This window comes from Streptomyces sp. NPDC001927 (assembly GCF_053594455.1).
Window position 1 is genome coordinate 511445 of the sequence record NZ_JBSFEN010000002.1, and the last position, 210451, is coordinate 721895.

Consider the following 210451-nt stretch of genomic DNA (forward strand, 5'->3'; position numbering starts at 1 on the left):
CGGTGGGCTCGTCGGCGAGGAGCACCTTGGGGCGCTTCACCAGGGCGCGGGCGATCGCGACGCGCTGCTGCTGGCCGCCGGAGAGCTCGGACGGCAGGTGCCCGCGGCGCTCGCCGAGGCCGACGGAGTCCAGGGCCTCCGCCGCCATGGTGCGCCGCTCGCCCGCCTTGATGCCCATGGGGACGAGCGCGGTCTCCACGTTCTCCTGGGCGGTGAGCGTGGGGATGAGGTTGAAGGACTGGAAGACGAAGCCGATGTTCTGGCTGCGGACGGCCGTCAGCCGGCTCTCCGGCAGTTTGGCCAGATCGACACCGTCGAGGACCACGCTGCCCGAGGTGGGCCGGTCGAGACCGCCCAGCATCTGCAGCAGCGTGGACTTCCCGCCGCCGGTGGGTCCCTGGATGACCAGGCGGTCGCCCTCCCTGATGGTCAGGTCGATGCCGGCGAGCGCGTCGACTCTCTCCTGGCCCCTGCGGTACTGCTTGGTGACGCCGGTGAGTTCGTACATGGGTGCAACTCCTGCGATACGTGAAGGGGGTTCGGGCTACTCGACGCGGCGCAGCGCGTCCGCCGGCCGCAGGCGCGAGGCGCGCCAGGCGCCGAAGCCGCCCGCGACGAGCCCGCCGCCGAGGGCGAGGAGGACGGCGAGGCCGACGGTCGTGACGCTCACGGGCGCGGTGAGGGCGATGTCGAGGGTGTTGCCCGCAGCGCCCTGGCTCGCGGCGCCCATGCCGGGTCCGCCGAGCATCCGGCCGCCGCCGCCCGGGCCGCCGCTGGTCAGCGCGCCGCTGCCGAGCTCGGCGGTGAGGGTGGGGCTGACGGCGGTGACCAGGTACGCGCCGGCGAGGCCGACGGCGATGCCGAGGGCGCCTCCGATGAGGCCGTTGACGAGCGCTTCGCCCATGACCTGCCGGGTGACCCGGCCGCTCTTCCAGCCGAGCGCCTTGAGCGTGCCGAACTCGCGCACCCGGCGGCTGACGGCCGAGGAGGTGAGCAGCCCGGCGACGAGGACGGCCGCGACCAGGACGGCGTACGAGAGCCACTTGCCCACGTTGGTGGCGAGGTTGGCGGCGGTGTCGAGGGAGCCGGAGACGGTCTCGGCGAGGTCGGCGGAGGTGGTGACCGTGGTGCCGGCGACGTTCTTCTGGATGGCGGACTTGACGGCGTCGATCCGCGTCGAGTCGGTCGCCTTCACATAGACGGTGGTGATCTTGTCCTTGGAGTCCGACAGGGTCTGTGCCTGCTTGAGCGGCAGGTAGACCTGGGCGGCGGACTGGCCGCTGTCGGCGGTGGCGATGCCGATGACCTCGAACTTCACCGCCTTGACCGTGAGGGTCTCGCCGACGGCGAGGCCTTCCTGCTTGGCGTAGGCGCTGTCGACGACGACGGTCTTGGCGTCGGTCTCGGTGGTCTTGAAGGTACGGCCCGCGGTGATCGTGGAGGTGGTGAGGGGGCCGAGGTCGGGGGTGGTGACGTCGGTGCCGTAGAGGGTGAAGGAGTTGACGTCGAAGGCGGCGCCGCCACCCTCGACCCGGCCCCCGCCGCCGCTTCCGTTGCCGGAGCCACCGGGGCCACCGGGCTGGGCGGGCTGCGCCTGCTTGAACTCGCCGCGCTTGAACTCGCCGTCGATCTTGAGGTTGGTGAGGCTGAGGCCGCCGACGGCCTGGGCGACACCGTCCTGCTTCGCGACGGTGGTGACCGTCGACGCGGCCAGGGTCTGGAAGCCCTGGACCATCAGCCGGTCGCTGCTCTGTTCCTCACCGTCCTCGTTGGCGTCGAACTCGAACCGCGGCCGCTGCGTCTGCTGACCGGCCTGGGGCTCCTCGCGGGCCTTGGTGACGGTCAGATCGGTGCCGAGACCGTAGAGGGACTCCAGGACCTGCGTCTGGGCCTGCTTCATGCCGGCGGCCACGGAGTTGACGACGATGACCAACGCGATCCCGAGCGCGAGCCCGGAGGCGACGACGAGCGCCGCCTTTCTGCGACGGCGCAGCTCGCGCCGGAGGTAGGTGAAGAACATGAGCGCGAAGCTAGGGGCGCGCGGTGATGGCTGGATAAGGCCTGCGTGAGAGTGGGATGAGAGTCGCGACGGGGGGCCGGGGGACGCGCGGAACGGCGCGCTCCGGCGGCAGGGAGGAGTGCGGCACGGGCCGCCCGGCGAACGGCGGGGCGCCGCAACCGCGAGCCTCAGGTCATGTACGTCAAGGGATCGTCGAGGACCTGCCGGATGACGAACGCGGCCGCGCCTCGGGACGCCGGGGTGGCCGGGGACGCGGGGCGAAGGCGGCCCGCGGCCGGGGGCCAGAGGCCGGAGACCACGCGGCGGGCGAGTTCGGCGTTCACGGCCGGGCCGAGACGGGTCATCAGCAGGGGGTAGATCCCGCCGAGGACGACCGCCTCGGGGTCGAGCAGGTTCACCGCGCCGGAGAGCGCGAGGCCGAGCATCCGGCCCGCCTCCTCGACGGCGGCCACCGCGCGGGGCTCCCCCGCGTCGGCGGCGCGCGCCAGCTCCTCCACCCCGGCGACCCCCGCCGCCCGCAGCAGCGCCGACTGGCCCGCGTACTGCTCCAGGCACCCGCGCGAGCCGCAGCGGCACAGCGGCCCGTCGGCGTCCACGGGCAGGTGGCCGATCTCGCCGGCGAAGCCGTGGGCGCCGCGCAGCAGTTCGCCGTCCACGACGATCGCGCCGCCCACCCCGATCTCGCCGGTCAGGTACAGGAAGGTCCGTACGTCACCGAGCGCGCCGAACCACAGCTCCGCGAGCGCGGCCGCGTTCGCCTCGTTGTCGGAGGTGACCGGCAGCTCGCCCTGCCCGGGCCACCGCTCCGCGAGGGCCTCGCCGAAGAGCCGGTCGGCGGGCACGCGGTTCCAGCCGAGGTTCGGGGCCTGCTGGACGGTTCCGGACGAGACGAGGCCCGGCAGGGCGAGCCGTACCCCGGCCGGGCGCAGCTCCCGCTCCGCCGCGCTCCGCAGTGCCTGCGCCGCGAGCCCGGCGGCGCGCGCGAGGACCTCGGCCGGCTCGGCCGCCCGGTTGTCGACGGACTCCGCGACCCGGACCCGGTCGGTCCCCGCGAGGTCGACGACGCACACGGACACGTAGTCGACGTTGATCTCGACCCCGAGCCCGGCCGGACCGGTGTCGGCGGGCTTCAGGACCGTCCCCGGGCGGCCCGCCTGTCCGCTGAAGGTCTTGCCCGACTCGACCAGGAAGCCCTGCTCCATGAGCTGTTCCACCAGGGAGGAGACGGCGGCGCGGGTGAGGCCGACGCGCGCCGCGACGGCCGCGCGGGTCGTCTCGCCCGCGTCGTGGACGGTGCGCAGGACGAGGCTCAGGTTGTGGCGTCGCACGCTCGCCTTGTCGGCCTTGGGCTCCCGGGTCGGTGGCGTCTTCATCGCCCCCGAGCCTAATCCCCCTCCGCCCCCTTCTCCTTCACCCCGTTCCTCCCTGTTCCGCGAAAAGAGTTCAACCACCGAACTCTCCGCGCTACTGTCTGCCGCATGCCACTCCCCCGCGACTACAGCGGCCAGAGCTGCGCCCTCTCGCGCTCCATGGAGGTCGTCGGTGAGCGCTGGACGCTGCTGATCGTGCGGGACGCCTTCTTCGGGGTCCGCCGGTTCGGCGAGTTCGCCGCCCATCTCCGGCTCCCCCGCGCCGTCCTGGCCGACCGGCTCGCCTCGCTCACGGACGCGGGTGTCCTCGCCCGCCTTCCGGACACCGGCCGCCGCGAGGTCTACGCCCTCACCTCCAAGGGCGTCGCGCTCTGGCCCGCCGTCCGCGCCCTCACGTCCTGGGGCGACGACTTCTACGGCTCCGCCGGCGGCCCGCGCCGCGTCTTCCGCCACGCCGACGACGACGCGCCGATCGCCGAGGACGGCCTTTGTACGGGGTGCGGGGCCCCGGTCCCGGTCGGCGACGTCCTCGTGGCGCCGGGCCCGGGCCTCGCGCCCCCGGCCGAGGACGACGACCCGGTGACGGCGGCCCTCGCCCGCCCGCACCGGCTGCTCCGCCCCCTGCTCGTACCGTCCACCGCGCAACGTTCCCCGAGAGGTCCGCACTCATGAAGATCCTGGTCGTCGGCGCCGGAGCCACCGGAGGCTACTTCGGGGCGCTGCTCGCCCGTTCCGGACAGGACGTCACCTTCCTGGTCCGCCCGCGCCGCGCGGCCGAGCTGCGCGAGCGCGCCCTGCGCGTCGTCGGGCGGGGCGGCCCGGGCGAGGAGTGGTCCGTCGCGCCCCGGCTCGTCACGGCCGACGCGCTGGACACGACGTACGACCTCGTCCTGTTCTCGGTGAAGTCCACCGCCCTGGAGCAGGCGATGGAGGACGTCGCGCCGGCCGTCGGACCGGACACCGTGATCGTGCCGCTGCTGAACGGTCTCGCCCACATCGACGCCCTGAACGCCCGCTTCGGCGCCACGCGGGTCCTCGGCGGGGTCGCCAAGGTGGTCACCACGCTCGACGAGCACGGGGACATCGTCCGCCTCGCGCCGCTCGCCCATCTGACGATCGGCGAGCAGGACGGGACGCCCACCGCGCGCGTGGAGAAGGTCCGGTCCGTCCTCGCCGAGGCCGGCATCGACGCCCTGGTGCCGGAGGACGTCATGACGTCCATGTGGCACAAGTGGGTCTTCATCACCACGTTCGGCGCGGTGACGAGCCTGATGCGGGGCACGGTCGGGGAGGTCACCGCCGTCCCGGGCGGCGCGGAGCTCGGCCCGGCCGTCCTCGCCGAGGCGGCGGCGGTCGCGGAGGCGGCAGGCCATCCCGTACCGCGGACGGAACGGGACATGACGCTCGGCATCGTCACCGCCACCGGGTCGCCCATGGTGCCCTCGCTCTACCGCGACCTGGCCGCCGGGCGCCCGACGGAGGTCGAGCACCTCTTCGGGGACCTGGTGGCACGCGCGCGTGCCCTGTCCGTGCCCACGCCGCTGCTCGACCTGGCCACCCTGCACCTGCGGGTCCACCAGGCGCGGGTCACGGCGACCGCCGCGCTCTGAGGACGGCCCCTCAAGCGCCCTGAAGACACCTCTCAAGCGTCCTGAAGGCGACTCCTCAGCGGCTCAGCCAACCCCTGAGGAGCCTGCTCACGGCCGGCATCGACACGTACGTCATCAGGACGTTGAAGACACACGCGACGACCGCGCTGCTCAGCACGTACGGCAGCGCGGTCAGCCGGGGCACCAGGAGCCAGCCGCCGAGGAGCGAGATCGGGTAGATCGCGAGCGTCGCGCTGATCGCCATCTTCCACCGGGGAGGCGCGGGCCGGGTCGAGCCCGGCTTGGCGAACCACGTCTCCATGCCGGTCAGCTTCCGCCGCGCGATCTCGGTGTGGTGGTGCCCCTCGCAGTCCGCGAACCAGGCCGCCCTCTCCGGCGACTCCTGCCAGATCCGGCAGGCCTCCGCGTCCCGGAACCGGTGGACGAGGAACCAGGGGGCGTCGCCTCCGGACGAGCGGAAGAGCCCGTACCCGAGGTGCCCCGGGAAGGCGGCCGCGCTCTCGAGGATGCCCCTGGCCCACCGCTCGAAGGCCGCTTCGTAGCCGGGCTCCACCCGGCGGGCTATCAGCAGGGTCACCTCGCCGCTGTCGGCGGGGACGGTGGTGTGTTCAAGACTCACCGCGGTCACTCGTACTCCTCGTGATCACACCGCGCCCGCCGACACTGTACGCGGCGCCCGGCCGAGGACGGGGATGAGGACGGCGACAAGGACGATGTCGGGACGGTCATGTGGCCCATCCCGGGGGGAACCACCCACAATTCACCGACGCTTCGTACACGCTCCGGTCCGAGCCGGTCACGGTCAGCGGTGCGATCATCTAGTGTTCCCACGACCACACCGGTGGCCCGCGAGACCCGCACACCGCCACCGTGGATCAGGGACTGGGGGCGATGCGCACGTGGCCGAGAACGAGATGGCCGTGTTCGGAGTCTCGGCTCTGGAGGAGGAGCTCTACCGGCACTTCCTCCGCAACCCGGACACCCCCGCCGACGACGTCCATCTGCTGCTGCACACCGACCCGGACGAGACCCGCGCCTGCCTCGCGCGCTTACGGGACCTCGAACTGCTCCACCCCGAACGGCCCGACGGGCGGGTCTCCCCCGCCGAACCCGAGGCGGCACTGACCCGGCTGACCGACCGCCGGCTCACCGAGCTGCACCGGGAGCTGCAACGGGTCACCCGATCCCGGCACGTCATCGACGGGTTACGCGCGGAGACCTCGGCCCGCACCGAGACCTCCGTCGGCATCGAGCAGCTGGACGGGCTCTCCAACATCCGCAACCGGATCGACGACCTCGCCTTCTTCGCCCGCGACGAGATCCTGGCCGTCGAGACCTCCCACCGGCTCTCCCCCGAGAACATCGCCCGCTCCCGGCCGCTCGACCTGCGATGTTTGCGGCGCGGCGTAAGGATCCGCAACGTGGTCGTACGCGCCGCGCTCGACGACCGGCCGACGGCCGACTACCTCCGCGAACTGGCCTCCCACGGGGCCGAGATAAGGGTCACCGGCGACACCGCGGAGCGGATGATCGTGTACGACCGCTCCACCGCCCTTGTACCTCTCGACCCGCGCAACACCGCGCGCGGCGCGCTGCTCGCGCACCAGAGCGGCCTGGTCACGAACATCATCGCGCTGTTCGAGAAGATCTGGGAGGGCGCGGAGGATCTCGCCTCCTCGGCTCGCTCCGAGGGCTCCGGACCCGGCGGCGGCGAGCTGACCGAACGCGAGCGACAGGTCCTTGCGTTCATGTGCACGGGCGCCAAGGACGAGGCGGGGGCACGCGAGTTGGAGGTCTCGGTCCGTACCTATCGGCGCTACGTGGCCGAACTGCTCCAGACCCTCGGTGCCAACAGCAGGGCCCAGGCCGCCCTCCTCGCGCGCGAGCGCGGCTGGATCTGAACCCGGGGGCCTACCGACTGCCGCCCGGCACCGACCAGCCGTGCAGGGCGGCGTCCGCGAGGACGGCGGCCACCGTCCGTCGCACGGCCGGGTGGTCGACGTCCCCGTCGAGGGCGATCCGCAGCCGGATGCGGTCGGCGGCCACCTGGGGCGTACAGGCCCAGTGACCCGGCAGCAGACAGAGGAGGCGGATCACGGTCGTCGGCCCGGCCGGGGCCGTGGCGTCGTGGCGTACGGCCACCACGTCGACGAATCGGAGCGCGTGGTCGGTCACGATCATGTCCCCTCTCCAGCCGTGAGGACGTGCAGGGCGGCGGCCGTGAGGGCGGTGATGCCGGTCGGCAGGGCGGTGCGTACGTCCGGGGCGAACTCCGGTGCGTGGTTGGGCGGGAGCGGCTCGCCCGACTCCACGGCCCGACGCCACCGCGTCGCCCCGACCGTGCCGAGCAGCCAGTACGCCAGGGGGACGCCGTCCGTGCCGAAGGCGGCGTAGTCCTCGGTGGCGGTGAGCGGGGGCGTGAGCGTGACCCGGCGCGCGCCGAGCGCGGTCGCGTGGACCCGGCGCAGGGCGACCGTCGCCGCCGGGTCGGGGACGAGGACGGGCGAGCGGGCCGTGACCGTGAACTCCGGCTCTCTCGGGCAGCCGGAGGCCGCGCACTCGGCGCGGACGATCCGCTCCACGGCCGCGTCGACCCGGGCGAGCGCCGCGTCCCCGAACGCCCGTGTGGACACGCTCAGTTCGGCCCGGTCGGGGATGACGTTGGCGCGGTCACCGGCGCGCAGGGAGCCGACGGTGAGGACGACGGGCTCGGCCGGCGCGGTCTCCCGCGCGACCACCGACTGGAGCCGTACGACGGTGGCGGCCGCGGTCAGGACCGGGTCGACGGAGAGGTGCGGGGTGCCGCCGTGGCCGCCGCGCCCGTGGATGACGACCTCAAGCGCCGTACTGGCGGGCATCAGCGGACCGGGACCCGCGTGCGCGACCGTCCCGGCGGGTAACGGCGCCGCGTGCTGGGCGAGGACGAGGTCCGGGGTGCCGAACCGCTCGTAAAGACCGTCGTCGACCATCGCCCGCGCGCCCTGGAGGGTCTCCTCGGCGGGCTGGCCGACGACGAGGACCGTGCCCCGCCAGGCGGAGCGGGAGCGAGCGAGCCGGGCGAGCGCGCCGGCGGCGGCCGCCAGGTGCAGGTCGTGGCCGCACGCGTGCATCACGCCGGGGACCGTACTGGCGTACCGCAGGCCGGTGCGTTCGGTGACCGGCAGGGCGTCCAGTTCGGCGCGGAGCAGCACGGTGGGTCCGGGGCCGTTGCGCAGGACTCCGACGACGCCGTGGCCCTTGCCCACGCCACGGGCGACGGTACAGCCGTGCAGCTCCAACCAGGCGGCGAAGCGGTCGGCGGTGCGTGCCTCGTCGCCGGAGAGCTCGGGGTGGGTGTGCAGGTCGAGGTAGAGCTCGAGGGCGGGCCGCAGCTCCTCCTCGGGCACCTCGACGACCTCGGGCACCTCGGTGGCTGGCGTCGTGTCCATGTCTGTCTCCTGCCGGGGCTGCGGACGGCCGGGCGTCCTGGTGCGGCTGGGTGTCCCGCTCTTCGCGAGGGTGGGGTACGGGCCGGTCAGTGCGGCCTGCGGGGCGCTGTCACGGGGTGACAGCGAACTGACAGCGGCACGACGGCCGATCTGACAGCGGGCCCGGCTGGAATGAGGCCTCGCAAGGGAGTGCCGCCGGAGCAGCCGGCGGACCCCTGTGACGCGAAGGAGAACCCCATGGCGCCCAAGACGGAGCTCGCGACCCTCGCCGACGAGATCCTGGAGCTGGAGTCGGAGACCTTCGAGATCTCGGACTACTCGGACGCGGTCGAGGTCGTTCTGGCCGGGTGCACCTCGTCCTCCTCGACCTCCACCTGCTCCAGCACCACCAGCACCACCTCCTGCAGCGCCTGATCGCGCGTTCCCCGCGATCGGCAGCCCCCGCCCGGCGGTGAACACCGCCCGGGCGGGGGCTTCCCCGCGTTCGGCGCCCGTACGGAGGCAGCTCACGGGAACGGGTGCGGCACGGCCTTGATCTCGTCCTCGCGCAGATCGGCGGCCCGTCTGCCGGACGCCCGCAGGGCGGTGCGCAGCCGGGGCATCAGCAGGGCCCGCTGGCGGGTCCAGCCGAAGTCGAGGGGCAGCAGTCCCGGCACGATCGCGGCGACCGTGTGCAGGCCCATCCGCCGCTGCTCGGGGGTCGTCTGGTCGACGGCGATCACGTCGTGCCCGGCGTGGACCAGCTCGTCGCGGAGCAGCCGCAGGTCGTCCATCAGGTCCCCGGTGCGGGGGCGCTTCGGTTCCCAATCGGCGAAGGCCTCATCGAGCGACAGGACGCCGTCCGGCTCCAGGTACTCGGCCGCGTGCACGGTCATCGAGGGCAGCCCGTAGAGCTGGGCGTGGTCCTTGAGGTGGAGGACCTTGGTGAAGTCCTGGGCCATCTCCTCCAGTTCGCCGATCCGTTCGGCCACCTGGTAGGGCAGATGGGGGATGTACGTGAGGACTTCGGAGAGCGCGGAGTCCACGGTGCTCTCGGGGTCGAAGCCGGCCGCGGCGGCGAAGGAGAGCGCGCCGGGGCCGCCGTCACGGCGGACGGCGAGCGCGGTGACGACGGGGACGGCGAGGTCCATGCGGTTGTCGTACGCGTACACGTCGTAGCCGTGCAGCGCGGCCCGGTCGATCATCGAACGGATCGCGGGGGCGCGACAGGTGGCGAGGTCGATCCGGGTGAGCCGGGCGCGGCCGTACCAGGCGAGCAGGAAGGCGTCCCGCTCGATCAGCTCCAACAGGCCGAAGAGGATGGCCTCTTCGAGGCTCCCGCCGGTGGCGCAGCCGTTGGAGCACTCGAAGACGAAGTTGTCGGCGTCGACGCCCGCGCTGTAGTGCGCGAGGCGCGCCGGTACGAGGACGGGCGCGTCGGAGCGCAGCGAGTGGCCCCACACCCAGGGGATGGCGCGGTCCGGGTCGAACGGGCTGACGAGGTGGTCGCGTTCGTACGTCTCCGGGGCGTACAGACCGCACTCGGCGGGGTCGAGGACGGGCGTCCCGGCGGCGAGGAGTGCGTGGTACGAGGCGGAGACGGGCGCCGTGCCGCGTCGGCGGTGGGTGCCCGCGTAGCGCTCCAGGCCCTCCAGGTGGGCCAGCGTACGGCTGGTGCCGTAGCTGTTGGCCTGGCCGCTCCAGGTGACGTCGTTGAGGCCCGCGTAGCCCCGGACGAAATGGGTGCCGGCCACCGGGGCGGTGGTGGTGGAGACCGGGTTGATCCAGACGTCGGAGCCGAGGGCGCCGCAGACCGGGTTGGCCAGGGCGGTGGTGGGCAGCGGGTACGAGCCGAGGGACCGCAGCCGGTATCCGGACGGGTCCGGCTTGGGCGCCGGGCCGAGGGTCATCCGGGCCGACTCGGCGGTGTCGGGGCGCTCGCGCACGCACGAGGGGCAGAGCGGCTCGGGCAGCAGCGGGAAGGTCGCCGTGGCGAGGGTCGCGAGGTCGACCCGGGTGACCTGCGGCAGCTCCCGGTCGGGCGCGGAGGCTGTGGAGGGGCCGGTGCGGTCGCCGGGAAGCGTCGCCCGGTACGCGGCCCAGACGGCGTCCAGGGCGTAGTCGGTGAACACGGGCCAGGCAGCGGCGCCTTGAGACGCGTACCCCAGCTCCAGGGCTTCCCGCTCAGAGCGGCTGCGCAGCCGCTGCCAGCGCATGGCGAGGCACTGCCCGCAGGCGACCCGCGCGCCGTCCCGGTCGCCGCCCCACGGGCCGAGGAGCACGGCCCGTGAGGTGAGGTGGACAGTGGCCTCGGGCCGTATTCGGGCATACGGGTCGGGGCGGCCGAAGCCCAGGGTGTCGGCGGCGCCGAGCGGAACCACCAGGGGCGCGGGCAGCCGCTCCTGTCCGGCGTGGCGGGCGGTCAGCGAGCGCTGGAGCAGCGCCCTGGCCGCCTCCAGCGGTGCGCCCGCGGGGGCGGCGGACTGTGTGCTCGGCGCCTGGGTCGTCATGACTTGTCGCTCCAGCGGAAGGTCTTCAAGGCGATGGCTCCGAGGACGACGGCGACTCCGGCCAGGACGGCGCAGGCCACGGCGATGTCGCCGCCCGAGCCGTTGCCGGTGAGCGCGGCGGAGACGCCGTCGTTGAGGTAGAAGAGCGGCAGGGCGTGGGCGAGGCTCTGCATCCACTCCGGCATTGCGTCCAGCGGGAAGAAGGAGCCGGACAGGAACGCCATCGGGATCATCAGGCAGTTGGCGACGGCCGCGACCGCCTCGGGCGTCTTCGCGAACGAGCCGACGATGACGCCGAGGGCGAGGAAGGCGGTGATGCCGAGCACGAGGACCGGCAGCACGAGCGGCCAGGAGCCGGCCGGCTTGAGCCCGAACCAGGGCAGCAGCGCCACCCCCACGAACAGCGCGGTCTGCACGATGCCGATGGCGATGGCGAGCCCGTAGCGGGAGGCGAGCACGGAGGGCAGCCGGACCGGCGTCATCCGGATGAGCCGCAGGATGTCGTCGCGGCGCCACTGCATGAGCACGAAGCCCACCCCGAAGACGGCCGCGTTGGCGACACCCCAGGACAGCACGCCGGGAGCGATGTAGTTGATGTACGGCTGCCCGCTCTGCTCGACCTCCTTGCCGTGGAAGATCAGCCCGAAGACGACCAGGAAGAGCAGCGGGAAGGCGAAGGTGAAGAAGAGGGTGGTCTTGTCGCGGGTGTAGGCCCGGTAGCCCGCGCGGGTCAGTGCGGCGTATGCGCTCATGGGGTGGGTCTCCGTGTCCGTTCTCTGAACTCTGTCCACGTCCGGTGGACCGGGCGGGGCGTGGTTACGGCTGCGGGGTGACGTCGCCGGTCAGTTGGAGGTACACGTCCTCCAGGCTGGCCGTACGGGTGCGGATGCCCTGGAGGCCGGCGATCTCGCCGACCGCCGCCAGGACGGGCCCCGCGTCGAGGGTCTCCAGGACGACGGCGTCGGGCTCCTCGGTGACGCCGATGACACCGGGGATGGCCCGCGCGGCCTCCGGGGTGAGCCGCCCGGCGGGGACCACCAGGCAGGTGGTGGGGCTGCCCGCGGAGACGAGCCGTGCCGGGGTGTCGAGCGCGCGCACCCGCCCGTCCACGATGATGGCGACCCGGTCGCAGAGCGCCTCGGCCTCGTCGAGGTGGTGGGTGGTGTAGACGATGGTGCGGCCGGCGCCCTTCAGCTCGCGCAGGACCTGCCAGAGCGCGCGGCGGGCCTGCGGATCGAGGGCGGCCGTCGGCTCGTCCAGGAAGATCAGCTCCGGCTCGTGCACGAGAGCCGAGGCGATCGCGAGCCGCTGGCGCTGGCCGCCGGACAGGTCCTCGACGCGGACCGCGCCGTGCTCGGTGAGACCCACGGAGTCCAGGGCCCGTGCGGCGGCGTCCGTTCCGGCGCCGTAGAGCGCGGCGACGGTCTCCAGGTGCTCGCGGGCCGTCAGCCGGACGAAGAACGCGGAGGTCTGGGTCTGCACGCCGATCCGGGGCAGCAGGCCGACGTTACGGGGCCAGGGGCTCTCCCCGAACACGGCGACCGTGCCGGAGTCGGCCTGCCGCTGCCCCTCCACGATCTCGATCAGGGTCGTCTTCCCGGCGCCGTTGGGGCCGAGCAGTCCGAAGAACTCGCCGCGCGCCACCGTGAGCGAGATGCCGTCCACGGCCTGCTTGGAGCCGTACCGCTTGTGCACGGAGTCGAGCACGATGGCCGCGTCCCGGCGCTCGGCGCCCCCTCCCGGCTCGGTGGTCTCGTGCGGGGCCGCGCTCTCCCGCGCGGGAGACGGGGTGGTGGGGGGCATGGTGCGCTCCTTGGTCACGCGGCTCGGGCCGCGGTCAGCAGGTGGTGGACGATGGCCGCCGCCGAGGCGGCGAGGACGCCGAGGACGAGCAGGGTGCCCAGTCCGTAGGCGGTGTAGACGGTACGGGCCCGGCCCGGGTAGCCGGCCGCCGCCGGGTCGCGGCGGACGGCGAGGCGCAGGAAGTCGCGGCTGGATGCGGCGAGTTCGGTGGCTCCGGCCCACTGGCTGACGATCTTGTAGCCGTCGAGCGGCGGCAGCGGGACCAGCATCGCGAACGCCTGCACGCTGCCGAGCAGCAGCAGTCCGGTCAGGGCGTCGTGGGTCGCCGCGTCCACCGGTGCCCAGAGCCAGAGGGCGCAGAAGGGCAGCAGGAAGAGGAGGTTCATCACGGCGCCCGCGACGGCGGTCGCGATCCGGTGCCAACGGGTCCGGAGGTAGAGGTAGTTGTCCACGGTGCAATACATGATCACCACTGGGAGCCGCCACCGCAGCCCGATCTCGCCGACTCGTCCACCGAAATGACGTGCGACCACTCCGTGCGCCAGTTCGTGGAGCGCGGTGCTCAGCCAGAGCAGGACGCCGGTGGCGGCCAGCAGGACGGGGTTGAGGAAGAGGTCCCGGGCGGCGAGCACGGCGTCGCCCAGGCGCAGGGCGAGGACGGTCTCCATGGCGAGGACGGCGACGAGCAGCGGCACCATGCAGACGGGGTGCAGAAGGAAGCCGACGGCGCGGTGCAGGCGCGCGGTGGTGGCGTCGGCGTCCGCGACGAGCCGGATGCTGCCGGCGAGGAGGCGGCGTGAGGGCGGCGCCTCGGGGACGGCCGGCGAGGCCGCGGCGGCGGTCGGGGCTTCGTGCGGGGCCGAGTCCGCCAGCAGGCCACGCGTGCCCAGCATGCCGAGCAGCTGCCCCCAGTTGGAGTCGCCGAGCCGGCGCCCGTACTCCCGCGCGTACGCCTCGCCGAGCTGGTCGAGCGTACGGCTGCCGTCCATCCGGGAGATGAGGAAGGACTCCTTGACGCCGACCTTGAAGGACTGGCCGCCGACGGTGTCCTTGATCAGGTGCACAGTCGCCGGGCCGCGCAGGTAGGGGTCGCTCACGAGGACGCCCGAGCGGAGGGCCGGCCGGTACTCGACCTCCGCCGTCATGGGGACTCCCGCAGGCAGCGGCCCAGGACGTGGGAGAGGTACGCCTCGTCGCGGATGGTCACGTGCAGCCGGTTGTTGGTCATGTGCATGTACGGGGAGAGCAGGAGCGGCAGCGCGACCGCCGGGTCGGTGACGCGCTCGTCCCGCTCGCCGTCCCAGGAACGGAAGACCAGGTCGCCGTCGCGCGCCAGCCGTTCCGCGCGCTCGCGCAGTTCGAGGCAGTGGTCGGCCCACCCGCCGAGGAACGAAGGCAGCCGTACGGGCCGCTGCCCGCCCGCCGCCACGGCGGCCCGGACGGCGGCGAAGCGGGAGGTCAGGTCCGGGGCCATGGCGACGTAGTTGCGGTCGTACTCCTCGCTCCCGATGAAGCCGGTGCCGGGGAACGCCTTGTGCCAGAACTCGTAGTAGCTGTCGAGGTAGTCGGCCAACTCCCGCTCCTCCGGCAGGAAGGCAGCCGACATGACCATCATCAGCTGGGCGGAGGTGCCGAGCAGCACCGTCCGCAGGTGCAGGTTCTTGGTGCGGAAGGCGTCCACGACCAGCTCGCTGGAGTGCCGGAAGTGCCACTCGGCCAGCTCGATCCCGGCCGGGCCGCCGTACTTGCCGAACTCCGGCTCGTACGGCTCGGCGCTGCGCGAGTTGTTGGGCCGCAGCATCATCCGGCCGTCGTCGTCGACGAAGGGCGCGCGCTCCGCGCCGGGGAACTCGATCTCGAAGAGCGTGTTGTAGAAGTCGTGCAGGAAACCCGAGTCCACCTCGTACAGCGCCGGGCGCTCGGCCAGGAAGGTGTCGATCGCCTGCTCGGTCCTGCGGCGCACCTCGTCCTCGGCGGCGGGCGAGGAGGGGCGGACACGGAGCCGGACGTGCGGGCCCTGGAGCCAGTAGTTGATGAAGAACCAGTTGCCGAGGAGCCCGTCCGCCGCGAGCTCGGCCACCAGCGGGCGCACGCACTGGAGCAGGAAGGGGCGGGGGTTGGCGGCGTAGAAGACGTGCGTGGCCTGCCAGGCGCCCTGCGCGGCCGCCGAGGTCGCGGTGACGGACGGCGGGGCCGCGGGTGGGGTGGTGGCGGTCATCGGGAGTTCCCCTTCCGGGTCTGCGGGGACGGCGGGGTGGCGAGGGTCGCAGAGGTCACGGGGATCGCGAGGGTCGCGGGGATCGCCGGGGCCGCACGGTTTGCCTCCGCCGCCGGCGGCAGGGTCTCCACGGACAGTTCGGCCACGTGGCGGCCTCGCCCGGTCGTGACGTGCAGCTCGTCCTCGTCGGGCAGGGCCTCGCGGAAGACCACGCGGGCCTGCTCGCTCTTCAGGAGCGCCTCGAACGCGGCCAGCGAAAGGGCGCTGTCGAAGTCGACGTACTGCGGCTTGGCCCCGGTCGCCCCACGGGCCCCGCTGTCCGAGACGGTGGCGAACACCCGGTCCGGAAGGCCGTGGGCGCGCCGGAAGCGGTGCCAGCCGAGGAACCGCTCCGCGTCGGCGGCAGGCCCCTCGCCCTCGCCCGCCGTGCTTCGCGGCGGAAGCGCGGTGGCCGGCGCACTCCAGCTGCGGCGGGCCAGGACCAGGCCGCCGTGCCGGACGCGGGGGCGGGAGGTGACGCCGGCGGTCGGCTCGCCCTCGGGCACGCCGCCCCAGACGTTCAGCGGTGCCATGGAGGTCGGCGAGAGCAGCAGGAGCGTGCGGGCGAGTTCGGGCAGGGCGAGCGGGACGAGGTAGCCGAGGTAGACGGGGACCACTTCGCGCCCGAGGCGGGTGGACCGGAGGACGAGCCGGTCGGTGGCCTCGTCGTGCTCGACGTACAGGTCGCCGAGGTCGATCCGGTGCTCCGGTTCCAGGGTGCCGGTCTCGCCGGGGCAGACGATCTCGTACGGGACGAGCCGGCCGTGCAGGTTGAGGTTGCTGGTCACCGGGCCGCCGGTGACCTCGGCGAGGACCGTGCCCGGCGGCACGACGGCGGCCGAGGCTTCGAGCAGGCGCTCGGCGAGCCCGTCGAAGAGCTCCGTGAAGCGGCTGAAGGGGAAGGAAAGGCCGCCGTACGAGCCGTTGAGGACGAGGAGCGGTCCGCCGTCGGGCCGGTCGGCGAGCTGGATGTGGTGGCTCATGGGCGCGAAGTGCGGTGCGAGGCCGTCCAGTTCGGCCGCGATCTCCGCCATGAAGGCGTCGTCCAGGAGGATCTCGTCGGCGCCGCTGTCGCCGGCCGCCGCCCACAGGGACCGCATGCGGTCCACGAACGCCAGCCGGGCGGTGTCGAGCGCCTTCAGCTCGGGCTGCCCGAGCCAGTTCTCCTCGGGGACGTACCGGCCGTCCGCGTCGAAGGGGGTGCGCTTGGCGGTGAACGACATGTACTGCTCGAAGAAGTCCTCGTGGAAGTCGTGGACCAGCTTGAGCAGATCGCCGCAGCGGCCGCCCTTTCCGTAGCGGGCGAGGAAGAAGCCCTTGAGGATGAGCCGTTGAGGGAGCGTCAGATCGAAGGCGGGCAGGACCCGTTCCACCGCCGCCAGCGGGGCCTCGGCGAGCCGCGCCCAGGTCCCGGCGTCGGGACCGGTGGCCGTGCCCGCCGCCGCGTCCTCGTACAGCACGGTCTGCGGTACGCGCCCCTCCTCGGCGCCCAGCAGGCGCTGGATCTCCCGCAGCCGCTCGCGCAGCGCGCCGAGCACGGCCGGGCGCTCGTCGGGGGCGGCCTCCGCGAACCGGTCGACGAGCGAGACCGGGGTGTCGAGTTCGGCGGCCAGTTCGTCCGCCCAGGGGCGCCCGACGGCGCGCAGGGCTGCCTGGAAGGCACGGAGCGGATCGGTGTCGTGGACCTCGGTGCGCAGAACGGGCACCTGGAGCATGCCGACGTCGAGGAGGGCGCCGAGATACCGCTCGACGTCCTCGGCACCGTCCGGGCCCCCACCGTGCTCGGCGGCCAGCCAGGCGGCGAGTTCGCCGTGGCGCAGGGTGCCGCGCTCCTCAAAGAGGCCGAGCAGCCGCTCCAGGGTGCCGCTGCGCCGCAGGAAGAACAGCCGGTCCTGTACGGCGTCGAAGGTGACGGCCGTGTCGTCGTCGCCCGCGGTGACCCAGCGCCGGACGTACCGGACCCGGTCGTCGTCCCGCCCCCAGCCGCTGGCGAGCGACACGGGCAGGTCCGCCCGGCGGACCGGGTCGGCGGCGATGGTCTCGGCGAGCCGCCCGAGGGCGACCACGTTCAGCCGGGCGTGCCCGGTCCACTCGTCGTCGACCCGGACGGCGAGGCCGTCCTCGTGCGCGGCGAACTCCCCGAGGGCGACCCCGGTGAACGTGGAGAACGGGCTGGTCTTGCACACGGTCCGGTAGAGATACGACAGCAGTGACCGCTCGATCTTGCGCAGCTTCTTGCCGGGGGTTCCCGCATCCGGACCCACCGCCCGTACGTACGCGTCGAGTTGGCCGTGCAGGACGGGCGAGGCCAGCAGCAGGGCCTTGCGCAGCCGTTCCTCGTCGGCGAGACGGGCCAGGGCGGCGCGGGCGCGCCCTGTCTCCTCGGCGAGCAACGCCGCGCCCTCGGCGCGCCGTTCCGCGAGCCAGCGGTGCTCGGCCAGCCAGGCGTCGAGCGCACGACCGGTCTCCGCGTCGAGCGAGGCGACCAAATCCCGTACACCCTGCGGGTCCTGAGGCGGACGCCCGTTGAAGACGGCGCGCCGCAGCGCGAGGAGCCGCCGACGGACGTCCTCCTGCCCGTCCTCGGTACGTCCGACCAGGCCGTGCAGGCGGTCGCCGACGGCCTCGCCCGCCGCCCGGAGCGCTTCGGTCGCGTCGGCGACCTCGTCGGCCCAGCGTCGGCTGCCGGGACAGCGCAGCTCTCGTACGGTCTCCACGGGCAGCCCCGCCACCCGGATCACGAACGGCGCCATGACCTCTCCCCCTCAGGCGATCTCGTAGCGGAAGTCGGCCGGGACGGGCCGCTCGTTGCCGATGAGCATGATCAGCAGGGGGGACTCGCCCGTCCCGTCGAGGCCGAGTTCCTCGATGTACGAGATGTTGTCGAAGCCCAGGGCCACCCCACAGCCCAGTTCCATCGCGGCCGAGGCGGTGTACACGGCCTGGGACACGGCCCCGATGGTCGCGCCGACCAGGCGGTACCCCCGGTCGCCCACCGCGTCGAGGACCGCCGTGGTCCGCATGGCCGGCACGAGCACGGCCCCCGCCTGCTCCAGGTTGTAGTTGGCGAGGAAGTAGTTCTTCTGGAGGAAGGCGCCGGGGCGCCCCTCCTTCACCGGCCGCAGGGCACCCGCGTCGGGGTCGTAGGCGTAGCTGCCAGGGGCGAGCCCCTCGACGTGGTTGACGAACACGTACAGCCGCGCAAGCGGTGCGTCTTCGGCGCCGCGGGTGTCGCCGCCGAGCCGGGACGCGGAGGTGGCGGCGGCCAGGCACGCCGTCAACTGGTCGAGAAAGACAGGTCGTTGAGCGTCGAAGCGGCCGAAGCTGCTGCGCCGGCGGCGCAGCGCGGTGCGGACATCCGCCGTCAGGGGGCGGGGCGCGGGCAGCCGGACCTCGGCCGACTCCGCGCGCGGCGGCGCCACGGCGGCCTGGGCCAGCGCGGCGGCGGTGGGACGGTCGGCGGCGCGCCGGGAGGTCGCGGCCTGCATGCCGGTCACCGCCTCGAAGGTGAGGACGGTACGGGACCGCTCGACGTCGGAGCGGCGCACCGAGGCCGCGACGGGCGCGGTCGCCTGCGGCGTGCCCTTCCAGCGCAGCGGCACGACGGCGAAGACGCCCTCCTCCTCGGACCGTACGCCCAGGAGCCGGGCGAGCCGCTCCTCGTCGAACCACAGGGACGGCTCGATCTCGAGTCCCCGGGCGCGGGCCCACATCCGCCAGGTCTGGAGCACGGTCCCGATGTCCATGCTCACGGCGTGGAAGGAGAAGCTGTTGTACTTGAAGGCGTTCTGCCAGTACTTGACGCCGAGGACCAGGTACTGGTCCGTGAGGTCCGGCCCCGGCGCCCCCTGGCCGAGCGCCGCGCGCACCTCGCCGGTGACGTCGCCGGTCAGCAGGCGCTGCATCGCGTGGTGGCGGGTCGCGTAGTAGTGCACACCGGGCGGCACGGGACCGCTCGCGCCGGACACCCAATAGACGCTGACCGGGTAGAGCCCGCCGCCGGAGGCGGTGCCCCGGGACCAGTTGGCGAGCGGGTACGAGGGCAGGGCGCTCAGGTCCGTGTTGGCCTGGACGCCGAGGCGGCGCCCGGTGAGCCCGTAGGAGTCACGGAGCATGCCGGAGAGCGCGGGGAGGTCGAACAGGCCTTCCCCGACGGGGGGTTCGGCGAGGCCGAGGCCGGCGTCGAGGGCTGCCTCGGCCGGGTAGTCGCCGTCGGGCAGGGGAAGGTGGTCGGCGCCCGGGTAGAACTTCGTCTTGCGCGGAGCGTCGGCCCAGTTCGGGACGTGGTCGGCCGGGGGCATCGGGACCCGGCCGCGCCGCATGATGGCGGCGGCGTAGTCGTGGGCGTACCCCATGGGGGACTCCTTCGGGTGCGGCGGCAGCGGTCGGCTCATGGGAAGGGGTGGGGAGCGGGGTTGAAGTCCCCAGGAACCAGGTCGTGTTCGCGCAGGCCCGCCTCCCGGAGCGCGGTGCGCAGCCTCGGCATCCCGAGCGCGCGCTGACGCGTGTGGCCGAAGTCGATCGGCAGCAGGCCCGGCACGAGGACGCTCACGGTGGTCAGACCGAGGCGCCGCTGCTCGGGCATGGTCTGGTCGACGACGATCGTGTCGAATCCGGCGGCGGCGACCGCGTCCACGCACACCTGGAGGTCCTCCCGCAGGTCGGCGGAGACGGGCAGCACCCGGCCGTCCCCGTACACGTCGGCGAACGAGCGTTTGGGCGGACGGGGCGCGCCCGGCTCCCCGAGCAGGAAGTGGGCGTGGTCGCCCATCTCCGGGATGCCGTACGCCAGCGGGTGGTCGTGCAGGGCCGCCACCTTGTCGAAGTCGTACGCCATGGCCCGCAGCCGCTCCTCGTCGCGTTCGGTGCGGCCCTGGAGGTTGACGGCGTCGGTGGCGATCTCGCAGAGCGCGCCCGCGAGCGCGGCCTCCGGGTCGAGTCCTGCGCCCGCACCGAAGCACATCCGGCCGAGCCCGCCGTCGGGGCGTACGGCGACGCCGGTGACGACCGGGACGGGGAAGGTGATCCGGGTGTCGAAGAACCGGGCCTCGTAGCCGTACATCGCCAGCCGGTCGACCATGTGCCGGGTCGCGCGCCGGGTGCTGGTGCGCGGGTCGATCTCGGGCAGTGCGACCCGCCCGTACCAGGCGAGCAGGAACGCGTCCCGTTCGACGACCTCCATCAGGCCGAAGTAGACGGCCTCCTCCAGACTCCCGCCGGAGGCACAGCCGTTGGAGGACTCCTGTACGAAGCGGTTCTCCAGGCCGGGCGCGTGATAGTACGTCAGAACCTCCGGCACGAGGACGGGTTCGCGGTCGCGCAGCGAATAGCCCCACACCCAGGGGATGGTGCGTTCGGGGGCGAAGGGCCGCACCCGGGGGTTGGCCCGGTGGAAGGCCTCCGAGTAGAGCCCGCACCGGCGCGGGTCGAGGGCGGGGACACCGCGCGCGGTGAGCCCGTCGAGCGAGTCGCGGACCCCGGCCCGCTTGCCCCGGGCGCGCATACCGGCGTACCGCTCGAGTCCCTCCAGGACTCCGATGCGGACGCTCTCGGCGAAGGTGTCGGCGTGGCCGCCCCAGAAGGTCTCGCGCAGGTACTCCCCCGAGCGCATCGAGAAGCAGCCGATGGTGGCGGAGGTGGAGAGCGAGGCGACGTCCTGGACCACAGAGGGTCCGAGCGAGCCGCAGACGGGGTTGGCGTACGGCTCGACGGGCAGCTCGTAGGCGCCGATGTCCCGGACCCGGAAGCCCCCGGGGCGGTGCTTGGGCGCGGGCCGCAGGTCCAGGACCGCGCGGGCCGCGGTGTCCTCCTCGACCTGGCCGCACGCGGGGCACTCGGGGTCGGGTACGAGCGGGTAGTGGCGGACCTTCAGGGTCATCAGGTCGACCAGGTGGACGGCGGGGAAGACCGGTTCACCGGGGCCGCCGCCGGCGAGCCGGGCGGCGATCAGACCGGCGATCGCGTCGGCGGCGAAGGGGGTGACGTACGGGGACTCACCGGCCGCGCGGGTGCCGGAGCCGAGCTCGAGCGCCTCGCGCAGCGCGACGGAGCGGACGGCCTGCCAGCGGCGCTCCAGGCAGGCGGCGCAGGCCGGCCGGCCGTCGGGGCCGTCGGGGAAGGGGCCGACGACGGCCTGCCGTCCGTAGAAGCGGACCGGAACCCCGGTGGCCACCGTCCCGCCGCCGTTTCCGTTGCCGTCCCGGAAGGCGTCACGGACGCCGATCGGTGCCACCTCCACGGCCTGCTCCGGGCGGCCGTGGCCCTGGAGCGTGCGCCGGACGAGCCGCGCCAACTCCCGGGCGGACGGCGCCCACACCTCTTCGGGCGCGGTGGTGTCAGCGGTGGGCATCGGCGGCGCCGCCCTCGGTGGTCGTCGGCACGGTGACCAGGACGCGCGCCGTGCTCACGCCGCAGGCCGCGAGGTCGGCCGGGGTGGTCCCCACGTACAGCACGTCCCGTCCGGCCGTCCGCAGCCGGTCCAGTACGGCGTCGAAGGTGGTGGCCGTGCCCTCCGCCGGGCGGGCGGCCGTGTCGGTGACGGCGATCGTCGCCGGGGCGAGGTCGGTGACGAGCGGGAGACCGAGGTCGATGTCCTCGGCGGGGTCCGCCGAGGGGTCCGCCGCGAGCTGGGCGCGGCCCAGGAGGTCGCGCAGGGCGTCGCAGGCCGCGTCCCGGCGGGAGAGGCCCGCGCCGACGGCCCAGCGGTCGCCGTCCGTCGCGCCTGTCTCACGGGCAAGGACCGCGTACGCCGAGGAGCGCTCGTCCTCGCCGAGATCGAGGAGCTCCACGGTGACGCCGAGGTTGGCGGCGGACCGGACGAGGAACACCAGCTCCGGGTCGTCCGCGCCGACCGGGTCGGTGTCCACGGCCGGGAGCGCCACGGGCGTCACCCGGGTGTCCCCGCGTACCGCCCGTACCAGCGCGTCGTGCGCCAGGGCCGACAACAGCCCCCGGCCCGCCGCCTCCTGGGCCGTCGCTCCCGCGCCGGCGCCCGCGCCGGTCGCCAGGTGCGCGCGGTCCCGGTTGGCGGCCCCGAAGGGGCGCACGGCCGCCTCGGGGACGTGCACGCTCTCCTTGGTGAGCAGCGAGGTGGCGCTCGCCCACGCCGTGACGCCTTCGGCGCCCGTACCCGTACCGCCGCCGGTGGTCAGCGCGTCGGGCAGCAGGCGGACGGCGGGGGCACCGGCCTCCTGCCCGGCGGCCTCGGGCAGGGCGACATGCTCGGCGTACGCCTCCGCCGCCGCGTACAGCGCCCGGGTCCGGGCGCCCGCCAGGTGGTGCACGTCGAAGGCCGCGATGCGGCGGCGCACGCCGTGGCCGAGGGCGAGTTCCAGGCGGCTGATCTTCAGCGGGGTCTGGGTGAGGTCCTCGTCCTCGTAATGGCGGAAGATCCCGGTGTGCGGGGGGACGAGCGCGGAGTTGAGGGTGTTCAGACGGTCGACCTCGGCCTCGGCCTCGCGCGCGGTCGTCACGCTCGCGGTCTCGGGCAGCGCCAGCATGGCGGGCACCGCCTCGCGTTCCCGGCCGCCGGCGGCCGAACCGGCTTGCGCGAGCGTGGCGCAGCGGCGGCAGCGCGGGTGCGGGTGGAGCGGCTCGGCGACGACGTCCAGGGACGCGAGGTCCTGGAGGAGCACCTGCCCCGCGGTCTCGGCGGGCAGGGCGCCGGTGGTGAGGCGGAACACCTCGTACCCGAGCAGGTTGCCGGTCATCGCCGCCACCGGTCCGGTCAGCAGCCCTCCGTCCGCGGTGGACGCGGTGGACGCGCCGGCCACCTCCGCCCACAGCTCGGCGGCGGCCGCTGCGTCCGTGTTCGCGCCGAGCCGGAGCACGGCGCAGGACCAGCAGCCGGTGGAGGAGGCGGTCGCGAGCGGCCCGACGACGGAGCGTTCGCCGAAGGTCCAGGCGGGGATGAGCGTACGGCCCTGGGGCACGCCGGAGTCGAGCAGCCGGTGGACCCGGCCCGCGGCGCCCTCGCCGGTGACGATCACGACGTCGTAGTCGGCCAGGTCCGCCCAGTCGGCGTCGGGGGCGAGGCGCTCGATCCGCACCGGGCAGCCGCGCGTTCCCGCCTCGGCCGCCTCCTCCGTGACCTCCGGGAAGTCCTGGCCGACACCGATGTGGGCGCAGCCGTTGCGGACCAGGCTGAGCGCGCACCAGCGGGCGGTCTCGTCGCCGCCGAGCACGGCCACGCGCGTGTGGCGGAAGCGCGCGAAGCGGGCCGGGGCGCCTTCGACGTAGTGGTCGACGTACGCGATCTGGGCCGCGAACTCCCGCAGGACGGCCTCGGCGTGCGGGTCCGCACCGAGGTCGGTCCCGGGGCCCCCGGTCTCCGTCTCGGGTACGTCGCGGGCGAACGAGCGCTCGTAGAGGGTGCCCACCAGGACGGCGGCCATGGCCCGTTGGGCGGGACCGAAGCCCGTGCACAGCTCGCCGAGCGTGTGACCGCCCGTCAGGTGCGGGGCCACGAGGGAGGCGAAGCGGTACGCCGTCTTGCCGGTGAGGTGGAAGCCGCCGTCGGCGTTGTGGAAGAGGACGCCGCCGGGCGTCTCAGTGAAGAGGACGTCGCGGCGGATGCGGGGACGGGTCCCGGCGAGCGCGTCGAACGCCGCGTCGGGGGCGGGCGCGGGCCGGGGGGCGCCGCCGGGAGCGGACGCCGTGCCAGCCATCTCAGCCTCAGCCTCAGCCATGTGCGTCACACCTTCTCTGTCGGTCGCGTACGTGCGGCGGCGGTACGTTCAGCAGGACGATCGGGGGCGCGTTCGACACTGCGCCGCGCGTAGCGGCGCAGCAGGTCGTGCATCCGGTACGGGCCGGGCGGCCCCGCCTCCAGGAGGCCGGAGTCCGCGAGCCGCTCCAGCGTCGCCTCGGCCTCCTCGATGCCCCGGCAGTCCTCGGCGCGGAACTCCGGGGGAAGGGCGCCGAGCCGGCCGAAGACGTCGGCCAGGCGCGGGTCGAGCCGGCCGATCGCGCCGGTGAGGACCCGGTCCACGGACATGTCCGGGGAGTCCGGCAGCGCGAGCCGGGCGACGGGGTCGCCCGCGAGCCAGTCGGCGCCGTCGGCGAGCCGCAGCTCGGGCCGGGTGAGCAGGCGGGCGGCCGCGATGCGCAGGGCGAGGGGGAAGTGCCCGCACAGCGCGGCCAGTCGGTGGACGGCTTCCGGTTCGGCGTCGGCGCGCTCGGGGCCGAGGACGGTGTGCAGGAGCCGGTGGGACTCCTCGGGGGCGAAGACCGAGAGCCGGTGGACCCAGCCGCCGTGGGTGGCGATGAGTCCGGCGAGCCCCATGCGGCTGGTGACGACGGCGGCTCCGCCGGGGCCGACGGGCAGGAGGGGGCGTACCTGTTCGGCGTCGGTCACGTCGTCCAGGACGAGCAGCGCGCGGTCCTCGGGGCGCCGGTCGCGCAGGGCCGCCGCGACCTCGGCCGCGACCTCGCCCGTGGGGCGGGGCGCGCCGTGCGGGTCGGTCATGCGGACCAGGAGGCGGCCGCCGGGGAAGGCGTCCCGCACCAGGTGGGCGACGTGGGCGGCGAGCGCGGACTTGCCGATGCCGGGCGCGCCGGAGACAAGGACGGTCACCGCCTCGTCGCGCGGCTCGGTGAGCCGGGCCGTCATGGCGGCGACCTCGGCGGCGCGGCCGGTGAAGGAGGGGACCACGGGGACGGGCGCGACGAGCGGCGGCCCGGGTTCGGCGGCGTGCGCCGGGGCCGTGAGGGCGAGGCGTGCGGGCGCGGCCGGGGCGGACCGGGCGGGGCCGAGGTCGTCGCCGCGCAGGATGGCCAGTTCCAGCCTGCGGAGCGCCGGGGAGGGGTCCACGCCCAGCTCGTCGAGGAGGTACTCCTTGATCCGCCGGTACTCGGCCAGCGCCTCGGCCTGCCGCCCGGTCCGGTACAGGGCCTCGATCAGCTGCTCGTGGAAGCGCTCGTAACCGGGGTGGGCGCGGGTGACGTCCCACAGGTCGACGAGCGCGTCGCCGCAGCGGTCGAGGACCAGGTACAGGTCGCAGACGCGTTCCACGGCGCGCAGGCGTTCCTCGACCAGCCGTGGCACGACGTCGCGGTGGAGCACGTCGGAGCGCACGTTGGCGAGCGGGGCGCCCTGCCAGAGCGACAGGGCGTCCTTGAGCAGGTGCAGTTCGGCCTCGGGGTCGTGCTCGGCGGAGGCCCGACCGACCTGGTCGCGGAAGGCGATCAGGTCGAGGGTGCGCGGGCCCGCGCCGATGCGGTAGCCACCGGGCACAGCTTCGATCGGGGTCTGGGTCACGCCGTGCTTGACGAAGAGCCGGCGCAGGCGCATGACACAGGTCTGGAGGGCGGCCTTGGCGGTGGCGGGCTGTTCCTCGCCCCAGATGGCCTGCTGGAGGTAGTCGGCCGAGACGACCCCGTTGGCGTGGAGCAGCAGCGCCGCGAGGAGGTTGGTGGGGCGGGACGGCGCGAGGACGACGGTCTCGGCACCGTCCGCGAGGCTGAGCGGCCCGAGCAGCTGGAACCGCATGGCGGCGCCGCCTAGTCCCAGCCGTTGACCAGCTTGCACACCGGCGGCGGAGCGACGGCGAACGGCAACGTGGCGGCGAAGGCCTCCCACTCGGCGCAGAGCGCGGCGACGGCCTCGTCCGGGGTGTGCGGGAACCCGGTGGCGGGGACGTGCGGGACGGCGGGCGGAGGCGGCCCGACGGGATCGGCGGCGGCCGTTCCGGCCGACAGGGTGAGCGCGCCGAGCGTCAGGGCGAGCGCCGCGGCGGTTCTCGCCCACGCGCCGGGCTTCTTCTTACACGGATGTGCGTCCATGGATCCCCCTGGCCTGGTGGTGGATTCCCCGCCTCGCCGGAGCGGATCCGGCGGTCCCGACGATGCCAGCGGACCCGGCCGGATGGAGCGCCCCGGCGTGACAGCAAGCTGACGCGCCCTGTCAGCTTGGTGCCACATCCGTAGGGAGGGCGCCCCACCAGCGAAGAAGGTCCGTACCAAGCCAGGACCGGGCCCGGACCAACTCCCGGCCGAAGTCCCGCCCCGGCCCCGTTCTAAACCCCCGCCCTCACCCCACCTCCGCCCCCGCGGGGCTGTCGTCGAGGAAGCCGCCCGACTGGTGCTGCCAGAGCTTCGCGTAGGCGCCGCCCGTGGCGAGCAGCTCCTGGTGGGTGCCCTGTTCGATGATCTGCCCCCGGTCGAGGACGATGAGGCGGTCCATGGTGGCGACCGTGCTGAGCCGGTGCGCCACGACGAGCGCCGTCCGTCCCTCCATGAGCCGCCACAGGGCGTCCTGGACGAGGATCTCGCTCTCGGAGTCGAGGGCGCTGGTCGCCTCGTCGAGCAGCAGGATCGGTGCGTCCCGGAGGATCGCCCGGGCGAGGGCGACCCGCTGGCGCTGGCCGCCGGAGAGCTTCACCCCGCGCTCGCCGACCATCGTGTCGAAGCCGTCGGGCAGCGCGTCGGCGAACTCGGTGACGTGCGCCGCCTCGGCGGCCCGGCGGATCTCCGCCTCGGTGGCGTCGGGCCGGGCGAAGGCGATGTTGTCCCGGAGCGAGCGGTGGAACATGGCCGGGTCCTGCGGTACGTAGGAGATCTGGCCGCGCAGTTCGGTCTGGCGCAGCCGGCTGATGTCCTGTCCGCCGATCAGGATCCGTCCGTCGTCGATGTCCGTCATCCGGAGCAACAGCCGGGTGAGCGAGGTCTTGCCGCCGCCGGAGCGGCCGACCAGACCGAACTTCGCCCCGCTGGGCACGGTCAGGTCGAGCCCCTTGAAGAGCGGCTCGGCGCCCGCGTGGGAGAAGGTGACCCGCTCGAACCGCACGTCGGCGGTCCGGCCGACCACTGCTTCCGGGGCGGGCGGGTCGAGCACGGTGGGCGGGTCCAGGAGCAGTTCGGTGAACTGCGCCGCTTCCGTCATCGAGCTTTCGAGTCGCCGGTAGATCTGGTTGAACTCGAACATGATCCGGGTGGCGTTGGCGTAGTACGTGAAGGCCACGATGACCGCCTCCACGCCGAGCTGTCCCCCGCCGAGCGTGAGTGCGAGCAGCAGCCCGAGGACGTTGGTGAGGACGGACATCGGCGCGACGAGGGTGTCGATGCGCAGGTTGCCGTAGTCCCAGGAACGCAGCGTGAGGCGGCGCGACTCCGCGACCCGCGAACGGTGTTCGGCGGCCTCGCGTTCCTCGGCGGCGAAGGACCGGACGGTGTCCATGTTCATCAGGCTGTCGGCGACGTGCCCGGAGACCCGGGCGATGGCCTGCTCCCGCTGGGCGACGAGCGCCTGCCGGCGCCGGATCAGGGGTGCCACGCCCACCGCCGTGACCAGGATCATCGTCAGCAGCCCGACGACGAGCAGCGGGTCGTACTGCCAGAGCACCACGGACGCGAACGCCAGCGGGACGAGGCTGCCCATGACCGAGAAGGTCAGCGTGTCGACGAACTCCTCGAAGCGGGAGGCGAAGCTGAGGACCCGCTTGGTGAGCGAGCCGGCGAAGTTGTCGTGGAAGAACGAGGCGTCCTTGGCGAAGAGTTCACCCATTCCGACGACGTACAGGTGCTCGATGCCCCGGGCATCGAGGCGGTTCAGGCAGTGCAGCCCGACGCGCCACAGCGCCTCGGAGAGCAGCAGGACGCCGGCGAAGGTGAGGACGTACGGCAGCATCGGGCCGACCGCGAGGGCGGCGCCGCCGTCGCCGGCGATCCGGCCGACGAGCTTGGCGACGACCAGCGGCGCGATGTACTGGATGCCGACGTTGCCGAGCGCGGGCAGCAGCATCGCGGGCAGGGTCATCCATCGGAGACGGGCCAGTTCCCGTCCGTAGTGGCGGAGGGCGAGGAGGACGGAACCCCTGCTCGGGGCTCCTTCGGACGATTGATGTGATCCCATCACAAGCCTGTACTTTCGGGCCGTCGGGTGAGCCAGAAAGTCTTCCGTGCCGACCCCCGCGCGGTCCAAGCGTTTTTTGAACCTTCGGCTACGCAGAGCGACTTGATGACGCATAGCTGATATCCGCTCACGGAACTTGCGGCATGATGGTTCCTCAGGTCTTCTGCGTGGGAACCACCTCGACCTAAGCACCAGGGGGGCACAGTGTCGCGTGTAGTCATCTGCCACGGCATCGGATACCAGTACAAGCACGCCGAGACGATGCTGACCGAGTGGTACGAAGCCCTGCGGGTCGGCATGACGGACGCCGCGCACCCTGTGCCGGACCCGGCGGACGTGGCCGCCGTGTACTACGGCAGCTGCTTCCGCAGCCGGGGCACCAAGGGCGGCGGTGTGGACGACGAGCTCCGGGACATCCCGTCGTTCGAGATCGGCGATGTGCGCGACCCGTTCGAGCTGGAGCTGCTGCAAGCGTTCGCCGAAGGTACCGACGCCCCCCTGCCCGGAGGGAAGGGAATCGACCAGATCGCGCTGCGCCGGCTGGAGCGGCACGAGGGGCTCGGGAAGCCGATGGGCCGCACGGTCATCTGGATGATCCGTCAGGTACGCCGGTACCTGGACGCGTCCGACACCGTGCGGGAGTGCGCGCAGAAGCGCTTCGCGCGCGTGGTGACCCCGGAGACGAGGGTGGTCATCGGCCACTCGCTCGGCTCCGTCGTCGCGTACGAGGCGCTCCGCGCCCACCCCGAGTGGAACGTGCACACGTTCATCAGCGTCGGTTCCCCGCTGGGCCTGCGCGCGGTCCAGGACCTCCTGCTGCCGACGCCGCCCTCCGCGGGCAACGCGCTGCCGCCCGTGGCCCGCTGGGTCAACGTGGCCGCCAAGGACGACCCCATCGCACTGGTCAAGCACCTCGAACCCGCCTTCGGCGACGTCGACGACCGGCCGGTCGTCAACCTGCCCTGGCACAAGCCCGGCAAGTACTTCTTCGGCAGCCACTCCGTGCTCCGCTACCTCACGACCGAAGAGGTGGCCGAGGCCGTCGCGACCGGGCTGGCGGCCGGCGAGCGGTGACGACAGCTTCATTCCCCGTCGGCAGGTCGACCGACCTGACCCGGGTGGCACTCGTCTCCGGCACCAGTACGTTCCGTGACGGCTTCGAGCCGTTACCGCGCGTGCCGGACGAGCTGCGGATGATGCGGGCCGTCCTGGCGGAGGCCGGATTCACGATCCACCACGACTCACAGACCGATCCCAAGGTCCCGGAGCTCAAGGAGAGCTTCGAGAAGGCGCTGGACGGCGTCGACGGCACACCCCCCGACATCCTGCTCTTCTACTATTCGGGCCACGGCATCGACATCGGGAACAGGGACGTCCTTCTCGCCGCTCACGACAGCGTCAAGGCCGAGCCGCACACCATGCTCGACGTCGCCGCGCTCATGTCCTCCATCATTCCGGGCATCGACCAGAAGCCCCGGCCGCGCGAGGTGGTCGTCCTCTTCGACGCATGCCGGTCCGGGCTGGCGATCCACCGGTTGGGCGAGGAGGCGCGCAAGCAGCACGGCAAGAGTGCCGCGATGCCGGTGCTCACCCTGATCAGCTCCACGGACCAGACCACCGACGCGCAGCAGATGCACTTCGCCGACTCCTTCACGGCCGCCCTGCGCAATACCCGCGCCGGCCACGACGAGGAACACCTGGACACCTACAAGCTCTTCGCGGAGCTGGAAGTCCGCATGAGGAAGGGGTCCGTGAACCCCAAGGAGCCCCAGTTACCGGACTGGGTGCCGCCTCGCGAGGGGATCCGGGCCTTTCCCAATCCGCGGTACAACCCCCGTCGCCGGGTACGGCGGCCGCCCGAGGCGAACGACACCAGTGGGTGGGCCTTCTGCGGACGCGCCGAGGCCGTACGGGACCTCCTCCGCCACCTCGAAGAGGAGACACCGTCGGATCCAGGAGCACCGCTCGTGCTCACCGGGCGGCCGGGCTCGGGGAAGTCCGTACTGCTCGACTGGATCCACGCCTCGTCGTCCGACGAGCCACCGCTTCCCGCCGGGGCACGGGCGCCCGCTCCCGCGCCCCGCGGGTCCGTCGACCATCTGCTGGACGTCCGCGGCAAGAGTGTGGACGCCGTGGTGGGCGAACTCGCCCGCCGCTGCCGCACCGACGAGGAAGACAGCGCCGGCCTGGTGGAGGCCCTCGGCGACCGCGGACTGCGTCTCGTCTTCGACTCCGTGGACGCGAGCGAGGAGCCGGAGCTCCTCTACCGCACCCTGCTCGCGCCCCTGGCCGCGCAGCCCCGGACCCGCGTCGTCCTGGCCACCAGTGAGGTACCGGACGGCTTCGACGGCCCGCTCATCGACCTCGACGCGGACGCGTACTTCCACGAGGCCGACGTCGTCGCGCTCGTGGAGCACGTCCTGCGGAACCGTAAGGACACGCGGTGGTCGACGACGGACACCGGGTCGATACGTGACATCGCGCTCGCCACCTCGGCGGCGGCCGGGCGGTCGTGGCTCCGTGCGTACCTGTTCGCCGTCGACACGAGCGCCCAGGACCCCGCGACCGCCAAGGTCGAGGCCGAGCGGTCCAACGCCGATCTCTTTCTGGAGGCGCTCGCCCGGATCAGCCGCGAGCTGGACGACGACGATCCCCAATGGGCCCGGGACATGCTCCTCCCGGTCGCCCTGGCCGGGGGCGACGGCCTTCCGGCCGACGGACGGCTTTGGGCCGCCGTGGTCCGCGCGGCGGGCAAGCCCGGAGCGGGCCCGGCGGACATCATCGACGTGTGCAGAGAGGCGAGGGACTACCTCGATGTCCCGGAGGACGGAATGAACGGTCACGGATGGAGGCTCACACGCCCTCCGACCGCCGACTACCTGGCCGATTCGGACGACAACACCCACCGGTACCACGGGCTGTTCGTCGCGGCCATGATCGAAGAGCTTCCCTTGCTGCCGTCCGGGCAGCGCGACTGGTCCAGCGCCGACCAGTACACCCGCGAACATCTGCCGTACCACGCGCGGCTGGCCGGCATCCTGGAGCAGTACCTGGACGACCCGGAGTTCCTGCTCGCGATGCACGGCGAGACGCTGTACCGCACCCTGGGCCTCATCCAGAAGACGACCGACGACCGGGTGGCCAACGTCCGGGCGCTCTGCTGGGAGTTGATGGGGGCACGCTGGCGGCCCGACGGGCACACCCTGGCGCGCCTCGCCCTGCACGCCCAGGTGCGAGCGCTGGACGAACTCGCCCGAAGGTCCCGGGAGTACGCCTCGGGGTGGCAGGCCGTGGCCGTCGACTGCCGCCCGCCGGAGCTGCGTCCGCAACCGAAGTCGAAGTCGAAGATGAAGACGAACGATCGTGACGTCCCGGCGGACCGGGGGGTCAAGTCGGTCCACTGTCTTCCCGACGGCGGCGAACTGGCGCTGACCGGGCACCGGGTCTTCCACCGGCCGGCTGGCGCCGACGACACCGCCTGGGCCGTACTGAACCCCGATCCCGCGAAGGTACACAGTCGCCGCGACAAGGTCCCGCCACGGATCACCGCGTCGTCGGTCTCCCACCACGACGGGCAGCCCATGCTCATCGCCGGGGACATCAAGGGCGCCGCCTGGCTCACGCTCCTGAACGGCACCGCGCAGGAGATCGAAGGGCTGGACCTGCACTGCCAGCTGAACACCTGTCTCAAGGTCGGGCAGGACCTGCTGATCGTCGGCAGCGAGGGGTGGCACTGGCGGAGCCAGGGCGTCACCCGGGATCGTGTCGACAAGCCGGGACTACGACTGGGAGGAGCGACGGCCGCGCTGACCTCGGACGGTGTCCGGGTGGCGGCGCGCACGGCGACGCAGGTGGTCGTGTGGCGCGGTGACGGCGAACGCCTGCACACCTTCGAACCGCCGCAGAAACGCGGCCTGAAGAAGATCACCTCCAACGCCCACGGCATCTACACGGGAGCGGGCGACGGTTCCGTCTGGTGGTCGGACTGGCAGGGCCGCAGCACTCGGTGGATCGCGGACCACGCGAGCGGCATCAGTGATCTGCGTCTGTGCACCGTGGGTGCCACGCAGGTCCTGGTCAGCGCCGGCGTCCGCGGCGACATCCGGCTGTCGCCCGCCACCGGTTCCGGCACGGTCCACCACTTCGACATCGGGCTCGAAGTCCACTCGGTGGACGTGCACGACAACGGCCAGATCCTCGTCGGAACGGTCGAGGGCCTGGTCCGCATCACTCCATGAACAGCACGCACAGGGGGACGAGCGTGAGCGATGAAAACCTGAACTCGTCGGCCGTCGACAGGGATTCGTCCCTGACGCACGAACTGCACATGGCGCTCCACGCGCTGGCCACGGACCTCACCGGTCCCACGGTCGACCGCGTCCGCGTCGAATCCCGGCTCCGGATGGTCATCGGCCTCGGGCAGAGGTCCCTGGACCGAAGGATCCCGCTCCCCCGACGCCCGTTCGACTACTCGGACGAGCGCAAGCCGATCGGCCCCGGCGCGCTGCTGCTCGAGTACGCGGAGGAGGGCGCGACGCACCTGGGGGAACTGCTCCGCGAGCTCGACACCGGGCTGCTGGCCGAGCTCGACCAGCTGGTGACCCGGGCCGACGGCGTGGCGGCCGGCGACGGAGACGGCTCCAGGCCCACGCCGGTGGGCGGGGCGCCCCTGCTGCTCTCGCCGGTGGACGACTGGTACGTCATCGCCGGCGCGGACATCGTGCTCGATCCCGGTGACGGCGCCCTGCCCTCTTCACCGCTCCCCGACTCCGCCGCGATCGAGCGGGGGCTGCGCGCGGCACGGCCCCTCGTGGCGACCGTGGGCAGCAAGCTCTCCGCCGACGTCCGTCCCCGGGTCGACGCCCCCTACGTCCTCAGTCCGTCGACGGTCGCCCCGGACTCCGCCCCGGCCGCCGTCGCCCTGTCCTGGATCGCCGCCGAAGGCGGTCTCCCCGACCTCGGCACTTTGGGGGTGCTCGCCCTGGCGGGCATCTCACAGGACGGTGACTGGCTGCCGCCGGCCGTGACCGAGCGGGCGATGGGGGCGGCCGCCGAGACCGGGCTCGACGTCCTGCGGCGCGACACCGACGGCTGGCGGCTGCACCGGGCGGGCACCGTCGAGACCGACGCCGATCCGACCCTGCTCGGAGCCGCTCGCCTGCTCTGGGGGGAGGAGTGGCACGCCGCGGTGGGCCGGAGAGCGGCACAGCTCCTCGACGAGGAGGAGTGGCGCATCCTCCACTCGACCTCCAGCGGCGACTCGGAGCCGGGGTGGAGCGGACCGGCCGACGGGCGCCTCGTCGACTTCGAGCGGTCCTCGTTCCTCTTCCGGTGCTACCACCAGCGGCCCCTGTCCCGGGTGATCCAGTCCGGGTCGCGCAACAGCGGGAAGACGGTCTGCGCCCAGCAGGTGGTACGGAAGCTGGAGGCCGCCGGCTGGAAGACCCTCGTCCTCTCCCCCGACCGTCGCCAGCTTCCCTCGGACGGCGACCTGTTGTCCGTGGTCCGCGCCGCGCTCACCGCCAGTGGACTCGGCTCCGTGCGCCGGAAGGTGCTCGTGGTCCTGGAGAACCTGCACGCCCTGGAGGACGGCAACGTCGGCGAGGCCCTGGAGAGCCTGGGCGAGCTCAAGGTGGCCGTGCTCGCACTGACGCGCTTCGTGGACGGGGCCACCAACCGTTGGGAGAACCACGGGGTGACCTCGTACGTCACCCTCGTACCGCCCGAGGAGCTTCCCCACCTGGCCCAGAGCATGATCCGTCAGGCGCCCGGGGAGTACCGGGTCCGCCCCGACGACACCGCGGCCGTCGCCCTGGCCGTCGAAGCGTGCCACGGAGACCTCCGTCTGCTGGCCGATCTGCTGCGCGAGGAACCCGCGAGCAAGCCGGCCGCCGAAGGGACCCTGCCGGGGAAGAGCCTGGGGGCCGACCTCGTGCGGGCACGGGCGAAGGCCGTCTGTGACGTCCTCGACTCCGAGGCCCGCGCCGCGGTGTACCTGCTGGCCGCGGTGTCGTGGCTGGACGACGGCGTCCCGACCGACCACGTGGCCGCCATCCCCGAGGAGACGCTCCAGGCCCTCGGCGTCGTCGTCCACCATGGTCTCGCGCGCATCCCCAGCACCGTCCGTGCCGAGGCGTTGATCACCTCCGCGAGCCCCGACGGGCTTGATGCCTTCCCGGCACAGCTCGAACCGTACGTGCTGAGCCTGCTGAGGGACGACAACCAGGCCCGGCTCGACGCGCTGCTGCGCAAGTGCGCGGCGTACGCGCCCGACCCGCTCTCGCAGCTGCTGAAACTGGCCTCGGTCCGTGAGGCGATCACGGGCTGGGCGGGCCGGGCCCACCCGCGCAAGGCACTGTCGGTGCTGCGGCTGTGCCGGCGCAACAGCGACGCCCAATGGACCGCCGACGCGCTGCCCGCGGTACTCCAACGCCTCATGGAGACGGACGATCTGACGGTCCGCGATCTCACGTTCGGGCTCACCGCGCTGTGGGACGACGAGTTCCGGCTGTCCCGGACGAACATGCTGGCGGAGTTCGTCGCATGGGTCGGAGAACCGCGGGGTGGACTGGACCGGGCTTTCGGACGGCCCTCCAGCCTCACGGACCGGCACCACCTCGTCAGCGCGCTGATCAAGCTGGCCGGCGAGGGGACCACGCCGACGGCGACGGTCTGCGACTGGCTGGAGAAGCGCACCGACGACCTCGTCCGTGACGCGGATCCCGCCAACCACCGGGACCTCATCGCCGTACGGCGCATGGACGACCTGATCTTCGCCAGGTCACGGCAGGCCCGGCAGGACAATCCCGCGTCGGCGCTTCGCCCCTTCCACCGGCCCGCGCAGGACCTCATCAAGGCCAGTCCCACCAAGGACAGGTCCCTCGCCGCCATCCTCTCCTGGATCTCGCTGAAGCTGCACTTCGACGGCACGGGTGACTGGGACCAGATCATCGAGCAGTACAAGTCACAGCTCCAGGCCGCTCTGGCGCACTCGGACGCCATCCAGATAAGCCAGGCCCTGTTCGATCTGGCGCAGAGCAACCGCGGGCTCTGCAACCGCCTGCTCAACCATCTGAAGTTCGGGCGCACTCTGGTTCCCGTGGTGAAGGCCGCACCTCCCGCGGAGGCGGCCATCCTCATCTCGACGGTGCGGAACATCCACGGCGGCACGCTGCGGACGCTCCTGTACCAGGAGAACCGGGACGGCGACCTGATCGCCGACCCCGGGCTCGCCCGCGAACTGGCCAAGACCGTCCGCGACTTCAAGGACGCACGGGGCGCCGGCATGATCCTCAGCGCGGTCAGCCGGGTGGACGACCTCTACTGCGCGACCAAGGAGCGGTTCAGCTACCGCCTGGCCATGGAGATCGGCCAGGAGTTCGTCGAGAACGTCATGCGGCGGGAGCGCCGGCCCGCCATCGTCTACCACCTGCTGCGCGGACTGTGGGAGGCGGGCGCGGACTTCCGGCGGGACATCGAGGAGGGAGCGCTCGGACTCGTCGTCTCCAGCATCCACACCCAGCGCGGCACGGCACGGCCCTGGGGTCCGCGCCTCGCCATGCTGCTGATCCAGGACGAGTACTTCGGTCAGAGCTTCCTCCACACGCTGGCCGCGCGGCTGGACCGGAAGGTGCTGTGCGACCGGATGTCCCAGCCGGGGCTCGACCCGGAGAGCATGGTGCACACCCACCGCCTCGGTCTCGCACTCGTGCCCGACATCGGAGTCGACTACGCGCACCGGATCAGGATGGAGAACGCCGTGCAGGCTCCACTCCTGGGCAGTGCGAGCAGCGTCGCGCAGAAGCTCCACGTGATGGCCGACACTCTGCGGGCCGGTGGCAACGTCGACGCGACCACGCGCGTCCTCAACCACTTCAAGGAGGAACACCCCCAGTGGGACTGGGCCGAGCGGCTTCAGGTCGGCCGCAGCATCGGCGCCTTCGCCACCACCCTCGGCCAGCTCCGCACGCTGGATCCGGGCAAGGCGGCCACGGCGGTGAAGAACCTGAGCCAGCCGCACGCCGGACAGGAGCTCTCCCACCTGCGGGAACTCGTGAACCGCAGTGTCGTGCATCCACCCCTCACCGCGGAGCTGCTGAGCGAGGTGGAGCGCTGCCTGCCGGGCCAGGGCAAGGAGGAACTCAAAGTGCTGCGGGGCGGGCGGCGTTGGGCGACGCTCGTCGAAGCCTTCAAGTTCGATCAGGACCCGCTGACCCAGGGCCACGTGGGGCGCGCCCTGGCCAGGCTCGGGGTGACCAACAGCACCGAGGAGACCGAGTGGATGCACACCCTGGTCACCGGCCGGCTGGAGTCCACGATGCACCTCTTCGCCAGTCCCCGGGCGGTACGGGAGATGCTGACGCTCGCCCACATGTGGGAGGCGCAGTGGGGTGAGCAGTTGGCCGCGAGCGTCAACGTCAAGCGGCTGGTCAACAGGCTCCGGCTGACCCTCCGGTCGGACATGCAGGAGATCCCCGGACTGCTTCAAGCCCTGTGGCTGACCGGTGCGGACAAGGCGTTCCACGACATCCTCGACCACGTTCTCGGGCTCAACGCCGATGTCCTGGCGAACGCGCTGGGGGTCCACCAGTCGAGCAGGCTCCTCAAGGTGATCCACCGGGCGAACAGATCCGCCGACTCCCTGGCCGAGGCGGTGGGCCACCTCATCGAACAGGTGGCCGGGCGCCATCTGGTCGTGGACGCGGAGGCGCACTGGCTCGGCATCGGATGGGCGGCCCAGGCACTCCACGAGTGCTCCGCCCAGCGCCACCTCCCGGACGTGGTCCCGGTGCTGCCGCCCAACATCGTGGCCCATACGTCCGCCGTGGCCTGGGCGGCCACGTGGCTGCCCCGCACGGACTGGTCCGTGTCGACGGTCGCGGAGGCCGTGGGGCACTACGAGCGGTTCGCCTCCCACCAGTGGCACCCCCAGGAGACCGCCCGGGTCCTGCTCGCGGCCGCGCGAGCCGGCCTGCTCCCGGCCACCGGCATGCTCGACACCGGCTGGTACGAGGCCACCACGGCGAGTCCGGAACTCGTCACCCTGTTGACCCGCGAGGCAGCGAACTCCACGGTCCTGCGGGACCACTTCGCGGACCCGATGATCGCCAAGCGGCTACGGGACCGGCTCGTCGGCACGGGCCTCTCCCACGACCCGTGCGAACCCGAACTCCGCGCAGCCGTGATGCGGCTCTGCCCCAAGCCGCCGACGCCGGGCCCGACCCCGGGCGGCGGGCTCGGCTACTAGGCGGGGCACGGGCGCGTTCAGGTCTCCTCGCGGACGGAGGCCTGAACGCGGACGGTGGTCACCGTCCGGGCGCGGATGTCCCCCGCCGAGCGGCCCACGAGGATCTCGTAGGGGCCGGGTTCCGTGTGCCAGGCGGCGTCGTCCGGTGACCAGTGGCGGAAGGCTCGCGCCGGGATCCGGGCGGTGGAGGTGGCCTGGGCGCCTGGGGGTGCGTGGACGGTGGTGTGGGTCGCGAGCCAGCGGTGGGGGCGGTCGAGGGCCGAGTCCGGGCGGGCCAGGTAGAGCTGGACGACTTCGCGGCCGGGCCGGCCGCCGGTGTTGCGGAGGTGGACGCGGACCGTGACGTCGGTGCCCGCGCGGACCTCGGTGGGGGCGTCGACGGTGTCGTACTCCCAGCTGGTGTAGCCGAGTCCGTGCCCGAACCAGTAGGCGGGCGCCCGGCCCGCGCGCAGCCAGGCGCGGTGGCCGATATGGAGGCCCTCCGTGTAGGCGAGTCGACCGTCGGCCGGGCGGGTGGTGGTGACGGGGGCGTCCGACAGGGTCGCGGCCCAGGTGGTGGGGAGGCGTCCGCCCGGTTCGGCGGCGCCGAAGAGGACGTCGGCGAGTCCCGTGCCGGCCTCCTGGCCGGGGAACCAGGACAGGAGGACCGCCCCCGCCTCCTCCCGCCAGGGGAGTTCGACGGGGCCGCCGCTGTTCAGGACCACGGCCGTCCGGGGGTTGGCCGCCACCACGGCCCGTACGAGGGCGTTCTGCGGGTCGGCGAGCCGGAGGTCGGTGCGGTCGTGCCCTTCCGTCTCGTCGTGCTCCGTCGTGCCGACCACCACGATCGCGGCGTCGCAGGTGCGGGCGGCCTCCACCGCGGCGGCGAGGGCGGCCGAGGCGTCGGGTTCCGGTGGGGCGGCCGCGACGGTCGTGGCGCGGCCGGAGCCGGGCACCAGCTCCCGCCGGGCCACCAGGTGGACGGGCCGGCCGGTCCCGAGCACCGTCCTGGCCGTCCGCTGCGGTGGGTTGACATGGACCACGGCCGGGTCGTCGACGTCCCGCAGAAAGAGGCCGTCCAGGACTGTGCGGCCGTCGACCGTGACGGACATCCGGCCGAAGCCGCCGACGGCGAAGGTCCACTCCCCCGGGGTCTCGGGCGTCAGCAGCGCGCTGATCTCCACGGTGTGGGCGCCGGGGGCGAGTTCGGGTTCGAGGACGCGTCCCGTGAAACGGTGCTCCGCCGCGAGCTCCCGGCCGTCGGCGTCCAGGAGCCGCAGCAGCACGCCGGGCTGCCCGGAGACCGGATTGCGGCACCGGTCGACGGCGAGCGGGGGCGGTGGAGCGGGCGCGGCAGGCCCTGGGACGTACGTGACCTTCGCTCGCCCCCGCAGCCGTGCGCGGATGCCGTCCAGCGGGGTGACGACGGCGTCCGGGAAGACCCCGGCGCTGCCGCCGCCCTGCAGGCGGGGGTGTGCGGCGTGCGTGCCGATCACGGCGAGGGAGGACATGCGGTCGACGTCCAGGGGGAGCAGGTCTCGGTTGTTGTGCAGGAGGACGGAGCCGGCCGCGACCGCCCTGCGCAGAAGCGCGCCGGTGGGCCCGCCGGCGGGTGCGGGCGGACGGCGGGAGCCGCCGAGGGCGCCGACCCGCTCGGCGAGGCGGAGCAGGCGCCGTACCTTGTCGTCCATGGCCGCCTCCGGGACGCGGCCGTCCTCCACGGCCTGGAGGAGGCCCTCCGCCCAGGGGCTGTGCGGTCCGGGCATCGCGAGGTCGAGGGCCGCGCGGGCGGGTGCCTCGACGGAGCGGACCGCGCCCCAGTCGGAGAGGACCACTCCGTCGAAGGCCCAGTCGGTCTTCAGCGGGTCCACGAGGAGCGGACTCGCCGACATGGTGGAGCCGTTGACCCCGTTGTAGCCCGCCATGACCGCCCACACGCCGGCCGCGACCACGGCCTCGAACGGGGCGAGGTACACCTCGCGCAGCGCACGCTCCCCGACGCGTACGTCCACGGTCAGCCGGTCGGTCTCGGAGTCGTTGGCTACGTAGTGCTTGGCCGTGGCGGCCACGCCGTGGGCCTGGATGCCCCGGACGAGGGCCGCTCCGGTACGTCCGGCCAGTTCGGGGTCCTCGGAGAAGCACTCGAAGTGCCGGCCCCCGAGCGGGGTGCGGTGCAGATTGAGGGTGGGGGCGAGGACGACGTCGACGCCCTTGCGGAGCGCCTCGCGGGCGAGGAGGCCGCCGAGTTCCTCGGTCAGCTCCTCGTCCCACAGGGCGCCGATCGCCGACGCCGAGGGCAGCAGCGCGGAGGGACTCCGCTCGTTCCACGCCTCGCCGCGGACCCCGGCCGGACCGTCGGAGGTCACGACCGGACGCAGCCCGACGGCCGGTTCGGCCGCCGTGCGCCAGGTCGTGGCACCGGTCAGGAGGCGGACCTTCTGCGCGGTGCTCAACTTCCCGACCAGCCGGTCGAGTTCTTCGTCGTCCATCCCCCACCCTCGGATCCTCTAGATCTGCGCACGCCCGCCCCGGTCAGGGCAGGCGGTACTCCGCGTTCAGCGCCGCGCCCCGCTCGGGGTGCGTCTCGTCGTAGCCCCGCGCGTCGCACTGGAGCCCGCCCACGACGCAGTGGTCCACGAGCGCCTTGAGGGTGCGTTCCTCCCACGCGTTGAAGAAGTCGTAGTGGAAGGAGTAGCCGCGCCCGCTCGCCAGCCTGACCTGCGACATGTCGCCGGACATCGGGAAGGCCATCTTGAACTCGACCATCGGCAGCGCGACCGGGTGGGATTCGGGGCACACGTTGTCGTTCGTGCCCGGCTTGACGACCGGGTAGGCCATGTGGGCCCGGTGGTCGGGGGTGTCCAGGTACCGGCCGTCCCAGCAACTGGGCGATTGCATACGGAGGTTGAGCTGCGTACCGGCCGGGCAGTTCGCCGGGATGTCGGTGTTCATGTAGCTGTCCCCGCACTCCCAGCCCTCGACCCAGCCGCGGTGGTTCCGGAACTCCTGGGCGGACTGCGTCGGGTCACCGACGACGAACCTGAGGCCGGTGGGGAAGGGGCGGACGCTGGTGTAGTCGGTGACGCCCGCCTTGTAGTAGATGACCTGCGGGCCGGTGGGCAGGACCTTGCGGTCGCCGTCGTACAGGGACGGCATCCAGTACGCCGACGCGTCACCCGGTGCCTTGCACGTCGTCGTACCCCCGTAGAGGGAGCCGGTGGTGCTGTGGGCGTTGGTGGACGTGTTCCCCATGAACGTGTGGTCGTGGGAGGCGCCGGGCCGGGTGGGGTAGACGATCGGGTCGTCCGGGGCGGTGTGGGTGACGGAGCAGTTCGCCTGGAACTCGTGGAAGTAGCGGGGCGGCGGGGTCGCGTGGGACGGCGTCACCCCGGTGACGGGCGGCACGGCGGGGATGTAGCCGTCGCCGTCCGGGTCGTCGGCGGTGGGCACCGCGGCAACGGCCTTGGCGTGCCCGGCGTGCGCCGCCGTGCCGTGGACGGATCCGGCGCCGGCGCCGCCGTCGGAGGCCGCGGCGAAGGTCCCGGCGCCCAGCGCGGAGGCGGCGAGCGCCACCGCGACCAGGACGGCCGATAAGGATCGGGATCGCGTTCTCATGGAGTCTCCTCGGGAGAGGTGCGGTGGGGGGGAATCAGCTGTAGATGCCGAACTCGTGGAGCGAGTAGCCCCAGCCGGTGCCCCGGGCGGTCAGCTGGAGCCGGACGTGCCGCGCGGTCGTCGCCGCGTCGACGGTGTCCACGTCGCCGTCGCCCGTGGTCGTGGTGTGGACGGTGCGCCAGGTGGTGCCGTCGTCGGAGACCTGGACCTCGTAGGCCCGGGCGTAGGCGGGGTCCCAGACGAGCTGGAGCTGGCGGACGGACCGTACGGACCCCAGATCCACCTGGATCCACTGCGGGTCGCTCCAGTCGCCGGCCCAGCGGGTGGTGCCGTTGCCGTCGGTGGCGTTCTGCGGCGGGCAGGGGCAGTCGCCGTACGACGGCTGGAAGGACGAGGCCGTCGTCGGCCGGTTCAGGGCCAGGTTGGTCCCCGATACGGGCGGGGCCACGACCTTGACGGACTTGGTCTCGATGCCGGCGTTGCCGCGGCCGTCCTCGGCCTGGACGTACACCTTCCAGACCCCGAGCTTCTGCGGGGCGGTGACGGCGAAGGTGCCGTTGCCGGTGGCGCGCCACTGCGCCTCGACGAGCCGCTTGTCGCCGTTGGCGTAGTTGCCGCTGAGGAAGATCTTGTACGTCAGCGGATCGCCTTCGGGGTCACGGACGTCGGCGCGGACGGTGAACTCGCCGCCGGCGGGGGCGCTCCCGGCCGGGGTGACGGTCATGCCGCTCACCACCGGCGGGGTGTTGTCCCCGGCGGTGCTGCCGCTGTACGCCTTCTTGACCGCGTAGTACGAGAGACGCTTGAGGCCGTCGGGCAGCAGGTTGAACCAGACGCCGCCGAAGTCGTGCTCGATGCCGTAGTGGAAGAGGGTCGCGCCCAGGGCGACGCCCTGGTGACCGGTGACGCAGTTCCAGGCCTGGGTGTAGCCCGCGGCCTTCTGGACGTCGGTCGGCTCGTCGGGCACCCCGTTGGCGTCGTCGGGCACCTCCCACTCCCCCGCCGGTCCGGTCTCGGTGATGATGTACGGCTTGGTGTAGCCGCCCTCCTCCCAGTCCTGGCGGACGCCGCAGATGTCGCCGTAGGCGTTCATCGAGTACAGGTCGAGATCGGGCGCGTTGCGCTTGTAGTACGGCCAGGCGCCGGTCCAGGCGTCGGTGGAGGTGACCGGGTGGTCCGGGTCGATCTCGTGGATCTTCCGCGCCACGTCGTTGACGAACGTCGTGTACGCGTTGCGCTGGGCCTCCAACTCCGTTCCGGAGTAGCAGTTCTGCAGGCCGAGGACGGACTCGTTGCCGACGTTCCACATGAGGGTGGCGGGGTGCGTCTTGTACGTGTCGACCCACCGGGCGAACTCGGTGAGCATGGTGCTCTTGTACGCCGTGTCGGTGACGTAGTTGACGCAGCCCCCGGAGCCGGGGCCGCCGCCGGGCTGGAGCCAGAAGCCGTTGACGACCTTGACGCCGTGCGCGGCCGCGGAGTCGAGGAGGGGCTTGGTGGAGCCGTCGGTGCCCCAGGTACGGATGGTGTTGACGCCCATGGACCGCACGTCCGGCATGTACCGGGCGGCGTCGGCGATCGCGGGGCCCCAGGTCAGGCCCTTGACGGTGTAGGGCTCTCCGCCGACGGTGAGCCGCCAGTTCCCCTGGGTGCCGGTGACGCGGACGGCTCCGGCCGCGGGCGGCTGGGTGCCGCCCTCGTCTCCGTACACCTGGAACTCCCAGAGCGAGTAGCCGTATCCGGTCGCGCGCTGGGTGCCGAGCATCCGTACGTACCGGCCGGTGCCGGAGAGGGCGATCTCGTCGGTGCCGCCGTCCGAGCCGGTGACGGCCTTGAGCGTGCGCCAGTCGGTGCCGTTGTCGGAGGCCTGGATCTCGTAGTCCTTGCCGTGGGCCGCCTCCCAGGTGAGGACGGCCCGGCTGAGGGTGGCGCTGCGGCCCAGGTCGACCTGGAGCCACTGCGGGTCGCTCCGTTCGCTGGCCCAGCGGGTGCCGGTGAGGTCGCCGTCGACGGCGGTCGATGCGGGGAAGGCGGCGCCCTCCGTGGTGGAGGCGGTGGCGATCCGCCCCTGCGAGAGCAGGGTCTCGGCCGCGCCGGCGGTGGGGGCCGCGGCGAGGGTGAGGGACGAGGCGAGCAAGGCAGCGAGGGTGAGCGGGGTGACGAGCGAGGTCGCGCCGGTGCGTGGCATGGCGGCTCCTGCGGGTGGGGTGGGGGTGGGGTGTGCCGGAGGGGCCGGTGTCCGCCGTGGCGGGGCGTTGTGGGCGGACACCGGCCCCGGTCGGTCAGGGGAAGGAGACGACGGTCGAGGGGATGGTCTCCGTGCCCGACGTGGGCGCCCCGATGTCGTTGATGACGTGGTCGAAGTGGCCGTTGCCGCCGAGCGAGACGGTGAGCAGGCTGTGGAACTTCACCCCGGGCTTGACCGGGGCCTTGAAGCCGTGTGCCTGGCGGATCGTCGGGTCGACGTTGTAGTAGCAGTAGCTGCCGAGGCCCCAGCCCTCGTGGGTGTTCACCGAGTCGTCGACGCGGTAGGCGGCGTAGCCCTTGGTGGCGCCGTTCTGGATGGCGGCCTGATTGGGGGCGTCGTAGGCCTTCTCGTTCTGGAAGAAGATCGTGCGGCCCCGCTCGCCGTACCACTCCACGTCGTACTTGTTGAAGTGCTCGACGAACAGGCCGGTGGCGAGCACGTCGTCGCCGTTGACGCGGACGCCGTAGTCGGCCCGGTTGGTCTCCCAGCCGACGCCCTCGCCGTGGTCGGCGCGCCAGACCCAGGTGTGGTCGATGATCGTGTCGTCGCTGTTGACGACCATGCTGGTGGTCGCCTTGCCCGCGCCGGCGCCGCCGATACGGATGTACACGTCCTGCACGGTGGTGGGGTTGGCCGCGTGGTCGGCGGAGGCGTTCTGCGGGCCGACCTCGAGGAGGGTCGGGGAGTTGACGGGTCCCGCGTCGATGAGGAAGCCGGCGAGCCGGACGCCGTCGACGTCGGCGACCCGCATCGCGGTCACGCCGTTGTCCGGGATGATCGTGGCGAGGCCGAGGCCCAGGACGATGGTGTCGGCGCGGTTGATCTCGATCGTGCGGTCGACGTGGTAGACGCCCGGGGTGAAGAGCAGGTGCAGGCCCTGGGCGACGGCCGCGTTGATCGTGGCGGCACTGGCGCCCGGCTTGACGACGTAGAACTGGCTCAGCGGGATCGCCGTGCCCTGCGGGGTGCCGTTCGCCCAGGTGGTGCCGCGCGCGTTGGTCCGCTTGGCGGGCGCGAAGACCTTGAACTCCCCGCCCTCCCAGAAGAGGAAGGGCTTCTCGCGGGAGATCGGGGTCGTGTCGAGGGTGGTGTAGCGGGGCTCTGGGAAGCTGGTGGCAGGGGCGCCCTCGACGCCGGAGAAGACCTGGTTCCAGACGGAGTTGGACCAGCCGCCGATCGCGCTGTCGCGCGTGTACCACTGCTGCTGCGAGTAGTTGCCGATCTGGCCGTCGACCTTGCTGTCGGCGATGTAGCCGCCACTGGCCCAACCGTAGCCGTCGGGGGCCAGGTTGAGGCCGCCCCTGACGTGCATGCGGCGGAAGGAGGCCGCCTGGGAGACCGCCCACCGGTTGGTGCCGTTGACCGGGTTGAGGGCCAGGTTCTCGGCCGAACGCCAGAAGTTCTGGGTGGCGTTGCCGTTGAACCAGCCGGCGTCGACGGTCACGTCGCCGTTGATCGAGGTGTCGTCGGGGCGCAGGCCGAGCCCCGCGATCTGGGTGTAGAAGCCGATCTGGGCGTTGAGCCCGCTGTAGGTGCCGGGCTTGAAGAGGAAGGCGTGCCGTCCTGGGCCGAACTGGGCCGACTCCTGCTGCCGGAAGACCTCGTCCAGCTTGGCCTGGATGCCGGGCGTGGCCGGGTCGAAGACGTGCACGTTCGGCCCGAGGTCGCCGCCGCCCGGGATGACCGGGCCTCCGTCGGTGCCATACACCTGGAACTCCCAGAGCGAGTAGCCGTATCCGGTCGCGCGGGTGACGCCCTGCAGGCGGACGTAGCGCGCGGTGCCGGAGACGGGGACGTTCTCCGTGCCGCCCGCGCCCGTGGTCGTGGAGTGGGCGGTAGTCCAGTCGGTGCCGTTCGTGGACAGCTCGATCCGGTACGCCGAGGCGTGGGCCGCCTCCCAGCGCAGCTCGACCCGGGAGAGGGCGGTGGGGGCGCCGAGGTCGACCTGGAGCCACTGGTTGTCGGAGAAGGCGCTGGACCAGCGGGTGCCGAGGTCGCCGTCGACGGCCGCCGCGGCGGCGGTGCCGGCCTGCTCCACGCTGGAGGCGGTGACGGGCTTGCCCTGCGAGACCGGCAGGGGCGCCGCCTGCGCGCCGGTGGTCGGGGTCAGCGCGAGCAGGGCGCCGGCGAGGGCGGTGGCCACGGCGGCGGCGATACCGCGGCGGGCCGGCGCGGATCCGCGGCCGGGACGGCTTCCTCGGCTGCGTGACGTGAGGGGTGGGTGTTGCCCAAGGGGAGACATGCGGGGCTCCTAGAGGGAACGGACAGCGGGAGAGCGCTCTCCGACACCCTGCACGGCCCGGAATCTGACGGTCAATAAGTCTGACCGCACTTTTCTTTCGACTTGCCTTAAGCCTGAGTCCGACCTGAGTCTCGCGGTACACCGGGCACCGGAATGCGGAGAGAAAGGGCGCGTTAGGGTGCGGTGGTGGGCAGAAGGGGACCGACGCTGGAAGACGTCGCGCGCGAGGCGGGGGTGTCGCGCGCGACCGTGTCACGGGTGGTGAACAGCGTCCGCAACGTGGACCCGGGCATCCAGGAGGCCGTCCGGCGCGCGATCGACCGGACCGGTTACGCCCCCAACCTGGCGGCCAGGTCGCTGGTGACCCGACGCACCGAGACGGTCGCGCTGATCCTGTCCGGGGCGGGCGAGACCTTCACGGCCCGTGTCTTCTCCGACCCGTTCTTCGGGCGGGTGGTCGAGGGGGCGCTCGGGTTCCTGCGCGCCCGCGGCGTCCATCCGGTGCTGCTGCTCGCGGAGTCCGGGGCGGCCAGGAAGCAGGTCGTCGCGTATCTGCGTCAGGGCAGCGCCGACGGCGCCCTGGTGGCGTCGGTCCAGGCCGACGACCCGCTGGCCGCGATGCTGGCCGAGGCGGCGGTCCCGGCCGTGCACTTCGCACGCCCCGCCGGGGAGGCGCGGGTGAGCCACGTGGACCTCGACAACGCCGAGGGCGGCCGCCTGGGCGGCGGGCACCTGCTCGCACGAGGACGCCGCCGGATCGCGACGATCTGCGGCCCGCAGGACCTGCCGGCGGCGCGCGAGCGGCTGCGCGGTTTCCGCGAGGCCCTGGGGCGGGCGGGGATCTCCGAAGTCCCGGTGGTCGAGGGGTGCTTCACGGTGGAGAGCGGGGCCGCCGGGGCGGCCCGTCTGCTGAGCGAACACCCGGACCTGGACGGGGTGTTCGCCGCTAACGACCTCATGGCCCGGGGCGCCTGCCAGTACCTGAGCGAGCGGGGCCGGTCGGTGCCGGGTGACGTCTCCGTCGTCGGCTTCGACGATTCGAGCGCGGCGGTGGCCTGCAGGCCGGCCCTGACGACCGTACGGCAGCCGGTGGAGCGGATGGCCGCGGCGATGGCGGAGCTGCTGACCGAGCACCTCCAGGGCACGCGTACGGAACCCGCCACGCTGGTGTTCGCCCCCGAGTTGCTCGTACGCGACTCGTCCTGAGGACCGGCTTCCGTGGGTGGGCCTCCGCCCCCCGGCGGGGGTCCACCCACGGATCGGTCAGGCGGTCAGCCCCCGGTGGTCGCGGATGATGTCCGCGTACCGCAGGCCGCTCCCCTTCACGGTCCGCCGCTGGGTGGCGTAGTCGACATGGACGAGGCCGAAGCGCTTGTCGTAGCCGTAGGCCCACTCGAAGTTGTCGAGCAGGGACCACGCGTAGTACCCGGCGAGCGGTGCGCCCTTGCGCAGGGCGCGGGCGCAGGCGGCGACGTGTTCCTCCAGGTACGCGGTCCGCTCGGGGTCGTCGACCGTGCCGTCGGGGCCGACGCGGTCGGGGAAGGCGGAGCCGTTCTCGGTGACGTACAGCCGGCGGGCGCCGTAGTCGTCGGTGAGCCGCATGAGGAGCGCTTCGAGCCCGCCGCCGTCGATCTGCCAGTCCATGCCGGTGCGGGGCACGTCCGGCAGGCGGACCTCGCGGGCGTACGGGACAGGTCCCTCGGGGTCGTCGGCGACGGTGACCGGGAAGTAGTAGTTGACGCCGTGCCAGTCGAGCGGCGTCGCGATCGTGTCGAGGTCGCCCGGCCGTTCGGGCAGTTCGACGCCGTAGAGCTCGCGCAGGTCGGCGGGGAAGCCGCGGCCGTACACGGGGTCGAGCCACCAGCGGTTGGTGTGGCCGTCCATGCGGCCGGCGGCGGCGATGTCCTCGGGCCGGGTGGACGCGGGCGCCACGGTCGAGTGGTTGGTGACGATGCCGACCTGGGCGGCGGGGGCGGCGGCGCGGAGGGCCTGGGCGGCCAGGCCGTGGCCGAGAAGCAGGTGGTACGAGGCCCGGACGGCGGCGGTGAGATCGGTCAGGCCGGGGGCCATGCGGCCCTCCAGGTGGCCGATCCAGGCCGAGCAGAGCGGCTCGTTCAGGGTGGCCCACTGGGTGACCCGGTCGCCGAGGCGGGCGCCGACGATCTCGGCGTACCGGGCGAAGTATTCGGCGGTCTCGCGCTCGGCCCAGCCGCCCCGGTCTTGGAGGGCCTGGGGCAGGTCCCAGTGGTAGAGGGTGACGGAGGGCGTGATCCCGGCGTCGAGCAGGCCGTCGACGAGCCGGTCGTAGAAGTCGAGGCCCGGCGCGTTGAGAGCGCCGTCGCCGGCCGGCAGGACGCGGGGCCAGGCGATGGACAGCCGGTACGCGTCGACGCCGAGGCCGCGCATCAGGGCGATGTCCTCGGGCCAGCGGTGGTAGTGGTCGCAGGCGACGTCGCCGTGGTCGCCGTTGTCGATGGTGCCCGGGGTGTGGGAGAAGGTGTCCCAGATGGACGGGCCTCGGCCGTCCTCCGCCACGGCGCCCTCGATCTGGTAGGCGGAGGTCGCGGTGCCCCAGGAGAAGCCGGCGGGGAAGGCGCCCAGGTCGAGCGCCGAGGGCGTGCGGGCGTCGGTGGAGTCGGACACGGAGGACCTCTCTGACGTCGGTCGGGACAGCGGTGGAGACATGGGTGGAGAGATGGGGCTGCTGAAGAGCGTCACTTCACCGCACCTGCCGTGAGGCCGGCGACGAGGTAGCGCTGGAGGAGCAGGAAGCCGGCGACGACGGGGACGCTCACGACGAGCGAGGCCGCCATGACCTGGTTCCAGTACACGTCGTTCTGGGTGGCGTACCCCTGGAGGCCGACGGCGAGGGTGCGGGTGGTGTCGTTCGTCATCACCGAGGCGAACAGGACCTCGCCCCACGCGGTCATGAACGCGTAGACGGCGACGGCCACGATGCCCGGGATCGCCGCGGGGACGATCACCCGGAACAGGGCGCCGAGCGGCCCGCAGCCGTCGACCTTGGCCGCTTCGTCCAGGTCACGGGGGATCGAGTCGAAGTAGCCGATCAGCATCCAGATGGAGAACGGCAGCGAGAAGGTGAGGTACGTCAGGATCAGCCCGCCGCGCGAGCCGAAGAGCGCGATCCCGGTGGCGTTGCCGATGTTGACGTAGATGAGGAACAGCGGCAGCAGGAAGAGGACGCCGGGGAACATCTGCGTGGAGAGCACGGTCACGGTGAAGACCCGCTTGCCCCGGAAGCCGTACCGGCTGACCGCGTACGCCGCGAAGACGGCGACCACCACGGAGCAGACGGTCGCCGCGCCGGCCACGACGAGGGAGTTCACGAAGTAGTCGGCCAGCGGGACGGTCTGCCAGATGTCGACGTACGGCCGGAGGGTGAGCCCGCTCGGGATCCACTGGAACTTCTCCGAGACGTCCTCCAGCGGCTTGAGGGAGCTGGAGACCATCACGTACACCGGCAGCAGGACGAAGCCCGTGAGGAGGGTCAGGAAGATCCGCCGGGTCCAGAGGAAGGAGCGGGGTGCGGCCATCGGGGAGCGGGGCTTGGCCATCGGGGAGCGTGGCGGCCTCCGCGTGAGGGGTTCAGACATCGCCGGTCTTCCTTCCTCGGCTGGTGAGCAGCAGGTAGAGGCCCGTGACGAGGAGCAGGAAGAGCAGCAGCAGGACGGACATCGCCGAGCCGGTGCCGAAGTTCCAGGTCTGGAACGAGGACTGGTAGATGTGCAGGGAGATGAGGTCGGCCGCTTCGGGCGCCGCCTTGCCGAAGAGCACGAACGGTGTGTTGAAGTCGTTGAAGGTCCATAGGAAAAGGACGAGGACGAGGACCTGGTTGACCGGTCGCAGCGAGGCCAGGGTGATGTGCCGGATCTGCTTCCACACCCCGGCGCCGTCCAGGGCGGCCGCTTCGTACAGCTCGCGCGGGATGTTCTGCAGACCGGCCATCACGATGAGGAAGGCGAACGGCCAGCCCTTCCAGACGGAGACGACGAGCAGCGCCCAGAAGCTGTTGTCGCCGATGAGCCAGAAGGCCGGGCTGTCGCCGATGCCGAGCTGGTCGTGCAGGACGTGGTTGATGAGGCCGTTGTCGCGCTGGAACATGAAGGCCCAGGTGATGACGGCGGCGTAGACGGGCAGTGCGTACGGCACGAGGAACAGCGCGCGCAGCAGGCCGCGGCCGCGGAAGGACTCCTGCAGGAAGACGGCTGCGGCGGTGCCGAGCAGCCAGCACAGGCCCACGGACGCGACGGTGAACAAGCAGGTCGTCACGAAGGACTTCAGCAGGGCCTGCCCCACGGGGGCGTCGAAGTCGATCGAGAGCGCGTAGTTGTCGAGGCCGGCCCAGGGCGCGTCGCCCCAGTTCCGGATGGTGAACTGGGTGAGCTCCTTGAAGCTCATGGCGATGCCGATGACCATCGGCACGAGGTGGACGAGGAGTTCGAGGAGGAGGGCGGGCAGCAGCAGCAGGTACGGCAGCGAGATGCGGCGCAGCCGTCCGGAGCGGCGGCGCGGGGTGCGCGCCTCTCCGGACGGGGCCTTCCGCGCCGTCCGCGGCCCTGCCTGGTGCGTGACGGTCGATGTCATGAGAGGTCCGGCCTGGTTTCTTCCGTGCCTACTTCTTGGGCATCTGCTGCTGGGCCTTGTCGAGCGCCGCCTTCACCGACTGGGTGGTGACGGGGCGGCCGGCCGCCGCGTCGGCGAACAGCTCCTTGACCGCGGTGCCCACGACGGTCTCGAACTGGGACTCCTCGGGGACCTGGGGCAGGGCGGACGCGCTGGTGGCGAGCGTGTCGCGGATGACCTTGAGCGAGGGGGTGCCGAAGGCGGGGTCCGCCTGCGCGCTCTTGACCGGCGGGACGGAACCGTAGGCCTGGTTGAGGATCTTCTGCTCCTCGTCGCCGGTCATGAACTTCACGAACTTCGTGGCGCCGTCGAGGTTCTTGGTGTTCTTGAAGACGGCCAGGTTGATGCCGGCGACCATGGAGTTGACGGAGGTGCCCTGGCCGGGCGCGCCGGAGAGTACGGGCGCTGGGGCGACGCCCCACTCGTCCTCGCTCATACCCTGGGACGCGAAGGTCTGCGACGGGGTCTGCCACAGGACCATGGCGGTCTTGTCCTTGGCGAAGTCGCTGAGCGACTGGTTCTGGGCATACTCCGCGTTGCCGGGCGCGACGATCTTCTGGGCGGCCATGAGGTCGACGTACTGCTTGACGGCGGCGACGGCCCCGTCGGAGGTGAAGTCGGCCTTGCCGTCGGCGGTGAAGAAGTCGGCGCCGTGCTGCTTGCCGAGGACGAAGACCTGGTGGATGTTGTTGGAGAGGTTGGAGCCCTCGACGCCGATGGCCCACTTGCCGTCCTTGCTCAGGCGCTTGCCCGTGGCCTCCAGTTCGTCCCAGGTGGCCGGCGGCTTCTCGATGCCGGCGTCCTTGAACATCTTCTTGTTGTAGTAGAGCGCGTAGGCCATGGAGTACAGCGGGACGGCGGCCGGGTCCTTGCCGGGAACGCCGGTGGAGCCGAGCGCGGAGTCGACGAAGCGGTCCTTGCCGCCGATCTTCGCGAAGGCCGCGTCGTCCCAGGGCAGCAGGGCGCCGGTGGACTGGAGCGAGGCGCTCCAGGTGTTGCCTATGTTGAGGACGTCGGGGCCCTGGCCGGAGGTGGTGGCGGTGAGGATCCGGTTGAGCAGGTCCGACCAGGGCACCACCTCCAGCTTCACCTTGATGCCCGTCTCCCGCTCGAACTGGTCGAGTTCGGGCTGCAGGACCTTCTTGTCGACCTCGATGCTGGAGCCCTGGTTGGAGGCCCAGTACGTGAGCGTCTTCGGCTGGGAGTTGGAGCCGGAACCGTCGGAGGTGGTGCCGCCTCCGCAGGCGGCGGCGGTGAGGACGAGGGAGAGAGTGACGGCACCGGTGACCGCGGCTCTGATTCTGCGCATGGCTCCTCAAGGCCCTTTCGGGGAGTGACGGAGTCCGGGGAGGAGGTGGGGCGGGCGAGACGTCCCGTGCTCGCCCCGTGCACCCTCCCGGCTTATTTTAGGACGTGAGTTAAATACCGAGAGAAGGTCGCGTCAAGGGCCCCGACAGGGGTATCTTGCGATCAGGACTTCAGGAACTGGGGGCAGAGTGCGAGCGAAGAGCAGCCGTACGGTGCGTGACCTGCGGCGGGAGAACCGCACCGCCGTCTTGCGGCGACTGTATTTCGACGGGCCGCAGAGCCGTCTGGCGCTCGGTCCCGCGACGGGCCTGAGCTCGGGCTCGGTCAGCAACGTGGTCGGCGAGCTCCTGGCCGAGGGCCTCGTGGAGGAGGCCGGCAGCGTCGACTCGGCGGGCGGCCGCCCCCGCACGCTGCTGCGGGTCAGCCCCGGCAGCGGCTGCATGATCGGCGTCGACGTCGGCGAGACCCGGATCAGGGTGGAGCTCTTCGACCTCGCCCTCACCGAACTCGCGCGCGCGGAGCTGCCGTTGGCGACGGACGGCCAGGGCGGCGGGACGGGCGAAGACACGCGTGGCGGCCCTGACGGCGACACGGGCGGCGCCCCTGGCCCGCACGGTCGGTACGAGGTCGGCATCGTGGTCGGTCACGTACGCGACGGCATCGCCCAGGTGCTGCGCACGGCGGACGTGCCCGCGGAGCGGCTGCTCGGCGTCGGCATCGGCGTCCCCGGCATCGTCGCCCACACGCCCGAGGACGGCGCGGTGGTGCACGGCCAGACCACGGGCTGGGACGCCGTCCCGCTGGAGCGGCTGCTCCGGGAGACGGGCGCGGTGCCCGAGAGCGTGCCGTACCTCATCGACAACGGCTCCAAGACGCTCGGCCAGGCCGAGATGTGGTTCGGCGCGGGGCGCGGGGTCTCCGAGGCCGTGGTCGTGCTCTTCGGTTCGGGTGTCGGCGCGTGCGTGATCGGCGAGGGCACGGAGTCGGGCCGGGCGATCGAGTGGGGCCATCTGACGGTACGGGTCCGGGGGCGCCGCTGCCGCTGCGGTTCCCAGGGCTGCCTGGAGGCGTACGCGGGAGCCGAGGCGCTCCTGGAGCGCTGGCGGGAGGCGGGCGGCAGGCCGCCGACCGGGGCGGACGAGGAGACGGCGCTGACCTCGATGCTCACGGCCGCCTACCCGCCGGAGGGCTCGGACGCGGAGCCCGACGCGACGGCGCTCGCCGTCCTGGAGGAGACCGCCGAGTACCTGGGCGCCGGCTTCGCCGACCTGATCAACCTCTTCCAGCCGGAGCGCATCCTCGTCGGCGGCTGGGCGGGCCTCCAGCTCGGCTCGCGCTTCCTGGAGACGGTCAAGCCCCACGCGGCCGCCTTCGCCCTGCGCTACCCGGCCGAGCGGACCCGTATCGAACTGGGCACCCTGGGCCCGGACGCCGTCACCGTGGGCGCGGCGATCCTCCCCCTGGAAGCCTTCTTCGCCCGCGGCGGCCGCCGCACCGACTCCCCACCGGAAGCCCCCGTCCCGACCTGGCAACCGGCGCTCCAACACCGCGTCACGTCCTGACCGACGGGCGGGCCGATCGACCGTCAGCCGGCCTTCCGCAGCGCCCGGGAGAGGCGCTCGCCGAGGGTGCGGTCCAGGCCCGACGGGGAGTCGATGCCGAGGGCGGCCGCCAGGTCGCGGACGTGCAGGTCGGCGAGGGCCTCGGTGAGTTCGGCGAACGCGTCGGCCGCGGCCCGGCCGCGGCGGAGGCCCGCGGCGACGGCGCAGATCCCGACCAGGGCGGCCGGCCACCACCACGCGCCGAGGACCAGGTAGCCGGCGCCCCAGGCGCACAGGCGCGCCGCCGCCCCGAACCGTACGCGGGCGGCCTGCAATTCGGCGCGGTTGCCGTCGGCGGCCAGGAGCCACAGGTGGGGCCAGGCCGCCGCCAGGTCCAGGCGGTACATGCGCCAGAGCCGCTGCCCGGGCGCGGCAAGTCGGTCGCCCATGGAGAACGGGTGGCGTGGCGCGACGGCCGCGATGCGGTCGCGGTCGGCGAGGTGGCGCTCCGCGAGGTCGGCGAGCCGGTCGGCGTCGTCCGCCCCGGCGACACGAGCGCGACCGGCCGTGACCAGCGCGGCGCGGAACACGGCGTCGGCGGCGCGCCAGCGGCGCGACCGGCGGTCGGCGAGGCGCCGCAGCAGGGGCCCGCGGGGCTCGGCGCACCAGAGGAGTTCCACTCCGGCGCCGAGGCTCTGGGCGGCCGCGCCGACCGCGGCCGCGCCGAGGAGCAGCGCAAGCGCCACGAGCGCGAGGGTGCCGGCGCTCCGGGACGCGGGGGAAGCGGCCACCGTGTCGAGCCAGGTCCGCAACTTCCCCACGTCGGCCCAGTGTTCGTGGCCGAGCACCGTCGCCGTGGTGACGGCGGCGATGAAGAGCAGTCCGGGGAGCGCGAGGAGCGTCAGCCACCGGTCGGCGATCCGACCCCCCAGCGCGCTGAGGAAGGCGCTGGTCACCGGAGGGGTACTTCGCTCAGCGGCCGGCCCAGGATGCCGCAGGCGGGCAGGTCCGGAGCGTCGGCGTCCGGCACCTCCACGCGCCCGCACCGGCCCGTGGGACAGGCAAGGACGTACAGCCCGGGATGGCCAGGACCGGCCACCGGCAGACTCTGGAAGCCGGGGGTGGGAGGGAGGGGCGTCGTACGGTACGAGCCGAGTCCGGCACTGTGTCCCGCCGCGAGGAGAAGCTCCTCCAACTCGTCGAGACGATCGTCGAGTTGTTCGGGAGAGCGGCCGTCGCGCAGGGTGGAGACGATGGTCTCGACGAGCCGGGCGCCCGGTTCGCCCAGAGCGCCGAACTCCGGTGCGGAGGAGGGGTCCGAGAGCCGGCGGCAGAGCTCCCCGAGCCGCCCGTCGCCAGTCCCCGCCCCGTCGCGGGTGCCCGCCCCGTCGGCCGTGTCCGCCACGCTTCCGCTCCCCCAGAACGCCGGTTGTCACGTGGGGCCGATTGTACGGCCGGACCTCAACGATCCGAGGGCTCCTTGGCTATCGTGAACACGGGCCGTAACGTGGAGGACACGCAGGGGGCGTGCGGTCCGGGGCGTCAACCGGGGGTGGTCGTGGTCAGCGCGGCGGATGCGACGGCAGCCGAAGGACCCGGTGCGCGGCCGCGCGCCGATCAACTACTGGGGCACCATCTGAGGACGGGCGACCGTCGGGCGCTCGACGAGGCCGTCCGGGCGTACCGTCAGGAACTCGCGGTCGCGAAGGGTGCCGCCTCCGCGCAACACCTCGCCGGGAATCTCCTGATCGCCCTCTTCCGCCGGTGGCAACTGAGGGGCGAGGAGAGCGACTTGGACGCGCTGATCAGCCTCGGTCGTGAACGGGTGTCCGTCGCTCACGTGAATCGGCAGGACATCGTGCTGCTCGCCCTGGGGTACCGCCACCGCTTCGGCCTCCACGGGCAGGCGAGCGATCTCGACCAGGCGGTCGAGCTGTTCGCACAGGCTGCCGATCTCCCGCAGGACGCCGAGACCGGCGCGCAGACACTGGCCTCACTGGGCGAGGCGCTCCAGGAGCGGCACAAGTACCGCGCGCAGGGCGGCGACCCGGCAGACCCCGGGACGGATCTGGCACAGGCTACGAACGCCTTACGGGACGCGATGGAGATCCTTCCCCCCGGTTCGCCCGACCGGCCCGGCTACCGCAACAACCTCGCCACGGCACTGCACAGCGCCTATCTCCAGAGCGGCGACACCGCCGCTCTGCGCGACGCCCTGGACCTGTGGCGGACCGTGGTACGGGAGAGCCCACCGGGCACCGAGGCACGTCGGCTCACGCTCGGGAACCTCTCCCAGGGGCTTCGCCAGTGGAACGAACACCACCCCGACGAGGCCGACTCGGCGGAGATGCTGGACGTCCACCGCGCCGCCCTGGCCGAGACCCCCACCGGCCACCCCGACCGTCCCGAGCGGCTCGCCGGTCTGGGCATCGCGCTGCGTCTGACCGCGGAGAACAACGGCGACACCGAACTCCTGCGTCAGTCGGCGCAGTTGCTGCGCGAGGCCCTGCCCCTGTACCCGGCCGACTCCCCCGAGCGGGCCATGCGGATGAACAGCCTCGGCAACACCCTGCACCGACTCGCGCGGGCGACCGGGGACGAAGGCGTCCTCGACGAGGCGATCGCCGCGCTGCGGTCCGCCCTCGCCCAGCAGCGGCCGGGCAGCGGCCCGCACGCCGACACCTTGGCGAACCTCGCCGTCACCCTCTGGGAGCGCGCCGAGCAGACGGACGACCTGGGCTCTCTGCGGGAAGCCACCCGGCTCGCCCGGGACGCCGTCGAGGCGGCCGCGACGAACCCCTCCGCACAGGTCGTACGCCTCGCCAACCTCGGTGTGGTCCTGCAGAGTTGGCACGGTTCCACCGGCGACACGGCCGCCGCCGACGAGGCGATCCGCGCGGCCCGCCGGGCCATGGCACTGGCCCCGCGGTCGGGACCGGTCCGCGCCGACCGGCTGAACCACCTGGCCAACGCGCTGCGCGCGCGGTTCGGGGAGAGCTCCGACGTGGCGGACCTCGACGAGGCGATCGCCCTGCTCGAAGAGGCCGTGGAGCACGCCCCGTACGGCGATCCGGCGCTTGCTCTCGTGCTCTCCAACCTCGGATCCGCGCGTCTGACGCGGCATCATCACAGCTCCGGTGACGGGCTCCTGGAGCAGGCGGTCAGCGATCTGGGCCGGGCCGTCTGGTCGGTGCCGGAGGGCGGCTCGGCGCACGGCACCTATCTGAGGACCTACGGCGACGCGTTACGTGCCCTGCACGACCAGGACGGCGACCCGGGGGTGCTGCTGGCCGCCGAGGACGCCTACCGGCAGGCCGCCGGCACCAAGGCCATCCCCGCCTACCAGCGGGTTCTCGCGGCCTGGGACTGGGGAGCCGCCGCGGCGGCCGGCCTCCGCTGGGAGGAGGCCCTGCGTGGCCATGAAGTGGCCCTGGAACTCCTGCCGTTCGCCGCATCGGGTCGGCTGGCCCGGAGCGACCAGGAGCGCGGTCTGTCCCGGGTGCGGGGTCTGGCCGCAGAGGCCGCCGCGTGCGCGGTCAACGCGGGACGTCCGGAACGCGCGGTGGCACTCCTGGAGCAGGGCCGGGGTGTCCTGCTGAGCCGGGCCATGGCCACCCGGGACGGCCTCGGCCGGCTGCGCGCCGCCCACCCGGGTCTCGCCGAGGCGTTCGTCTCGATCCGTGACCGGCTCGAAGCGCTGGAGGCGGCGGACGTGGCGGAAGCCGCCCTCGGCCGGCTGCCCGTCACCCCCGCGGAGCAGCGGCACACGCTGGCAAGCCGGCTGGAGGAGCTGGTGGCGCAGATCCGCCGAGTACCCGGCTTCTCCGACTTCCTCGCCGCCCCTGACGAGAGCGCCCTGCTCGCATGCGCGGCGAACGGCCCGGTGGTGCTCGCCTATTGCAGCGGCTACCGCAGCGACGCCTTGGTCCTGCGCCCGGAAGGCGTTCTCCTCGTACCGCTGCCGCGTGCCACCCCGGACGCGGTCGCCGAACAGGCGGACCGGCTCCGGCTCGCGCTCGCCGACGCGATGGACCCCTCCCGCGACAAGGACGCCCAGCGGGCCGTCGCGAAGGTCCTGGCATGGACCTGGGACCACGTCACAGGCCCGGTGCTCGACCGCCTCGGCCTGACCGGCGCTCCCGAGGGCGAGCTGCCCCGGCTGTGGTGGTCGCCGGGCGGGACACTGGCCGCCCTGCCCCTGCACGCGGCGGGGCACCACGGCGAGCGCCTCGATCACGCGCCGCGGGCGGACGGTGCGGCCGGGCCGCCCCGGACGGTCATGGACCGTGTGGTCTCCTCGTACACGCCGACCGTCCGAGCGCTCCAGTACGCCCGGGACCGGGCCGCCGCCCCGAGGCCGCCCGGCCGGCTGCTCGCCGTGGCCCTCCCCGACACCCCGGGAGCCCGGCCGCTCGGCGGGGCACGACGCGAGGTGAAGGCACTGAGGGCGCTGCTGCCGACCGATGTGCTGGACGGGGAGGAGGCCACCTTCGACCGGGTCATGGCCGCCCTGCCGGATCACCCGTGCGTCCACTTCGCCTGCCACGGCGTCAGCGAACCCGCCGACCCCTCGGCGGGCCGGCTGCTCGTGCACGACCATCGGACGCGGCCGTTGACGGTCCGCCAGATCGCCCGGCTCGACCTGCCGGCCGCGCGGCTCGCGGTGCTCTCGGCCTGCGAGACGGCACGCGCCGACGGGGACCTGGCCGACGAGTCCATCCACATCACGTCCGCGTTCCAGCTCGCGGGATACCCCCACGCCGTCGGCACGCTCTGGGCGGTGCACGACACCGTGGCCGTCCGTGTCACCCGCCTTCTCTACCAGGTGCTGCGTTCCGACGACGGCGACGGCGGGCCGGTACTGGACGACAGCCGCACGGCGACCGCGCTGCACCAGGCGGTACGGGAGTGCCGCACCGCGTTCGCCGCAAGCCCGAGCTTGTGGGCCGCCCACGTACACGCGGGTGCCTAGGCACTCGTACGGACAGGAAGGAGAGTCGCGATGAGCCGATGGTGGCGGCGGAAGGCCGCGGAGGGGGACTCAGGGGACGGCGCGGGCGGACACCGTGACCAGGCCCAAGCGCGAGACCAGGAACGGGAACAGGAACAGGGCGTGGGTCAGGTCCCGCGGGCGGGCGCCTGGCACATCACCCTCACGGAGGTGACGGAAGGCAGCCCGGAGCAGGAGATCGCGCGGATCGAGATCTCCCCCGAGGAATTGCACACCATGCGCGCCCGGTCGGCCGTCGAGCGTCTGGGCCCGGAGCACCCGGAGACGCTCGAAGCGGTACGGGAGCTGGCCCGGGTCCTCGCGGCGACCCCCGGACGCGGCGAGGAGGCGGTGTCGTACTACCAGCAGGTGGCCCGGGGCCAGTGGACCGTCCTCGGCGACCGCCACGAGGAGTACCTCCGCACCTCCGCCGAACTCGCGGACCTGCTCCACCGGACCGGACAGCTGCGACTGGCCGAGTCGGCCTGGCGCGACACCTTCCGCGGCCGGTCGGAGACCCTGGGACGCGATCACCCCGACACGCTGCGCAGCGCGGCCGGTCTCGCCTCCGCCCTGGAGGACCTCAGGCGCGCTCCCGAGGCCGAACCGCTGCAGCGGGACGTGCTGGAGCGACGCACCAGGCTGCTCGGCCCCGACCACCCGGACGTGCTGTCCGCCGCCAACTCCCACGCCGCGTCGCTGCTCAAGTGCCGCCGCCACAAGGAGTCCGAGCGGGCGTTGCGCAGCCTCGTGCCCCGCCTTGAGCAGCGCTACGGCCCCGACCACGAGCGCACCGCGGCGGCGCGCGCCAATCTCGGTGCCGTACTCGTCCGGCTGAACCGCCATGCCGAGGCGGAGGCGCAACTCCGCGCCGTCATCCGGTCCTTCGAGGCGACCGTGGGACCGCACGACGAAGGCACCTTCACCGCGCGCAACAACCTGGCGGCCGTGCTCCACGCCATGGAGCGCTACGAGGACGCCGTCCCCGTCCTGCGCGACGTCCTGGCCGGCCGGATCGCCCTGAACGGCGAGGACCACCCGGTCACCGTGTCGACCCGGGACAACCTCGCCAACGTCCTGATCGACGTGGGCCGCCACGCCGAGGCGGCCGCCCTGCTCGAACGCTGCGTCCGCGACTACGTTCGCATCTACGGCCCGGGCCACCCCCGCCAACGGGCCGCCGAGGAGAAGCTGGCGTGGCTGCGGGAGGGCGGGGTCTGACCACCGCGCGGTGAGTTGCCTGGTGGTTTCCAGAGTCTCCCGAATGCGCTGGCCCGATCCGCCGAGGTCGCCCTGCGCGACGGCGCTACGTGGACAAGGGCGCGCCCGGCACGTCGGCCGGGTACGAAGAAGCTCACCCCGAAGTCCCCGTCGCTCAAGGTCCCTTCGCCCCGCGCGTGACAGGAAGCGCCGCTCCGCGCGGCTATCCCCGCCACCGCACCCCGTGCAGCCGCCGAAGCCGGTGGATCTCCCACCAGGCCAGTGCCGTCACCGACGCCGGGCCGGCGAGGAACGCGCAGACCGCGAGCGGCACCGGGCCCGGCGGCAGGCCGCCCGACGACAGGCTGCGGAAGGCGAGCACCCAGACCAGGACGGTGGTAACCAGCGCGGGCAGCGCCGCATGCAGGGCGGACAGGTTGAAGGCATGGCGGAACGCCGGACCGGTGGCGAAGCAGAGGAAGAAGACCACCCACCAGAACGGCGCCCAGCACACGAACACCACGGACACCCAGAGCAGCAGCCCGAACAGGCCGTCGGCGCTGCTGGGCAGCAGCCCCATCCCCTTGCTCGCCGCCATCAACAGCAGCGGCACCAGCATCCAGGCCCCGAGGTACCACAGGGCCGACCGACCGGCCGGCCACAGCTTCGTCCGCATGGCTCGCCTCGCCCCGGGCCTGGCCGCCCCGAAAAACAGGGCCACGACGACCACCGCACTCAACAGCGCCAACCAGGGCGCGAACACCAGCGCTTCCAGGACCTGCCTCTGCGCCTCCCACACGTCCTGCCATCCACCGAACACGGCGAGCAGCAGCCCCGAGATGACGAGGACTCCCCAGGCCCGCAGCCGCTGCACCCGGAACACCTCGGGATCCTCGACCTGGCCTTCCGGGTGTACGGGGAAGATCCGGCGCGCCGTACGGCGGGCCGTGCGGGCCAGTTGGTAGCCGACCATCAGTGGCACGGTCAGCCACCACAGGCACGGCAGGACCAGCACGAGCAACACCCAGGGGGACGCCTCCTCCCGCCGCCCTCGCAACACCTCCCCCAGCGGCGGCCATTCGTCCTCACGCAGCCGTCGCCACAACGGCGTGTACGACGGCGGCGGGTCCCCCTCGAGCGGTGGCCCGGACGGACGGAGTGGGTCGGACGGACGGGGCGGGTCGATGCTCATGGGCGTCCCTTCCACGTTCCCGGAAAGGACGCGTCCACCCCAGCCACGGTTCCCGACCGTGAATCCCCTGGCCGATCGGGTTCGCCCGCCCGAGCGAACCCGGTCGGCTCCGCGCCGTCAGCGGTGTCCATCGCGGCGAGCGGCGAGCCCTGTACGACGCCCGGGTGCAAGGGCAGTGGTTCAGGCAGGGACCTCATGGAGGGTGGCCTCGCCGGTGACCCGGACACCGATCCGGCCGCCCTGTCGCACCTGGAGCGGGCCGGGGGCGCGGATGTCGATGGGCTCGTCCAGGCCGTCGACGGAGAGCGTGACCATGGAGTCGTGGCCGAAGAAGCGGACGTCGGTGACCGTTCCCTGAGCGGTCGCCTGATCCGAACCGGTGAGGTGGAACTGCTCGGGGCGGAGGAGTACGAGACCGTCGCGCAGGCCCTCGGGGGCGGCGGCGAGGGGGATGCGGCCCAGTGGAGTGGTCACGGTGTTCTCGTCGGCCGTGCCGTTGATGAACACGGCGTCGCCGACGAAGGAAGCCACCCAGGGGTCGGCGGGGCGCCGGTAGATCTCCTCGGGTGCGGCGCACTGGGCGACGCGGCCGTCGCGCACGACGGCGACGACGTCGGCCGTGGAGAGGGCCTCCTGCTGGTCGTGGGTGACCAGGACGGCGGTGGCTCCGCTGGCCCGGAGCACGGCGCGGACCTCGGCTCGTACCGCTCCGCGCAGTCCGCTGTCGAGGGCGCTGAACGGTTCGTCGAGGAGGACGAGATGGGGTTCGGGGGCGAGGGCGCGGGCCAGGGCGACGCGTTGTTGCTGGCCACCGGAGAGTTCGTGGGGCATCCGGGCGCCGTAGCCGCCGAGCCCGACGAGGTCCAGCATCTCGTCGACGCGCTTGGCACGGGCTCCGCGCTCCGCACCCGTCAGGCCGAAGGCAACGTTGCGGGCCACGCTCAAGTGCGGGAAGAGGGCGCCTTCCTGGGGAACGATGCCGATGCGGCGACGCTCCGGCGGAAGGTGGACGCCCGGGCCCGCGAGGGTGCGGCCGGCGACGGTGACGGTGCCCGCGTCGGCGCGCAGGAAGCCGGCGATCACGCGTAGCAGGGTGGTCTTGCCGCAGCCTGAGGGGCCGAGGACGGCGGCCAGGTGCCCGCCCTGGACGGTGAGGTCGAGACCGTCGAGCACCGTGGCGCCGGGGCCGTACGACTTGACCACGCCGCTGACCTGAAGGTCGTTCATGGGCGGTGCCTTCCGAGGAGGTAGGAGGGGACGGCGGCCAGGAGGACCAGGACAGCGGCGTACGGAGCCGCGGCGGCGAAGGATCCACTGCCGGTCTCGGTCCAGAGCCGGGTGGCCAGGGTGTCCATGCCGGTGGGCCGCAGCAGCAGTGTGGCGGGGAGTTCCTTCATGCAGACGACGAAGGTGAGGGCCGCGCCGGCGGCGACACCCGGTGCGGCGAGCGGCACGGTGACCTCGCGCAGGACACCGAAGGCGGTGCGGCCGAGGGAGCGGGCCACGTCGTCCAGCACGGGTGGTGCCTGGAGTACGGCGGCGCGGACGGCGGCCACCGCGACCGGGAGGAAGAGCACCGCGTACGCGCAGATCAACAGTGGTGTCTCCTGGTACACCGGCCGGGCGTAGCGGACCGCGAAGAAGACCAGGGCGAGCGCGACGGTGATGCCGGGGACGGCGTGTCCCGCGTATGCGGCCTGTTCCAGGAGGTGGGCGAGCCGGCCCCGATGGCGGGCCGCGATGACACCGACCGGCAGGGCGAGCAGGGTGGTGAGCGCGGCGCCGGCGGCGGCGACACCGAGCGTGGTGAGCGCCGTACTGGTGAGGGTGGCCGGGGCCCAGGTGGCGGAGGAACCGACGGCCAGCCAGTACCCGAGGGTGGCGAGCGGGAAGCCGACAGCGGCCGCGACGACAGCTCCGCACCAGGCCAGGGCGGGCAGCCGCAGTCGGCCGAGTGCGGCGGGGACGGCCCGCCGGGCGGTTCCCGCTCCGGTACGGGCGTACCCGGCCCGGCCGCGGGTGCGGGTCTCCGCGGCGACGAGCGCGACGGTCATGAGAACGAGCACGGCGCTGAGCGCTGCCGCCGGGGTGCGGTCGAAGCTGGCGCGGTAGGACGTGTAGATGCCCCGGGTGAAGGTGTCGTACCGCATGAGGGACACCGCGCCGAAGTCGGAGAGAACGTAGAGCGCGACGAGCAGTCCGCCTCCCGCCGCGGCCGGCCGGAGCTGGGGCAGGGTGACGCTCAGGAAGGTGCGCACCGGTCCATGCCCAAGGGAGCGCGCGACCTCCTCGTGCCCGGGGTCGGTTCCGCGGAGTGCGGCGGCGACCGGCAGGTAGACGTACGGGAAGCTCGCGAGGGTCAGGGCGAGGGCGGAGCCCGTGAATCCGGCGAGCGAGGGGGCTGCGGAGAGCCAGGCGAAGGCGGTGACGTAGCTGGGCACGGCCAGCGGCAGCGTGACGAGGACCGACCAGGCGCGGGCGCCGGGCAGGGCGGTGCGCGTGGTGAGCCAGGCCAAGGAGATACCCAGGAGCAGGCAGGCGACAACGACGGTGGCGCTCAGGCCGAGGCTGCGCAGGAGCAGTTGGCCTGTCCGGTCGGCGGCGATGACATCCCACGCGAAGGCGGGGCCGCGTTCGAGCGCGCGAACGGCAAGGTAGCCGAGGGGCAGGACGGCGAGGGCGGCCGCCACGCAGGCGGGCACGATCAGGACCCACGAGGGTCTCGCGGACTTGTCGATGCGGCCTTCGGCGTGATGCCGTTCGTCGGCGCGCTTCCGCCCGGCGGGCGCGGGGTCGCTCGCCGGGCGGTTGTCGGGGCGCGTCCGGACGGGGAAGTCCGGTGAGGTCACGTCAGACCAGCCCGGCTTCCTGGAGCATGGCCAGGGTTTCCTTCAGGGAGTCGAGCTTGCCGAGGTCGATCTTCGGTGGCTGGAGGGTCTCCAGCGGCGGCACGCCCGCGGCGGTCTTCACTCCGGCGGCCAGCGGGTACTCCTTGGTCTCCTCGGCGAAGTACGTCTGGGACTCGGCGGAGAGGAGGAAGTCGACGGCCTTCTGCGCGTATACGGCCTGCTTCTGGTCGGCGCCCTTGAGGATGCCCACGCCGGACACGTTGACGAGGCCGCCCGGGTCGCCCTTGGGCAGGTAGTGGATCTTGGCCTTCATCTTGTCGGCGCCCTTCTCGGCCACCTGCTCGTACCAGTAGTAGTGGTTGAGCAGGCCGAGGGAGACCTCGCCCTTGTCGACGGCTTCGAGGACCTTGAGGTTGCCCTCGTACACCTTGGGCTCGTTGGCCTTGAGGCCCTTGAGCCAGGTACGGGTGGCCTCGTCGCCCTCCAGGACGCGCATGCCGGTGACGAATGCCTGGAAGGAGGCGTTGGTCGGCACGAAACCGATCTTGCCCTTCCATTCGGGCTTCACGAGCTCGTGGACGCTGTTCGGAGGCGTCGGGACCTGGGCGGGGTCGTACCCGAGGACGCGCACGCGCCCGCTGACGCCGGTCCAGTCGCCGGCCGAACCACGGTAGGCGGTGTCGACCTTGTCGAGGGTGGCCTTCGGGAGCGGCGCGAGGCGCTGCTCCTTGGAGAGCGCGCCGAGGGCGCCGGCGTCCTGGGAGAGGAAGAGACCGGCCTCGGTCTTGTCGCCCTCCTCCAGGAGCTGGGCGGAGAGCTCGGCGCTGTCGCCGTAGCGGACCTCGACGTTGGTACCGAGGTGCTTCTCGAGCTTCTCGATGAGCGGCTTCACGAGATTCTCGTTGCGGCCGGAGTAGATGACCAGTCCGGCCGGTTCGTCGCTTGCACAGCTCGCGAGCGCGGGGACGAGGAGGGCTGCCGCGGTGAGCGCGGTGAGCGTGCGAGCCAAGGGGCGGCGCATGGTGAGGTGATGCCTTCCTGCCGTGCCGGTCGCGGCCGTCGCAGGGAGGACGGGTCGCGCGACGAGCGACGAAGAGCTACTGGGAGAACCTGTGAATACGGCATTGATAAGGTAAAGCTAACCTAATGGTCAAGGCAGGCTTTGATAACGGACCGGCCGCGAATGGGCATCCGCTACCAACACCCCCCTTCTCGCTTAGGAAAGCCTTACCTACGATGCGCCCGTGACGCTCCTCCCCGCCCCGCCCGCCGGTGGCCATACCCTCCCCCTCGCCGACGGCCTCGCGCTGCACGGTGACCACACCGCCCTGGTCACCGCCGAGGGCGCGATCTCCTACGGCGAGCTGGCCCGGCGGGTTGCCGACACCGCCCGGAAGCTCGGCCCGGGACGCCGCCTCGTACTGCTGCCCGGCGCCAACACGGTCGGCGCGCTCGTCGTTCACCTGGCCGCGCTCGCCTCGGGCCACCCGGTGCTGCTGGTACCCGGCGACCATCCGAAGTCCGTGGCAGCGCTGACCGCCGCGTACGATCCCGACATCGTCGTCCACCCGGGCGCCGATGAGTGGCGGATCGAGGAGCGCCGGACGGGCTCCGCCCACCACTTCCACCCCGACCTCGCCCTCCTCCTCAGCACCTCGGGCTCGACCGGCTCCCCCAAGCTCGTCCGGCTCTCCTACGACAACCTTCAGGCGAACGCCGAGTCGATCGCCACGTACCTCGGCATCCGTGACACCGACCGGGCGGTCACCACCCTGCCGATGCACTACTGCTACGGCCTGTCCGTCATCCACAGCCACCTGCTGCGCGGCGCCGGCCTCGTCCTGACCGAACTCTCGGTCGCCGATGCCTGCTTCTGGGACCTCTTCCGCACCGCCCGCGGCACCGCACTGGCCGGAGTGCCGTACACGTTCGACCTCCTCGACAGGGTCGGCTTCGCCGAGATGGATCTGCCGCACCTGCGGTACGTCACCCAGGCAGGCGGCCGTCTCGCTCCCGAGCGGGTCTCCCATTACGCCGAGTTGGGGCAGCGAAGCGGCTGGGATCTCTTCGTCATGTACGGCCAGACCGAGGCGACCGCACGCATGGCCTACCTGCCGCCGGAGCTCGCGACCGCGTATCCGACAGCGATCGGCATTCCGGTTCCCGGCGGTTCGTTCTCCCTCGAAGCCGTCGACGAGATCTCCGGGCCCGAGGACGACATCGGCGAACTCGTCTACTCCGGCCCGAACGTCATGCTGGGCTACGCCCATACCCCGGCCGACCTGGCCCTCGGCCGCACCGTCGACACCCTGCGCACCGGCGACCTGGCCCGGCGCAACGGCGAGGGTCTGTACGAGATCGTCGGCCGCCGCAGCCGGTTCCTGAAGATCCTCGGCCTGCGGATCGACCCCGACCAGGTCGCGGCGACGCTCGACGAGCGGCACGGCCTCAGCGCACTGTGTGCGGGGGACGACCGGGGGCTCACCCTGGCGGTCGTGCGCGAGGCGGGGTGGGACGAGCGGCGGATCCGAAGACGCGTCGCGGAGGAGTTCGGCCTCCCGACTCGCGCGATACACGTCCACCTCCTGCCGGCACTCCCCCGCCTGCCCTCGGGCAAGCCCGACTACCAGGCGGTCCGCGCCCTGGGGCGACCGGGCGAGACCGAAGTCCCGCCCGGTGGCGCGGGAGCCGACGACCTGTGCGCTCTCTACGCCCGCATCCTGGACCGTACGGATGTGACACCCGACAGCACGTTCGTGGGACTCGGCGGCGACTCCCTGTCCTACGTCGAGATGTCACTTCACCTCGAAGAGCGCCTCGGTCATCTGCCCACGAGCTGGCACACGACACCGATCAGCCGGCTGCAGGCCCCCGAACGGAAGAACCGGGGCCGAGCAAGGTCCCTGGAGACCAGCGTCGCCCTGCGCGCCGTGGCGATCGTGTGCATCGTCGGCTCGCACGTCAGCCTCTTCGAGATCCGGGGCGGCGCCCATCTCCTGCTCGCGGTGGCCGGTTTCAACTTCGCCCGCTTCCTGCTCACTTCCGCCGAGCGACGCGATCGCGTCCGCCGCACGGGACGGAGCATCGCCCGCATCGCGGTGCCGTGCGTGGTCTGGACCGCGTTCGCGATCCTGATCGGCAGCTACTACGACCTGAGCAACCTCCTCCTGGTGCACAACGCCCTCTGGCCGCAGGACACGGGGCCGCGCATCCACCTGTGGTTCGTGGAAGCACTCGTGTACATGCTGCTCGCGGTCCTCGCGCTGCTTGCTCTGCCCGCCGTCGACCGGGCGGAACGACGCTTCCCGTACGGCCTTCCCCTCACCCTCGTCGCACTGGGCCTGCTCACCCGCTACGAGCTGGTCGGTCTCCCCGAGCGCGCCCGGATCACCGACGCGGTCACCGTCTTCTGGCTGTTCGCCCTCGGCTGGGCCGCCGCGAAGGCCCGCACGACGCCCCAGAGACTGCTCATCACCCTCGCCGCGCTCGCCAGCGTCCCCGGCTTCTTCCCCGGCGAACCCCGGCGGGAGGCATTCGTCCTCATCGGCTTCGCCCTCCTGGTGTGGTTCCCCGCCCTCCCGAGCCACCGCCGCGTGAACCAGGTAGCGGGACTCCTCGCCGCCAGTTCGCTCTCCATCTACCTGACGCACTGGCAGATCTTCCCGATCCTGGACGACGTCTCCGAACCACTGTCCGTGATCTCCGCCCTCGTCTTCGGCATCGCCTACGCAAAGGGCGCCGACCATCTGACCCGGAGGCTGTCGACACTGCGCCGCCCGTCCACACTGCGCACAGAATGGCTCGCCGCCCGCCGGCGACAGTCCTGACCTCCGGAACACCGGGCTCAGCTGGTTCGCCCGGCGCCGGCGGCCCTGATCTGCGACTGTTTCGAGTCGGGACGACAGAATTTGGACCTGCGACCCCTTGACCCTCAGCGCCTCTCCACCGCCGGGCGGGTCTGCACCCGACTTGCCATTCATTTCGAACACGGATTGAGATCGCGTCAGGGTCGACCGAAGGCAAGGTCGATGACTTTCCGCCAGTCCACCCGTGGCGAGGCCGCAGGGACGCCAGGCCGGTCACGCGGCACGAGGACCCGCAGCACACCCGGCCGCAGGGAGCACACGACGGGGGTCGCCATCCGCAACGCCTCACCGTCCACCGCCACCGGGATGTCCACCGCGCCGGAGGTAACCTCGACTCGCCGCGCCGTCAGGACCGTCAGAGCGGGCGAGTCGGAACCCCGCACGGCCAGGTCCGCGGCCTCCGCCGCCCCCTCCACCCGGATCGCCAGGACGCCCAGCTCGCCGTCGTGGAGGCTGGGCCGGCGAGCGCCGCTGCTCAGCTCGTCGGGTGACTCGTACGCGTTGTTGCTGACCAACAGTGCCTGCTGGGCGGAGAGCGCTGTGCCGTCGATCCGCGCGTCGAGCCGTCGCACACCGTCGCCGACGAGCAGGTCCGGCATGAGCGCCAAAGCCGTGCCCGCCTTGTCGTCGCGGTACTCGGGGCGCTGCACGACGTCGGCGTACACCCCGAAGGACACGGTGTTGACGAAGGGCCGCCCACCGACGTCGCCGAGGTCGATCCGGAGCTCCTCGCCGTAAGTCAGCGCGTCGAGGCAGCGCGTCGGGTCGGACCGGTCGAGGCCGAGGTCCATGGCGAAGTGGTTGCGAGTGCCGGCCGAGATGACGAGGAACGGCAGACCGTGCTCGGCAGCAACAGCCGCCACCAGCGCCTGGGTGCCGTCGCCGCCGGCTACGCCGAGCAGGTCGGCGCCGTCGGCCACCGCTTCGCGGGCCAGCGCGGCCACGTCGGCCGGGGCCGCGGGGTCGAGCACCGTCACCCGGGCGCCCAGTGCCTCCGCCCGGTCGACGAGGCCGAAGCGGCCGACCTTCCCGCCGCCCGACTTCGGGTTCATGATGAGGAACGGTCGCTTCGGCCGACGCGCGACGACCGGTCGCTTGAGCCGTTCGGGCTGCGCCCTGCGCAGGGCGGCCCGGGCGCAGGCCAGCGCCGCGCCCCAGCACAGGATCAACACCAGGGCCGTACGCCACAGGCCGTCGTACGAGTAGAGCACCAGGACCCCGACCGGCGCCGCAAGCGCGACGACCGCTCCGATCAGGCGCGGCAGACCCCGGTGGGCGAGGAACCACCACACACCCGCCGCGCCGAGGACCAGCCCGAGCAGGCCGGCCCCAAGGACTTCAAGGCCGCCCTCCCCCACCGAGAGGACCAGCACGACCAGGGAACCGACCGCCGCGAGCACGGCCAGCCGCGCCAGCAGTCTTGCCCCCGCACCCCCGCCGGGGCTTGTCATCCTTGACCTCCCATGCTCCCGCCACGTCGGTACACCACACACTGCGCCTCCTCTGGTCTGTCGGCATCCCGGTCAACCCCTCACGCCGCGCCGTACTGATCAACGGTGACGACCGGCTCCGCGCCATCGGCAGGGCGGATGCCGCACTCGGAGTGTCCGAAGCCGATGGCCACCCCCTCACAGGCGAGGATGTGACCGTCGGCTTCGGTTGTTCCCCGTCCCCGCTCTCGTCCCTGCGAGTCGCCTTGATCGCTCTCCTCGTTCTGCTGTCCCTGCTGTTCCTTTGGACAGTCGTGTCCGACCGGCTGGCGCGGTGGAGCATCACCGCCCCGATCACCTTCGCCGCGGCCGGTATCCTCCTCAGCGGCCTCGACGACCCCGTCGTACCGATCGACATGGACACCCACACTTTCCAGCGAGCCATCGAACTCGTCCTTGCGGTCATGCTGTTCACGGACGCCACCGAGACGCGGGAGTACGTTCGGCTGCGCGGACCGGTCGGTGAGGGACGGCTCCTGGGAATCGCCCTGCTGGCCTCCCTCGTGCTCGCCACGCTGGCGGGCGCCCTGGTCTTCCCAGGAACAAGCTGGTGGCTGCTCGCGGTCGCGGCGCTCGTCGTCATGCCCATGGACCTCGCCCCGGTCCTGATGATCCTGCGCGACCAGCGCGTGCCCCTGCGGGTGCGGGCCGCGCTCAACATCGAGGGCGGCTTCAACGACGGTCTGATCTCCCCGCTCTTCGTCTTCTGCGTCGCCAACCTGGTCTCCGCCGAGGGCGAGACCTTCGGCGACCTCCTCCTCAATGCCCTCAAGGGCGCGGTGTACGCCGTCGTCGTCGGCAGCGTCGTCGGGTACCTGGCCTCCCAGGCGGTGCGCCGTGCGCTGCGGTCCGGCTGGGCCAAGCCGGCGAGCCTGCGCATGGCGGGTCTCGCCCTCCCCTTCATCACGTACGCGGCGTCCGTCCTCCTCGAGGGCAACGGCTTCGTCGCGGCCTTCGTGGCGGGCCTCTGGTACGCGAACACCGTCTCCGCGCTCGGCGGAGGCTCCCTAGACCTGGTGGAGGACGTCAGCCACCTACTGGCTCTGGCGGCCTGGTACGCGTTCGGCGCGCTGGCCGCGGAGGCGTTCGCCGACGGGATCGCGCTCCAGGTCCTCGCCTACGCGCTGCTCGTCCTGACGGTGGCTCGGTTCGTCCCGGTGGTCGCGTCGCTCACCGGCACCGACTTCACCCGTGCCGAGCGTGCCGCGATCGGCTGGCTCGGGCCACGCGGTGTCACCTCGATCGTCTTCGCGGTCCTCGCCTACACGCAGCTTCCGAGGGACGACTCGGACTTCGTGGTGAACGTGACCGCCGCGACGGTCCTCCTCAGCGTGCTCCTCCACGGGGTGACCGCCGAACCGGTCGCACGCTGGTTCGCCCGGCACCCACGCCCCGAAGAGGTGGTGCCACCGCCGGGTCCTCCCGCTCGGTGAGCGCCGTCAGGCGCATCACGCGGTCGTGTTCAGGGCGGAGACGACGCTGGCCACCGTGATCGTGTTGAAGACGAACGCGATGACGGAATTGGCCGACACGGTCCGGCGCATCTCCCGCGACAGCACCGTGACATCGGTCGTCCCGAACGTCGTCATGACCGACAAGGCGAAGTACACGTAGTCGCCCCAGAGGGGTTCTTCGCTGCCGGGAAACTCCAGTGCCTGCTCGTCCTCGACGAGGTCGTCCGCGTGGAAGGCCACCGCGAATGCCACGACCACACAGATCCAGGCGAGCACCACCAGGACGAGAGCCACCACCCCACGGGCCACCGTGGACAGCGCCGAGTCGATGTGCCCCGGGAACCACACCACCGCCACGACGAACGCGCCGGCCGCAATGAAGAGGGAGACCCCGGGCCCGGGCGCCGTGCCGAGGACGTACCGCTGGAGCAATGTCCCGCGCTCGGAGCGCCGGGCCCAGCCGCGTACCCGCTCCGGGGAGGCGGTCGAGAAGGCGACCGAGGTGAGCATGAGATATGGCAGCAGATAGGCCACCAGCACCAGCACACCCACATCGGCAGCCGACATCCTCGTCCAGCTCCCGTCGACGCCCACGAGGAGACCCGCCGTAGCGACCGCGATCGCGGCACTCACCGCCGACCGCCGCCGCTCGGAGAGCCACCGGTTCCCGGCGCGGCGAGGAGCACGTTCCTGCACGGGCGATCTCCTTGGAACGATCAGCTACCGACCGGGGAGAAGCTACGGCATCCCAGTCCTCCCACCCGGGATGACAACGCGCGGCGCCGCGGTTCGTCCGCCCCCGCGGTCACTCCTGTGCGTGCGCGCTCAGCAGGCCCACCAAGTTCAGGAATGCGTACGCGCCGAGAACGTAGAAGAAGACTCGCCATGCGACGCCCCTCACCTTCCACCTCTCGGTCACCCGATCCGTGCGGTCATCCTCGCTGTTCACGACGGCTCCCTTCCAGATTTGACAGTCCCTCGCCGGAAAAGCTTAAACTCGAAGTCGATTCGATATCCAATCGAGGTGTCCTCGAGTGACAAGAGCGCGCCGTCGGGAGCGATCGTGATGAGCACTGAAGCCTGTGGCACCACTTCACACGTCCCCCTTGAGGGGTACTCCCACAGAACGCGGACATGGCGGAAGGCGAGCTGGAACCGGGTTCTCCGTGAAGCGGGCGTCGGAACGGTGATCATGCTCGTACCCGTCCTGCTCCTTGGGTTCTTCATCTCCTGGACGATCGGCGTCGCCATCATCGGGATGACGGCGGCAACGGCCACACTCGCCTCGGTCTTCTTCGCCCTCAGGGGGCATAGGCCCGGGTGCTCTGCCAAGAAGGGCATCGTCCTGGCCCTGGGATGGTGGGAGCGGGTCTGAAGCACCCGTCAAACCTTCGCGCGCGCCCGTGGCGAGCGGCGCCCGCCCTCCGCCGGCGACTTCCTGGTGCCGAGCCATCCGAGAAGGAAGGCGGCCGGGACCGAGACCAGTCCGGGGCTGTGGAACGGGTACCAGTCGAAGGCCAGGTCCGGCCACAGCGCGTACTCGGTCCCGGAGACGATCGGGGAGAAGAAGGTGAGGACGGTGCAGAGCGTCAGTCCCCCGTACACGGCCCACACCAGTCCCCGGTGGTTGAACGCCGGCCAGAAGAAGGAATAGACGAGTACCGGGAAGACGCAGGTCGCCGCGACTCCCAGCGAGAAGGCCACCAGGAATTCGACGGGATAGCGGTGGACGGACGCCGACAGCGTCACCCCGCCCACGCACAGGATGGCGACGGCGGTACGAAGGGTCCACACCTGTCCCGTCTCGGTGAGGGGGCGCTTGGTGCGGGCGAGGACATCGTGGGTGAGGGAGACCGCGGCGGTGAAGGTCACGCTGGTCACGGTCGTCAGCACGGCGAGGAAGGCGACACAGGCCACGACGGTGATGAGGGCCACCCGTGCCGTCGAGCCGTGATCGAGGATGCCGGAGGCGAGCAGGATCGGGGCCGCCTGGCCGTTCGCGTCGACCGCTCCGATCGTCTCGCCGCCGACCACGGCCGCCGCCGCGAACCCTGTCGTGATCAGAAGGAGGTAGAAGGCCCCCGTCAGCCCCACGGCGATGCTCGTGGACCGGCGGGCGGACTGGCCGTCGCGTGAGGCGGCAATACGGAGGATCAGGTGCGGCATCATCGCCATGCCCAGGATCACGACAATGTGGTCACTGATCGTGTTCAGCGGACCGAGGCCCGCCGTGTGCACCCAGAGCCCCCGGCTGAGGTACCCGTCCGGAGCCGCGCTCCGCTCCACCGCGGCCGAGAACAGATCGGCCGGGCTCCACGAGAACTCGCGCAGGGCGAGCAGGGTGACCACCGCGAGCGTCACCAGCGTGACGGGCACCTTGACGACCTGGACGAAGCTGGTGCCCCTCAGGTCGGCCACCGCGGCGAAGCAGGCGACGAGGCAGCCCATCAGGATCGTGCAGGCCACCTGGGCGGTGTCGCTCGACATGCCGATCAACAGCGCCGCGCTGATCCCGGCGGCCCGCAGCTGGACGACAAGCAGCGGAACCGCGATGACGAGGGTCACCACGGCCGCAGCGGTGCGCGGCCCCTGGCCCGACGCCCGCAGGGAGAAGAGACCACCGAGCGTGTAGTGACCGCTGTCGCGGATCTTGCGGGCGAGCAGGAGCAGGACGCCGAGCGCGATGACGCTGTCGACGGCGGACGCGAATCCGTCGTAGCCGAAGAGAGCGATGGCGCCCGACGCCGTGAACAAGGTGACGACGGTGATGTACTCGCCCGCCAGGGCGAAACCGTTGAAGACCGGTGAGAGGGAGCGGTCGGCGGTGTAGAGCCTGTCCGGACGTTCGTCCGGACTCGCGAGGGTGAAGACCCACAGCAGGCACAGGCAGATGAAGATCAGGAAGGCGCTGATCACGGGGCCCCGGGCGGCCGAGCCGACCGGATCGAGTACGCCCGAGCTCAAGAGGAACGAAGTCGTCACCGGCCGGCCGTCCCCGCCTCGTACCACCACACGCTGCCGAGGAAGACGCACAGTTGGAGCGTGGCCCATACGACGCCGAGGGTGAGTCGTCCGTACACCTGGACTCCGGTGAGCGCCGTGGAGCAGGACAACACGATGCCGACGCCGAGAGGCACCGCGTTGACGGTCAGGAAAGTCCGCCGGACGTGCCGGCCGGCCGGAGCCGGGACGGAAGGGGAGCGCACGAAACCTCCGAGGAGTGAGGGGGAGGGAGGAGGGAGGGAGTGACGGCTAGGGGTGGAGTGACGGCGAGGTTGGAGTGACCTCGAGCGTCGGCGCATGCCTGGCGCTAGACGACGCCCTGCGCCGTCATCGCCCGCGCCACCCGCAGGAAGCCCGCCACGTTGGCGCCGAGCACGTAGTCCTCGGCGTTGCCGCCGTACATCTCGGCGGTGGCGCGGCACTGGGTGTGGACGTCGCGCATGACCTCGGCGAGCCGGGACTCGGTCTGCTCGAAGGTCCAGCTGTCGCGGGCCGCGTTCTGCCGCATCTCGAGCGCCGAGGTCGCCACGCCGCCCGCGTTGGCGGCCTTACCCGGTCCGAAGAGGACCCCCGCCTCGCGGAACACCGCGACCGCGTCGGGGGTGCACGGCATGTTCGCGCCCTCCGCGACGGCGAGCACCCCGTTCTTGACCAGGGCCACGGCGTCGTCGCGGCCCAGCTCGTTCTGCGTCGCGCAGGGCAGGGCGATGTCACAGGGCACGTCGTAGACCGTGCCGCGGGCAGTGAAGCGCGCGGTCGGCTTCGCCTCCGCGTAGGCGGAGATCCGGGCGCGCCGCACCTCCTTGACGTCCTTCAGCAGTTGCAGGTCGATGCCATCCTCGTCGACGAGGTACCCGGAGGAGTCGCTGCACGCCACCACGCGCCCGCCGAGCGCGCGGACCTTCTCCGCCGCGTACACGGCCACGTTCCCCGATCCGGAGACCACCACCCGGCGGCCGTCGAAGCCGTGGCCGCGCGTGGCGAGCATCTCCTGGGCGAAGTACACCGCTCCGTAGCCGGTGGCCTCGGTGCGGACGTGGGAGCCGCCCCAGCCGACCGCCTTGCCCGTGAGGACACCGGCTTCGTAGCGGTTGGTGATCCGCTTGTACTGGCCGAAGAGGTAGCCGATCTCTCGCCCGCCCACGCCGATGTCCCCGGCGGGTACGTCGGTGTGCTCGCCCACGTGGCGGTGGAGTTCGGTCATGAAGGACTGACAGAAGCGCATGATCTCGCCGTCCGAGCGCCCCTTCGGGTCGAAGTCCGCGCCGCCCTTGCCGCCGCCGATCCCCATCCCCGTCAGCGCGTTCTTGAAGATCTGCTCGAAGCCGAGGAACTTCACGATGCCGAGGTTCACGCTCGGGTGGAAGCGCAGGCCACCCTTGTACGGGCCGAGGGCGCTACTGAACTCCACCCGGAAGCCGCGGTTGACGCGTACGGCGCCCTCGTCGTCGACCCAGGGGATCCGGAAGATCAGCTGCCGCTCGGGCTCGCACAGTCGCTCCAGGATCCCGGTCTCCGCGTACTCGGGGTGCCGGTCGAGCGCGGGAGCGAGGGAGTCCAGCACTTCCGCCGCCGCCTGGTGGAACTCCGCCTCCCCCGGGTTGCGCCGGCGAACCTCCGCGTACACGGCCTCGATGCGGGCGTGGACGTTCATGGTGGGTCTCACTTTCCTGGTCCGGCGGGGCCGGTGCCGTTGAGGCGGTCCGCCAGCCGGTCGACCGCCCAGACCGCGCGGAGTGCCGGGGCGTTGAAGACGGGGGAAGGCAGGAAACTCGACCGTTCGCGCCATACGGCGGCGAGGTCCTCGTGAAGCTCGTCCCCGGCGAGCCGGTCGGCGAGCAGTGTGCCGAGGTAGGGCGCCTGGGCAAGGCCGTGGCCGTTGCAGCCGATCACGTAATGGACGTTCCTGGCGGCCTCTCCGGCCACCGGGAGCCACGACGGCGTCAGCGCGACCCAACCGCCCCACGCCCGTCGCGGTGCGATGTCCCGCAGGGAGGGGAAGCGGGCGTGGAAGCCGCGGGCGAGGTCCGTCACGACCGCGGTGTCCGGCTCGCGCTCGCGCACGGCTCCCCGCCCCAACTGCAGCCGGCGCACGCCGAACATGACCGTGCCGCGCGGGGTGGGACGGTAGTTCTCCATCAGGTTGTGCTGGGTGGCGATGCCGGCCCCGCTCGTCCAGCCGGTCGCCTCAAGGCGTCCGGGCTCGATCGTTTCGGTCTCGACGAGGCTGACGAAGACGGGTGCCGCCAGTCGGCTCGGCGCAGCCGCGAGTGCTCGGGAGTAGGCGTTGGTGGCGAGCACGACCCGCTCGGCACGGACGTGCCCTCCCGCCGTACGGACGACGACGTGCGCGCCCTGGTGGTCCACGGCCTGGACGGGGGTACCTTCGAACACCCTGGCGCCGGACCGAAGGAGCGCCCCGCGGATGCCGAACGCGAACCGTCCGGGGTTGAGCAGCCCGCCGGCGCGCTCGTGGACACCGCCCAGGAACGCATCGGGGAGACCGAGGTCGCGGGCGTCTCCGAACTCGGCGTCCGCACCTGCCTTCTTCAGGATCCGCGTCTTCCGCTTCGCCTTCCGGAGCTGCCCCTTGGACACGGCGGCGCCGATGTTGCCTGTCGGCCGGTACTCGCAGTCGGTGTCGAGCCGGCCCATCAGCTCCTCGGTGAAGCGGACGGCGCCCTCCGCCAGGTGGACGAGGCGTGGAAATCGGCGCGGGTAGAGCGCGCTCAGCATTTCGGGATCGCCCGCGGGCGCGGCCGTCAGCTGACCGGCGTTGCGCGAACTCGCCCCTCTGCCGCAGTACCCGGCCTCGAGCAGGACGACGTCCACACCGCGCTCGGCCAGCCGCAGGGCCGCCGCCATGCCGGCGTACCCGCCGCCGACGACGGCGATGTCGCAGTGGATCCCGCCCTGCAGGGCCGGCGTCGGATCGCTGGGCGGCTCCGCCCAGCCGGGACACGTCGAGTACGTGATGTCCGAAGGAGTCATCTCACACCTCCCCGACCACGCCTGCGGAGCCGACGACCTTGGTCTGGGCGGAGAATCCGAGTCCGCCGAGACCGGCCTCCTCGGCCAGCTCCAGGTTCTCGACGGCCGCCGCGAGCAGCCCGGCCCGCTGGCCGGCACCGCGCATGACCGCCAGACCGGCGCGGGCACCTTCGGCGTAGGTGGCGAGGGTCGCCCGATCCGTCGCGTGGTCGTCGCCGAGGATGGCCGCGATGGTCTCCTCGGTGGCGTCCTGGAGGCCGGCGAGGGCCACCAGGGTGCCTGCCCGCAGCACTTCGGGGTCCAGGCCCTTGCCGAGCACGTAGGTGGCCGCCTCCACATAGGAGGCGAGCGCGCTGACGTAGAACGCGCCGACGATCCCGACGTCCAGCAGGCCGGCCGCGCTCACCTGCTCGGAGACGTGGAGCGACGCGCCACCGAGGGTCCTGAGCGTCTGCTCGTGCTCGGACCAGGCGTCGGTCGAGCCGGAGAAGAGGATCATCGTGTCGTCCGAGCCGATGTCCTGGGGATAGCCGATGATGGACCCGTCGAGGTAGCGGCCGCCGCGCTCCACTGCCCAGTCCGCCATGCGCGCGGCCTCGTCCGGTGCGCCGCTCGCGACGTTCACCAGCGACGTCCCGTCCCAGATGGTGACCGGGTCGAGCGCCGTGAGCGTGGCCTCGTAGGTGGACATACAGGCGATGACCAGCCGGGAGGTGCCCACGGCGTCCTGGACGGACCGCACGGCGTCGATTCCGCCGACGCCCTCGCGGGCGAGTGCTTCGGCCCGCTCGGGGGTACGGTTCCACACCGCGACCGAGTAGCCGCTCTTGGCGAGGGTGCGCGCGAGGGCGGAGCCCATCAGGCCGCAGCCGATGACCGCGATGTCGTGGGCCTTCGCCCCAGTGTCGGACTCGGTCATGGTGACCTCCGTGTTCGCCAGGGACCGGGCGGTCCGCTGAATCGAGATTCGGGTTGGGGATCGGGGATCGGAGATTCGCGTCGCCCGGGTCACGGTTCGACCCACTGTGTGCCGACGCGTCGGCGCCGCACCGTCAGCCGTTCTCGGCAGCGGCGATCCACTCGTCGTAGAACGGCGGCATGCCGGAAGCCGGCCGTGTGAAGCGTGGGGCGCGCTTCTCGCGGAAGGCCGACACCCCCTCGGCTCCGTCGCCGACGCTGGAGTAGAACATCGCCAGGGAATCCACCCGATGTGCGTCCTGCGGGCGTTCCAGGTTCGCGTTGCGGACGGTCATCTGACGGGTCAGCGCGGTCGCCACGCGCGAGCGGCCCAGCGTCCAGCGGTCCGCCAGAGCGCGAGCCTCCACCAGGAGGCGGTCGGGGTCGTGGACCCCGTTCGCGAGGCCGATGGCCTCTGCGGCTTCCGCGTCGAGGATCTCGGCGGAGTACAGCAGGTCCAGTGCCCTGGCCATGCCGACGAGGCGGGGCAGGAACCAGGTCGAGGCGGCCTCCGGCGTGATGCCGAGCCGGCCGAAGACGAGGCCGAAGCGCGCGGTCGTCGACATCAGTCGCGCGTCCATCGCGAGCGTCATGGTCGCGCCGATCCCGACCGCGGGGCCGTTGATCGCGGCGATCACGGGCTTCCGGCAGGCGTGGACGGCCAGGGTGACCCGGCCTCCGGTGTCCCGGACCCGGCTGATGTCGGGACTGTTCAGGTCGCTCATGTCGGCGAGCGTGGGTGTGCGGGACTCGTCGAGCCCGAAGGCGTTGCCGTCCGAGCCGAGGTCCATGCCGGCACAGAACGCCTTGCCGGCGCCGGTGACGACGACGGCCCGCACGTCGTCGTTGTCGTTCACCTCGGTGAAGGTCCGCTCCAGTTCGCCCGCCATGGTCGGTGTGAAGGCGTTCAGGCGGTCCGGCCGGTCCAGGGTGACGGTGAGGACGCCGTCGTCGACGCGGTGGTGGAGGGTGGTCCAGGTCATGAGGGTCGCTCCTGGTTTCGTACGCGGGGGCAGGGTTCAGCGGCGGAGGTCGGCGAGCCGGCCGATGGTCTTCTCGGCGTCGGCCACGATGCCGCTGACGATCTCCTCGCAGGTGGCGACCGACTCGATGAGCCCCTGCGCCTGGCCGGCCCACCACAGGCCGTCGTCCATGTGGCCCTGTTCGAGCACGCGGGTGCGGCCCCGGACGCCGGAGGCCAGCGCGGCGACGTCCTCGAAGGCCGCGCCGGGGCGCTTCGAGCGGGCGACGATCTCCTCGGAGATCGCGTTGCGCGCGACCCGCCCGGTGTTCCCGAACTCCCGGAACACCAGCTGGGTGGCCCGCTCGTCGTTGGCGACGATCTGGTCCTTGACGTTCTGGTGCACCGGGGCCTCGGCACTGGCGACGAAGCGGGTGCCCATGTTCACGGCACAGGCCCCGAGCGCGAGGGCGGCGGCCAGACCGCTGCCGGTCGCGATCCCGCCGCTGGCGATGACCGGGATGTCCAGGCGTCGCACGGCGGCGGGGATGAGCACCAGGCCGGGGATGTCCTCCTCACCGGGGTGTCCGGCGCACTCGAAGCCGTCGATGCTGACCGCGTCGACGCCGAGGCCCTGCGCCTTGAGGGCGTGCCGGACGGCCACCGCCTTGTGGATCACCTTGACACCGGCGGCCTTGAAGTCCGCCACGTGCTCGGCGGGGTTGCTGCCCGCCGTCTCCACGACCCGTATGCCGCTCTCGATGATCGCCGCCCGGTACTCGGCGTAGGGCACCGGCCTGAGGGTCGGCAGGACGGTCAGGTTGACGCCGAAGGGCCGGTCGGTCATCTCGCGGCATCGCGCGATCTCCCGCGCCAGCGCCTCCGGGGTGGGCTGGGTCAGCGCCGTGAGAAACCCGAGCGCGCCGGCCTCGGCCACGGCGGAGACGAGTTCCGCGGTGCCGACGCCGGTCATGCCGCCGCAGACGATCGGGTGGTCCACTTCGAACAGTTCGGTGAAGGTGGTCGAAATCATGAGTGGGGGCCGGCCAGGGCCCTCTCCGTTCTTCCGCCGTCGCCGGACGCGAGTCACACGGCGACCTCGTGTCGCCGACGGCGTGGCGCGCCGAGAGCGAGATTCGATTTCGAATCGACTTCGAGTTTAGAGTCGCGGAGTGCCGAACTGTCAAGGTCCTGGCGAAGCCCCGCCCGCCCCCGATCGACCGACGCGCCCACCGCAGGCGGACTTACCGCCCGCGCGGCTCCTGCCGCCCGGACAGGCGGGCGACCTGGTCCTTGGATACGTTTCCTTCATGGAGAAGGACGTCTCCGCCTTCCTCAGCAGCCTGGCGCACGAACTGAGACCGCGCTCAGACCAGTGGGCCGCTCTCCTGATGGAGCGCACGCGCGGTGAGCTTCCCGAACTCTGGCAGCACGAGGACCTCGCCCAGCACGCGCTGAGCGAGACGGCCACCCACGTCACCGCCTTCCTCGACACCCTGGACCAGGGCCGCGACATCACCGAGGCTCAAGCGCCTCAGGCCTCCCTGGAACTCGCCCGCGGATTCGCCGAAGGCGGTGTACCGCTCAGCACCCTGCTCCGCGCCTACCGCCTCGGGCACGTCAACCTGCTCCGGCTGGTCCAGGAAGAGGCCATTCGGCTCACCGAGGACCAGCGACTGGTCAACGCCGCGACCCTCCGACTGATCGAGGCGGGTTTCGCGTACGTCGACCACAACTCGGAGCAGGTGGTCGCCGCCTATCAGGAGGTACGCGACCGGCGGGTCCAGCGCAGACTCATGCTCACCAACGAGGCGAGCAGGCGGATCGGGACCACCCTCGACATCCCGCGCACCGCAGAGGAGTTGGCGGAGGTGGGCACCGACGGCTTCGCCGACCTCGTCACCGTCGATCTCCTCGACTCCGTCCTCCAGGACGGTGAGCGGCACCCGCCGGCGGATACGCCGGTGCTGCGGCGCGTGGCTCAGCGGTCCGTCCTGGACGGCTGCCCCGACTCCCCCGTCGACACGGGCCGACGGCACGTCCACGCACCGGAGTCGGCGCCGACGGAGGTGCTGACCTCCGGGCGCCCCCTCCTGCTGCGACTCTCGGACGCCGACGCCCCGCCGTGGCTCGCGCCGCCCGGCCCGCCCCGTTTCGGTTTCCACTCGGTGCTGCTGCTGCCCCTGTACGCGAGGGGAACCCTTCTGGGCCTCGCCCAGTTCGCCCGTCATCGCACCCCCGCGCCGTTCGACGACGACGACCTTCTGCTGGCGCAGGAGATCACCGCCAGAGCGGCGGTGTACATCGACAACGCCCGCCGGTACACCCACGAGCGCACCACCGCACTCGCCCTGCAGCGCAGCCTGCTGCCCCAGCGCCCGGTGGAGCAGTCCGCCGTCGAGACCGCCGCCCGCTACCTCCCCAGTGGGTCACGGGCCGGAGTGGGCGGCGACTGGTACGACGTGATCCCCCTGTCCGGAGGCCGCGTCGCCCTCGTCGTGGGGGACGTGGTCGGCCGCGGACTGCACGCCGCCGCCACCATGGGCCGCCTGCGCACCGCCGTCCGCGCCTTCGCCGACATCGACCTGATGCCGGACGAATTGCTCACCCACCTCGACGACGTCGTCATCCGCCTCCAGAGGGAGGAGGCCGGCGAGGGCGGCGAGATCAGCGCCACCTGCCTGTACGCGGTCTACGACCCCGCGACCCGTCTCTGCTCCCTCGCCAGCGCCGGGCACGTACCGCCGGCCGTGGCGCCCCCGGCGGCCGACGCCGGGACGACCGGCCCCACGTCCGCCGACGCCGACGCCGGGACGACCGACGCCAGGACGACCGGAGTCGACACGACCGAAGCCCAGGACACGGAGGCGGCGTCGGCCGGCCTCCTGGATCTACCGATCGGCCCACCGCTCGGTCTCGGCGGCCTACCGTTCGAGACCGCCCAGTGGGAACTGCCCGAGGGCAGCCTGCTGGCCCTGTACACCGACGGCCTCGTCCAGAGCCGCACGCGCGATCTCGACGCCTCGCTGACGCTCCTGGGCGACACCCTCGCACGGGCGTCACGGTCCTCGGCCTCGCCGGACGAGGTCTGCGAACGGCTGCTGGCCACGATGCTCCCGGCCCGTCCCACCGACGACGTGGCCCTCCTGGTCGCCCGCACCCGCGCGCTCGACCCCGGCCACGTCGCCACGCTCGACCTCCCGTCCGACTTCGCCGCGGTCTCCGGAGCACGTCGCTTCGCCGCCGACACCCTGGGCGCGTGGGGTCTCGACGAGCTCTCCTTCACCACGGAACTCATCGTCAGCGAACTGGTGACCAACGCGATCCGCTACGGCAAGCCCCCCGTCCACCTGCGGCTCGTCCTCGACTCGGCCCTCACCTGCGAAGTGTTCGACGCCAACAGCACCGCGCCGCACATGCGCCGCGCCCGGACCTTCGACGAGGGCGGCCGCGGCCTGCTGCTCGTCGCCCAGTTCGCCGAGCGCTGGGGCACCCGGCACGGCCGCGAGGGCAAGACCATCTGGGCCGAGCAGGCCCTGCCGTAGCCCCACACGCCCCCGCCGGGCCGCGGGTATCGAGTCGGCCTCATCGAGGACAAGACCTTGACGGCACTTGACCGACAGCTAAACTCGAACTCGATTCGACATCGAATCTCGCGCCTTCGGCCTTCCGGCCGTCCGCGACACGGAGGTCGCCGCGCGCCCGGCGACGGCAACAGAACGGAGCGGGCCATGACCCACTGTTTTGACTTTGCGGTGCTCGAGGCCGGAGTCGTCGCATGACCGCGCGGAAGGTCGTGTTCATCGGCGCCGCGGGCGAGATGTGCAAGGTGGCCATCGAGCGCTTCGCACGGGCGGGGGGCGACTTCGAACTCACTCTGTGCGACATCCGGCCGGAGCTGCTGCGGCCGCTGGTGAAGAAGCTGCCGGCCGGCCGGGTCAAGGTCAGGCGGCTCGACCTCTACGACCGGGACGCCCTCTTCGAGGTGGTCGACGGCGCCGCCCTCGTCGTCCTGGGCGCCGGGCCCTACATCCGCACCTCAGAGCCGGTGATCACGGCCTGCATCGAGCTGAAGGTGCCGTACCTCGACTTCGACGACGACGTCGAGAGCACCCTGCACGCCCTGAGCCTCGCCGACAAGGCCCAGGAGGCGGGCATTCCGCTCTACATCGGCTGCGGCGCCTCACCGGGCATGAGCAATGTGATGGCCGTGGACGCCGCGAACGAGCTGGACGCCATCGAGGACATCGAGCTGTTCTGGACGGTCGGCGACGAGCGGCCGAACGTCGGCCGGGCGGTCATCCATCACCTCATGCACATCGCCGCCGGCGACTGTCTGACGTGGGAGAACGGCGGGCCGGTCACCCACGAGTCGTACGTGGAGACCGGTTCGGCGCCGATGGGCGGCAGCCTGGGCGAGACCCTGCTGTACGAGACGGCCCACCCGGAGCCCGTCACCCTCCCCCGCCGCTACCCCCAGGCACAGCGCATCCGCTGCCTCGGCGGCATGGATCCCGCGCCGGTCAACGGCCTCGTCAAGGGCCTCGGCCAGGCCATCCAGTCCGGCGACATGACCTCCGACGAGGCCGTCGACTTCATGATGGAGATCGTGAAGAGCCGCCCCGGCACCCTCACCGGCTGGCGTCACGCGCTGCGCGGCATGGCCGGCCAGGTGCGTCGCGGCGAGAGCGGCGCGGGCGAGATGCTCAAGTTCCTCGGGGCGTCGGCACTCCGCCGCCGCTACACCTGGCGCGGCGGCCTGCTCGCCCGCGTCACCGGCACCCGCGGCGGGCGCCCGGCGGTCGCCGTCCGACGCATCCCGGTCAGCGGACCGGGAACCTACCTCGGCGCCAGCATGGCCACGTTGACCGGGACCGCCTGCGCCGCGTTCATGGTCCTGGCGCTCGACGAGGCCGGGAAGCGCGCCGGTTCGTTCGCCCCGGAGGACTGGGCCGAGCCGGAGGCCTTCTACACCGCCCTGGAGCGCGTGGGGACACCGCGCCACGAGATCGTCGAGTCGGTGCGCTAGGGACGCTCCCGACTCGACCCCTGACCAGGGCATCGCCGCGACCGCGCACGTGGGAGGTCCGGGACCGGCGATGCCCTGGTCACCACCATCACCCCCGCGTGCGCCGCCCGCCACGCACTCGCTCTGGAGCCGCCGAGATGCCCCGCCCCATCACCCCAGTACCGCGTACGCGCAACCCCTTCCCTCAGGACGACCTGGTGAGGGACGTGAACGGTGTCCCCAGGTACCCGGACGCGCCCGCGACCCTGCTCGACGTGCTCCGTACACACGTCGAGATCCGCCCCGGCGCCGAAGCAGTCGTCGAACTCGGCGGCGACCGGCTCACGTACGCGCAGCTCTGGCGGCGCGCAAGCCGCGTGGCCGGGGGACTGCGCGCCCGCGGCGTGACAGCCGGCGACCGGGTCGCGGTGCGGTACCAGGCGGGCACGGACTGGGCCCTCGCCTTCTGGGGCACCGTCCTGGCCGGCGGCGTCGCCGTGGCGGTCAACACCCGTTCGGCGCCCCCGGAGGTGGAGTTCGTCCTGGCCGACGCGGGGGTGAAGGTCGACCTGCCGGACGGCTCACCGCTACCGGACGGGGATCCGTACGTCACCACGGATCTCGACACCGCCGACGTGGCCGCGCTCTTCTACACCTCGGGCACGACCGGGCGCCCCAAGGGCGTGCCGACCACGCACGAGGCGTTCGTGACGAACGCCGAGAACCTGATCCGCTGCCTCGGCATCCCCCCGGGCGCCGGCCCTGAGCTGCGGACCCTGATCTCGGTGCCGCTGTTCCATGTCACCGGCTGCAACGCGCAGTTCGTCGTCGCCGCCTGTCTCGGCGGCACATCGGTGATCATGCCCAGCCTTGATCTGCCGCGGCTCACGGCGGCGTTGACGGAGGAACGGATCTCCTTCCTCGTGACCGTGCCCGCGGTGTACTCCCTGCTGCTGCGGCACCCGGCCTTCGCCGGTGCCGACGTCTCCGGGGTCCGCTGGCTAGCGTACGGCGGCGCCCCGATCGCGCCGTCGCTCGTACGCTCACTGAAGGAGGCCTTCCCGGCGGCCACGGTGATCAACGGCTACGGCATGACGGAGACGGCGTCGCTCATCACCGTCCTGCCGGACCGGGACGCCGCCGAACACGCGGACTCCGTCGGCTACGCGGTCCCTTCGGTGGAGCTCGGCGTCGCCCCGATCGGCGACGATCCGTACACGGGCGAACTGGTAGTCCGTGGTGTCACCGTGACCACCGGCTACTGGCGCAGGCCCGAGGCCACGGCGGAGGCGATCGCCGAAGGATGGCTGCACACGGGAGACATCGTCCGGGTCGACGAGGCCGGGCGCGTCCACATCGTCGACCGGATCAAGGACATCATCAACCGCGGCGGCGAGAACATCTCCAGCGTGGAGGTCGAGGCGGTACTGCTCTCCGCGCCCGGAGTCGCCGACGCCGCCGTCCTCGCCGTGCCCGACGACGTCATGGGCGAGAAGGTCGGAGCCGTCCTCTTCGCCGACGGGCCGGAGATCGACGTCGCCGCGGTGATCGCGCACTGCCGTGGCAGGCTCGCCGACTTCAAGGTTCCGCAGTACGCCACGGTCGTCACCGAGGCGCTGCCGCGCAACGCCGGAGGAAAGCTCCTCAAGAACCGCCTGCGCGACCAGGTGCGGTGGGGCGTCCCGCTGCGCTAGCCGTCGGCCGGCCACCCTCGCGCGCCGGTGTCGTCACCGCGTGGCTTCGGAGGCGTAGGTCTCCAGGTACGCGGTGACCAGGCGGCGCGCTTCCTCGATCGTGGCGTCGTCACCGGCCGGCGCGCGCCGGAACGCGATGTCGAAGAGCCGGGTGCCCACCTCGAAGGCGAGGAGCAGGGCGAGCAGAGGCGTGTCGGCCGCCACGAGGCGCTGCTCGACGAGGTGGCGCCAGAGCCGTTCCGCCTGAGCCTCGTCGAAGGCGCGCACCAACTCGTCGAGCGTGGTGTGACGTCCCGCGAACCACAGCTCCGTGCAGCTGCGGTGGCGGCGGAGATAGTCGAGGAGCAGGTCGACCATGACGTCGACGGCCTCGCGCAGCGTCTGCGCCGTGGGTTCGGCCAGTGTGGCGCCGATGAGCCTGTCCAGCTCGCCCAGGTGTCGCTGCAGGAGCTCGGCGTCGACCTCGTACCGGTCGGCGAAGTAGTGGTACATCGAGGCGATCGGGATGCCGGCCCGCTCGCCGGTCGCCTTCAAGGTGGCGGCCTCGTAGCCCTGCTCGGCGAGCAGCGCCTCGGCGGCGTCGAGGATGGCCTTCCTCCGCTCCAGCCCGCGACGCTGGGCCGCCGGGCGAGCCGGGGTCCGGCTTGTCGCATTGTTATCGAACACGATTCGAGATCGTATCAGCCTCACGGCCGGACCTTCCTGCTCGGCATGTATTGACACGCCCTGAACACCTCATAAACTCGAAGTCGAATCGACATCGACTTTTAGCAGCACGCGAGCCGAACGAACGGAGAAGCCCATGGCCCACAGGTGGGACGTCGTGGCCGGGAGATGCGCGGGACGGACCGCGATCATCACGGGCGCCAGCCGCGGTATCGGGCTCGCGATCGCCGAGCGGCTGGTCGCCGAGGGCGCGAAGGTGGTGATCACCGGACGCAGGCCGGACGCCCTGGCCGCGGCCGTCGCCTCGCTCGGCGGCCCCGACCACGCGCTCGGCATCGCCGGTCACGCCGCCGACACCGCCCACCAGGACGAGGTCGTCGCCCGGGCGGTCGACACCTTCGGCAGCGCCGACCTGCTGGTCAACAACACCGGCGTCAACCCGGTGTACGGGCCGCTGATGGAGCTCGATCCCGACGTGGCCCGCAGTGTCGTCGAGGTCAACGTCCTCTCCGCGCTGTCCTGGGTCCAGAAGATCTACAAGGCATGGATGTCCGGACACGGCGGCGCGATCGTCAACGTGGCCTCGCTCAGCGGCATCCGGCCGGAGCCCGGCATCGGAATGTACGGCGCCAGCAAGGCGATGCTGATGCATCTCACCAAGGAGCTGGCTGTCGAGCTGAGCCCGCGCGTCCGGGTCAACGCGGTCGCGCCGGCCGTGGTGAAGACGAGGTTCGCCGCCGCGCTCTACGAGGGGCGGGAAGACGCCGTCGCGGCGGAGTATCCGCTGGCACGGCTCGGGACCCCCGACGACATCGCCGGCGTCGTGGCGTTCCTGCTCTCCGGGGACGCGGCGTGGATGACGGGTCGGACCCTGGTCGTCGACGGTGGTCTCGCAGCGGCGGGCGGTGCCTGATGGGAGCGCACGAGGCGGGCGCGACTCCGGGGCTCGACCTCGCCCGGCTCCGCCCATGGTTCGCCGAGGCCCTGCCGACGGCCCGGTCCGGCACACTGTCGGCCACCCTGATCACCGGCGGCAAGTCCAATCTGACGTACCGTCTCACCGACGGCGAGTCCCAATGGATCCTGCGCCGGCCGCCCCTGGGCCACGTGCTGGCCACCGCCCACGACATGGGACGCGAGTACGCGGTGATGGCGGCGCTCGCCGACACACCGGTGCCGGTACCGCGGCTGCACGGCCTCTGTCTCGACACCGGCGTCCTCGGGGCCGAGTTCTACGTCATGGAGGCGGTCGAGGGCCGGCCGTACCGCACGGCTGCGGACCTTGCCCCCCTCGGCCCCGCGCGGGTGCGGCGGATCTCCGGCGCCCTCGTGGACACCCTCGCCGACCTGCACACGGTCGACGCGGACGCGGTCGGGCTCGGCGGCTTCGGCCGACCCGAGGGCTTCCTCACCCGCCAGGTGGCACGCTGGCGCAAGCAGATGGGCGCCTCCTACTCCCGCGACCTGCCGGCCGCCGTCACCCTCCACACCGAACTGGAGGCACGCGCACCCGCGATGGACGCGGCCGCCCGCCCCGGCATCGTGCACGGCGACTTCCGGCTCGACAACGTGCTGATCGACGGAGACGACCGGCCGCGCGCCGTCATCGACTGGGAAATGGCCACCGTCGGCGACCCGGTCACCGACCTGGCGCTGATGCTGCTCTACACCCGGCTGGCCCGGCTGGTCGGCCCGGAGGTCGCCCCCGACGCCGGCGACGCGCCCGGCTTCCTGAACGAGTCCGAGATCGTCGCCCGTTACGCAGCGCGCGGCGGACGCGACCTCGGCGCCATCGGCTTCCACCTCGGTCTCGCCGCCTTCAAGCTCGCCGCGATCCTCGAAGGCATCCACTACCGCCACCTGAGCGGGCAGACCGTCGGGCCCGGCTTCGACCGTATCGGCGAGGCGATCCACCCGCTGCTCGACGCCGGACTCGCCGCACTCAAGGAACACTGATCATGCACTTCGCCTTCGATCCCCGCACCGAACTGCTGCGCGAGAACCTGCTCGACCTGATGTGGAGTCACATCCACCCGGCCGAGCGCGTGTTCGACCAGCAACTCGGAGCTCTCGACGACCGCTGGGCGTGGGACTCGGTCCCAGTGCTCGGCGAACTCCGGGCCGAGGCCCGCCGCCGTGGCCTCTGGAACCTCTTCCTCCCCGGCGAGGAGGGCGCCGGCCTCACCAACCTCCAGTACGCGCCCCTCGCCGAGATCACCGGCCGCTCGCCGGAACTCGCGCCCGCCGCCCTCAACTGCGCGGCACCGGACACCGGCAACATGGAAGTGCTGTCCATGTTCGGCACCGAGGCGCAGCGCAAGGAGTGGCTGGAGCCGCTCCTCGCCGGCGAGATCCGCTCCGCCTTCGCGATGACCGAACCCGACGTCGCCTCCTCCGACGCCACCAACATCGCCACCTCGATCGTCCGCGACGGCGACGACTACGTGATCAACGGCCGCAAGTGGTGGATCACCGGAGCGATGAACCCCAACGCCCAGGTGTTCGTCGTCATGGGCAGGACCGACCCCGAGGCCGACCGGCACCGACGGCAGTCGATGATCCTCGTCCCCCGCGACACCCCCGGCCTCGAGATCAGGCGCGCCATGGAGGTCTTCGGGTACGACGACCACGACCACGGCGGCCACGCCGAGATGGTCTTCCACGACGTACGGGTCCCGGCCGCGAACCTCATCGGCCAGGAAGGCGACGGATTCGCGATCGCCCAGGCCCGCCTCGGCCCGGGACGGATCCACCACTGCATGCGCTTCATCGGCGTCGCCGAGCGGGCGATCGAGCTGATGTGCGCCCGCGCCGAGGAACGGGTGGCGTTCGGCAAGCCGCTCGCCCGCCAGGGCGTGATCCGCGACTGGATCGCCGAATCCCGGGTGCGGATCGAGCAGCTGCGCCTCCTCGTCCTCAAGACCGCCTGGCTGATGGACACCGTCGGCAACAAGGGCGCCCACACCGAGATCCAGGCCATCAAGATCGCCACGCCCAGGACGGTCCAGTGGATCCTCGACAAGGCCATTCAGATCCATGGAGCCGGTGGCCTGTCCCAGGACTTCCCGCTCGCCCGCGCCTACGCCGGCATCCGCTCGCTGCGCTTCGCCGACGGTCCCGACGAGGTGCACAAGAACGCCCTCGCCCGCGCCGAGCTGAGCCGCCGGGCAGCCGCAGGCGACTACCGACCGGCGAAAGCCGACCCCGCACAGCCCCGCCCCACCGCGGCCAGGAGCCATCCGTGACAAAGACGACCACCAGCCGCCCCGCGTCCACGGACGTCGACGTGCTGATCATCGGCGCCGGGATCTCGGGCATCGGCGCGGCCTCCCACCTCACAACCCTCCGCCCGGGCACGTCCTTCGCGATCCTGGAGGGCCGCGACGGGATCGGCGGCACCTGGGACCTGTTCCGGTACCCCGGCATCCGGTCCGACTCCGATATGCCCACCTTCGGCTACGGATTCAAGCCATGGACCCACCGCAAGTCGATCGCCGACGGACATCTCATCCTCGACTACCTGCGGCAGACGGTCGCCGAGCACGGCCTGGCCCGGCACATCCGGTTCGGGCACCGGGTCGTCAGCGCGGAGTTCTCCTCCGCGACAGGACGGTGGACCGTCACCACCCAGCAGCCCGGCAGTCGGAAGAAGGCGAGGTTCACCGCACGCTTCCTCTTCCTCGGCACAGGCATGTACGACCACGACGCGGGATTCACACCGGAGTTCACCGGCATCGAGGAGTTCACCGGCACGGTGATCCACCCGCAGCACTGGCCCGCGCACCTCGACTACACCGGCAAGCGCGTCATCGTGATCGGCAGCGGCGCCACGGCCGTCACGCTCATCCCGTCGATGGCCCGCACGGCCGGGCACGTCACCATGCTGCAGCGCTCACCGAGCTACGTGTTCTCGCTCCCGGCCCACGACACCGTGGCCCACGCGCTGAGGAAACTGGTCGGCCACCGACGGGCGCACCGAATCGTCCGGCGCAAGAACATCATGGTCACGCGTGGCGTCTACAAGGCCAGCAGGCGCATGCCGAAACTGATGCGCAGGCTGCTCATCGCCCAGGTGCGCCGACAACTCCCCCGCCACTTCGACGTCGACACGCACTTCACGCCGCGCTACGACCCGTGGGACCAGCGGCTGTGCGTCGTGCCCGACGGCGATCTGTTCAAGGCGATCTCGGTCGGCCGTGCCTCGGTCGTGACCGACCACATCGACCGATTCACCAGAACCGGCATCCGGTTGAAGTCGGGTCAGGAACTGACCGGAGACGTCGTCGTCACCGCCACCGGGCTCACCATGGCGCCCTTCGGCAAGATCCGGCTGAGCGTCGACGGCCGCGAGACGAAACCCTCGGAGACCATGGCGTACAAGGCGATGATGCTCTCCGGCGTCCCGAACCTCGTCTTCGCGCTGGGCTACACCAACCTCTCCTGGACGCTCAAGGTCGACCTGGTCTGCGAGCACTTCTGCCGCCTGCTCGACCACATGGACGCCCACGGCCACGCCACCGTCGAACCCGTCCTGGACGACCCGACCGTCGCACGGGTGCCGTACATGGACTTGAGCTCCAACTACGTCCTGCGGGGCATCAGGGACTTCCCCCGGGCGGGAACGAGCGGTCCGTGGACGGTGGAGATGGCGTACGAGAGGGACGTCGAGCGGCTGCGTGAGGGGCCGGTCGAGGACGCCGCGCTCCGGTTCACCGCCGGCGGCCCGGTGCCGTCCGGGTCGCGGCCCCGTCCGGAGGCGGCACGATGAAGCGCGACATCACCTTCCTCAGCCAGGGCGTCCGGTGCGCCGCCTGGCACGTACCGGCCACGGACGACGCCCTGGCCGGCCCGGGCGGACGGCCCTGCGTGGTCATGGCCCACGGCTTCGGGGGCACCCGCGACAGCGGCCTGCTGAACTACGCCGAGGGCTTCGCCGCGGCCGGGATCGACACCTTCGTCTTCGACTACCGCGGCTTCGGGGACTCCGGCGGCAGGCCCCGTCAAGACGTCTCCGTCCGCCGCCAGCGGCAGGACTACCACGCGGCCCTCGCCGCCGCCCGGCGGCTGCCCGGCGTCGACCCGGACCGGGTCGCACTGTGGGGCGTGTCGTACGCGGGCGGCCACGCCCTCGTCGTCGCCGCCCAGGACGCGCGGGTCGCGGCGGTCGTCTCGCTGACACCCGTGACCGACGGCCTCGCCTCGCTGGCCCACCTCCTGCGTCACGCCGGGGTCGGCCGGATGCTGCGGCTGGCGAGGCACGGGCTGCGCGACTACGCCCGCGCCGTCACCGCGCGGCCGCCGCACCACGTACCCGTGGTCGCGGAGCCGGGCGCACTGGCGATGATGGGGGTCCCGCGCGCGCAGGAGATCTGCGCGTCCTTCGCCGGCCCCACCTTCCGCAACGAGGTGCGTGCCCGCGCGGCGCTGAAGGTCGGTCTCAACCGGCCCACCACCTTCGTGGACCGCCTGGCCTGCCCGATCCTCGTGCAGATCGGCACGAAGGACCGCATCGCACCCCCCGACGCGGCGCGGCGGACCGCCCGCAAAGCCGGCGGGCGGGCGGAGCTGCACGAGTACCCCGTGGACCATCTGGACGTCTACGCGGGACCGGGACAGCGGCAAGCACTCGCCGACCAGCTCGACTTCCTCACGCGGGTCCTGGATCACCACGGATCCCTCATTCAAGGGACGGGATGAACATGTACGACTACGTCATCGTCGGCGCCGGATCCGCGGGCTGTGTCCTCGCGGCGCGGCTCTCGGAGGATCCCGGCGTGCGGGTCGCGCTGATCGAGGCCGGCGGTCCCGACACCGCGCAGGAGATCCACGTTCCGGCGGCGTTCCCGCAGCTCTTCAAGTCCGACCTGGACTGGGACCTGGACTCGGACCCGGAACCGGGCATCGGTGGACGGCGGGCCTATCTGCCCCGGGGCAAGGTGTTCGGCGGCTCCAGTTCCATCAACGCGATGATCTACATCCGGGGCAACCCCGCCGACTACGACGGCTGGTCGGCGGCCGGGGCGACCGGCTGGTCGTACGCCGATGTGCTGCCGTACTTCCGGCGCTCGGAGGACAACGAGCGCGGCGAGGACCTCTACCACGGGGTGGGCGGACCGCTGACGGTCAGCGACGGCAGGTCCGGGCATCCGCTCGCCTCGGCCTTCGTGCGGGCGGCCGAGCAGGCCGGGCACAAGGCCAACGACGACTTCAACGGCGCGACGCAGGAAGGCGTCGGGCGCTACCAGGTGACGCAGCGCGGCGGACTGCGGTGCAGCGCCGCCGTCGCCTATCTGCACCCCGCCCTCGACCGGACGAACCTGACCGTGCTCTCCTCGGCCCGTGCCCACCGCGTCGTGATAGAGGACGGCCGGGCGGCTGGTGTAGAGGTCGCACGGGACGGCGGCGTCGAGATCGTACGGGCCGAGCGGGAGGTGATCCTTTCCGCGGGGGCGTACGAGTCCCCGAAGCTGCTGATGCTCTCCGGGATCGGTCCTGCCGCCGCCCTGTCCGCCTTCGGCATCGACGTCGTCCGCGACCTGCCGGTCGGACAGGGTCTGCAGGACCACTACATGACGCTGCTCAACTTCCGTACGGACGCCGAGTCCTTGATCAGCGCGGCGAGCCCCGAGAACGCGGCGCTGTTGCAGAGCGAAGGGCGTGGCCCGCTGACCTCCAACCTCGGCGAGGCGGGCGGGTTCTTCCGCAGCCGTCCCGAACTGGACGCCCCCGACGTGCAGTTCCACGCCGCTCCGGTGCTGTTCCACCAGGAGGGGCTCGGCGCGCCGACCGGCCACGGCTTCTCCTTCGGCCCGTGCGTGGTCGCCCCGACGAGCCGTGGCACGGTGACGCTGCGTTCGCCGCGCCCCGACGCTGCGCCCCGGATCGTCCACAACTACCTGACGACGGCCGAGGACCGGGCCGCCATCGTCGCCGGCATTCGGATCGCCCTGGAGATCGCCGCGCGGCCGGCGGTGACCGGCCTGGTCACGGAGGCCTTCGACGTGCCCGTCTCGCACTCCGACGCCGGACTCCTCGACTGGGCGCGGCGATCCGGGCAGACGCTGTTCCACCCGACGTCGACATGTGCGATCGGCTCGGTGGTCGACCCCGAGCTGCGCGTGTACGACGTGGCGGGCCTGCGGGTCGTCGACGCCTCGGTCTTCCCTTCGGTGCCGCGTGGCAATACCAACGCGCCCACCATCATGGCCGCGGAGAAGGCGGCCGACCTCATCAAGGGGGCCGTCCGATGACGACGTCCCCGCCCTCCACCGAGCAGGTGTGGGAGATCGACCGGGCCGTCGACGACCTGGTCCGCGGTGAGGCGGCCTGGGCCGCCTGCGACCGGGCGAAGCGACGCGAACTCCTGGAACGGATGCGGGCGGCGACCGCCGCGCAGGCCGAGGCGTGGGTGCGTGCGGCCGCCGCGTACAAGGGGCTCGCGGAGGACAGCCCGCTGCTCGGCGAGGAGTGGATCACCGGACCGTACCCCGTGCTGACCGGCCTGGGCGCCCTCGCCGCGAGCATCGAGGCCCTGGAGGAGAGCCGCAGCCCCGTCGACGGGTTCTCCTTCGGCCGGGCGCCCGGCGGGCGCGTCACGGTCCGCGTCCTGCCGCACAGCATCTGGGACCAGCTGCTGCTGAACGGCTTCAGCGCCGAGGTGTGGATGCCGCCGGGCGTCACGAGGCAGACGGTGCGCGACCGGGCGGGCCTCGCCCTCCTGCGCCCGGCGGAGACCAGGGGCGTGGGCGTCGTGCTCGGCGCGGGGAACATCACCTCGATCCCGATCCTGGACGTGCTGTACGAGCTGTACGCGAACAACCGGGTGGTCGCCCTGAAGCTCAACCCGGTCACGAACGGGCTCCTCGACGTCTTCGGCGAGGTCCTGGCCCCGCTGATCGACCTCGGCGCGGTCCGGATCCTCACCGGCGGTGCCGACGTGGGCGCCCACCTCGTGCGGCACCCGAAGGTCGGCCACGTCCACATGACGGGCAGTGCCGCGACCCACGACGCGATCGTCTTCGGTACGGGCGAGGAGGGCGCAGCCCGCAGGACGGCCGGGACTCCCCTGCTCGACAAGCCGGTCACCAGCGAACTGGGTGGGGTGTCCCCGACGATCGTGCTGCCCGGCGGCTGGTCCGAGGCCGACCTGCGCTACCAGGCGGAACACGTCGCCACGCAGAAACTGCACAACGGCGGCTACAACTGCGTGGCGAGCCAGGTGGTCGTCGTCAGCTCCGATTGGCCGCAGAAGGGCCGCTTCCTGGCCCATCTGCGCGCCGCCCTGGCCGACGCGCCCGACCGCCCCGCGTACTACCCGGGCAGCGACGACCGGGTCGCCCGGGCTCTCGACGCGTACGACGGGGCCGAGCGCATCGGCGGAGGCCGCGTGCTGATCACGGGGCTCGACCCCGCGCAGATCGGACCGGCCCTGACCGGCGAGTTCTTCGCCCCCGTCCTCGCCGTCCTGGAACTCCCCGGCGACGCACGCCAGTTCCTCACCGCGGCGGTCCGCACGGCGAACGAGGACCTCGCCGGCACGCTCGGTGCGAACCTGATCGCGCACCCGGGCACCGTGGCCGTGCTCGGCCCCGCACTGGACGAGGCGATCGCCGAACTCCGCTACGGAACCGTCGCGTTGAACGCCTGGACCGGAGTCGGCTATCTCACCGCGACGGCCCCCTGGGGCGCCTTCCCCGGCCACACCCTCGACGACGTGCAGAGCGGCATCGGCGTCGTACACAACGCGCTGCTCCTGGACCGGCCGGAACGCACCGTCGTACGGGGCCCGTTCCACCCCGCGCCCCGGGCACTCCTCCACGGGAGAACTACCCTCTCCCCCAAGCCCCCGTGGTTCGTCACCAACCGCACGGCGGCCACCACGGGCCGCCTCCTCACCGACTTCGCCGCCGCGCCCCGCTGGAGCGCGCTGCCGAAGATCTTCGCCTCCGCACTCCGCGGCTGACGCCCGCCATCCCGACGCGGAGTTCCGTGATCCGCGCGCACACGAAGGAGTTCGACCTTGCCCAGCACCGGATACACGGAGACGGGGTACGGGGCCGGCGTCACCGTCCTGGTCGGCGCGGAGCGAGGTGCCTACCCCTACGCGAACTCGGTCCTCGTCCGCGGCACCGCCGAGACGTTGGTCATCGACCCGTCGCTGTCGCTCGTCGGGACGGCACCACCCGCGGACGTGGTCCTCGTGAGCCACGCACACGAAGACCACGTCGCGGCTCTGGGTGACTACGAGGCGCCTGTCCACGTCCACGTGCAGGACCTGGCCGCGCTGCGATCCCTCGCGGTGATGGTCGAAGGCTACGGCCTCCCTCCGGACGCCGCCGAGCACACCGACCTCATGCTGCGCGACCGCTTCCATGTCCAGGACCGCCCCGAGGCCGAGGGCTTCGAGGACGGCAGCGTCTTCGACCTCGGCGGCCGCACCGTGACCGTCGTACACCTGCCCGGACACACGGCGGGCCACTGCGGATTCCTGATCGAGCCGGACGGATTCCTCTTCGTGGCGGACATCGACCTGACGTCGTTCGGCCCCTACTACGGAGACGTCGGCAGCGGCCTCACCGACTTCGAGACGTCCATGCGCCGCTGCCGGGAGATCGACGCCCGCTGGTACGGCACGGCCCACCAGAAGGGCGTGATCGAGGGCGCCGCCGAATTCTCCGAGCGCCTCGACGCTTTCGCGGGCGTCGTGGCGACGCGCGACGCGACCCTCCTGACGTTCCTCGCCGAACCCCGGACCGTCGACGAGATCGCCGATCGCCGCCTGGTCTACCGCCGCCACGTCGAAGGCCCCCACGTGCTGCCGGTCGAGCGGCGGACCGCTGTGCAGCACCTGGACCGTCTGGCCCGCGCGGGGCGGGTCGTCGAGGTCGAACCGGGACGGTTCCGCGCCACGTAGCACGCACGGTCCGGGTGCCCTGGAGTCGCCGACTCCAGCGATCTCGACATGGATTCGATTTTCAGTAATTCAGCACCGGAATACAGATACAGGGAGTCGCGAGTCATGGCCGCAGCGCAGCACAGTGACGAGGAGACCTGCGACGTCGTGGTCATCGGCGCGGGAATGTCGGGCCTGATGGCGGCCACGACCCTCGCGGACAAGGTCGACGTCGTGGTGGTCGAGGCCGAGGACCGGCCGGGTGGACGGGTCGAGACGGTTCGGAACGGCGAATACTGGATCAACGTCGGCACCCAGTTCACGGAGGGGACCGGGCCGTTGATCGACGCTCTCGACCGACACGGCATCGAGATGGGTTCCTTGGCCGACACGGGCGTGGCGCTCGTCCTCAACGGTGCAATGGTCGACGCGTCCGACGTGCTCGCCCTCATGTTCCGCACCCGCATGAGCTTCATGGACCGGGTCGGCATGGCCCTGGTCGGTGCCCGCATCCTCTCCGCAGTCCCGTTCCTGGAGTCGGACGGCCGCCTGGCGAAGAGGGTGCGGGCCAGGCTCGACAGGCGTCCCGCGTCGGACCTCCTGCGCGGCGTCCGCTCCGAGCTGACCCGGGCCGTGGTCCGGTCCTGGTCGGGGCAGTGGATGGGGTGTGAGCCGGAGGAGACGGCGGCGACCCAGCTCGTGACGTCGATCGGCATCGCCCTGACGGACCCGGCGAAGGTGCCGAACTTCGCCCTGCCGGTCGGGGGCAATCAGACCCTGACCGACATCCTGGCCGCAGACCTCGGTGAGCGTCTTCGGCTCGGGTCGACCGTCCGGTCCGTGGAGAAGAGCGGAGACGGCGTCGTCGTGAACCACGTCGTCGCCGGCCTCCCGGCGCGCATACGCGCCAAACGCGCCATCGTGACTGTGCCCAGCGACATCGCCTCGCGGATCCTTCCCGACCTACCTCTGACTCACCGTGAAGCCTTCGACGACATCCGCTACGGCCGGTACGTGATCGTCGGCTTCTTCACCGAAGAGGAAGGCCCTCAGCCCTGGGACGGACTCCTCGGCGTGTCCACGCCGCAGCTCTCCTTCCAGGCGGTGTTCAACCACGCCGCCGCCCTGCGCAAGAACGGCCCGAGAAAGCCGGGCGGCGCGCTGGCGTGCTTCGCCGGTGGCGCCTCGGCCGACGCCCTCTTCAAGCTCTCCGACGAGGAGATCGTCGCTCGATTCTCCGGGGACCTGCTATCGGTCTACCCCCAGCTCGAAGGGAAGCTCGGGGAGGGAATCGTGCGACGTCACCATCGCGTCGTGCCGTTCTGGGCACCCCGGGGGCGCGAATCGTTGCCGACGCTGCGCGCCCCCCTCGGACCGATCCACCTCGCCGGCGACTATCAGCTCCACATGCCGTCGCTCGCCGACGCGGCCACGTCGGGCGAGAACGCGGCGAAGGCGGTTCTGTCGAGCCTGGGCCACTGAGACTTCGGCTCTGGCCGGCCACCCCGCCACGGGGCCGGCCAAAGCCTCGACGGGACGGCGCGAGCACCCGCACAAGGACCGGCTCAGGCGTCCCGACGCCCAAACCGGTCAAGTGCGTTGCTCCCCAAGCGGTCCCCAAAAACGATCAAGGGGCCGTTTCAGATTGCTCTGAAACGGCCCCTGATCTACGACTCTTTCGAGTCGGGACGACAGGATTTGAACCTGCGACCCCTTGACCCCCAGTCAAGTGCGCTACCAAGCTGCGCCACGTCCCGGTGCCCGTGCCCCCGGGCTTTCCCCCGGTGGCGGCGTGCAAGAGAACATTACCTCACTCCGTGCGACGTCGGGACGCACCCCCGGGCGTGGAGTGGGAGCCATTCGCGCAGGCCGGGCGGGGCGGGGGGAGAATGGGGGCGTGGACAGGACGCCGAGGGACCGGGATGGCGAGGGACGGGCGCGGAGTGGGCGGCCGCGGGACGGGTTGGGGCGGCCGTTGCCGTACGGGGTCGAGGGGGTGCCCCGGCAGCCCGAGGGGGTCGTGCGGGCGCCGGACGAGACCGTGCGGGAGGCCCAGCGGCTGCTCGACGCGGGGATGCCGTTCCACGCGCACGAGGTCTTCGAGGACGCCTGGAAGAGCGGTCCCGCCGGGGAGCGGGACCTGTGGCAGGGGCTCGCCCAGCTGGCCGTGGGGCTCACGCACGCCGCCCGGGGCAACGCGGAGGGCGGCGCGCGGCTGCTGCTGCGCGGGGCCGCCCGGATCTCCGGGCAGGGCGATCCGTACGGGATCGATGTCGGCGGACTCGTCCGCTGGGCGCGCGCGTTGGCGGAGCGGGCGGGCGAGGTGACGGACGCCGCCGCCGAGGCGCCGCGCCTGCTGCGCCCCTGACGGCGGCCGACGCGGTCACCAGGTGAGGGGTAGTTCCAGGGGCGAGCGGTGGATCAGGGTCGGCCGCATCACGACCTCCCGGTCCTCGGCGAGCCGCAGGTCGGGGAAGCGGTGGGTGAACAGCTCCAGGGTGAGGCGGAGTTGGGTGCGGGCGAGCTGGGAGCCCGGGCAGCCGTGGGCGCCGTGGCCGAAGCCGACATGTCGGGTGGGGCTCGCGGGCCGGGTGATGTCGAAGGTGTCGGCGTCCCGGTGGCGAGCCTCGTCGCGGTTGGCGGAGCCGTAGGCGACGAAGACGGAGGCGCCGGCGGGTAGTTCGGTGCCCGCGACGACGACCGGTTTGGTCGTCGTGCGGCGGAAGCCCTGGACGGCGGTGTCGTAGCGGATCGCTTCCTCCACCGCCCCGGGTATGAGGTCGGGCCGGGTGCGGAGCAGCTCCCACTGGTCGCGGTGGCGCAGGAGGTGGAGCAGGGTCGTGCCGATCAGCGCGGTGGTCGTGAGGTGACCCGCGATGAGGAAGTTCTGGAGGTTGGCCACCAGTTCGGCGCGTTCGTCGAGGGTGAGCTCGCCGCTCATGTCCTGCGCCACGGTCGCGACCATCAGCGAGCAGAGGTCGTCGCACGGGTCGGCGTGCCGGGCGCGGGCGTAGCGGTCGAGGAGGTGATGGAGCGTCACTACGTCCTCGGCGGCCGCTAGTTGCTCGTCCTCCTTCATGGGGCGGAAGAGAAGTTGCTCCGCGCGGTGGCTCCCGTGCACGGCGATCGGCACGTCCTCGGGTGCCAGGCCGATGAGCCGGCCGATGACGGCCGCGGGCAGTCGGCCCGCGTAGGAGGCCATGAGTTCGGTGTGGCCCTCGGCGGCGAAGCCGTCGACGAGGGCGGTCGCGACCTCGGTGGCGTACGGCGCGAGGGCCGCCACCCGCGCGGCGTTGAGGCCCCGGTTGATCGGGGCCCGGTGGCGCCGGTGGGCGGCGCCGTCGGTGGAGACGACGGTCGGGCGCGGGGCGAAACCCCGGGCGAGGACGCCGAAGGCGGCGGGCGAGGGCAGGACGTCGGGCCGCAGGGAGCCCGAGGAGGAGAAGTCCTCGGGGCGCAGCAGCACCTCGCGCACGTCGGCGTCGCGGGCGACCAACCAGGCGTCGAGTTCGGGGACGAAGGTCAGACCGTCGGTCTGTCGCGCACGGGCGTAGAGGGGGTACGGGTCGCGCTGCAACGCGTCGAGCAGCTCGTGGGGTGCGTACGTCGTCGGGTCCACGCGGCGCCTCCGGTACGGGAAGGTGCGGAACGCGGGCGGCTGCCGGGTGCCCGCCCTCCCCCATCGTGACCGTCGACGCGTGCGCCTGGCTACGGCCCCGTGGCGGTCAGCGCGCGCTCCAGGACGGACGTGTGGCTGACGGACGGGTCCTTGGCCGCGGTGAGGAGGGTGACGCGACCGCGCGCGACGAGGGCGCGCAGCCCGTCGAGGGCCTCGGCCGCGGCGGGTTCGGCGAGCTCGTCCTCGTACCGCCGGCAGAACTCCTCGTAGGAGCCTGCCGCTCCGTGGTACCAGCGACGCAGTTCGGTGGAGGGGGTGAGGGCCTTGGGCCATTCGTCGACCTGGGCGTCGGTCTTGGCCAGACCGCGCGGCCAGAGGCGGTCCACGAGGACCCGTACGCCGTCGTCGGGGGACGGGGCTTCGTAGATCCGTCGGACGCGGATGTCCGGGGCGGGGGCTGGAGCTGGGGAGGGCATGGGTCCAGGGTGCCGGACGGGGCCGGCGCTCACATCTCGGTGGCCCGCCCCGTCGGCATGAGCGCGGGCAGCAGGACGGAGTCGACGAAGACGCGCATGGTCGAGGCGTCCGCGAACCGCTCCTCGAAGAGCCGCTCGATGCGGAGCATGCCGAGGAAGCAGGGGGCGACGAAGCCGATGGCCGGGTTCTCCCCGTCGATCTCGCCGCGTTCGACGGCCCGGCGGAGGATCGCGTCGATCGCCGCGACCTCGGGGCTGATGACGGTCTCACGGAGGGCCGCGCGCAGATCGGGGTACTGGACGTAGGCCTGGCTGACGGCCTCCATCAGCTCGGCGTCGTGGTCGCGGCGGGTCGCGGCGAGGTGGGCGGCCTCACGAAGGTCGCCGGCCAGGGTGCCGGTGTCGATGCCGGCGAAGAACGTGCAGCGCTGCTTGGCGAGGGCGGCAGTGACGAGCTGCGGCTTGGTCCCCCACTGGCGGTAGAGCGTCGCCTTGCCGCACTTGGTGCGGGCCGCGACTCCCTCCATGGTCACCGCGTCGTAGCCGCCCTCGCGGAGCAGGCAGAGCACCGCCTCGTACAGCTCGGTCTCCCGCTCGGGGGTGATCTTGCTGCGGCGGGCGGCGGCGCTCGCGGCCTGCGTGGACATGGCTTCCTCCCGGACAGCTCTCTGCACATACGAGAGTAGGGGGTGCACAATCGAGACGCAAACGTATCGAGACGCTTGCGTCTCGATGAATTCGGATCTAGGCTTCCTCCGTTTGCTGCCGAATTGACGGATTGACGCACGATGTGAGGGGGCCGCGGCATGGCTGCCGGGATACGCGGGACTCGGGGGACACGTCCCGCCGAACCGGAGCCGGATCGAGAAGGACCGCAGCCGGATCGAAAAGGACCGGAGGCCGGTCCGGAGGGACCGCGGACCGGTCCGGAACGTCCCGCGACGGCCGCTCCCCCGAGACCGCCCCTGCTGCGCGAGCTGCTGCTCGTCACCGCGCTCTTCCTCGTCTACAAGTTCGGCCGGCTCTTCGCCAACGGCCACGAGCTGCGCGCCTTCCACAACGCCGACCGGATCTGGGACGTCGAGCGGGCGTTCCACCTGCCCGGCGAGGGAGCGATCCAGGCGCTCCTCCTGCACGGCGACGGCGACGCGCTCGTCCGGGCCGCCAACACCTACTACGCGGCCGTGCACTTCCCTGCCACGGTCGTCTTCCTCGCCTGGCTCTACTGGCGCCGCCCCGCCCACTACCTCTGGTCCCGCCGGGTCCTCGCGCTGCTCACCGCCGCCGCGCTCGCGCTGCATCTACTGATGCCCCTCGCACCGCCCCGGATGCTGGCGGCGACGGGGCTCGTCGACACCGCGCGGGTGTACGGGCCGTCGGTCTACGGCGCGACGCCCGAGACGGACTCGATGGCGAACCAGTTCGCCGCGATGCCCTCGCTCCACTTCGGCTGGGCCCTGATGGTCGCGATCGGCCTGATCGTGGCGGGGCGCGGGCGGCTGCGCTGGCTGTGGCTGCTGCATCCCGCGCTGACCCTGCTGGTCATCGTCGGCACGGCCAACCACTACTGGTTCGACGCGCTCGCGGCGGCGGCCCTGCTCGGGCTCGCTCTCGCGGTCGTACGACCACCGGGCGAGGCTCCCACCGATCCCGACGACCGCGCCGACCTCATCGACGCCGGCGCCGTGCCGCGCGCCAGGACGCCCCGCCCGGCGGAGGCGCTGCGATGAACGGCCTCGACGGCACGGTGTTCGCCGTCCTGCTCTCCCTGGTCTCCGCCGCCGGGTACGCCCTCGCCGCGGTCGCCCAGTCCCGGCTCGCCTCGGCCTCCACCGGCGGCCGTGGCGCGCTCCGCGCGCTGCTCGCGCGCGGCCAGTGGTGGTGGGCGGTCGGCCTCAACGCGGCGGGCGCGCTCGCCCACGTGGCCGCGCTGCACTACGGCCCGCTGACGCTCGTTCAGCCGCTGGGCGCGCTCACGCTCGTGGCCGCCCTGCCCCTGGGCGCGTACTGCGCACGGCGCCGGGTGACCCGCGCCGAGTGGCGCGGCGCGCTCCTGACCCTGGCCGGGCTCGTCGCCCTCGTCTCGGTCACAGGGCCGGCGGCCCCCGGCGACGCACTGACCCTCCAGGAAGCCCTGATCGTCGCGGCGGCGACGGCCTTCCTGATCGCGACCCTGGCGTCGGGGAGCCGGTACGGAGCGCTGCGGGGCGGGCGGCGGCGCGGGCGGGGACTCGGGCACGCCACGGCTTCCGGGGTCGCCTCGGGCGTGGGTTCCGCCCTGACGCAGACGCTCACCGCCGCGCTCGCGCGGGAGTTGCCGGGTGGGGTGCCGGTCTGGTGGCAGACGGCACTCATCGCCGTACTGATCTCCGCCTTCGCCGTGGGCGGGCTGCTGCTCTCGCAGGCCGCCTACCGTGGCGGCCTCGCCGCCCCGCTCGCCGTCGTGAACCTCTCCAACCCGGCCGCGGCCGCCGTCATCGGCGTGGCCCTGCTCGGCGAAACGTTCCGCGCGGGTGCGTGGGGCTGGCTGGTCGCGGCCGCCGCCTCGCTGGTCGCGGCGCGGGGCGTGGTGCTCCTGACGACCGGCGCGGGGACAGCCCCCGTACCGCCGGCCCAGGCTCAAGCCCAGGTTCCGGCTCCGACTCCGTCACCGATCGTGGCCTCGGGTCAGCCGCTGCCCGCTCCCCTCACCGACGAGACCGCCCCGGCTTCGGCCACCCCCGCGATCGTCGTCTGACGCACGTACTGGATAGCTGAACTATCCTCTAAGGGGAGGATAGAACTCCCCTACCGTGTCGAGCCGATGGGAACGGTGGAATCCTTTTGCGCCTCTCCGAGTTGAGCGACCGCGGTGGCGTGTCCGTGGCCACCGTGAAGTACTACCTGCGCGAGGGGCTCCTGCCCCCCGGAACTCCTGTCACCGCTCGACAGTCGGAGTACGGCGAGGAGCATGTGCGCAGGCTGCGCCTGGTACGGGCGCTCCTCACGGTCGGCGGGATGACGATCCAGCAGGCCCGGGACGTCCTGGCGGTCTCGGACGACCCCGCGTTCGGCCGCCACGAGCGCGTCGGCATCGCCCAGTACATGCTCGGCCCGCAGATCACCCCGCCCGACGCCGCCGACCCGGAACGCGCGCCCTGGGACGAGGTCTTCGCCGAGATGCGGGGGCTGCTCACCGACATGGGCTGGCGGGTGTTCGACGAGGCGCCCGCGCTCGCCGCGCTGACCCGGGCGGTCCTGACGCTCCGCGAGCTGGGCTACCGGGGCGGCACCGAGGACATCCGGCGGTATGCGGAGGTGATGCATCCGATCGCCGCCGAGGAGTACGACGTGATGGCCGAGTACCCGGTCCTGGAGGAGGCGATCGAGGCGGCGGTCGCGTACACGGTGCTGTACGAACCGATCCTGCTGTCCCTGCGCCGCCTGGCCCACGAGGACGTCTCGGCCCAGCTGTACAGGTACCCGCCGGAGGACCAATCGGATCCGGAGTCGGATCCGGAGTCGGATCCGGAGTCGGATCCAGAGGGCGAGACAAGCGCCGCCTCCGACCCCGAGCCCCCTATTTCGTCATCTTGACCAAAAGAGCCTGAACCCCCTATCGTCAACATGACGACAAGGGGGAGTTTCTCATGGCCGACATCACCCGCCGCGCCGGCTGGCGCCACCTGCGGTCCGCACCCACCGCGCACATCCGCCACCACCGGCGCGGACGCCTCGTCCACGACGGCACGGGGCTCAGCTTCTGGTACCGCTCGCTCTCCGCCGCGCTCTCCGAAGTGCCGGTGAACGACCGCGAGCTGGCCATGGCCTTCCACGCCCGTACCGCCGACTTCCAGGACGTGAGCGTGCAGTCCACCGTCACGTACCGCATCGGCGAGCCGGACGCGGCGGCCACCCGGCTCGACTTCTCCATCGACCCGGACACCGGCGCCTGGCGCGGCGCTCCCCTCGAACAGATCGCCACCCTGCTGACCGAGACGGCCCAGCAGCACGCGCTCGACGTCCTGGCCCGCACGCCGCTGGCGGTGGCCCTCGTCGACGGCGTGGCGGCGGTACGGGACCGGATCGCGGACGGGCTCGCGGCCGAACCGCGACTGCCCGCCACCGGGATCGAGGTGGTGGCGGTGCGGGTGGTGGCGATCCGTCCGGAGCCGGAGGTCGAACGGGCGCTGCGCACCCCGGCACGCGAGCAGATCCAGCAGGAGGCGGACCGCGCGACCTACGAGCGCCGTGCCGTGGCCGTCGAGCGCGAGCGGACCATCGCCGAGAACGAGCTCGCCAGCAAGATCGAACTGGCCCGGCAGGAGGAGCGGCTCGTCGACCAGCGCGGCACCAACGCGCGGCGCGAGGCGGAGGAGAGCGCCGCCGCCGACGCCGTACGGGCGGAGGCGGAGGCGGCGCGGAAGGTCCGGCTCGCGCGGGCCGAGGCCGAAGCGGCGCGTGAGGTCGGCGAGGCGCAGGCGGCGGCCCAGGCGGCCTGGCTCCGGGTGCACGCCGAGGTCGACCCGAGCACGCTGCACGCCCTCGCGGCGACCGCGGCGGCGGCGAACCTGCCGCGGATCGAGAGCGTCACCGTCTCCCCGGACATCCTGACCGCGCTGCTCGGCAGGCTGGCCAGCGGCGGCGGGACGGGCGGGACGTCGTCGTGAGCCTGGCGCCGCGCGCGGTGCTCGTGCACCGCACCACGGAGTACGAGGAGTTGCTCGCGCGGCACGGTACGCACGGGCAGGCGGCGTTCTTCCTGTCGAGCCGGGGCCGGAGCATCGAGGACGTACGGCGGCGGTACGAGCGGAACCGGCAGGCGCTCACGGAGGTGGCGGCGGCCGTGCCGCTGTCGTGGCGGCAGGCGCGGGTGGAGCGCGCGGACCTGGACCGGTTCCTCTTCGGCCCCGAGGACGTCGTGGTGGTCGTCGGGCAGGACGGCTTGGTCGCCAACGCCGCCAAGTACCTGTCCGGGCAGCCGGTCGTCGGCGTCGACACCGACCCGGGCCGGAACCCGGGCGTGCTCGTCCGGCACCGGGCGGCGGACGCGGGGGCGCTGCTGAGGGCGGCGGCCGCCCCGGCGGCAGGGGCGGACGAGCTCACGATGGTGGAGGCGGTGACGGACGACGCGCAGCGGCTCCTCGCCCTGAACGAGATCTACCTCGGCCCGCCGAGTCACCAGACCGCGCGCTACACCCTCACGGTCGAGGGCGCCGAGTCGCCGCCCGAACCGCAGGCGTCCTCGGGCGTCCTGGTCGGTACGGGCACGGGGGCGACGGGCTGGCTGCGCTCCCTGTGGCACGAGCGCTCCAGCGAGCTGGCGCTCCCCGGCCCGTCGGCCCGCCGCCTCGCCTGGTTCGTCCGCGAGGCCTGGCCCTCCCCGACGACGGGCACGACGCGTGTCGAGGGCGCCCTGACCCCCGACACGTCGCTGCGCCTCACGGTGGAGTCGGACCGCATGGTCGCCTTCGGCGACGGCATGGAATCGGACACTTTGGACCTGACGTGGGGCCAGACGATCCGCGTGGGCGTCGCCGCGACGACCTTGCGACTCGTGGGGTGAACGCGGTTCTGCCCACGGCCGGAAACCGCCGTCGCGGGCGTCGGGCGAGTCGGCAGGTCGCTATGCTCGGGGCGCTTTGCCCGGTTCTGATACTCCCTCGGCCGCCGAAGGAACCTCATGACGCTCCCCGCCACCGGCTCCCTCCAGGTCTCCCGCGCGACGCTCCAGGACTGGGCGGTCGTACGACGGTGGTGCGTCGACGAGGGGTGGAACCCGGGCGTGGCGGACGCGGACGCGTTCTTCGCCCAGGACTCCGAGGGGTTCTTCCTCGGGCGGGTCGACGGGGAGCCCGTCTCGGCGATCTCGGTGGTCAACTACAGCGACCGGTACGCCTTCCTCGGCTTCTATCTCGTCCGCCCCGACCTGCGCGGCCTCGGGCACGGGCTCGCGACCTGGCGCACCGCGCTGGCCCACGCCGGCGACCGGTCCGTCGGGCTCGACGGGGTGCCTGACCAGCAGGACAACTACCGCCGCTCCGGCTTCTCCTCCGTCCACCGCACGGCACGGTACGTCGGTGAGCCGAGCGCCCCGGACTCCCTCGGCGGCTCCGGCGCGCCCGACCCGCACATCGTCCCGGCCCTCGACGTCGACCCCGCCGTCCTCGCCGCGTACGACAGCGCCTGCCACCACGCCGAGCGCCCCCGTTTCCTCGCCGCGTGGCTGGCCACGCCCGGTCACCGGGCCCTGGCGCGGGTCGTCGACGGGCGCCTGACGGGGTACGGCGTGGTACGGCCGGCCGAGGACGAGGCGCGTGTGGGGCCGCTGTTCGCCGACACGCCGGCCGACGCGGCGGCCCTCCTCGACGCCCTCGCCGCGGAAGCGCGGGCGTTCGGCTCGGCCGGGATCGCCGTCGACATGCCGGAGGCTCATCCGGAGGCCGCCCGGATCGCGCTCGACCGGGGCCTGGAGCCGACGTTCGAGACGGCGCGGATGTACACCGGGCCGGTCCGGCCGATCGCGCGCGAGCGGGTCTTCGGCGTCACGACCCTCGAACTCGGCTGACACCGGGCGGCGCCGTCCGCGCCTTCGGCCGCGGGTGACGGTCGGCCGCCAGCACCGGGGGCCGCCCTCCAGCACCGTGGCTGTCCTCCAGTACCGGTCCGTCCTCTAAGACCGGGCCGTCCCGTCCTCTTAATACCGGGCAGCACAAAGCCGACGAGTCCGTCCCTTCCCCGCCCTCCCCCTCCCCACTCCCCCACCGCTCCCTCGGGCTCCCCGGCGGGCCCTCCCCCACCCCCCTCGGGGGGCGACAAGGGTTTTCCCCGTATCGGGTTCATCTCGTCGTTCCCTACTGTCTGCCGCACCGGCAGATCCCTTCCCTCCGAACCACCCCGACTGACAGGTCCATGTGGAGCGGTGGGTAATCTCCGCCGGTGGCGGCCTTGACCCGGGCCGTCGCGTCGCCGGTGGCGGCGCACGGGCCCCCCAGCCCAAGGGACCGACGGACCGCGACCCCACTTCGCCCCGTGGCTCCCGCGCCGCCGCCACTGCACCGCACCTACGTCGTGCTTGAAAGGGAACACATTGAACAGTTCCAGGCGGAGAGTCATATCCGTCGTGGTCGCGAGTGCCGCGATCATCGGCGCCGCTGCCACCTCCTCCGGGGCGTTCGCCGCCGCCCCGGCCGCTGTCACGCCGAAGCCCGCTCCGGCCGCACAGGCGATGACCGCGCTGCCCAGCGCTCCGGTCGAGAAGGTCATCGTCACCTACAAGGCCAAGACCGCCGAGGCCGGCTCCAACGACGCGGTCAAGACCGACGCTCGGGCCAAGGCCGCCAAGACCGGCGAGAGCCTCGCCTTCGAGCGCCGCCTCGCCGGCGGTGCCGCCCTGGTCGACCTGGGTGGCAGCGCCACCAAGCAGGACGTCGCCGAGGTCATGGACGCGTTCCGCGCCGACCCGCAGGTCGCTTCGGTCGAGCCCGACATCCGCGCCTACGCGATGGCGGTCACCCCGAACGACACCGAGTACGCCAAGCAGTGGGACCTCTTCGAGGCCACCGGCGGCATGAACGTCCCGACCGCCTGGGACAAGACGACCGGCTCCGGCGTGACCGTCGCCGTCATCGACACCGGCTACGCGGCCCACACGGACCTCGCGAGCAATGTCGTCAACGGTTACGACTTCATCTCCGACTCCGCGGACGCCCGCGACGGCAACGGCCGTGACGCGAACGCCAAGGATGAGGGCGACTGGAACGCCACCGACAACGAGTGCGGCGTCGGCTCCAAGGCCTCCAACTCCTCCTGGCACGGCACCCACGTGGCGGGCACCATCGGCGCCGTCACCAGCAACACCAAGGGCATCGCGGGCATCGCGTACAACGCGAAGATCCAGCCCGTGCGCGTGCTCGGCAAGTGCGGCGGTTCCTCCGCCGACATCGCCGACGCCATCACCTGGGCGTCCGGCGGCTCCGTCCCGGGTGTCGCCGCCAACGCGACCCCGGCGAAGGTCATCAACCTGAGCCTGGGCGGCGCCAGTTCCACCTGCCCGAGCGTCTACCAGACCGCGATCAACGGCGCCGTCTCGCGCGGTACCACCGTCGTCGTCGCCGCGGGCAACAGCAACGCCAACACCTCCGGCTTCACCCCCGCGAACTGCTCGAACGTCATCACCGTGGCGTCGACCAGCCGTGAGGGCAACCGTTCGTTCTACTCGAACTACGGCTCCATCGTGGACGTGGCCGCGCCGGGCGGCGAGACCCGCCGCGGTACGGACACCCCGGGTACGGTCACCACGCCGCAGAACGGCATCTACTCCACGCTGAACTCCGGCACGACGACTCAGTCCGCCGAGAACTACGCGCCCTACCAGGGCACCTCGATGGCCGCGCCGCACATCGCCGGCCTGGCCGCGCTGCTGAAGTCGGCGAAGACGAGCCTCACCCCGGCCGAGATCGAGTCCGCGATCAAGTCCAACGCCCGCCCGCTGCCCGGCACCTGCACCGGCGGCTGCGGAACCGGCATCGCCGACGCCGCGAAGACCGTGGACGCCGTCACCACCACGACGCCGCCCACGGGCACCGTCTTCACGAACGCGACCGATGTCACGATCGCCGACAACGCCACCGTGTCGTCCACGATCAACGTCACCGGCCGCACCGGCAACGCCCCCGCCGCCCTCAAGGTCGGCGTGGACATCAAGCACACCTGGCGCGGGGACCTGGTCATCGACCTGATCGCCCCCGACGGCACGGTGCGCAACCTGAAGGCCTCCTCCGGCTCGGACAGCGCCGACGATGTCGTCACCACGTACACCGTCGACGCCTCCAGCGAGGTCGCCAACGGCGCCTGGAAGCTTCAGGTCCGCGATGTGGCTTCGGGTGACACCGGCTACATCAACTCGTGGAACCTGACCTTCTGAGCCCCACCTGAACCACCCCCCACATCAGCATCATTGCTGGTCAGCGACGCGCTCGTGGTCTACACCACGGGCGCGTCCTGGCGTGGTGACGGCGAAGCGCTGTCCGTATGCCGGACAAAGGGCCTGGACTGCGCCGGTGCGCTCCGTATTCTCTGCCCCACGGGGCTCACGGGCCGGGCCCCGAGTGCCGGAGGGGGGTGGACGGGTGACGACAGCGCCGCACGCTCCGCCGCGCCCCGCGGGCGTGGGGGGAACCCCGCCGCCGGTGGGCCGCGACGAGCTGCTCTCCCGGCTCGAACGCGTCCTCCATTCCCGGGGCCGGGCTTTCCTCACGGGCACCGCGGGAGTCGGCAAGACCGAGGTCGCGCTCGCCGAGGCGGCCCGGGCGGAGGCCCGGGGCGAAACGGTCCTGTGGCTGGCCACCCTGCCGGCCGACCGCGAGATGCCGGGCGCGGTGGCGGCCGCCCTCGTCGCCTCGGCGGCGGCGACCGTGACCTGGCCGGGCCTCCCCGACCCGACGGCGCCGGCCGAGCCGAAGGCCCCTGCCGCGACACCGCGGGTGCCCGCGCCCCGTACCGATCTGGCGTCCGGAGTCTTCGACGGGCTGCCCGGGCCGCAGCGGACCGCGGTCGCCATGCTCTGCCGGGAGGCGCCGCTGCAGGACGGCGGCTGGGACCCGATCGCGCTGCGCCTCGGCATCGCCCAGATCCTGCGGGCCCTCACCGCCCGCGGCCCCGCCCTGCTCGTGGTCGACGGCGTGCAGCACATCGACGCCGACAGCGCCGACCTGCTCCGTTTCGCCCTGCACCTGGCCCCGCCCGCGCTGCGGGTCATCGCGATCGAGACCCCCGAGGCGTACGGCTCCGAGGACAGCCACGACACCCGGCTCTGGGTGCCGTCGGAGGCAGACATCCTGCTCGTGCCGCCGCTGCACGCCGACGAGATCGCCGAACTGCTCATCCACCACCGGCTGCCGTCCCGGATGGCGGGCCGCATCCACAAGGCGAGCGGCGGCAACCCGCGCCTCGCGCTCGCCGTGGGCCGCTCGCTCGCCGACGCGCGCACCCCCGTCCACCACGCCGAGGCGCTCACCCTGTCCGGCCGGGCCCGCGATCTGGCGCGGCAGCTGCTCGGCGCCGCGCCGCCCTCCGTACGGGAGACGCTGCTGCTCGCCGCCCTCGCCCTGCGGCCCACGGCGGCGCTGATCCGGCGAGCCGGGCGCCCCAACGCGGAGGCGGACCTCGCCGCCGCCGAGCGGGCCGACCTGGTGTCGCTCGCCGAGGACGGCACCGTCGCCTTCACCGCCGGGCTGCTCCCCTCGACCCTGGTGCACGACGCCTGCTGGGCGGAGCGCAGCGCGGGCCACGCGGCACTCGCCGGGGTCGTGGACGACTCGGTCGAGGCGGTACGGCACCGGGCGCTCGCCACCGACATCCCCGACGAGGCCCTTGCGGCCGAGGTCGCCGCCGCGGCCGATCTCGCCCGGCGCCGGGGCAACAGCGCGCTCGCCGCCGAACTGGCCCTGCTCGCCGCCGAGTCGACACCCGTCCAGCACGCTGCGCAGCGAATCACCCGGCTTGTGGACGCGGCCGAGGAGGCCGCCAGGGCGGCGCGGGCGGACCTCGCGATGCGGGCCGCGAGCGATCTGCTGGCCCGTGACGCGGCCCGGTCCGACCGGGTACGGGCCCGGCTCGCCGTCCTGGACACGGCAGGGCAGGGGCTTACGGGCCTGGACGAGATGTACGTGCACGCGATGGAGGACTCGGAGGGCGACACCGCGCTGCGGGCCGGGGTGCTTCTCCGACTGGCCGTCAAGTACGTGCTCGCGGACGGAGATCCGCTGCGCTCGCGGGCCGCGGCGGTCGAATCGGCCGCGCTGGCCGCCTCGGTGGGCGATCCCCGGACTGCGGCGCAGGCCCTGACCGTACAGGCGCGGATGGACCGGGCGCTCGGGGCGTCGGACGCGGAGTCGGTGCTGGCGCAGGCGCGGGGCCTGGAGATGGCGGAGCGGCCGCTCGGAATCCGTAACGCGGCACAAATTCTGACGATCCGTCACACCCTTTTCGACGATCGGCTGACCGACGCCCGTGACCAGCTGAACGCGCTGCTGCCGCTGGTGCAGCGGCGCGGTTCGGTGGAGGACACGATCGAGCTGTTCTCCACGCTCGCCGCGATCGAGTCCCGGATCGGGGCCTGCCCGGCGGCGCTCGTGCACGCGGGCCAGTCCCTCGCGCTGACCCTGGAGGCGGGCCTCTCCCCCGGGCCCGCCTGGTACACGCTCGCGCTCGCCGAGACGGCCGGCGGCAGCTTCGCGCGGGCCGCGAGCTACGCGAGGCGCAGCGTCCAGGCCTCGGAGGAGGAGGGCGACCGGGTCTTCCTGTCCCGCAGCCTCTACGCCCTGGGGCGGGTCCAGTTGGTCAACGGCGATGTCGCCTCGGCCCTGGAGACACTGCGCCGGGTGCAGGCGAACGAGCGGGCGCAGTCGACCGTCGATCCGTCGATGCTGCGCTGGCACGAGGAGCTCGCGGAGGCCCTGCTCGCCAACGACGCCGCGCAGGAGGCGGTCGATCTGCTGGCCGGGGTGCGTCCGGTGGCGGAGGAGCTGGGCCGTACGACCGTCCTGCTCGGCTGCGACCGGGCGTACGCCCTGTACCTCGCCGGGTGCGGGCGGACCGACGAGGCGGCGGAGCTGCTCACCGGCACGGCCGAGCGGTTCGCGGCGGCGGGTCTTCCGCTGGAGCACGGGCGGGCGCTGTTCGCGCTGGCGCGGGTGGAGCGCAGGCGCAGGCGCCGCTCGGCGGCGCAGAGCGCGCTGCAGGCGGCGGCCACCGCGTTCGAGCGGGCGGGGGCGGCCCCCTGGCTCGCGCTGGTGCGCGAGACCCCGGCCGGGGAGGACGCCTCACCGGCGCTCTCGTCGCTGACCGACGCCGAGCTGCGGCTCGCCCACCTGGTGGGCCAGGGCGCCAGCAACCAGGAGGCGGCGGCCAAGCTCTACCTGAGCGTGAAGACCGTCGAGGCGCGCCTCACCCGCATCTACCAGAAGCTCGACGTCCGCTCCCGCGCCCAACTGGCGACGGCGCTGCGCGGCTGAGGGCGTCCGGTCGTCGCTCGGTCAGACCGTGAAGGGCCGCTGGCGCAGGAACGTGGGGGCTGGGGTTCCCGTCGTGTAGAGGTTGGGGCTCTGGGTGGCCGGAAGGCGACTCTGGATGGCGCGGTGGAAGGAGCGGTAGCCGCCGCGGAAGGCGCCCTGGTCCCAGACCTCCAGGAGGGCCGCCGTGAAGGCGCCGTTCTTGTCGCCGTCCATGGAGAACTGATTGTCCTGGCAGCCCGAGATCAGGAGCGCCGTCGCCTCGCCCGCCCCGTTCGGGGAGTCCTTCGCGAGGGAGCGCTGCAGGTCCTCGAAGAAGCCCTGGTCGCGCGCGTAGATCTCCTGCTGCCGGAAGGGCGGCATCAGGCGGACGGCGGCATCCGACGGGCCGTCCCCGGGCGCCTCGATACCGGTGCCGCTGTGGCAGCAGTCGAGGAGGGCCACGATCCGCACCCCGTCGGCGAAGGCCCGGAACTCCCGGTTCACCTCGTCGTCGAGGAACTGGCGGTCGAAGAGCACGAGGGTCTCGTCGAGGGCGTCCGCCTCTTCGTCGTCCCCGGCGGCGTCCGGTATCTGGCCGCCGTGGCCCGAGTAGGTGAAGAGCAGGATGTCGCCGGGGCCGAGACTCCCCGCGGCCTCGCGGAGCGCGGCGGTGACCTGGTCGACGGTGCCGTCGGGGGTCAGCAGGACGGTGTCGGAGAAGCCCGCGGTGCGGGCCAGGCCGGCCATGTCCCGGGCATCGTTCTCGCAGGCCATGAGGGCGCCGTCCCAGCCTTCGTAACGGGCGGGGTCGACCTTGTTCAGTCCGACGTGGAGGGAGATTCCGGCGGGCATGAGGTGCCTCCTTCAACAAGGTGGGGAGGGAGACACCGGGCGGCTGATCGAGTGGCCTCTGCGCCCGGTGCCGAGCGCGACCCTTCATGCGCGGTACTTACATCGTATGGAACCGACCGATCCCTCGCCTTCCGCACCGCATCCGCGCGGGAGCAAGCCGCGCCAGGACTCGCTCGCCGACCGCACCGGCTACGACGAGGACTTCCTGGGACCGACCGTGCCGCTGCCGCTGCCCGTGCGCGCCGCCGTGAAGACGGTGATCCTGCCGTACACCCATTTCACGGTGGTCTTCCGGCCCGACCGGCGGCTCGCCGCCTCGACCGCCGTCTGTATCGACGGCGGCCAACTGGCCGAGGACGTACCCCGGGACGACGTCTGGCTGTTCGACCCGCGGCTGCCCGAGGAGCAGCAGGCGGGCAACGACATCTACCGGAACAACAGTCTCGACCGGGGCCATCTGGTCCGCCGGCTCGATCCGGTGTGGGGCGCGGCGGCGGTCGCGAGCCTGGCCAACACCGACAGCTTCCACTACACGAACGCGGCGCCGCAGTCGGACGTCTTCAACCAGGGCAAGCAGCTGTGGCAGGGGCTTGAGAACCATCTCCTTGACCACGCGGCCGAGTTCGACCGGCGGCTCACGGTGCTCACGGGCCCGGTGCTGCACGACTCCGACCCGCCCTACCGGGGTATCCAGGTGCCGCTGCGGTTCTGGAAGGTGGCCGCGTTCATGCAGGACGGGGCGCTGGCCTCGACCGCGTACGTCCTCGACCAGAGCCCGGATCTGAGCCGGGACGCCGAGCGGGCGCTCGCCGGGGCGAAGGCGGGCGCGCCGCCGCCGCTCGGCCCGTTCCGGACCTTCCAGGTGCCGGTCTCGGACATCGCCGAGCTCACCGAGCTGGACTTCGGGCCGCTGCCGGACGTCGATCTGATGCCGCCGTTCCGGGCGCCGGAGGACCGCTGGCGACGCCTCGAGTCGTTCGACGACATCGTGCTGCAGGGCTGACCCCGGGGCGGGGCCGACTCAGGGGGCGGGCCGTCTCCGGATCGGCCCGTCGCCCGTGTCCGGATCGGCCCGTCGCCCGTTTGCCACCGTCCCTGCCCGGTGAAACGATGACAGGAGGGGTAGTCGGGACCGCCGGGCAGGTGCGGTATGCCGCTCACCGATACGGAGTGGGGACTCGTCACCACATGGGTGCGTGAGTACCTTCTCGACACCCCGGACCCGGCCGGCCGGCTGCGGGGCGTGGGGCTTTCGCCGGAATTCGTCGGGACCCTCGTGCTCACTCCGGACCGGGACGCGAACGCGCACCTGGTGGTCGCCGCGGCGCGCAAGGACATCGCCCATCAGCGCGCCCTGCTGGACGCCCTCACCGGGCTCGACGCGCTCACGGCGGCCGGGAACGTCGAGGCGCGGAGCCTGCTCAGGCGGCTGCGGGAGGACGAGGAGCTGCTGCGTTCGGCGCGCGACCCGTTCGGCACGCTGGTGCTCGCGAACGGGACCGAGGTCTTCATCGACCGGGCCGAGCTGCGCGAGAAGCTCCGGGGGTTCGTCGCCGACCCGGAGCAGACGGTGCTCGTGGTGGACGGCGAGCCGGACAGCGGGCGCTCGTACTCGTACCGGCTGATCCGCCACCTCGGGCAGCACTGCGGCTTCCGTCCCGTACGGATCACGCTCTCGCGGACGACGACGGCGGCGCGGCTCGTGGAGCGACTCACCGAGTTCGTCGCGGGTCCCGGGGTGGACCGGTCGCCTTTGAACCCCACACAGTTGAACGATCCACTGCCCTCCGTCGACGACGCCGTGCATCGGATCGTGAGCTGGGCGACGGCCGCCGAGGAGCGCTTCTGGCTGGTGCTCGACGAGTGCGACAAGCTCGACCCGACCTCGGACGTCTGGGACTGCATCGGCAAGCTCGCCCTCGCCGTCTACGAGCACACACCGGTACGGCAGGACTCCGTGCCCCGGCTCGTCCTGCTCGGCTATTCCCCCGCGATGCGCCAACTCCCGTACGACATTCGGAAGAACGAGTGCCGCGACACGGCACAGGTGGTGACCGAGGACGATCTGCACACGTTCTTCCGGGAGTTCTTCCTCCAGGGTCAGCCCCCGCCCGACCCCGCCACGCTCGCCCGCCTGGTGGACGTGGCGGTGTCCGGGGTGCTGTACGCGGTCGACTCGGCGGATTCCACGGACAGTTACATGCGCCGGGTCTGCACGGCGGTGGAGGAGACGGTACGGCTCTCCCGCGAACTCGCCCCCGGCGACGACGCCCCCGATCAGCTCGAGCTGGCACTGCGGAGCACGGCCGCCCATCCGCCGCCCGTCGCCACGCTGCCGCAGCTGCGCAGGGCCTACCGGGAGGCGGCCTGCCTCCTGGACGAGTTCGACCCCGCCCTGCTGCGACTGCCCGGCGAGAGCGCCCCCACCGGGCGCGCCACCCTCGCCCTCGTCGACGACTGCACCGCACTGGCCTCGCACCCCACGCAGACCTGGGTCCTGAAGCCCGAGGTCCGCGAGGAGACGCTGAGCGCGTTCGCGACCCCCGAGGCCGCCCGGCTTGCCCTGGAGGCCACCATCGGCACCCTGCCCGCCGGCCCCCGTACCGAAGGCGCCTCGCCGGAGCACTGCGTACCGGCCCACGGCGGCCCCTGCGAAAGCCCGGGACACGACGGGCTCGGCACCGAGCGCGCCGCGCTCGCCCTGCTGTCCGGCGTACCGGCCGACCTCGACACGCTGAGCGTCGAGGGGCTCTGCGACACCCTGCGGGCCGTCCTGTGGCTGCGCCAGGTCCCCGGCATCGCCGGGCTTCCTGACGTCGACCACGTTCAACACCGGCTGGAGCGGGCCCGGTTGCTCGAACCCCTGGAGCGGTTGTCCGACGGCCCGATCCACGGGCGGCAGCGCGAACTCGACGCGCTGCGCGCGTACATCGCGCTGCCCTCCGAACCGGCCGAGCCGCCCGTCCTCATCCACGGCGTGGGCGGCATCGGCAAGAGCACCCTGCTCGCCACCTTCTTCGTCGAAAGCCTCCGCGACTCCCCCACCGGATTCCCCTTCGCCTTCATCGACTTCGAGCGCCCGACGCTCTCCATCCACGAACCGGCCACGGTGCTCGCCGAGGCCGCCCGCCAGCTCGGCGTCCAGTACCCCGCCCACCGGGCCGCGTTCGACGCCCTCGCCGACGAGTGCGAGGAGACCGCGGCCTCGCATCGCGGCGAACGGAACCAGCTCGACGAGCTGTACCAGCTGTCCGCCACCCGCGCGACCCTCGGCCGCGACTACTCGGCGGGGTTCCACGCCCGGGCCAGCGCCCGCGAACAGGAACTGGCCCGCCAGGTCGCCGAGTTGGTCGCCGAGGCGGTCGCCACGCCGGACGGCGAGGACGCTCCCCCGCTGGTGATCGCCTACGACTCCTTCGAGGAGGCCCAGTACCGGGGCTCCCCGGTCCTCGGCCGCATGTGGGCCATCTGGTCGGCGCTGCGCGCCGCGTATCCCCGGCTGCGCTACCTCGTCGCTGGTCGCGCCCCCATCGACCACCCGGCGAAGGTGCTCACGCCGCGCACCATGGAACTGGGCGAGCTGGACCAGCAGGCGTCCCTGGACCTGTTGATGTCCTCCGGGGTCGACGACGAGGCCGTCGCCCGGGACCTCGTCGACCGGATCGGCGGCCATCCGCTCAGCCTGAAACTCGCCGCACGGACCACCGTCCTGCTGGGCGCCGGATCCGAGCCGCTCGGCGACCTGCTGCGCACCCTGCCCTCGCGCCGCCGGTACTTCCACCACCAGGTCGACCAGATGCTGATCCAGGGCACGTTGTACGACCGCATCCTCAACCACATCGCGGACGAAGCGGTCCGCGCCCTCGTGCAGGCGGGCCTGGCGCTGCGGGTGATCACCCCGGAGCTGGTCAGGGAGGTCCTCGCCGAACCGGCCGGCCTGGAGGTCGGTTCCGACCAGGAGGCCCGTGCCCTCTTCGGCCGGCTGGTCTCGCGGCTCGACCTGATGGAGCCGGCGGGGCCGCAGGCCGTACGGCACCGGGCGGATCTGCGCTCGATCATGCTGCGGCTCTCCGACAGCGCGCGGACGGACCTGATGCGGGCGGTCGACCACCTGGCGGTGGAGTTCCACGCCGCACGCGAGGGGCCCGCCGCACGCGCCGAGGAGATCTACCACCGCCTGCGGCTGGGCCAGAACCCCCGCGCGGTGGAACGGCGTTGGGAGCCAGGGGTGGCCCCCTACCTGACCGGTGCGGACCGCGACATGCCGCCCCGCTCGGCCGCGTTCCTGCTCGGGAAGCTCGGCGGACACGTACCCGACCGGATCATGGCCGAGGCGGACCAGGAGGACTGGGAGCGGATCGCCGCGCGCGAGGTCGAGGACCTGCTCACCCAGGGGTACGTGGAGGCGGCGGTGGAGCGGCTGGGCGAGCGGCGGCCCTGGACGCCGTGCAGCAGGCTGCACGGGCAGCTGGTGGAGACCCTGGCGCGGTCCGGGCGGATCGCGGAGGCCCGGGAGACCGCCGAGCAGGCCGTGGACCTGGCGGCCGAGGCGGGGTGCGCGCGGACCCGCCTCGAACTGCTCCAGATGTCCGCGCGGCTCGCCCAGGACGAGGGCGACCTCACGGACGCCGACCACGACCTCCAGGAGGCGGAGGACGTCGCGGCCGGGCTCGGTCTCGCGCACGAGTCGATGGGCGTCCTGGTGGCCCGTTCGCGCCTGGCGGCGCTGTCGGACGAGGGCTCGGCCGAGATGGACGACCGCCTCGCCCGTACGCTGCGCGGCATGCCGGACGAGGAGCTGGCCCGGCAGCCCGCCCTGGCCAGGGCGGCGGCGGCCACGGCCTCCCGGGTCGATCCCGAACTCCTGGAACACACGCTGCGGCTCGTGGGACTTCCGGCCGACGACGAGGCGGTCGTCGAGGCCCTGGCCCGCTGGATCGACACGGCGATGACCGACGAACCGCAGCTGCGCGAACCCCTGATCCGGATCCTGGAGTCGGCGACCGGCACCCCCGCGGCGGCCGTCCCCACCGGGACCGTCCCCACCGCGACGAGGACCTCGACGGGCGGCCACGCGGTCCCGCACACCGCCCGGATGACACGGGCGGAGGTGGAGCGGGCGCTGCGCCAGGCGCGCGAGCGCGGGACGCTGGACAGCGTCGCCTGGCGGGTCCTCACCCTCCGCGACGCCAGCGGCGACCTGGTCGAGGGCGTCGCCGCCGCCATGGACGCGGGCACCCCGGCCCGCGGCCCCGCCACGGAGCCCGCCACCGGCGGGGACGGCCGGGGCCTCTGGTCGCAGCCCCCGCCCGCCGCGACCGAGGGCTCGATCCGCGGGGAGCCGTACCTCTCCGCCGAGGACCTCGTCCGCGTCCGCAACGCGGCCCTGGACGCGGGGCTCGCCGAGGACGGGGTGCGGCGCCTGCTGTTCGCGGGGACGACCGCGCACTTCCGGGCCAGCCTGCCCGCGATGGACACCCCGCTGCGCCAGATGCACTCCGACCTGGACGTGATGAACCAGGTGGAGCGGTTGATCGACGGAACCGTTCCGCTGGAGATCTGGCTGCACAACGCGATCGCCCAGACCGTCGACGCGGCCCCGCTCACGGTGCTCCAGCGGGCGCTCGACGACGTGGCGCGGGACGCCGCAGGGGAGCCGGACCTGCCGCCCGGGACGCTGCCGGCCGAGACCAAGGAGGAGATCATCTTCCGGGACGACACCGTGCCGTTCGAGTTCCTGCAGGGCGGCGTCCTCGCCGGCTCGTCGGTCGCCCGGCTGAAGGTCCCCCCGTTCGAGTCGGGCCGCCCGCTCCAGCCCGCCTACCCGCACGCGGGCACCGGCTGGCTCATCACCCCCGACCTCCTCATCACCAACCACCACGTCGTGAACGCCCGTACCCGCTCGCCCGGGGTGGTGCTCCGGGTCGCCGACGACGACCTCCAGCTCCAAGTGCGCAACTCCCGCTCGCGGTTCGACTACGGCGCCGACGAGGCGGAGACCGTGGAGGCCACGGCGGGCGCCCTCGTCGCCTGGGACGAGACCCTCGACTTCGCGCTGATGCGGCTCTCGCCCGGGCTGCCGCCCCGCCCGGTGCTCAAGGTGGCGACCGCGCCGCTGCTCCTGACCGGCGCCGAACCGGTGGCGGTCAACATCATCCAGCACCCCGGCGGCCAGCCCAAGCGGGTGGCGCTGCGCAACAACCTCGTCTTCGAGGCCGACGACCGGGACCTCCGGTACTTCACCGACACCCGCAGCGGCTCCTCCGGTTCACCGGTCTTCACGGACGACTGGACGGTCGTGGCGCTCCACCGCGGCACCCGCCGCGTCGAGGAGGTCCACTACCAGGGCAGGACGACGGCGTTCGTGAACGTCGGCACCCAGATGAGCCGGATCCTGGCCCATCTGAAGGAGACGGCACCGGAGTTGTACGAGGAGATCGGCGCCGCACAGGCGGTGCCGGGGCCCGAGACCCACATGTGGGCTGCCTGAGCGTGACGTGAGGTGAGGTGCGAGATGGAGACGCGGAACGCGTACGGATCACCGGTCGCGACCGGCCCCGAGCGGGTCTTCGACGACCTGGCGGGCGTCGCCGCGCGGGTGCGCCGGCACCTGGAGGCGGAGATCTCCGAATCGGCGGCGGAGCTGCCACCGGACCAGGCCCCGGCCGGCCAGATCTCCCGCTTCGCGCAGGAGGAACGGGCCCGGGTCCTGGAGGCGGGGGTCGCCGGCCTGGAGAAGATGGCCGCGCACCGGGCGGACGAGATCGACGAGGACGAGTACTTCGGCGTGGAGGCAATCGTCCTCCTGGAGGGCAGGCCGGCGATCCTGGTGCAGGGGCAGAACTTCGCCGCCCAGGACGGCGACTGGTCGGTCCTGGAGGCCGGCCGGGACGCGATCCGCGAGTCGATCGCCCGCGTCGGCCGGGTCGAGGTGACCGGCCACCCGAACCTGGACTGGGTCGGCACGGCCTTCCTCGTGGGGCCGCGCGCGGTGATGACGAACCGGCACGTGGCGGTGGAGTTCAGCCGCGCAGTGGACGCGGGCTGGTCCTTCCAGCAGGGCATGTCGGCGCGCGTCGACCCGGGCGAGGAGCTGGCCGCGGTCCCCGTGGCGGATCCGGGCCTTGGGTCGGGGTCGCCCGCGTACGAGGTGACCGAGGTGATAGGCATCCACCCGGAGGTCGACATGGCCCTCCTGCGGATCGAACCACCGGACGGCGACCCGCTGCCGACCCCGCTCGCCGTGGCCGCCGACGCACCCGCCGACGTGCCCGGACGGCCGGTGTACGTGGTCGGCTACCCGGCCTGGGACGGGCGGCGCAACGAGCCGGAGTCGATGCGCCGGATCTTCATGGACATCTACAACGTCAAGCGCCTCCAGCCGGGTACGGCGACGGAGTTCGCCCCCGGCGGCCTGGTGATGAAGCACGACTGCTCGACCCTCGGCGGCAACAGCGGCTCCCCGGTCTTCGACCTGACGGACCACCGCGTCCTCGGCCTGCACTTCGGCGGCCGCTACCGCCTCGGCAACGTCGCCGTCCCCCTGTGGGAGCTGATCGACGATCCGCTGCTGGCGCAGGCGGAGATCAACTGGGTCTGAACGACGGCCGGGCAGCCTCGGGATCACGTCGCTGAACTCCCGCCCCGTGTGGCAGAGTCGGGCCGGTACGGAGGGTGACGGGGGCGAAGGGGGCGGCGTGGCGCGGGTGATCGACGGCCGGTTCGAGCTGGTGGCACGGCTCGGCGGCGGCGGGATGGGCCTCGTATGGAAGGCCCGCGATCTGATGCTCCGCCGCGACGTGGCGCTGAAGGAGGTACGGCCACCCGATCCGGCGCTCGCCGAGTACGACCCCGCGGGCGCCCGCGCCCTGCGCGACCGGGTCCTGCGCGAGGCGAGGGCGCTCGCCCGCGTCACTCACCCGAACGTGGTGACGATCCATCACATCGTCGACGAGGGCGAGGAGTCGTACCCCTGGCTCGTGATGGAGCTGGTCACCGGCGGCTCCCTCCAGGACCGGCTCGACCGGGGCAGGCTCACGCCCGGCGAGGCGGCCACGCTCGGGCGCGGGATCCTCACGGGGCTGCGCGCGGCGCACGCGGTGGGCATCCAGCACCGGGACATCAAGCCCGCGAACGTCCTGCTGCGCCCGGACGGTTCCCCGGTCCTGACGGACTTCGGCATCGCGGCGCTCCACGGGTCGACCGCGCTCACCGCCGCCGGTTCCCTCATCGGCACCCCCGACTTCATGGCCCCCGAACGGGTCGGCGGGGAGGAGGGCGGTCCGGCCGCCGACCTCTGGTCGCTGGCCCTGACCTTGTACGTGGCCGTGGAGGGCCAGAACCCGCTGCGCCGCGGCGGGACGCTCGCCACGCTCGCGGCGGTCCTCGGCGAGGACGTCCCGCCCCCGCGCGAGGCCGGCCCGCTCACGGGGGCGCTGACGGCCGTCCTCGTACGGGACCCGGCGGCCCGCCCGGACGCGGAGACGCTCGACGGGCTACTGGCGGAGGCGGAGCGCGCCGCGGGCACGGAACCGGAGCCCGAGGACGCGCGGCCTGCGGAGCCCGACACCGCGACCTCGTACCGGATCGCGCCACCGGCACCGACACGGACACCCCGGCGCGTACGGAAGAGCTGGCTCGCGGCTGTCGGGGCGGTGGCGCTGACGCTGACCGGCGTTCTGGCCTGGACACTGTGGCCCGACGGCGGCGCCAAGGCCAAGGGCGGCGACAAGCCGTCCGCGTCCACGTCACCGAGCACTCCCCGCACGCCCACGACCGCGACCACGACCACGCCCACCGTCACGATCGGCATCAAGTCCGACCAGCCCGGCTTCGCGCGGCAGAAGGACGACGGCACGTACGCGGGCCTGGACGTGGAGGTCGCGACGTACGTCGCCCGCGCCCTGGGCCACGACCCCGCCGCCATCGAGTGGAAGGGCATCACGAGTGCCGAACGGGAGAGCGCCCTCACCCGTGGTGAGGTCGACCTCGTCGTGGCGACGTACGCGATCACGGACCGGCGCGCCCAACAGGTCGACTTCGCAGGCCCGTATCTCACGGCCCACCAGGACGTCCTGCTCCGAGCCGAGGAGGCGGGAGTCACTCGGCTGGAGGATCTGCAGGGCAAGACATGGTGCTCGGTCACCGGTTCCACCTCGGCCGAGAACATCACGAAGAACCTCACGTGGGCGGTCGTGTACGGACGCTCCACGTACGAGGTGTGCATGCAGGACCTGGCCGCCGGCACCGTCGACGCCGTCACCACGGACAACGCCCTGCTCGCCGGATACGCCGCACAAGCCGAGTACCAGGGCAAGTTCAAACTCGCCGGATTCAAGCTGACCGACGAGCGCTACGGCGTCGGCCTGCCGAAGGGCAGCCCCTTGCGGGGGCGCATCGACACGGCCCTCAAGGCCATGGTGGCGGACGGCTCGTGGGCGGCGGCCGTGGAGAGGAACCTGCCGCTGCTCAAGGCGACGGACACCGCCAAATCGCCGACCGGCTGACCCGGGCCCGGGCGGCTCACCCCGCCGCGCCCTCCGCCGCCTCCTGCGCGATGCGGTCGAACTGCGCGCCCATCGCCTCGGCGAGCGCCTGGGCGGCGGACAGGGGCCGGACCATGACGGTGAAGTCGTCGATCCGGCCGTCCTCGTCGAAGTGGAGGAAGTCGCAGCCCTGGACCCGGCGGCCGTTCACCGTGGCGGTGAAGACGAGGGCGTGGTCGCGGCCGTCGGGGTTGGCGATCTCGCGTTCGTACGTGAAGTCCTCGAAGACCCGCATCACGCCCCGGAGGATGGCGGCGGTGATCGCCTTGCCGGCGTACGGCTTGAAGGCCACGGGGCTGGTGAAGACGACGTCCTCGGCGAGCAGGGCCTCGATGGCGGCCGCGTCACGGTTCTCGACGGCCTTGCGGAACGGGTGCATACGCCCTCGCAATACTCAAATACTTGAATAGGTTGGGGAGGAGGCTAGAGCCGGGGGCCCGGCCCTGTCCACCCCGGATCGAGCGTCACGGGACCAGCACGACCTTGCCGTTCACCGTGCCCGACTCGGCCAACCGCATCGCGTCGGCGACCTGGCTCAGCGGGAGTTCGGCCGCGACCCTGGCCGTGATCTCGCCGCGCCGCATCGCCTCGAAGACCTGCCCGAGGTCGGCACGCAGGCGGCTGCGGAAGCGGTCCTTCGCGAAGGCCCGGCCGCCCCAGACGTTGTAGAAGTACGCGCGCCGACCGTTGGGCAGCGCCTGCCAGGCCCACACCCGGCCGAGGATCTTCAGTACCGGCATCTGCTTCGAGCCGGAGTCGTCCCGGGTGGCGGCGCTGCCGTACGAGACGAGGGTGCCGCCCTTCGCGAGCAGCCGCCAGGAGTCGACGACGCTGCGGCCGCCGACGTGGTCGAAGACCGCGTCGACCCCGCCCGGCGCCAACTCCCGTACGCGGGCGGGCACATCCTCGGTCCGGTAGTCGATCGGGGTGACGCCGAGCCGTCGCAGGGCCTCGTGATGGCGGGCGGAGGCGGTGCCGATGACCTTCACCCCGGCGCTCCGCGCGAGCTGGACGAGCACGGTGCCGACGCCGCCGTTGGCGCCGTGCACCAGGACGGTCTGACCGGACCTGATCCGGGCCTTGCGGTGGAGCATCTGCCAGGCCGTGATCCCGTTGACGACGGCGGTCTCCGCCTCGGCGGCCCCGAGACCCTCCGGTACGGGGACGACATCGGCGGCGTCGAGCAGGACGTGGCTGGCCCAGCCGCCCGTCTTGGTCAGCGCGGCCACCCGGGTGCCGAGCAGGTCCGGGCCGACCCCGGCCCCCACGGCGGCGACGCGGCCGACCAGGTCGTACCCCGGGACGAAGGGGAACGGCGGCTGGTCGTAGTACCGGCCTCGGCGCATCTGCTGCTCCGCGAAGGAGACCCCGGTCGCCTCCATGGCGACGAGCACCTGACCCGCTCCGGCCGCCGGAACCGGCCCGTGCCGCAGCTGGAGCCCCTCGGGCTCCACCGTGCCGGGAAGGACGACCTCTACTCGCTCGATGACGCTCATGACGACCTGCCTCCGCTGTCGACGACGTAACGACTACGCCTTATCGCTTCCGTTACAAGGTATAACCGAGCTCTCGCGAAGCTGTCAAGCATTCGCATGAGTGATAGCGTCTAACCATCAGCGTCGGAGCGGGAGGAACCCATGACGGAGACCGGCGGAACGCCACGCGAGCGGTACCGGAACCAGGTGCGCGCCGAGGTCAAGCAGCTGGCCTGGGAGCAGATCGCGGCCGACGGCGCCTCGGCTCTGTCGCTCAACGCGATCGCCAAGAAGATGGGCATGAGCGGACCCGCGCTGTACCGGTACTTCGCGGGCCGGGACGAGCTGATCACCGAGCTCGTCCGGGACGCCTACCGCAGCCTCGCCGACACCGTCCGCGAGGCGGAGAGCGAGGGCGCCGACCTCTCCGACATCGCCCGCGCGCTGCGCCGCTGGGCCCTCGCCGACCCGCACCGCTACTTCCTCGTCTACGGCACACCCGTGCCCGGCTACCACGCGCCGGACGAGATCACCGGCATCGCATCCGAGATCATGAGCGTGCTCCTGCGGGCCGGCGAGGCCGCGGGTTCGCCGGACCCCTTCGCCACGGCGATGGCGTTCTGGACCCGGCTCCACGGGGTGCTCTCGCTCGAACTCGCGGGCCATTTCACGGGCATGGACGACGTGTCTCCGGAAGCCCTCTTCGAGAACGAGGTCGCGACGCTCGGCAGGTAGCCGTACGGACAGGGCCGGTAGGGTGTGCCGGGTGCGGGGGCGCGTTCGTATCTTCTTTCGACGACACGCACAGGGGGTTCCTCGTGCCCGTTCCACGGATGAGCAACACGCCGCTCCCCGGCATAGGCGTCCGCTACGACCTGACGACCCGTGAGCACCGGCGCCTGTCGGTGATCGCCCACCGGGACGGCAGCCGGACACTGAACGCGTACCGCCGGGACGATCCCGACGAGTGCGCGCTGTCCGCGAAGCTCACCGCCAAGGAGGCGGAGGCGCTGATCGACGCGCTGATGCCCTCGCACCACAGCCCCAACCTGCTCTCCACCACCGACCTGGGCCTGGTCGCCGAGCGGATCGAACTGTCCGCGCACTCGCACTGGAACGGACGCGTCCTGGGCGAGACCCGGACCCGTACCGAGACCGGCGCCTCCATCGTCGCGGTCCTGCGGCGGGCCGACGCGATCCCGTCGCCCGCACCGGACTTCCGCCTTGCCGGCGGGGACACCCTCATCGTGATCGGCACCCGCGAGGGCGTCGAGGCGGCCGCCGCGATCCTCGGCCAGGAGTGAGCGGCATGCACTCCTCCGCCGTCTTCCTGATCGAGTTCGGCGCGATCATCCTCGCGCTCGGACTGCTCGGCCGTCTCGCCGGACGGTTCCAGTTCTCCCCGATACCCCTCTACCTGCTCGCGGGCCTCGCGTTCGGCGAGGGCGGTCTGCTTCCGCTGGGCACCAGTGAGGAGTTCGTCGCGATCGGCGCCGAAATCGGCGTGATACTCCTGCTGTTGATGCTGGGCCTCGAGTACACCGCCAGCGACCTGGTGACCAACCTCAAGACCCAATACCCGGCGGGCTTGGTCGACTTCGCCCTCAACGCCCTGCCCGGCGCCGGGATGGCGCTGCTCCTCGGGTGGGGCCCGGTCGCCGCCGTCGTCCTGGCGGGCGTCACCTGGATCTCGTCCTCCGGCGTCATCGCCAAGGTCATGGGCGACCTCGGCCGCCTCGGCAACCGCGAGACACCGGCCATCCTGAGCATCCTGGTCCTGGAAGACCTGGCCATGGCGGTCTACCTGCCGATCGTCACCGCCCTGCTGGCCGGGGTGAGCCTGGCGGCCGGGAGCGTCACTCTCGCCATCGCCCTCGGCGTCGCGGGCACGGTCCTCTTCGTCGCCGTCCGCTACGGCAGGCTCATCTCCCGCTTCGTCTCCAGCGACGACCCGGAGAAGCTCCTCCTGGTCGTCCTCGGTCTGACGCTGCTCGTCGCCGGCATCGCCCAGCAGCTCCAAGTGTCCGCCGCCGTCGGCGCGTTCCTCGTCGGCATCGCCCTCTCGGGCGAGGTCGCCGAGGGCGCCCACCATCTGTTGAGCCCGTTGCGGGACCTGTTCGCGGCGGTGTTCTTCGTCTTCTTCGGTCTGCACACCGACCCGGCCAGCATTCCGCCGGTGATCCTGCCCGCGCTCGCGCTCGCCGTGGTCACGGCGGCGACGAAGATCGCCACGGGCTACTGGGCCGCCCGGCGGGCCGGGATCTCCGTCAAGGGCCGCTGGCGGGCGGGCGGCACGCTCGTCGCCCGGGGCGAGTTCTCCATCGTCATCGCGGGTCTCGCCGTCACCGCGGGCGTCGAACCGGCCCTCGGCCCGCTCGCGACGGCGTACGTCCTCGTCCTCGTCGTCCTCGGCCCGCTCACCGCCCGCTACACGGAGCCGATCGCCACCCGCGTCACCGCTCGCCTCCGCAGAGCCCCCGCCGTCGCGGCCAGGCCGGTCGAAGCCCCCGTCGTCACGGCCACGCCGGTCGAAGCCCCCGTCGAAGCCCCCGTCGAAGCCCCGGCCGAGGAGATCCTGGAGCCCGTGGAGGACGGCACCTCCGGACGCCCCTGAGCCCGTCCTCTCACCGCCCCGATTCCGCCACCGGGTACGGCACGAAGGTGCCGCTGTTCTGGTCGATCCGCAGAGGGAGGCCGAGCGGCGGGACCGCCCGCTGGGGGCAGTCGAGCCGTTCGCAGAGCCGGCAGCCCATCCCGATGGGGGTGGCCGCCGCCGCGTTGTCGAGGTCAAGGCCGTCGGAGTACACCAGGCGTGAGGCGTGCCGGAGTTCGCAGCCCAGGCCGATCGCGAAGGTCTTGCCCGGCTCGCCCCAGCCGCCGCGGTGCCGGGTGACGGCGCGGGCCGTCCACAGATAGCGCTGCCCGTCGGGCATGGCGGCGATCTGCACGTGGATGCGACCGGGGGCGGCGAACGCCTCGTACACGTTCCACAGCGGGCACGTGCCGCCCGCGCGGGAGAAGTGGAAGCCGGTCGCCGACTGCCGCTTGGACAGGTTGCCGGCCCGGTCGACGCGGACGAAGGAGAAGGGCACCCCGCGCAGCCGGGGCCGTTGCAGGGTGCTCAGCCGGTGGCAGACGGTCTCGTGGCCGAGGCCGAAGTGGTCGGTGAGCCGCTCGATGTCGTAGCGGAACTCCTCGGCGACGGCGTGGAAGGAGCGGTACGGGAGGATCAGCGCCGCCGCGAAGTAGTTGGCGATCCCGATCCGGGCCAGGGCGTGGGCGGGCGAACCGGCCGCGAAGTCCTCGGCCGCGTGCCGGTCGAGCTCCGCACCCCACTCCAGCAGGGCCAGTTGGGTGGCCATGCGGAAGGCACGCTGCCCGGGCCGCAGGCGCGGGGAGAGGTGGAGGGTCCGCGTCGTCCCGTCGTAGTGGTGGAGCCGGTCGCCGGTCTCGGCGGAGAGCCGTACGCCGTGGGTGTCGGCGAGCCGGGCCGTCAGCGCCCGGACGACCTCGCCCGGCTGGATGCCGATCTCGGCGGCGAGCCCTTCGGCCCCGAGGTCGATGTCGTGCAGGTAGTTCTGGCGGCGGTAGAAGAAGTCCCGGATCTCCTCGTGCGCGGAGCGCGGCGACTCCCCGGCCGCGTACCGGCCGTCGGCGGCGTCGGCCAGCTGCTCGGACAACGCCTGGTTACGACGGCCCAGTTGGACCAACACCCGGGCGACCTCGGGCAGCCGCGACGCCAGTTCGGCCAGCTCGGAGGGGGCGACGCGGGACGCGGACAGCTCCCCCGCGAGCGCCTCCCGGAGGTCCGCGACAAGCCGCCCGGTGTCCCGCTCGGAGAAGAAGCCCGGGTCGACGCCGAAGGTCTCGGTGAGCCGCAGCAGCACCGGCACGGTGAGCGGCCGGGAGTCGTGCTCCATCTGGTTCAGATAGCTCGGCGAGATGCCCAGCGTCCGGGCCAGCTCCGCCTGGCTCATCCGGCGGTCCTCGCGCAGCCGCCGCAGCCGCGCCCCCGCGTACGTCTTGCCCACGCGCGCTCCCCCTCCATGTCCGTCCGGGACAGGGGCAGCGTACGTCAGACGGCATCCTTCGCACCCTTCGCAATCTTGGCAATCCGGCTCCGGAAGATTCGCAGAACTTGGCACTTCTCCACGATTGATGGCACTGCGTGCCAGTGCCAGAGTCTGAGTGCGGCCCGCCGGACCCCACAGGCACCGACCGGAGCCGGGACCCGATTCGCGCCCTGATGTCGGCCATCCCGGCGATGCGACGGCCTGGAGTGGCCAGATTGCTCACCTCCGCCCCGTCGGGCGCCGGCGGGCCGCGACCCACAGTGAGACACCTAGTGCCACACCGCAGGAGCCCCACGGGAGAGCCGTGCGCGGCTTGGCAAACGCAACAGAACCAAGGAGACGGTGACGATCATGGCAGCGACGAACCCGACCGCGGAGCAGCTCGCCCAGCGCTGGGCGACCGACCCGCGCTGGGCCGGCATCGAGCGCACGTACACCGCGGAGGACGTGCTGCGGCTGTCCGGCAGCGTCCGTGAGGAGCACACCCTGGCCCGGCGCGGCGCCGAGCGGCTCTGGCGGCAGCTCCACGACCTCGACTACGTCCACGCGCTCGGCGCGCTCACCGGCGGCCAGGCCGTCCAGCAGGTGCGCGCGGGCCTCCAGGCCATCTACCTCTCCGGCTGGCAGGTCGCCGCCGACGCCAACCAGGCCGGCCACACCTACCCCGACCAGAGCCTCTACCCGGTCAACTCGGTGCCGCAGGTGGTCCGTCGGATCAACAACGCCCTGCTGCGGGCGGACCAGATCGCCACGGCCGAGGGCGGCGACGACACCGACTGGCTCGCGCCGATCGTGGCCGACGCCGAGGCCGGGTTCGGCGGCCCGCTCAACGCCTTCGAGCTGACCAAGGCGATGATCGCGGCCGGTGCGGCAGGCATCCACTACGAGGACCAGCTGGCGTCCGAGAAGAAGTGCGGCCACCTCGGCGGCAAGGTCCTCGTGCCCACCGCCCAGCACATCCGAACCCTGAACGCGGCCCGCCTCGCCGCCGACATCGCCGACACCCCGACCCTGGTCGTCGCCCGCACCGACGCCCTGGCCGCGACCCTGCTGACCAGTGACGTCGACGAGCGCGACGCCGAGTTCGTGACCGGCGAGCGCACGGCCGAGGGCTTCTACCGCGTCCGTAACGGCATGGGCCCGGTCATCGCGCGCGGCCTCGCCTACGCCCCGTACGCCGACCTCATCTGGGTCGAGACGGGCACCCCTGACCTGGCGCAGGCGCGGGAGTTCGCCGAGGCGATCCACGCGCGGTACCCGGACCAGATGCTCGCGTACAACTGCTCGCCGTCCTTCAACTGGAAGGCGGCCCTGGACGACGACCAGATCGCCAAGTTCCAGCGCGAACTGGGCGCGATGGGCTACAAGTTCCAGTTCATCACGCTGGCCGGCTTCCACTCCCTCAACCACGGCATGTTCGACCTCGCCCGCGGCTACGCCGAGCACGGCATGACCGCCTATGTCGACCTGCAGGAGCGGGAGTTCGCCGCGCAGGCGCAGGGCTTCACCGCCGTCAAGCACCAGCGCGAGGTCGGCACGGGCTACTTCGACCTGGTCTCCACCGCCGTCAACCCTGCCTCCTCCACCACGGCCCTGGCCGGCTCGACGGAGGAAGAGCAGTTCCACTAGGCCCCTTCCTCGGGTCCCCGAGCCGCCGAAGCCGGGGACCCTCCCGCCGCCACCCCAGGAGAATCCGATGCCCACCACCGCGCTGACCCACCGTGTCCGCGTTCTCGCCGCACCGGGTGACCGGCACGCCGAGATCCTCACCCCCGCCGCCCTGGACTTCGTCGGGAAGCTGGCGGAGGCGTTCGGCGAACGCCGACTGGACCTGATGAAGGAGCGCCGCCGCCAGGCTCTGCGCCTGGCCGGCGGGGCCCCGCTGGCCTTCTCCCCGGTCACCGCCACCGTCCGCGACGACCTCGCGTGGCGGGTCGCGCCACCGGCGCCCGGTCTGACCGACCGGCGGGTCGAGATCACCGGTCCGCCGGACCGCCGCATGGCGGTCCACGCCCTCAACTCCGGTGCCCGCGTGTGGATGGCGGACTTCGAGGACGCCACGGCACCGACCTGGGAGAACGTCGTCGGCGGCCAGCTCGTCCTGCGCGACGCGATCGACCGGCGGATCGACTTCACCGGCGAGGACGGCAAGGAGTACCGGCTCGCCGACCGCGACCGGCTCGCCACGATCGTCGTCCGGCCGCGCGGCTGGCACCTCCTGGAGGAGCACCTGGAGTTCGACGGCACCCCGGTGCCCGCCTCCCTCGTCGACTTCGGCCTGTACTTCTTCCACTGCGCCCAGCGCCAGATCGACGCGGGCCACGGCCCGTACTTCTACCTCCCGAAGCTGGAGAACCGGTACGAGGCTCGGCTGTGGAACGACGTTTTCCTGCTGGCGCAGGAGCTCCTCGGCATCCCCCGGGGCACGGTCCGCGCCACCGTGCTCATCGAGACGATCACGGCCGCGTTCGAGATGGAGGAGATCCTCTACGAGCTGCGCGAGCACAGCTCGGGTCTCAACGCGGGTCGCTGGGACTACCTGTTCAGCCTGATCAAGACCTTCGGCCACCGCACCGACTTCCTCCTGCCCGACCGGGCGAAGGTCACCATGACCGCCCCGTTCATGCGGGCCTACACCGAACTCCTGGTGCACACCTGCCACAAGCGCGGCGCGCACGCGATCGGCGGGATGGCGGCCCAGGTGCCGAGCAAGGATCCGTCCGCCCACGAGGCGGCGCTCGCCAAGGTGCGGCTCGACAAGGAGCGGGAGGCGGAGGACGGCTTCGACGGCTCCTGGGTCGCCCATCCCGGGCTCGTCCCGGTCTGCCGCGAGGTGTTCGACGGCGTGCTCGGCGACCTGCCCGACCAGATCCACCGGACGCGGGACGACGTGGAGGTGACCCCGGCGGACCTGCTGTCGGTACGCCGGATCAGTGGACCGCCCACCCAGGAGGGCCTCCGCACGAACATCGCGGTCGCGCTCGGCTACTTCGCGGCCTGGCTGCGCGGTCAGGGCGCCGTCGCCCTGGACGGGCTGATGGAGGACGCGGCGACCGCGGAGATCGCGCGCGTCCAGATCTGGCAGTGGGTGCGGCACCGGCTGATCGACCGGGAGACCGTCGTACGGCTGCTCGACGAGGAGCTCGACACGCTCGGCGCCCAGTACCCGTGGGCCCCACTGGAGGAGGTGCGGGCGATCTTCGAACGGAACGCCCTCAGCGGTGAACTGCCGCTGTTCTTCACCCCGGACGCCTACTCCCGCCACCTCGTGCGCCACGCGGAGCCCCGGTCATGAGCGCCGCGATCACGGGCGCCGAGGAGATCACCCGCGTCGGGGTGGTCGGCGGCGGCCAGATGGGGGCGGGTATCGCGGAGGTCTGCGCGCGGGCCGGACGGCACACGATCGTCTGCGAGACGGACGCCGTGACCGCCCGGGCCGCGCGGGAGCGGGTGACCGCCTCCCTGGACCGTGCCGTACGCCGGGGCAAGCTGGAGCCGGCCGCCGCGCAGGGCGCCCTCGACCGGCTCGTCTTCACCGGCGATCTCGAGGAGTTGGCCGACCGCCAGCTCGTGATCGAGGCCGTCGTCGAGAACGCGGACGCGAAGACCGAGGTGTTCACCCGTCTCGACAAGATCGTCGAGGATCCCTCGGCGGTACTGGCGACCAACACCTCCTCGCTGCCCGTGATGCGCCTCGGCATGGCGACGAGCCGCGCCGACCGGGTGGTGGGCCTGCACTTCTTCAACCCCGTGCCGGTGCTGCCGCTGGTGGAGGTCGTGAGCTCGCTGCACACCGCGCCGGACACGGTCGCCCGCGTGGAGCGCTTCGCGACGGACGTCCTCGGCAAGACGGTCGTCCGCTCGCAGGACCGGGCCGGGTTCGTCGTCAACGCGCTGCTCGTGCCGTACCTCCTCGCCGCGATCCGTATGGCCGAGTCCGGCTTCGCCACCGCCGCCGACATCGACGCCGGCATGGAGCTGGGCTGCGCCCACCCGATGGGCCCGCTGAAGCTGGCCGACCTCATCGGTCTCGACACCGTCGCCTCGATCGCGGAGTCGCTGTACGAGGAGTTCAAGGAGCCCCTCTACGCGCCGCCCCCGCTGCTCCAGCGGATGGTGGAGGCGGGGCTGCTCGGCCGCAAGACGGGCCGGGGGTTCCACCCGTACCCCGGCCGGGGCTGACCCCCGGGACTGCGGGGGCGGACCTGCGGGCGTGTCTCACCTCACCATCCGTATGGTGGACATCTCCCGACACAGCGCTGAACAGCCCCTTAGGGTGGCCGGTGCAGCTGGTTCGCCCCGTCAGCCGGACGGGATGCGTCGTAAGAGGGAACCCGGTGGGAATCCGGGACTGCCCCGCAGCGGTGAGCGGGAACGACCGCCGTCATACGCACTGGACCCGTACGGGTCTGGGAAGCGACGGCCAGTAGGTGTCCTCCCCCGTGGAGGATGTGCCCGCGAGTCCGAAGACCTGCCAACTGCCCGCGTACCGACCATGCGTACGCGGACATTCCGGTGACCTCGAGGGCGGGTCGGCGACCACACGAGACGGAGACACGCGCGTACGGCGCGAGGTCGGCCGTCCGGTCGGTCTCCCCTTCGCGCTCTCGTCCCGTCGCCGGGATCTCAGGGATTCATCTCGCGAAGGAGATCTCCGTGACCACCAAGCCCGCAGCCGCGGCAGCACGGGCCACCGTGTACGGCTACCCCCGTCAGGGGCAGCACCGGGAACTGAAGAAGGCGATCGAGGGGTACTGGAAGGGCCGCGTCACCGCCGACGCCCTCCGGACCACCGCCGCCGAACTGCGCCGCTCCCACTGGAGCCGGCTCGCCGAAGCGGGCGTCCACGAGGTGCCGACCGGCGACTTCTCCCTCTACGACCACGTCCTGGACACCACCGTCATGGTCGGCGCGATCCCCGCGCGGCACCGCGACGCCGTCTCCGCCGATCCCCTCGACGGCTACTTCGCCATGGCACGCGGTACGCAGGACGTCGCGCCGCTGGAGATGACCAAGTGGTTCGACACCAACTACCACTATCTGGTCCCCGAGTTGGGACCCGACACGGTCTTCACGGCGGACTCCGCCAAGCAGGTCGCCGAGCTGACGGAGGCCCTCTCCCTCGGCCTGACGGCCCGTCCGGTCCTCGTCGGCCCCGTGACCTATCTGCTCCTCGCCAAGCGCGCGCCCGGGGTGGCCGCCGACTTCGACCCGCTGACGCTCCTCGACCGGCTGCTGCCGGTGTACGCCGAGGTCCTCGCCGACCTGCGGGCCGCGGGCGCCGAGTGGGTGCAGCTCGACGAGCCCGCCCTGGTCCAGGACCGCACCCCGGCCGAGCTGAACGCCGCCGCCCGTGTCTACCGCGAGCTCGGTGGCCGTACGGACCGGCCGAAGCTGCTGGTCGCCTCGTACTTCGACCGGCTCGGCGAGGCCCTGCCCGTGCTCGCCAAGGCCCCCGTCGAGGGGCTCGCGCTCGACTTCACCGGCTCCGCCGCCGCCAACCTGGAGGCCCTCGCGGCCGTGGGCGGGCTGCCGGGCAAGCGCCTGGTCGCCGGCGTGGTCGACGGCCGCAACATCTGGGTCAACGATCTGGCGAAGTCCCTGACGACCCTCGGCACCCTGCTCGGGCTCGCCGACCGGGTCGACGTGGCGGCCTCCTGCTCGCTGCTGCACGTCCCCCTCGACGCGGCCGCCGAGCGGGACATCGACCCGCAGATCCTGCGCTGGCTCTCCTTCGCCAGGCAGAAGACCGCCGAGGTGGTCACGCTCGCCAAGGGCCTGTCCCACGGCACCCCCGCGATCGCCGCCGAACTGGCCGCCAACCGGGCCGACCTGGCCTCGCGGGCGGAGTCCCCGCTCACCCGCGACCCGGCCGTGCGCGCCCGTACCGGCGCGGTCTCCGCCGCCGACACCCGCCGCTCCCAGCCGTACGCCGAGCGGGCCGCCGCCCAGCACGCCCACCTCGGTCTTCCGCTGCTGCCGACGACCACCATCGGCTCCTTCCCGCAGACGGACGAACTGCGCACCGCCCGCGCCGACCTGCGCGCGGGCCGGATCGACACGGCCGGCTACGAGGAGCGCGTCAAGGCCGAGGTCCGGGAGGTGATCGCCTTCCAGGAGAAGGCCGGTCTGGACGTCCTGGTGCACGGGGAGCCCGAACGCAACGACATGGTCCAGTACTTCGCCGAGCAGCTGACCGGGTACCTCGCGACGCAGCACGGGTGGGTCCAGTCGTACGGCACCCGGTACGTCCGGCCGCCGATCCTGGCCGGCGACATCTCGCGCCCCGCGCCGATGACGGTGCGCTGGACGACGTACGCGCAGTCCCTGACCCACCGCCCGGTCAAGGGCATGCTGACGGGACCGGTCACCATGCTCGCCTGGTCCTTCGTCCGGGACGACCAGCCGCTCGGCGAGACCGCCCGGCAGGTCGCGCTCGCCCTGCGCGACGAGGTGAACGACCTGGAGGCGGCGGGCACTTCGGTCGTCCAGGTGGACGAGCCGGCCCTGCGGGAGACCCTGCCGTTGCGCGCGGCCGACCGGGCCGCGTACCTGGACTGGGCGACGGAGGCGTTCCGGCTCTCCACCAGCGGGGTACGGCCGGACACCCAGATCCACACGCACATGTGCTACGCGGAGTTCGGTGACATCGTGCAGGCCATCGACGACCTGGACGCGGACGTGATCAGCCTGGAGGCCGCCCGTTCGCACATGCAGGTCGCCCGCGAGCTGGCCGCGCACGGCTACCCGCGCGAGGCAGGTCCCGGTGTGTACGACATCCACTCCCCGCGCGTCCCAAGCGCCGAGGAGGCCGCAGACCTGCTCCGTACGGGACTCAAGGCCATCCCCGCCGAGCGGCTCTGGGTCAACCCCGACTGCGGTCTGAAGACCCGGGGCTGGCCGGAGACCCGCGCCTCGCTGGAGAACCTGGTCGCGGCGGCGCGCACGGTACGGGGCGAGCTGCCGGCGTCCTGACCGAGCGCGCGCGAGCGGGCCAGGGCACGTGCGGGTGCCCCGGCCCGTCCCGCCGGTCGGTCGGTCAGTCAGTCAGTCAGTCAGTCAGTCGACCGGTCGGTCCGATGTCAGCGGTGGCGGAACTCAGGCGGTCGCTTGTCGACGAAGGCGGCCATGCCCTCCTTCTGGTCGGCGGTGGCGAACACCGCGTGGAACAGCCGCCGTTCGAAGCGCACGCCCTCGGTGAGCGTGGTCTCGAAGGCCCTGGCGACCGCTTCCTTGGCCATCATCGCGACCGGCAGCGACATGCCGGCGATCGTCTCGGCGACGGCGAGGGCCTCGGGGAGCAGTTCGTCGGCGGGGAGGACCCGGGAGACGAGGCCCGCGCGTTCGGCCTCGGCCGCGTCCATGGTGCGCCCGGTGAGGCACATCTCCATGGCCTTGGCCTTGCCGACCGCTCGGGTCAGCCGCTGGGAGCCGCCGATGCCCGGGATGACGCCCAGTTTGATCTCCGGCTGGCCGAAGACGGCGGTGTCGGCGGCGAGCAGGACGTCGCAGAGCATGGCGAGTTCGCAGCCGCCACCGAGGGCGTACCCGGAGACGGCGGCGACGGTCGGGGTGCGCAGCTGGGCGAGCCGGTCCCAGGCGGCGAACCAGTCCGCGAGGTACATGTCCAGGTAGCCCTGGGGCCGCATCTCCTTGATGTCGGCCCCGGCGGCGAAGGCCTTGGCCGAGCCGGTGAGGACGACGCAGCCGCACTCCGGGTCCCGGTCGAGGGCCTCGGTGGCGGCCACGACCTCGTTCATGACCTGGAGGTTCAGCGCGTTGAGGGCGCCGGGCCGGTTGAGGGTCACGAGGGCGGTGCGGCCCTTGCGTTCGACCAGGATGGTTTCGTACTCCTGCGCCTCGGGGGCGGTCATGCGTGTCCTCCGTCGTTCTGCCTGATGGTGCGGACGATGCCGGAGAAGTCCTCGGTGGCTCCGATGCGTTCGGCGTAGGCGGCGTACAACTCTGCTGCCCGTAGGCCGAGTTCGGCGTGGACGCCACCGGCTCGGGCGGCGTTGGCGGCCAGGCCCAGGTCCTTGGCCATCAGGGAGGCGGCGAAGCCGGGCCGGTACTCCCGGTTGGCGGGACTGGTCGGAACGGGCCCGGGGACGGGGCAGTTGACGCTGAGCGCCCAGCACTGCCCGGAGGCCGTCGAGGCCACGTCGTACAGCGCCTGGTGGGAGAGGCCGAGGCTCTCGCCGAGGACGAACGCCTCGCTGACGGCGATCATGGAGACGCCGAGGATCATGTTGTTGCAGATCTTGGCGGCCTGGCCCGCGCCCGGTCCGCCGCAGTGGACGGCCTTCTTCCCCATGGCGTCGAGGAGGGGGCGGGCCTCGGCGAACTCCTCCTCGCCCCCACCGGCCATGAAGGTCAGCGTGGCGGCCTCCGCGCCAACCACGCCACCCGAGACCGGGGCGTCCAGGGCCCGCAGACCGGCGGCCGTCGCCCGTTCGTGGGCGGTACGGGCGTCGGCCACGTCGATGGTCGAGCAGTCGACGAACAGGATGCCGGGGCGAGCGGCGGCGAGGACGCCGTCGTACAGATCGAGGACGTGGCGGCCGGCCGGCAGCATGGTGACGACGACGTCCGCGCCCGAGACCGCCTCGGCTGCGGAGGCCGCGGGCTCCACGCCCGCCCGGGCGGCGGAGGCCAGGGCGTCGGCGTCGAGGTCGTGGCCGAGGACGCGATGGCCGGCCTCGACGAGGTGGGCGGCCATGGGGCCGCCCATGTGTCCGAGTCCGATGAACGCGACGGTACGGCTCACCAGGCCACCTCCGGGGTGGATTCGGGTCCGGCGAGCCCCAGTTCGGGGAGCTCGCGGAGCGGGGCGAAGAAGCGCTGGACGTCGGCGTCGGTGACCTCGTCGAGGGTGGCCGGGCGCCAGCGCGGGTTGCGGTCCTTGTCGACGACCTGGGCGCGGATGCCCTCCACCAGGTCGGGTCCGGTCAGGGCCGCGCAGGAGATCCGGTACTCCTGGTCGAGGACCCGCTCCAGCGGGCCGAGGTGCCGGGCCCGGCGCAGGGCGGCCAGGGTGACCTTGAGCGCGGTCGGGGACTTGGCGAGCAGGGTCTCGGCGGCCTCCTTCGCCTCCGGGCTCCCGTGGCCGAGGAGCCGGTGGACGATCTCCTCGACGGTGTCGGCGGCGTAGCAGGCGTCGATCCACTCCCGGCGCCCGGCGAGCACCCCGGGCGGTGCGGGCCGCACATGGCGGGCGAGGGCGTCCCGTACGGGCAGCTCGGCCAGGTCGGCTAGGAGGGCGCCCAGCTCGGCGGACGGTACGTGGTGGTCGGCGAGGCCGCACAGCAGGGCGTCGGCGGCGCCCACCGGCGTGCCGGTCAGCGCGAGGTGGGTGCCGAGTTCGCCGGGGGCGAGGGCGAGCAGATAGGTGCCGCCGACGTCCGGGACGAAGCCGATGCCGGTCTCGGGCATGGCGATCCGGGAGCGTTCAGTGACGATCCGGACGCTGCCGTGCGCGGAGATCCCGACACCGCCGCCCATGACGATGCCGTCCATGAGGGCGACGTACGGCTTGGGGTAGCGGGCGATCCTGGCGTTGAGCCGGTACTCGTCGCGCCAGAAGGCGGCGGAGGCCCGGCCGCCCGCGCGGGCGTCCTCGTGGATGGCGCGGATGTCGCCGCCCGCGCAGAGCCCGCGCTCCCCGGCGCCGCTGATGACGACGGTCTCGACGGCCGGGTCGTGCTCCCAGGCGGTGAGGGCCGCGTCGATCCGCCGCACCATGGGGTGGGTGAGGGCGTTGAGGGCCTGGGGGCGGTTGAGGGTGATGTGGCCGATGCGGCCAGTGGTGTGGAGCAGGACGTGTGCGTGTGCGGCGTCAGGGGAGGTCGTCGAGGTCATTCGAAGGCCTCCGTCAGTCCGCGGGCCACGATGACGCGCATGATCTCGTTGGTTCCTTCCAGGATCTGGTGGACCCGCAGGTCGCGGACGATCTTCTCGATGCCGTACTCGCTGAGGTAGCCGTAGCCGCCGTGCAGTTGGAGCGCCCGGTCGGCCACGGAGTAGCCGGTGTCGGTGGCGAACCGCTTGGCCATCGCGCACAGCTCCGGCGCCCGGGGGTCGCCGCGGTCGAGGGCGTGGGCGGCCTGCTGGACCAGGGCGCGGGCGGCGGTGAGTTCGGTCGCCATGTCGGCGAGGCGGAAGCGGAGGGCCTGGGCGTCGAGGAGCCGCCGCCCGAACGCCTGCCGGTCGGCGAGGTGCGTGAGGCTGCGGTCGAGGGCGCTGCGGGCCCCGCCGAGGGAGCAGGCCGCGATGCCGAGCCGACCGCCGTTCAGGCCGTTCATGGCGATGCGGAAGCCCTGGCCCTCGACCCCGAGGAGCCGGTCGGCGGGGACCCGGACAGCGTCCAGGACGACCTGGCGGGTGGGCTGGGCGTTCCAGCCCATCTTCCGCTCGTCGGGCCCGAAGGAGAGCCCGGGGTCGTCCTTGTCGACGAGGAACGCGGAGACGCCGTCGGCGCCGTCGCCCCCGGTGCGGGCCATCACCAGGTACAGCTGGGAGGCGCCCGCCCCGGAGATGAACTGCTTGACGCCGGTGAGCACCCAGTGGTCGCCGTCGCGCACGGCCCGGGTGGTGAGCGCGGCGGCGTCCGATCCGGCGCCGGGCTCGGTCAGGCAGTAGCTGGCCAGGTCGTCCATGGCGCACAGGCGCGGAAGCCACCGGCGGCGCTGGGCGTCGTCGCCGTAGTGGTCGACCATCCAGGCGACCATGTTGTGGATGGAGAGGTAGCCCGCGATGGACGGGCAGCCGGAGGCGAGGGTCTCGAAGACGAGGACGCCGTCGGAGCGGGTGAGGCCGGAGCCGCCGGACTCCTCGCGGACGTAGACGCCGCCGAGTCCGAGTCCGGCGGCCTTGCGCAGGACGTCGACGGGGAAGTGCTTGTCGCGGTCCCAGTCCAGGGCGTGCGGGGCGAGGTGGTCCTGGGCGAAGTCGAGGGTGGTCTCGACCAGGGCCCGCTGGTCCTCGGTGAGCAGGGTCGTGGTCATGGGCGCTCAGCCCATCGTGGGGATCGTGAAGCTCGCGCCCTCGCGGAGCCCGGCGGGCCAGCGCGAGGTCACGGTCTTGGTGCGGGTGTAGAAGCGGATGGCGTCCGGTCCGTGCTGGTTCAGGTCGCCGAAGCCGGACCGCTTCCAGCCGCCGAAGGTGTGGTACGCCACCGGCACCGGGATGGGTACGTTGACGCCGACCATGCCGGTGTCGACGCGCCGGGTGAAGTCGCGGGCGGTGTCGCCGTCGCGTGTGAAGATCGCCACGCCGTTGCCGTAGAGGTGCTCGCTGGGCAGCCGCAGGGCCTCCTCGTAATCGGCGGCGCGGACCACGCAGAGCACGGGGCCGAAGATCTCCTCCTGGTACACGCGCATGTCCGGGGTGACCCGGTCGAAGAGGGAGGCCCCGGCGAAGAAGCCGCCCTCGTGCCCGGGAAGGACGAAGTCGCGTCCGTCGACGACGAGTTCGGCTCCCTCCTCGACCCCGATGCCGATGTACTTCCGGACCCGGTCGACGGCGTCCGGGCCGACCAGCGGCCCGAAATCGGCGTCCGGGTCGTCGCTCCGGCCGATCTTCAGCGTGCCGATGCGCTCCTTCAGCCGGGCGACGAGGGCGTCGGCGGTGTCCTCGCCGACGGGGACGGCGACCGAGACGGCCATGCACCGCTCGCCGGCCGAGCCGTACCCGGCGCCGATGAGGGCGTCCACCGCCTGGTCGAGGTCGGCGTCCGGCATCACGATCATGTGGTTCTTGGCGCCGCCGAAGCACTGGGCGCGCTTGCCGTGGGCGGCGGCGGTGGCGTAGACGTGCGCGGCGACGGGGGTGGAGCCGACGAAGCCGAGGGCGGCGACGCGGGGATCGTCGAGGAGGGTGTCGACGGCTACCCTGCCGCCGTTGACGACGTTGAGGACGCCCGCCGGAAGACCCGCCTCCAGGAAGAGCTCGGCGAGCCGCAGCGGTACGGAGGGGTCGCGCTCCGAGGGCTTGAGGATGAAGGCGTTTCCGCAGGCCAGGGCGGGGGCGGCCTTCCAGAGCGGGATCATCGCGGGGAAGTTGAACGGCGTGATGCCGGCGACGACGCCGAGCGGGGAGCGCAGCGAGTGGACGTCGATGCCGGTGCCGGCATTGTCGGTGAACTCGCCCTTGAGGAGGTGCGGGATGCCGGCGGCGAACTCCACGACCTCCAGGCCGCGTTGGAGGTCTCCGTGGGCGTCGGCGACGGTCTTGCCGTGCTCGGAGGAGAGCAGCCGGGCGAGCTCGTCCTTCTCCTGCTCGACGAGCTGGAGGAAGCGCAGGAGGACCCGGGCGCGGCGCTGCGGGTTCCAGGCGGCCCAGTCGCGCTGCGCCCGGGCGGCGTCGGCAACGGCGGCCTCGGTCTCGGCCCGGTTCGCGAGGGGCACGCGGGCCTGGACCTGGCCGGTGTTGGGGTCGTACACGTCGCCGTAGGCGCCCGAGGTTCCCGGGGTGTGCCTGCCGCCGATGAAGTGGGTCAACTCGCGGACGGGGGTGGTGTCTTGTGCGCGGACCATGAGTGCCTGCTCTCGTCAGGTGATCCGGATGGCGCGCCGGAGGCCGCCACGACCCGCGCACGCCGGTGGGGCGTGATGGTGCGGCGGGGTGGTGGCGGTGTACGGCGCGAGAGCGCGAATGGCGAGGCGCCGTCAGGTCCTGACGGTCGTGGGGTGGTGGAGTCCTGCTCGACGGGGTCCTCGACGGGCGGGTGCCCGTCGGCCGGATCCGCGGGGAGTGTGCGGGCGCACCGGTGCCATGCGTGTCAGCTCCATCCTCGTGGACAACACGGAACATCCCGCGGCCGGTATCCTGACTCCCGGATCAGCGCGCGCCGTCCGCCTTCCCGACATCACTCGTCAGTGGCGTGCTGCTCGACGGCGTACTCCCCGGTCACAGTGGCGGGACCGCGCCGGAATCACACCGGCTTCCCTGCACCGCGGGCCTTCGCCGCGACTATATAGTTGGACGTCCTAGTAAATCCACCCCCGGCCGGGTGAACCTGCGACACCCCTTAGTAGAGCGGAGTCGCCCGCGGCTTCAAGACCTGCTTGGAGAGGGCAAGGTCACAGCGGTGTGCACTGCTGTCATCTGAGCGAGCTGTCCTACCATCCGAGCATGACAGTCCTTCCCGACGACGGGCTCGCCCTCGCCGCCGAATTCCCCGACGCGTCCCGTGAACAGTGGCAGCACCTGGTAGCCGGGGTACTGCGCAAGTCGGGCAAGGACGTGGAGGGCCCGGCGGCCGAGGACGCCCTGTCCACCGCCCTGGAGGACGCGCTCCGCGTCCGTCCCCTCTATGCCGCCGAGGACACCGCCCCCGAGCCCGGCCTGCCCGGCTTCGCGCCCTTCGTACGGTCCGGGCGCCCCGAGGGGAACACGGTCGGCGGCTGGGACGTGCGCCAGCGGCACACCACCGCGGACGCCGGGACGGTCCTCGCCGACCTGGAGAACGGCGTCACCTCGCTCTGGCTGGTCGTCGGCGAGGGCGGCATCCCCCTCGGCAGCCTCGGCCGGACTCTCGACGGCGTCTACCTCGACCTCGCGCCGGTCGTCCTCGACGCCGGGCAGGACGTGGAGGCGGCCGCGCGCGAGCTGCTCGGACTGTACGAGGAGCGGGGCGTCGCCCCGGAGGCGGCGCGCGGCAACCTGGGCGCCGACCCCCTCGGCCTGGAGGCCCGCACGGGCCGGCCCCACGACCTCTCCCCCGCCGTCGGCCTCGCCGGGCGTTGCGTCGAGGAGTACCCGGGCCTGCGGGCGCTGACCGTGGACGCGCTGCCGTACCACGAGGCCGGCGGCTCGGCCGCGCAGGAGCTGGGGTGCGCCCTCGCGACCGGCGTCGCCTATCTGCGGCAGCTCACGGAGGCCGGACTCTCCGTCGAACAGGCCCTCGGCCAGCTGGAGTTCCGGTACGCGGCCACGGCGGACCAATTCCTCACCATCGCCAAGCTCCGTGCCGCGCGCAGGCTCTGGGCCCGGGTGGCCGAGGTCAGCGGGGCGAGCGGCGCGGGCGCGCAGCGGCAGCACGCGGTGACCTCCCCGGTGATGATGTCCCGGCGCGACCCGTGGGTGAACATGCTCCGCACCACCGTGGCCACGCTCGCCGCGGGCGTGGGCGGCGCCGACTCCGTCACCGTGCTTCCCTTCGACCACGCGCTCGGGCTGCCGGACGCGTTCGCGCGCCGCATCGCCCGCAACACCTCGACCATCCTCGTCGAGGAGTCGCACCTCGCCCGGGTCATCGACCCCGCGGGCGGCTCCTGGTACGTGGAGCGGCTCACGGACGAACTCGCCCACGCGGGCTGGGAGTTCTTCCAGACGATCGAGAGCGCCGGCGGCCAGGCCGCCGCGCTGCGCTCCGGGATGATCGGCGACCGGCTCGCCGAGACCTGGTCGGCCCGCAGCGCGAAGCTCGCCAAGCGCCGCGAACCCGTCACCGGCGTCAGCGAGTTCCCGAACCTCGCCGAGAACCCCGTCGTCCGCGAACCCGCGCCCGAGCCGCCGTCCGGCGGGCTCCCCCGGGTCCGCCGCGACGACGCCTTCGAGGCGCTGCGCGCCCGTTCCGACGCGCACCTCGCCGCGACCGGCGCCCGGCCGCGGATCTACCTCGCCACGCTCGGCCCCGCCGCCGCGCACACGGCACGCGCCACGTTCGCCGCCAACCTCTTCCAGGCGGGCGGTATCGAGGCCGTCACCGAGGGCACCTTCGAGGAGAGCGGGGCGAGCGAGGCGTGCCTCTGCTCCAGCGACGCGCTCTACGAGGAACAGGCGGAGGAACGCGCGCGCGAGCTGCGGGCCGCAGGCGCGGGGCATGTGTTCCTCGCGGGCCGGCCCGCGCAGTACGCGGGTGTCGACAGCTATGTCTTCGCGGGCTGCGACACGGTCGCCGTGCTCGTCGCCACCCTTGACCGGATGGGAGTGTCCTGATGTCCGTCCCCGACTTCTCCGGGATCGAGCTGGGTACCCCGGCCGCCGACGGAAGCGCCGACGAGTGGCGCACCGCCGTGAAGAAGGCCGCCGGCGGTGACGACCTGCTCTGGGAGACCCCGGAGGGCATCGCGGTCAAGCCGCTGTACACCGGCCAGGACCTGGAGGGCCTCGACTTCCTGGGGACGTACCCGGGCATGGCGCCGTACCTGCGGGGCCCGTACCCGACGATGTACGTCAACCAGCCCTGGACGATCCGGCAGTACGCCGGCTTCTCCACGGCCGAGGAGTCCAACGCCTTCTACCGGCGCAATCTGGCGGCCGGTCAGAAGGGGCTCTCGGTCGCCTTCGACCTGCCCACCCACCGGGGTTACGACAGCGACCACCCGCGCGTGACCGGTGACGTCGGCATGGCGGGCGTGGCGATCGACTCGATCTACGACATGCGCCAGCTCTTCGACGGCATCCCGCTGGACAAGATGACGGTGTCGATGACGATGAACGGCGCGGTGCTGCCCGTGCTCGCGCTGTACATCGTCGCGGCGGAGGAACAGGGCGTACCGCCCGAGAAGTTGGCCGGGACCATCCAGAACGACATCCTCAAGGAGTTCATGGTCCGCAACACCTACATCTACCCGCCGAAGCCGTCGATGCGGATCATCTCCGACATCTTCGCCTTCACCTCGCAGCGGATGCCGCGCTACAACTCGATCTCCATCTCGGGCTACCACATCCAGGAGGCGGGCGCGACGGCCGACCTGGAGCTCGCGTACACCCTCGCCGACGGCGTCGAGTACATCCGGGCGGGGCGCGAAGCGGGCCTGGACGTCGACGCGTTCGCGCCCCGGCTCTCCTTCTTCTGGGCGATCGGCATGAACTTCTTCATGGAGATCGCCAAGATGCGGGCGGCCCGCCTGCTCTGGGCCAAGCTGGTCAAGCAGTTCGAGCCGCAGAACGTCAAGTCGCTCTCCCTGCGCACCCATTCGCAGACCTCGGGCTGGTCGCTGACCGCCCAGGACGTCTTCAACAACGTGACGCGGACCTGCGTCGAGGCGATGGCGGCCACGCAGGGCCACACCCAGTCGCTGCACACGAACGCCCTCGACGAGGCGCTCGCGCTGCCCACCGACTTCTCGGCGCGGATCGCCCGCAACACCCAGCTGCTCATCCAGCAGGAGTCCGGCACGACCCGGGTCATCGACCCCTGGGGCGGCAGCGCGTACGTCGAGAAGCTGACGTACGACCTGGCCCGCCGCGCCTGGAAGCACATCCAGGAGGTCGAGCGCGCGGGCGGCATGGCGCAGGCCATCGACGCCGGCATCCCGAAGCTGCGCGTCGAGGAGGCCGCGGCCAGGACCCAGGCGCGCATCGACTCCGGGCGCCAGCCGGTGATCGGCGTGAACAAGTACCGGGTGGACTCCGACGAGCAGATCGACGTGCTCAAGGTCGACAACTCCTCCGTACGCGCCCAGCAGATCGCCAAGTTGCGGCGGCTGCGCGAGGAGCGGGACGAGACCGCGTGCCAGGACGCGCTCGACGCGCTCACCCGGGCCGCGGGCGGCGAGGGCAACCTGCTCGAGCTGGCCGTTCGGGCGGCGCGCGCCAAGGCGACCGTCGGTGAGATCTCCGACGCCCTGGAGAAGGTGTACGGACGGCACGCGAGCCAGATCCGTACGATCTCCGGTGTGTACCGCACCGAAGCCGGGCAGTCCCCGTCCGTCGAACGCACCCGCACCCTGGTCGACGCCTTCGCCGAGGCCGAGGGCCGCCGGCCGCGCATCCTGGTCGCCAAGATGGGCCAGGACGGCCACGACCGAGGCCAGAAGGTGATCGCCACCGCCTTCGCCGACCTGGGCTTCGACGTGGACGTCGGCCCGCTGTTCCAGACCCCCGGCGAGGTCGCCCGGCAGGCCGTCGAGGCGGACGTGCACATCGTCGGGGTGTCCTCGCTGGCCGCCGGCCACCTCACGCTCGTACCGGCGCTGCGGGAGGAGCTGGCGGCGGAGGGCCGCGAGGACATCATGATCGTGGTGGGCGGGGTGATCCCGCCGCAGGACGTGCCGACGCTCCTGGAGATGGGCGCGGCCGCCGTCTTCCCGCCCGGCACGGTGATCCCGGACGCGGCCCACGACCTGGTACGGCGACTGTCGGACGGCCTCGGGCACGAGCTGTGATCGACCTCGACGCGTATGTGAAGGGGGTGCTCGACGGGAAGCGTGCCGTCGTGGCACGCGCGATCACGCTCGTCGAGTCCACCCGTCCCCAACACCGGGCGCTTGCACAGCAGTTGCTCACCGAGCTGCTGCCGCACAGCGGCCGGGCGCGGCGCATCGGGATCAGCGGGGTGCCGGGCGTCGGCAAGTCGACGTTCATCGACGCCTTCGGCACGATGCTGACCGGCGCCGGTCACCGCGTCGCGGTGCTCGCCGTCGACCCGTCGTCCAGCCGGACCGGCGGCTCCATCCTCGGCGACAAGACACGGATGGAGCGCCTCGCCGTGGACCCGGCGGCCTTCGTCCGGCCCTCGCCGACGGCGGGGACGCTGGGCGGGGTCGCCAAGGCGACGCGCGAGTCGATCATCGTGATGGAGGCCGCGGGCTACGACGTGGTCCTCGTCGAGACCGTCGGTGTCGGTCAGTCCGAGACCGCCGTGGCCGAGATGGTCGACTCGTTCCTGCTGCTCACCCTGGCGCGGACGGGCGACCAGCTGCAGGGCATCAAGAAGGGTGTCCTGGAGCTGGCCGACGTCATCGCCGTCAACAAGGCGGACGGTCCGCACGAACGCGACGCCCGCGCCGCCGCCCGCGAACTGTCGGGCGCGCTGCGGCTGATGCACGGCGCGGACGCGGTGTGGACGCCGCCGGTCCTGCACTGCAGCGCCCGCGAGTCGACGGGGCTCGACACCGTCTGGGAGCGGCTCGAACAGCACCGCACCCTGCTCGACTCGACCGGCCGGCTCGCCGCCCGGCGCAGGGACCAGCAGGTCGACTGGACCTGGACGATGGTCAGGGACGAGCTGCTCAGCCGCCTGCACGCCCACCCCGCCGTACGCGCGGTGGCCCCCGACGTCGAACAGCAGCTGAGGGACGGCGTGTTGACGGCGACCACGGCCGCGGAGCGGCTGCTGCGGGCGTTCGAGGAGCCGACGGACAGAGGCTGAGTCCGGTGCCCGGGAGGAGCCTCCCGGGTACCGGATCGTTCCTCACCCGGATGCTTCATCGCGTTGCATCGAGGTCCGGAGTGCAGGAGAACGGGGTAGGGCTTGAAGGCCCCGTTCCTTGGCGACTTCGGCTGGTGGGAGATGTGACGTGCGTGTGCTGCTGACGACGTGGGGATCGCGCGGGGACGTCGAGCCGCTGGTGGGGCTCGCGGTGGCCTTGCGGGGGCTCGGCGCGGAGGCGCTGGTGTGCGCGCCTCCGGACGAGGAGTTCGCGACGCTGTTCGCGCGGGCGGGCGTGCCGCTGGTGCCGATCGGCCCGACCGTGCGCTCGGTGACCGCAGGCGCGAAGCCGCCGACGGCACAGGACGCGGTCCGGCTCGCTTCCGACCTGGTCGCCGCCGGGTTCGACACGCTCGCGACAGCGGCCCAGGGATGCGACGTGCTCCTGGCGAACGGCATGATGGCGGCCGCCGGCGCACGGGGAGCGGCCGACAAGGTCGGCATCCCCTATGTCTACGGGTGCTACCACGTGCGCGGACTGCCGCCACGGAAGATCGCCCCGGAGGCGAGCGGGCATACCGCGCAGGACGCGGCCGACAAGGCCCACTGGGAACAGGGCCAGAAGGCGATCGCGATGTTCGCCGATGCCCTCAACGGCCACCGGGCGGGTGTCGGCCTGCCGCCGGTGGACGACGTCCTCGACTACGTCTACACCGACTTCCCCTGGCTGGCGGCTGACGCGACCCTGTGCCCGGCGCCGCCGGACAGGACGGACATCGACGTCGTGCAGACCGGGGCGTGGGTCCTGCCCGACCACCGTCCGCTACCGCGAGAGCTGGAGGCCTTCCTGGACGCCGGTGAACCGCCGGTGTACGTGGGCTTCGGCAGCATGGCGACAGCCTCCCCGGAGGAGACCGCCCGCGTGGCCGTCGAGGCGAGCCGCGCGCAGGGCCGCCGGGTCGTCCTCGCCCGCGGCTGGGCCGGGCTGGCCCCGATCGACGACGCCGACGACTGCTTCGTCGTCGGCGAGGTCAATCAGCAGGCCCTGTTCCCCCGGGTCGCCGCGATCGTGCACCACGGCGGAGCGGGCACCACGACCACAGCCTCCCGTTCCGGCACGCCCCAGGTGGTGGTCCCCCAGATCGGCGACCAGCCCTCCTGGGCCGCCCGCGTGGCCGAGCTGGGCATCGGCGTCGCACACGAGGGCCCGACAGCCACCGTCGGCTCCCTGACCGCCGCGCTCACCACCGCCCTGGCCCCCGACACCCGAACCCGAGCCGCGGCCGTGGCCGCCGCGATGCGTACCGACGGCGCCACCGTCGCCGCCCGACTGCTCCTGGACGCAGCCGGCACGCACAAGCCACCCACGACCGCGTAACCCTCAACGGCCCACGAGGGTCAGTGCTCGCAGAGGGAGAACTCTCGCTCGTAGAGCTGCTCGTTGTGTTCGTCGACGAAGAACTTGCGTTCCCGCATGAGCTGTTCGCGGTGGTCCTTGGCCTGCTCCAGCGTCATGGTCGAGGTGTCGGACCACGGTTGCTGCGGTGGCACATCGGACGTCGAGACGATCCGTTCCGACGGGTCGACCAGGAAGAACGCGAGGATCTTGCGGTGTCCCGGGCGCGTGGGGTCCGTGAGGCGGAACGAGCCGACGCGGTGTTGCAGGACGTTCGGGAACGCCAGGCAGCGGCCCGCCGGCGTCGACGCCGATCCCAGCAGCTGGTTCAGCGCGTCCTCGTCCTCCAGACCGTAGACCTCGCGCAGGCCGTCGTCGTCGTTCTGCGCGTAGTGCGGGTCGTCGAGTGCGGCCCGGAAACCCAGCCGGCTCTCGGTGATGTTCTCGCTGTCCCAGTAGTAGATGCCGGTCGAGACGATCCGCTCGTTCAGCATCCCCTCGACATGCCAGGAACCCCCCGCGTACTCGGGCTTCTCCGGGGTGAGATGCACGGTGGCGAGCTTGACGATGACCTGAAGACGGCGACCGCGCAGATCGACTCGGGCGGACGCGTCGGGCGCCTCGGGCGCGGTGAAGGCCGGGGCGTCCGGGATAACCGGGCGGCGGTTTTCCCACCACTCCTCGTAGGCGTCCGTCCACGCGTCGAGGGCATCCGAGTGGGCCCCGGCATCGCTGTAGTCGGACTTCTTCGGATACACCGGCTCCGAGTCGTACCACCCGAAGGGATCGGCCTCGATCCGCAGCGGCCGCGGATGGCGGAGATCGGTGAGCACGTTCTCCAGCAGCGGACGCATGCGCGCGAACAAGTCCGGCAGGACGGAGGCCAGTTCGCGATGGGTCTCGGGGTGGACGTTGTTGACGTACGAACGGAGGGCGACTTCGCCGTCGTCGCTGACGTCGACGTCCGTGGGCAGCCACTGGAACCGCTCCGAGAACTCGTACTTCGAGTACTGGTCCGTCGGGTTCTGCCAGGCCCGCTCGGGCTCGCCGCTCACCCCGTTCACCAGGCAGAACAGTGAGGGGTGAACCAGATCCAGTACCTGCCCGTCGGATCCGGGATGCCAGTCCCGTTCCGCGTCGGGGACCTCTTCCAGGACCCGGACCGCCTCACGCAGCCGGGATCCGAGCTCGTCGTCCATCAGTGTGTCCGACTGCCACACCCCGTCGACGGCGGACACCTCGATGCCGGTCCGTTCATCCCGCAGCGCCGCGTAGTGCACGAGTTCGGCGAGCACGTAGCGGACCTGTGCTTCGGTGAGGCCCTGGTCGACCGCCTCTCGCGTCCACCTGGCGACGATGTCGGCGTCGTTCATCTTGTCGAACCACTCCGGCTTCGCCCGGATGTGCGCGCTGCACCGCATGATCTCGAGTTCCCGCAGCGTTCGGGGCTTCGCGAACGCGTGGGAACGGGCGGCGTTGAAGGGCAGCGGGAAAGCAGACAGGCCGGTCAATCTCGTGATCCCTACAGTCGGTGTCAGGTGGCGGGAACGATAGCCCAGCCCACTGACACCGCGGCCTCCGACCTGCGAGAAGCGGAGTCGGGACGACAGGATTTGAACCTGCGACCCCTTGACCCCCAGGAGTAGGGGCCATGGGGATTGTCGTGACGTAACGAACGAATTCTGGGCGCGAGTTGCGCTTGAACACCACGGCCGGCGCCGAGGGACGAGCCACACGGGCGACTTGTCGTTCTCCCCGACCGCGGCGACCACTCGGGCCGTGTCCACCACTCACCCGCCGGCCGCGGAAGAGGATGAACCTTGTGTAGTGGCTCAGACGCGTACCGTGAAAGCCAGGAGCCCTGGCCGCGGGGAGGTGCTACAACTGGGGTTGTGAGCCCGTGTCGTCTACCGTGCCCGGCGTACCGGTGCGGTCGAACCTAGGCAGAAGATTCGGAAGCGTCGCCGGACAGGTCTTCGTCCTTCAGGTGGCGATCGTGGTGCTGCTCGCCGCCGGGGCCCTCTTGGCTCTGCTGCTGCAGTCGCGGTACGACATCGACCGTGAAGCGCGCAACCGGTCGGTTTCCGTGGCTCAGACCTTTGCGAACTCCCTGGGCCTGCAGGACGCGCTGAGTTCGCCGGACCCGTCCGCGATCCTGCAGCCCCTCGCCGAGGAGACACGCAAGGACGCGGGCGTGGACTTCATCGTGGTGATGGACACGAACGGCATCCGCTACAGCCACCCCCAGCCCGACCGCATCGGCGAGCGGTTCGTCGGCACGATCGAGCCCTCACTCGCCGGCGAGGTGTACACCGAGAGTGTGGAGGGGCCGCTCGGTAAGGAGATCCAGGCGATCGTCCCGGTCACCTCGCCCGAGGGTGAGGTTGTCGCCCTGGTATCGGCAGGTCTGACGGTGGCCAGCGTGACCGGCATCGCCGACCGTCAGCTTCCGGTCATCCTCCTGGCCATCGCCATCGGTCTGGCTCTGGCCACCGTCGGCACGGCGCTGATCAGCCGAAGACTGCGCCGCCAGACCCACGGGCTCGGCACGCAGGAGATGACCCGCATGTACGAGCACCACGACGCGGTGCTCCACTCCGTCCGCGAAGGGGTGCTGATCACGGACGGCGACGGACTGCTACTCCTGGCGAACGACGAGGCCGGACGACTGCTCGGCCTGCCGGACGACGCCGAAGGACGCCCCGTCGACGAGGTCGGCATGGATCGCCGAATGGCGGAGCTGCTGCTGTCCGGCCGGGTGGCCACCGACGAGGTGCTGGAGGCCGGGGACCGGCTGCTCGTGGTCAATCAGCGGCCCACGCGCCCGCATGGCTCGGCGGTCACCATCCGCGACTCCACCGAGATGCAGCTCCTGAGCAGCCGGGCGGAGACGGCCCGCAAGCGGCTCAAGCTGCTGTACGACGCCGGGGGTGACATCGGCACCACCCTCGACGTGGTCCGCACCGCGGAGGAACTGGCCGACGTCGCCGTTCCCCAGTTCGCGGACTTCGTCACGGTCGACCTGGCCGACCCGGTACTGAAGGGCGACGAGCCCGGCCCGGGCGCCGACATGCGGCGCACGGCGGTCAGCGGCATCCGATCCGATCACCCGCTGTACCCGCTCGGCGCACTGATCGACTTCCTGCCGTCCACACCGCAGGCCCGTGGCTACGGTACGGGCACGACCGAACTCGTACCCGATCTCCATGACGCGCCGGGCTGGCACGCCCAGGACCCGCTGCGGACGTCCCGGATCGTCGACTACGGCATCCACTCGCTCATCGCGGCTCCGCTGAAAGCCAGAGGTGTCGTGCTCGGGATCGTCAACTTCTGGCGGTCGCAGAAGCCGGAACCGTTCGACGAGGACGACCTGTCCCTGGCCGAGGAGCTTGTCGGCCGCGCCGCGGTCACCATGGACAACGCCCGCCGCTACACCCGCGAACACAACCTCGCCGTGACGCTCCAGCGCAGCCTGCTGCCGCAGGATCTGCCCGAGCAGAGCGCGGTGGACGTCGCGCACTTCTACCAGCCCGCCCAGTCCGGAGTGGGCGGGGACTGGTTCGACGTGATCCCGCTGCCGGGCAGCCGCGTCGGGCTCGTCGTCGGAGACGTCGTCGGGCACGGCCTGCACGCCGCAGCCACCATGGGGCGGCTGCGCACGGCCGTGCACAACTTCTCCTCCTTGGATCTGCCGCCAGACGAACTCCTCGCCCGTCTCGACAACCTCGTCCAGCGCATGGACCAGGAAGGCGACAGCCCGTCCTCGGACGGCGGTGTCCTGGGCGCGACCTGCCTGTACGCCGTCTACGACCCGGTCTCGCAGAACTGCACCATGGCGCGGGCAGGGCACATGCCACCGCTCGTGGTCGCCCCGGACGGCACGACGACGATCTCGGAACTGCCGGCCGGTCCCCCGCTGGGGCTGGGAGGCATGCCCTTCGAGAGCATGGAACTGCACATGGCGGAAGGCAGTCAGCTTGTCCTGTATACCGACGGGCTGGTCGAGGAGCGGAGCCGGGACATTTCAGAGGGCTTGGAAAGGCTGCGCACGGCGCTGAGCCACCCCGACCGAGACCCGCAAGCCAGCCGCCGCGCCGTACTCGACGCCCTGCTCCCCCTCCGGCCGGCCGACGACATCGCGCTGCTCATCGCCCGGACACGGACTCTGGGCCCCGGCCGGGTCGCAGAGTGGGACGTACCGTTCGACCCGAGCGAGGTCGGCGCCGTGCGCGCCCTCGCGGCCGAGCAACTCGAGGAGTGGGGCCTGGAGGAACTCGCCTTCACCACAGAACTGATCCTCAGCGAGCTCATCACCAATGCCATAAGGTACGCCGCCGCGCCAGTTCGCGTTCGTCTGTTGCACGATCGCACTCTGACCTGCGAGGTGTGGGACGGCAGCAGTACCGCCCCGCATCTGCGGTACGCCGCCACCACGGACGAGGGAGGCCGCGGGCTGTTCCTGGTGGCCCAGCTCAGCGAGCACTGGGGCACCCGGTACACACCGGAAGGCAAGGTCATCTGGGCCGAACAGGTCCTGCCCGCCGCCGGCAGTGCCCTCTCCTAGACCAGTTTCGCCGTCGACGTCCCCGCCCCGGGCCACCGGCGGTCGACGGTGCGCCGGGGTGGTTTCGCCAGCTCCCGATCGCTCCAAGGGTCCGAACGCACGAAGGGCCGCCCTCTCATGGATGAGAGAACGGCCTCCGACCTGCGTTTCCGCATGGTCGGGACGACAGGATTTGAACCTGCGACCCCTTGACCCCCAGTCAAGTGCGCTACCAAGCTGCGCCACGTCCCGGTGCCCGTCTGACCTGGGGTTTCCCCCGGCCGAACGCGCATGAGAACAATACCGCACTTCCACGGGTGGTCACGAACCGCTTTACGGGTTGACCTCAAGCAAGCTTGAGGTTGCACCGTGGGTGGCATGACGAACACGGACATCGACCGGCTCCACGGGCTCATGGGCCTGATGACCGGCGACGAGAAGCACTCGCCCGCCGCCACCTCCACCCTCGACGCGCTCTGGGTGCTCTACGACCGGGTGTTGCGGGTGTCGCCCGAGACCGTGGGGCGGGAGGACCGGGACCGGTTCCTGCTGTCGAAGGGGCACGGGCCGATGGCGTACTACGCCGTCCTCGCCGCCAAGGGGTTCTTCCCCGAGGAGCTGCTCACGGGCTTCGGCTCGTACGACTCGCCCCTCGGGCACCATCCCGACCGGACCCTCGTGCCCGGTGCCGAGATCGGCAGCGGGTCGCTGGGGCACGGGCTGCCGCTGGCCGTGGGGAGCGCGCTCGGGCTGCGGGCGCGCGGGATCACCGAGGCGCGGGTGTGGGTGCTCATCGGGGACGCCGAGCTGGACGAGGGCAGCAACCACGAGGCCATCGCCTACGCCGGGCCGGCGGGTCTGGAGCCGCTGCACACCCTGGTGATCGACAACGGCTCCGCCACCCACGGCTGGCCCGGCGGGATCGCCTCGCGGTTCGAGGCCGCCGGCTGGTCCGCCGAGACCGTCGACGGGCGGGACCACGAGGCGCTGTACGCCGCCTTCACCGCGCCCCACCCGGGGCGACCGCGCGCCGTCGTCGCCCGCGTCGAGCCCAAGAACGCCTGATCGGCCCGGACCCAGAGCCGTAAGACCGAGGCCTGTATGCCGAGGCCTGTAAGCCGAGACCCGTAAGAAGGAGCTTCCCCCATGGACACGATGCGTGACCGCTTCATCGCCACCACCAGCCGGCTGCTCGACGAGGACCCGCGCCTCGCGCTCGTCCTCGCCGAGATCAGCAGGGACGGCTTCCGGGAGGCCGAGCGGCGCCATCCGGACCGGGTGATCAATGTCGGGATCCGCGAGCAGCTGCTGATCGGCGCGGGCGGCGGGCTCGCCCTTGCCGGGATGCGGCCGGTGCTGCACACCTTCGCGAGCTTCCTGGTCGAGCGGCCCTTCGAGCAGATCAAGCTGGACTTCGGCCACCAGGGCGTGGGCGGGGTGCTGGTCAGCGCGGGCGCCTCCTACGACTGGCCGGCCGGCGGCCTGACCCATATGGCACCCGGCGACGTGGCCCTGCTCGACACCCTCGACGGCTGGACGATCCACGTCCCCGGCCACCCGGACGAGGCGGAGGCCCTCGTGCGGCAGGCGGCCGCGGGCGACGGCCTCGACTACGTCCGGCTCTCCGTCCAGTCCAACGCCGTCGCCCGCCCCGTCTCCCCCGGATTCAGCACCGTCCGCGAGGGTCGAGCCGGCGTGGTCGTCGCCGTCGGGCCCCTGCTCGACAACGTCCTCGCCGCGACCGAGGGCCTCGACGTGACCGTCCTCTACGCCACGACCGTGCGCCCCTTCGACGCCGAGGGCCTGCGCCGGGCGGTCACCACGGCACGCCCGGACGTCGTCCTGGTCGAGCCGTACCTCGCCGGCACGTCGACCGCCGCCGCCAACGACGCCCTCGCCGCGCTGCCGCACCGGGTCCTCGGGCTCGGCGTCGCCCGCCGGGAGCTGCGCAGGTACGGCACGCTCGACGAGCACCTCGCGGGGCAGGGCCTCGACCCGGCCGGGCTGCGCGAGCGCGTTTCGGTCTTTTTCGACCTCTGAGGGGGCCCGAGCGGGCGCGGGGCAGGTCCGAGCGGACCCGCCCCCGTCGCCTCAGCCGCTCTCCGGGGGTACGCCGACCTCGGGATACTCCTGCAGCAGGCGGCGCGGGGCGGCCTGGCGCCAGGAATCGGCCAGGATGGCGCGGAGCTCGTCCTCGTCGTCAAGGGCGCCGATCCGGACACGTATCCAGGCGTACCCGTCGTCGTGGCCCTCCCGGATGAAGAACTTGGCGGGCTCGGCGGCGAGGAGTTCCGCGCGCTCCTCCTTGGGGCATTTCACCCCCATCGCCTGGTCGTCGTCGTCCAGCGAGGCGAAGATCCTGCCGCCCTGACCGGCGCGGAAGGTGGGCAAGCCCCAGGCGAGCTTCTCGAACGCCCCGGGCAGCGAGAGTGCGATACGGCGTACGTCGTCGGCGGTGGCCATACCTCGACCGTACGACGCCCCACTGACACTGACACCCCTTGTCCCCGGCCACCCTTCCCCAACCGGCGGCGATCGGCCGCGCACGCGCCGGAGCGCGCCCCCCTCACTCCCTGTGACGCGCCCCGGCGCCGCCGAGCACACCTGTACGCCGTCCGCCGCCCGCGGATCGAAGGATTCACACGGGCCCGGCCGCACCGTTTCGGCCCCGTCCGCATTCCGGGACCCTTCCGAGATGCCGACCCTGTGGTGAACAGGTGGCTGATGAGGCGACACCGCCCCTCTCGGGGCCATATGCCCTCGATCTGTTTGCCCATGGCATGTGGCAGAAAGATGTCCACGGGGAATGCCCTGGTGACCCGCTGGAACAGGTCAACTCCATCCGAAACACAGTCAGTTACTGGCGTCAACCACTCCGGTTTAAGACAAACTCGGTGGCGATATTGCTCCGCCCCGTAAAGATCAACACCATGAAGTGTCGGCCTGTTCGGGACGGGACCACTGCCGATGCACGACCTGCTCGAACAATCGATCGAGCAGGCGATGAGCAGGGGAGGACTCTCGCGTGGACAGCTACTTCAGTAGTCGACTTCATCACCAACTCCGAGCAACTGTAAGGGACTTCGCAGAGCGTGAAGTTCGGCCACGGATAGCCGAGATGGAAGCGTCCCGATCCGTGCACCACGAACTGTCCCGACTGATCTGCGAGCAGGGTTGGCTGGGCGCCACCATCAGCCAGGAGTACGGCGGTATGGGCGCCGGCCACCTGGCCAAGACCATCATCATCGAGGAGCTCTCCCGCGTCAGCGGCGCGATGGGCGCCATGGTGCAGGCCTCCCAGCTCGGCACCGCGAAGATCGTCCACTTCGGCAGCGACGAGCAGCGCAAGACCTGGCTTCCCGCCATCGCCGCCGGCGAGTGCCTGCCGACCATCGCGGTCACCGAGCCCGAGTCGGGCGGGCACGTCCTCGGCATGACCGCGAGCGCGGTCCGCGACGGCGACGACTACATCCTCAACGGCAGCAAGGTCTTCGTGGGCAACAGCCACGTCGGCCATCTGCACGGCGTCGTGGTCAGGACCGGTCCCGGATCGAAGGGACTGACGGCCTTCCTGGTCGAATCCGATCGCCCCGGCTTCAGGACCGGTCCCCAGCAGCCCGCGATGGGCCTGCACGGCTTCAGCTTCGGCGAACTCGTCTTCGAGAACTGCCGGGTTCCGGCCGCCAACCGGCTCGGCGACGAGGGTGACGGCCTGGCCGTCGCGTACTCTTCCAGCGTGCTGTACGGGCGGGCCAACCTCACCGCCGTCTCGCTCGGTATCCACCAGGCGATCCTGGAGGAGACGACCCGGTTCTGCGCGGAGCGGCACCGCTACGGCAAGCCGCTGCACCACCTGCCCACCGTCAAGCTGAAGCTCGGCCAGATGCAGTCGCGGCTGATGACGGCCCGGCTCGCCGCGTACCACGCCGTCCATCTGCTGGACCAAGGGCTGTCCTGCGACGCGGAGTTGATGAACGCGAAGCTGGTGAACGTGGAGTCGGCGATCGATTCCGGCCGCAACGCCATGGAGATCCACGCGGCCGCCGGGCTCTTCACGGACCGGCCGATCGAGCGCTATCTCCGCGACGCGCACCACATCTTCGCCCCGGCCGGCACCTCCGACATCCAGCTGCTCCGCCTCGCCGAGGTCGCTCTCGGTGAGGACAAGGGCAGTTGGTCGGAGCGGCTGGCGGACCTCCTCAAGCTGGAGCCCGTACACGCATGACCGATCACAGACACAGACGCGCCCCGGCACGGCTCCTATGAGAGCCGTCCCGGGGCGCCATCGTTTCGGCCCGGCACTCGTACCGGGCCCGCCGCGCGGGCTCAGATCAGGCCTTCCTCACGACGGTGGATCTGCTCCACCAGCTCCGCCGCGAGCGACTTGATCGTCTCCAGACCGGCGCGGCCCCACGGTCGTACGTCCGTGTCGACCACGCAGATCGTGCCCAGCGCTATCCCCGTACGGTCGATGAGCGGCGCGCCCATGTACGAGCGGATGCCGATCTCGTCCACGACCGGGTTCCCCGCGAACCGCGGGTAGTCGCAGACGTCCTCCAGGACCAGCGCCTTCCGGCGCACCACCACGTGCGGGCAGTAGCCGTGGTCGCGGTCCATGTACCGGCCCACGTTCCCGCCGGCCGCCGCGTTGAGGTCGCTTCCGGTGTGCGTGCCCGTCGGGGTGTGCAGCCCGGCGAAGAACTGCCGGTGCTCGTCGATGAAGTTGACCATCGAGAACGGGGCACCGGTCACCTCCGCGAGCCGGTGGGCGAACTCGTCGAACGCGGGCTCCGGACGCTCCCCGAGACCCAGCTCCCGCAGCCGCCGCACACGGGCGGGCGCCTCCTGGTCGACGGGGGTCAGCAGCAGGTGACCGGTCGGGTCGTAGGTCATGACGGTGCTCCGTAGCTCGGCACGGGGGCCGGGATGGTGGTGAGCAGATGCTGGACGAGGGTGAGGAGGGTCCGGATGCCGGCGCTGGAGATCCGCGCGTCGCAGAGCACCACGGGCACCTCGGGCTTGAGGTCGAGCGCGGACCTGACCTCGTCGGGCTCGTAGCGGTAGGCGCCGTCGAACTCGTTGACCGCGACCACGAATCCGATGCCGCGCCGCTCGAAGAAGTCGACGGCGGAGAAGCAGTCCTGGAGGCGGCGGGTGTCGGCGAGGACCACCGCGCCGAGGGCGCCCTCGGAAAGCTCGTCCCACATGAACCAGAAGCGCTCCTGGCCCGGGGTGCCGAACAGGTACAGCACGTTCCTGTCGTCGAGGGTGATGCGGCCGAAGTCCATCGCGACCGTGGTCGTGGTCTTGGACTCCACGCCTTCCAGGCTGTCGGTGCCGGCGCTGACCTGGGTCAGCAGCTCCTCGGTGCTCAGCGGTTCGATCTCGCTGACCGCGCCCACGAAGGTCGTCTTGCCCACGCCGAAGCCGCCCGCCACCAGGATCTTGAGCGCGGTGGGGAAGGGGTCGGACGCGAAGCTCTCGTGGCGCTCAGAGCCGTTGTCGTAGGCCATCGAGCACTGCCTCCAGCAAGGAACGGTCGGTTGGGTTGGCGTGGAAGCGGGGCGCGCGGGCGGTCAGCGCCCCGCAGTCCACGAGGTCGGAGAGCAGGACCTTGGTGACGACGGCCGGTAATCGCAGGTGCGCCGCGATCTCCGCCACCGAGGTGGGTCCGTCGCACAGCCCGAGGGCCAGGCTGTGTTCGGGACCCATATGTGGCTGCGGGGAGGAACCGGTCGCCATCACCATGGAGAGGAGGTCCAGGGCGGTGGTCGGCTGGGTCCGGCCACCACTGACGGTGTACGGACGGATCAGCCGGCCGGCCGCGTCGTCGAGCCAGGGCCCCTCCTGGGGGGACACCGCGCTCACTGCCCCGTGCTGCCCGCCGCGCCGGCCGCCTGTCTGGCGGGCGTGACGAGATACGGCCGCACGCTCTTGACCAGCATCGCCATCTCGTACCCGAGGACCGCGGCGTCCGCCTCCCTCCCTGCGAGGACCGCCAGACACGTGCCGGAGCCGGCGGTGGAGACGAACAGCAGCGTCGAGTCCAGCTCGACGACCACCTGCCGCACCTCTCCGCCGTCGCCGAACCGCGCGCCGGCGCTGCGGCCGAGCGAGTACAGCCCGGAGGCCAGCGCGGCCATGTGGTCGGCGGCGTCCGTGTCGAGCCCGTGGACCGACTTGACCAGGCCGTCGGAGGAGAGCAGGACCGCGTTCCGCGTGTACGGGACCCGCTGGACCAGACCGCTCAGCAGCCAGTCGAGATCCGAGGAATGGCCGTTCGGCACATTGCTCGCCATGGTGCATCTACTCCTTGTGCGCGTCACCGGGACGCGGCGGTTCTTGGGGTGCGGGCTGGGATTCGGCGAGTCCGATGCCGCGCTGGAACGCGGCCATCAGACCCGGGTCGTGCAGAGCGTGCTCCTCGGGCCTGCGCGCCACCGGCTCGTCGCGCAGCTGCGGGACGAGGTGCTCCTGGGCACGCCGCTTGGGGAGCAGCGGGCGGCCGGGGGGCTGGGCGCGCTCGACGGTCTCCGCCTGCTGGACGGGGATCGCGGGGGCGGAGGTGGTGTACGTCAGCGGCCGGTGCGGGAGCTCGGCCGACCCGTGCTCCGCCCCATGGGCCGAGGCCCGCACGGGCGAGGGCACGGGAGCGGGGGCCGGCGTCGGTACGGGCGCGGGGGCCGGGGCCGGAGCGGTGGGGACCCTGTGGACGGCCTGGGGCACGCGCTGAGGCATGGGCTGGGGTGCTTGAGGCGCCTGCGGGACCTGGGGAGCCTGCGGCACCTGGGGCATCTGCGGCGCGTGGGGCGCTTGCTGGACCTGCTGGACCTGCTGCACCTGAGGCGTCTGCGGGACCTGAGGTGCCTGCTGGACCTGCGGGACCTGCTGTATCTGGGCCGTCTGGTTCGCGCTGCGCGCGAGCCCCTCGGGGTCGGCGCCCAGGATGCCCTGGGGCAGCACGAGGACGGCCTGGACACCACCGTAGATGTTGGACTGGAGCCGTACCGCGATCCCGTGGCGGCGGGCGAGCGCGGAGACGACGAAGAGTCCGATGCGGCCGTCCTGGAGCAGGTGGGCCACGTTCACCTGGTCGGGGTCGGCGAGGAGCGCGTTCATCTTGTTCTGCTCGGTGACCGGCATGCCCAGGCCGCGGTCCTCGACCTCGATGGCGAGGCCGGCGGTGACGTACTGGGCGCGCAGCAGCACCGTGGTGTGCGGCGCGGAGAACAACGTCGCGTTCTCGACGAGTTCGGCGAGCAGGTGGATGACGTCGGCCACGGCATGGCCCCGGAGCGTACCGTCGATCGGCGGTACCAGTTTCACGCGCGGGTACTGCTCGACCTCGGCGATGGAGGAGCGCAGCACCTCGGTCATGGTGACCGGGTTCGACCACTGGCGACGGGAGATGGCGCCACCGAGCACGGCGAGGTTCTCCGCGTGGCGGCGGATGCGGGTGGCCAGGTGGTCGACGTGGAACAGGCCCTTGAGCAGCTCGGGGTCCTCGACCTCGTTCTCCAGCTCGTCGAGGAGCTGGATCTCGCGGTGCACGAGGGACTGGAGACGACGGGCGAGGTTGACGAAGACCTCGACCTTCTGCTCGTTGCCGACGCTGCTGGAGAGCCGGGAGGCCTGCACCACGGCTGCCACGGCGGCCTCGTGCGAGCGGTTCAGCTCCTGCGCGAGCAGGTCGAACTCGTCTCCGGAGACGGCTGTCGGCGGGGTGACCGGTCGGTCCGGGGCACCCTCGCCCCTGCGCAACTGTTCGACGACCGTACGCAGTTCGCTCTGGCCGCGCGCGCTGGAGCGGCGCAGGGCGTTGCAGCGGTCGAGGACGGCTTTGGCCGCCCGGTCGGCGCCGAGCGCGGCCGCGGTGATGGAGGCGACCGTGAGGGCCGCGGCGCCCGTCAGCGCGGCCCAGAGGCCGGGGGTGGGGCTTGCTCCGGTGGAGCGGAGGGTGAAGAGGACGGCGGCGGCGCCACCGAGTGCGACCGCGACGGCGGGAAGTACGGAGGTACGAAGGAGTTGGGGGCGTATGCGTGCTTCGGTCGGGAGCGGCGCGGGGTGCTGCGCGGGGTTGGGAGCCCCCGCACCGGAAGCGGAACGGGCGCCTGACCGGCCGTGCCGCCCGCCCTCACGGCGTTCGGACCGCGCGGCGGGTGCGCGAAGTTGAGACATGAGTGTCCTTGGTACGTGCCCAGGATGCGGCGTACTACGGGGGGTGTCTTACGTGGGTCTGTCGAGGCTACCGATGATCACCAACCACCCACTCTAGACGTCAACCGTTCATGTGCGGTGCGCAGTTGGCAAACTTACCCGTAGACGAGACCCACTCTGGTATCAGCCTTCGCACGACAGGCCGAGAAGACATGGCCGGAACTCGACGAGCGTGTCGGGGGCACGGAACGGAAGGGCGACGGAGCGTCCGTACGCCTCCCCCGACCTTCCGTACGCCTCCCCCGTCGGCAGGATCCGGCCGTGACCGGAATCGACCCACGCCCGCTCGCACAACGAAGCGAACACCTCCGCTCCGGGCCGCGCGGGAGGCTCACCCGCACTCCGCGGACTCCCCTTCACCGTTCACGTTCGCATTCGCGTTCGCATCGACACCCGCGGGAGTACTGACGAATCCGTGATCCCCTGCTCCAGGCACTGATGGAGCGTCACTCCCTGGGCCTGGCTTGCCGCCCGTGAAAAGCCATGTGGGACATGGAGAGGCAGGTCGCCGCTCCTGCGCCGCTCCGACCAGCCCTACTCGGCGAGGGTCGGCTCGTGCGGGTCGGACAGCTCCGTCCACAGGTCGAGAAAGGCCCGCAAGGGCGCGCTCGGTCGGGTGCCACCGCGCCAGACGAACACCTTCCGCAGGCTGATGGCCGGCTCCAGCGGCACGACGACGAAGCGCGGGTCGGCGGCGAGGACCGGGCTCGCGTGGGAGGTCAGGGCGATGCCGATGCCCTCCGCGACCAGTGCGACCTGGAGGGCGACGTCGTTCGTCGCGTACGCGACCTCCAGCCGCAGGGCCTTGGCCGTGAAGGCCTCACGGATGTACGCGTGCACGCCGCTGTCGCGGCCGTAACTGATGACCGGGCCCCGGACCGCCTCCTCGAGGGTCATCGGACGGTTCGCGGGGCGGCTTCCGGCGGGGAGGACCGCGACGATGCGGTCCTCCAGGAGCACGCGCGAGGCCACGGTGGCGGGCGTGCCCTCCGGCGGTCCGGCGACCACGGCGGCGTCGATCTCCCCGTCGCGGACCTTCCCGAGGAGGGACGGGCTCGACGCCCCGGTGAGCGTCACCGCGACCTGGGGGTACCGCCGGTGGTACTCCCCCAGCAACTTGGGGATGGTGGTGCCTTCGAGGCCTCCGACGGTCCCCAGCGCGAACGAGCCGCTGAGGAGGCCGGACCGTTCGGCGAACTCCAGGACCGCCGACGCGGCCGCCGCCAGACAGGCGCGGGCGTGCGGCAGCAGGGCAGCGCCGCCGGAGGTGAGAACCACCTGCCGGGGCAGCCGCTCGAACAGCGGCTCGCCCAACTCCTTCTCCAGGGCCTGGATCTGCTGGCTGATCGCGGGCTGCACGACATGACAGCGGGCCGCCGCCTTGGTGAACGACCCTTCCTCCGCCACCGCGACAAAGTACTCAAGTGTACGGAGCTCCATGGCTCCCAAACTATCAACTCCGCAGCTCGGAGCCCGGATTGCGCAGGCCACAAAGGACGCTCGCCACGGTGCGATCAGGGATCGTGACCGCTGCCATCACCACTGCGTATTGGACGTACGAGGCCGGTGTGCCGAGGCTGTTGGCAGATTGCCCCCGGCGCGCTGAGGAGTGACATGGACGGAACGGGCCGGTCGGCATTCGGGGAAGTGCTCCGTGACCACCGCCGCGCGGCGCGGCTGACGTTGGAGCGGCTGGCCGAGGTCTCGGGCGTCAGCGCCCGGACCCTGTCGGACATGGAGCGCGGACGGAGCAAGGGCCCTCAGGCCCGTACCGTCACCGCTCTGGCGGACGCGCTGAAGCTGGACGACAGCGATCGCACCCGGCTGATCGAGCTGGCGCGCGACGGCCGGCTGCGGGACCACTGGGCGCGGCAGAGCGGTGCGTGTGAACTGCCCCGGATGGTCGAAGACTTCACCGGTCGTGCCGAGGAACTGATCTGGTTGAGCGAGCTCGTGTACGTCGAGAGTTCGCCGGGTGTCGGCGTGGTGGGGCTCATCACCGGCTCCGCGGGGCTGGGGAAGACCACGTTCGCCGTCCGCGCCGCCCATTCCGTACGGGCGAGCTTCCCCGACGGGGTGCTGTTCCTCGATCTGCTCGGCATGTCCCAGCGGCCCCTGAGCGCCGACGACGCGCTGCGGCAGCTGCTGCGCGCGCTCGGTACCGCCGACCAGAACATCCCGGGCGATCCCCACGAACGTGCGTCTCTGTACCGCTCGTTGCTGAGGGACAAGCATGTCCTGGTCGTGCTCGACAACGCCGCGTCGGAGGAACAGGTACGTCCACTGCTGCCGGGTGGGGGCGCGAGCAGGGCTCTGATCACCACGCGGCGGTTGCTGGCGGGCTTGGAAGGCGTACGCCGACTCGTCCTGGGGCCGCTGCCGTTGTCGGAGTCCACGGAGCTGCTGACCGGGATATTGGGCGAACGTTCCGCACGGGACAAGGAGTCGACGCTCACCCGGCTCGCCGAGCTGTGCGGTGGACTGCCGCTGGCTCTGCGGATCATCGGCAACCGGCTGCTGAGTCGCCCCGATTGGGACTCCGCCCAACTCGCCGCCCGGCTGGCGGACGAGGAACGTCGGCTCGAGCAGTTCCACGCCGGGGACCTCAAGATCGCCAACGCGTTCGGGCTGTCGTACGAGCAACTCGCCGACTCCACGCGCCGGGTGTTCCGCAACCTCGCCGTCGTACCCGGCCGGGACTTCGACGCCGCCCTGACGGCCGTCGCCGGCGGCATGCCGATCGTGGACGCCTGGGACGCTCTCGACGAGCTCGTCGACCTCGGCCTGCTGCAGGACAGCGGCGAGGGCCTCTACCGATTCCACGACCTCGTCCGCCTGTTCGCCCGCGACCGGCTCCAGGCGGAGGACTCCGCGTCCGGGCAGGAGGAGCTGACGGAACGGGTGACGTCGTGGCTGCTGCGGATGGCGACGATGTCCGGGCGCTGGTTCGAGCCCGGTTACGGCCGCCCCAACCGGCCGGACCCCGACCTGGCGACCCAGGCCTCCGCGGACGAGGCCGACTGGTGGCTGCGGAGCCACGTGGACAACTGGCTTGGCGCGATGCGGAGTTCGCTCGTCGATCGGCCCTCCCTGGTACTCGACTGCGCCGAGTCGATGCACTGGTACTCCGAACGCTGGGTCCACGGCACGCACTGGCACGAGGTCTTCACGCTCGGGGCGGAGGCCGCGGCCGACCTCGGTGACCTGGCGCAGCAGGCGACTCAGCTGAACTACCTGGCCTGGGTCCACTCGGTGCCGCCGCGCGACCCGAAGGCCATGCTGAGGTACGCCGCCGAGGCCCTGGAGCTGGCCACCCGGGCCGGTGCCACGGCGCAGATCGCTTGGTCACAGGAGTACACCGCGACGGCCCTGCACCTGCTCGGACAGCTCGACGAGGCCGTCGCCATGTCCCTGCGGGCGGCGGAGACGTTCAGGGGAATCCATGACATCGACAGCTACGTCCAGTCCCTCGCCCACGTCGCCAACTGCCTTCGTGACGACGGGCGTCACGCCGAGGCCCTGGAGCAGTATCTCGCCCTGGTCGCGCTGATGGACGACGAGGCGTCGGGGATGTCACCGAGCGTCGTGACGCACAGCCGGCCGTTCGCCCTGATCCGCGTCGCCCAGTGCCTGGGCCACCTCGGCCGCCGACCCGAGGCGATCACCACGCTCAGCACGGCGATCGACCTCCTGGACACCCTCCAGGTGTCCGACTACCGGCGCGCCGAGGCCCTGGAAACACTGGCCGCACTGCTGGCCGAGGAAGGCCGCGCCGGGGAGAGCAGCCGCGCCTACATACGGGCCGCGCGGGTGTTCGAGTCGATCGGCGACACGGAGGCGAGCAGCCGCTGCCAGGCGTTGGTGACCGCCGCCTGACGAGAGAGCAGGACAAGCGGCACGGACGGCACCGAGCGCCAACTCTGCGTACTGCTCTGCGTGTTCCCTGATCCCCCGGGCGACTTGGATGGGAGGCGCCGGACGGGCACCGAGCCCGTCCCTCCAGAGCGGAGACGGTCATGGAAACCATCAGGAACATCGTGCTCGTGCACGGTGGCTTCGTGGACGGATCTGGCTGGCAGGGGGTCTACGACCACCTGACCGCCGAGGGCTACCGCGTGGCCGTCGTCCAGAACCCGACCGAGTCCCTGGCCGGCGACGTCGTCGCCACCCACCAGGTCCTCGACCGTCTCGACGGCCCAGCCGTGCTGGTCGGCCACTCCTACGGTGGGGTCGTCATCACCGAGGCCGGCAACCACCCGAACGTCGCCGCGCTCGCCTACATCGCCGCGTTCGCGCCGGACAAGGGCGAGTCGGTCAGCTCCCTGATCGCCGACCCGGCGCCCGGAGCGCCGGTCCCGCCGATCCTGCCGCCCGTCGACGGCCGCCTGCTCCTGGACCGGGACAAGTTCGCGGCCTCGTTCGCCGCCGACGTCCCCGAGTCGACGGCCGCGTTCATGGCCGACTCCCAGGTCCCCTGGGGCGTCGACGCCCTCGAAGGGGCGGTCTCCGAGCCGGCCTGGCAGACCAAGCCGTCGTGGTACCTGGTCGCCACCGACGACCGCATGATCCCGCCGGCCGCGCAGCGCGCCATGTCGGAGCGCTCCGGCGCGACCGTCACCGAGACCCCCGGCAGCCACGCCGTCTACGTCTCCCGCCCGGCCGTCGTGGCCGCCGTCATCGCCCAGGCGGCGAACGGCGTCAACACCCCTTCCTAGTGGTCGCATTCGCGCCGGGCACCCCGCCCGGCGCCCGTGACCGGACGAGACACTCCATCCCGACCACTCTGGGAGTTCCTCATGGACCCTGAGCTCACCCGCCGCCGCGTCCTCGCCGGCACCGCCGCCGCAGCGAGCACGGCGGCCCTGCTGGGACCGTTCGCCTCGACAGCCTCCGCCGCCGCGCCCGCCGGGGTCGAGGCCGGGGCCGGAACCAAGCCGACCGTCGTGCTGGTGCACGGCGGATTCGCGGACGCCTCCTGCTGGAACGGCGTCATCGAGCGGCTCCAGCACGCCGGCTACCCGACCATCGCCCCCGCCAACCCGCTGCGCAGCCTGCCCACGGACGCCGCCTACATCGCCAGCGTCGTCAGATCGATCAGCGGCCCCGTGGTGCTCGTCGGCCACTCCTACGGCGGCACCACCATCACCAACGCCGCCGCCGACGCCACCAACGTCAAGGCGCTCGTCTACATCGCCGCCTTCGTCCCCGACCAGGGCGAGCAACTCAGCGTCCTGATCAACAAGTACCCCGGCAGCATCATCGAGGCCGCGACCCGACCGGTTCCCTACGCCGCCGCCGATGGCACGACGGGTGTCGACCTGTACCTGGAGCCCGACAAGTTCCGGGCCGCGTTCGCCGCCGACGTTCCTGTCGCCACGACGCGCCTGATGCAGGCCACCCAACGGCCCTTCAGCGCCACCTGCTTCACCGACACCACGACCGCCACCGCCTGGCGCACGATCCCCTCCTGGGGACTGGTCGCCGACACCGACAAGGCCATCCCGCCCGCCCTGCAACGCTTCTTCTACGACCGGGCCCGCGCCCGCCACGTCGTAGAGGCCCGAGGCGCGTCCCACGTGGCCATGATCAGCCACCCCCGCACCACGACCCGCCTGATCGAGGCCGCAGCCCGAGCCACGACCTGACCCGGAGCAGTCCCCGACCTCGGCGGCCAAGGGGACCTGCCGAGGTCGGGGACGCCCTGTACGACGACCCTGGCCGAGTGACGCTAAACGCGGGGCCCCGCAGCTGTAAGGCCCCGTCAGCCAGCAGGTCCCCAGCACCGCTCCCGCCACCGAACTGGCCCAGCGGCAGCGGAAGTCGAGGCCCCCGGGTGACCGCTCACGGCCGGATCCCCGCCGCCCGCAGCCGCGCCCGCACCGCCTCCCATGACGGGTCCACCGGCGTGGGACGGCGCTGCCCCACCAGTGTGTCCTTGAAGCCGCTGGACGTGGCGACGCACACCACCGGGCCCTCGACGGATTCGTCGTCCGACAGCGTACGAAGTCCCGCGAGCCCCGCCGCGGACGACAGCTCCACCCACAATCCCTGCACGGCGAGTTCGGCCTGCGCGCGGCGCATCGCCTCGTCGTCGACGGTCAGGGCGCGGCCGCCACTGCCGTTGATCGCGAGGACCCCGCGGTAGCTGTTCACGGGGCAGTCGATGCCGTACGCCTCCGTGGCCGCCACCTCGACCTTGGCGGCGGGCAGCCCCTTGCGCAGGGCCGCTGCGAGTGGACCGCCGGCCGTCGGCTCGCAGCTGAAGAGGCGTGGGACGCCGGAGACGAGACCGAGGCGGTGGAGCTCCGCGAAGCCCTTCCAGATGCCGAAGAGCAGCTCGCCGTAGCCGGTGGGCACGAACACCGCGCCTGGCACGCCGAGTTCGGCCACGATCTCGTACGCGACCGTCTTGTAGCCCTCGGGTCCGAAGGCGTGCCCGGTGTGGAAGGGCGTCACGTTGCTCACCGGGTGGAAGCCGAACTCCTCGGCGATCCTCTCGGTCAGCGGCCAGCGGTCTGCGGTCGGGACGGGCAGCACCACCGCGCCGTACGCGCTGAGGAACGAGGCGACGGCGGGAGGTACCTCAGGCGACCCGAGCACGACACAACGCAGCCCGGCGCGCGCCGCGTACGCCGCCGCGGAAGCTCCGTGGTTGCCGGAGGACGCGACGACGACGCCCGGCGCTCCGATGGCGACGGCGGCGCTCACCGTGCAGCGGTTGAGCCGGTCCTTGTGGCTCCAGGTGGGGTTACGTGACTCGTCCTTGACGTACACGCCGTCGCCGATCTCGACCAGCGGGGTGCCGCCCTCGCCCAGGCCGGGCGCGACCAGCGGCGGCAGCAACGGCGCCCAGCGGTCCAGGCCCGAGGACGGGCGACCCTGTCCGGCGAGGAAGTCGGCCGGCACGCGCGCGTAGTCGTAGTCGACCTCCACGGGATACGACATGGCGTCCGAGCTGGTCTCCGGGCAGCCGCGCGTCAGCGGCGGCCACAGCGGGTAGCGGACGTCGGGGTCGCCGAGGGACCGCTGGGCGGTGGCCAAGGAGGTCATGTGGCGTCCCGTACGGACTTTTCGAGGAGCGTGAACGACTTCGGCGTGCCGCCCGGTTGCGGCTTGCCCTCCTTGTGTCCGACAACCGTGTAGCCGGCATCGAGGTAGTACGCCTTCAAGCGCTCGTTGCCGGCCAGGCAGTCCAGACGTAGCAGCGGCCGGCCCGCCTCGGCGACGCGCCGCTCCGCGACATGCAGAAGCCGGCGCCCCGTCCCGGCCGGGACACGACTGTGGTCCACCATCAGCCGGTGCACATAGCCGGCGGTCGGCGGCTGCGGCCCCCAGGCGTCCTCGTCCTCCCACCAGAGCCCCAGGCCCCGACCACGCGCCCCGCGTCTTCGGCGAGCCACACCTCCCCGCGCTCCATGATCCGCCGGAAGTGCTCCTCGCCCAGCTCCCCGGGCCGCCACTGCCCAGTGACACCCTGGCCGAGCATCCAGCGGGCGGCATCGTCGCGCAGCCGCACGACAGCGCCAAGGTCGACATCCTCGGCGAGACGAAAGCGCAGATCATCCACGCCGCGATCTTCGCACAGCGGTCCGCCCCTCCATCGAGCAGCCGCCAAGGCGTCCTGGACGCCCAACAGGCCACGCATCCGGCAACCTGGGCCCGCAGCAGCCACCGCCTTGCCGCCCGAAGACATGTCCGACCAGCTCGTTAGGCTCGGCACCATGGCTGCTGATCACCACCACGCGTGCGCGTGCTGCACAGAACACAGGGACGGCCCGCCGCTGTCCTATGGGGCTCCGGCTCCGGCAGCGTGGAAGCCTCGGTACTCCCGGCGTCGGGACAGTGAGCTGACCGCCGACCAATGCGTGATCAAGGGCCGGCACTTCTTCGTCCACGGCCTGATCGAGATACCGGTGCGCGACAGCGGCGACACGTTCTCCTGGGGAGTCTGGGTCTCCTTGAGCGAAGCGAACTTCGCCCGGGCGCACGACCTGTGGGACGACCCGGCCCGCGAGCAGGAGCCTCCGTACTTCGGCTGGCTGTCCACCGAGCTGCCGGCCTATCCGCACGCCACACTCCTCCTCAAGACCCATGTCCACACCCGCGCCGTCGGTGAGCGCCCACTGATCGAAGTGGAACCTACGGACCACCCCCTCGCGATCGAGCAGCGTGAGGGCATCACCACCAGCCGCGTGAGGGACCTCGCAGACTTGCTCTTCCGACGCTGAGAGCCTCATTGGGGGCGCGCCGCCCCGGCCGCCGACGGTGCGCCAGGTGACCGGCTGGCTCACCCGTCACCCCACGGCCCTGACCGAGGAGGACCGTGCCGCCCTGAAGGATGTGCCGGCCCGCTGTCCCGAACTGGACACGGGCGCCGAGCGGGTCATTGGCGGCTCACCGTGCGGGTCACGCCCGCGACGATCGTCGTCGCCAGGATCCAGCCGGTGATGATCAGGGCGTACGACAACCACTGGTGCCAGCCGACGGGGGCGAATGCCGACTCCTGGCCGAAGCTGATGATCGGCAGGAGCAGGTCGAGGGTGTAGAAGACGGGGTTGAAGGCAGGCCCCTCGCCCGCCTTGACGGGCCTGGGGTGGTCCAGGCCGTACGCGATCGACCCGATGGCCATGAGTGACAGCAACCAGACGGCCGCGCGCAACGGGCGGAAGCCGTAGCCGACGATGCCGTCCTGGAGGTACCCCCACAGTCGTCCGTACCAGGTGAGCGCGGTGCGCCGGCGGCGCTGCTTGGCAAGCTGGACGAGTCGGGCCGCGTCGTCATCACCGACGTGGCGGTAGGCCGCCGTCAACTGCTCGTAGCCGTACGGCTCATAACGGTCGCCGTCCCGCTCCAGCATCGGAAGACGCCTCTCGGCGGGCTCGTGCGGGGTGAGTACGGTGTAGGTGAGATTGCTGATGAACACCTGGTCCGGCAGCATCTTCGGTTCGACGTTCATGATCTCTATGCGAGAACGCCGCAGATTCAGGGCACCCTCGATGCGATCGCCACCGAGCAGCCAGAGTTCACCGATGACACAGCTACTGACGCGCAGTGCCGTGCCGCCCCGATGCGACAGGTGAGCGTGGAGCAGGTCGAGACGGCCTGCTATGCGCGAGCCCCGGAGCTCGACCCCGCCCTGCGTACGCACGCGCCGCGCCCGTACATGGGCTCCCACGCTGAGGTTCTGTGCGTCCAGTGCGGTGCCACCGGGCCGGTTGAGTTCGGCGTCCTGAATGTTGATCCGCCCGGCGATGGAAGCGCCGGTGAGCCGTACCTGTCCGTTCGCGCGCATCTCGGGCGCCCACAGGTCGGCACCGATCACGGCCTGGTTGAGCTGTAGCACCGGCTCGGAGTCGTCCGGCGCCGTGAACTCCGCCTCCTCCATGAACAACGCCCCGGAGATCTGCGCCCCGCCGAGCCGCACCGGCCCCCGCATACGGCAGCCCGTCATCCGCAGCGCCCCCTCGACCCTCAAGGTCGCCGAGGTCAGGCCCGGCAGAACCGACTTACTCAGATCGAGCTCGCGCAGCTGGGCACCATACAGGTCGGGAACGCCGTCGAATTGGCAGTGACTCAGCCGGATCGCGGCATCGATCCTGGCGTGTTTCAGGTCCAGTACGCCGATGATCCGCGCCCCGGTGATCTGGAGCGCGGGGATCTCTCCCTCCTCCTGCGGAGCCTTGATCAGCAGTGCCCGCAGCACACTCGCCCGCACGGTCCGCTCAGCGCCCCAGGCGTTCGCGAGCGCCGGATCCGCGTCCTCGGCAGCGCGAAAGTCCACGGACTCGCCTCGCGGAAAGGCCTGCCATATACGCGCTTCCGCCGACGTCAGATCGTCGGTCTCGCTCACGCCGGGACTCTGACGTGCTGCGTTCGAGCTGTCACTTGCCGCACAGAGAACGCCATTCCGCTCGAACCCCCCGTCCCGCTCGGCCGGCACCGAGCCCGGCCCTCAATTTATCAACTGCGAGTTCATCAAGATCTTCACCACCTCTCGAGCCAGCGTCGAGGGCCTCGGACAGCAGTGCTCACCACTTCTGGAGGCACTCCGGTTGAGGGTTCGACGCCCCCGAACTTGCTTGCGTGCGGGTGTTGAACCTGCGACGACAACATGGCTTTCGTCCCGCAGTTCCGCCACGCCGTGCTGGACACGATCGCCCAACTGCGCTCCCACGCAGGCTTTCCCCCACCCTTCGCCGACCTGTCCCCGATCGCCGCACACCGCCGCCTCATGCTGGACGCGGGACATGACCAAGAGACCGAGGCGGGTCGATTTCGCCCGGACCGGCAACCCAGGCCGGCCCGCCCACCACCCACCGGAAGGCCATGTCGAACACCTTGGCGCGCGCGTCACTGGGGGCAGTGGTAAGGGGCGCCACGACGGGCGTTAGCCTCCTGCTCTCTAGGGGAGGGAAGTACTTGAAGCACGTACGCATACCCGGGCGCCGTCTCACGGCCGCTGCCGTCACCGCCGTCCTGGCCGCCACCGGCGGCACCCTGTTCACGGTCCCCGCCACGGCGGCGCCGGTTCCTGTGACCACGGCCGATGCCGCCGCCGAGACGCCGCGGGCAACAACCGCCCGGTTCCCTCTGGACGCGGATGTCGTGAGTGCAGGCGCCACCGGTTTCCTGTCGCGGACGCGTGGCGAGAGCCCGGAGCTGCGCTGGACCCGTTACGCGGACGGCACTTCCACCGTGCTGCCGCCGAGCCCGCTGCGCGGCGGCGCTTCGGATGTCGTGGTGACGGGGGACCATCCCACCGAGGTGACGAAGTTCCGTGTCGTGACGGTGCACGACATGGCCACGGGTGCGGCCCCTGTCGAGGTGGACCTCGATGAGCTGGGCCAGGACTACGTCTACCGGGGCGCAGTCGGGGCCACTCTGGTGGTCGGGGTGAAGCAGGCGGACGGGTCGATGGAGGCACGCCTGCTCACCAAGAATGATGGTGTCCTTGAGGAACGCACGGTGGCCGGGCTGCCCGCCGGCACCGCGGGCTTCTCCGTGACGACGGTTTCTGCCACGTCCTTCGCTCTTCTCGTGGGGGCAGGGCCGGTGGGGGCCCGCACGTTCTACCGAGGTGCCGTGGACGTCGGTACCGGTGCTGTCACCGACCTGTACGAAACCTCCGGGACGCTTGAGGTGTCGGGAGCGCTGTCGGCCACCCACACGGCCTGGTACGAGGACGCGGGTCCGTCGATCGTCGTCGGCGAGCGGGGAACGACTCGGACGCAGAGGTTCCCGGGCGGAAGCCTTGTCAAGTACGGCCTGGTCGGGGACTGGCTGCTGTCCGCCCGCCCGTACGTACTCGGACAGGCGAACAGCATGGACCCGCTGCGACCGCTTGTCGCCCGGAAGCTCGACGGGTCCGACAGCCTTGACCTCCTTGAGTACATGTCATCGATCGTTGCCGGGCCCGACGGTTCGTTGCTGGTCCGGGGAGGAACGGCTGATCGTGGCGAGGGGCTGTACCGCGTCACGATGGGCGAGGACGGCATGCCCGTAGCGGAGTTGGTCGCTCCGACCGGAGAGCCGACCGCCGTCACCTACCTAGGCAGCGATGTCCCGTCCGTGATCGATCTCGACCGCCAGAAGGGAGGCATCGACTTCACCTGGCGTATCTCTCGCAAGAACGTGAAGGTGTACTTCACCCTCACCAAAAAGGGCTACAACGTGTTCCCGAACCAAGGGATCTGGATCCCGGGAGGGGACTACCCCGATCTGGGACCGGAAACGGTCGGTTGGACCTGGCACGGCGAGAACTTCAGCGCCCCGTGGCTGACCGCGTCCGGTGGCGAGTACGTCTGGGGAATCCATGTACAGCCTCTCGACGGCATCGGCCCCGACGTCAGCGCCTCGGGCAGCTTCACCGTCGTCCGCAAGCCGGGAGCACACGACTACACCGGCAACATCGACCCCGAGTTCTTCGCCCGCGACGCGTCCGGAAAGCTGTGGGCCTCGCAGGCGTTCGACAACAAGAACGGGTCGCTGACCGCACTCCATCGAAACGCCATCGGCACGGGATGGCACATCTACGACCAGCTCGAATCCTCCGGCGACCTCGCCGGCACAGCCGTCGCCGACACTCTCGCTCGCGACAGGTCAGGAGCCCTCTGGCTCTACCAAGGATCCGGCGACCTGTCGCAACCCCTCCTCGACAGGGCGAAGGTCGGCAACGGATGGCAGATCTACAACCACCTCGCCGGCGGCAGCGACCTGACCGGCGACGGGCGCGCGGACCTCGTCGCCGCCGACAAGGCCGGGGACCTGTACCTGTACAAGGGCACGGGGAACGCGGCCGCTCCCTTCGCGCCCCGGAAGAAGATCGGCGGTGGCTGGGGCATCTACAACCAGCTCACCGCTGTCGGCGACATCGCCGGCGCCCCGGCCGGTGACCTCGTCGCCCGTGACAAGGACGGCGTGCTCTGGCTCTACCTCGGCAAGGGCGACGGCACCTTCGCCACCCGCGCCAGGATCGGCGCCGGCTGGAACCAGTACGCCCACCTCATCGGCATCGGAGACGCCAACCGGGACGGCCGAGCGGACCTCGTGGCACGCAGAGGATCGGCAACGTACCTGTACGCCGGCACGGGCGACTGGCGCGCCCCCTTCAAACCGGCCGCCTACGGGCAGGTATTCGCCGAAGTGTCCGGCTACAACGAGGTGTTCTGAGCTCCCTGGCGGGCTTGCGGCCACGGCTGGTGGGCATCGGTGCTCCAGCCTGTGGCCGCATCAGCTCCGCGGAGGGCGTTACCGCTCGCCCGCGAGGTCGAGATCGTCGCTGCGCGGCTCCGTCGCGACCTCGGCACGGCCCGGGCGGCGCCACGGTCGGGTGAGCGGCTGGGAGACGGCTCGCCACCACGGGTCCTCGGGCAGCTTGTCGCCGGGCTCGAACGGCTCGCCGGGGCGGGGGGCCGCCACTGCCTGGCCGACCTCCGCGGCCGCGTCGGTCGTCCACTCGCCCGGTTCCGCCCAGGCGTGCGGGGCCAGGTTGAAGGTGCCCCAGTGGATCGGGAGGAGGACGCCGTGGGGGCGGCCGCCCTGGAGGTCCAGGTGGGCCTGGACGCCCTCGGCGGGGGTCATGTGGATGTCCGGCCAGTACTCGCTGTACGCGCCGATCTGGATCATGGTCGCGTCGAAGGGGCCGTGCGCGGCGCCGATCTCCGCGAAGCCGGGGAAGTAGCCGGTGTCGCCGCTGTGGTAGATCCGGTGCTCGGGGCCCGTGACGACCCAGGACGCCCAGAGGGTGTGCTGGGTGTTGCGCAGGCCCCGGCCGCAGAAGTGGCGGGCGGGGGTCGCGGTCAGCCGGAGGTCGCCGATCTCGGTGGACTCGTTCCAGTCCAGCTCGCGCAGCCGCGAGGCCGGCACTCCCCAGCGCTCCAGGTGGGCGCCGACGCCCAGCGGTACGGCGAAGACGGTGTCCGTACCCGCCAGCGCCTTGATCGTGGGCAGGTCGAGGTGGTCGTAGTGGTCGTGGGAGATCACGACCACGTCGACCGGGCCGAGCGCGGCGAGCGGCAGCGGCACCGGGTGCAGGCGCTTGGGGCCGGCGAAGGCGAAGGGCGAGCAGCGGTCGCCCCAGACCGGGTCGAAGAGGACCCGTCGGCCGTCGATCTCCGCGAGGACGCTGGAGTGCCCCATCCAGGTGATCCGGAGGCCCGAGACCGGCGGCTTGGCGAGATCGGCCAGGGTGGTGGCGTGGACGGGGATCGTGCCCGTGGGGGCCCGGCGCGCCCGGGCCTCCTTCTGGAAGTAGATCTTCGCGAACTCGACCGTCGAGCCGGTGGGCCTGTGCCGGGCGGCCACGGGGTTCTGGAAGACGCCGTCCGCGAAGTTCGGCGAGCGGCGGATGCGCTCCAGGCGCTCGCCGGCGGGATCCGCGCCGAAGGCCTCGGGCCGCAGGGCGCGCAGCCTGGCCCGCAGCGAATGGTCGGAGCCGGTGCCGGTCACGGGTCCTCCTGATGGTCGGGGTCGTTCCATTATGGTCGGCCCGCGCCGCTCTCGGCCGGAGCATGCGCGATACTGAACCGTCATTCAGTAGCGCCCTCGCCGGATCCCTCGCCGCATCCCCTCGGAGAACCCCCATGACTACCGCCCCTCTGATCTCGCTGACCTGGTCGGATCCCGTCACCGGGCGACAGGGTCATCTGGTGATCGACCGGCTGGTGCGTGGCGTGTGCAGCGGTGGGCTGCGGATGCGTGAGGGCTGCACGGCGGCGGAGGTGGCCGGGCTCGCGCGCGGGATGACCATGAAGGAGGCCCTGCACTACGACCCGAAGAGCCGGTACGTCCCCCTGGGCGGCGCCAAGGGCGGCATCGACTGCGATCCCCGCTCGCCCGAGGCGTACGGCGTCCTGGTCCGCTACCTGCGGGCGATGCGCCCCTACATCGAACGCTTCTGGACCACCGGCGAGGACCTCGGCCTGACCCAGGACCTGGTCGACAGGGCGGCGGCCGAGGCGGGGCTCGTCTCCTCGATCCAGGCCGTCTACCCCCTCCTGGACGACGAGGCGCGGGCCCGCCGCAGGCTCGCGGACGCGTTCGAGACCGAGGTGGACGGAATCGGCCTCGACGAGCTGGCGGGCGGCTGCGGGGTCGCCGAGTCGGTCCTGGTGGCCCTGGAGCGGGCCGGCAGGCCGTACGCCGGCACCCGGGTCTCCGTGCAGGGCTTCGGGACCATGGGCGGGGCCACGGCCCGCTTCCTGGCCCGGGCCGGACTCACGATCGTGGCGGTGGCCGACGTACGGGGCACGATCACCAACCCGGACGGCCTGGACGTCGAGGCGCTCCTGGCCGCGCGCGACGCGCACGGCACCGTGGACCGCGCCGCGCTGCGGCCCGGGGACCGTGAGGAGCCCGGCGACGCCTGGCTCGCCGTCGACGCGGAGGTGCTGGTCCCGGCCGCCGTCTCGTACGCCATCGACACCCGGAACCAGGCGAGGATCACCGCCCGCTGGATCGTCGAAGCGGCCAACATGCCCGTCCTCGCCGACGCGGAACAGCTCCTCCTCGCCCGCGGGATCACGGTCCTGCCCGACGTCGTGGTGAACTCCGCCACCAACGCCTGGTGGTGGTGGACCCTCTTCGGCGACATCGGCGCCGACCCGGACGAGGCCTTCGCCCACATCCGCGAGGCCATGCGCGCCCTGGTCGGCCGGATGCTCGACCGGGCGGACACGGACGGCTCCGCGCCGCGCGCCGCGGCCCACGCGCTGGTCGAGGAGCGGCTGCCGGAGATCGCGGAGCGGTACGGCTGGTACTGAGCGGGGACCGGCAAGGGTGCGGCCCGGACGCCACCCCGGCCCGGCGCGAAGATGATCATGTCCCTGGCATGGTCTGTGTAGGCTGCCGCCGTGGCGAGAGTGCGGTTGAGCGTGGCGGAGCGGCGGGACGAGCTGCTCCGTGCCGCCGTCGAGCAGATCGAGGAACGGGGCGTGGCGGCCGTCCGGATCGCCGATGTCGCCAGCGCCCTCGGGGTCAGCAACGCGCTCGTGCTCTACCACTTCTCGACCAAGGAGAAGCTCGTCGCGGAGGCGTTCGCGTACGCCGCCGAGGCCGACCTCGAACATCTGCGCAGGCTCCTGGGGCGCCGGACCACCGCTCTGCGCCGCCTGCGGGCGGCCGTCCGGTGGTACGCGCCGACCGGGCAGGCCAAGGGCTGGCGGCTCTGGATCGAGGGCTGGGCGGCCTGCCTGCGCGAACCGGCGCTCCGCGAGGTCGCCGGGGCGCTCGACCAGCAGTGGAAGGCGGCCCTGACCCGGGTGATCGCCGAGGGCGCGGCGGCCGGCGAGTTCCCGTGCGCCGACCCGGCGGCCGCCGCCTGGCGGCTGACCGCCTTCCTGGACGGGCTCGCCGTGCAGATGACGTCGTACGCCGGCTCCCTCTCCCGCGCCGCCATGCTGGAGTGGGCCGACGCCGCCCTGGCCCGCGAGCTCGGCCTCCCGTACCTGGACGCGTCGCCTAGTCCACCGGCGACGGCGTAGAACCCCCACTGACGGCGTAGAGCCTTCACCCAACGAGCCACGACCGCCCGTCGCCCGCCCACGGCACCACCCTCACCCCCTCACGTCTGCACCAACGGCTCATACGCCGACTCCGCAAGCCCGAACGTCCACGCGACGCCCTCGCGAGCCGTCCTCGTCCGGGGCGGCACCCGCAGCCAGTACGTGCGGAAGGTCCCGTCCGGCTCCGGCGTCGAGTTGACCACCTCGACCATGACCACGTCCTCGTCGTCCACGAGCTCGATCCGCCAGAGCACGCCCGTCTCGTCCCGGGCCACCGGCTGCGCGCCGGACTCGGCGAGGTAGCGCTCGTAGCCGTAGAACTCCAGCATCACGCGGCGCAGTTCGGCGTTCTCCTCGGACCGTATGCGCTCCGGGGTGAGCCCGCCGAGTTCGGCGAGGAACTCCGCAGGCACGGCCATGCCCCGCCAGGCGTGCAGCGCGAAGCCGTCGCCGTAGGCCAGGGCCGGGCCGTCGCCGCGGTCGAGCCGGCCGGCCTCGTCCCTGTGCAGTTCGACGGGCCGTTCGCACACGACGGCGACCTTCTCGTACGGCCACCACCAGCCCGCGTTCTCGGCGACCGCCGTGAGCCCGGCGAGGCGCTCGCCCCGCCCGTCGAAGGCCGCGAGCCAGGCCGCGTCGTGCTGGCCCAGGACCGCGTCGAGCAGCACGAGCCGCAGGGCGGCGGCCTCGTCCTCACCTGACGGGCCGAGTTCGTCCACCACCGCCGCCCGTATCCGGTCCACGAGGGCCCGCGTGGTGTCCCAGAGCGGCGCCCCGGTGCTCGACCACAGCGCCGTCCAGCCCCGGGGGCCTAGCTCGTCGTGGACCCTGCGGCGCTCCTCCGCCCAAGGCCGGGTGCGGACCTCGTCCCGTACCGAGGCGCCCGCGTCGGTCAGTCCGCGCACGAGCGCGACCGCCGCCCGGGGCGAGGCCGCCCAGACGATCCGCTCCGGCGCCGCGAGCCCGGCCGTGGCGTACGCGAGCCGTACCCCCGCCTCCGCCGCCGCCCGGTCGGCCGCTCCGGTGGCGGCCGCGACGGCCCGCCACTTGTCCACCGTCATCGGTGTCCCGTTCATCTCTCCCCCTGTCGGTAATTGCGAAGGTCTCTGTGTCAGTCCGCGACGATCCGGTACGCGCCCGGTGTGTACTCCCGCTGCCGCACCACCCGGTACCAGCCCTTCGGCAGCGGGATCGGGGCGTGCTCCTCGTGCACCACCCGGCCGCCCGTGGGCAGTTCGAGCAGGAACGGGCCGAACGGTCCGGGCTCGCGCACCAGTCGTCCGGGCCCCGGGATCGCGTGGGCGTGTCCGGTGACCTCGCCGAGCGCGAGGACCAGCCGCCCCCTGGCATCCCTCGGCTCCCCCGCCGCGTCCTTGGCGTGCGCGGGCACCGCCGTCTCCGTGACGGGCACGATCAGCACGTCTCCCTGCCGGTACATGGCTCTCCCCTCGGTGGTGGGCACGGTCTGTGTCGACCACGCATTCGACGCTAGAGGGAGCCACTGACAACGACCTCGACAGCGGGCTCGACGACGACCTCGGCAACGGCCTCCGACCGCCCCCGCGCCCCGCGTTGTCAGCGGGGGTTGGTACAACTGCTCGCGTCAGCAGATCAAACGCCGTCCGGTGTCTGGAGCATTCATGACCATCTCGGGAGATATGCAGGAGTTCCACGGCCTGCCCGTGTTCGACTTCCCGGACCGTGACGCCGTCGTGGAACTGCCGGACCCGGCCTCCGTGGCCTGGCGCGTCTCCGGCCCGACGTACTGCGGACCGGACGACGAGCAGTGGGAGCAGGTCTTCACCCGGTTCCTCGCCGGCGTCGACACCCACCAGGTCCGCGCGCTGGTCGTCGGCGGCTGGGACGAGGCGTACGACTCCTCGTCCGCGCCGATCGTCACCGCGCTGGTCGCGGCCGCCGAGGACCGGCTCACCTCCCTGGAGGCGCTGTTCCTCGGGGACATGACCTTCGAGGACTGCGAGATCTCCTGGATCCAGCAGTCCGACGTGACACCGCTCCTCACCGCCTACCCCCGCCTGCGGGAGCTGGGCGTGCGCGGCGGCACGGAACTCGCCTTCCCCGCCGTCCGGCACACCGAACTGCGCGCCCTCGTGGTGGAGACGGGCGGTCTCGGCGCCAACGTCGTGCGCGGCATCGCGGGCAGCGACCTGCCCGCGCTGGAGAAGCTGGACCTCTGGCTCGGCACGGACGAATACGGCGGCGATGCCACGATCGACGACCTGGCACCGGTGCTCGCCGGCACCGGCTTCCCCGCCCTGCGCGATCTCGCGCTGCGCAACAGCGTCCTCCAGGACGAGATCGCCGCCGCCGTGGCGGGCGCCCCGGTGGTCGCCCGGCTCGACCGGCTCGACCTGTCGATGGGCACGCTCACCGACGAGGGCGCCGAGGCGCTGCTCATGGGCCAGCCGCTCACCCACCTCACGCACCTCGACCTCTCCCACCACTACCTCAGCGAGAAGATGAGCGAGCGGATCGTCGACGCCCTCACCCCCTACGGGGTGACGGTCGACGTCGGCGACGCGCAGGAGCCCGAGGACGACGGTGACGGCGAGGTCTTCCGGTACTGCGCGGTCGCCGAATGACCTCTCCCCCGCCCCCGGCACACACGCCTCTCACGGACCCGTCCCCCGCGCGCCCGCGGCTCGTCGTCGTCGGCAACCCGGGCAACCGCCGGGTCGGGTACTTCCGTGACGCGGTGCGGGCGGCCGGGCTGCCCGAGGCGCGGGTCGAGCCCTGGCTCGACGTGCTGCGGGGCGGGGGACGGTTCCACCCGGGCGAGACGGTACGGCTCGAGTCGCCGGGCGAGGACCCCGAGGTCGAGCGGCTGCTGCGCGGCACGGACGACCCGACGCGGGTCGAGGGAACGGCCCGCTGGTACGCGGCGTTCACAGCCGCCACGGCGCGGCTCGCCCGTACCGTCGGCGACGCGGGGGCGGTCCTGGTCGACGACCCCACCGAGCCCGCGGTGCTCTTCGACAAGCGGCTCGCCCACGCCCGGCTGCGCGCGGCCGGGGTCCCGGTGCCGGACTCGCCGACGTCCGGGGCGGCCGGCCCGCCCGTACGGGACTGGGCGGACGTCCGTTCCCTCATGGCGGCCGCCGAACTGCCCCGGGTCTTCGTGAAGCTCGCGCACGGCTCGTCCGCGTCAGGTGTCCTGGCCGTCGAGACGAACGGCACCGGACGCGTCCAGGCCACCACCTCCGTGGAACGCGCCCCGGACGGACGCCTCTTCAACTCCCTCCGGGTGCGCCGCTACACGACGGAGTACGAGGTCGCCGCGATCGTGGACGCGCTCGCCCCCGACGGGTTGCACATCGAGCGCTGGCTGCCCAAGGCGGTGCAGCACGGCCGGGCGGCCGATCTGCGGGTGGTCGTGATCGACGGGCGCGCGACCCACGCCGTCGTGCGGACCAGCCGCTCCCCCATGACCAACCTCCATCTCGGCGGCGCCCGGGGCGACCTGGGCGCCGTGCGCGCGGCCGTCTCGGCGGCGGGCGGACGCTGGACGGACGCCCTGGAGGTGTGCGAGCGGGCCGCCGACGCCTTCCCCGGCACGCGATGCGTCGGGATCGACCTGCTGCCGGCCGTCGGCTGGCGGCGCTTCGCCGTCGGCGAGGTCAACGCCTTCGGCGACCTCCTCCCCGGCCTCACCGGCCTGCCGGGCAGCGGCGCCGAGGGCCTGGACACCTACGCAGCCCAGGTCGCCGCGCTCCTCAACGGCAAGAGCCGCACCCGCACCACCCGCACAAGCACCACAGGAACGAGCACCACGTGAACCGGCAGGACCACTCACCCGACATGAACGAGATCGTGGGCAGCCACGACCTCCTCCTGGTCACGCTCGACACCCTCCGGCACGACGTGGCCGCCGAACTCGCCGCCGCGGGCCGCATCCCGAACCTGGCCCGGCACCTCCCGGGCGGCCGCTGGGAGCGCCGACACGCCCCCGGGAGCTTCACGTACGCCTCCCACCAGGCGATCTTCGCCGGGTTCCTGCCGACCCCGGCCACCCCCGGTCCGCACTCCCGGCTCTTCGCCGCACGGTTCGCGGGCAGCGAGACCACCGCCGACGGCACGTTCGTGTACGACACCCCCGACCTCGTCGCCGGCCTCGCCAAGAAGGGGTACCGCACCGCGTGCGTCGGCGGGGTCGGGTTCTTCAACGGGCAGGGCCCGCTCGGCTCGGTCCTGCCGGGGCTCTTCGAGGAGAGCCACTGGGAGCCCGCCTTCGGCGTCGCCTCCCCCACCTCCTTCGAGTCCCAGGTGACCAGAGCCGAGGAGATCGTCGCCGCGCTCCCCGCCGAGCAGCGGCTCTTCCTCTTCGTGAACGTCTCCGCGCTGCACCAGCCCAACTGGTTCCATCTCCCCGGCGCGACCCGGGAGTCCGGCGACACGCGCGCCTCGCACGCGGCGGCGCTGGAGTACGTGGACCGGCACATCGGCCGCCTCTTCGCCGCCATGAGCAGCCGCCGCCCCTGCTTCGCGATCGTCTGCTCGGACCACGGCACCGCGTACGGAGAGGACGGCTTCACCGGTCACCGGCTCGGCCACGAGGTCGTCTGGACCGTCCCGTACGCCCAGTTCGTGCTCGAAGGCCCGGAGGCGCGCGCATGACCGAGTCGCCGCGACCGTACGAGAGTTACGTCTACGCCTACCCGCACAAGACGGCGTACCGCCCGCTCCCCGAACCGGCGCCCTCCCTCGCCGCGCTCTGGCGGGACGAGCCGAAGGACGCGCTCTCCCTCTACGCCCACATACCGTTCTGCGAGGTCCGCTGCGGCTTCTGCAACCTCTTCACCCGGATCGGCGCCCCGGACGAGCTGACGACCCGCTACCTCGACGCCCTCGACCGCCAGGCGACCACCGTCCGCGAAGCGCTCGCCGCCGGCGACGTACCCGGCGCCGAGCCCGTCCGCTTCGCCACGGCCGCCTTCGGCGGCGGCACCCCCACCTTCCTCACCGCCGACGAGCTGGAGCGGCTCTGCGACATCGCCGAGAAGCGGATGGGCGTCGACCTGCGCGCCGTCCCCCTCTCCGTCGAGACCTCGCCTTCGACCGCGACCGCCGACCGGCTCGCGGTCCTCGCCGAGCGCGGGGCCACCCGGCTCAGCATCGGCGTGCAGTCCTTCGTGGAGGCGGAGGCCCGCGCCGCCGTGCGTCCGCAGCGCCGCGCCGAGGTCGAGGCCGCGCTCGGCCGGATCCGCGAGACCGGCGTCCCCGTCCTCAACATCGACCTGATCTACGGCATCGACGGCCAGACCGAGCGGACCTGGACCCAGTCGCTCGACGCCGCCCTCGCCTGGCACCCCGAGGAGCTCTACCTCTACCCGCTGTACGTCCGTCCCCTCACCGGCCTCGGCCGGCTCTCGGCGACCGCCGACCGCGACTGGGACGAGCAGCGGCTGCGGCTCTACCGCCACGGCCGGGACCATCTGCTCGCCCGGGGCTACGAGCAGGTGTCGATGCGCATGTTCCGTCGGGCGGACGCCCCGCCGCAGGGCGCCGACGACTACGCCTGCCAGACCGACGGCATGATCGGCCTGGGCTGCGGGGCCCGCTCGTACACCTCGGCGCTGCACTACTCCTTCGACTACGCCGTCGAGATGCGGGAGATCCGCGCGATCATCGACGACTACACGGCGACGGAGGACTTCGGCCGGGCGCGGGTGGGCCGGTGGGTCGACGCGGACGAGGCGCGCCGCCGCCATCTGCTCCAGTCCCTCCTCCAGGCCCGGGGCATGCCGACCGGGGAGTACGAGGAGCGGTTCGGCGCTTCGCCGTTCGCGGACTTCCCCGACGAGCTGGGCCGGTTCGAGGCGCTGGGCTGGCTGGACCGGGCGGCGCCCGCCGGGCTGCTGCGGCTCTCCGCCGAGGGCCTCGCGCACTCGGACGCGCTCGGCCCCGCGCTCTTCTCCCCCGCGGTCCGGGCAGCGATGGCCGCCTACGAGCCGAAGTAGGGGCGCGGACGTGGACCTGACGATCCTGTACCGGGGGCCGCTCGCCTCCTGCGACTACGACTGTCCCTACTGCCCGTTCGCCAAGCGCCGCGACAGCCGTGAACAGCTGCGGGCCGACCGGGCCGCGCTGGAGCGTTTCGCCACCTGGGCGGCGGAGCAGACCGGCGACCGGCTGAGGATCCTGTTCACGCCGTGGGGCGAGGGCCTGGTCCGCTCCTGGTACCGGCGGACCCTCGCCGAGCTGTCCCACCTGCCGCACATCGAGCGGGTGGCGATCCAGACCAATCTGAGCTGCCGCACCGACTGGCTGGCCGAGGCCGACCCCGAGACCCTCGCGCTCTGGTGCACGTACCACCCCGGCCAGACGCCGTACGACCGCTTCCTCGCGAAGTGCCACGACCTCGCGGCGCGGGGCACGCGGTTCAGCGTCGGGGTCGTCGGCCTGCCCGAGCACCGGGAGCACGCCCTGCGCCTGCGCGCGGACCTCCCGCCCGAGGTCTATCTCTGGGTGAACGCGGCGGAGGGCCACACGTACACCGCCGAGGAGGCCGAGAGCTGGACGGCCCTCGACCCCCTCTTCCCGTACAGCCGCCGGCCGCACCGCTCCGCCGGGCTGCCGTGCCGGACCGGCAAGTCGGTGATCTCCGTCGACGGCGAAGGGACCGTGCGCCGCTGCCACTTCGTCAAGGCCGAGCTGGGCAACCTGTACGACGGTTCGTACCGTGCCGCCCTCCGCCCGCGCGCCTGTCCCCTCGCCGTCTGCGACTGCCACATCGGCTACGTCCACCTGGAGACGCTGCCGCTGTACGACGTGTTCGCCGGCGGGGTCCTGGAGCGGATCCCGGCCGCGCCCGACGGGGTGGTCACAGGGGCATGAGGTCCCCGAGCGGCATGAGGTCGGGCCGCTTGGCCGCGACGTCGTCGCCCGAGCTCTCGCCCCGCAGCCGCCGCCCGATCCACGGGACGAGGTACTCCTTGGCCCAGTGGATGTCGTCGCGGCGGACCTCCAGGGTCCCCCTCGGCGGAAGCGGCGGCCAGACCTGGTCCGGGTCGGCCGGCACCTCCATGCCGAGGACCTGGGCTGCGCGCAGCGCGACCCGGGTGTGCCCCTCGGGCGACAGGTGCAGCCGGTCGTCGTCCCAGGCCCGCCTGTCCTGCACCGACTTGAGCGACCACAGGTCGAGGACCGGGCAGTCGTAGCGGTCGGCGATGGCCCGGACGTGGGCCGTGTACGTCGCGATCTTGCCGCGCAGGTGCCGGAGCACGGGTACGTCGCGGGTGTCGAAGCCAGTCGTCACCATCACCGTGCCGACGGCCGACGTCAGGTCGGCGACGGCGCGCTCGAAGCGCTCGGCGACGTCGTCCGGGTCGGTGCCGGGGCGGATGATGTCGTTGCCGCCCGCACAGAAACTCACCAGGTCGGGGGCGAGTTCCTTGGCCCTCGGGACCTGCTCCGCGACGATCTGGTCGAGGAGCCGCCCCCGGACGGCCAGGTTGGCGTAACGAAATGCGTCGTGCTCCGGCAATTGGTCGGCGAGGAGTACCGCGAAACGGTCCGCCCAGCCGACGTACTTCCCGTCCGGCCCGGGATCTCCCACGCCCTCGGTGAAGCTGTCCCCGATCGCCGCGTACGACCCGAATGCCTTCATGTCTCTTGATCTCGAATCGTCTGCCACGGGAGTTCATCTTTCCCTTACGTATGTGACCTACGCGACCGTAAGGAGGGGTTGACGCCGGGTGAGATATGCCACCGGTCAAGATTCCACCAAGCCGGAATACGCCGCAGGGGCCCGGCACACCGAAGTGCCGGGCCCCTGTGGGGTGCTGCTGGTGACGCGGGTGACGCGGAGGCGTCAGATGCCGACGCCGTGCTGGCGCAGGTACGCCAGCGGGTCGATGTCCGAGCCGTAGCTCGGGCCGGTGCGGATCTCGAAGTGCAGGTGCGGGCCGCTGGAGTTGCCGGTCGAGCCGGAGAGGCCGATCTGCTGGCCGCCGGTGACGGTCTGGCCGGTCGAGACGGAGAGCGAGGAGAGGTGGGCGTACTGGGAGTACGTGCCGTCGGCGTGCTGGATGACGACCTCGTTGCCGTACGCGCCGCTCCAGCCGGCCGAGTGGACGGTGCCCGCGCCGACGGCCTTCACCGATGTGCCGGAGGAGGCGATGAAGTCGACACCGGTGTGGTAGCCGGAGGACCACATCGAGCCGGAGGCCCGGTACGGGGTGGAGATGCCACCGCCGACCGGAGCGACCCAGCCGGAGGAGGAGGCCTGGGCGGGGGCGGAGTCCTGGGTGGCCGTGGTGCGCTCGGAGGAGCGGGAGGCGCGCGACTCGCTCGTCTCGGAGGACGAGGACTTCTTCTCGGCCTTCGGAGCGGCCTTGGGCGCCGCGGCCTTCGGGGCGGCCGTGGACTTGGCGCCGAGGGTGAGCTTCATGCCGGGCAGGATCAGCGACGGGTTCTCGCCGACGACCTGGCGGTTGTCCGCGTAGAGCTTCTGCCAGCCACCCTTGAGGTCGTGCTCGGCGGCGATCTTCGACAGGTAGTCGCCGCGGACGACGGAGTACGTCTTCGGCTTCGCCGCGGGGGCGGCGGCCGGAGCGGCCGGGGCCTTCGCGGGGGTGACGGCGAGAGCGGCGACGGCCTTCTCGGGCGTCACGGTCGGAGCGGCCTTCTCGGCGGCGTGGGCTCCGGTCGCGCCGAGCAGCGGGAGGGCGACGACGGCGCCACCGGTGCCGGCGGCGACGAATCCGCGCGTGATCGGGTTGACCTTGGGACGGCGATGCTTACCCTTCGCGGGCATGGCGAATTCCTCTCCGTCGCCTGCGAGGTGAGCTGTCGGGTTCGGACTGGAGATGTCCGGCCGCGTTCTCACGCGACTTAACCCCAAGCCGTCCGGTCGGGCCGGTGCGGCGTACTTACCTGGGTCCCCCGCTCCTGCCGTACGTGGATGGGTGCGGATTCGATTCCGGGCGGTGGCAGGATTCGGCGGTCCGACCGGATTGAGCGTGACGCTAGACGAGCGGAGTCGAGCCGAACAAGCCGCCCGATTCCGCCCGCATTCCGCGGCGTGATATTCGCGCCGTATTCCGGTCACCCTCCGTGGATGACGGAGGATCGATTTCCTTTTCCGGCCAGGGAATTGGTCCGGACGATCAGGCACGGTCCGTCACCTTTGAGACGCTGCTCACGCCCCGAATCCCATCTCCCCTGCAACCAGGGCGCGTTATATCGAAGGGTTTAATTCGGACAGAACGCCCATTCCCTTACCCAGGGGTGCGCACGGCCCCCGGCACCCGGGATGATTGCCCCAGGAATCGATCAGGAACCGATCGCGATCCGTCTACCTTCAGGAGCACTCGTGACGCAGCAGCTGCCCCAGGTCCCGTCGACCGAACCCGAGCTCGCCGGGGTACGCAACTTCCGTGACGTGGGCGGACTGCCGACCGTGGACGGCGGTGCGGTGCGCTTCGGACGCCTCTTCCGCAGCGGCCACCTGGCCCACGCCACCGAGGAGGACGCGGCGTTCCTCTCCACCCTCGGGCTGCACACGATCTTCGACTTCCGCAATCAGGCCGACGTCAAGATCGAGGGCCCGGACGTCGAACTGCCCGGTGTACGGAATGTGAACATACCGCTCAACGACCCGGCCGACGGCAAGGAGTTCTGGAAGCTCGTCCGCTCCGGCGAGCTGGAGCAGCTCCGCGAGATCCTCGGCGACGGCAAGGCCGCGACCCGAATGTCCGATTCGTACCGGCAGATGATCGTGGAGCGGACGGCGGAGCACAGCCGCATCCTGCACGCGCTCGCCGAGGACAGCGTCCCGGCGCTCATGCACTGCGCGGCCGGCAAGGACCGGGCCGGCCTCTCCATCGCCATCTCGCTGCTCGCGGTGGGCGTCGAGCGCGAGGCGATCGAGGCCGACTACGTGAAGTCGAACGACCCGCACCGCCGCTACAAGGTGCGCCGCGCCTCCTCCGCCTCGGACGCGATGGCGCCCGAGGTGATGGAGCTGATCAGCCCGCTGTTCGACGCGCGGGTCGAGTACCTGCGGGCCGCGTTCGAGACGATGGAGCAGACCTGGGGGACGGCCGAGAACTACCTCACCGAGGGCCTGAAGCTCAGCCCGGAGACCCGTGCGCGGCTGCGCGAGCGGCTCGTCGTCGAGGCGTGACCGCGCCCCTCGGGCGGCCTCACTGGTTCTGCGCGCCGAGGGCGAAGAGCAGATAGAGGAAGCCGGCGAAGAGGTGTCCGGCCACGAGGTACGCGAAGAGCCGGAGGACCAGCCCCTTGGGGAACTTGCCGGCCTCGCGCTCCTCGCCGGTGACCGGCTTGGACTTCTCGGACATATCGGTCCTTTCCATATTGGGCCTTCCGGAAGGGCTCAGCGCAGGTGCGGCGCGCCGTCGCCGAGGCACAGCTCGGCGGCGGGGCTCTGCATCAGCGTGTGGACGAAGAGCAGCTCGGCCCCGCCGCGCCCGGCGGCGCCGATGCGGTGCGGGGTGAGCGAGTCGAAGTGCGCGCTGTCCCCCGGGTCCAGGACATGGACGGCGTCGCCGAGCGCGAGGCGCACCTGGCCGTCGAGGACGTGCAGCCACTCCTCGCCGGGATGGACGCGCACGATGTCGGCCCGGGTGGCGTACGGCACGTGGACGCGGAGCGCCTGCAGGGCGCGGCCCCCTCCGCCGGCCTGGCGGTAGGTCCAGCCGTCGGCCTCGACGGGCTCGGACCGGCCGGCCCGGACGATCGGATCACGCTCGGCCGGAACCTCACCAAGAAGGGCGGAGACCGTCGTACCGTAGATACGGGACAGGGCCAGCAGCATCGGGAGCGAGGGCTGGCGGTGACCCGTCTCGAGCCGGGAGAGATGCGCCGGAGAGAGTCCGGCCCGCTGCGCGGCGGCCTCCAGGGTCAGCCCGCGGCGCCTGCGCAGGCCTCGCAGCTGCGGCGCGACGTCCGGCAGGACGGCGGTCGCGTCCGCTGCGGCTGGGTCCGGGGACGGCTCCCCGGGGAGGTGCTCCATGCCTCCATTCCGCCAGGATTTTTCCTCTGAGGCAAATTTCTTGCCCCAGAGGCAAAGGTGGGCCGCGGAGGCCCCTCAGCGCTGCGCGACCGCCTGCTTGACCAGCGTCTTCCCGAAGTCCCACATCAGCCCGCCGCCGCCGTGGGCGTCGTCCATGACCGCAGTGAAGGCGGTCACGAAGCGGTCCACGTCCGCCTCGTCGATGATCAGCGGCGGGATCAGCTTGATCACCTCCAGATGGTCGCCCGATACCTGGGTCAGGATCCGGTGGCGCTGGAGCAGCGGCACGACGACCATCTGCGCGAAGAGACCCTTGCGGGCGGCCTGCAGCATGGTCCAGCGGCTGCGCAGTCCGAGCGAGGAGGGCCGCCCGAACTCGATGCCGATCATCAGCCCGCGCCCGCGGATCTCGTGCAGCAGCTCGTAGCGCGGCACGAGCTCCTTCAGGCGCGCGGAGAGCAGCTCGCCGATCCGGCGCGCGTGGGCCACCGTCCCCTCGATCTCCATCACCGAGAGCACGGCGAGCCCGGCGGCCATGGCCTGCGCGTTCGAGCCGAAGCTGGCGGAGTGGACGAGGACACGGTCCATGGACGAGTAGACCTTCTTGAAGATCCAGTCCTTGCCGAGCGTCGCGCCGACGGGCACGTACCCGCCGGAGAGGGCCTTGGCGACACAGAGCAGATCGGGCTCGACGCCCTCCTCGTGCTGGTACGCGTAGAAGTCCCCGGTCCTGCCGAGACCGGTCTGCACCTCGTCGGCGATCAGCAGGGCCCCGTGCTTGTGCAGCAGCTCCTGGGCGCCGCGCAGGAAGCCGGGCGGGGCCTCGTGCACCCCCTTGCCCTGGATCGGCTCGACGACGAAGCCGGCCACGTCGCCCTTGCGCAGCTCGCGCTCCAGGGCGTCGAGGTCGCCGAGCGCGATCGCGGTGTCGGGCAGCAGCGGGGCGAAGCCGTCCCGGAAGCCCTTCTCCCCGTTCACCGAGAGGGAGCCGGTGGTCAGGCCGTGGAAGGCGTGCGCGCAGTAGAGGATCCTGGGCTTCCCGGTGGCGTACCGGGCGAACTTGAGGGCGGTCTCCACGGCCTCCGTACCGCTGTTGCCGAAGAAGACCCGGTCGAGGTGCGGGCTGTGGGCGAGCAGCTTCTCGGCGAGCAGGCCCGGCAGCGGCTGGCAGTCGAAGCGGGTGAGGTCGGCGAGCTGGGCGTCCAGGACGTCATGGAGGGCCCGGCGGACGACGGGGTGGTGCCGGCCGAGGCCCATGACGCCGAAGCCGGCCAGCATGTCGAGGTAGTCCTCGCCGTCGGCGTCCCAGAAGTGGGCGCCCTCGGCCCGTTCGTAGACCTTGTCGAAGCCGATCGTGTGCAGCATCCGCGGGAGCTGGTGGTTGAGGTACCGGCCGTGCAGTTCGTAGCGCTCCGCGCCGCGTTCGGCGAGCAGTGCCGAGAGGTCGAACTCCTTACTCATCGCCCCTTCTTCCGGGTCAGTGCGGCGCTGATGTTCCCGGCGAGCTCCACCGGGGTGAGGCCCAGGTCGGCGAGGACCTCGCCGCGCTTGGCGTGGGCGAGGAACTGTTCGGGGATCCCGAAGGTCCTCAGCGGTACGTCGACGCCCGCGTCGCGCAGGGCCCGGCCGACGGCGGCGCCGACTCCGCCGCTGCGGACGCCGTCCTCGACGACGGCGACCAGACGGTGCCGTTCGGCGAGCGGGGCGAGGGCCTCGTCGACGGGTGCGACCCAGCGGGGGTCGACCACGGTGGAGCGGATGCCCCGTCCGGCCAGGAGGTCGGCGGCCTGGAGGCATGCCTCGGCCATCACTCCGACGGCGACGAGGAGCACGTCGGGGTCCTCGTCGCGGAGGAGGACGTCCATCGAGCCGATCCGGCCGAGGGCCGGGACCGGTGGGCCGACGGTCTCCTTGGGGAAGCGCAGCACGGTCGGGGCGTCGTCGACGGCGACGGCCTCGCGCAGCTGGGCGCGGAGCTGGTCGGCGTCGCGCGGGGCGGCGATCCGGATGCCGGGCACGACCTGGAGGACGGAGAGGTCCCACATGCCGTTGTGGGAGGGACCGTCGGTGCCGGTGACGCCGGCCCGGTCGAGGACGAAGGTGACGCCGCACTTGTGCAGGGCGACGTCCATGAGCAGCTGGTCGAAGGCGCGGTTGAGGAAGGTCGCGTAGACGGCGACGACCGGGTGGAGTCCGCCGGTGGCCAGGCCGGCGGCGGAGACCACGGCGTGCTGCTCGGCGATCCCGACGTCCCAGACCCGGTCGGGGAAGCGCTCGGCGAACTTCGTGAGGCCGACGGGGTGGAGCATGGCCGCGGTGAGCGCGACGACGTCCGGCCGTTCGGCCCCGATCTCGGCGATCGCGTCCCCGAAGACGGAGCTCCAGGAGGGTCCGGCCGCGGGCGCGAGCGGTGCGCAGGTGACCGGGTCCATGGCGCCGACGGCGTGGAAGCGGTCCGCCTCGTCCTCCAGGGCGGGGCGGTAGCCGCGGCCCTTCTCGGTGAGGCAGTGCACGAGGACAGGACCGTGGAAGCGCTGGGCCCGGCGCAGGGCGGACTCGACGGCCGCGAGGTCGTGACCGTCGACGGGGCCGACGTACTTCAGCCCCAGGTCCTCGAAGAGCCCCTGCGGGGCGAACGTGTCCTTGAACCCCTTCTTGGCCCCGTGCAGCGAGCCGTAGATCGGCCGGCCGATCACGGGGGTGTGCTGGAGGACGTCCTTGCCCCAGGCGAGCACCCGCTCGTAGTCGTCGGTGGTCCGCAGGGCGGCCAGGTGGTCGGCGAGGCCGCCGATCGTGGGCGCGTAGGAGCGTTCGTTGTCGTTGACGACGACGATCAGGGGGCGGTCGGGGGCGGCGGCGATGTTGTTGAGCGCCTCCCAGGCCATGCCACCGGTCAGGGCGCCGTCGCCGATCACGGCGACGACGTGGTCGTCCTTCTTCAGGAGCTCGTTGGCCTTGGCGAGGCCGTCGGCCCAGCCGAGGACGGTCGAGGCGTGCGAGTTCTCGATGACGTCGTGGACCGACTCCTCGCGTGAGGGGTAGCCGGAGAGTCCGCCCTTGCAGCGCAGCTTGGAGAAGTCCTGGCGCCCGGTGAGGAGTTTGTGGACGTAGCTCTGGTGCCCGGTGTCCCAGAGGATGCGGTCGGCGGGCGAGTCGAAGACCCGGTGCAGCGCGAGGGTCAGCTCCACCACGCCGAGGTTCGGTCCCAGATGGCCACCGGTCCTGGCGACCGCGTGGATCAGGAACTGCCGGATCTCCTCTGCGAGTTCGTCGAGTTCGGCGCCGCCCAGCGGCCGGAGGTCGTGCGGCCCCCGGATGGTCTCCAGAATCGTCATGCTCGGCCCCCTTTCGTCGTTCGGCTCCACACCCTCGGCCGTACGGGGAGGGCCGCGCCCGGTGGCGTCGCGGACCCTCCCGTACACGTCACGTCATCCGCGGTTGCCGGAGACGGTCTCGCGGGCCGCCCTCAGGGACTCCTTGAGCGAGCCCATGGTGGCGAGGACGGCGGTCGGCTCGTAGCCGCAGTGCGCCATGCAGTTGGCGCAGCGCGGGTCCTTGCCCCGGCCGTACTTGTCCCAGTCGGTCTCCTCGATCAGCTCCCGGTAGGTGGGGACGTAGCCGTCGCTCATCAGGTAGCAGGGTCGCTGCCAGCCGAAGAGCGAGTAGTTCGGGATCGCCCACGCGGTGCAGGGGAAGTCCACCTTGCCCTCCAGGAAGTCCAGGAAGAGCGGCGAGTGGTTGAGCCGCCAGCGGCCCCGGTTGCCGCCCGCGAAGGCCTTTTTGAAGAGTTCGCGGGTCTGCTCGACGCCGAGGAAGTGCTCCTGGTCGGGGGCCTTCTCGTAGGCGTACGCCGGGGAGATCATCATCTCGTCGACCTGGAGGTCGTCGTTGAGGTAGTTGAGCACCTCGATGATGGTCTGCGGGGTGTCGGTGTTGAAGAAGGTCGAGTTGGTGGTGACCCGGAAGCCGCGCCGCTTGGCCTCCTTGATCGCCGCCACCGCCTCGTCGAACACGCCCTCCTTGGCGACGGATTCGTCGTGCCGCTCGCGCAGCCCGTCGATGTGCACCGCGAAGGCGAAGTACCGGGAGGGGGTGAAGTTCTCCAGCTTCTTGCGCATCAGCATCGCGTTGGTGCAGAGGAAGACGTACTTCTTCTTCGCGACCAACTGGCGCACGATCTCGTCGATCTGAGGGTGCATCAAGGGCTCGCCGCCGGCGATGGAGACCATCGGCGCCCCGGACTCCAGGACGGCGCCGACGGCCTGGGCGACCGGCATCCGCTGCTTGAGCACACCGGCCGGGTGCTGGATCTTTCCGCAGCCCTCGCACTTGAGGTTGCAGGCGAACAGGGGCTCCAGTTCGACGATGAGCGGGAACTTGTCCCGCTTGCGGAGCTTCTGTTCGAAGAGATAGGTCCCGACCCGGATGGTCTGACGGAGCGGCATGGCCATAACTCGCTCACCTCCTGGGGAGCAGCAAAGAACGGTGCCATTCGAAGAATGCGGGAAGGACGGCACGAAGTACACGGAACGCCGATATTCCCCCGCGTACCGTGCCGATCCGGACCAGTTCATGTTCTGGAGCGTCCACGACCACCCGTACGGCCGCAACCGGACGCGGTCCGGCCGCCAGCGCGGTACGGAGCGTGGCGGCGGACTCCATGTCGACCGCGATGGCGCCGGTGGCCGCGAGATCGGCCCGCTCGTGGCCCCGGACGACGTGGTCGGAGCAGGTCAGGGGGCCGGTGTGGACGGTGCGCCCGGGCAGCGCCCTGGTCAGGGCCTTCACCAGGAGCTCTGTCCCGACGCAGGCCGTGACGGCGCCGGGGCCGTCCGGTGCGTCAGGGCCGTCCGGTGCGCCCGCCGCGCCCGGGCCGCCCCGGGTCTCGTCGGCGACGATCAGGTCTCCGGGGTGCATCCCGGGGGCGAGCCCGGCGCAGAAGCCGGAGGCGATGACGGCGGCGTCGCGCCAGGGCTCCCGGTCCAGGGCCTGGGCGACGCCCCGGCGGGCGTGGACCGGGCCCATGCCGGTGCGCACCACGGTGAAGGGGCCGGGCGCGCCGGTCCGGTCACCGCTGCGCAGGGCGAGCTGCTCGATGCCGAGCGCGCAGGCGATCAGCAGCGGCGGTGCGGAGCCGGCCGGTGGCCCCGGCTCTTCGCCCATCAGGCCTCCCTGATGACGGTCGGTTCGCCGTTCACGTAGCGGCCGAGGGCCGTGAGCGGGAAGACCTGCCGGTAGAGGTGGTAGTTGATGGAGAAGTCCCAGGGGAAGCCGGTTCCGGTGAAGTACGGCTCGTCCCAGGAGCCGTCCGCGTTCTGTGTCGCGGCCAGCCAGGCGATGCCCCGTTCCACCGCCTTGCTCTCGCGTCCGTCGGCCGCGAGGAGGGCGAGCAGCGCCCAGGCGGTCTGCGAGGCGGTCGAGGCGGGGCGCCCGAGCCAGGGCTGCGGCTTGTACGACCGCAGGTCCTCGCCCCAGCCGCCGTCCTCGTTCTGTACGGACTCCAGCCAGGCGACGGCCCGGCGGATCGCCGGGTGGGAGCGGGGCAGCCCGGCGGCGGTGAGCGCCGGAACCACCGAACCGGTCCCGTACACGTAGTTGACGCCCCAGCGTCCGAACCAGGCGCCGTTCGGCTCCTGTTCGGCGAGCAGCCACTCGACTCCCCTGCGGGTACGGGGGTGCTGGGCCCTGCCCTCGTAGGCGAGCATCTCCACCACATGGGCGGTGACATCGGCCGAGGGCGGGTCGACGACCTCGCCGAAGTCGCAGAACGGCAGCCGGTTGGGGAAGGGGCTGGTGTTGTCGGCGTCGAAGGCGGCCCACGCGCCGTTCTTCGACTGCATGCCGAGGGTCCAGCGGCCGCCTCGCGCGATGGCCGCCTCGGTCCTGGCGGGGTCGGGGTGCTTGACGCGGCGCAGCGCCAGGATGACCTCGGCGGTGTCGTCGATGTCCGGGTAGTTGTCGTTGTGGAACTCGAACGCCCAGCCGCCCGGGGGCAGTCCGGGCCGCCTGACGGTCCAGTCGCCGGGGCGGACGATCTCCTCGCCGAGCATCCAGTCGGCGGCCCGGACGAGCGCCGGGTGGTCGGCCGGGAGGCCCGCGTCGGCGAGGGCGATCGTGGCGAGGCAGGTGTCCCAGACGGGCGACTGGCAGGCCTCGATCATGCGCGATCCGTCCTCGCGCCGGACGGCGAACCGGTCGAGCGACTCGAGTCCCGCCCGCATGACCGGGTGTTCGAGGTCGTAGCCGAGCAGGCGCAGGGCGATCAGGGAGTAGACGGCGGGGGGCTGGATGCCGCCCCAGCAGCCGTCGTTCTCCTGGCGTTCGACGATCCAGCGGGCGGCGACGTTCATCGCGGCCTTGCGCAGCCGGCGCGGGGCGACCTTGTGGTAGACGTGCAGGGCCTTGTCGAGCCGCTGGAAGGCGCCGTCCCAACTCGCGGCGGGCGCGAGGGGTTTCACCGGGTTCGGCCGCTCCGGGTCGGTGTGCAGCTCGTCCAGCGGGAAGGGCGCGGGCCGCACCGGCCGCTTGGCGGAGACCACGGTGAGCGGCACGATGGTCTGCCGGGCCCAGCAGCCGAAGTCGTAGATGTTGAGCGGGAACCACTTCGGCAGGAAGATCAGCTCGGGCGGCAGCTCGGGCAGGTCGTCCCACTTCCACCAGCCGAAGAGCGCGAGCCAGATCCGGGTGAAGACCCGGGCGGCCGCGATCCCTCCCTTGTCCCGGATCCAGGCCGCGGCGCGGGCCATGTGCGGGTCCTCGGGCCGGTCCCCCGCCAGGCGCAGCGCGACGTAGGCCTCGATGGTGGTGGAGAGCTCGCCGGGTCCGCCGTAGAAGGTGGCCCAGGTGCCGTCCTCGCGCTGCTCGCCGCGGATGTACAGGGCGGAGGCGCGGGTGGTGGCCTCGTCCCGGATGCCGAGGAACTGGCGCAGCAGGAGGTCTTCGGCGTCCATGGTGACGTTGGTCTCCAGGTCGCCCTTCCACCACCCTTCCGCGTCCTGGCGGCCGAGCAGGTGGGCGATGGAGCGTTCCGTCGCCCGCGCGGCCGCCTCGTCGAGGTCGCCGGGGGCGTGTGTGGTGGTGTCGCTGGCCGCGGTCGTCCGGGGGCGCATGGCCCCGGCGCTTCCGTCGGTCGTCGCTGTCATGGCTTCCCCTTCGTGCAGGCGGTGTACTGGTGTGTACGTTCTGCTTCACTCGGGTCTGCCGTCGGCCGGTGCACTGGTGGCACCGGCCGGCGACCGCGCACTCATATCAGGGTGATGGTGATCATCTCTTCCGTACGACGACGAAGTCGGCGAGCGCGGTGAGCTGGGCCCGGACGCGCTCGGGCATGTCCACCTCGTGCAGGGCACGGACGGCGATGGTGTGCTGGCGGCGGGCCTCCTCGGAGGTCCACTCCCGCCCGCCGGCCTCCTCGATGAGGGCCGCGCGGGTGGCGAACTCCTCCTCGGAGAAGGTGTCGAAGTCGTTGCTCTTGGCGTCGGCGGCGAGCAGTTCGCCGAGCCGCTCGGAGGCCGGTCCGCCGGCCGCGAGGGCGGCGACGACGGGCAGGGACTTCTTGCGCTGGCGCAGGTCGCTCCAGGTCTGCTTGCCGGTGGACTCCGGGTCTCCCCAGATGCCGAGGAGGTCGTCGACGGCCTGGAAGGCGAGGCCGAGGTGGTAGCCGTACTCCTCCAGCTTGTCGGCCGTGCGGTCGTCGGCGCCGCCGAGGACGGCGCCGATGGAGACGGCGCAGGCGAGCAGGGCGCCGGTCTTGTTGCCCTCCATCTCCAGGCACTCCTCGACGGTGACCCGCTCGCGGTGCTCGTAGGAGATGTCCTGGGCCTGCCCGTCGATGAGCTTGCGGGTGGCGGTGGTCAGCCGGCGGGTGGCCCGGCCGGCCTCGACGGTGCCGAGTTCGAGCAGCAGCTCGTTGGCGAGCGCGAAGAGCGCGTCGCCGACGAGGATCGCCTGCGCGGGGCCGTGCACCTTCCAGACGGTGTCGCGGTGGCGCCGCTGCTCGTCGCCGTCCATCAGGTCGTCGTGCAGCAGCGAGAAGTTGTGGACCAGCTCCACGGCGACGGCGCCGGGGACGCCCACCTCGGGGGCGACACCGGCGGCCTCGGCGGAGAGCAGGGCGAGGGCGGGGCGTACGGCCTTGCCGCTGTCGGCGTCGGTGGGGTTGCCGTGGGCGTCGATCCAGCCGAAGTGGTAGGCGGCGACGGTGTCCATGGGCGGGGCGAGCCGGTCGACGGCGGCCTTCAGGACGGGGGTGGACAGGGTCCGCCCGCGCTCCAGCAGAGCGGTGACGTCCGCGGTGTCGACGGCCGGGTTCACCGGGGGCACAGTCGGCACGGTCTCTCCTCTTGTTCCAGTACTCACACTCATGCCGCCTCCTGCAGCGGATGTTCATGGCGGCGGCCGAGGGCGGAGAGCGCGGCGCCCGCGGCGCTGAAACCGCTGCGGACGGCGCCCTCCATGGTCGCGGGCCAGCCGGTGGCGGTCCAAGCGCCGGCCAGGTACAGGCCGGGGGCGTGGGTGCGGGCGGCGGGGCGGAGCCGCCGGACGCCCGGGGTGGGGGCGAACGTCGCCGTCCGCTCCCGGGTGACGAAGAAGTCGCGGACACCGGCGCCGCGCGCGGCGGGCAGCAGCCGCTCCAGCTCCGGGAGGTAGCGCTCGCGCAGGGCGGCGACGGGCGCGTCGATCTCGTCCTGGGCGGCGGACTGCGAGACGGCCAAGTATTGGCCGCCGCCCTTGAGCCCTGAGGAGTCGGTGCGGTCGAAGACCCACTGCACCGGGGAGCCGAGTGCGGTGAAGAAGGGCTGCTTGAGCACCTTGCGGTCGTAGACGACGTGCACGTTCAGGATGGGCGCCGTGCCGATGTCGAGGAGCCGGTCGGGGTCGTCGAGGGCGCCTTCGGGGAGCAGTTCGCGGGTCTCGCGCTGCGGGACGGCGAGGACGACGGCGTCCGCCTTGAGAGTCTCCCCCGGTACGTCGACGGCCCAGCGGCCGTCCTCCGTACGGGAGATCCGCTCGGCCTTGGTGCGCAGTTCGGTGCGGACGCCGAGGGAGTCGAGGGCCTTGCGGGCGAGGGTGTCGTGCAGCTCGCCGAGGGGCACGTGGGCCCAGCCGATGTCGGCGGCGCCGGGCTCGGAGAGCAGTCCGGTCTTGAAGACCATGGCGGCCAGGCCCATGGAGGCGTCCGGCGCGGTGGCGTTGAGGGTGGCGACGCCGACCAGGTCCCAGAGGGCCTCGATGGCGCGCGGGGACTGGCCGTGGCGGCCGAGCCAGGTGGCGAAGTCGATGCCGTCGAGGGCCGGGTCGGCGGGGTCGAGGCCCTTGAGCGCGAGCGCGGCGCGGCCGACGCTCGCCCGCTCGGCGAGGGAGAGGTGCGGATAGGTCGCCAGGCTCCTGGCGAGGTGCAGCGGTACGGGCAGGTTGGTGCGCCGCAGCCGGCCGAGGCGGGGGCCCCGGGGGTGGGCGACGTCCAGGACGGGCACGTCGAGCCGGTCCTGGAGGGGTGCGAGGTGGGCGCCCTCGACCCGGTCGAGGAACCACCGGTAGGCGGTGCAGCAGCGCAGGTAGACGTGCTGCCCGTTGTCGACGGTGAGTTCGCCGCGGCGGAAGGAGAACGCCAGCCCGCCGAGCCGCGGACGGCCTTCGAGGAGCGTCACGCGCAGCCCGGCGTCGGCGAGTTGGAGAGCCGTGGTGACTCCGGCGAGCCCGCCGCCGACGACGACGGCGTGCGCCGCGGCGCCGTCCCGGCCCGTCTCACGCTCGGTCATGCCGCCTCCCCTCGGGCCGTCGCAGGCAGGGACGCCGTCGTACGGCGCGGGGTTGCCCGGTGCCGGGCCGCGGACCGTCGCATCAGGCACGCCTCCTGACGGTCCGTCGGGAGACGTGGCGGGTGTCGAGGCCGGAGAGGCCGCGCACGGCGACGTACGCCTTCTCCCGGCCGGGCAGGGAGACACGGCCGCGCAGCACCGCCTCCGGGTCGCGCTCGATCCGGTCGAGGAGGCGGCGGTAGATCCCGGCCATCGCGGCGACGCAGGCGCCGCTGCGCCGGTCGAGCATGGGCAGGAGCCGGTAGCCCTCGGCGAACAGGGCGCGGGCGCGGCGGACTTCGAAGTGGACGAGGCCCGTGAAGTCGGATCCGGCGGGCGGGGTCTCGCTCCCGAAGCCGTCGCCGCAGCCGAACTTGGCGAGGTCGTCGGCGGGCAGGTAGGTGCGCCCGTTTCCGGCGTCCTCGCGGACGTCCCGGAGGATGTTGGTGAGCTGGAGCGCGAGGCCGAGGGTGTCGGCGTACTCCGAGGCGCGTTCCACACCCTGCGCGCCCGGCTGCGTGCCGAACACGCCGAGCGAGAGCCTGCCGATGGCGCCCGCCACGCACCGGCAGTAGACCTTGAGGTCGTCCCACGTCTCGTACGTCTCGCCGCGCACGTCCATGAGGACGCCGTCGATGAGCTCGTCGAGGCCGCCGAGCGGGATCGGGAAGCGCCGGGACGCGTCGGCGAGGGCCACGGCGACGGGGTCGGTGTCGTCCTCGTCGACCTTGTCGTGCCGCACCCGGTCCAGGAGCGTGCGGGTCGCCTCGAGACGCTCCCGCTTGGCCTCGGGCGCGAGCGGGCCGTCGCCAATGTCGTCGACGCGTCGCGAGAACGCGTACAGCGCGGACATGGCCTGTCGCTTGTCGGTCGGCAGGAGCCGGATCCCGTAGGCGAAGTTGCGCGCCTGCTGTCCGGTGACCGCCTCGCAGTAGCTGTACGCGGCCTGCACCGGCGCCGACGTCTCCGTCTGTCCCTCCACGGTCCGGCTCACCCCTCTCTCCGCGCTCGCAGCAGGACCGTTCCCGCTTCGCGCATCAGACTCGGCTTCGTGGGCTTGGGGGGCGCCGGCAGGACGTCGAACCCGGCGGCGGCGATCGCGTCGAGCGCGGCGAGTCCGCCTGCCGTGAAGCCGGCGAGGAGCAGCCGCAGTCTGCCGCGCACGCTGCCGACCAGCGGGGTGCCGTCGCGCAGCAGGGTGCGGGCGCGGTCGGCCTCGAAGGCGATCAGGGCGCGGACCGAGGCGTTCGCGGTCGGCCGGGCGAGGTCGTCCTCGGTGACGTGGAAGCGCTTCATGTCCTCGGCGGGCAGGTAGATCCGGTCCCGGCCGAGGTCCTCGGAGACGTCCTGGAGGTGCTCGACGATCTGGAGGGCGGTGCAGACGGCGTCGGAGCGGCGGACACGCTCGGGGGTGGCGGTTCCGGTGATCCCGAGGACGAGCCGGCCGACGGGGTTGGCGGAGAGTTCGCAGTACGCGAGGAGGTCGTCGTACGTCTCGTAGCGGCGCACCAGCTGGTCCTGGCGGTTGGCCGCGATCAGGCCGAGGAAGGGCTCGGGGGTGAGGCCGCGGCTGCGCACGGTCGGCTGGAGGGCGCGGAGCAGGGGGTGGTGCGGGGTTCCGTCGAAGACCCGCATCAGGTCGGCCTCGAAGGCGTCGAGCAGGGCGAGGCGGTCCTCGGCGCGTTCGGGGGCGACGCCGAGGTGGCGGGCGTCGGCCCCGCCGGGTGCGAGGTCGCCGTCGCCGATGTCGTCGACGAGCCGGGCGAAGCCGTAGACGGCCATGAGGTCGTCGCGCCAGGCGCGCGGCAGGAAGAAGGGGGCCACGGGGAAGTTCTCGTCCGCGGCCTTGTCGAGGGTGGTGCGCGAGGAGGCGTCGGGGCGCACCTGCCGGGTTCCCGTCACTGGCCGCTGCCCGACGCGGGGACGGCGACACCCTCGTGGAGCTGGAGATTTCGCGTCATGGCCGTCACATCTCCTGTTCTACACTGCCGATCCAATCCATCCTATTTCGGACACGCCACCGGTCCGCCACGGACGGCCCACCGCCTGACGCCCGAGGATGCCTAGGGGTTATCGACCCACTTGCCACGAATCAGCACCGCTACAGCTTACGTTGTACAACGCCGAGTGCCTCGTCGGGGTGCCGGGCGCTTTGCGAAAAGAACACCCGGAACGTCAACCCGCCCCAGGGGAACGGAAGTTCAGCTTCCCACCCGCGCCCGGCCGGCGCGGGCCCCGGAGACGACCAGGGCGAGGGTGGACTCGACGACGTCGGCGCGGCGCTGCTCCGGGAGGCCGCCGAGCGGGCCGTCGAGGAGCAGAAGTGACAGTCCGTGCACGGCCGACCACGCGGCGGCCTCCGCGGCGGGCCGGGCGCGCCGCGGGATGCGGCAGGCCCCGATCAGGGCGTGCACGGCCTCCGTGAGCAGGGCGAACGCACGGATCTCGGGTTCGGGTTCGGCGGGGCGGCCGAGCGGCACCCAGGCGTCCCCGCAGGCCGCGCGCGGGGTGCAGAAGGCCGCCCGGTAGAGGCCGGGGTGCTCCAGGGCGAAGCCGACGTACCCGCGGCCGAGGGCGGCGAGGCGCAGTTCGGCCGCGACGGTGGGGTCGTCGGCGCCGGGGACCCGCTCGGCGGCCCGCTCCATGGAGTCGGCGAGCGCCCGCTGGGCGTGGGTCTTGACGGCCTTGAGCAGCTCTCCCCTGCCCTCGAAGTGCCGGTAGGCGGCGGTGGGCGAGACCCCGACCCGGCGGGCCGCCTCGCGCAGCACGACGCGTTCGGGACCACCTTCGGTGGCGAGGTCGACGGCGGCACAGATCAGCGCGTTGCGCAGATCGCCGTGGTGGTAGGTCTTTCCCCCGGTGATCGCTGCCATGGGCTCATCCTGCCCGATGTTGACCGCATGAACATTCCAGGTCGGAGGCGGCGAGCGGGCCGGGGAACGCGAAGGCCCCCGCCGGCTCGGCGGGGGCCTTCGTACGGGGTGCCGACGGGCTACCTCGCGGTCTCGCGCTCGTACGCCCGCATGACTTCCTCGGTGGGGCCGTCCATCAGGAGTTCGCCCTTCTCCAGCCACAGGACGCGGTCGCAGGTGTCCCTGATCGACTTGTTGCTGTGGCTGACCAGGAAGACCGTGCCGGCCTCCTTGCGGAGCTCCCGGATGCGCTCCTCGGAGCGGATCTGGAACCTGCGGTCACCGGTCGCCAGGGCCTCGTCGATCATGAGGACGTCGTGGTTCTTCGCGGCCGCGATGGCGAACCGGAGCCGGGCGCCCATGCCGGAGGAGTACGTCCGCATCGGCAGGCTGATGAAGTCGCCCTTCTCGTTGATGCCCGAGAAGTCGACGATGCTCTGGTAGCGCTCGCGGATCTCGTCCTTGCTCATGCCCATGGCGAGGCCGCCGAGGATCACGTTGCGCTCACCCGTGAGGTCGTTCATCAGCGCGGCGTTGACGCCGAGCAGCGAGGGCTGGCCGTCGGTGTAGACCTTGCCGCTCTCGGTGGGGAGCAGGCCGGCGATGGCGCGCAGCAGGGTGGACTTGCCGGAGCCGTTGCTGCCGATGAGGCCGATGGCCTCGCCCCGGTAGGCGGTGAAGGTGACCCCGCGTACGGCGTGCACCTTGCGGACGCCGCGGGAGACCTCGGCCTTGCCCTTGCCGACGATCCGGCTGAGGGCCGCGGTGGCGCTGCCCTTGCCGCCGCCACCGGTGTTGACCCGGTAGACGATGTGGACCTCGTCGGCGATGACGGTGGGAACGCGTCCCTGGGTGGTGTCAGCCACGGCCGTACCTCTCCTCGGCCTTCCAGAAGTAGACGAAGCCGCCGATGCCGACGGCGAGGGCCCAGCCGAGGGCGGTGGCCCAGACGTGGGTCGGCAGGTTCTCGGCACCGTAGCCGTCGATCAGCGCGAAGCGGATCAGGTCCATGTAGACCGCGGCCGGGTTGTACATGAGCACGTCGGCGATCCAGGCCGGCTTGTCCGAGAGCATCACCGGGATGGAGAACATCACGCCGGAGGCGTACATCCAGGTGCGCATGACGAACGGCATCAGCTGGGCGAGGTCGGGCGTCTTGGAGCCCATCCTCGCCATGATCATGGCCAGTCCGACGTTGAACACGAACTGCAGGAACAGCGCGGGGACCAGCAGCAGCCAGCTCAGCGAGGGGTAGCTGCCGAAGGCGATCGCGACGGCGGCCAGCACGATCATCGAGTACAGCAGCTGCTGAAGCTGCTGGAGCGCGAACGAGATGGGGAGCGTGGCACGCGGAAAGTGCAGTGCCCGGACGAGCCCGAGGTTGCCCGAGATCGCCCGCACACCCGCCATGACCGAGCTCTGGGTGAAGGTGAAGACGAAGATCCCGGTCACCAGGAAGGGGATGTAGACCTCGGTGGTCATGCCCCGGCCGGCTTCGAGGATGAGACCGAAGATCAGGTAGTAGACCAGCGCGTTCAGCAGCGGGGTCGCCACCTGCCAGATCTGACCGAGCTTCGCCTGGCTGTACTGCGCCGTCAGCTTCGCCGAGGAGAAGGCGAGGATGAAGTGGCGCCGCCCCCAGAGCTGGCGGATGTACTCGAAGAACCCGGGCCGGGCCCCGCTGACCGACAGACCGTACTTGGTGGCCAGCTCGGCCGCGGTCAGGCGGTCGTCGACGGATGGCGGGGCGCTCGTCGCGACCGCACCGTCGTGGGTTGTCTCACTCACAGGTCGGAACTTTCGTATTCAGATGCGCGGTGGTCAGGCACCACGTGTCAGACGACGGGCGGGCGTCCCAGTCGGGTCAGCCGCCACACCGTACGCCATTTCATGGGCCGGCGCGGTCCGCAGGGGGTGGCCCAGCCTTCGCGGAAACCGCCGAGCCACGCCTTGAGCGCGGGGCCCGAGGGACGCCGCGCGAGGGTCAGGAGCAGCCAGACACCGAGATAGACCGGAACCAGGAGTGCGGGGAGGTTGCGCCGGGCCAGCCATACCCGGTTGCGGGCCACGTTGTAGTGGTACGTCGCGTGCCGGGACGGTGGCGTGGTGGGGTGGAGCAGCACCATGTCGGAACGGTAGTCGATCATCCAGTTGGCGTCGAGGGCCCGCCAGGCAAGATCCGTCTCCTCGTGCGCGTAGAAGAACTCGTCGGGCAGACCGCCGACTTCGTCGAGGACCTGGGTGCGGACGGCGTTGGCGCCGCCGAGGAAGGTGGTCACGCGCGAGGACCGCATCGGGTCGGCGGCGCGCAGCCGGGGGACGTGCCGGCGCTGGGTGAGACCGGTCTCCGGGTCCGCGATCCGGAAGCTGATGATGCCGAGCCGCTCGTCGGCCGCGAAGGCCTCGCGGACCAGCTCGGCGGTGTCGCCGCGCTCGAGCAGTCCGTCGTCGTCCAGGAAGAGCAGGGCGTCGACGGGACCGCAGGGGCCCCCGGGGCCGAAGGCCTCGATGCCGACGTTGCGGCCGCCGGGGATGCCCAGGTTCTCGGGCAGGTCGATGGTGTGGACGCCCTCGGGCACCCCCGTGACGGGGGCGCCGTTGCCGACGACGACGACCTCGACCGGGTCGCCCTCCTGCTTGGCCACCGACTCGAGCAGCGCGCGCAGGTCGTCGGGGCGGTTGCCCATGGTGATGATGACGGCGCCCAGCTTCATCGGCGTCCTCACGCTCGTCCCCCTGCTCGTCGTCATGTCGCTCGTCCGCCCGCTCCTGGCCATGTCAGCCGGTCCTCACTTCAGCCGGCTCGACGCCAGGATCGACACCAGGTGCAGCACCGTCTGGAGGAGCGCGATGGCCGCGAGGACCGCGACACCGAGGCGGGTGAAGAACAGGTCGCCCCGGACCGTGTCGAGGATCGCGAGGACCAGGATCAGCAGGGAGGCCTCGATGCCGAGGACCAGGCGGTGGAACTTCAGCGCCGCGGCCGCCCGGCGGGCGAGGGCCATGCCGGAGGAGCGGGGCTCGCTCGCCGCCTCCTTGACCGGCGGCATCCCGCCCTGGTGGCGGGCGACGCCGACGAGGTCGGTCTCCGCCTTGATGAGGATCGCGCCGAGCGCGGCGAGGGTGCCGAGGAAGGCCCACAGCCAGTCGATCCGGCCGCCGCCCCACAGGTCGGCGGCGCGCAGCCCGAAGCCGACCAGGACGGCCGCGTCGCACAGGTAGGCGCCGACGCGGTCCAGGTAGACGCCGGAGAGCGAGAACTGCTTCTTCCAGCGGGCGACCTCGCCGTCGACGCAGTCGAGCAGCAGGTAGAGCTGGACGGCGACGACACCGAGGACCGCGCCCCAGATGCCCGGCACGAGCAGGGCGGGGGCCGCGAGGACGCCGCAGATCGTCATCACGTACGTCAGCTGGTTCGGCGTGATCTTGGTCTTGACCAGGTGACGGGTGATGCGCAGCGAGATCTCGCGCATGTACAGGCGGCCGCCCCAGTGTTCACCGCTGCGCCGGTCCTTCACACCGGCCGGGTGCACGACCGGGCGGAGCTCAGCTACCGATGGCTTTTGCATAGTCGGCGTACGCGTCCCTGATCTGGTCGTCGGAGAGTTCGAGGTGTTCGAGGATCGTGAAGCGGCCGGGGCGCGTCTGCGGGGCGAAGGACACGGCGCGGACGAACTCGTCCACGCTGAAGCCCATCTCCTGCGGGGTCACGGGCAGGCCGTGACGGCGCAGCGTCTCGACGATCTGGAGCGAGCCCTCGGCGGCACCGCGCAGGTGCATCGCGAAGGCCGCGCCGAGCCCGCACTGCTCGCCGTGGCTGGCGGCGCGCTCGGGGAAGAGCAGGTCGAAGGCGTGACTGATCTCGTGGCAGGCGCCCGAGGAGGGCCGGCTGTCGCCGCTGATCGACATGGCGATGCCGGACATCACCAGGCCCTCGGAGAGGGTGACGAGGAAGTCGTCGTCGCCGACGCCGCCGGGGTGGCGCAGGACCGCCTCGCCCGCGCTGCGGGCCATGGCCGCGGCGAGGCCGTCGACCGGCTCGCCGGTCTCCCGGTGCGAGAGCTCCCAGTCCGCGATGGCGGACAGGTTCGAGACCGCGTCGCCGATCCCGGAGCGGACGAAGCGCACCGGGGCGTCCCGGATCACGTCGAGGTCGATGACCAGCGCGATCGGGGTCGGCACACCGTAGGAGCCGCGCCCGTTGTCGTTGTCCAGGGTGGAGATCGGCGAGCAGATGCCGTCGTGCGACAGGTTCGTGGCGATGGCGACCAGCGGCAGCCCGACCCGGGCCGCCGCGTACTTGGTGACATCGATGATCTTGCCGCCGCCGAGGGCGACCACGGCGTCGTACCGCTTGCCGCGCATCGCGTCGGCGAGCTTGACCGCCGCGTCGATCGTGCCGCCGTCGACCGGGTACCAGTCCGCGCCCGGCAGCTCGGGCGCGAACTGGTCACGCAGCTTCAGGCCCGAGCCACCGCTGATCGCGACGGCGATCCGCCCGTTGCTGGAGATCCGCTGGTCCGCCAGGAGGCCGGCGAGGTCGTCCAGCGCTCCCCGGCGGATGTCGACGACGACCGGCGAAGGGATCAGCCGGGTCAGTACTGGCACGCGATCTCACGGCCCTTCGCGAGGTCGTCGTGGTTGTCGATCTCGACCCACTTGACGTCGCCGATGGGCGCCACGTCGATGGTGAAGCCGTCGTCGACGAGCTTCTGGTAGCCGTCCTCGTAGTAGAGGTCGGGGTCGCGCTCGAAGGTGGCCTTCAGCGCGTCGGCGAGCGCCTCGGCGGCCTCGGGCTCGATGAGGGTGACACCGATGTACTCGCCGGTGGCGGTGGCCGGGTCCATGAGCTTGGTGATCCGCTGGACACCCTTGCCCTCGGCCGTGATGACCTTCATCTCCTCGTCGGCGAGGTTCTTCACCGTGTCGAGGGCGAGGATGATCTTCTGGCCGTCGCCGCGCGCGGCGAGCAGGGTCTTCTCGACGGAGACCGGGTGAACGGTGTCGCCGTTGGCGAGGATCACACCGCGCTTGAGGACCTCACGGGCGCACCACAGGGAGTAGGCGTTGTTCCACTCCTCGGCCTTGTCGTTGTCGATCAGCGTGATCGACAGGCCGTACTGCGCCTCGAGGGCCTCCTTGCGCGCGTACACGGCCTCCTTGCGGTAGCCGACGACGATGGCGACCTCGGTGAGGCCGACCTCCGCGAAGTTCTTCAGCGTGAGGTCGAGGACGGTGGTGTCACCGTCGACAGGCACGAGGGCCTTCGGAAGCGTGTCGGTGTAGGGGCGCAGACGCCGTCCGGCACCGGCTGCCAGTACGAGGCCAATCATGCTGTTTCTCCTTCGTCATGTACGGCAGGTGCTCCGGAGGACACCCAGAAACGGATGGACTCCACGAGCACCACGAGCGCGATGGCGACCGCGAGGGCGGTGAGCGCCAGGGCGAAGTCGTCGCCCCGGCTCGCCAGCAGGGCGGCGAGGACCGTCACCAGCAGGACGCGGCCCTCGTGCCCGCCGATGGTGCGCACCAGCCAGGTGGGCGGGGCGCCGGTGCCGCCGCGGATGCGGTACACCGTGTCGTAGTGATGGTAGGCGACGGCCGCCACGAGCCCGTAAGCCGCGGGCAAGGCACCGTTCACCTCGGAGCGGGCGGCGAGGATCAGGACAAGCCCGTACTCGGCGGCCCGGAAGATCGGGGGGACGAGCCAGTCGAGGGGCCCCTTGAGGGGGTGCCCGACGGCGATGCCGGCGGCCAGGACGTACACCACGGCGGCCAGGACGACCCAGTAGCTGCCGACGCTCTTGTCGCCCGCCTCCACCAGCAGGATCGCCGCTCCGACGGCCGCGGCCAGCGGGGCGGTCCAGCGGCCCCGGGTGCTGCCCGGCGAGTGCGCGATGAACTGCGCGATCGGGCCGCTGTCCGCCAGGTCGGCGAGCGCCTGGGCGGCTCGGTCCGACCGCTTCGCCTTGCGGGTCAGCGAGCGGAGCACGCGGCCCGCGGTGGTGTAGCAGGCGCCGAAGGCGCAGCCGATGATCAGCGCCCAGAAGGTGATCCGGGGGGTGGTGACGGCGGTGAGGACCGCGATCATGGCCCAGCGTTCACCGATCGGCAGGATGATCATCCGGCGGACCCAGACGGTCCAGCCGACGCTGTCGAGTCGGCTGGAGAGCGCGGCGGTGGGGCTGGTATTGGCCGTGGCGTCGTGGTTGGCCTCGTTGAACGAGAAGTCCACGACGTGCCGGCAGGTCATGAGGACCATCGCGCCGAGCGCCAGCGCCCAGACGTCGTCGCCGTTGCGGGCCGCGCCGAGGGCGAGGCCCGCGTAGAAGGCGTACTCCTTGGCGCGGTCGAAGGTGGCGTCGAGCCAGGCGCCCATCGTCGAGTACTGCAGGGAGTAGCGGGCGAGCTGCCCGTCGGTGCAGTCCAGGACGAAGGAGACGAGGAGGAGCACCCCGGCGGCGATGTATCCGCCGCGCTCGCCCGTGGCGGCGCAGCCGGCCGCGACGAGCGCGGTGAGCAGCGAGGCCGTGGTGACCTGGTTGGGGGTGAAGCCTCGCCGGGCGCACCAGCGGGCGATGTAGCGCGAGTACGGGCTGATGGCGAAGGTGGTGAAGAAGCCGTCGTGGGCCTTGACCGCGGAGCGCAGTCGTACGGCCTCGTCGTCGACGGCGGCGACGGCGGCGCGGGCCTCGTGGCGGGCCTCGGCGTCGGTCGGCACGGCGGCGACGAGCGTGCCGAGCGCGGGCCGGTGCACGGCGACGCCGTCGGCGTCGAGGGCCTCGGCGAGGGCGTCGGGCAGGCTCTCGCCGGTGGCGGCGGGCGCCGCGGGGGCGCCGGGCACCGTCGCGTACGCGTCGGTCAGCGCACGGGCGAGCGCGGGGCGGGCCTCGGGCTGCGCGCTGAGCGCGCCGGGCGCCGCGGCGGCGGGGAAGCGGGGGTCGGTCAGGGCAAGCCGCAGGGCGTGGAGGTGTCCGACGAAGCGCGGGTCGACGACGGCGACCCGTTCACCGGCCGGTACGGCGGCGAGCAGCGCTCCCGTGTCCTGCGGGCCGGAGGCGACCCGGACGTCGAAGCCGAGCGACCGCAGATCGCCGTCGAGCGACGATCCGGGTACCGGAGGACCGGTGAGGATGGCGGTCGACAGACGAACTCACTCCTTGGAGCTGACGGGCGGGCCCTCGGGCCTCACGGCACGGCCCCGGGCACGGCGGCTCGGCCCGGCATCGGGCGGCGGCACGTCGGCTGAGGCTATCGGATGAACATGACCGGAGTTCACCGAGGCTTTGCGGGGCGGATTCCCCCGGGCCCACTCGAATCCTTCCGAGTGCGCCAGGCCCCACGGAGATCATCATGGGTGATCGACCCGCCGCCCCACAAACCGCATGTGAGGGCCGTCCCTACCCACCTTCTCGCGCCGTACCGCCGAACGCGCATCACCGCAGGTCAGAGGATATGACAACGGTGTTCAGTGCCGTGTTGCGCATACCCCCCACCCGTAGTTCACTGGCGAATCGGAGCGACTCGCGGTGACGCGAAACACGGGATTTCGATACGAGTTCGACACGAGGGAGAGGCGACGTCATGGGGGCTGGACACGACCACGGGCACAGCCACGGAGGACCCCCGCCCACGGGGACCGCGGCGGCTGCCTACCGGGGCCGGTTGCGGATCGCGCTCGCGATCACGCTGTCCGTGATGGTGGTCGAGATCATCGGCGGCATCGTCTCCGACTCGCTCGCCCTGATCGCCGACGCGGCCCACATGGCGACCGACGCGGTCGGCCTCGCGATGGCGCTGCTCGCGATCCACTTCGCCAACCGCCCGCCCACCGAGAACCGCACCTACGGCTTCGCGCGGGCCGAGATCCTCGCCGCCCTCGCCAACTGTCTGCTGCTGCTCGGCGTCGGCACCTATGTGCTGTACGAGGCGATCCAGCGGTTCATCGAGCCCGCCGAGACCAAGGGCGGTCTGACGATCATGTTCGCGCTGATCGGTCTGGTCGCCAACATGGTCTCGCTCTCCCTCCTGGTACGCGGCCAGAAGGAGAGCCTGAACGTGCGCGGCGCCTATCTGGAGGTGCTCGCGGACGCGCTCGGCTCGGTGACGGTCCTCGTCTCGGCCGGCATCATCCTGGCCACCGGCTGGCAGTACGCCGACCCGATCGCCTCGATCCTGATCGGCCTGATGATCGTGCCGCGCACGATCAAGCTGCTCCGCGAGACGCTGGACGTCCTCCTGGAGGCGGCTCCCAAGGGCGTCGACATGGCGGAGGTCCGCGCGCACATACTGGCGCTGCCGGGCGTCGAGGACGTCCACGACCTGCACGCCTGGACGATCACCTCCGGCATGCCGGTGCTCTCCGCCCACGTGGTGGTGGACCAGGCGGCGCTCGACTCCGTCGGCCACGAGAAGATGCTGCACGACCTTCAGGGGTGCCTGGGCTCCCACTTCGACGTGGAGCACTGCACCTTCCAGCTGGAGCCCGTGGGGCACGCCGCGCACGAGGCCAAGCTCTGTCTGTGAGTTCTGGCCGTGGGCGCTGTCCGTGAGCCCTGTTAGGCTTGATCGACACGCGTTCGAACCGAGTGCGTGAGACGCGTGAGGTGAGAGAGGAGCTGAGGTTGATGACCGTCGCGATGGAGGCTGCCCAGTGCGGCAGCGCCCGGTCCAGCTTCAGCTTCCGGGTCCTCGGCTGACCTGATCCCGGTTCTTCCGAACCGATCACCCGTCGGCCCGGGGCCCTCTCACAAAGGGTTTCCCACGTTGTCCGACAACAACAACGCATCTCACGACGCCTTCTGGGCCCTGCACCACGGCCTTCCGCGCCAGGGTCCGGGCTCCGACGCCACCACCCGCCGTCTGCTCGTGCTCTCCGGTCCGCTCCCCGAGCGGCCCCGTGTGCTCGACCTCGGCTGCGGCCCCGGCCGCTCCGCGCTGCTCCTGGCCGCCGAGGCCGGGGCGGAGGTGACGGCCGTCGATCTGCACCAGCCGTTCCTCGACGAGCTGCGCCGGGCGGCCGACGCCCGCGGGCTCGGCGACCTGATCCGTACGCTCGACGCCGACATGGGCGCGCTGCCGTTCCCCGACGGGTCCTTCGACCTCGTCTGGGCCGAGAGCTCCGCCTACGCCATCGGCTTCGACACCGCCCTGCGCTCCTGGCGCCGACTCCTCGCCCCCGGTGGCACCCTCGTGCTCACCGAGTGCGAGTGGACGGTGGACGAGCCCAGCCAGGAGGCCCGCGCCTTCTGGGACGAGCACTACCCGCTCCGCACCCGGTCCACGAACACCGCGGCGGCCGTCGAGGGCGGCTATCACGTCCTCGGGGTCGTACCGCAGCCCGAGAGCGACTGGGACGAGTACTACGGTCCGCTCGCCGAGCGGGCCGATGCCGCCGATCCCGGCGCTCCCGGCATGGACCGGACCCTCGCCTCGACCCGCGCGGAGCTCGCCATGCGCCGCGACCACGGCGGCGAGTACGGCTACACCGGATACGCCCTGCGGCCCGCCGACCCCCGGTGGCGGACGCGGGCGGAGACCGCCGCCGACATCCGTTCCGTATGGGACATCAACGCGGCGGCCTTCGAGACCCGGGGCGAGGCCGATCTGGTCGACGCCCTCCGCGCGGACGCCGGGGCCTGGCTGCCCGGGCTCTCGTTCGTGGCCGAGGCCCCGGACGGCTCGATCGCGGGGCACGCGCTGATCACCCGCTGCCACGTCGACGGTGTTCCGGCCACGGCGCTCGCGCCGGTCGCCGTCGCACCGGAGTACCAACGGCAGGGCGTCGGGGAGGCCGTCACCCGGGCGGTGCTCGACGCGGCGCGGCTGCGCGGCGAGCGGCTCGTCCTGGTACTCGGCCATCCGGAGTACTACCCCCGGTTCGGGTTCGCACCCGCGTCTGAATATGGAATCCGGCCGTCCTTCGACGTGCCGGACGAGGCCATGAGGGCGCTCGTCCTCGACGGCTCTCACCCGGTCCCGTCGGGCACGATCCAGTATCCGGCGGCCTTCGGCGTCTGACGCCCCGCCCGCTCCCGCCGCTCCGGTGTACTCCGGAGTGGTGGGAGCGGGCCATGTCCGGCCTCCTGAAGTACGGACAAGCGGCTTTTGTACGGCAGACTGAGGGAGCCCCTCCGGGCCGAGACCGAAGCGAAGGACGGTTATGCCGACCACAACAGCCAGCGTGGCTCACACCTCGTCGAACGGTGTCCAGCCGACGGGAGCCCAGGCGTCGATCATGCTCGAACTGGTCGACGAGAACGGCATCACCATCGGTACGGCGGAGAAGCTCGCCGCCCATCAGGCCCCCGGGCAGCTCCACCGGGCCTTCTCCGTCTTCCTCTTCGACGAGGCCGGCCGGCTGCTGCTGCAGCGGCGCGCGCTCGGCAAGTACCACTCCCCCGGAGTCTGGTCCAACACCTGCTGCGGCCACCCCTACCCGGGGGAGGCGCCGTTCGCGGCCGCCGCCCGGCGCACGTACGAGGAGCTGGGGATCTCGCCCTCGCTGCTCGCCGAGGCGGGCACGGTCCGCTACAACCACCCCGACCCGGCCTCGGGCCTGGTGGAGCAGGAGTACAACCACCTCTTCGTCGGCATGGCGCAGGCCGAACTGCGGCCGGACCCGGAGGAGGTCGAGGAGACCGCCTACGTGACGGCGGAGGAGCTGATGGACCGGCACGCGAGCGCGCCGTTCTCCGCCTGGTTCATGACCGTCCTGGACGCGGCGCGTCCGGCGATCAAGGAGCTGACGGGTCCCGCCGGGGGCTGGTGATCCCGGGCACGGCCGGGGGGAGCGCCGACGGCGCCTCCCCCGGCGCCGCGTACCCCGGGATCAGGGGCAGCGCGGCCCAGATGATCTTCCCGCCGCTCGCGGTGTGCTCCACGTCGCAGGCGCCGCCGGACTCCAGGGCGATCTCCCGGACCAGGAGCAGCCCGCGGCCGCCCGTCTGACCGTAGTCCGCCTCCAGCGCCTTGGGGCGGTACGGATGGTTGTCCTCGACGGACACCCGGATCCACTCCGCGCCGATCGCCACCTCCACCGCCACCTCGGGGGAGAGCAGCGCCGCGTGCTTGACGGCGTTGGTGACCAGCTCCGAGACGATCAGGAGCAGGCCGTGGACCGTGTCGTCGTGGACCGGCACTCCCTGACGGACCAGCAGGTCCCGTACAGCGTGCCGGGCCTGCGGAACAGAGACGTCGACCGCGGGAGCGGTGAAGCGCCAGACCCCTTCGTAGGACGGTGGCCGTGCGGGGACGCTCCCGCTCTCCATAGTCCGGCTCCCACCCTCGTGCTCGATTGTCGCCACACGTCAAGTCTTGGCAATGCGCAGGTCCAGACCGGGCTACTGACCAGAAGTCGACACTTATCGACCACAAATTGATCGGGTGAGTATGCCAACGTCAGTTGTTCGACCGCTCCTGACGCTCCGTTGACACCTTCGGAGGGGTGCCCGGCGACTCGTCCGGTGCGGCGGTGGCCCAGCGGTGCGACGACGCCGACGATACGCCGACCTAGGGCCTGTCGTTTGGATCAGGCCGGATCAGGGAGCGGGGTCTGGTGCGTGCGATCGCAAGGCGGAGGAGGGAGTCAACGCGGAGCGTTGGCGA

The 210451-nt window shown here is 72.1% G+C and carries 160 protein-coding genes, 2 tRNA genes, 2 pseudogenes and 3 riboswitches (1 of these 167 only partly in view); of the genes and pseudogenes, 70 read left to right on the forward strand and 94 right to left on the reverse strand.

Annotated elements, in window-relative coordinates; genetic code table 11:
• The 3 genes from ACWCO8_RS06855 to ACWCO8_RS06865 form a co-directional block, all read right to left on the reverse strand.
• Nucleotides 1-508, reverse strand: partial view of an ABC transporter ATP-binding protein gene (locus ACWCO8_RS06855; protein WP_451031286.1) — the 5' portion only. It extends 191 nt beyond the left edge of the window; the window shows 508 of its 699 coding nt (coding positions 1-508); it begins with the start codon at nucleotides 506-508; its stop codon lies off the left edge, out of view.
• A 36-nt stretch (nucleotides 509-544) separates the two neighbouring features.
• The gene (locus ACWCO8_RS06860; protein ID WP_451031287.1) at nucleotides 545-2020 is read right to left on the reverse strand and encodes an ABC transporter permease; all 1476 of its coding nucleotides are present in this window, start codon (nucleotides 2018-2020) and stop codon (nucleotides 545-547) included.
• A gap of 167 nt (nucleotides 2021-2187) precedes the next feature.
• Complete coding sequence (locus ACWCO8_RS06865; protein ID WP_451031288.1) at nucleotides 2188-3393, reverse strand: ROK family transcriptional regulator; 1206 nt, start codon at nucleotides 3391-3393, stop codon at nucleotides 2188-2190.
• A 105-nt stretch (nucleotides 3394-3498) separates the two neighbouring features.
• On the opposite strand from ACWCO8_RS06865, the gene ACWCO8_RS06870 reads away from it, so the two are divergent.
• Both ACWCO8_RS06870 and ACWCO8_RS06875 read left to right on the forward strand, forming a co-directional pair.
• Nucleotides 3499-4062, forward strand: coding sequence for a winged helix-turn-helix transcriptional regulator (locus tag ACWCO8_RS06870; protein ID WP_451031289.1), 564 nt, complete (start codon nucleotides 3499-3501; stop codon nucleotides 4060-4062).
• Complete coding sequence (locus ACWCO8_RS06875) at nucleotides 4059-5000, forward strand: ketopantoate reductase family protein (RefSeq protein ID WP_451031290.1); 942 nt, start codon at nucleotides 4059-4061, stop codon at nucleotides 4998-5000. Before ACWCO8_RS06870 ends, ACWCO8_RS06875 begins: the two co-directional genes overlap by 4 nt.
• 55 nt (nucleotides 5001-5055) lie before the next feature.
• Here ACWCO8_RS06875 and ACWCO8_RS06880 read toward each other — a convergent pair whose 3' ends face one another.
• Nucleotides 5056-5628 carry an antibiotic biosynthesis monooxygenase gene (locus tag ACWCO8_RS06880; protein ID WP_451031291.1) on the reverse strand — a complete coding sequence of 191 codons (573 nt, stop codon included), beginning with the start codon at nucleotides 5626-5628 and terminating at the stop codon, nucleotides 5056-5058.
• A 271-nt stretch (nucleotides 5629-5899) separates the two neighbouring features.
• Between ACWCO8_RS06880 and ACWCO8_RS06885 the strand changes: the two genes are divergently transcribed.
• Nucleotides 5900-6901, forward strand: coding sequence for a helix-turn-helix transcriptional regulator (locus tag ACWCO8_RS06885; protein ID WP_451031292.1), 1002 nt, complete (start codon nucleotides 5900-5902; stop codon nucleotides 6899-6901).
• A gap of 10 nt (nucleotides 6902-6911) precedes the next feature.
• On the opposite strand, the gene ACWCO8_RS06890 is transcribed toward ACWCO8_RS06885, so the two are convergent.
• Nucleotides 6912-7181 (reverse strand): hypothetical protein, encoded by a 270-nt coding sequence (locus tag ACWCO8_RS06890; protein ID WP_451031293.1) that lies wholly within the window; start codon nucleotides 7179-7181, stop codon nucleotides 6912-6914.
• Complete coding sequence (locus tag ACWCO8_RS06895) at nucleotides 7178-8428, reverse strand: amidohydrolase (protein WP_451031294.1); 1251 nt, start codon at nucleotides 8426-8428, stop codon at nucleotides 7178-7180. The genes ACWCO8_RS06890 and ACWCO8_RS06895 overlap by 4 nt, the downstream gene beginning before the upstream one ends.
• Nucleotides 8429-8665: 237 nt before the next feature.
• Here ACWCO8_RS06895 and ACWCO8_RS06900 point away from each other — a divergent pair, with 237 nt between their 5' ends.
• The gene (locus ACWCO8_RS06900) at nucleotides 8666-8842 is read left to right on the forward strand and encodes a thiazolylpeptide-type bacteriocin (protein WP_015609023.1); all 177 of its coding nucleotides are present in this window, start codon (nucleotides 8666-8668) and stop codon (nucleotides 8840-8842) included.
• A gap of 92 nt (nucleotides 8843-8934) precedes the next feature.
• Here ACWCO8_RS06900 and ACWCO8_RS06905 read toward each other — a convergent pair whose 3' ends face one another.
• The 12 genes from ACWCO8_RS06905 to ACWCO8_RS06960 all read right to left on the reverse strand — a co-directional run bounded on the left by ACWCO8_RS06905 (nucleotide 8935) and on the right by ACWCO8_RS06960 (nucleotide 27827).
• Nucleotides 8935-10917 (reverse strand): TOMM precursor leader peptide-binding protein, encoded by a 1983-nt coding sequence (locus tag ACWCO8_RS06905; protein WP_451031295.1) that lies wholly within the window; start codon nucleotides 10915-10917, stop codon nucleotides 8935-8937.
• On the reverse strand, nucleotides 10914-11669 hold the full coding sequence (locus tag ACWCO8_RS06910; RefSeq protein ID WP_451031296.1) for an ABC transporter permease: 756 nt from the start codon (nucleotides 11667-11669) through the stop codon (nucleotides 10914-10916). The genes ACWCO8_RS06905 and ACWCO8_RS06910 overlap by 4 nt, the downstream gene beginning before the upstream one ends.
• A gap of 64 nt (nucleotides 11670-11733) precedes the next feature.
• Nucleotides 11734-12720, reverse strand: coding sequence for an ABC transporter ATP-binding protein (locus ACWCO8_RS06915; protein ID WP_451031297.1), 987 nt, complete (start codon nucleotides 12718-12720; stop codon nucleotides 11734-11736).
• Nucleotides 12721-12734: 14 nt separating this feature from the next.
• Nucleotides 12735-13865 carry a metalloprotease gene (locus ACWCO8_RS06920; RefSeq protein WP_451031298.1) on the reverse strand — a complete coding sequence of 377 codons (1131 nt, stop codon included), beginning with the start codon at nucleotides 13863-13865 and terminating at the stop codon, nucleotides 12735-12737.
• Nucleotides 13862-14938, reverse strand: coding sequence for a lantibiotic dehydratase C-terminal domain-containing protein (locus tag ACWCO8_RS06925; protein ID WP_451031299.1), 1077 nt, complete (start codon nucleotides 14936-14938; stop codon nucleotides 13862-13864). The genes ACWCO8_RS06920 and ACWCO8_RS06925 overlap by 4 nt, the downstream gene beginning before the upstream one ends.
• The gene (locus ACWCO8_RS06930; protein WP_451031300.1) at nucleotides 14935-17730 is read right to left on the reverse strand and encodes a lantibiotic dehydratase; all 2796 of its coding nucleotides are present in this window, start codon (nucleotides 17728-17730) and stop codon (nucleotides 14935-14937) included. The genes ACWCO8_RS06925 and ACWCO8_RS06930 overlap by 4 nt, the downstream gene beginning before the upstream one ends.
• A 12-nt stretch (nucleotides 17731-17742) precedes the next feature.
• A complete protein-coding gene (locus tag ACWCO8_RS06935) occupies nucleotides 17743-19332 on the reverse strand; it encodes a SagB family peptide dehydrogenase (protein WP_451031301.1) in 1590 nt (529 codons plus the stop codon).
• A gap of 35 nt (nucleotides 19333-19367) precedes the next feature.
• Nucleotides 19368-21326, reverse strand: a complete 1959-nt coding sequence (locus ACWCO8_RS06940) for a TOMM precursor leader peptide-binding protein (protein WP_451031302.1) — start codon at nucleotides 21324-21326, stop codon at nucleotides 19368-19370.
• Nucleotides 21313-23664: a TOMM precursor leader peptide-binding protein gene (locus tag ACWCO8_RS06945; RefSeq protein ID WP_451031303.1), complete on the reverse strand. Its 2352-nt coding sequence runs from the start codon at nucleotides 23662-23664 to the stop codon at nucleotides 21313-21315. Before ACWCO8_RS06945 ends, ACWCO8_RS06940 begins: the two co-directional genes overlap by 14 nt.
• Before the next feature lie 5 nt (nucleotides 23665-23669).
• On the reverse strand, nucleotides 23670-25466 hold the full coding sequence (locus ACWCO8_RS06950) for a BTAD domain-containing putative transcriptional regulator (protein ID WP_451031304.1): 1797 nt from the start codon (nucleotides 25464-25466) through the stop codon (nucleotides 23670-23672).
• Between the two features lie 11 nt (nucleotides 25467-25477).
• A complete protein-coding gene (locus ACWCO8_RS06955) occupies nucleotides 25478-25759 on the reverse strand; it encodes a hypothetical protein (RefSeq protein WP_451031305.1) in 282 nt (93 codons plus the stop codon).
• A gap of 247 nt (nucleotides 25760-26006) precedes the next feature.
• The gene (locus tag ACWCO8_RS06960) at nucleotides 26007-27827 is read right to left on the reverse strand and encodes an ABC transporter ATP-binding protein (protein ID WP_451031306.1); all 1821 of its coding nucleotides are present in this window, start codon (nucleotides 27825-27827) and stop codon (nucleotides 26007-26009) included.
• Nucleotides 27828-28031: 204 nt separating this feature from the next.
• On the opposite strand from ACWCO8_RS06960, the gene ACWCO8_RS06965 reads away from it, so the two are divergent.
• From ACWCO8_RS06965 to ACWCO8_RS06975, 3 genes are read left to right on the forward strand one after another with little or no spacing between them, the layout of a single operon-like run.
• Nucleotides 28032-28901, forward strand: a complete 870-nt coding sequence (locus ACWCO8_RS06965) for a hypothetical protein (RefSeq protein WP_451031307.1) — start codon at nucleotides 28032-28034, stop codon at nucleotides 28899-28901.
• Entirely contained in the window at nucleotides 28898-32065 is a 3168-nt protein-coding gene (locus ACWCO8_RS06970) for a caspase family protein (RefSeq protein ID WP_451031308.1), read from the forward strand. The genes ACWCO8_RS06965 and ACWCO8_RS06970 overlap by 4 nt, the downstream gene beginning before the upstream one ends.
• A 23-nt stretch (nucleotides 32066-32088) precedes the next feature.
• Nucleotides 32089-37074 (forward strand): hypothetical protein, encoded by a 4986-nt coding sequence (locus ACWCO8_RS06975; RefSeq protein ID WP_451031309.1) that lies wholly within the window; start codon nucleotides 32089-32091, stop codon nucleotides 37072-37074.
• 17 nt (nucleotides 37075-37091) lie between these two features.
• Here ACWCO8_RS06975 and ACWCO8_RS06980 read toward each other — a convergent pair whose 3' ends face one another.
• The 4 genes from ACWCO8_RS06980 to ACWCO8_RS06995 all read right to left on the reverse strand — a co-directional run bounded on the left by ACWCO8_RS06980 (nucleotide 37092) and on the right by ACWCO8_RS06995 (nucleotide 45158).
• The gene (locus tag ACWCO8_RS06980) at nucleotides 37092-39542 is read right to left on the reverse strand and encodes a beta-glucosidase (RefSeq protein WP_451031310.1); all 2451 of its coding nucleotides are present in this window, start codon (nucleotides 39540-39542) and stop codon (nucleotides 37092-37094) included.
• A gap of 43 nt (nucleotides 39543-39585) precedes the next feature.
• A complete protein-coding gene (locus tag ACWCO8_RS06985) occupies nucleotides 39586-40668 on the reverse strand; it encodes a DUF1996 domain-containing protein (RefSeq protein ID WP_451031311.1) in 1083 nt (360 codons plus the stop codon).
• Between the two features lie 34 nt (nucleotides 40669-40702).
• Nucleotides 40703-42856: a discoidin domain-containing protein gene (locus tag ACWCO8_RS06990; protein ID WP_451031312.1), complete on the reverse strand. Its 2154-nt coding sequence runs from the start codon at nucleotides 42854-42856 to the stop codon at nucleotides 40703-40705.
• Between the two features lie 94 nt (nucleotides 42857-42950).
• A complete protein-coding gene (locus tag ACWCO8_RS06995; protein ID WP_451031313.1) occupies nucleotides 42951-45158 on the reverse strand; it encodes a discoidin domain-containing protein in 2208 nt (735 codons plus the stop codon).
• A gap of 186 nt (nucleotides 45159-45344) precedes the next feature.
• On the opposite strand from ACWCO8_RS06995, the gene ACWCO8_RS07000 reads away from it, so the two are divergent.
• On the forward strand, nucleotides 45345-46364 hold the full coding sequence (locus tag ACWCO8_RS07000) for a LacI family DNA-binding transcriptional regulator (RefSeq protein WP_451031314.1): 1020 nt from the start codon (nucleotides 45345-45347) through the stop codon (nucleotides 46362-46364).
• A 57-nt stretch (nucleotides 46365-46421) separates the two neighbouring features.
• Here ACWCO8_RS07000 and ACWCO8_RS07005 read toward each other — a convergent pair whose 3' ends face one another.
• Genes ACWCO8_RS07005 through ACWCO8_RS07020 form a run of 4 tightly spaced genes read right to left on the reverse strand, consistent with a single transcriptional unit; the run spans nucleotide 46422 to nucleotide 51111 of the window.
• Complete coding sequence (locus tag ACWCO8_RS07005) at nucleotides 46422-47843, reverse strand: GH1 family beta-glucosidase (protein ID WP_451031315.1); 1422 nt, start codon at nucleotides 47841-47843, stop codon at nucleotides 46422-46424.
• A 29-nt stretch (nucleotides 47844-47872) separates the two neighbouring features.
• Nucleotides 47873-48712, reverse strand: coding sequence for a carbohydrate ABC transporter permease (locus ACWCO8_RS07010; protein ID WP_451031442.1), 840 nt, complete (start codon nucleotides 48710-48712; stop codon nucleotides 47873-47875).
• Between the two features lie 52 nt (nucleotides 48713-48764).
• Nucleotides 48765-49763, reverse strand: coding sequence for a carbohydrate ABC transporter permease (locus tag ACWCO8_RS07015; protein WP_451031316.1), 999 nt, complete (start codon nucleotides 49761-49763; stop codon nucleotides 48765-48767).
• A 28-nt stretch (nucleotides 49764-49791) separates the two neighbouring features.
• On the reverse strand, nucleotides 49792-51111 hold the full coding sequence (locus tag ACWCO8_RS07020) for an extracellular solute-binding protein (RefSeq protein WP_451031317.1): 1320 nt from the start codon (nucleotides 51109-51111) through the stop codon (nucleotides 49792-49794).
• 187 nt (nucleotides 51112-51298) lie between these two features.
• Here ACWCO8_RS07020 and ACWCO8_RS07025 point away from each other — a divergent pair, with 187 nt between their 5' ends.
• The gene (locus ACWCO8_RS07025) at nucleotides 51299-52672 is read left to right on the forward strand and encodes an ROK family protein (RefSeq protein WP_451031318.1); all 1374 of its coding nucleotides are present in this window, start codon (nucleotides 51299-51301) and stop codon (nucleotides 52670-52672) included.
• A gap of 23 nt (nucleotides 52673-52695) precedes the next feature.
• Here ACWCO8_RS07025 and ACWCO8_RS07030 read toward each other — a convergent pair whose 3' ends face one another.
• Both ACWCO8_RS07030 and ACWCO8_RS07035 read right to left on the reverse strand, forming a co-directional pair.
• Complete coding sequence (locus tag ACWCO8_RS07030) at nucleotides 52696-53607, reverse strand: hypothetical protein (protein ID WP_451031319.1); 912 nt, start codon at nucleotides 53605-53607, stop codon at nucleotides 52696-52698.
• Entirely contained in the window at nucleotides 53604-54056 is a 453-nt protein-coding gene (locus ACWCO8_RS07035; RefSeq protein ID WP_451031320.1) for a hypothetical protein, read from the reverse strand. Before ACWCO8_RS07035 ends, ACWCO8_RS07030 begins: the two co-directional genes overlap by 4 nt.
• An 84-nt stretch (nucleotides 54057-54140) precedes the next feature.
• Between ACWCO8_RS07035 and ACWCO8_RS07040 the strand changes: the two genes are divergently transcribed.
• Both ACWCO8_RS07040 and ACWCO8_RS07045 read left to right on the forward strand, forming a co-directional pair.
• The gene (locus ACWCO8_RS07040; RefSeq protein ID WP_451031443.1) at nucleotides 54141-57623 is read left to right on the forward strand and encodes a CHAT domain-containing protein; all 3483 of its coding nucleotides are present in this window, start codon (nucleotides 54141-54143) and stop codon (nucleotides 57621-57623) included.
• 141 nt (nucleotides 57624-57764) lie between these two features.
• Entirely contained in the window at nucleotides 57765-58862 is a 1098-nt protein-coding gene (locus ACWCO8_RS07045; RefSeq protein ID WP_451031321.1) for a tetratricopeptide repeat protein, read from the forward strand.
• Between the two features lie 202 nt (nucleotides 58863-59064).
• Here ACWCO8_RS07045 and ACWCO8_RS07050 read toward each other — a convergent pair whose 3' ends face one another.
• The 4 genes from ACWCO8_RS07050 to ACWCO8_RS07065 form a co-directional block, all read right to left on the reverse strand.
• Entirely contained in the window at nucleotides 59065-59865 is an 801-nt protein-coding gene (locus ACWCO8_RS07050) for a hypothetical protein (protein ID WP_451031322.1), read from the reverse strand.
• A gap of 348 nt (nucleotides 59866-60213) precedes the next feature.
• Nucleotides 60214-61260 carry an ABC transporter ATP-binding protein gene (locus ACWCO8_RS07055; protein WP_451031323.1) on the reverse strand — a complete coding sequence of 349 codons (1047 nt, stop codon included), beginning with the start codon at nucleotides 61258-61260 and terminating at the stop codon, nucleotides 60214-60216.
• On the reverse strand, nucleotides 61257-62882 hold the full coding sequence (locus ACWCO8_RS07060) for an ABC transporter permease (protein ID WP_451031324.1): 1626 nt from the start codon (nucleotides 62880-62882) through the stop codon (nucleotides 61257-61259). The genes ACWCO8_RS07055 and ACWCO8_RS07060 overlap by 4 nt, the downstream gene beginning before the upstream one ends.
• 1 nt (nucleotide 62883) lies before the next feature.
• Nucleotides 62884-63903: an iron ABC transporter substrate-binding protein gene (locus ACWCO8_RS07065; protein ID WP_451031325.1), complete on the reverse strand. Its 1020-nt coding sequence runs from the start codon at nucleotides 63901-63903 to the stop codon at nucleotides 62884-62886.
• 223 nt (nucleotides 63904-64126) lie between these two features.
• On the opposite strand from ACWCO8_RS07065, the gene ACWCO8_RS07070 reads away from it, so the two are divergent.
• On the forward strand, nucleotides 64127-66709 hold the full coding sequence (locus ACWCO8_RS07070) for an AMP-binding protein (RefSeq protein WP_451031326.1): 2583 nt from the start codon (nucleotides 64127-64129) through the stop codon (nucleotides 66707-66709).
• 176 nt (nucleotides 66710-66885) lie between these two features.
• Here the strand turns inward: ACWCO8_RS07070 and ACWCO8_RS07075 are convergent, their stop codons facing one another.
• The gene (locus ACWCO8_RS07075; protein WP_451031327.1) at nucleotides 66886-68199 is read right to left on the reverse strand and encodes a diacylglycerol/lipid kinase family protein; all 1314 of its coding nucleotides are present in this window, start codon (nucleotides 68197-68199) and stop codon (nucleotides 66886-66888) included.
• A 191-nt stretch (nucleotides 68200-68390) separates the two neighbouring features.
• Here ACWCO8_RS07075 and ACWCO8_RS07080 point away from each other — a divergent pair, with 191 nt between their 5' ends.
• Complete coding sequence (locus tag ACWCO8_RS07080; RefSeq protein WP_451031444.1) at nucleotides 68391-69671, forward strand: cation:proton antiporter domain-containing protein; 1281 nt, start codon at nucleotides 68391-68393, stop codon at nucleotides 69669-69671.
• A gap of 15 nt (nucleotides 69672-69686) precedes the next feature.
• Here the strand turns inward: ACWCO8_RS07080 and ACWCO8_RS07085 are convergent, their stop codons facing one another.
• The 10 genes from ACWCO8_RS07085 to ACWCO8_RS07130 all read right to left on the reverse strand — a co-directional run bounded on the left by ACWCO8_RS07085 (nucleotide 69687) and on the right by ACWCO8_RS07130 (nucleotide 78637).
• On the reverse strand, nucleotides 69687-70388 hold the full coding sequence (locus ACWCO8_RS07085) for a DUF1345 domain-containing protein (protein ID WP_451031328.1): 702 nt from the start codon (nucleotides 70386-70388) through the stop codon (nucleotides 69687-69689).
• 109 nt (nucleotides 70389-70497) lie between these two features.
• Nucleotides 70498-70641 carry a hypothetical protein gene (locus ACWCO8_RS07090; protein WP_451031329.1) on the reverse strand — a complete coding sequence of 48 codons (144 nt, stop codon included), beginning with the start codon at nucleotides 70639-70641 and terminating at the stop codon, nucleotides 70498-70500.
• Nucleotides 70638-71024 (reverse strand): hypothetical protein, encoded by a 387-nt coding sequence (locus tag ACWCO8_RS07095; protein ID WP_451031330.1) that lies wholly within the window; start codon nucleotides 71022-71024, stop codon nucleotides 70638-70640. The genes ACWCO8_RS07090 and ACWCO8_RS07095 overlap by 4 nt, the downstream gene beginning before the upstream one ends.
• Nucleotides 71025-71075: 51 nt before the next feature.
• Nucleotides 71076-72674 carry a sodium:solute symporter family transporter gene (locus tag ACWCO8_RS07100; protein WP_451031331.1) on the reverse strand — a complete coding sequence of 533 codons (1599 nt, stop codon included), beginning with the start codon at nucleotides 72672-72674 and terminating at the stop codon, nucleotides 71076-71078.
• A complete protein-coding gene (locus ACWCO8_RS07105; protein WP_451031332.1) occupies nucleotides 72671-72898 on the reverse strand; it encodes a hypothetical protein in 228 nt (75 codons plus the stop codon). Before ACWCO8_RS07105 ends, ACWCO8_RS07100 begins: the two co-directional genes overlap by 4 nt.
• 104 nt (nucleotides 72899-73002) lie before the next feature.
• On the reverse strand, nucleotides 73003-74349 hold the full coding sequence (gene gdhA / locus ACWCO8_RS07110; protein ID WP_451031333.1) for an NADP-specific glutamate dehydrogenase: 1347 nt from the start codon (nucleotides 74347-74349) through the stop codon (nucleotides 73003-73005).
• Nucleotides 74350-74357: 8 nt separating this feature from the next.
• Nucleotides 74358-75686, reverse strand: coding sequence for an NAD(P)/FAD-dependent oxidoreductase (locus ACWCO8_RS07115; RefSeq protein WP_451031334.1), 1329 nt, complete (start codon nucleotides 75684-75686; stop codon nucleotides 74358-74360).
• A 1-nt stretch (nucleotide 75687) separates the two neighbouring features.
• Nucleotides 75688-76605 carry an NAD(P)-dependent oxidoreductase gene (locus ACWCO8_RS07120; RefSeq protein WP_451031335.1) on the reverse strand — a complete coding sequence of 306 codons (918 nt, stop codon included), beginning with the start codon at nucleotides 76603-76605 and terminating at the stop codon, nucleotides 75688-75690.
• Nucleotides 76606-76738: 133 nt separating this feature from the next.
• On the reverse strand, nucleotides 76739-77626 hold the full coding sequence (locus ACWCO8_RS07125; protein WP_451031336.1) for a crotonase/enoyl-CoA hydratase family protein: 888 nt from the start codon (nucleotides 77624-77626) through the stop codon (nucleotides 76739-76741).
• A gap of 36 nt (nucleotides 77627-77662) precedes the next feature.
• Entirely contained in the window at nucleotides 77663-78637 is a 975-nt protein-coding gene (locus ACWCO8_RS07130) for an NAD(P)H-dependent flavin oxidoreductase (protein WP_451031337.1), read from the reverse strand.
• Between the two features lie 277 nt (nucleotides 78638-78914).
• Here ACWCO8_RS07130 and ACWCO8_RS07135 point away from each other — a divergent pair, with 277 nt between their 5' ends.
• The 3 genes from ACWCO8_RS07135 (at nucleotide 78915) to ACWCO8_RS07145 (ending at nucleotide 84306) form a co-directional block, all read left to right on the forward strand.
• Nucleotides 78915-81149, forward strand: a complete 2235-nt coding sequence (locus ACWCO8_RS07135) for an ATP-binding SpoIIE family protein phosphatase (protein ID WP_451031338.1) — start codon at nucleotides 78915-78917, stop codon at nucleotides 81147-81149.
• Nucleotides 81150-81382: 233 nt separating this feature from the next.
• On the forward strand, nucleotides 81383-82633 hold the full coding sequence (locus ACWCO8_RS07140; protein WP_451031339.1) for a saccharopine dehydrogenase family protein: 1251 nt from the start codon (nucleotides 81383-81385) through the stop codon (nucleotides 82631-82633).
• A 197-nt stretch (nucleotides 82634-82830) separates the two neighbouring features.
• Complete coding sequence (locus ACWCO8_RS07145; protein WP_451031340.1) at nucleotides 82831-84306, forward strand: class I adenylate-forming enzyme family protein; 1476 nt, start codon at nucleotides 82831-82833, stop codon at nucleotides 84304-84306.
• Nucleotides 84307-84339: 33 nt separating this feature from the next.
• Here the strand turns inward: ACWCO8_RS07145 and ACWCO8_RS07150 are convergent, their stop codons facing one another.
• Complete coding sequence (locus ACWCO8_RS07150) at nucleotides 84340-84972, reverse strand: TetR/AcrR family transcriptional regulator (RefSeq protein WP_451031341.1); 633 nt, start codon at nucleotides 84970-84972, stop codon at nucleotides 84340-84342.
• Nucleotides 84973-85108: 136 nt separating this feature from the next.
• On the opposite strand from ACWCO8_RS07150, the gene ACWCO8_RS07155 reads away from it, so the two are divergent.
• From ACWCO8_RS07155 to ACWCO8_RS07195, 9 genes and pseudogenes are all read left to right on the forward strand, one after another.
• Complete coding sequence (locus ACWCO8_RS07155; protein WP_451031342.1) at nucleotides 85109-85885, forward strand: SDR family oxidoreductase; 777 nt, start codon at nucleotides 85109-85111, stop codon at nucleotides 85883-85885.
• The gene (locus tag ACWCO8_RS07160; RefSeq protein ID WP_451031343.1) at nucleotides 85885-86928 is read left to right on the forward strand and encodes a phosphotransferase family protein; all 1044 of its coding nucleotides are present in this window, start codon (nucleotides 85885-85887) and stop codon (nucleotides 86926-86928) included. The genes ACWCO8_RS07155 and ACWCO8_RS07160 overlap by 1 nt, the downstream gene beginning before the upstream one ends.
• 2 nt (nucleotides 86929-86930) lie before the next feature.
• A pseudogene (locus ACWCO8_RS07165) lies at nucleotides 86931-88136 on the forward strand (acyl-CoA dehydrogenase family protein); the annotation flags it as partial.
• Between the two features lie 77 nt (nucleotides 88137-88213).
• Nucleotides 88214-89740 (forward strand): flavin-containing monooxygenase, encoded by a 1527-nt coding sequence (locus tag ACWCO8_RS07170; protein WP_451031344.1) that lies wholly within the window; start codon nucleotides 88214-88216, stop codon nucleotides 89738-89740.
• Nucleotides 89737-90669, forward strand: coding sequence for an alpha/beta hydrolase (locus tag ACWCO8_RS07175; protein ID WP_451031345.1), 933 nt, complete (start codon nucleotides 89737-89739; stop codon nucleotides 90667-90669). Before ACWCO8_RS07170 ends, ACWCO8_RS07175 begins: the two co-directional genes overlap by 4 nt.
• A 2-nt stretch (nucleotides 90670-90671) precedes the next feature.
• A complete protein-coding gene (locus tag ACWCO8_RS07180; protein ID WP_451031346.1) occupies nucleotides 90672-92222 on the forward strand; it encodes a GMC family oxidoreductase in 1551 nt (516 codons plus the stop codon).
• Nucleotides 92219-93934, forward strand: coding sequence for an aldehyde dehydrogenase family protein (locus ACWCO8_RS07185; RefSeq protein ID WP_451031347.1), 1716 nt, complete (start codon nucleotides 92219-92221; stop codon nucleotides 93932-93934). The genes ACWCO8_RS07180 and ACWCO8_RS07185 overlap by 4 nt, the downstream gene beginning before the upstream one ends.
• Nucleotides 93935-93991: 57 nt before the next feature.
• Nucleotides 93992-94885 carry an MBL fold metallo-hydrolase gene (locus tag ACWCO8_RS07190; RefSeq protein ID WP_451031348.1) on the forward strand — a complete coding sequence of 298 codons (894 nt, stop codon included), beginning with the start codon at nucleotides 93992-93994 and terminating at the stop codon, nucleotides 94883-94885.
• 105 nt (nucleotides 94886-94990) lie between these two features.
• Nucleotides 94991-96346, forward strand: a complete 1356-nt coding sequence (locus ACWCO8_RS07195; protein ID WP_451031349.1) for a flavin monoamine oxidase family protein — start codon at nucleotides 94991-94993, stop codon at nucleotides 96344-96346.
• Between the two features lie 201 nt (nucleotides 96347-96547).
• Here the strand turns inward: ACWCO8_RS07195 and ACWCO8_RS07200 are convergent.
• Nucleotides 96548-96621, reverse strand: a tRNA-Pro gene (locus ACWCO8_RS07200).
• 140 nt (nucleotides 96622-96761) lie between these two features.
• Here ACWCO8_RS07200 and ACWCO8_RS07205 point away from each other — a divergent pair.
• The gene (locus tag ACWCO8_RS07205) at nucleotides 96762-97232 is read left to right on the forward strand and encodes a DUF309 domain-containing protein (protein ID WP_451031350.1); all 471 of its coding nucleotides are present in this window, start codon (nucleotides 96762-96764) and stop codon (nucleotides 97230-97232) included.
• Nucleotides 97233-97247: 15 nt separating this feature from the next.
• Here the strand turns inward: ACWCO8_RS07205 and ACWCO8_RS07210 are convergent, their stop codons facing one another.
• The 3 genes from ACWCO8_RS07210 to ACWCO8_RS07220 all read right to left on the reverse strand — a co-directional run bounded on the left by ACWCO8_RS07210 (nucleotide 97248) and on the right by ACWCO8_RS07220 (nucleotide 99606).
• Nucleotides 97248-98483, reverse strand: coding sequence for a cytochrome P450 (locus tag ACWCO8_RS07210; protein WP_451031351.1), 1236 nt, complete (start codon nucleotides 98481-98483; stop codon nucleotides 97248-97250).
• 89 nt (nucleotides 98484-98572) lie between these two features.
• Nucleotides 98573-98959, reverse strand: coding sequence for a DUF488 domain-containing protein (locus ACWCO8_RS07215; protein WP_451031352.1), 387 nt, complete (start codon nucleotides 98957-98959; stop codon nucleotides 98573-98575).
• Between the two features lie 29 nt (nucleotides 98960-98988).
• Entirely contained in the window at nucleotides 98989-99606 is a 618-nt protein-coding gene (locus ACWCO8_RS07220) for a TetR/AcrR family transcriptional regulator (RefSeq protein ID WP_451031353.1), read from the reverse strand.
• A gap of 159 nt (nucleotides 99607-99765) precedes the next feature.
• Between ACWCO8_RS07220 and ACWCO8_RS07225 the strand changes: the two genes are divergently transcribed.
• The 8 genes from ACWCO8_RS07225 (at nucleotide 99766) to ACWCO8_RS07260 (ending at nucleotide 110955) form a co-directional block, all read left to right on the forward strand.
• Nucleotides 99766-100689: a phosphatase PAP2 family protein gene (locus tag ACWCO8_RS07225; RefSeq protein ID WP_451031354.1), complete on the forward strand. Its 924-nt coding sequence runs from the start codon at nucleotides 99766-99768 to the stop codon at nucleotides 100687-100689.
• Nucleotides 100686-101696, forward strand: a complete 1011-nt coding sequence (locus ACWCO8_RS07230; protein WP_451031355.1) for a DMT family transporter — start codon at nucleotides 100686-100688, stop codon at nucleotides 101694-101696. The genes ACWCO8_RS07225 and ACWCO8_RS07230 overlap by 4 nt, the downstream gene beginning before the upstream one ends.
• Before the next feature lie 101 nt (nucleotides 101697-101797).
• A complete protein-coding gene (locus tag ACWCO8_RS07235) occupies nucleotides 101798-102535 on the forward strand; it encodes a MerR family transcriptional regulator (protein WP_451031356.1) in 738 nt (245 codons plus the stop codon).
• 53 nt (nucleotides 102536-102588) lie between these two features.
• Entirely contained in the window at nucleotides 102589-103608 is a 1020-nt protein-coding gene (locus tag ACWCO8_RS07240) for an SPFH domain-containing protein (RefSeq protein ID WP_451031357.1), read from the forward strand.
• The gene (locus ACWCO8_RS07245) at nucleotides 103605-104504 is read left to right on the forward strand and encodes a hypothetical protein (RefSeq protein WP_362002801.1); all 900 of its coding nucleotides are present in this window, start codon (nucleotides 103605-103607) and stop codon (nucleotides 104502-104504) included. The genes ACWCO8_RS07240 and ACWCO8_RS07245 overlap by 4 nt, the downstream gene beginning before the upstream one ends.
• A gap of 117 nt (nucleotides 104505-104621) precedes the next feature.
• A complete protein-coding gene (locus ACWCO8_RS07250) occupies nucleotides 104622-105506 on the forward strand; it encodes a GNAT family N-acetyltransferase (RefSeq protein ID WP_451031358.1) in 885 nt (294 codons plus the stop codon).
• A gap of 660 nt (nucleotides 105507-106166) precedes the next feature.
• On the forward strand, nucleotides 106167-107864 hold the full coding sequence (locus tag ACWCO8_RS07255; RefSeq protein ID WP_451031445.1) for a S8 family peptidase: 1698 nt from the start codon (nucleotides 106167-106169) through the stop codon (nucleotides 107862-107864).
• A 205-nt stretch (nucleotides 107865-108069) separates the two neighbouring features.
• Nucleotides 108070-110955, forward strand: coding sequence for an AAA family ATPase (locus ACWCO8_RS07260; RefSeq protein WP_451031359.1), 2886 nt, complete (start codon nucleotides 108070-108072; stop codon nucleotides 110953-110955).
• Between the two features lie 21 nt (nucleotides 110956-110976).
• Here ACWCO8_RS07260 and ACWCO8_RS07265 read toward each other — a convergent pair whose 3' ends face one another.
• The gene (locus ACWCO8_RS07265; RefSeq protein ID WP_451031360.1) at nucleotides 110977-111786 is read right to left on the reverse strand and encodes a caspase family protein; all 810 of its coding nucleotides are present in this window, start codon (nucleotides 111784-111786) and stop codon (nucleotides 110977-110979) included.
• Nucleotides 111787-111892: 106 nt separating this feature from the next.
• Between ACWCO8_RS07265 and ACWCO8_RS07270 the strand changes: the two genes are divergently transcribed.
• From ACWCO8_RS07270 to ACWCO8_RS07285, 4 genes are all read left to right on the forward strand, one after another.
• Nucleotides 111893-112789, forward strand: coding sequence for a DNA/RNA non-specific endonuclease (locus ACWCO8_RS07270; RefSeq protein WP_451031361.1), 897 nt, complete (start codon nucleotides 111893-111895; stop codon nucleotides 112787-112789).
• A 147-nt stretch (nucleotides 112790-112936) separates the two neighbouring features.
• The gene (locus ACWCO8_RS07275; protein ID WP_451031362.1) at nucleotides 112937-118276 is read left to right on the forward strand and encodes a trypsin-like peptidase domain-containing protein; all 5340 of its coding nucleotides are present in this window, start codon (nucleotides 112937-112939) and stop codon (nucleotides 118274-118276) included.
• A 24-nt stretch (nucleotides 118277-118300) separates the two neighbouring features.
• Nucleotides 118301-119386 carry a trypsin-like serine peptidase gene (locus tag ACWCO8_RS07280; protein WP_451031363.1) on the forward strand — a complete coding sequence of 362 codons (1086 nt, stop codon included), beginning with the start codon at nucleotides 118301-118303 and terminating at the stop codon, nucleotides 119384-119386.
• Nucleotides 119387-119492: 106 nt separating this feature from the next.
• Complete coding sequence (locus tag ACWCO8_RS07285; RefSeq protein WP_451031446.1) at nucleotides 119493-121292, forward strand: bifunctional serine/threonine-protein kinase/glutamate ABC transporter substrate-binding protein; 1800 nt, start codon at nucleotides 119493-119495, stop codon at nucleotides 121290-121292.
• Nucleotides 121293-121308: 16 nt separating this feature from the next.
• Here ACWCO8_RS07285 and ACWCO8_RS07290 read toward each other — a convergent pair whose 3' ends face one another.
• Entirely contained in the window at nucleotides 121309-121710 is a 402-nt protein-coding gene (locus ACWCO8_RS07290) for a nuclear transport factor 2 family protein (RefSeq protein ID WP_451031364.1), read from the reverse strand.
• A gap of 85 nt (nucleotides 121711-121795) precedes the next feature.
• The gene (locus tag ACWCO8_RS07295) at nucleotides 121796-122827 is read right to left on the reverse strand and encodes a medium chain dehydrogenase/reductase family protein (protein WP_451031365.1); all 1032 of its coding nucleotides are present in this window, start codon (nucleotides 122825-122827) and stop codon (nucleotides 121796-121798) included.
• A gap of 141 nt (nucleotides 122828-122968) precedes the next feature.
• On the opposite strand from ACWCO8_RS07295, the gene ACWCO8_RS07300 reads away from it, so the two are divergent.
• From ACWCO8_RS07300 to ACWCO8_RS07310, 3 genes are all read left to right on the forward strand, one after another.
• The gene (locus ACWCO8_RS07300) at nucleotides 122969-123541 is read left to right on the forward strand and encodes a TetR/AcrR family transcriptional regulator (RefSeq protein ID WP_451031366.1); all 573 of its coding nucleotides are present in this window, start codon (nucleotides 122969-122971) and stop codon (nucleotides 123539-123541) included.
• Nucleotides 123542-123624: 83 nt separating this feature from the next.
• Entirely contained in the window at nucleotides 123625-124110 is a 486-nt protein-coding gene (locus ACWCO8_RS07305) for a cation:proton antiporter regulatory subunit (RefSeq protein WP_362002783.1), read from the forward strand.
• Nucleotides 124111-124115: 5 nt separating this feature from the next.
• Nucleotides 124116-125420, forward strand: coding sequence for a cation:proton antiporter (locus tag ACWCO8_RS07310; protein WP_451031367.1), 1305 nt, complete (start codon nucleotides 124116-124118; stop codon nucleotides 125418-125420).
• A 10-nt stretch (nucleotides 125421-125430) separates the two neighbouring features.
• Here the strand turns inward: ACWCO8_RS07310 and ACWCO8_RS07315 are convergent, their stop codons facing one another.
• A complete protein-coding gene (locus ACWCO8_RS07315; protein ID WP_451031368.1) occupies nucleotides 125431-126837 on the reverse strand; it encodes a short-chain fatty acyl-CoA regulator family protein in 1407 nt (468 codons plus the stop codon).
• A gap of 393 nt (nucleotides 126838-127230) precedes the next feature.
• On the opposite strand from ACWCO8_RS07315, the gene aceA reads away from it, so the two are divergent.
• From aceA to metE, 4 genes are all read left to right on the forward strand, one after another.
• On the forward strand, nucleotides 127231-128508 hold the full coding sequence (aceA, locus tag ACWCO8_RS07320; protein ID WP_451031369.1) for an isocitrate lyase: 1278 nt from the start codon (nucleotides 127231-127233) through the stop codon (nucleotides 128506-128508).
• A gap of 67 nt (nucleotides 128509-128575) precedes the next feature.
• The gene (aceB, locus tag ACWCO8_RS07325; protein WP_451031370.1) at nucleotides 128576-130174 is read left to right on the forward strand and encodes a malate synthase A; all 1599 of its coding nucleotides are present in this window, start codon (nucleotides 128576-128578) and stop codon (nucleotides 130172-130174) included.
• On the forward strand, nucleotides 130171-131061 hold the full coding sequence (locus ACWCO8_RS07330; protein ID WP_451031371.1) for a 3-hydroxybutyryl-CoA dehydrogenase: 891 nt from the start codon (nucleotides 130171-130173) through the stop codon (nucleotides 131059-131061). Before aceB ends, ACWCO8_RS07330 begins: the two co-directional genes overlap by 4 nt.
• 91 nt (nucleotides 131062-131152) lie before the next feature.
• A riboswitch (cobalamin riboswitch) is annotated at nucleotides 131153-131372 on the forward strand.
• 163 nt (nucleotides 131373-131535) lie between these two features.
• Nucleotides 131536-133854, forward strand: coding sequence for a 5-methyltetrahydropteroyltriglutamate--homocysteine S-methyltransferase (gene metE / locus ACWCO8_RS07335; RefSeq protein WP_451031372.1), 2319 nt, complete (start codon nucleotides 131536-131538; stop codon nucleotides 133852-133854).
• 107 nt (nucleotides 133855-133961) lie between these two features.
• On the opposite strand, the gene ACWCO8_RS07340 is transcribed toward metE, so the two are convergent.
• Genes ACWCO8_RS07340 through ACWCO8_RS07360 form a run of 5 tightly spaced genes read right to left on the reverse strand, consistent with a single transcriptional unit; the run spans nucleotide 133962 to nucleotide 139412 of the window.
• On the reverse strand, nucleotides 133962-134753 hold the full coding sequence (locus tag ACWCO8_RS07340; RefSeq protein ID WP_451031373.1) for an enoyl-CoA hydratase: 792 nt from the start codon (nucleotides 134751-134753) through the stop codon (nucleotides 133962-133964).
• The gene (gene mmsB, locus ACWCO8_RS07345) at nucleotides 134750-135646 is read right to left on the reverse strand and encodes a 3-hydroxyisobutyrate dehydrogenase (protein ID WP_451031374.1); all 897 of its coding nucleotides are present in this window, start codon (nucleotides 135644-135646) and stop codon (nucleotides 134750-134752) included. The genes ACWCO8_RS07340 and mmsB overlap by 4 nt, the downstream gene beginning before the upstream one ends.
• Nucleotides 135643-136737, reverse strand: a complete 1095-nt coding sequence (locus tag ACWCO8_RS07350; protein ID WP_451031375.1) for an enoyl-CoA hydratase/isomerase family protein — start codon at nucleotides 136735-136737, stop codon at nucleotides 135643-135645. Before ACWCO8_RS07350 ends, mmsB begins: the two co-directional genes overlap by 4 nt.
• On the reverse strand, nucleotides 136734-137882 hold the full coding sequence (locus tag ACWCO8_RS07355; protein ID WP_451031376.1) for an acyl-CoA dehydrogenase family protein: 1149 nt from the start codon (nucleotides 137880-137882) through the stop codon (nucleotides 136734-136736). Before ACWCO8_RS07355 ends, ACWCO8_RS07350 begins: the two co-directional genes overlap by 4 nt.
• A 6-nt stretch (nucleotides 137883-137888) precedes the next feature.
• Nucleotides 137889-139412, reverse strand: a complete 1524-nt coding sequence (locus ACWCO8_RS07360; protein WP_451031377.1) for a CoA-acylating methylmalonate-semialdehyde dehydrogenase — start codon at nucleotides 139410-139412, stop codon at nucleotides 137889-137891.
• Between the two features lie 265 nt (nucleotides 139413-139677).
• Nucleotides 139678-139849, reverse strand: a riboswitch (cobalamin riboswitch).
• Nucleotides 139850-140010: 161 nt separating this feature from the next.
• Here ACWCO8_RS07360 and ACWCO8_RS07365 point away from each other — a divergent pair.
• The 4 genes from ACWCO8_RS07365 to ACWCO8_RS07380 all read left to right on the forward strand — a co-directional run bounded on the left by ACWCO8_RS07365 (nucleotide 140011) and on the right by ACWCO8_RS07380 (nucleotide 146357).
• On the forward strand, nucleotides 140011-141819 hold the full coding sequence (locus ACWCO8_RS07365) for a methylmalonyl-CoA mutase family protein (RefSeq protein ID WP_451031378.1): 1809 nt from the start codon (nucleotides 140011-140013) through the stop codon (nucleotides 141817-141819).
• Entirely contained in the window at nucleotides 141819-143993 is a 2175-nt protein-coding gene (gene scpA / locus ACWCO8_RS07370; RefSeq protein WP_362002762.1) for a methylmalonyl-CoA mutase, read from the forward strand. Before ACWCO8_RS07365 ends, scpA begins: the two co-directional genes overlap by 1 nt.
• Nucleotides 143990-144979, forward strand: a complete 990-nt coding sequence (meaB, locus tag ACWCO8_RS07375) for a methylmalonyl Co-A mutase-associated GTPase MeaB (protein ID WP_451031379.1) — start codon at nucleotides 143990-143992, stop codon at nucleotides 144977-144979. The genes scpA and meaB overlap by 4 nt, the downstream gene beginning before the upstream one ends.
• 148 nt (nucleotides 144980-145127) lie before the next feature.
• Nucleotides 145128-146357, forward strand: coding sequence for a glycosyltransferase (locus ACWCO8_RS07380; RefSeq protein WP_451031380.1), 1230 nt, complete (start codon nucleotides 145128-145130; stop codon nucleotides 146355-146357).
• 20 nt (nucleotides 146358-146377) lie between these two features.
• Here the strand turns inward: ACWCO8_RS07380 and ACWCO8_RS07385 are convergent, their stop codons facing one another.
• Nucleotides 146378-147886: a DUF4246 domain-containing protein gene (locus ACWCO8_RS07385; RefSeq protein ID WP_451031381.1), complete on the reverse strand. Its 1509-nt coding sequence runs from the start codon at nucleotides 147884-147886 to the stop codon at nucleotides 146378-146380.
• A 476-nt stretch (nucleotides 147887-148362) separates the two neighbouring features.
• Here ACWCO8_RS07385 and ACWCO8_RS07390 point away from each other — a divergent pair, with 476 nt between their 5' ends.
• The gene (locus tag ACWCO8_RS07390) at nucleotides 148363-150939 is read left to right on the forward strand and encodes a SpoIIE family protein phosphatase (protein ID WP_451031382.1); all 2577 of its coding nucleotides are present in this window, start codon (nucleotides 148363-148365) and stop codon (nucleotides 150937-150939) included.
• 154 nt (nucleotides 150940-151093) lie between these two features.
• Here the strand turns inward: ACWCO8_RS07390 and ACWCO8_RS07395 are convergent.
• Nucleotides 151094-151170 (reverse strand) — tRNA-Pro (locus tag ACWCO8_RS07395).
• A gap of 126 nt (nucleotides 151171-151296) precedes the next feature.
• Between ACWCO8_RS07395 and ACWCO8_RS07400 the strand changes: the two genes are divergently transcribed.
• Both ACWCO8_RS07400 and ACWCO8_RS07405 read left to right on the forward strand, forming a co-directional pair.
• Nucleotides 151297-151983, forward strand: a complete 687-nt coding sequence (locus ACWCO8_RS07400; RefSeq protein WP_451031383.1) for a transketolase — start codon at nucleotides 151297-151299, stop codon at nucleotides 151981-151983.
• Nucleotides 151984-152064: 81 nt separating this feature from the next.
• The gene (locus tag ACWCO8_RS07405; RefSeq protein WP_451031384.1) at nucleotides 152065-152958 is read left to right on the forward strand and encodes a transketolase family protein; all 894 of its coding nucleotides are present in this window, start codon (nucleotides 152065-152067) and stop codon (nucleotides 152956-152958) included.
• Nucleotides 152959-153009: 51 nt separating this feature from the next.
• Here ACWCO8_RS07405 and ACWCO8_RS07410 read toward each other — a convergent pair whose 3' ends face one another.
• Complete coding sequence (locus ACWCO8_RS07410; RefSeq protein ID WP_451031385.1) at nucleotides 153010-153381, reverse strand: MmcQ/YjbR family DNA-binding protein; 372 nt, start codon at nucleotides 153379-153381, stop codon at nucleotides 153010-153012.
• A 562-nt stretch (nucleotides 153382-153943) separates the two neighbouring features.
• On the opposite strand from ACWCO8_RS07410, the gene ACWCO8_RS07415 reads away from it, so the two are divergent.
• The gene (locus ACWCO8_RS07415) at nucleotides 153944-155143 is read left to right on the forward strand and encodes an acyl-CoA dehydrogenase family protein (RefSeq protein WP_451031386.1); all 1200 of its coding nucleotides are present in this window, start codon (nucleotides 153944-153946) and stop codon (nucleotides 155141-155143) included.
• 101 nt (nucleotides 155144-155244) lie between these two features.
• Here the strand turns inward: ACWCO8_RS07415 and ACWCO8_RS07420 are convergent, their stop codons facing one another.
• From ACWCO8_RS07420 to ACWCO8_RS07445, 6 genes are all read right to left on the reverse strand, one after another.
• On the reverse strand, nucleotides 155245-155811 hold the full coding sequence (locus ACWCO8_RS07420; protein WP_362002747.1) for a GAF domain-containing protein: 567 nt from the start codon (nucleotides 155809-155811) through the stop codon (nucleotides 155245-155247).
• A complete protein-coding gene (locus ACWCO8_RS07425) occupies nucleotides 155808-156431 on the reverse strand; it encodes a GTP-binding protein (protein WP_362002745.1) in 624 nt (207 codons plus the stop codon). Before ACWCO8_RS07425 ends, ACWCO8_RS07420 begins: the two co-directional genes overlap by 4 nt.
• Nucleotides 156409-156786: a DUF742 domain-containing protein gene (locus tag ACWCO8_RS07430; RefSeq protein WP_362002744.1), complete on the reverse strand. Its 378-nt coding sequence runs from the start codon at nucleotides 156784-156786 to the stop codon at nucleotides 156409-156411. The genes ACWCO8_RS07425 and ACWCO8_RS07430 overlap by 23 nt, the downstream gene beginning before the upstream one ends.
• On the reverse strand, nucleotides 156783-157217 hold the full coding sequence (locus tag ACWCO8_RS07435) for a roadblock/LC7 domain-containing protein (protein WP_215071982.1): 435 nt from the start codon (nucleotides 157215-157217) through the stop codon (nucleotides 156783-156785). Before ACWCO8_RS07435 ends, ACWCO8_RS07430 begins: the two co-directional genes overlap by 4 nt.
• A gap of 7 nt (nucleotides 157218-157224) precedes the next feature.
• Nucleotides 157225-159096: a sensor histidine kinase gene (locus ACWCO8_RS07440; protein ID WP_451031387.1), complete on the reverse strand. Its 1872-nt coding sequence runs from the start codon at nucleotides 159094-159096 to the stop codon at nucleotides 157225-157227.
• A 573-nt stretch (nucleotides 159097-159669) separates the two neighbouring features.
• Nucleotides 159670-160575: a LysR family transcriptional regulator gene (locus ACWCO8_RS07445; protein WP_451031388.1), complete on the reverse strand. Its 906-nt coding sequence runs from the start codon at nucleotides 160573-160575 to the stop codon at nucleotides 159670-159672.
• A gap of 174 nt (nucleotides 160576-160749) precedes the next feature.
• On the opposite strand from ACWCO8_RS07445, the gene ACWCO8_RS07450 reads away from it, so the two are divergent.
• The 3 genes from ACWCO8_RS07450 to ACWCO8_RS07460 all read left to right on the forward strand — a co-directional run bounded on the left by ACWCO8_RS07450 (nucleotide 160750) and on the right by ACWCO8_RS07460 (nucleotide 164780).
• Complete coding sequence (locus ACWCO8_RS07450; RefSeq protein ID WP_451031389.1) at nucleotides 160750-163011, forward strand: helix-turn-helix domain-containing protein; 2262 nt, start codon at nucleotides 160750-160752, stop codon at nucleotides 163009-163011.
• A 140-nt stretch (nucleotides 163012-163151) separates the two neighbouring features.
• Nucleotides 163152-163850 carry an alpha/beta fold hydrolase gene (locus ACWCO8_RS07455; protein WP_451031390.1) on the forward strand — a complete coding sequence of 233 codons (699 nt, stop codon included), beginning with the start codon at nucleotides 163152-163154 and terminating at the stop codon, nucleotides 163848-163850.
• Between the two features lie 81 nt (nucleotides 163851-163931).
• Nucleotides 163932-164780 (forward strand): alpha/beta fold hydrolase, encoded by an 849-nt coding sequence (locus tag ACWCO8_RS07460; RefSeq protein WP_451031391.1) that lies wholly within the window; start codon nucleotides 163932-163934, stop codon nucleotides 164778-164780.
• A gap of 196 nt (nucleotides 164781-164976) precedes the next feature.
• Here ACWCO8_RS07460 and ACWCO8_RS07465 read toward each other — a convergent pair whose 3' ends face one another.
• Complete coding sequence (locus ACWCO8_RS07465; RefSeq protein WP_451031392.1) at nucleotides 164977-166185, reverse strand: threonine synthase; 1209 nt, start codon at nucleotides 166183-166185, stop codon at nucleotides 164977-164979.
• Nucleotides 166182-166702: pseudogene (locus tag ACWCO8_RS07470) on the reverse strand (GNAT family N-acetyltransferase). The gene ACWCO8_RS07465 and the pseudogene ACWCO8_RS07470 overlap by 4 nt, the downstream one beginning before the upstream one ends.
• Before the next feature lie 154 nt (nucleotides 166703-166856).
• Between ACWCO8_RS07470 and ACWCO8_RS07475 the strand changes: the two are divergent.
• The gene (locus ACWCO8_RS07475; protein ID WP_451031393.1) at nucleotides 166857-167363 is read left to right on the forward strand and encodes a DUF2199 domain-containing protein; all 507 of its coding nucleotides are present in this window, start codon (nucleotides 166857-166859) and stop codon (nucleotides 167361-167363) included.
• A 155-nt stretch (nucleotides 167364-167518) separates the two neighbouring features.
• Here ACWCO8_RS07475 and ACWCO8_RS07480 read toward each other — a convergent pair whose 3' ends face one another.
• Nucleotides 167519-168985 carry a membrane-associated oxidoreductase gene (locus ACWCO8_RS07480; protein WP_451031394.1) on the reverse strand — a complete coding sequence of 489 codons (1467 nt, stop codon included), beginning with the start codon at nucleotides 168983-168985 and terminating at the stop codon, nucleotides 167519-167521.
• A 476-nt stretch (nucleotides 168986-169461) separates the two neighbouring features.
• Between ACWCO8_RS07480 and ACWCO8_RS07485 the strand changes: the two genes are divergently transcribed.
• Nucleotides 169462-171804, forward strand: coding sequence for an FG-GAP repeat domain-containing protein (locus ACWCO8_RS07485; protein ID WP_451031395.1), 2343 nt, complete (start codon nucleotides 169462-169464; stop codon nucleotides 171802-171804).
• Nucleotides 171805-171882: 78 nt separating this feature from the next.
• Here the strand turns inward: ACWCO8_RS07485 and ACWCO8_RS07490 are convergent, their stop codons facing one another.
• Nucleotides 171883-173082 carry an MBL fold metallo-hydrolase gene (locus tag ACWCO8_RS07490; protein WP_451031396.1) on the reverse strand — a complete coding sequence of 400 codons (1200 nt, stop codon included), beginning with the start codon at nucleotides 173080-173082 and terminating at the stop codon, nucleotides 171883-171885.
• Nucleotides 173083-173216: 134 nt separating this feature from the next.
• Between ACWCO8_RS07490 and ACWCO8_RS07495 the strand changes: the two genes are divergently transcribed.
• Nucleotides 173217-174395 (forward strand): Glu/Leu/Phe/Val dehydrogenase dimerization domain-containing protein, encoded by a 1179-nt coding sequence (locus ACWCO8_RS07495; protein ID WP_451031397.1) that lies wholly within the window; start codon nucleotides 173217-173219, stop codon nucleotides 174393-174395.
• A gap of 90 nt (nucleotides 174396-174485) precedes the next feature.
• The gene (locus tag ACWCO8_RS07500) at nucleotides 174486-175115 is read left to right on the forward strand and encodes a TetR/AcrR family transcriptional regulator (RefSeq protein WP_451031398.1); all 630 of its coding nucleotides are present in this window, start codon (nucleotides 174486-174488) and stop codon (nucleotides 175113-175115) included.
• 80 nt (nucleotides 175116-175195) lie between these two features.
• Here the strand turns inward: ACWCO8_RS07500 and ACWCO8_RS07505 are convergent, their stop codons facing one another.
• Together ACWCO8_RS07505 and ACWCO8_RS07510 are read right to left on the reverse strand one after the other, a co-directional pair.
• Nucleotides 175196-176212, reverse strand: coding sequence for a DUF6745 domain-containing protein (locus ACWCO8_RS07505; RefSeq protein WP_451031399.1), 1017 nt, complete (start codon nucleotides 176210-176212; stop codon nucleotides 175196-175198).
• 35 nt (nucleotides 176213-176247) lie between these two features.
• A complete protein-coding gene (locus ACWCO8_RS07510) occupies nucleotides 176248-176574 on the reverse strand; it encodes a hypothetical protein (RefSeq protein WP_451031400.1) in 327 nt (108 codons plus the stop codon).
• 202 nt (nucleotides 176575-176776) lie between these two features.
• Here ACWCO8_RS07510 and ACWCO8_RS07515 point away from each other — a divergent pair, with 202 nt between their 5' ends.
• Genes ACWCO8_RS07515 through ACWCO8_RS07535 form a run of 5 tightly spaced genes read left to right on the forward strand, consistent with a single transcriptional unit; the run spans nucleotide 176777 to nucleotide 181991 of the window.
• The gene (locus tag ACWCO8_RS07515) at nucleotides 176777-177739 is read left to right on the forward strand and encodes an STM4015 family protein (protein WP_451031401.1); all 963 of its coding nucleotides are present in this window, start codon (nucleotides 176777-176779) and stop codon (nucleotides 177737-177739) included.
• The gene (locus tag ACWCO8_RS07520; RefSeq protein ID WP_451031402.1) at nucleotides 177736-178932 is read left to right on the forward strand and encodes an STM4014 family protein; all 1197 of its coding nucleotides are present in this window, start codon (nucleotides 177736-177738) and stop codon (nucleotides 178930-178932) included. Before ACWCO8_RS07515 ends, ACWCO8_RS07520 begins: the two co-directional genes overlap by 4 nt.
• A 23-nt stretch (nucleotides 178933-178955) precedes the next feature.
• On the forward strand, nucleotides 178956-179771 hold the full coding sequence (locus ACWCO8_RS07525) for an STM4013/SEN3800 family hydrolase (RefSeq protein ID WP_451031403.1): 816 nt from the start codon (nucleotides 178956-178958) through the stop codon (nucleotides 179769-179771).
• On the forward strand, nucleotides 179768-181114 hold the full coding sequence (locus ACWCO8_RS07530) for an STM4012 family radical SAM protein (protein WP_451031404.1): 1347 nt from the start codon (nucleotides 179768-179770) through the stop codon (nucleotides 181112-181114). Before ACWCO8_RS07525 ends, ACWCO8_RS07530 begins: the two co-directional genes overlap by 4 nt.
• 10 nt (nucleotides 181115-181124) lie before the next feature.
• A complete protein-coding gene (locus ACWCO8_RS07535) occupies nucleotides 181125-181991 on the forward strand; it encodes an STM4011 family radical SAM protein (RefSeq protein ID WP_451031405.1) in 867 nt (288 codons plus the stop codon).
• Here the strand turns inward: ACWCO8_RS07535 and ACWCO8_RS07540 are convergent.
• Together ACWCO8_RS07540 and ACWCO8_RS07545 are read right to left on the reverse strand one after the other, a co-directional pair.
• Nucleotides 181978-182790, reverse strand: a complete 813-nt coding sequence (locus ACWCO8_RS07540; protein WP_451031406.1) for an SGNH/GDSL hydrolase family protein — start codon at nucleotides 182788-182790, stop codon at nucleotides 181978-181980. The two genes, ACWCO8_RS07535 and ACWCO8_RS07540, sit on opposite strands and share 14 nt — an antisense overlap.
• 177 nt (nucleotides 182791-182967) lie before the next feature.
• Nucleotides 182968-183912 (reverse strand): M23 family metallopeptidase, encoded by a 945-nt coding sequence (locus ACWCO8_RS07545; protein WP_451031407.1) that lies wholly within the window; start codon nucleotides 183910-183912, stop codon nucleotides 182968-182970.
• A gap of 2 nt (nucleotides 183913-183914) precedes the next feature.
• Nucleotides 183915-184076, reverse strand: a riboswitch (cyclic di-AMP (ydaO/yuaA leader).
• A gap of 394 nt (nucleotides 184077-184470) precedes the next feature.
• On the opposite strand from ACWCO8_RS07545, the gene ACWCO8_RS07550 reads away from it, so the two are divergent.
• On the forward strand, nucleotides 184471-185283 hold the full coding sequence (locus ACWCO8_RS07550; protein WP_451031408.1) for a tyrosine-protein phosphatase: 813 nt from the start codon (nucleotides 184471-184473) through the stop codon (nucleotides 185281-185283).
• Nucleotides 185284-185302: 19 nt separating this feature from the next.
• Here the strand turns inward: ACWCO8_RS07550 and ACWCO8_RS07555 are convergent, their stop codons facing one another.
• From ACWCO8_RS07555 to ACWCO8_RS07645, 19 genes are all read right to left on the reverse strand, one after another.
• Nucleotides 185303-185458: a DUF6126 family protein gene (locus ACWCO8_RS07555; protein WP_451031409.1), complete on the reverse strand. Its 156-nt coding sequence runs from the start codon at nucleotides 185456-185458 to the stop codon at nucleotides 185303-185305.
• Nucleotides 185459-185493: 35 nt separating this feature from the next.
• Nucleotides 185494-186132 (reverse strand): helix-turn-helix domain-containing protein, encoded by a 639-nt coding sequence (locus ACWCO8_RS07560; RefSeq protein ID WP_451031410.1) that lies wholly within the window; start codon nucleotides 186130-186132, stop codon nucleotides 185494-185496.
• A 75-nt stretch (nucleotides 186133-186207) separates the two neighbouring features.
• Nucleotides 186208-187593 (reverse strand): aspartate aminotransferase family protein, encoded by a 1386-nt coding sequence (locus tag ACWCO8_RS07565; RefSeq protein ID WP_451031411.1) that lies wholly within the window; start codon nucleotides 187591-187593, stop codon nucleotides 186208-186210.
• Nucleotides 187590-189467, reverse strand: a complete 1878-nt coding sequence (gene dxs / locus ACWCO8_RS07570; RefSeq protein ID WP_451031412.1) for a 1-deoxy-D-xylulose-5-phosphate synthase — start codon at nucleotides 189465-189467, stop codon at nucleotides 187590-187592. The genes ACWCO8_RS07565 and dxs overlap by 4 nt, the downstream gene beginning before the upstream one ends.
• Before the next feature lie 93 nt (nucleotides 189468-189560).
• A complete protein-coding gene (hpnH, locus tag ACWCO8_RS07575) occupies nucleotides 189561-190583 on the reverse strand; it encodes an adenosyl-hopene transferase HpnH (protein WP_451031413.1) in 1023 nt (340 codons plus the stop codon).
• Between the two features lie 7 nt (nucleotides 190584-190590).
• Complete coding sequence (locus tag ACWCO8_RS07580) at nucleotides 190591-191295, reverse strand: phosphorylase family protein (RefSeq protein ID WP_451031414.1); 705 nt, start codon at nucleotides 191293-191295, stop codon at nucleotides 190591-190593.
• Nucleotides 191295-193274, reverse strand: coding sequence for a squalene--hopene cyclase (shc, locus tag ACWCO8_RS07585; protein WP_451031415.1), 1980 nt, complete (start codon nucleotides 193272-193274; stop codon nucleotides 191295-191297). Before shc ends, ACWCO8_RS07580 begins: the two co-directional genes overlap by 1 nt.
• Nucleotides 193275-193395: 121 nt before the next feature.
• On the reverse strand, nucleotides 193396-194454 hold the full coding sequence (locus tag ACWCO8_RS07590; RefSeq protein ID WP_451031447.1) for a polyprenyl synthetase family protein: 1059 nt from the start codon (nucleotides 194452-194454) through the stop codon (nucleotides 193396-193398).
• A gap of 38 nt (nucleotides 194455-194492) precedes the next feature.
• Complete coding sequence (hpnE, locus tag ACWCO8_RS07595) at nucleotides 194493-195893, reverse strand: hydroxysqualene dehydroxylase HpnE (RefSeq protein ID WP_451031416.1); 1401 nt, start codon at nucleotides 195891-195893, stop codon at nucleotides 194493-194495.
• An 82-nt stretch (nucleotides 195894-195975) separates the two neighbouring features.
• Entirely contained in the window at nucleotides 195976-196926 is a 951-nt protein-coding gene (gene hpnD, locus ACWCO8_RS07600; RefSeq protein ID WP_451031417.1) for a presqualene diphosphate synthase HpnD, read from the reverse strand.
• Entirely contained in the window at nucleotides 196923-197834 is a 912-nt protein-coding gene (gene hpnC, locus ACWCO8_RS07605) for a squalene synthase HpnC (protein ID WP_362002694.1), read from the reverse strand. The genes hpnD and hpnC overlap by 4 nt, the downstream gene beginning before the upstream one ends.
• Nucleotides 197835-198133: 299 nt before the next feature.
• Nucleotides 198134-198805 (reverse strand): TetR/AcrR family transcriptional regulator, encoded by a 672-nt coding sequence (locus ACWCO8_RS07610; RefSeq protein WP_451031418.1) that lies wholly within the window; start codon nucleotides 198803-198805, stop codon nucleotides 198134-198136.
• 119 nt (nucleotides 198806-198924) lie between these two features.
• On the reverse strand, nucleotides 198925-199710 hold the full coding sequence (locus tag ACWCO8_RS07615) for an ABC transporter ATP-binding protein (protein WP_362002690.1): 786 nt from the start codon (nucleotides 199708-199710) through the stop codon (nucleotides 198925-198927).
• Nucleotides 199703-200632, reverse strand: a complete 930-nt coding sequence (locus tag ACWCO8_RS07620) for an ABC transporter permease (RefSeq protein WP_451031419.1) — start codon at nucleotides 200630-200632, stop codon at nucleotides 199703-199705. Before ACWCO8_RS07620 ends, ACWCO8_RS07615 begins: the two co-directional genes overlap by 8 nt.
• 47 nt (nucleotides 200633-200679) lie before the next feature.
• Nucleotides 200680-201558 carry a glycosyltransferase family 2 protein gene (locus tag ACWCO8_RS07625; RefSeq protein ID WP_362003195.1) on the reverse strand — a complete coding sequence of 293 codons (879 nt, stop codon included), beginning with the start codon at nucleotides 201556-201558 and terminating at the stop codon, nucleotides 200680-200682.
• Between the two features lie 75 nt (nucleotides 201559-201633).
• Complete coding sequence (locus ACWCO8_RS07630; protein ID WP_362002686.1) at nucleotides 201634-202413, reverse strand: CDP-alcohol phosphatidyltransferase family protein; 780 nt, start codon at nucleotides 202411-202413, stop codon at nucleotides 201634-201636.
• On the reverse strand, nucleotides 202391-203452 hold the full coding sequence (locus tag ACWCO8_RS07635) for an iron-containing alcohol dehydrogenase family protein (RefSeq protein WP_451031420.1): 1062 nt from the start codon (nucleotides 203450-203452) through the stop codon (nucleotides 202391-202393). Before ACWCO8_RS07635 ends, ACWCO8_RS07630 begins: the two co-directional genes overlap by 23 nt.
• Nucleotides 203440-204177, reverse strand: coding sequence for a phosphocholine cytidylyltransferase family protein (locus ACWCO8_RS07640; RefSeq protein ID WP_362002683.1), 738 nt, complete (start codon nucleotides 204175-204177; stop codon nucleotides 203440-203442). The genes ACWCO8_RS07635 and ACWCO8_RS07640 overlap by 13 nt, the downstream gene beginning before the upstream one ends.
• Entirely contained in the window at nucleotides 204174-205934 is a 1761-nt protein-coding gene (locus tag ACWCO8_RS07645) for a DUF5941 domain-containing protein (protein WP_451031448.1), read from the reverse strand. The genes ACWCO8_RS07640 and ACWCO8_RS07645 overlap by 4 nt, the downstream gene beginning before the upstream one ends.
• Between ACWCO8_RS07645 and ACWCO8_RS07650 the strand changes: the two genes are divergently transcribed.
• The 4 genes from ACWCO8_RS07650 (at nucleotide 205815) to idi (ending at nucleotide 209615) form a co-directional block, all read left to right on the forward strand.
• A complete protein-coding gene (locus tag ACWCO8_RS07650; protein WP_451031421.1) occupies nucleotides 205815-206093 on the forward strand; it encodes a hypothetical protein in 279 nt (92 codons plus the stop codon). The genes ACWCO8_RS07645 and ACWCO8_RS07650 overlap by 120 nt on opposite strands.
• 335 nt (nucleotides 206094-206428) lie before the next feature.
• Nucleotides 206429-207370, forward strand: a complete 942-nt coding sequence (locus ACWCO8_RS07655) for a cation diffusion facilitator family transporter (protein WP_362002681.1) — start codon at nucleotides 206429-206431, stop codon at nucleotides 207368-207370.
• Between the two features lie 240 nt (nucleotides 207371-207610).
• Complete coding sequence (locus tag ACWCO8_RS07660; protein WP_451031422.1) at nucleotides 207611-208864, forward strand: GNAT family N-acetyltransferase; 1254 nt, start codon at nucleotides 207611-207613, stop codon at nucleotides 208862-208864.
• A gap of 142 nt (nucleotides 208865-209006) precedes the next feature.
• A complete protein-coding gene (gene idi, locus ACWCO8_RS07665; RefSeq protein ID WP_451031423.1) occupies nucleotides 209007-209615 on the forward strand; it encodes an isopentenyl-diphosphate Delta-isomerase in 609 nt (202 codons plus the stop codon).
• Here the strand turns inward: idi and ACWCO8_RS07670 are convergent.
• Complete coding sequence (locus ACWCO8_RS07670) at nucleotides 209581-210114, reverse strand: ATP-binding protein (protein ID WP_451031424.1); 534 nt, start codon at nucleotides 210112-210114, stop codon at nucleotides 209581-209583. The genes idi and ACWCO8_RS07670 overlap by 35 nt on opposite strands.
• Nucleotides 210115-210451: the final 337 nt, after the last annotated feature.

Bases quoted from the DNA above. Each gene is read 5' to 3' on its own strand.
- ACWCO8_RS06860 (WP_451031287.1), bottom strand. From the start codon at position 2,020: ATGTTCTTCACCTACCTCCGGCGCGAGCTGCGCCGTCGCAGAAAGGCG.
- ACWCO8_RS07265 (WP_451031360.1), bottom strand. From the start codon at position 111,786: ATGCCCGCCGGAATCTCCCTCCACGTCGGACTGAACAAGGTCGACCCC.
- ACWCO8_RS07340 (WP_451031373.1), bottom strand. From the start codon at position 134,753: ATGACCGCCCCCGAGGCGCAGGAGTACGAAACCATCCTGGTCGAACGC.
- ACWCO8_RS07555 (WP_451031409.1), bottom strand. From the start codon at position 185,458: ATGTCCGAGAAGTCCAAGCCGGTCACCGGCGAGGAGCGCGAGGCCGGC.
- ACWCO8_RS06935 (WP_451031301.1), bottom strand. From the start codon at position 19,332: ATGGGGTACGCCCACGACTACGCCGCCGCCATCATGCGGCGCGGCCGG.
- ACWCO8_RS06920 (WP_451031298.1), bottom strand. From the start codon at position 13,865: ATGACGGCGGAGGTCGAGTACCGGCCGGCCCTCCGCTCGGGCGTCCTC.
- ACWCO8_RS06865 (WP_451031288.1), bottom strand. From the start codon at position 3,393: ATGAAGACGCCACCGACCCGGGAGCCCAAGGCCGACAAGGCGAGCGTG.
- ACWCO8_RS07545 (WP_451031407.1), bottom strand. From the start codon at position 183,912: ATGCCCGCGAAGGGTAAGCATCGCCGTCCCAAGGTCAACCCGATCACG.
- ACWCO8_RS07580 (WP_451031414.1), bottom strand. From the start codon at position 191,295: ATGGGCGAAGAGCCGGGGCCACCGGCCGGCTCCGCACCGCCGCTGCTG.
- ACWCO8_RS07625 (WP_362003195.1), bottom strand. From the start codon at position 201,558: ATGAAGCTGGGCGCCGTCATCATCACCATGGGCAACCGCCCCGACGAC.
- ACWCO8_RS07435 (WP_215071982.1), bottom strand. From the start codon at position 157,217: ATGGCGAGCAATGTGCCGAACGGCCATTCCTCGGATCTCGACTGGCTG.
- ACWCO8_RS07185 (WP_451031347.1), top strand. From the start codon at position 92,219: ATGACGACGTCCCCGCCCTCCACCGAGCAGGTGTGGGAGATCGACCGG.
- ACWCO8_RS07240 (WP_451031357.1), top strand. From the start codon at position 102,589: ATGGCCGACATCACCCGCCGCGCCGGCTGGCGCCACCTGCGGTCCGCA.
- ACWCO8_RS07445 (WP_451031388.1), bottom strand. From the start codon at position 160,575: ATGGAGCTCCGTACACTTGAGTACTTTGTCGCGGTGGCGGAGGAAGGG.
- ACWCO8_RS06905 (WP_451031295.1), bottom strand. From the start codon at position 10,917: ATGACGACCCAGGCGCCGAGCACACAGTCCGCCGCCCCCGCGGGCGCA.
- ACWCO8_RS06950 (WP_451031304.1), bottom strand. From the start codon at position 25,466: ATGCGGTTCCAGCTGCTCGGGCCGCTCAGCCTCGCGGACGGTGCCGAG.
- ACWCO8_RS07365 (WP_451031378.1), top strand. From the start codon at position 140,011: ATGACAGTCCTTCCCGACGACGGGCTCGCCCTCGCCGCCGAATTCCCC.
- ACWCO8_RS07155 (WP_451031342.1), top strand. From the start codon at position 85,109: ATGGCCCACAGGTGGGACGTCGTGGCCGGGAGATGCGCGGGACGGACC.
- ACWCO8_RS07135 (WP_451031338.1), top strand. From the start codon at position 78,915: ATGGAGAAGGACGTCTCCGCCTTCCTCAGCAGCCTGGCGCACGAACTG.
- ACWCO8_RS06960 (WP_451031306.1), bottom strand. From the start codon at position 27,827: ATGGGATCACATCAATCGTCCGAAGGAGCCCCGAGCAGGGGTTCCGTC.
- ACWCO8_RS07670 (WP_451031424.1), bottom strand. From the start codon at position 210,114: ATGGAGAGCGGGAGCGTCCCCGCACGGCCACCGTCCTACGAAGGGGTC.
- ACWCO8_RS07485 (WP_451031395.1), top strand. From the start codon at position 169,462: ATGTCGAACACCTTGGCGCGCGCGTCACTGGGGGCAGTGGTAAGGGGC.
- ACWCO8_RS07330 (WP_451031371.1), top strand. From the start codon at position 130,171: ATGAGCGCCGCGATCACGGGCGCCGAGGAGATCACCCGCGTCGGGGTG.
- ACWCO8_RS07400 (WP_451031383.1), top strand. From the start codon at position 151,297: ATGACGAACACGGACATCGACCGGCTCCACGGGCTCATGGGCCTGATG.
- ACWCO8_RS07440 (WP_451031387.1), bottom strand. From the start codon at position 159,096: ATGTCTCAACTTCGCGCACCCGCCGCGCGGTCCGAACGCCGTGAGGGC.
- ACWCO8_RS07010 (WP_451031442.1), bottom strand. From the start codon at position 48,712: ATGGCCGCACCCCGCTCCTTCCTCTGGACCCGGCGGATCTTCCTGACC.
- ACWCO8_RS07115 (WP_451031334.1), bottom strand. From the start codon at position 75,686: ATGACTCCTTCGGACATCACGTACTCGACGTGTCCCGGCTGGGCGGAG.
- hpnE (WP_451031416.1), bottom strand. From the start codon at position 195,893: ATGACCGAGCGTGAGACGGGCCGGGACGGCGCCGCGGCGCACGCCGTC.
- ACWCO8_RS07520 (WP_451031402.1), top strand. From the start codon at position 177,736: ATGACCTCTCCCCCGCCCCCGGCACACACGCCTCTCACGGACCCGTCC.
- ACWCO8_RS07355 (WP_451031376.1), bottom strand. From the start codon at position 137,882: ATGACCACGACCCTGCTCACCGAGGACCAGCGGGCCCTGGTCGAGACC.
- ACWCO8_RS07130 (WP_451031337.1), bottom strand. From the start codon at position 78,637: ATGATTTCGACCACCTTCACCGAACTGTTCGAAGTGGACCACCCGATC.
- ACWCO8_RS07270 (WP_451031361.1), top strand. From the start codon at position 111,893: ATGGAACCGACCGATCCCTCGCCTTCCGCACCGCATCCGCGCGGGAGC.
- ACWCO8_RS07295 (WP_451031365.1), bottom strand. From the start codon at position 122,827: ATGAGCGTCATCGAGCGAGTAGAGGTCGTCCTTCCCGGCACGGTGGAG.
- ACWCO8_RS06890 (WP_451031293.1), bottom strand. From the start codon at position 7,181: ATGATCGTGACCGACCACGCGCTCCGATTCGTCGACGTGGTGGCCGTA.
- ACWCO8_RS07120 (WP_451031335.1), bottom strand. From the start codon at position 76,605: ATGACCGAGTCCGACACTGGGGCGAAGGCCCACGACATCGCGGTCATC.
- ACWCO8_RS07225 (WP_451031354.1), top strand. From the start codon at position 99,766: ATGGCTGCCGGGATACGCGGGACTCGGGGGACACGTCCCGCCGAACCG.
- ACWCO8_RS06875 (WP_451031290.1), top strand. From the start codon at position 4,059: ATGAAGATCCTGGTCGTCGGCGCCGGAGCCACCGGAGGCTACTTCGGG.
- ACWCO8_RS07275 (WP_451031362.1), top strand. From the start codon at position 112,937: ATGCCGCTCACCGATACGGAGTGGGGACTCGTCACCACATGGGTGCGT.
- ACWCO8_RS07015 (WP_451031316.1), bottom strand. From the start codon at position 49,763: ATGACATCGACCGTCACGCACCAGGCAGGGCCGCGGACGGCGCGGAAG.
- ACWCO8_RS06945 (WP_451031303.1), bottom strand. From the start codon at position 23,664: ATGGCTGAGGCTGAGGCTGAGATGGCTGGCACGGCGTCCGCTCCCGGC.
- ACWCO8_RS06955 (WP_451031305.1), bottom strand. From the start codon at position 25,759: ATGGACGCACATCCGTGTAAGAAGAAGCCCGGCGCGTGGGCGAGAACC.
- ACWCO8_RS06925 (WP_451031299.1), bottom strand. From the start codon at position 14,938: ATGACCGCCACCACCCCACCCGCGGCCCCGCCGTCCGTCACCGCGACC.
- ACWCO8_RS07195 (WP_451031349.1), top strand. From the start codon at position 94,991: ATGGCCGCAGCGCAGCACAGTGACGAGGAGACCTGCGACGTCGTGGTC.
- dxs (WP_451031412.1), bottom strand. From the start codon at position 189,467: ATGACGATTCTGGAGACCATCCGGGGGCCGCACGACCTCCGGCCGCTG.
- ACWCO8_RS07495 (WP_451031397.1), top strand. From the start codon at position 173,217: ATGACTACCGCCCCTCTGATCTCGCTGACCTGGTCGGATCCCGTCACC.
- idi (WP_451031423.1), top strand. From the start codon at position 209,007: ATGCCGACCACAACAGCCAGCGTGGCTCACACCTCGTCGAACGGTGTC.
- ACWCO8_RS07465 (WP_451031392.1), bottom strand. From the start codon at position 166,185: ATGACCTCCTTGGCCACCGCCCAGCGGTCCCTCGGCGACCCCGACGTC.
- ACWCO8_RS06990 (WP_451031312.1), bottom strand. From the start codon at position 42,856: ATGCCACGCACCGGCGCGACCTCGCTCGTCACCCCGCTCACCCTCGCT.
- ACWCO8_RS07220 (WP_451031353.1), bottom strand. From the start codon at position 99,606: ATGTCCACGCAGGCCGCGAGCGCCGCCGCCCGCCGCAGCAAGATCACC.
- ACWCO8_RS06900 (WP_015609023.1), top strand. From the start codon at position 8,666: ATGGCGCCCAAGACGGAGCTCGCGACCCTCGCCGACGAGATCCTGGAG.
- ACWCO8_RS07255 (WP_451031445.1), top strand. From the start codon at position 106,167: ATGACCGCGCTGCCCAGCGCTCCGGTCGAGAAGGTCATCGTCACCTAC.
- ACWCO8_RS07450 (WP_451031389.1), top strand. From the start codon at position 160,750: ATGGACGGAACGGGCCGGTCGGCATTCGGGGAAGTGCTCCGTGACCAC.
- ACWCO8_RS07280 (WP_451031363.1), top strand. From the start codon at position 118,301: ATGGAGACGCGGAACGCGTACGGATCACCGGTCGCGACCGGCCCCGAG.
- ACWCO8_RS07610 (WP_451031418.1), bottom strand. From the start codon at position 198,805: ATGGCAGCGATCACCGGGGGAAAGACCTACCACCACGGCGATCTGCGC.
- ACWCO8_RS06940 (WP_451031302.1), bottom strand. From the start codon at position 21,326: ATGCCCACCGCTGACACCACCGCGCCCGAAGAGGTGTGGGCGCCGTCC.
- ACWCO8_RS07125 (WP_451031336.1), bottom strand. From the start codon at position 77,626: ATGACCTGGACCACCCTCCACCACCGCGTCGACGACGGCGTCCTCACC.
- ACWCO8_RS07075 (WP_451031327.1), bottom strand. From the start codon at position 68,199: ATGACAAGCCCCGGCGGGGGTGCGGGGGCAAGACTGCTGGCGCGGCTG.
- ACWCO8_RS07510 (WP_451031400.1), bottom strand. From the start codon at position 176,574: ATGTACCGGCAGGGAGACGTGCTGATCGTGCCCGTCACGGAGACGGCG.
- ACWCO8_RS07300 (WP_451031366.1), top strand. From the start codon at position 122,969: ATGACGGAGACCGGCGGAACGCCACGCGAGCGGTACCGGAACCAGGTG.
- ACWCO8_RS07360 (WP_451031377.1), bottom strand. From the start codon at position 139,412: ATGGTCCGCGCACAAGACACCACCCCCGTCCGCGAGTTGACCCACTTC.
- ACWCO8_RS07215 (WP_451031352.1), bottom strand. From the start codon at position 98,959: ATGCCCTCCCCAGCTCCAGCCCCCGCCCCGGACATCCGCGTCCGACGG.
- ACWCO8_RS07560 (WP_451031410.1), bottom strand. From the start codon at position 186,132: ATGGAGCACCTCCCCGGGGAGCCGTCCCCGGACCCAGCCGCAGCGGAC.
- ACWCO8_RS07420 (WP_362002747.1), bottom strand. From the start codon at position 155,811: ATGACCTACGACCCGACCGGTCACCTGCTGCTGACCCCCGTCGACCAG.
- ACWCO8_RS07530 (WP_451031404.1), top strand. From the start codon at position 179,768: ATGACCGAGTCGCCGCGACCGTACGAGAGTTACGTCTACGCCTACCCG.
- ACWCO8_RS06915 (WP_451031297.1), bottom strand. From the start codon at position 12,720: ATGCCCCCCACCACCCCGTCTCCCGCGCGGGAGAGCGCGGCCCCGCAC.
- ACWCO8_RS07410 (WP_451031385.1), bottom strand. From the start codon at position 153,381: ATGGCCACCGCCGACGACGTACGCCGTATCGCACTCTCGCTGCCCGGG.
- gdhA (WP_451031333.1), bottom strand. From the start codon at position 74,349: ATGAACGTCCACGCCCGCATCGAGGCCGTGTACGCGGAGGTTCGCCGG.
- aceA (WP_451031369.1), top strand. From the start codon at position 127,231: ATGGCAGCGACGAACCCGACCGCGGAGCAGCTCGCCCAGCGCTGGGCG.
- ACWCO8_RS07640 (WP_362002683.1), bottom strand. From the start codon at position 204,177: ATGATTGGCCTCGTACTGGCAGCCGGTGCCGGACGGCGTCTGCGCCCC.
- ACWCO8_RS07020 (WP_451031317.1), bottom strand. From the start codon at position 51,111: ATGCGCAGAATCAGAGCCGCGGTCACCGGTGCCGTCACTCTCTCCCTC.
- ACWCO8_RS06895 (WP_451031294.1), bottom strand. From the start codon at position 8,428: ATGGACACGACGCCAGCCACCGAGGTGCCCGAGGTCGTCGAGGTGCCC.
- ACWCO8_RS07180 (WP_451031346.1), top strand. From the start codon at position 90,672: ATGTACGACTACGTCATCGTCGGCGCCGGATCCGCGGGCTGTGTCCTC.
- ACWCO8_RS06910 (WP_451031296.1), bottom strand. From the start codon at position 11,669: ATGAGCGCATACGCCGCACTGACCCGCGCGGGCTACCGGGCCTACACC.
- ACWCO8_RS07290 (WP_451031364.1), bottom strand. From the start codon at position 121,710: ATGCACCCGTTCCGCAAGGCCGTCGAGAACCGTGACGCGGCCGCCATC.
- ACWCO8_RS07065 (WP_451031325.1), bottom strand. From the start codon at position 63,903: ATGCGCCGCCCCTTGGCTCGCACGCTCACCGCGCTCACCGCGGCAGCC.
- ACWCO8_RS07455 (WP_451031390.1), top strand. From the start codon at position 163,152: ATGGAAACCATCAGGAACATCGTGCTCGTGCACGGTGGCTTCGTGGAC.
- hpnH (WP_451031413.1), bottom strand. From the start codon at position 190,583: ATGGCCATGCCGCTCCGTCAGACCATCCGGGTCGGGACCTATCTCTTC.
- ACWCO8_RS07525 (WP_451031403.1), top strand. From the start codon at position 178,956: ATGAACGAGATCGTGGGCAGCCACGACCTCCTCCTGGTCACGCTCGAC.
- ACWCO8_RS07630 (WP_362002686.1), bottom strand. From the start codon at position 202,413: ATGCAAAAGCCATCGGTAGCTGAGCTCCGCCCGGTCGTGCACCCGGCC.
- ACWCO8_RS07515 (WP_451031401.1), top strand. From the start codon at position 176,777: ATGACCATCTCGGGAGATATGCAGGAGTTCCACGGCCTGCCCGTGTTC.
- ACWCO8_RS07565 (WP_451031411.1), bottom strand. From the start codon at position 187,593: ATGAGTAAGGAGTTCGACCTCTCGGCACTGCTCGCCGAACGCGGCGCG.
- ACWCO8_RS07475 (WP_451031393.1), top strand. From the start codon at position 166,857: ATGGCTGCTGATCACCACCACGCGTGCGCGTGCTGCACAGAACACAGG.
- ACWCO8_RS07425 (WP_362002745.1), bottom strand. From the start codon at position 156,431: ATGGCCTACGACAACGGCTCTGAGCGCCACGAGAGCTTCGCGTCCGAC.
- ACWCO8_RS06985 (WP_451031311.1), bottom strand. From the start codon at position 40,668: ATGAGAACGCGATCCCGATCCTTATCGGCCGTCCTGGTCGCGGTGGCG.
- ACWCO8_RS07230 (WP_451031355.1), top strand. From the start codon at position 100,686: ATGAACGGCCTCGACGGCACGGTGTTCGCCGTCCTGCTCTCCCTGGTC.
- ACWCO8_RS07405 (WP_451031384.1), top strand. From the start codon at position 152,065: ATGGACACGATGCGTGACCGCTTCATCGCCACCACCAGCCGGCTGCTC.
- ACWCO8_RS07460 (WP_451031391.1), top strand. From the start codon at position 163,932: ATGGACCCTGAGCTCACCCGCCGCCGCGTCCTCGCCGGCACCGCCGCC.
- ACWCO8_RS06980 (WP_451031310.1), bottom strand. From the start codon at position 39,542: ATGGACGACGAAGAACTCGACCGGCTGGTCGGGAAGTTGAGCACCGCG.
- ACWCO8_RS06870 (WP_451031289.1), top strand. From the start codon at position 3,499: ATGCCACTCCCCCGCGACTACAGCGGCCAGAGCTGCGCCCTCTCGCGC.
- ACWCO8_RS07250 (WP_451031358.1), top strand. From the start codon at position 104,622: ATGACGCTCCCCGCCACCGGCTCCCTCCAGGTCTCCCGCGCGACGCTC.
- ACWCO8_RS07055 (WP_451031323.1), bottom strand. From the start codon at position 61,260: ATGAACGACCTTCAGGTCAGCGGCGTGGTCAAGTCGTACGGCCCCGGC.
- aceB (WP_451031370.1), top strand. From the start codon at position 128,576: ATGCCCACCACCGCGCTGACCCACCGTGTCCGCGTTCTCGCCGCACCG.
- ACWCO8_RS07140 (WP_451031339.1), top strand. From the start codon at position 81,383: ATGACCGCGCGGAAGGTCGTGTTCATCGGCGCCGCGGGCGAGATGTGC.
- ACWCO8_RS07505 (WP_451031399.1), bottom strand. From the start codon at position 176,212: ATGAACGGGACACCGATGACGGTGGACAAGTGGCGGGCCGTCGCGGCC.
- ACWCO8_RS07350 (WP_451031375.1), bottom strand. From the start codon at position 136,737: ATGACCTCGACGACCTCCCCTGACGCCGCACACGCACACGTCCTGCTC.
- shc (WP_451031415.1), bottom strand. From the start codon at position 193,274: ATGACAGCGACGACCGACGGAAGCGCCGGGGCCATGCGCCCCCGGACG.
- ACWCO8_RS07175 (WP_451031345.1), top strand. From the start codon at position 89,737: ATGAAGCGCGACATCACCTTCCTCAGCCAGGGCGTCCGGTGCGCCGCC.
- ACWCO8_RS06995 (WP_451031313.1), bottom strand. From the start codon at position 45,158: ATGTCTCCCCTTGGGCAACACCCACCCCTCACGTCACGCAGCCGAGGA.
- ACWCO8_RS07160 (WP_451031343.1), top strand. From the start codon at position 85,885: ATGGGAGCGCACGAGGCGGGCGCGACTCCGGGGCTCGACCTCGCCCGG.
- ACWCO8_RS07005 (WP_451031315.1), bottom strand. From the start codon at position 47,843: ATGTCTCCACCGCTGTCCCGACCGACGTCAGAGAGGTCCTCCGTGTCC.
- scpA (WP_362002762.1), top strand. From the start codon at position 141,819: ATGTCCGTCCCCGACTTCTCCGGGATCGAGCTGGGTACCCCGGCCGCC.
- ACWCO8_RS07310 (WP_451031367.1), top strand. From the start codon at position 124,116: ATGCACTCCTCCGCCGTCTTCCTGATCGAGTTCGGCGCGATCATCCTC.
- ACWCO8_RS07655 (WP_362002681.1), top strand. From the start codon at position 206,429: ATGGGGGCTGGACACGACCACGGGCACAGCCACGGAGGACCCCCGCCC.
- ACWCO8_RS06930 (WP_451031300.1), bottom strand. From the start codon at position 17,730: ATGGCGCCGTTCGTGATCCGGGTGGCGGGGCTGCCCGTGGAGACCGTA.